Genomic DNA, 192,998 nt, shown 5'->3' on the forward strand with positions numbered 1-192,998 from the left:
GAAGCGCTTCATCACACGCCTCGGGGTAGTCGCGGCGGCCGGAGCCCTGGCCGTTGTGCTACCTGCTTCGTCGGCGTACGCCATCAACCGCACCGACTGCAACGGATTGGGCCTCCTGTCGCTTCACAACGCAGGCGGCTCCCTCTGCTTCGCCAACGCGGGCGTGCAGAGCGTGGCGATCTACGGCGTGGACCGGATCTGGACCGGAGACAACAAGGTCACGCTGGAGTACGTGCCGAGGCTGGGCGCGTCGGCAACCAGCATGACCGTGGACAAGTGGCATTTCGGCAACGTCCCCGGTCAGCCCATCCACAAGATCACGAAGATCAGGATCTGGTAGCGCCGCAGCTGCGAACCAGATGTAGGGGCACCGGCGTTGTTGACAGGGCAGTCGGAAACGCCGGTGCCGTGGGGAAGAGACACCCACTGGAGGAGTGGCGGACCGCGACAAGGTCGCTTCGAGCGCCGACAGCCGTAGTTGAGCGGTCGGATCAGCCTTCCGGCTTGCCGCGGGCTGTCCAGGCGCTTGCGTCCTGGCCGTATCTGGTGAGGAAGCGCGCGAACTGCAAGCGGTCCGCACTGTCCCAGTGTGCGGTGATCTCCTCGAAGGCGAGACGCTGCTCAGTGGCGTAGGCCCTGCGTACCGATTCTCCCTCGTCGGTGAGTTCGAGCCGACTGCTGCGGCCGTCCTGCTGGGAGGCGACGCGGCGAAGCAGGCCCTCCGCTATGCATGCGGCGATGGCGCGGCTGGCGACGGGCTGGGCGACGCCCATCTTGTCGGCGACGCCGCCCACTGTGATCCGGCCCGCTGCGTCGCCGACCACATTCAGGACGATGTTGCGGGTCAGGTCCCCACGTCCTGACCCGACCTGCCGACGCAGCCGGGACAGCGCCGGCCCCACGTTGTCGAGGACCGAGTCGTCGTCGACGGGGACAGGTCGTTCTGGGCTCTTCACGCCTCAAATCTACGACATACACGATCGATATGCATGCCACATCTATATGACTTAAGGTATGTATCTGTAGTCCAGGAGAAACGAGGCACGACCATGAGCACCACCGCCATCACCGGCGCGCAGGTCTTCGACGGGGAGAAGCCGCTCGGCGTCACCACCGTCGTCATCCAAGGGGGCAGGATCGTCCAGGTCGGCGGCCAAGCCCCGGCCGAGGCCGAGGTCGTCGACGGGGCCGGGGCGACACTGCTGCCCGGCCTGATCGACGCGCACGTCCACACCGACCGCGACTCCCTCGCACTGGCCCTTCAGTTCGGCGTCACCACCGAACTGGAGATGCAGGGCGTCAACACCCGCAACCGACGCGGTGCGATCAGCGAGGACGACTCTGTCGCCGATGTGCGCTCCTCGGGCTTCGCCCTGACCCCGCCCGGCGGGCACCCCAGCGAACTGTTCCCGAAGGACTTCCACCCGGGCGGGCCCTCTGGGGGCGGCCCGGGCGGCGAACGCCGGGGCGAGCCGCCCTACCACCCCGACGCCACCAGCCCCGAGGCCGCGGCGGCCTCGATTCCGCAGCTGATCGCCCACGGCTCGGACTACATCAAGTTCATGATCGACGACGGCAGCGTCGAGGGGCACCCAGGCCTGCCCATGCTCGACCAGGCCACCTTGAACGCCGGCGTCGCCGCGGCGAAGAAGCACGGCGCGCTGACCGTCGCCCACGCGCTGACCATCGACGCCACCCGCATGGCGATCGAGGCGGGTATCGACGGCCTTGCCCACCTGTTCGTCGAACCTCCCACCGACGAGATCGTCACACTGATCAGGGACGCGGGCATGTTCGTCGTGCCGTGCACCGTGCTGAATGCCTCCATGATGGGCATCACCGGCAGTGAACTGGCCGACGACCCGCGGGTGGCCTCCCGCCTGAACGCCGCGTGGGATGCCACCTTGCGCTCCTGCTTCGGTCACTATCCCCAGGGCAAGCTCCAGGATGTTCTGGACAGCGTCAAGGCCCTCGCCGACGCCGGGGTGGACCTGTTGGTGGGCACCGACGTTTCCCAGCCCATGCCGTTCCTCGGCGGCCTCGCCCCCGGCGCCAGTGTCCACCAGGAACTGCAGCACCTCGTCGAAGCCGGTCTGACCCCCGCAGCCGCCTTGCGCGCCGCCACCGCCACGACCGCCCGCCGCTTCCACCTCTCCGACCGCGGCCGGATCGCCGAGGGCCTGCGCGCCGACCTGCTCCTGGTCGACGGCGACCCCACGACCACCATCTCCGACACCCTCAACACCCGCGCGGTGTGGCGCCGCGGCACCTACCAGGCCGCCTGACCCCCCTCGTTAGATCCAGTGCCGGGGTTCGAAGGGCTTCTCTTCCTCTCTGCTGCAAGGCGACCGCACAGTGCTCGCCCGCCGCATCGATGCCCACGCCCCCTACGCCGGGGCAGCGCTGTCGCCGCCCCGGCCGGGAGCAGCCCGCACCCGGCGCCAGCGCGCCGTGGAGTGCCGAAATCACTCCGGTGGCCATGGAGCGCACCGGCACCGCCCAGATCCTGTCCGTCCCTTTCATCCCCCAATCGCAGGGCGACGAGGACGCCGCCCCCTCTGGTACCTGAGCCAGAACTCGCCCGTCAGTGCGCAGCGGCCCGCGCTGCCCGACCGTGCGTCTGCGATCGCGCGAAACGCCCATCTGGCACGCAATGCACATTGATCTTGTGTCCGTGTTACGCCTCGCGTGTCGCTGACCTGCTGTTTTGTTTAACCTGTTCTGTATAGATCTGTTTCTTGTGACCCACCATGTGGAGTGCGTCGCGATCCTTGAGCCTGCTGAAAAGGGCCGCTGACCTGGCGTTTCTCCGAGTGTGCGTTATGGGCGTTACGTGCGTTAGGTGCGATATCTTGACGCATATTCGACGCACGTGACGCACGTTTGACGCACGGACGGCACGGTTTCTGATGGGTCGTCATGTGGGCTTGGCGACCACCGAATGGAGCCCTCGGCTGTCTGCTCTTAGGTACGCCGAGGTGGCCGGGGCACTGGCTGCTGAGCTGTTGGCTGCCCCAGCCCCACCCGCTTCTCGGTAGTGACACTCCGTGAGGCTAGGCGGGGTCCGGTCAATGTTGCGTCAGGGGCCGTATGGGTTCCATGCCGAGAAAGGGCCTGAGAGCGACGGGTCGGTCGCGCCACAGCATGGCAAGGCCGGGGTAGCGGCCGATGCAGGGAAAACGGCGTTGGGTGTCTCCCGGCAGCGGAGGATCCCGCTACTCAAGCTCCCGGAGAGATCGAAGGATGCCTGACGGCGAGCGGCACGCGACGCCGGGTTCGACGTCACCCATGGCCAGAAGGATCCACGAGGCCGGATACATCATCCGCGGTTGACGTACCCCGCTGATGACTCGTGGGAGAGGCCCTGGCGGATGCCTGGCCCCTCGCACGTTGCTCAGCCGTCAAGAGCTGTCCGGCCTTCCAAGCCGTAGGTGAGGGGCCCGGCAACTCACGTGCCAGTCCCGCTCCGGCTCCGCGCCTTCTCGAACTCGGACACCGGGTCACCTCCGACGCTCCAGGGCCAGGCCGTGACCATGCCGTTGATCGCCTCGAAGACCGGGCGAGCCTCGCCGCGCCGCTCGGCGGCCGTCAGTGCGTAGGCCAGCAGGTTCAGGTCGGCGAGGGCTGCCGCGTGGTGGAAGAACCCGGGCTGAGCCCAGGTGTGTGCCGCACGGTCGAGGGCCTGAGCGGCCGATGCGTGGGACCAGTGGTTGCGTGCCATCAGGGCCTCGACTCCGCCCAGGGCGAGGACGGAGTGGTACTGCAGTACCTGGGCGGTCAGCTCGGTGGCCGCGCAGGGCGCGTTCGTGGGTATGCGGGCGCGGATCGCGTCGACGAAGTCCAGTACCTGGCTGCGCGATCCCATCTCCTCCGGCCCCAGATAGCGCAGCATGCTCAGATACGCCTCGCGGTTCCAGCGGTCGCGGGCCAGCACCTCGTTCCACAGGCCGAACGCCTCCGGCTGACTGCGGCGCTCGAGCCGTGAGAGCCTCAGCATGACCACCCAGGGAGTGGGGTCCTCCGGCGCCAGTTCGGCGGCGCGCAGACAGCTGTCGGCGATGCCGGCGGCGTCCTCCAGGCGTCCCCGGGAGCGTCCGCGTTCGAGCTGCGCCCAAGCGGAGAGGATGAGCGCGGTCGCGTTGCGCGGCTCACGAGAGGCCCAGGCGCGGGGCCCATGCGATTCGGACAGGCGGTACGCCAGCACGGAGAGCTGATGGGCGCGGCGGTCCCAGTCGGCCCGGCTTCGGTTCAAGAGACGGGATATCTGGGCCATGTACAGGTCTGTCGTCCCGATCGCGCCCGTATTCGGCGTCGCTTGGAGGGACTTCAGCAGCCGGCCGAGAGCAGCGTCGTCGAGTTCCAGGGCAATACGCGCTCGTCTGCGGCGACTTGAGAGAAATGCCATGCACGGAGGCTAAAGGTTGCGAGCCGTAACGCAAGGCGTGCGCTGAGATCGTTACCGATTACACCGTGCAATCCATGCGTTACTCATCGATATGTTGAGCGGGAGCCATCGAATCTCGGTGGCCGAAGCCTGGTGAGCATGCCGGTGATGGCGGCGGGGCCGCGGCGGCGAGGGCGGGGCGGCGCCGATCGCCTCGGCGGCCTTGATGTCGGAACAGTCTCCGCGGTGCTCAGGAATGTGCGCAGCACTCGGATCTCTGTGGCGGTGTTCCCTCGGGAGGCGCGGAAGGTGGGGCACCCTCATGCCTCAAAGGCATGTTAATCAGCCCTTCCAAGTATTTGAGGCTATGGCTGATTGGTCGCATTCTTATTTCACCGGAACTCTTGGTTATCGGAGACCGAATCTCCGTCGACTTCTCCGGGTAAATCGCACCCTTCGATTGGCTGGTGTTCCCGCATGGCCCGCCCCCTGCCCCTGATCCTCGCCCAGGCGCCCGGTCGCCCGGCCGACGACCTCGCAGGCTTTACCGCCGACGTAGAGCGGCGCGTGAAACTGCGCGCACCTGGCGCCCTCGTCGTCTACCCCGAGCTGCACCTCGGCGAGAGCGCCCCCGGCGTCCCGGCCGACCCGGAGCAGGCGGCCGAGCCGCTCGACGGCAAACGCGACGCGGTCTTCGCCGAGCTCGCGGGGGATCTGGGCATCTGGCTGGTACCCGGCAGCGTCTACGAGCGAGGCACCGGCGACCGCGTCCACAACACGACACCCGTCTATTCGCCACAGGGCGAGCGCCTCGCCGCGTACCGCAAGATCTGCCCGTGGCGCCCGTACGAGACGACCGCACCCGGCAACCGGTTCGAGGTCGTCGACCTCGCCGGGGTCGGCCGTATCGGACTATCCATCTGCTACGACACCTGGTTCCCGGAGATCTCCCGCCACCTGGCCTGGATGGGCGCCGAGCTGATCGTCAACGTGGTCCGCACGCCGACGAGCGACCGCGCACAAGAAGTCGTCCTCAACCGCGCCAACGCCATCGCCAATCAGGTCTTCGTCGCCAGCGTCAATTCCGCTGCCCCCTCCGGGATCGGCCGCAGCCTCGTCATCGATCCCCAGGGCACGGTACGCGCCGAAACCGTCGATGCCGGCGACTCCACCCTCACCGACGTCATCGACCTCGACGAGGTCAGCAACGTCCGCCGCTACGGCACCGCCGGCCTCAACCGGATCTGGGACCAATTCCGCCCCGGCGACCCAGCCCTCGACCTCCCGCTGTACGGGGGCCGCATCGACCCCGCCACCTGGAACGCCGCCCCCATCACCGAGGAGCCCCCACGATGAACAGCGAGACCACCGGGAACAGCATGAGACTGAAGGGCGACCTGAGCCTCTTCTCCGTCGTCCTGTTCGGCCTGGCATACATTTCTCCTGGCATCGTGGTCACGGTCTTCGGCGTGGTCGCCGCCACCAGCGGCGGCGTGGCCCCCACCGCGTTCGCCTTCGCCACCGTCGCGATGCTGCTCACCGGGCTCAGTTACGCGAAGATGGCACGTGCCGTGCCCGGCGCGGGGTCGGTCTACACCTACGCCCGCAAGATGCTCGACAGCCGCATCGGTTTCCTGTCCGGCTGGGCGATGCTGCTCGACTACTTCTTCATCCCGATGGTCGGCTGGCTGATCACGGCGATCTACTTCAACGCCCAGTTCCCTGACATACCCAAGTGGGTCTGGCTGATCGTCTCGGTGACCATCACCACCGCCATCAACGTCTTCGGCATGAAGCTCGCGGACCGCGTCAACAAGGTCCTGATGTTCATCGCTCTGGGGTCGCTGGTCCTCTTCGCCACCCTGTGCGTCGTCTTCCTCGGCAAGCACGGCTCGTCCGCCCCCGCCACGGACGCCCTGTGGAACTCCGGCACGTCGATCGGCGCGGTCACAGCGGCCGCTGCCATCGCCGCGTACTCCTTCCTCGGCTTCGACGCCGTCTCGACGCTGGGGGAGGAGGCCAGGGGCGGGGCACGGACGATCGGCCGCGGCATCATCGGCTGCGTCATCGCCGCCGGAGCGATCTTCATCGTGCTGTCCTTCGTGATGCAGCTGGTTCACCCCGGCGCGACGTTCGTCGACGTCGACGCGGCCGCCTATCACCTGAAGGTCCAGGTCGGCGGCCAGACGTACGCCGAGGTGATCAACTTTGTCACCATTGCCGGATCCATCGCCTCCTGTATCGCCCTGCAAGCCTCGGCTGCGCGCCTCATGTACGTCATGGGACGTGACGGCGCACTGCCCAAGGCGATCTTCGGCAAGCTGTCGGGGAAGACCGGCACGCCCGTCCTTAACCTGCTGCTGACCGCGGTCGCAGGTGTCATCGCCATGAAGCTCGACCTGACCACAGCCACGTCGTTCATCAACTTCGGTGCTTTTCTCGGATTCGCCCTGGTCAACGTCTGCGTGATCGCCCACCTGGTCCGGGAGCGCAGGCGCGGCCACACCCACAACCTTTTCTCCTATCTGGTGATGCCGGCCATCGGCGTCGGTGTCTCCCTCTACCTGCTCACGCGGCTCGATCACGTCGCACTCCAGATCGGCGGCGTCTGGCTGGCGATCGGCGTCGTCTACCTGGCCTTCCTGACCAAGGGCTTCCGCCGACCCGCACCGGAGATGACCTTCGACGACGACACCGCGGTCACAGACAGAGCCACCGTGTAGCGATCCCTCCCGATGCGAGGAGATGACGATGCCCACGACAACTGCCGAACTGGTGCATGACCGGGCCCTCGGAGACCTGCTGATCCAGCGGGACGTGGTGCTCGACGGACTCGATGCTCCGCAGCACGCCGCCCGTACCGTCCTGGCCGACGTCCTGGACGGCAAGGCGGAGGGCCGGCTCTTCGACGCCATGCTGGTGGCCAGCGAACTCATCGCCAACGCCATCCAGCACAGCAGCGGCGCCGTCCTCCTCAGGGTGGAGGCCTACGAGTTCGGTGCGGCATTGGGCGTCGTCGACCGCGGGGCCGACATCACCGCCGTCCCCGTCCGGCCTTCGAACTCGTCTGTCGACGAGGCGACGGTTGCCGCGAGCGGGCGCGGCCTGTTCATCGTGGACAGCCTCGCCAGTGCCTGGTCGGTCGAGGAGGTCGAGTACGGAAAGATCGTCATCGCCGTACTCGCCTTGACGGCAGGCCCTCGTCGTTGACCACCCTCGACGACCGCTCTCGAGCAGAACCTCTCGGTGGAGGAGCTGGACCTCCGCGTTCCGGAGTCCGCGGACTTCGGTCCGCTTGACCGCTACCCGGTCACCGCGATCGGCCAGATGCCGTCGCCCCTGCCGGGACGCCCTTCTGTTCCTGCCGGTGAGCCACGTGGAGGAGCCGGAACGGTCCAGGTCCCAGTCCTCGCAGGTGGCTTCACGCCGCAGGCGTCTCGGTTGTCGGCGACGCACGGGAAGCGACTCACCCGCCGGCCTCCGGGAGACATGCCGGGCCGCCGTGCGGAGTGCGTCCCGCTCGGTCGCCGGCTCCCGCTCCCTCGCCACGAGCTTGGCCCCCGAGCCTCCAGCTGCCGGATGTGCTCGTCCGGATCGGTGGACGAGGCCGTCTGTCCGGCCAGGCCGGCCGGGCAGACGGCCGCGGACGTGGCAACGGCGGCGACGCGGCCGTTGCCGGCCACGCGACACCCACTCACGCAGGGTGGCCCGGTCGACGCCCAGGTCGGTGGCGACGTTCTTGTACGTCGCCCCGGGCGTGGACTCGTACAGGGCCATGGCGCCGGACCTGAGTCAGTCCGGGTAGCCCTAACCGCCATCGGCGGTCTTTTTGTTTTTGGGGATCATGCGGATCCCTTATCAGCGTGTCCGACGCGCAGGGGACATGCCCATCCGCCTCGCGGACGGTCACCCGTTCTGTGCCCAGGCCTTGAGGACCTGACCCGCCCGTCCTCGGCCACGTCGGCGGCCGGTCCGGCACTGCCGGCCTTGAGGGTGCCGCTCAGCCCGGCGGCGCGGCGCAGGCTCGCACGGCGATCTCGCTCTGCCGCTCCCCGTCACCGGACGCCATGCTCCCGAAGCCGATGAAGGCGGGCCGGGGCCCGGGGGCAGCGGCAGGCGAGGGCGCAGTCGTGCGACAGCAGGGGCATGTGGTGGCGGGCACGAAGAGGCGCCCCGGCCTCTGGGGAGAGGTCGGGGCGCTGCTCGGACTGCCAGGTCGTACGCGCCGAGCCGGAGTTCCTCGGTCAACGAGCGGTTCACCGGACTGTTGAGACCGGCCGGCCGGCGCGCGACCCCGCCATGGGTTCGACCCTCGGAGGAAGACGAGAACTCCGGCCTCGGCGGGCGGGATCCGCAGCCCGCCTGAGGGTCAGACCATGGGGGCGAGCTTGTTGGACTCGGCTACCGCCGCGCTCCAGGAGAACTCGTTGTTGTCGCTGAAGTAGTAGTACGTGGAGCCGTTGGGCATCATCGCGATGGTGATGCCTCCGTATCCGGACATGAACGGTACGTGGAACGGCTGGGTGTAGGCGGGGTTGTCCGCGGACGTGAACTCCTGTCCCCAGAAACCGTTCTGGTAGTGCATCGGCGCGCTGCCTGAGGTGGTGGCGCCGCGTTGTGACGGGTTCTGCTGCATGGAGTCGGCCAGCAGGCCCGGGTGCAGCACCTGGGTTCCGGCCACCGCGCCGGCGTCGTTGTTCAGGAACTTGGCGAACTTGGCGACATCGTCCTTGGTCCAGAACATCCCGTACCCGCCGAAGGGGACGCCGTCCGAGCTGTTGTCCGTACGGGAGGAGACGCGGGCGTCCGGGCTGATGCCGATCGGGGTGAGGACCTCGTCGCGGAGCATGTGGAACAGGTCCGCGCCGGAACCGGCACGGTTCTGGAGGTAGTTGTTCATGGCGCGGGCTGCCAGGAAAGTGTCGGAGGTGTGGTAGACCCACTTGCTGCCCGGGGTGGTCTTGCGACGGAAGGACAGCGCCTTGTCCATCTTGGTGGCGTAGGGCTCGGCGAGGAAGAAGTCGGTCATGGTGCCGCCCGCCTCGTCGACCTCGAAGCCCGCCGAGGTGTAGTTGCCGGTGGTCATGTCCAGGGCGTGGTCGACGGTGACGTTCGACCAGGCGCTCTTCCCTGCGGTTTCCGGTATCAGGTCCGTCAGGCGCTGGTCCGCGACACCGGTGCCGTAGCGCTGGGCGAGCCGGAGCAGGGCGGTGCCGGCGAAGGCGGACTTGGCGGTGGAGTAGGAGGGCAGCAGCATCTGCCCGCAGAACGGGTACTGGCCCTGCCTGGTCTGGCAGCCGCCGACGTAGTTCACGCCGTCGTAGTAGAAGCCGTAGGTGCTCAGCGCGGTGGGGGTGATTCCCGCGCCGAACTTCGAGGTGTCCACACCGGCGCCGGGGTGGTCGACGGCGAGCTGCGCGATGGGTTTGGTGGGCAGCCGGCCGGCGACCTCGGCCGCGTAGGCGTCGCGCGCGGTTTCGCCGCCGGGAACGGTGCCCGGCTGGTAGGTGGCGGCCACCTGGCCCCACATGTCGAACTGGTGGTAGGCGCAGGTTTCCGCGGTGATCTGGTAGCGGACCTGGGAGACGGAGGAGGCGTCGAAGAGGAAGGACAGCACCCCGTTGTGCACGCAGTTCGCGTTCCGCTCGACCAGTGCGAAGGGCAGCGCGGCGCGCGTGCGGGCGCCGTCGCCGTCCTCCTGCCAGGCCCGGCCGGCTCCCACGGCGAGGTTCCAGGAGGCGTTCCCGGTGTAGCGCAGCCCGCGCACGGTGGGGATGAGGTGGCTGCCGTTCTGCACGAGGGTGGCGCTGAACGGGGGGAGGTGCTTGGTGGCCTCGGTGCCGGAGTGGCCGTAGGGGTCCTTCAGCTTGCGGTAGCCGCCGGCCGTGGCGGTGCCGTTGAGGGTCAGAGTGCCCTCGAAGGTGTGCGCGGGCGGGGCCGCCTCGGCGGGCAGGGCGAAGGCGCTGTCCACGACGGTGTCGGTGGGGGTGGCGCTGGAGAGCTGAGCGGCGGTGAGAACCGTACGGGGCACGGCGCCGCTGCCGGTCAGCGGGTCGCCCGGCACCGGGGGCGCGCTCTCGGCGACCGCGGGGGACGGAGCGGTGAGCAGGCCGGTGAGGAGCGCGGTGAGCAGTGCCGTGGCCGTCGCGAGACATCGCATTCCGCGCGGGCTGCGGGTGGGCGGACGGGAGGTCATGGCTGTCCCTCTTTCGGGCGGGGTCTGTTGTTGCGGCATGGTGGGTGCGCGCGGCGAGAGGTGTCCAATGCCTGTCAGGACTGGCCACGGTGTCTGAAAAGCATCGGGGCAGGTGCTCCGGCAGAGTGCGACGTACCGCCGGGGTCGGTGGACGGGAAACCAGGTCTGCGTGAACGTGCCGAGAACGCCGCAGTTGACCTGCCACCCAGGTCCGATGCTGCTCGAGTCGCCGGGTCCAGCTGTCCGGGCAAGACCACGCTCGCCCACGGGTCGGGGAGCGGCTGGGGCGGCTCGCCGCGTAGGTCTTCGACGAGCTCGATGCACCGGAAGGCGGCGATTGCCGGTGGCGCAAGCGCATGGCCGAGAGGGGTGGGTGCGTCGTGCGCTGCAGTACGGGACCGGGGGGCGACCTCCGGACAGGCTCACCGTGCGCGACCCGGGTCGCCGGGACGTTCCGGCCGTTGATGCCCTCCTTGTTTCAGCCGGTTCAGCTCCCCGCTGCTTCCGGCCCGTACTGCTCGATGCAGAAGCGGGCCAGGCCGGTGGCGAAGGACTCGATGGTGCGCAGCGCGTAGTGGCCGGCATCCCAGGCGGCGTGCAGCCGGATCTGCAAGGGCTCCCCGTGCCGGTCGAGGATCAGCAGGGGGCGCAGCCCGAAGCGGGGGTCGTCGGAGACGACGGCGATGCCGTGACCGGAGGCGGTCATCGCCTGGGCGACCTGCGGTGTGTCGCATTCCAGCACGATGTCGAGGGAACTGCCCGCGTCCTGTACCGCCTGATCCAGGATGCGGCGCGTGCCGTGCGCGAGGGTGAGGACGATCAGCGGCTCACCGGTCAGCTCCTGGATGGTGATCCGGTCCCGGCCCGCCCAGGGATGCGAGGGCGGCACGTAGGCCCACACGGGCAGCCGGGCCACGGGCAGGCCCGCGTAGCGGCTGCGCGGCGGGGCTGAGGAGATCGCTACGTCGGCGCCCCGGGTGAGAGCTTGGTAGGCGCGTACCGGACTCTCCGCCTGCACCGTGACCAGGGGGTCCTCCGGACCCCAGGTGGCCAGGAACGGGGCGATCACATCGGTGATGGTGGTGGCGGGGGCCGCCACGGTGATCCGCATCGCCCGCCCGGACGCCAGCGAGCCGGCGGCGGCGAGGGCGGTGTCGGCGCGGGTCACCAGATCCCGGGCGAGGGGCAGGAAACGGCGGCCGGCCGCCGTCAGCTCCATCCGCTTGCCCGTGCGGTCGAACAGCGTCACTCCCAGGGACGTCTCGAGTCCGCGCAGCTGGCGGGAGAGCGAGGGCTGGGCGATATGGACTTCGGCTGCCGCCTTGGTCACCGAGCCGCTCTCGACGACCGCCATGAAGTAGCGCAGCACCCTGAGCTCCATAGCGAACCTCCTGTCCATGCCTTGCAGGCATGAAAGTCAACCCAATCAAGTATTTGAGGGTTATAGCTCACCGGGCCCATTGTTGTCTCACTCTGAACAGCCGGCGAATGCGCCTTCCCCGAGGAGCGAACTCATGGCCACGCCCCGAAGAACCCCTGCCGCCGCCGCTCTGGTGGCCTGCGGTCTGCTCGTGTCTGCCTGTACCGGTACCGACAGTGGTGCCGACAACGGCACCGGGCAGATCCTCAACGTGGCGACCACCGCCGAGGTGACGACCTGGAATCCGGTGAAGTCCTTCTCCACCGAGGTCTACTACCTCAGCAACGTCTACGAGCCGCTGCTGTGGATGAACCCTCCCGGCTCGAAGGAACGCTTCCGCCCCGCCCTCGCCGAGCGCTGGGAGTCCTCCGCCGACGCCAAGACATGGACCTTCCACCTGCGCAAGGGGGTCACCTTCCACGACGGCGAGCCCATGAACGCCGCGGCGGTCAAGGCGTCCCTGGAAGCCTCCGCCAAGGACGGCGGCGCAGCCTTCATCTGGTCGGCGCTGGACACCATCGAGACACCGGACGAGCACACGGTCGTGCTCAAGCTGAAGAGCCCCGCCCCGGTCGACATGATCGCCTCGTCCATGTACGGGGCGTGGATCGTCAGCCCCAAGGCCCTGGCCAAGGGCGAGGACTACTTCGCCAAGGGCGTCGACGCAGGCACCGGCCCCTACCGGGTCTCGGAGTACCAGGCCAAGAAGAGGGTCGTCCTCAAGGCGTACGACAAGTACTGGGGCGGCTGGAAGGGCGAGCGCTACCGCACGGTCGTCGCCAGGATCACCGCCGAGCCGACCGCGCAACAGCAGATGCTCGAGTCCGGCCAGGTCGACTACGCCGGCTCGCTGCCACTGGAGAACGTCGCCCAGTTCAAGAAGGACAAGGGCTACACCGTCACCGAGTGTCCCACCTTCACGAGCCACACGGCCTTCTTCAACACCACCAAGGGCCCGCTGAAGAACGTGAAGGTACGCCAGGCGCTGGCGCAGGCCATCCCGTACGACGACATCGTCAAGGTGGGCACCGAAGGCTTCGGCGCCCGCGCTCGCGGCCCCGTACCGGCCGGCGCCTTCCCTTACGACGCGCACCTGCCGCAGACCCCGTACGACCTGGAGGCCGCCCGCCGGCTGCTCACCGAGGCCGGATACGAGGGCGGCAAGGGCCTGAAGCTGAGCCTCAGCTACGCGGCGGAGAACGCGCAGCAGGCCAAGTACGCCCCGCTGATCAAGGACTCCTTCGCCAAGGTCGGCGTGACGGTCGAGCTGCAGCCGATCCTGTTCAACCAGCAGTGGGAGAAGGCCAAGGCGGACCCGGCCACGGCGCAGGACATATTCCTGCTGATGTACTGGCCGACCTATTCCGACGCCGGCTCGGACAACCTGGTCTCGCTCTTCCGCAGCAGCGACAAGCCGTTCTTCAACCTCAGCTACTGGAAGGACGCCACGTACGACAAGCTCGTCGACGAGGCCGGCACCCACACCGCCACCGACCAGGACAAGGCCGCCGAGCTGTACGGCAAGGCGCAGCGCCGACTCCTTGAGCAGGCCCCCGGCGCGTTCCTCTACGACATGCGCACCCCCGTCGTGATGAACAGCCAGGTCAAGGGCTTCGCCTGCAACCCGAACTACTCCTTCTCCATCCCCTTCCACCAGCTGCGCCACGGAGCCAGCTGATGCCCCGCTTCCTGCTGCGCCGGCTGCGCGGCTCCCTGCTCGTCCTGCTCGGGGTCAGCGCGATCACCTTCCTCCTCGCGCGGGTGATCCCCTCCAACCCCGCCCTCACCTACGTCGGCGCCAAGGCGACGCCCGAGGAGGTCGAACGGGTGACACACGCCCTCGGCCTCGACCAGCCGCTGCCCGTGCAGTACCTGTCGTACCTGCGCAATGTGCTGACCGGAGACTGGGGCACCTCCATCGCCACCAAGCAACCGGTCCTCGGCGAGCTCGGCGACCGGCTGCCCGCCACCCTCGAACTCGTCGGCGCCGCCATGGCGGTGGCGCTGGTGCTGGGCGTCACGCTCGGCTGCATAGCCGCCGTGCGGCCCGGCAGGCTGATCGACCAGGCGGTGCGGCTGCTGTCCATCGCGGGCGTCTCGGTGCCCGCCTTCTGGCTCGGACTGCTGCTCCAGCTACTGGTCTTCGGCCGCCTGGGACTGTTGCCGCCCACCGGACGCATCGACAGCGACCTGGAGTTCACCGCTCCGATCCACTCGATCACCGGCCTGAACACGGTGGACGCACTCCTCACCGGCAACGGCGCGGCGCTGGCCAGCGCCGCGGCGCACCTGATCCTGCCGGCCCTCACACTGGCCGCCTACCCGCTCGGCGTCGTGGCCCGCATGACCCGCACCAGCATGCTGGAGGCGCTCCAGCAGGACCACATCCGCGTCGGCCGCGCCTACGGCGTCCCCGCACGCACCCTCGTCTGGCGCGTCGCCCTGCGCAACGCCCTCCCGCCCACCGTCACGGTGCTCGGTCTGACCGCCGCCTACGCCCTGACCGGCGCGTTCTTCGTCGAAGTGGTCTTCGACTGGCCGGGCCTCGGCCAGTACGCCGCCTCCGGCCTGCTGAGCCTGGACTACCCGGCGGTCATGGGCGTCACCCTCATCGGCGCCATCGCCTACGTCCTCGTCAACCTCGCGGTGGATCTCGTCCACGCGCGCCTCGACCCGCGAGTGAGGCCGGCATGAGCCACAGCCCGCAGACCATCCCCCCGCGCAGCGCCCGCTTCACCGCCCTGCTCCGCGACCCGCTCGCCGTCATCGGCCTGGTGCTGCTCGTGGCCCTGGTCGCCGCCGCCCTGCTCACCCCCTGGCTCGCCCCGCACCCTGATCAGGGCGCCGGAGCCGCCGAGGTCGCCGCCCGCCACCTGCCACCCGGTGCCGACCACCTGCTCGGCACCGACAACCTCGGCCGCGACGTGCTCAGCCGCATCATCTACGGTGCCCGGCCGGCGCTGACCGTACCGCTCCTCGTGGTCGGGCTCGCCGTGCTGGTGGGCGTCCCGTTGGGGCTGATCGCAGGCTTCCGCGGCGGGCGCGTAGGCGAGGCGATCATGCGGCTGTGCGACATGTTCCTGGCCTTCCCGCCCCTGCTGCTCGCCATGGCCATCGTGGCCACCCTCGGCCCCGGCCTCGAGCACGCCGCCCTCGCGCTGGCCATCGCCTGGTGGCCCTGGTACACCCGGCTGGTCCAGGGCCTCACCGCATCCATGCGCGAGCGGCCCTTCGTCGAGGGAGCACGCGCCCTGGGACTCAAGGACCGAGTCGTCATGGTCCGGCACATCCTGCGCAACGCCGTCTCACCGATCCTGGTGCAGGCCACCGTCGACATCGGCACGGTGATCCTGGCCGCCGGATCACTGGCCTTCCTCGGCCTGGGCACCCGCCCGCCGCAGGCGGACTGGGGCCTGATGGTGGCCGAGGCACGCGGCGACCTCCAGACCCACTGGTGGGCGGCGCTCTTCCCGGGCCTGGCGATCCTCCTCACCGTGCTGGCCTTCAACCTCTTCGGCGACGCTCTGCGTGACGTGTTCGACCCGCGCACCGAAGCCCGCTCCGCCGCCGCACGACGCGGCCTGCGCACACTGGCCGGGCAGGCCGCCGCTCTGTTGCGGCGCCGGCCGGAGGGGAAGGCCACCGACGCGGCGAGCCCCCTGCCCGCCACTGAGGACGACACCGAGCCCGGCCCGGGCACGCAGCGCGCAGACGGCCAGGCGGCACCCCTGCTGGAGATCTCCCGGCTGCGCGTCACCATCGGCGACGCCGCCCTCGTACGCGACGTCTCCCTCCACGTGCGCGCGGGCGAGGTCGTGGGGGTGGTCGGCGAGAGCGGCTGCGGCAAGTCCCTGACCGCCCTCAGTGTCCTCGGCATGCTCCCCGCCGGAGCCGAAACCACCGGCGCCATCCGACTCCAAGGCCAGGACCTGCGGGCCACCGGCTTCCACACGATCCGCGGCCGGAAGGTGGCCATGGTCTTCCAGAACCCCGCCGCCTCCTTCGACCCCGTCACACCGCTCGGCCACCAACTCGCCCGCCTGGTACGCCTCCACCAGGGCGGCACCCGGACCGAAGTCGCAGAGCAGGTGAGCACCGCACTGACGGAAGTGGGCCTGGACGCCGAGCGCGTCACGCGCTCCTACCCCCACCAGCTCTCCGGCGGCATGCTGCAGCGCGTCATGATCGCCGCCGCTCTGCTGTGCCGGCCCGATCTGCTCATCGCCGACGAACCGACCACCGCCCTGGACGTCACCGTCGCCAAGGAGATCCGCTCCCTGCTGCGCCGCCTGCAGGCCGAGCACGGCTTCGGAGTCCTGTACATCACCCACAACCTGGGCGAGGTCCGCGAACTGTGCACCCGGATGTACGTGCTCTACGCCGGCCAGGTCGTCGAATCAGGCCCGGTGACCGACGTACTGGACACCCCGGACCACCCCTACACCCGCGCCCTGCTCGCCGCCCTCCCCGACCGGGCCGCCCCCGGCAGAGCACTGCCCGCCATCCCCGGCAGCGTGCCGGACCGCCCCGACCTGCTCACCGGCTGCCCCTTCGCCGACCGCTGTGCCCACACCACCGAGGCATGCGCCACCCCGCCGCCTCTCAACGCCGCCGGAGCGCGGGCCAGCGCCTGCCACCTCACCCAGCCGAAGGGAGTTCCCGCGTGATCCTCGACGTACAACAGCTCGTCAAGACCTTCGGCTCGCACACCGCCGTCGCCGGCGTCGACCTCGCCATCACCGCAGGCGAAGTACACGCGCTGGTAGGCGAGTCGGGCTCGGGCAAGACCACCCTCGCGCGCTGCGTGCTCGGCCTGATCCAGCCCACCTCCGGCACCGTGCACATCGCGGGCAGCCCGCTCACCGGGCTGCGCCGCAAGGAGCTGCGGCGGCTGCGCCACCAGGTACAGATCGTCTTCCAGAACCCCTACGCCGCTCTCAACCCCCGGATGACCGTCCGGCAACTCATCGCCGAGCCACTGCGCGAGGCCGGCCGGCCCGTCACCGACGCCACCGCGGAACTCGAGCGCGTCGGCCTGCCCGCGACCGTCCTCACCCGCTACCCCCACCAGCTCTCCGGCGGCCAGTGTCAGCGCGTCGCCATCGCCCGCGCCCTCGCCGTCGGGCCCTCACTGCTGGTCCTTGACGAACCCACCTCGGCCCTCGACGTCTCCGTCCAGGCCCAGATCCTCAACCTGCTGCTCGACCTGCGCGAGCACAGCGACCTGGCCTTCCTCCTCATCACCCACGACCTGGGCGTGGTCCGGCACATCGCGGACCGGGTCAGCGTCATGCTGCACGGCGAACTCGTCGAGACCGGGCCCACCGCCCAGGTCCTGGACTCCCCCCAGCACCCCTACACCCGCAGGCTGCTCGACGCCGTCCCCGGAATCCACCCACCGGACGACACCCCGCCGAGCACACCCGCAGCCGCCACCGCACAAGGAGCCGTCCAGTGAGCCGAATCCTCGGCGTCGCCCTCGCCCAGGTCGCACCCGTAACCGGCGACCCCCAGGCGACCTTCGCGAAGTTCAGCCGCGAGGTGCGCTCCCTCAAGGCCCTCTCCCAGTCCATCGACCTGGTGGTCTTCCCCGAGCTGTACCTGAGCGCCTTCGGCAGCTTCGACGCCCGCCACCCGGCCGGCTACCTCGACCGCCTCGCCGAACCGATCCCGGGCCCCACCACAGACGCGGTGTGCCGGCTCGCGGCCGACACCGGACTGTGGATCGTCCCCGGCAGCATCCCGGAGCGGTCGGCCAAGGGCGTCCACAACACGGCCGTCGCCATTTCCCCGCAGGGCGAAGTGGTGGCCTCGTACCGCAAGATCTTCCCCTGGATGCCGTACGAGACCTCCGTGCCCGGCGACACCTACGTCACCTTCGACATACCCCAGGTAGGCCGCTTCGGCCTGGCGATCTGCTACGACGGCTGGGTGCCGGAGATCTCCCGCACGCTCGCCTGGATGGGCGCCGAGGTCATCATCCAGCCCACCTACACCCGCACATCCGACCGCGAGCAGGAACTCATTCTCGCTCGCGCCAACGCCATCACCAATCAGGTGTACGTCCTCAACCCGAACATCGGCGGCCTCTTCGGCACCGGCCGCAGCATCGCCACCGACCCCGAAGGCCGCGTGCTGGCCCAGGGCGGCGCAGGCGAGGAGTTCCTCACCTTCCACCTTGACCTCGACCTCGTGACCACCACCCGTGAACACGGCACCCTCGGCCTCAACCCCCTGTGGAAGCAACTGCGCGACGCCCCGCCCCCCTTCCCGCCCGCCAGCGAGGGCTACGACAAGGGCCCGATCATGACCGGTCTCGGCCCGCTGCATCCCGCCCGGGCTGGATCGACAGGAGCCTGAGACACCCAGCGGTCCCTCGGTCGCGACCGGCAGCCCCGCGCCTGCAGGCCCCTCTCCGTAGCGGGCGCCGGGTCTCCGCCGCCGAGCCCTCTCGGAGCCGCCGTTCAGACACCGCTCCAGCGGCCGGCAACTACTCACGAAACGCGGCCGCCTCTTGCGCGCCCGGGGCCGCCCACTCGCTCCGCCGGGCCTGCCGCCGGGCCTGCCGTCTGCCCCCCCATGTGCCCGCCGACCTCCCCGGAGAACACCGTGCCCGACCACCCCGCCACCACACACGACGCCGACCGGCTGCGCGAAGCAGCCGGCAAGCACCTGCTCCTGCACTTCGGCCAACACGCAAACCTGCGCAACGGTCAGGGAATGTTCCTGCCCGACCGGGCCGACGGCGTCTACGTCTACGACGCGACCGGAACCCGCTATATCGACGGCCTGTCCGCCCTGTTCTGCGCACAGCTCGGCTACTCCTACGGCCCCGAGTTCGCCAAGACGGCCGAACAGCAACTCAACCGCCTGCCGTTCAGCACCCTGTGGAACACCGCGCACCCCGCCGCCATCGAGCTGGCCGAGCGACTTGCCGCTCTGGCACCCGACGGCATCAACCGCGTGTTCTTCACCTCCGGCGGCTCGGAGTCCGTGGAGTCCGCGTGGAAGCTCGCCCGCATGTACCACGTCGCCCAGGGCCAGCCCCAGCGCACCAAAGCCATCGCCCGCCGCACCGCCTACCACGGCCTGACCATGGGCGCCCTCGCACTCACGGGAATCCCGGCGCTCAAGGAACCCTTCGGCGAGCCGGCCTTCGAGGTCGCCCACGCACCCAACACCAACCGCTACCGCACGACCGACACCGACGAGGACGCCTTCACCCGGCGGCTGCTGGCCGAAACCGAAGCGGCGGTGCTGGAGGCCGGCCCGGAGAACGTGGCCATGCTCATCGCCGAACCCGTGCAGAACTCCGGAGGCTGCCTCACGCCTCCGGCGGGCTACTGGGCGGGGCTACGGGCGATGGCGGACAAGTACGGCTTCCTCCTGGTCGCGGACGAGGTCATCACCGGTTTCGGGCGCATCGGCGAATACTTCGCCGTGACCAAGTACGGTGCGGTCCCAGACATGATCACCACAGCCAAGGGCCTCACCTCCTCCTACGCCACGCTCGGCGCCGTCCTGGTGTCCGACAAGGTCTCCGCGCCCTTCTTCAACGACGGCGTGACCCTCCTGCACGGGCTCACCTTCGCCGGGCATCCGGTCGCCACCGCCACCGCCCTGACCAACCTCGACATCTTCGAACGAGACGGCGTCCTGGACAACGTCCGCGGCCTGACGGGTCACCTCCACAAGCGGCTCGCCGAACTGACCGAACTGAGCATCGTGGGCGACGTACGCGGCGACGGCTTCTTCTGGGCGCTCGAGCTCGTCGCCGGAGCGGACGGCCGACGCTTCACCACCGACCGCCAGAACGAACTCGTCAAGCAGTTCCTTCCCGCCCGCATGCGTGCCCTCGGACTCCTGGCCCGCGCGGACGACCGCGGCGACCCGGTCGTGCAGATCGCACCACCCCTGATCGCCACCCGCGACGAACTCGACCACATCGTCGATCTGCTCGGGCAGGCTCTGACTGACGCGGACCGCCATTTCCTCCACGCCCACTGACCATCCGAGCCACCGGCATCGATGACCGCGTGCAGCCCGGTGGACTTCAGATCGGACAGCAAGCGCGCCGCTCGGGCGGTCGCGCCGGCCTCGGATGGAGCACCACCGGGCAGCCCGGCCTGCTCGGCGGCAGCCGCCCCGCGGCGGTGGGGCCGTTTGCCTCGTCGAAGTCGGCGATCAGCTCGTCCCGGTTGTAGCGCTCGATCTGCCGCTGCGCGCAAACGCCACGCGTGTCGAACCACTCACGGATCGCTCGCAGGATGCCAGCGGTCAGAAGGACGGAGCCACCCCTACTGGAGCCGTCGCCGGGCGGGTAGTCGGTGTCGTTGCCAGCCGTGACGCAAAGGGCATTCGGGAACGCCAAACTGCGCGATTCTCGGCTGCGTGGTGCCCCAGCTGCCCTTCGGGCGTGCGTCAGAGGTCGCACGTAGCGCCCGTCATGCACATTGATCTTGTGTCCGTTTCGCGGCCCGCACGTCGCTGACCTGCGGTTTTCTTCGACATGTTTTGTGTGGACCTGTTTCTTGTGACCCACCACGTCGAGTGCGTCGCCATCCTTGAGCCCGCCGAAAAGGGCCGCTGACCTGCGGCTTAGCCGAGTGTGCGTTATGTGCGTTACGTGCGTTACGGGCGATATCTTGACGCATATCTGACGCACGTGACGCACGTTTGACGCACGTTTGACGCACGAGCTGACGCGCTGTCAGCAGCAGAAAGCCGTCCTTCCAACCGGCATGACATCCCGGTTGGAAGGGCGGCTTTCTGCTGCCCGTAGTGCATGTAGCGCCGCCTCTCGCCCCTTGCCCGCCGCCATCGGCGATTGAACACGCTCCGTAGTTGCCGTCCGGTCAGGAAATACCCCTGCGGCGCTGAACGTTGGATGCGTCCACGAAGAAGGGGGTGTCGGAACTGCGGTTGTTCCAGACGGCACACGGGGACGTGAACGAGCTCGTGCCCCGGCTCGCTGAGGTCGAAGCGGACGTGCAGCGCCTTGTCGAGGCGAACATGGAGGCACTGCTGGGGGTCCGGTTGCTGGCGTCCGAATACGGCACAGGGCCGGTCCATGCCGGCCGAATCGACTCGCTGGGGCTCGATGCGAACGGGGCTCCCGTCGTGGTCGAGTACAAGCGCGGCACGGATTCGGGAGTGATCAACCAGGGGCTGTTCTACCTGAGCTGGCTCGTCGACCACAGGGCCGAGTTCGAGCACCTGGTCCGTGATCAGCTCGGGGCGACTGCTGCGGCCCAGGTGTTCTGGACCGGGCCCCGGCTGATCTGCGTCGCCGGCGGCTACACCCGCTACGACCTTCACGCCGTGCGCGAGCACCGGCGCAGCATCGACCTGGTCCGCTACCGCTTCTTCGGCAGGGACCTCATCGGCCTTGAGACCGTCGCGACGGCCGCAGGATGGACCGCGCAGGGCAGGCGGAAGCAGCCCGCAGGGACGCCCCAGCCGGTATGTGCAGGGCGCGAGCGAATCGCAGAGCTGGCGGCAGCCGCGGACGAAATCCTCCTTGGCCTGGGTGACGGAATCACCAAGGTGCAGCGCAAGCACTACAGCGCCTATCGGCGGCTGCAGAACTTCGCGAGCATCTGCCCGCCGCAGAGGACGAAGGTCCACGTATACCTCTCGCTAAATCCTGCCGAGGTTGAGCTTGTCCCCGATTTCACCAGGAACGTGGGGGGCCTGGGGCATCACGGAACAGGCGACTTGGAGGTGCGGCTGCGCACCGAGCGGGACCTGGAGCGTGCTCAGGACCTGTTCCGCGCGAGCTACGCGGCGGCGTGAGCGACTAAACCACGTCCGCGCACAACGGCCTTTCAAGCTGCGTGGGCTTCGCTGAGGGTTCTTGTCGTGAGGTTGCCTTTCGACGAGTGGGCAGGAGATGGCGGTGGAGTAACCATCATCCGGAGAATCCCCGGTTAGGCTAACCGGCGACTTACGGCTATCTTTCGCCGCGCATCCGGTCCGGAAGGTCAACAGGCCGGCGCTCGGGGTGGCTGCTTGGACCCGGGACGCTTGTGGGCGGGCGCGGCTCGGGCCGCTGCAACGAGGCGAGTTCGCACCTTTGCGTACACCTGTTCGGGGCGACATTGTCTCCAGGCACCACTGCACGTCATCAGCCCCTTCGTCGGAAGTGAGCGAGGACGATCATGGCAAGGCAGGAACAGCCCACGAGCAACGCCAACCCCGGACTTCTGATCGCGGTCGAGCACCTGGCCAGGGTGCAGGACCGGTTCGACACCCAGGAGTCCGACCCGACCGGTACGTCCGCCGGCGACGACGGAGAGAACCGCGACGGCCTGAATCACCCCGAGGCGTAGGCCGCCGCCGCTTCCCGAACCTGGCCCGTCGCACCGAGCGGCGGGCCCGGCCCGTCGTACGACCCGGAGGACATGTGCAGCACCAGCTCGTTAAGGCCATCGAGTCCGCACTCGGCTGGGATGGCCCCGCCCCGATGGGCTCCGCCTTCGTCCGGGGCCGGATATCCGACCCCGATCTCCTGCCACGGCTGTTGACTCCGGCCCGGCTCCTGGACATGGTCATGCGCCGTGCCCTGTCGAACCCCCAGTTCCGCGTGTTCCAGAACGAGCGCGAGCTTCACCCCGGCGAGTACTTCACCGACACCGTCACCCGGCGCGGGCAGGGCATCCGCTTCGCGAACATGACCCGCCTCGGCGCCCTGATGGGCGAGGGCTGCACCCTGGTTCTCGACGAACTCGACTTCTTCGACCCCACCCTGGAGACGGCGTGCCGGGCGCTGCAGTGGTGGTCCCACGAGCTCGTCCAGGTGAACGCGTATCTGACGACCCAGGACGCTGCCGGCTTCGCGCTGCACTGGGACGACCACGACGTCGTGATCGTCCAGGTGGCCGGCGAAAAGTCCTGGGAGGTGCGAGGAACATCGCGGCCGGTACCGATGTACCGGGACGCCGAACCCAACAACACGCCACCCGAGGAGGCGCTCTGGAAGGGCACCCTTCGGGCGGGGGACGTCATGCACATCCCCCGGGGCCACTGGCACCAGGCGACCCGCACGGACCGCGCAGACGGATACAGCCTGCACGTGACGTTCGGCTTCGTGAAGCGCACCGGGGTGAACTGGCTGACCTGGCTGACGGACCAGTGCCGCCGCGAAGAGGTCTTCCGCACCGACCTGGACCGCTGGGGTACCGCCGAAGCGCAGGCCGAGCAGACCGCCGCGCTCACCTCCGCAACCGCCCGCCTGGCCGACCGATTCGGGCCCGCCGCCTTCCTCGCCGCCCGCGAACAGGAACGCCCAGCCGCCCGGCACGTGCAGACCGCCGGTCTGTTCGGGCCGCCGGCCGCCGTGGTGTGCGTGACGGAGTTCCCACCGATCCTCGAGCCTGACGGCGACCACGTGACCGTCACAGCAGCGGGCAAGCGCCTCACCTTCCACGGCAAAGCCCTGCCCGCGCTGCGCCTGTTCCTCTCCGGCGCGCCGGTGGACGTCGACCGGGCGGCCATCGAGACCGGCATCGAAGCCGGAGAACTTGCCGACATCCTGCTCCGGGAGGGGCTGTGCGCGGAGCTGACCGACGAATTGCGCTCGGGCTATACCGGGCTGGTCCCACCCGCCCTGTCCTCGAACGCGCCCTAGAAGTCGGCGTCACCGTGGTCGACACGGCCTACAACTACGGCCGGTACGAGGGGCATCGGGCACTAGTGAAGGCCGCGGGCGACCTGCTCGACCGGTTCGAGGTCTCCACCAAGGTGGGGTACTTCCCCAATGGTCACGACCTCGCGCCGGCCCGGCTGCGGGCGGCGGTCGCAGAAGCCGGGGAGGTGCTGGGACGGGTCCCGGACACGGTGTTCGTCCACAACCCGGAGCACGACCCCGATGGCTTGCCTGCCGCATGCGAGGCACTCGCCGCCTGCCAGGCCGACGGGCTGTGCCGGGCCTGGGGAGTCGCCACGTGGAACCCGGCGCCCCTGCTCCGCGTCGCAGCCCTCGCCGAGGTCCGGCCCGATGTGCTGATGGTGCGGGCTGGCCTCGCGGTGCCGGGCCCGGTCCTCGACGCCGCTGAGCAGCTCGGCCTCCGCATGGCTGCCGGAGAGGTCTGGGGTATGGCACCCTTTGCGGGCAACCCCTCAGACCCCGTCTGGTCCGGCCTCGACACCGGCGTCTTCCTCGAACCAGGGCAGGAACCGGTATCGAGCGCGCAGGCCAGGCTCGCCGTAGCGTTCGCCGTCCCCGCCGTCAGCAGGATCGCCGTGGGCACCTCCCGCCCGGACCACCTCTCCGAGCTCGCCGCCGCCACCAGCGTCGAGACCAGCAGCGATACGGTCCGCGCCTACCGCCGGCTGCTGAGGGATCAGGCCGGTGGTCGCGGAAAGGAAGCCGCCCATGCCGCCCACGATGGATGACCTCTCCACGATCGACCACGAGGACGTCCTCGCCGAGGTGGAGAAGCGCACCGGCCACGTCGTGGACCGAAGCCGCGCCCACTACTCCCGGTACAACGGCACGGCTGGGTTCCCGACGGCGGCAGGCACCTGGCTGCGACTGGCGTGGGTTCGGCCCGGCGCGTTCAGCGCTCAGTCGTGGACCGGGCTGGAGGCGTCCGTCGCGATCCGCGGCGTGCCCCGCCCGGAGTGGATCGCGGGCGCGACCTGGTACGACCACGGCCGCGAGATCGTGTGGCGGGTCGACGAGATGAGTCAGGCCGCTGCCCCGGCGCTCTCGTCGACCGGGACCATCGACCGCGACCCCGGCCTCACCGACGCGTGGTGGAGCGACCTGCGCATGGCACTCGGCGCCCTGGCCCGGTACGAAACCAGCCGGGTGTGCGTCCAGCAGAGCCATCTCTCCCAGCGGATTACCGAGGTCTACGGAGACCAGGTCGACACCACGGTCTCGGAGTGGGCCTGCGCGCACGGGGACGTCGGGTACGCGAACCTCACCGCCGCCCCGCTCACGATCCTGGACTGGGAGGACTGGGGGAAGGCGCCCGTCGGCTGGGATGCGGCCTGCCTGTGGTCGGCTTCCTTGGCGGTGCCGGCCCTGGCGGACCGTGTCCTCGCTGAGTTCGCCGACGTCCTCGACACCCGCGCCGGCCGGCTTTCCCGGCTGATGCTCTGCGCGAACGTGACGCGGGCGCACCGCAGGACAGGAAAGGTCGGTCCTCTGACCTCCGTGGTGGAGGAGACGGCCCCCAAGCTGCTGGCGGCCTTGGCCTAACGAGTCGCTGTACAGTCACCCGGCAGCGGGAGCGGTGCCCTCGCCGAAGCGCGGGACGTCGTGGAGCGTGACGCCCAGGGGCGGCCGGATGAGCCGCAGGGGGTGGCGCCAGGCGCCGCGGTTGATCGCGGTATCGGCGTCCACCTCGGCTACCAGCTCAGGCTGGACGAGGACGACGACCAGGGCCTCCCGCGAGCCCCAGGTCGAGGAGAAGCGCACTCCCGTCCATGGGTGATCGGTGGCGGCCTGGTGCAGCAGACCGGCCATCTGTCGCATCTTTCCGGTGTGAGCGGCACGGTACGGCCGACCGGGCGCAGAGTGCCGTCTTCGTCGTACCGGCCCAGGACGAGGATCTGTGGTCGGGTGAGGCTGCCGGTGACGGCTCCGACGATCGCCTCCGTGGTGCTCCGCCGGCGGAGCGACGACATGATCGGTGGTCATCAGGCACAAGGTCCACGGCGCCCCCAGGCCACAGTCACTGAACAGCGACTCCAGGAGGGCGCGCCGCCGCTCGTACGGCTCGGTCAGCAGCTCCCGGCCGTCCAGCTGGAGCACGTCGAAGGCGACGTAGTGCGCGGGAAAGGAGACGGCGAGCTTCTCTGACGCGCGGCCCCCGGAGGCCGCGCGGCGTTGAAGTACCTCGAAGCTGAATCGGCCCTCATGCCACACCACCAGTTCGCCGTCGAGCACGAGACCGGCGGGCAGATGTACGGCGGCACGTACGAGGTCGGGGAAGCGCGCCTGGATCATGCTGCCGCGCCGGGACTGCAGCAGCACCGGACCGACGGGCTCGGTCGGGGTGAACTTGAGACACCGATAGCCGTCGTTCTCCGGACTTCGGCATGTCTCACGAGACAATCCACGACACCGTTGTGGCACCTAGCTGGGTCGCTTGATCCCGGCAGGGATGTTGCGCCAACACTGAGGCGTCAGTTGTTGCTCACCCCGAAGCGGCGGAACATGTCTGGGAGGAACTGCCGCAGAAGGTACCGGGCGGCATCAAGGCCCTTCAGTTCGTCGTGGCCGAAGCGGAACACCTCGTACCCCCTAAGCTTGAGGTCGCGGTCGGCAGCAACCATCTGCGCGTACCTGGTGGTGTCCGGAGTGCGGCCGTGGTCGCGGGTGTAGTGCTGCGATCCGTCGACCTCCAGGACGACGCGCTGTCCGTGAGGCAGTAGCAGGAGGAAATCCATGCGGGAGCGCAGCAACGCCTCAGGGCCACGCTCTTGAACCGTCTTGTGGTCCCAGTGCAGCCACACTTCAGGCAGGAGAGCCGGCACCTCGACCGAGGGTTTGAGGATCTCGTGGTAGGCGATGAAGAGGTTCTTCTGGCCATCCGAGTTCTTCGGGAGGCTCTTGAGAAGTCGCTGGTAGAGGTCCTTCCTGGCGTCGATCTCGCTGCTGAACTTACGGGTGGTCTGCCACCAGGTATGTACATCACGCCAACGCAGGCCCTCGATGGGAATCTCCCGGTCATAGACGAGGAAGTCGTCCGGGTTCCCTCCGACGATCTCGATGTCGTTGTCGACCGAGGACCGGAAACGGATGTCCGGCTTAGCGAGAGTGGCGAAGATGATGTTCTTCGGTCGCCGGTTTCCATGCAGCCGCGTCGACACCATGGTGAACAGGGGATAGCCGCCATCATCGCCGGTTGCCCTCAACTCGACTCCAGCAGCCTGGAGATGGCTGTTCACCGTGCTGACGGTTGCTCCTTGGAGTTCCTCATCGAGGAGGACGTCCGCTGATACCAGGCCCTCCAGAAAGCGGGCGAACCTGGCGTCCCCAGCCTCGAACATGCCGAGGTTCTCGAATAGGACCTCTGTTGACCAGTCACCGGGGTTGCGGAAGACGTGCCTCTCGATGCGGTCTCTAAGCGTCACCGGCCGCCTCCCATTCAGCAGATCATCGAAGGACGGGCCCGGCTCCTCGGTTATCCAGAACCGGTCAAGTAGCCGCAGGAAGGGGTCGTGGTGCTGGACGAGCTCCGACAGGTCGAGGGCGCGCGCCAGCTCACGGCGGGCCTTTTTAGGTATCTTGGGAGGTGCGCCCTCTTCCCACAGTAGGTCCTCCATCTGATAGCGGATCGAGGCACTCACGTAGAGGTGACTCTGTTCCAAGATCCGTTGCGTGACTTGCGGCAGCTCAGCATCAGGCACCTGACTGAAGCTCAACTCAATCCGCTCGCGCTTGCTACCGGCGTCCTCCGGAACCGGCGGCATGCCCAGTTGCTCGAAGGCCGGGGTCAGCTGTCTGTGCGTCAGGCTGCCAAGACCTGCGACGACCTCGCCGACCAGTGTGCGCAGCGCCGAATGATCCCTGATGTCGACCATTGGCAGATGGTCGCAGAAACCGAGGGAACCCGGCAGTGGTACCTGGACACAGGCGATGAGACACATTGAAGCGTCTGGAGAACCGTCGAACTTGGCTTCGAACGCTAGGTGGGTGCCAAGAGTGCCGGGGGCGGGAACGGCCTCCCGGGCCTGCGCGAGCATCGGCTCCACCGGCGGCTGCAGCACCACCAGACCCTCGTTCCTGGCCGAAAGGTGGGAGCCGTGCCTCTCGGGGGGATGGCACGGCTCCCGACTTAGGGGCGCAGCCGGTCCGGTCCTGTCATCGAAAGGCTGCGCTTCCCTGTGTAAGGCCAGGGCCGGATCCGCGCGAACGATGGCGGGCCACTCGGTGGCTGGGTTCCCTCGTACGGATGCTTCTCCACCGGTGCGCCTCGCGAGGGCCTTGGCACTACACCGGTGAAGGGCCCGCTCGCGCGCGTCGGCCTAATCGAGGATGCCGAGGTCGCTGTCCGGGCGGCAGATCGGGCAGGCCGGAAGGGTGTGGCTGCCCAGGAGCTTGAGCGCCTGGTCGCGAGTGAGCGGGCTGGTGTGGCCACTGGCCAGCTGGCAGTCGCTGCGATGGACGCTGTCTTCGACCGGACGGCCACCCTGGCGGAGGTAGGACACCACCCACTGGACTTCCCGCCGCGCCCGGACGGGCCGCATCGCCCGCTCACGCTGCTCCGCCTCCGCGATCTTGAGGCGGATGTCACGCAGGATGATCTCTGCCAGCCGCTCCAGGATCCGCAGCCGGTCCAGGTCGTCCGGCAGGTCGAGCACAGGGCATCAGCCTGCCTTGCGGTAGGCGCCGGCCGGCCGGACGAGGGCGCGGCCGTAGCGGGCGTTGATGGCGTCGAGGACCGGTTCGACGCGGCGGCGGGCCTCGCGGGCAGGGTCGAGGGAGAGCTGGGTGCCGGGGCCCGACTCGGAGGACGCGAGGTCCTCGGCGGTGAGAACGAGGCGGCGGATTCGGGCGCGCTGGTAGGCCATGGCGTCCCAGATTTGCCACAGGACGGTGCGCAGGTCGTCGGTGTGGGCGGAGGGGGCGGCGAGACGGCGCGTTTTCTCGACACGGGCGCCGTCGGCGAGCCGGACGGTGAGGGTGAGGCCGCGGGCGATCTGCTCCCGGGCGCGCAGCCGCTCGGCGAGGGTGACGACGAGGTCGAGGAGGGCGGCACGCAGCAGGACGGGGTCGAGCATGTCCCGCTCGAACGCATGGCTCACGGTGGCGGCCTGGGGCAGGCGGCTGGGTGTGACGGTGCGGCGGTCTACGCCTCGCGCGCGGTCGCGCAGCACCCTGCCCTTCCTGCCGACGAGGCGGCAGACAACGTCCTCGGGCTGGGCCGCGAGCGCCCCAATGGTGTGCAGGCCGTACCGGCGCACCGTCTCGGCCGTCGCGGCGCCGACCCCGTAGAGGACAGAGATGTCCAGCGGGCCGAGGAACTGCTGCTCGGCGCGCTCGTCAGGCAGCCACAGGACGCCGGACGGGCCGGTGCGGGCGGACGCGGTCGCGGCGGTCGCCCAGCTGCTGGCGACGCCGATGTGGATGTCGACGCCCTGGAGCAGAGCGCGGACGCGGGTGCGCTGGGCGAGCGCGCCGGGATCGGCCCGGTGGGCGCGGAGCGTCCCGCCGACCTGCACGACGGCTGCCGCGGGCGGGATCGGCTGGACCAGGGGGCTGACGTCCTCCAGGAGCGCCAAGACCTCGCGGTAGGTCTCCGGCTCGACGTCCGGCCGGCACCGCACATGCATGATCACACTCTCGCTCATGGCACCACCGTCTTCCCGCGTCCCGACGCGACGGCCGCACGCAGCTCAGGCCACCCGGCCGCGCCCGTCGCCGCCCAGTAGGGATGCCAGTACAGCCGGGTGGACAGGCGCATCAGGCGCCGACGCAGCACAACGGTGCTGGCACCGGTGGCGGAGGCCGCAGCCAGCGCGGCGTAGGTGGCCGTCCATCCGGTCTGGGTGCGAACGAGGTCGAGGGGGAAGGGCTGGTGCTCCACCCTCCAATCAAAACACCTGTTCGATTTCTGGCTCAAGTGGAGTCGACTGCGCAGGCCGGGGCGAGGTGTGTCCTGTGCCGGTGAATTTTGAGCAGTGACAGCGACGTTTGAGCGGATGCGCGTCAACCCCGGACACTTGTGCCGTTTGATCCGGCGGCCACCGGTCGCTGACCTGCTCGGTGTCGTCAGGCAGTAGCTCGGCGAGCGTGACTGGTGAAGAAGCAGTATTCCGACCCTGCGATATTCCTCAGCGCACCCAGCGCTGCGGCTCGGTCAGTGCGAGCAGGGCGACGAGGGCGTCGGCGCCGGCCACCTCGCTCGCCGCATGCCTAGCCGCCGAGTCGCTGCCGCTCCGACGGAAGCGCATCCTGAGAACAGCGCTGAGAAGGGATGGCGTCATGGGAACCTGCGGCTTTCTCGCGACGCAGATCGATCTGTTCATGCTTAACGACCGGGTCTTCCCCGAGTGGGAGCGCTTGGATGCGCATGCCAAGGCAGACGCGAGTTGTCTCAACGGTCGGCTCCTGGTCCACTACCTCGTGCCTGGGACGCAACATGACTTCCGCGAGGGATTCGCTGGAGGAGAAGGCGGGCTCTGGGCAACGCCCACTCCCTACAGTTCTGATGACGCTGCGCGCTACCTACGGTTCCCGTGCCCGCAAGTAGCGCGCACCCACGCCATCCTGATCGACCCCACGAAGGTGCCAGAACTGAGAGGGCCGAGACGTGTGCAGCGAGGTGATGGGCTTGAGTTCCTGCTGCCGCTGGGTGTGCCGGCTGACGCAATCCTCGACCAGACGGAGATGGAAGTCCGATGACCGGCTACCCGTTGCGTAAGGCGCTGGAGCACGGCATGAAGAACATCCAAACCGCCACCTACGACTGGATGTACGACGGCGTCGCACGGCACGGCGCCATGGAATGGACGCTGAAGTCCGAAGCCGACGCCGCCGGACTCATTCGCATCGTCTCGGCGTTCGAAATCCCGCCGCCCCGCGATGACGATCCTGCGCTATTCGAGCTGCGAGGCTACGCCTGTGACCGGGAAAGCCGCTGCTCAGAGGACGTCACCTTCAGCGGCAGCATGCCGGAGTCAGACGTGCTGGACAAACTCGTAGATCAGCTCTTCGCAGCCATCGAGGCGCTGAACGCGGACGACCTTCGCCCCCTGCGGGCGCGCTAAGCGAAACCGCCGCTTACTCTCCCCGGAGCCCCCTACAGTGGCCTCATGAACATTCGCTGGGGTGGCTCGGTCTGGGAACTGATGCTGGTGAAGCGCGCGGTCGGGACAGCCCTGTCGAACTCGGCGAGCGACGGGTACAGCACGCTCCTGCGGGACGGCGCCCGGAACTTGGTCGGCCACGCGGACCTGCTCAACGCGACACGAGCCGTCGCCGGGCTTGTCGCGGTCTCCGCGGTAGCGGGCAGTGCGCTCACCGTCGCCGCCACGAAGGTGACGCCGCACCTCAGGACGAAGTTCCGCCCCGCGGCCCAGGGCACGGCAGAAGCGACGGCAGAAGCCACCTCCGACACCCCTGTTGTGGAGCCGGACGCTCTCCAGGGGCCGCGGCTACGCGCTGTCTGACCATCGGGCGTATCTCCTTCAACGCTGGGCGGATCACGCTGACCCGAGACCTCAGTGACCAGGGAGAAAGGCTGCGAGCCGAACTCCGAGAAGCCGTTGTCGGCGGCCTCCGGCACGAGGCGGCCGGCCTCTTCCTTGTCACTGTGGGAGCCGTCCTAACCGCCGTGCCCAGCATTTTTGGATAGCCGACCACCCGTGAAGCGGCATGCTGCCCAGGTGCCGGCGGTGCCGTGGCCGGCCGCAGGTATGGAGAGGAATGCGGCGAGGGCGTGCCTGTTTCCGGCTTCCGCCTTTGCATTCAGCGGCTACGCGGCAGGATGGTGGCCATGCCTGACCAGAGCGCGTACGACCTCGACCTGGAGATGAGCCTGCTGCTCCCCTCCTCCGCTCCGCCGCCCTGGAGTGCTGCGGTCCATGAAGCTGCTCGCCACCTTGTGGATCATCCATGGGAGCAGAACGGGCAGGCCGCCGTCGACCTGACCACGCTGTCCCTGCTCCTGTTCGCTCGCACGTACACCGGCGACCGCGCCCCCAAGGACGTGCCCGTCACCGAACTGCGCGAGGCGCTGGCTGGTCCGGCAGACCGGGAACTGCGGATCATCGACGAGATCGCCGAGGCGTTGACCGCGACCGGGCAGGGCTATAACCCTGCTGTAAGCAGGGGCACGCCGCTGTGGGATCTCTTCAACACCGCGCGGAGCCAGTACACGGGCCAGCTCGGGGCGAGCGCGCTGGCCGACGACATCGAGCCCCCCACTCCCCGCCCGTCGCCCATGCGGTACACGGCCGGGCGCCTTGCCCAGCTCTTCGCCGACACGTCGGTCCCGCCCGTCGAGGGGGCGGTCGCACCAGAGGTCGAGTCCGGCCCCCTCGTCGTCGAGTCGGACCGGATCCAGATCGTGACCGCGGACAGCATCATGCCGCTGCGCTGCCCTCAGAACCACGACGTACGCACGGTGCGGGTCGACGGCCCCGAGGTGTCTACGGAGTGCGGTCAGGGACATGTCTCCGGGCACTGGTCTCTGGAGGCTGCACGGGTACGGATGGCAGTGTCCCGGGCCACGGGCGACCGGCCCTCCGTACAGGGGAAGCGCGTGCTCACGGAGCTGGTGACCGTCGCTACCGACCTGCCCCGCCACAGTGACCCGCAGCAGGACAACGCGTTTCTGCGGGCCGCGAGGCACCCGGTCGTCGGGCGGGACGATGTCTTCGCGCAGATCCACGGCGTGATCGGCAAGCGTCGCTGACTATGGTTCGCCGCGTCAGCGGTACTCCCAGACGCTTTCGGTCGCGGCGCGGGTGAGGTCGAGCACCACCGCGAGGCCGTGATGGTCGGAGGCTCCGGCTGGGGAGTCCAGCAGCTGGTAGTCGGTGATCGCGTCCCGCAACGGCGCCGACGCCCACAGCTGGTCGATGCGTTCCTCGGCGCACGTGCGGCGAAGCAGTGACTCGTCGCCGGTCCGCTCGTACAGCTCCCAGGCCGCGTCGACGAACCCGGTGTACGACAGCGTCTCGGCAACCCGGCGTTCCGGGGTGATCCGGCCGCCGGACTCGGACGGGAGCCTCGTACGGGCGGACCTGTTGTACGGGCGCATCTCGGCGTAGTCCGGCACCGGGTGCTTCGGGTCCGCGGGCGGGTAGTTGATGTCGCCGGCGACGATCCCGTACGGCCCGTACCGCAGGGCCCGGGTCGCCAGCAGCTTGGCCTCGTGCCGGGCCCGGTCCGGGACGAACGGGTCCAGGTGAGCGCTGATGACGGTGAGCGGAGCGGGGAGGCCCACGTCGAAGACGGCGACGCCGAAGCCGTGCAGCGTCTGGTCGGCGAAGTCGGTGTTCCAGTGGGTCCAGCGGCCGAGCGTTTCGCGGCGGTAGAGGAGCGCCGGCATGATGCCCGAGCTGGAGGGCGGTAGCGGCAGCGGGTCCATGTCCAGGTCGCACCGGCCCGAGCAAGCTGTCGGTGCCCGAACTCACCCCAGCCCAACGCCTCTTGCAGACAGACGAGATCCGGACGTCCGGTGCTCAGGATCCGCTCAGCGAGGGCCGGCCACCGGTCCTCCGGATCACCGTTGCCGTTACGCAGTCCTCCGAGCCCCAAGTTCTGGACAACGACCCGTAGTCCCATCAGCCCCCCTGATCGCAAGCAGCAAGAGCGCGGCGCGACCCTACCCAGCCTGCGCGAGCGGTACGCAGATCTGGCTCGATTCACGCCCGGCAGACCGGCGCAGTGGCCCGCAATCGTAGACCTCCGTCCGAGCCTGCTAGCGGCACGGCCGCTCGGACCGAGACCTTCGGTCGTACCTCACGGACTCGTGCGAGCCCGAGGGCCCGCGACACCGGTCAGTGGATGTGGGACAACGCGTCCGGTGGCGTGCGTTTGCATACCTCCGTTGGGCGAAGCGACAGCCCACGCAACGAGCGGAGCAAGAACTGATGTCGAGCGCCAAGACGTCCCCCAGGGTCGGCAAGCCGGTGCGGGACCGGATTCCGCAGATCATCCGGAACGACGGAGCCGAGCCGGTCACCTACGTCACGGGGCCCGGGAGAAGCTGAGCGAGGAGGTCGGGGAGTTCTTGGAGGCGGCCGACGTCGACAGCGGGCGGCCATGGAGCCGGCCGGGGACGGCCGTCTTCGTCAGCCTCTCCCCAGGAACTCCCGTACTCCGCGGAGCCTCATGTTCAGCCGTTGGCGGGTGACGTGGCTGTCGAGGCGTACGTCGAGGGCCCCCGGCAGGTTGCTGTCTGCCCGGCGGCCAGCGGGCAGAAGGGCGGGATCGAGTCCGTCCCGCTGGGCGACGAGCTCTCCGAGGGCGTAGCGGCTGACGGCGTCGGGGCCGGCCAGGTGGAAGACGCCGGTCGCGTCGGTCAGCGCGAGCTCCCACAGGGCGGCCGCGAGGTCGGCGACATGGACGGGGCAGCGGACGTCGTCCGTGAACAGCGTCCCGTCCCGCGTGCCGGCGACGAGTTCGTGGACGAGGCGCTCGTGCGTGGACCCGCCGTCGCCGATGATCAGCGACGTGCGGGCGATAGCGGCAGTGGGGTGGAGGAGGCGTACGGCGGTCTCGGCGGCGGCCTTCGCGGCCCCGTAGGGGGTGACGGGGGTCGGGGAGGGCTGTCTCGTCATAGTGCACGTCAACGCCGGAGAAGATCGCGTCGCTGGAGACGTGCACCAGGCGGATGCCCCTGCTCGCCGCCGCTACGGCGAGGCGAAGGGGACCGTCGGCGGTGACCGCCCAGTCGGCGGTGACCGCCCAGTCGGCGTCGCCGCTGGACGCGTTGATCACTGTCCTCGGGACCACGGAGTCGAGGACCGCGTTGAGGCGAGCTCCATCGCGGAGGTCCAGCTGGTGCCACGTGGCGCTGGCAGCGTCGCCAGGGCGGGAGTTGAACGTCGCGACTGTGGCACGGCTGGCGGCGCTCGCCTGCGCACCAGCTCCGTCCCGAGGAACCCGCTGGCCCCGATGATCAGCACCGTCATGCCGCTACACGGTACTGCAGAGGGGCTCCACTGGGCAGCTCTGAAGGGAATACATCGTGAAAGCCCAATAGGCATCGCGAGGCGAAGTCGACTGGCGCCTCGGGGCCCGCGTACGCACACCGGGCTGCCTTTTCCGGTTTATCTCGAAGGTCGCGCGAAGGGTTGAGGAACGGCTATTGTGGGCGTCCTGTCGCCCGTTCCTCGCGGGGGTCTGGCTCGTGCTCTGCACGGGGTAGTTCGGTGTGCCGAGCTGCCCTGTCCGGAGCACGCAACCGGCGTGCCCCTCACAGGAAGGTGGATCGCGTGTGTGATCCGTTGCGGCAGGAACCCTCGTCAGGAGGTAGCCCCCGCAAGGGGCTTCAGAGGTTGAAGGCCATCTGCGCCATCACGGCGCGCGTGGCGTCTGCCCTGGCCAGCTGTGTGACCGTGCTGGCCTTTCTGATGAGGTAGGGCGCCGCCCGGGGTCGTCGTAACCGACCCCGGACGGCAGTTCGGGGAGAGGCCGGTGCGGACGTTCTTTGTCTGCGTCGGCCTCAACTTTTGTCGCGACCAGATTTCTAATCTGCGTCGCGGTAACCTTTACTAATCTTCCCGCGCCAAAAGTTTGGCGTCGCGATCTCCGCCGTGACTTTGGCGCCGAAAGTGTGACGCAAATAAGTTGCCGCATATTTGGCGTGTGCGTCAACTTTTAAGCGTCGCCCCTAATCTAGCTTTCAGGCTCCCTCGAAGCTAGCTCGCCGCAAGGCCCCAGCAACCCTGTACCGCATCTGTGCAGGTCAGAGGTGCCGAGCGCTGGCGACGGGCGACCCGCGGACCGGTTACCGGCGGCGGGCGGGCTGGGCGGGCAGAGGTGCGGGGAGCCGGTGGGCGGCGGCCGGGAGCTGCCTCGGGCTCGGCTGTGTGGGTGACGGAAGGAGGTCGGCGGCGGCGCTGGCGACGTGGGCCAGGAGGTCGTGGTGAACGCCGGCGGACAGACGGATGGTCCACGCCGCTCGGTCGAGGTCCTCCCCGCCGTACAGCATCCATCGGTCGGCTACGGCGTGCGGGGTGGACTCGAAGACGATGGTCCGGTCCGGGGCCGCCCACGTGGTGCGGGCGGGGTGGCTGGCCGGGTGCCAGGCAGCCTCGTGGAGGACGTCGTCCGGGAGGCCGACGGTCTCGCGGGGTGGGGCGTCGAGGTACTGGAGCATCGCGCGGATGAGGGGCACGGGGGTGCCGGCGGTGAGGGTGGCGTGCCAGAGGCGCTGGCCGACCGGCCCGTCGTACTCCGCGATGGTCCAGGCGACGTCGGTGCGGTGCCGGGCTTCATGGTGGAACTCGGCTCGCATGGTGAGGGATTCGTGGGATGCGATGGTCGTCTCGTCGAAGGGGCGGTACCTCTCCCACTGGCGTTCTTCGTCGAACAGGGCCGCGAGGAACGCCTCGTGCTCGCCGGGCTCTGCGACCGGCGGCTCGGCCGCGGGCGGGGGCGCGGAGGTCTCCTCGGTGGTGGCCGGAGGCGTGCCCGAGTGGACCCGGCGGATGGACTGTTCGAGGTCGGTGAGAGGGGCGGGGCCGGGGCGGACGGCGACGGAGTAGAGCCGGTGGAACTCGGCGACGGCCTCCGTCTCGGTGTCGAACGAGGTGGAGATCTGCCGCAGGTGGTTCTCGCCGTGGAGGTGGACGTGCCGGCGCACGCCCGTGGCGTAGGAGCCGACGGCGACGGTGGTGTGGCCGTCGTCGGCGTGCAGGTGGATGACCAGTCGGCCTTTGGCGATGTCGTCGTGGATGCGCTGGGCCTCGGCGCCGACCTCGCGGATCTCGTCGCGGGTGCACCAGGGCATGGGGTAGTTCGCCCAGGTCCACTCGGTGTCGATCTCGTCCTGGAGGGCGGCGTCGATCTCGGTGGTGAAGCCGTACTGGCGGAGCTGTTCGGCGGCCTGGGCGGTGTAGTGGGGCTCTTCGCGGTCGATGCGCGCGAGCACCATGGTGGCGGGGCTGATACTGCGCCAGCCGAGGTCGTGGAGGTGGGAGCGAGCGGCGTCGGCCGTCGGACCGGAAGTGGTTGCGATGACGGAAGGGTGGTGGTCGGGGCGGAGCGCGAAGCGGATGTGGGCGTCAGCCGGGGCGTGAGGCATCTGGGTCCTTCGGCTACGGGATTCGGCTGGCGGCGGGGCGGCCGGCCGGAGCTGTGGTAGGAGCGGGCAGGGTGGTGAGGGGGCCGCGTGGACCGGCTCGTGGGGCGGCTGTGTTCTCGACCGGCGAGGTGGAGGCCACGATGGAGCGGGCGGCCTGCTGCCAGCGGCTGCGGACGGTGTGCAGGTCGGCGAGCGCGCGGCGGCTGCCGGTGACGAGCTGGTGCACGGTGTTGGCGGGGTCTGCGGTGTAGGCGGTGATCTGCCCGGCGGCGTGGAGGGCTCGCGCGAGCAGGTTCCGTTCGAGGATCCGTTCGCCCCAGTACTCGGCCGAGCCGACGGGCGTCGACAGCAGGGAGATCACTGCGGCAGGGGTGGCGCCTAGCGAGAGGAGGCCGCGCTGCTGGCCCTCCCACAGGACGGTGACCGGATCTACCGGATCCCCGCGGTGGGCCAGCGCGGTCACGCACTGCCACAGGCAGGCGTGGAGAGGGTTGAGGAAGTCGTCGGCAGTCAGCCAGCGCATCCCCCTCAGCTGCTCCGGTCGGGAAACTGCGCTCGCGAGCAGCCACTGTTCGGCCTCCTGTGCGTCGTTCCCTTCGGCTGGCTGTGGGGCCGGCGGGTGCGGCGTGCGGGGCAGAGGGCGGGCGTGGGAGGGAAACCGTTCGGCCAGCTGATCGAGGTGCCGGGCGAGGGTGTCGGCGGCGGTGAGAGTGTGTCGGGCACGGTCCGGCACGGTGGTGTCCGTGGCGGCCCGCGCGAGCTGCTCGGCGTGGAGGCGGATGGTGCGCCGGGCGCTCTCGGCGCGGATGACCACGGCGTACGCGAGGGCGTGCTGGGGCTGTGGGCAAGCGGAGATAAGGGTGTGCATGTACGAAGGGGTCAGGCCCGGCGCCTGCTGTCGGGCCTTGACCAGGACGGCGTTCAGCCAGTCGAGCCCAGCCAAGGCGGTCGCCGCTTCTGGGATGGGAACGTCGCGCATCGCGGCGAAGACGGCGGCGTGCGACGGGCTGTCGAACGCCGAGGCTGAGAGTTCGGCCAGGAGCGGCAGGAGCGCGGGTTGGAGGAGGACGGCGCCGAGGAGCGCCTGCTCGGCGTAGTAGAGCGGCGGGCGCTCGGCCGGCTCGTACGGATCCTCTGCATCGGTGCCGTGGGCGGGGGACATCAGGCGGCCAGGGTGAAGTCGTCGGCGGTGAGGATGCGGTCGAGGTGCGGTGCGAGAAGATGCGCGGCGAGCCTCGGCGGGACAGCGTTGCCGATCTGGGAGAACTGCTGGCCCTTGGTGCCTTGCCAGGGGTAGTCGGTGGGAAAGGTTTGCAGCGTTCCGGCCTCGGCGGCGGTGATCCGGATCGGCGCCGGCGGCGCCGTCTCCTGGACCCCCGCGTGGGCCGGGCTGGCGACCCAGGTGCACTCGTTCGCCCGGTGCCCGAAGAACAGCGTGCCCGCAGGCTCGTCGACGCCTCGGATGGTCGCGTTGGACTGGTTGTTGCTTCGCAGCGCCCAGGTCCAGTGCGTTGCCTTGCCGGTGCACGTCGGGGCCGGACCGTAGGCCGGGCTGTCGCCGCGTGACCCGTGCCGAGCGGTCCAGCCCGCCCCGCGGGTCTGCGGCTTGAGGACGATGTCCTCAGCCGCCGGCTGCGCCGTCCAGGTGCCGCGGTCACGGGAGTTGGCAAGCGTTTGGCGGGCGCCGGAAGGGAACGGTTCGGGGCCTCCTCCGGGCCCGCCGCCGGCACAGACCGTGGGCACGGGGCGGTCGGTGGCACCCCAGCCGAGCGCCTCGGCCATGGACACCCACCTCGCGCGGCCCGGGCCGAACAGCGACTCGGGCTCGGCGACACGGGCGTGCGTCGGAGGCGGAGGCTCTGCGGTACGGACGCGCGAGGCGAGGAGGATCGCCCGCTTCCTCGTCTGCGGGACGCCGTAGTCGGCCGCGTTGAGGATGCCGGTCCAGACCGAGAAGCCCCAGGACCGCAGGATTGCGGCGTACTGCTTCCATAGCGGAAGGACGTCCGGGACTTCCTCCATCGCCACCCACTCCGGCTCCCCGACCGAGTCGAGGGCATGGAGGTAGCGCATCGGTTCTGCCGCGAGGAGGGACCGCTCGTCCCGGCATGCGGCCAGGAGCTTCTCACGGGTGTCTCGGCCGACGGCAAGGTCGGCGACCGACTGGTGGACGAGGGGCTGGTCCACCAGTCCAAGACGCTTGCCCGCCATGCTCCACGCCTGGCACGGCGGGGAGGCGATGAACCCGCGAGTCCGGCCGGCGAAGATCCGGGCCGGGTACATCGCCACGTCGGTGCGGATGGTCAGCAGGCCGGCGGCGGCGCGCGTCTTGCACGCCCACTCGTCCCACTCCAGCCCCACGTCCCGGATCCCGAACCGGTGCAGAGGGACGCTCCAGCCGCCCGGTCCCGCGAACAGGTCGACCACAAGATCGCGGCCCGTGATCACGCCGTCAGTCCGAAGTCGTCTCGAACCGTGTCGACCTCGCTGCGGCACGACCACGGGGAGCAGCCGTTGACGACGCCGTCTTCCAGCTCGGAGGCGGCGTCCTCGCCGAGGGCGGCGCGTTCCGCGGCGGTGACGTGGTCGATCGGGGCCTGAGAGAGGGGGACGCGTGAGCGGTGGAGGAAGGCTTCGCCGAGCAGCGGGCGCCCCTCGGCGTTGGCCCGCGCGTTCCCCTTGCGGATGGCGGCGTCGAATTCCACGACGTCCTCCCACTCGGCAGGGGAGGTGTCACGTATGTGCCGCCACTGGGCATTGCCGTGGAAAGGGCATCCGAGGCAGCTGGACTTCGGTGTTTCGGCAAGGCCGAGGGATTTCAGGTAGCGGACACAGTCCGAGCGTGACCAGTCCATCTCGATCAGAGGATGAATGTTCCTCATGTACTGAACGTCGGCATCCTTGGCGCGATGGAATTCATCGGTGGATATGCCGATCCACTGCTCGACGAACACTCCGTTCGGTACACGAAGCGGATAGGGGTATCCGAGGAGGCTTCTGATCTCCTTCTTGATTGGCTTCACCTTGTACTCCCCGGTGCACTGGCGCCTGGTCATCCCAGGTCGGCCGTCCTTGTTAAGGATGTAGAGCGGCATCGAGGCGAAGCGGTGATCGGGGTTCAGGGCGTCATTGCGGATATTTCCCGAGGAAACCCGGAGGATCGGTATTCCGGCAGGTTCTGCTATCTCGCGTTCGAGGCGGTCGAGGTGGCGGTAAACAGATTCGGGCTCCCACCCTGTGTCGGCGAAAATTGCGTAGTCGACCTTGGGGAGGATTCCTTCAGCTGAGAGGGCGAGGAGTGCGCTGGACTGGACTCCGGCTCCGAGAGAAAGGGCGCGGAACTGAGGAGTGGCGGAGGTGGAGGAGGGAATGGAAGGTCCTTGGGTGGAGTGAGGGAAGGTGCTCACGGAGTTCTGGCGAGCGCGGCCGGCTCGGCAGGCGGCGATGCGGGGCGAGCCGGGGAACGACGGGCAGGGCGGAGGGGGCGCCGGAGATGCTCTTCGGCTGTCAGCGGCGCGCGTCCGGGTGGGCTGGACAGAGGTGGCGCGTGGGCGTGTGTCGGCAGGGACACGCCCGAGGCGAGAGGCGAGCGCGATGCGTCCGGCCTCGGTGAGGTGAAAGCGGGCCGACCGTGACCCGGGCACGGGATGATGCGCTTCGCGAAGGGCCCAGCCGCGCGACTCCAACGACCGGAGGGTGCTGATGGACAGCCGGGGAGGCCCGCCGAGCACCTCACCGGCGTCTTTGTCGATCGTGACCGCGGCGATACCAGGAAGCGGTCCGTGTCGCTGCTCTCCATGACTACCTGCTTCGCGCGGCGGAGGCGTCGGCCGGCGTGGACACCGATGGCGCCGAAGTCAGGGCCGGCCGGGCCGCTGCGACGGTGCTCCTAGCGGTGCGCGCGACATCGAAGGCGGCGTGGGTGCAGCTTGTGGCCGCGAGATGGAGGCAGTTGGCGGCTTCGGCCAGAGCGCCTTGGACGTCGTCGATCCCCTCTTCCTGCCGGATGCGGGCCATGGACTCCGCGTCCTCGGGACGCGCGGGAAGGCCGATGGATTCCAGCGGGTCGCCGGCCACGGCGGAGGCGATGAAGGCGGAGGCGGAAGAGGCCACGGCGACCGTTGCGGTCAGATCGGCGAGCAGCCGCCGGCTCTCGGGGACCTCTGCGTACGGGCCGGTGGCGAGGGCCTCGGTCAGGGCGACGAGCTTGGCGGTGATCTGCTGCGACGCGAGGAACAGGCCGGTGCCCTGGGTGAAGATCTCCTCGCTGCCGGAGTCCTTCAGGCGGTGGACCCGGTCGCGCGTGATGGTGAAGTTCGTGGACACGGAGGTCAGGGCCTGTGAGAGATGCAGCAGGGTGTTGGCCGTGGTCGGGGAAGCGATGACGGGACCTTCCTTTCTGAGACAGACGAGGGGCAGGCCGGCCTAGCGCCGTGCTCCTGCTGGCCCGGGTGTGCGCGGCCGCACCGCAGTGGGGTTCGGGACGGCGGTGGGGAGGGCGGGAACGGGGCGGGCTTCCAGCAGGGTCCGGATGCCGCTGGAGGTGAGCCGCGCGCCGTACTGGCCTGGCTGCCCCGGCAGCGGGGTGAGGCCGACCAGCTTCTTGTCGACGAGTGCGTCGATGGTCGCGGCCCGCAGCTGAGCACCCAGGGGTGTGACGACCTCCCGGCCGCCGGAATGCGCGTCCCGGACGACCGCGTCGCCGCGGGCGAAGGCCGCCAGCCCCTTGCGCTGGGCCTCGCTGACCTTGACGGCCGTGCTTCTCACCACGCTCTGGTTGCAAGCCGCACGATCGCGGGCATAGAGGAGGCCGTCGTGACGCAGGAGGGCGGCACCGACGTCCTGAACGGCAACGGGAGTTCGCGCCAGGGCGTCCTTGGTCTGCCCCATCAGGTGGTCCGACGCCTCGGCGTCGCCGTGCGCCAGGGCGGAGATCGTGTTCGCCGCGTGCCCCGCGGCGGCGGTGGTCGCTTCGGCGAGGCGACGAAGAAGAGCTACGGCGTGGAGACCGTCCGGGGTGGTGGGAGCGTCGCTCAGCGCGGTCTGGGCCAGCAGCCGGCCGGCGAGGAGCGAGGTCTGGTGCACCAAGGCCGCGGTCCGTACGGTGCCCGCGAGCCGGTCGGCCGCAGGGTCGCGCCGGCGCCGAAGCGTCTCGAGCCTGTCCATGCTGACCAGCAGATGGTGGGTGAGGGAGTCGAGGTCGTCTGGGCTCGGGACCGAGCTGTGGGGAGAGTCCAATGGGCGTCCTGGGTTCGGTGGGTGATGTGGACGGCGGGGTGCGAGAGAGCTGTTCGGAGGAGGTTTGACGGTGCTAGCGACAACGGGCCTGGACCGACGGGCCCCCGGGTTCGGTCGGCACCTGCACGGTCCTCACCGTGCGCTCGACGGCAGCTCGGTCGATCAGGAGCCGGTCCTCGGCACGGGCGGCGGCTGAAGCCAGGCGCCGGGAGAGGTTCTGGGCGAGCACGCGGTAGGTGCCGGCAGCGCGGTCGAGCTCCCCGATCGCCTCGGCGAGGTAGCCGCGGCTGGTGCCGGCCGTCCGGTCACCGTCCTCGTAGATGAGGGCGTCGGTGCGCCCGGTGATGCCGTAGGTGCATAGGGAGGCGGCGACGGAGATCCGCAGGGCGGCCTCCGACAGATGGGCGAGGCTTTCGGGCCCGTTCTTCATGACGGCGTACTGGCTGGTCGAGAGGGTGCCGAGTTGCTGCAGGCACCTGATCGCCAGGTGGTGGGTGCGTGCGGCGATGGGGGCGATCTCCCGTACAGGCCGCGAGATGTCTCCGGCCCGAACGCCGTCGATCTCGGCACGCAGGTTGCCCAGCTCGCCCGGTACGAGCCCCAGGAGCCGGGTCTGCTCGGCGAGGTCGATGATCTTCACTGGTCTCCACGGCGAAGTCGGTGTGTGCGGACAGGGCAGGGCCCGTCAGTGGTGGGGAAGGAGGCGGTTACGCGGCCTGGTCGAAGTCGTTCTGGGACAGCTGCTGCTTGGCGACGGCGCGAGCGGTGATGGCCTTCGAAGCGCGGGCGGAGGCGGCTCCGAGCTCGTCGGCACCGGGCTCGGCGTACCAGGGGCGCAGGTCGAGCATCGCGACCCTCATGCCGGTGGCCAGGCAGAGGGCAGAGCCCTTGGGCAGCGCACGGATCGCGTCGGCGGGCAGGATCCGCTCCTGCCGCATTGACACCGAGGTGGACTTGCCGGACTCGGAGGTCGAGGTGGAGGTGGTCTCGACGTCGTGGTCGCCGATCATCCGGGAGAGCTTGTCGGCGAAGTCGGGGTCGTCGATGCCGCTGCCGATGATTTTCACGGTGGCTGCGCTCCACATGGCGTCCATGCCCGCGTCGCCCCAGACTTTCTGGCCCTGTCGGTAGCTCTGCAGGATGGTGATCGGGATGATTCCGCGGGAGCCCAGGTGGGAGTACAGGTCGGGGAGGTCCGAGATTTTGCAGACGTTGGCGGCCTCGTCGAGGATCGCGAGCATCGGCGGGTCCAGTCGGCCGCCGGCGCGTTCGGCCTGCGCGGTCGCGGCCCGCATCACGGAGTCAGCGCACGCCGCGATCAGCGCGCTCGCGCCGCCGCCGCCGTCCTTCGACAGAAGGAACAACGAGTCGGTGGAGGCGACGAAGTCGGCGGGCCGGAACTCGTCGATGTCCTCCTGTGGGGTGACCCAGGCGGCGATGTCCTGGTTGAGCAAGGCGGAGGCGTACTGGCGCGCGGTCTCGTAGATGCCGTCGCGGGTCTCCGGCGGGCCTTCCACGGTGCCCTTCAGCTGTGAGGCCACGGCGGTGAACTTGTGGTCGCGCAGGATGTCCAGCGGGGTGCGGTCCGCCGGGAAGGCGAGCCAGTTCATCACGTCCGTGATTGGCCGTTCGTCCAGCGCTGCGGCCAGGAAGAGCTGCGACAGGATGTTGGATCCGGCCTTCGACCAGAAGTCGCCCTGCTGGCTCGCGTCGACGCTCGCGGCGAGGAAGTGCCCGGCCAGCCTGCCCGCCCCGTCGAGCGTCTTTGCGTCCGAGAGTGGGTTCCACCACATCGTCCGTTCGGCGTGGGCGATCTGCTGCGGGTCCATCGACCACACCCGCCCGACCCGGCAGCGGGCGTCGAAGCACGCTGTATAGGCGTCGCCGGCGGCCTTGTTGGACGTGAGCAGGACGGGCCCAGGCGCGGCGAGGATCGAGGGGATGGCGAGGCTTGTGGTCTTGCCGGAGCGCGGTGCCATGATCGCGACGGCGACGTCCTCGAACCCCATGCGGACCTCGTGGCGAGTCCCGGCGAGGTTGCCGACCAGAATGCCGGCGTCGCGGGGCTCGATGTGTTTGGCGTGCTTCAGACTCGGCCGCAGGGAACGGGCCTTGGCCTCGACGGCCTTGGCGAGCAGCGGCTGGATGTCGCGTGCCGTGGCCATGCCGTGGACGGTCTTCTTCCTGCCCCCGCCGACCCGGTTCTTGTACCGCAGCCACAGGAATCCGGCTGCGGCGGCGAGGAGCAGGGTCAGCAAGACGGGGACAATGCGGGTGGTCAGGAGCAGGGACGTTTCTCCCGCTTCCGGCCAGAGTGTTTCGGGGCGTAGGAGAGCGTCTCCCGGGCGGTAGGCCACCCAGGGGCCGGTGCCGCTCGCCCAGGCGGCGATGTTGCCGCTCAGCCAGGCGATGGAGGAGGCGGGCAGGCCGACGGCGAATGCGGCGAGGAGCACCTTCAGGGCTATGTCGTAACCGTCGGAGCTGGAGGAGGGGGCGGATCGCAAGCAGAGGTTCCTTGGACGGTGCGGGCGCGGAGTGTCAGCGGATGTGGCGGCGTGTCGTGGGCGGTGCCAAAGGCGCGGGCGGTGGCGGGCTCGCGCGGCGGGCGGCGAGTTGCTCGATCCGCTCCGGCAGCGCCCGGGCCACGCTCTCCACCGGTCGTTCCTGCCACCGCATGGTGATCCGGTGGAGGGAGAGGCCCTGAGTCTGCTCGTGGGAGCGACGCGCAGGCTCCGGGTCGACGAGTGCAGCGAGGAAGGCGGCCACGAGCAGCCGGGGCGTAGCGCTGGAGAACTTGGCCTTCCAGACGGGGTCATCCGCGTAGAGGCTTGCCGTGATGCGCCAGTCGGTGTTGCCGGAGAAGTTGTGACGCTCACCCCGCACTCGGCCGTCCGGCGAGCGGAAGTCGCTGCCGGACGCCACGTCCCATCCGGCCCGCATCAGCAGCTTGTACGGCTCGGCCACCGCTGCGGCGTTGTAGTCGGGGTGGGTGAGCGCGTCGGTGACCGCGGCTATCAGCTCGACGGGCGTGGCGGCGTCGAAGGCGGCCTGCCACTGCGCACCGGTGCGGCCGTCTCGGTGCGAGAGGTGCCACCACGGCTCGTTCAAGGTCGGCTCCAGGCGGAGCATGGACTTCTGGTCCGGGCTGGTCAGGATGACCCGGGGCACGAGCGGATCCTGCCCGTGACTCCATCCGGACCCGGCGTGCAGAGCGGCGGTCACCCACGCCGGGTCGCCCGGACCGGCGAGGTAGCGGGGCGAGATGAGGGCCTGTTCCACCTTCGCGACCCTCATCGACGCCTCTCCGCAGGCCGGGCGGGCTCAGGGGCCGGAGCCGGGGCCGGCGCCCGCCGGATGGGAGCCTTCTGCGCCGCGGCATGGACGTCGAGGAAGACATGCCCCTTGGCGGCCCAGGTGTCCAGGTGGCTCCACGCCTCCTCGTTGCGCTCGGCTACGGAGTCGACGAGCTCCCCCTCCGGGACGGGCCCCGAGGTACGGCGCGCTTCGCGGACCTCGGCATGATCACGGCGCAGTTCTTCCAGCCGCTCGAGGGCCTGGTTCAGTTCGCGCAGGTGGGATGGCCAGTGAGGCGCGATGTCGCCTGCGCTGAGGTGCTGGAGCTGGACGGCGGCCGTGGCGAGGAGCTGGCGGGCGCCGGGCCAGACGGCCAGGAATGCGCGCCAGGCCTCCGAGTCGCGCTGGACCATGCGCCAGCCGTACGACACCTCGTCGAGCGGCCAGCCTTCGTCATCGGTGTGCTTGTCGGAGTAGGCGTCCCAGGCGGCGAGGATCGTCTCGCTCTCTGCCAGGAAGGCTTTCAGCTGTGTGAGCAGGACTGTGCGGGCGTCGGGCGGTGTGCTCAGGGCGGATCCTTCAATGCGGGGTGCGGGGTGCGGGGTGCGGGGTGCAGGGTGCGCGTTAGCGGCGGCGGGCGAGGCCGCCCGCGAGTGCAACTGGGCCGGTGCGGGCGGTGAGCGCGGTGGGTGTAGGCCGGTGCCGGCGGGCCTCGGCGAGGCGCTCGCGGTGGGCGGTCACGATGCGGGCGCCGATTCCGACTTCCTGGCCCACGTGGAGGTGGGGACTCTCGTCGGTTTCGAAGCGGGGCCGCAGGACGGGGGCCGGGTCGGATAGGGCATTGGCGACCGCGGTCAGCACGTGGTCAGGGATGGCGGGATCCAGGGATGCTCGCCACAGGAAGCCTCGGGGCCGTACGGGCCCGAGTTCCGGGCGGCCTCGATCTCCCATCCGCACAGGCCCATGGAGGGCGAAACGCGCCGCTCGGCCACGGTGGTTCGGTCGGGAGACACGCCCTTGTGACCGCCGGCGGCGTCGGCCGTGTGCTTCCAGCCACGCCCGGCAAGAATGCTCGCCATGTCACCGGAGGCGTTGTCCGGCGCCGGGTGCACGAGAGCGTCCATGAGCCCGGCGATGATCTCCACGGGGGGCGTCGCCGCTGAATGAGCCGTACCAATGGCCCGGCCCGAGGGTGCTGTTCACCCTCCACCAGCCGTGGAAGTGTGAGGGGAAGGCTTGAAGACAAGCTCGTGCTCACGGTCGGGGCTCTTCATGCGGATGGCTGGGTGCAGTGGATCGGAGTTCACGGTCCAACCGGCAGCGCACAAAGCGTGGGTGATGTGCCGGGGATCGCCGGGGCCGGCGAGGTAGCGGGGAGAGACCGGCGAGCCGAGCTTGCCCAGGTAGTCGTCGGCGAAGGCATCCAGCTGACGCGAGTCGATCACGAAGGCGCTGTTCTTTCAGGTGGGTTCTATCGGCGGGTACGGGATCCGCCGCTCGTCGCGTACGCGCGGGCGGGAGCGGCCTTGCGGGTGCGGGCCCGGGCGGCGGCCCAGGAGTTGCGGCCCCACGTGGCGGCGCGGGCGGCGGTGATCCGGGTCTGCTGCCAGGAGCTGAGCTCGGAGGGCCGTACGGAGACGGAGGTGGCCCGGATCCACTTCGAGGGCGGGACGTGTCCGCGGGGCCGCATGACCGGCTGTGGGTCGGCGAGCGCGGCGGAGAAGTTCTCGATCAGGTGCATGGGGGTCGTGGCCGAGAAGATCGCGTCCCAGGTTCGGCCGTGCTCGGTGCGGGCGCCGGCCCACCAGTGGGCCTGACCGGGACCGCTTTGGTGGAACTGCAGCCAGGTGTTCCTGTCGGGGCTGATGGCGGTGAAGTGCTGGTCGCGCTCGGTCTCCCACCCCTGCTGCTGGAGTGGGGCCCACGGGTTGGGGGCGTGGGCGGAGCGTTCGCGTGTGAGGGCGTCGGTGAATCCGGCGACGATCTCCACCGGGGTCTGCCGGGTGAGGGTGACCTGCCAGCCGGGCTCGGTCGCGGTGGGCTGGCCCTGGATGTGCCAGCCGCCCGGCTGTCCGGCGGGGTCGTAGACGACGCGCACCAGGTGGTCGGCGCGGTCGAAGACGAGCGGTCCGCCCGTGACGGAGCGATCCGTCCAGCCGGAGGCTCGGAGAAAAGCTGTCACGTGCCGGATGTCGCCGCCGCCGGCCAGATGCCGGGGCTCGACGAGGTAGTGCTGCTCGGCCTGGTCGCCGGCGCCCCAGGTGGGGTGCTGTCGGCGGCTCACCGGTGCCTCCGTACGACCAGCGGCACCGGCGCCGGCGGATTGACGGCTGTGGTGGTCGGGGTGCGGGCCGCGGTCAGGGTGTCGAGGTGTTCGTCGAGGTCGAGGCCGATGTCGTTCAGCTCGTTGGCGGCGCGGCCCAGGGCGAGCCAGACTTCCGGTGGCAGCAGTCCCTGTGTGGCCTGCTGCTGGGCGAAGCGGCTGGCGGTGGCGGCCAGGGTGGTGAAGGCGGCCAGAGCACCGTGCTCGGGGTCGAAGACGTCGGCGAGGACGGCCACGGTGTCGGGAGGCGGGCCCGGCTGGGCCAGGTACTCGTTGAGGTGGTCGAGCCGGGTGGCGATGCTGCGGGCCTGGTAGGCGCCGTAAGTGCGGGGGGAAGGCTGTTTGTTCAGGGGGAGGCTCCAGGAGAGCGGCGGATCGGGGCGAGCCGCGGGCGGTCAGCGCAGGGGGCGGGGCGAGCTGGCGGACGGGGGCGGCGGGGGCGTGGAGGCATCCGCGTTCGGCTTCTGCGAGGTGCGGTGGGCGAGCATGCTCTGGGCCCAGGCCGTGACGTCGAGTTCGTCGGGGTCGATGTTGACGTCGAACCCCGCGAGTAGCAGCGGGAGGATCGCGCGGGTGGCGAGCTGGCGCTGGTCCTTCTGGCTCAGGCCCTCGGGGGTCTCGTGCCAGATGTAGACGGGGCCGTCGGTCACCTCCTGCCGCCGTTCAAGACCGGCGGCGTCGAGCCGGGCGAGGAGTTCCTCGGGGGCGCCGGTCCTGGTGACGATGTGGAGCCGGTCGGGATGGCCGGCCTTGCGGTAGATCTCGACGTCCGTGTTGTTCTCGTCCGCGAGGTTCAAAGGGGTCTCCAGGAAGCAGGAAGGGGTTACGGGCCCGGGCGGCGTGCTGCCGGCTTCGGGCCCGCAGTCGGCGGGAGGGGGGACGCCGGTGTGGCTGATGCCGGTGAGCGGGCTGCGTGTGTGCGCAGCTCTTCGACCTCCCGGGCTTTGTTCGACAGCACGTCGGTGACGTCAATCAGGCGTTCGACCGGCCCGCCGTCCCGGGGCTCTGCGGGCACCTGGTTGCCCCAGGAGGTCCAGACGGAGACCAGCACGTCCCGCAGCTGCGGAAGTACTCCGGTCTCCGGGGCGGAGATCTCGGCGAGGACGGCGGCGAGTACAGGTCCCTCGTCGGTGTTGCGGGCGAGCTCCGCCAGATACTTCAGGTATCGGTGGGTGGCTTCCCGGTCGCCGTCCTGGGTGGCAAGGACGTTGAGAGAGGGGTCCAGGAAGGTGCTGTATCCGGCGCTCAGCAGCGCGTACGAGGCGGCGGTGGCCTGGAGACGCTGCTGCTCGACGGGCATGGTGACCGGCTGGCGGTGGTAGTGGGTGCTGGGGCCCGGATGGCGGGTGAAACCGCCGGTCGCCTGCAGGATGCCGGCCGCTCGCTGGTCGCCGCCGACCGCGAGGACGAGCTGGGTGCGCGGGTCGCGCGTGATCGTCACGTAGTGGGGGAGAAGGAACTCGGGCTCGATGGGGTTCATCGGTTGCGGGTGGTGGAAGCCGTCGTGCGGGCCGGGAGGGGGCGGGGCGCGGCCGGTGCCGGCGGGGCGGGATGCCGCATCCCGATGCCGACCCCTATTTCGGCCAGGCGGGCGCCGACGGCTCGCACGGCCTGAGCCTGCACGGCGGTGTCGTCTCCGGGCAGGACAAGCAGGTCCTGGCGGGTGTCGTGGACGAAGCCGTGCTCGGTCAGCAGCTTGGCCAGCGGAGCGGAGTTTGGGACCGGTGTGGTCAGGGCCTCCTCCGCCCAGGTGAGGTCGATCCTCTCGGGCAGCGGAGAGGCGAGCGCGGCGGCGTTGCGGCGGACGTGCGCCAGGGCGTCGGCGTAGCGGGGCAGCAGGTGCAGGGTGATGGCCTCGGCGGCGTGGAACGGGTCGGCGGGGACGGCGAGACCGTCGGGCTCGCGGACCCCCGTGTACGCGGCGTCGGGGAGGCCGGCGGGGGCCAGGGCGGCGACGAGGAACCCTTCGGCCTGGCCGAGGTGGTCGATGACGAGCAGGCGGGTGTCGTGGTCGGTGCGGGTGAGGATCGCGCAGTGGGTCACGCCGTGGGTGGCGATGGCGTGAGCGGTCTGGTCCATGTCCCACACGGCGGTGGTGAGGTGGTCGTAGTCGGTGCCGCCGTGGTCGGGGTGGTACTGGCTGGTCCACCGGCCGGGCAGCTCGCCGGCGAGGATGGTGGCGAAGGATTCGAGGTCGCTGGGGTCGGTGTCGTGCAAGGCGGTCCTTGGTGCGTGGGTCACCGGCGCCGGGCCGGCGGCGGGGCGGGCGGCCGGGGCGGCGGGGTGGGGATGGGGCAGGGGCAGTGGACGGACGGTTCGCGTTCGTGGTCTGCGACTTCGCCCGGGCAGGGGCGGCGCGCGGGGTGGTCTTCGTGCCGGTCGGCGAGTTCGTTGCGCAGCTGGTGGAGCTGGGCGGCGACGAGCGCGGGGTGGTGACCGTTCAGGCCGCGGAGGGTGGCGGCAGTGTGCCGGTCGAAGCCCTGGTCGAAGGTGTCGAGGAACTCGGCCGCCGCGTCCAGTACTTGGCTGAGGGCGGCGAGCACGCCGTCGTGGGCAGCGGTCAGCTCGGTCAGGACGGCGGCTGCGTCCTGCGTGCTGGTGGCACGGCGAAGGTTGTCGGCGAGGGCGGCGACCTGCGCGCCGACAGCGTCGGGGGTAGCTCGTGGGCGGTGTGCCGGTCGGTGTCGAACGGTTCGTCGCAGGCGACCCAGTAGCCGACCGACCGGAGCGCGGAGACCACGGCGGTGGCGAGGGCCTCCTCGGTGGCCTGGTCGAGGCCGGTGGGGGCGCGGTGGTACTGCTCGTGCCGGCGGCGGATATGGACGAAGCCGGTGCGCTGCAGGATGCTGTGGGCTTCTTCGCCGCCTCCGTGGGCGAGGACTTCGCCGGAGTGCGGATCGCGGCGCAGTTCGATGTGGCGGTCGCTGAGCGCCAAGCAGGGGGTCTCCTTATACGAGGGGCCGAGATCCCGTTCGCGCCGCCGCGGGCCGGGGCGGTCGGCTCGGTACCGGCGGGGGTGTGGTCGGCGGTCGCCGGAGTTCCTCGGCGGTGGTGGTGAGGTCCTGCTGGAGGTCGAGCAGACGGCGGGCCAGCCACTCCAGGCGGTGCCCGGCCTCGCGACGAGGAGCCTGCGGATGCCCGGCGAGGAGCTGGGCGTGCAGTTCGACGATGCCGCGGACGCTGGCCAGCGGGGCGGCCACGTCGGACAGCGGGGTGATGCTGCCCGAAGGGGTGGCGAGCGCGCCGGGGGTGCGGAGCCCGAGGTCGTTCTCCAGCCGGCGGGCCTCGGCAGCAAGGCGGCGCGGGATGCCAGGGGGCTGCTGCTGCCAGGTGCCGTCGAGCCGGATGAGGCTGGCGACCAGGTCGAGACGGTGGGGACGCACCTGGAGGGCGACCCACCGGCAGCCCTGGCTGTCGCCGGGGATCTCGATGCCGGCGGCGCGGGCGATGCGGTGAGCGACCTCGGACCACTCCTGCCCGGTCAGCGACCGGTCTTCAGGGGCCAGACGGACGGTCAGGTGGAACACCGCTCGCCGGTCGGCTGCGGGGCTCACCGCGAAGGGATGCTCGAACAGCGGATCGTTGAGGTGCTCCGTCCAGTCCAGCACCGTCCACGAGCCGGGCTCGCCGGTGGCCGTGTACGCGTCCAGCCCCGGCCAGTAGGCCGCGACGGCGCCCGCCAGCGAGCTTCTCCTCGTAGGGGAGCCGGTCGCCGAGTACGTCGTCGCCCAGCACCGGACCGGCGTCGGCGGCACGCTCGTGGATGCGGACGATCACCGGCCGGCCGCCTTCGTGTCCGAGACGTGGACGAGCTGACCGCGGTCGGTCACCTGGTACCAGCCGAGGTCGACCGGCTCCTTGCTCACGACCTTCGAGAGCAGGTGGTCCTCCAGGGCGCGCAGGTAGATCAGGCAGTCGGGGCACCGCTTGGAGAGGTGGACGAGATAGCGGGGGTGCGAGGTGACGAACGACTGTGCGCCGCCGAGCGGGTTGCGCACCCGCCAGCCGTCCTCGTCGGTCGGGGTGTGCCAGGACGGGGCCACGATGGTCATCGCGTCACCCCACAGTTCACCGTCGGCGACGCCCTTGATCACCACGACCTGGTCGCCGGCGGCGAAGTGGGCGTGCGTGATGTCGCGATCGGAGGTGATCGTGTCGGCGGGTGCGAACGCGGGGCGAGTGGGTTCGGGCACAGCGAAGTCCTTCCGCAGAAAGCCGCAGGTGGCGTTGGGGGCAGGACTCCATGGTCTGGAAATCGGCCGGTTAGGCTAACCGGCGAACGTGCGCTATATATATGCGCCTTCGCTCCCGGGCCAGGGTCTGAGGGAGCGGCCGTCAGCGGTACGGGTTCTCGGTGCCGATGTCGTCGCTCGTGGCGGCGTCGAGCAGCTCGGGCAGGTCGGTGCCTTCGGCGTCGCGCTGGTCGATCCACCACCCGGCGCGGCTGATCGTGCGGATCTTCTCCTCCAGGACCGCCCAGTCCGCCTCGTCCCAGGTTCCTTCGCTGACCAGGGACGTGTACGCCGCGGTGACCAGCTGGAACCGGGAGCGCTCGCCCCAGGCCAAGGCCCGCTCCGGCCCCTCCAGCGGCGGCATCTGGAACTGTTCGGCCCACTGGGCGGCAGCAGCCTGCTCCTCCGCGCGCCGGGCGGCGAGCCACTGCTCCCTCGCGGCCGTGTCGGCGTCGCGGGCGGCCTTCCAGCACTCGGTGCACTCACGGCCGGCGAGCCAGCGGGCGAACCCCGCCCGGCGGTCGGCGGCACGGTCGGCGAGGTTGTGGGTGACCTCGTGTCCACAGCTGTGGACGACGGTCCAGACGGTCTTGACGGGCATGAACGATTCTCCTTCGTTGGGAGGCGGTGGGGTGGAGGTGCGGCGGTGCCGACCGGGTTGGCTGCGCGGGCCGAGAGCCGGTCGGGACAGAGCGAAAACGGTGGTGGCGAGGAGAGCGCCGGCGGCAGGGAGCGCGGACAGGCCGAGGAGGTGGTCGGCGAGGGTGCCGGCGAGGACGGTGCCCGCGGCCTGGCCAGTGCCGACGGCGAGGATCAGCCACGAGTACGCCTCGGTGGTCCGCGAGGCAGGGGCGAGAGCGTCGACGGTCTCGAACCCGCAGGTGATGACCATGGTGAGGAACAGCCCCGGCAGGGCGGCGGCGGCGATCGCAGTCTGAGGGCCCGGCTGGATCAGCAGCCCCAGCCACCCGACTGCGAACAATGCTGCGGTGCAGAGGAGTTGAGTCGGGGGCGTGGCGCGGCGCGCGAGGCGGGCGAAGAGAAGCCCGCCGAGGAACGACCCGGTGGAGAACGCGGCCGGCAGCACACCAGTCAGCCAGCTCGTCCGGTGCAGCTCGGCGATGGCGGCGGCCCAGACGCTCAGCCCGCCCAAGGGCACACCGACGGCGGCAAGGCCGGTGCACAGCAGCACCATGCCGCTGCTCGCGAGCGGCTGTCGCTTCGCCGGTCGGGTGGCCATGGTGACTTCTCCGCGGTGGGGGCGCCAGGCGCGCGAGGGTGAGGAGGTGAGGACGGCGGCGGTGCCGAGCAGGCCGAGCGCGGAGGCTGCGGCCAGGGCGGTGTCCGCGCCGAACGTGGCGGCGAGCCAGGTGGCCAGGAGCGGGCCGGTGACATACATCAGGCCCTGGGATCCGGTGTCGAGGGCCTGGATGACCTTCCTCTGGCCCGGGTCGGTCACGACGCTCGGCCACAGTGACCTCAGCCCCGACTCCAGCGGCGGATTGGCGAGGCCGGCGAGCGCGACGGCGCCGGCGATCGCCCACGTGCTGCCGCCCGGCCCGATGACGGGCAGGGCGAGCAGGCTGCTGCTGGCGATGACGGCGGCCGGCGCGCTCACACGGGTCTGCCCGTGCCGGTCCATGAGCCGGCCCTTCACCGGCTGGGTGATGCTGGCAGCCAGCCCGTAGACGGCGGCGAGCATGCTGGCCGTCGTCAACGGCCCTCCGGCGCCCGTGATCCACAGGACCAGGGAGACGGCGACCATGCCGCTGGGCATCCGGCCGGTCAGGGTGCCGGCCAGGAGGCGAAGGACGTGACGCGTCCCTAGAACGGCCCGATAGGTCACGGGCGGTGGGGCGAGAGGGCGGTCGGCCAGGAGCAAGGGGTGCGGGACTTTCCGGGAGGAGGCGAAGGCTCACCCGCAGCCCGCCGGAATCAGAGGCGGCGCGGGATGCGGGGCGGGGCGGCCTGGGCGGGCGGAGGCGGCGGGGTGGCCCTGACGGCGGGCGGGGGTTTGATGTGCCGGGGCTGCGGGGTGCGGTGCGGCGGCAGGACGGCGATGGTCTCCTCGAAGGCGACGAGCGCCTGACGGAGCTGGCGGTCCAGGACGTCGGTCTGGACGAGGAGGCCGCGCAACCGTACGGACAGGTCCCGGCCGGCGACCGTCTCGGTGGCGAGCGCGAAGTCGGCGCACTCAGCCAGGAGGTCGGAGAGCTGGGAGAGGTGACGGGGGCCGGCGCCGTCGCTGACGACGTGGTCGAGTACCTCGGCGACCGTCTGACTCTGCGTGGCTCCGGCGACGTCCTCGATGAGGTCGGCCAGCGCCGGCAGTGTCCCGGTGCCGCGGGGGAACCGCCCGCGCGGATGCAGCACACCGGGCTCGACGGGGGGCGGCAGGGCGGCCAGGGCTTGGTCGTAGGTGCCGTACCGGCCCAGGACGCGCATCGTGGCGCTGTCGACGTCCCCGGCGACGATGAGAGCGCAGTCGTCGACGGGCTCGTCCAGATCAGGGACACCGACGACGGTGAGCTGCCGACCGGCCGCGTCATACCGGCTCTCGTACAGGTACATCATGTGGCGGCGCCGGACATCGTGGGCGTGCGCGTTCCACCGCGCTTCCTCGGCGGCAGGCAGCTCGGGCCCGGACGGCGGCGGGGCCTCCTGGACCGCAAGGTCCCGGAGGAACCTTGCCCGCTGGGCCCAGGTGACCTGGCACTGCCGGCCAGTCGCCCGGTCGACGTCCGTCTCGTCCGCGAGTCGGCTGCGAACCAGGTCCGCGGCGGCTTCGAGGTCGTCCACGAGCAGGCTCCACCCGGCCACGTGCCGGGCAGGCGGCTGGAACGCCAGCGCGGCACGGGCGCGGTCGATCAGAAGCTCCGCATACGGCAGGAAGGCGACGAACTCCGCTTCCTGCTCGCGGTGCTGTTCTGCCACGATCTGCCGCTCCATCGCGACGTACTCGGGCCAGCCGGTGCTCGCCCGGGCGCGCTTGACCGCTTCTCCGGCGCGCGCCTCGACGGCGGCGAAGCGTTCGGCGTAGGCCGTCAGCGCGTCGAGTGCCGTGCGGGCATCGGTGGAGGCGAGAGCGTCACAGCTGGTGAGAGGCCGTGTCACCGGTGCCTCGCTGGGGGCGCCGGTGGGGCAGATGCGGAGGGCAGAGCGAGTGTGGGGCTGGTGGCGCGGCGTGCCTGGCCGGTGGCGAGCGCGGCGTTGCCGGCGGTGCGCATCGCGAGGTCGACCAGTCCGTCGCCGCCTTCCAGGAGCCACCAGCCCAGCGGGTCGGGATGAGCTGAGACGGGCACCGGTCCGGTTCCCGGAGCCGGCGCCGTGGCGATGCTCTCCAGCTCTTGGAGGAATTTCGCCTCGTGCTCGTTGAGCGCGCCCAGCTCACGGATTGCCGTGATGACGATCGGTGCGGCGGCGCTGAACCGTCCGTAGGCGTCGGCGAGGTGCGCGGGCGCGGGGTCGGGGATGGTGCCGGCCTCGTAGGTCTCACGTGCCCAGGCGAGGTCGTCCGACAGGTCAGCGGCGTGCGCTCGGAGGACCGATCGGGTGTAGGCCGGTAGGAGTTCGATGCGGATGGTGCGGGCGGCGACGGAGGGGGTTGGTTGTACGGTCACGCCGGGCGGCGTGGGGGCGGTGGTCGGTCCGGGGATGTGGCGGGGCTGGAGGGCGCCGACGTGGTAGACGTCGAGGTGGGGGTCCTTGACGACGGCGAGTTCGGTTCCGTCGTCGCGCGTCAGGATGGCCGCCTGTGCCACCCGGTGGTCGGCCAGGGTCCGGGCGATGGGGCCGGAACTCCACAGGCAGGCGGTGAGGTCCTGCTGCCATACGGGGAGTGAGTAGTTCTCGACCCGGGCGGTCCACCGTCCGGGCAGGTGCTCGGTCACGTCGAGCGCGAAGTCTCCGATGTACCGGTCGCTGCTGGGCGTCAGGCGTAGGCCGAGGGTCCGCTCGGCAACGGTGCGGAGGGTGAGCAGGGTCTCGCGGGCATAGGCGAGGTCGGTCAGCGGCAGGGCCAGGTGGCCGGCGTCGTTCTTCTTGAACCCGGAGAGTTCCAGGGCGTGGCGGGCCCAGCGCCAGTTGCTGCCGTCGATGAGGCCGACGATGCCGTCGCGGTCGCTGGTGAACAGCGTGATCTGAGTGACGGCGCCCGCGACTTCACGGGAGTTCAGGGGAGAGGTCCTCTCGGTGAGGGCGACCGGACGGGGCGTGCCCGGTGTGGAAGGCGGTGAGGTGGTCGATGCCGAGCTGATAGAGCTGGCGGTCGACGATGTCGAGGAGGTCACCGGTACGCAGGTACCGCTCGGCGAGCACGGGCTGACCGCGCTCGCGGCACCACTCCCCTGTGGTGTGCAGAGCGCCTCGGAGGGCGAGGAGCGGGCTGGCCTCGGTGCCCGTCAGGGCGTCGAGGATGACGTGGACCTGGGCAGCGGATCGGTCGCCCGCCAGATGCCGCGTCCAGGCTCGTACAGACTCGGCCGGGTCCGGCAGCGCGAGGGCCGCGAGGTAGGAAAGCGTCTCGGCGCGGGCTCGGCGGCGTAGCTCCGTGCCGGCCGGAGGCGGTGCAGCGGCGGCGGTCACCGGCTTCGTCCCGGCTCACCCGATGACGACGCCGGGGCGGGGAGACGAGCCTCGTACTCACGGGTTCGCTCATGGTTGAGCCGGTGGACGAGGTTCTGCAGCTTCGCCGGCATCGCGGCGGTGACCTGCGTCCTGCGTCCTGCGGATGAGGGGAAGTCGGGTGCGGCGCGCAGGCGCAGGGCGATGCGGTCGATGTCGATCTCCACGACCCGCAGAACGCCCCCGAGTTCGGCCAGGCGCCGGGCATCGCGGTCGTGTGCCGGGCCGGGGAGGCTGGAGACGGCAGAGGCGACGGCGAGAAGCAGGTCGGCTGCGGGCCGCAGGAGACTGTCGCCGCCCTGGGCCAGGGCGGCGAGCGTACGTCCGGCTTCGTGCGGCTGACTGAGGTCAGCCCCGCTCGCGGCCCAGTCCCTCAGGGTCTGGGCCGCTGCCACGATGGACGGGGGGACATCCGCGCCGTCGGCCGCCGGGGACAGGGTGGGGTCGAGGCGCACGGGGTAGCGGGCGGCGCGGAGCATCTCGGCGGCGTGGGAGGCGTGCTCGTTCTCCCACTCCCGTCCCATGTCGAAGGGGAGGCGGTGCCAGGTACCGCGCAGGGTGTACTGCCTGACGAATCCCGCGCGCGCGAGCAGTTCGGAGGCCAGGGCGTCCAGCGACCCCTCGGCCTCCACCTCACCTCCCCGGCCGCGGACGATCATGATCGGTTCCTGGGTCACCGGCCACGTCCCTGACCCGAGACAGGGGCCGAGGCCAGAGGCCGTGGGGGCGCGGACACGGCCTGGGCGGTGACGGCCGGCCGGTACTGCGAGGAGCGGATTCCGGCGGCCTGCGCGATCCGAGAGCGGCGCTCCGCCAGCCCGGCCCGGGGCTGCACCTGGGGCGGGCCGGCGCTCTGGGAGGGGTCGAGGGTGTAGTCGGCGTGGACGTCGAAGCCGTGCCGGCGCAGGTCGTGGACGGCTTGCCGGGTGCGGCGCACGCCGTCGTACTCCGGGTTGGCCAGCCGGTACAGCCCCTGGGCGCCGGGGACGGGCTCGAACTGCTCGGCGGTGAGGTACCAGTGGGCCAGGTGCGGCGGTGTGTGGACTGTGGCGGCGGCGACAAACCCGTGGTCGGGGTGGCGGCCGAAGGTGAAGTGCTGCTTCAGGAGGACTCCTTGGGGCGGTTGTTCAGCGGCGCGGCGGGCGGGTGGCGGTCCGTGGCGGCGCTGCGGGTGGCGCGGGAGCGGGGGTGAGCTTCGGCAGATCGCGGGGCAGGGACATCGGCGGCGGCGTGTCGGGCATCCACAGCGCCATCGCCTCGCTGAACTGGGTTCGGGGCTCGGTGTCCCAGGAGATGACCGGACCGCGAGGGGCGTTCTGGCGGCTGATGACTTCGATGCCGGCCGGGTGGAGGATGTAGCCCCAGTGGTGGCCGCCGGAGTTGTCCCGGGTGATGACCTCCCGTTCGGCGGGTGTCCCGTCGAGGTTCACGACGCCGGTCATCTCGCGGCTGGGCCACTGCTCGCCGCCGGTCAGCCGCTGGAGCAGGCCGGGCGGTGAGCCGTCGAGGAGGTCGGTCCCGATCTCTTCCCAGGCGAAGACGACGTCGTCCACGAGGTAGCGGCTGAGGGCTTCGAGGTCCCGGCGGAAGCGGAACTGGTAGGCGGCCAGCAGCAGCGGGAGCATGTTCGGCGGGCTGCTGTCGAACTGGAGGTGCACGCCGGCGTATCCGTCAGAGGTGGGGCGGGCGATGAAGGCGGGGGATCCCAAGAAGGCTCCAGGGGCAAAGTGGCTACGGGGTGCGCCCGGGCAGGGGCGCGATGGGTGCCGGCGGGCGGGGAGGGGCCGCGGGCGGATGGTGGCGCGACGGCGGGAGCGGGCAGAGGTCGGCCATGCGCTCGGGGGCGACGTGAAGGTCCTCGCCGAGCCGCCGCACCCGGGCGGCGGCGTCGACCAGGTCCTTGGCCAGGTAGAAGGCGTCGTCGTCCCCGTCGTCTCGGTCGTATGCGCGGGCCCGGTCGGCAGCGGCGTCGAAGAGCTCGGCGAGCCGGGTGAGCAGGCCATCGGTGCCGTCGACGAGCTGGTGCAGTACCGCGGCGGTCTCTCGTATGTCGGTGCTGGCGCTGACGGTGGTGCTCAGGGCGTGCAGCAGGTTGCCGTAGGGGAAGCGTTCGTCGCGCAGGACGGTGCTGTCCGGAGACGAGCTGCTCGGGCTGGCCGTCTGGGGGTTGTGGTCGGCGGGACGGGGCTCGTGGGGCAGGGAGGCTCCCTTCTGCGATGGGCAGGCCCGGGCGCTACCGCAGCCGCAAGGGCGACCGCGGGTGAGCCGCAGGGGAGGGCAAGGCCGTACCTGTCGCGGTCCGGCTCAGAGCAGGGGCCGTGGTGACCACGGTCGTGCCCAGTGCTGCGGCGGGGTGCCGGTAGTTGAGGCCGATGCCGAGCTTGGCGAGCCGGTTGGCGAGGACCTGGATCCGCACGGCTGTGGCGACGGGGCCGGACTCGTGCGGCAGGAGGAAGGCGCCCTGGTCCGGAACGCTCTGGAATCCGGACAGGTACAGGGCGTCGCGGGCCTCAGCGGGGACGCTGCCGTACGGGGCGCCGAGCAGTCCGTCCTCGTAGCGGACGAGGGTGACGGCGCTGGTCTCGGCCGGGGCCTGACGCTGGGCCGGCGGGTCGGGCCGCTGCCGGGCCTGTTCGCGTACGGACTCCACGGCGCGGGCGTACCGGGGCAGGAGTCGGCGGGTGATCGCGGCGGCGGCCCGTACGGGATCGGCCGTGACCGCGATGCCGTTCGGCTCGGGCACACCGTGGAAGTGATGCGGCAGGAAGCCGGGCGGCTCCAGCGCGGCGACGAGGAACTGGTTGCGGTGGAGCGGACGTTCTCTGATGTAGAGCTCTTGACCGGCTGGGCCGGTGAGGACCGCATCGTGGCCGAGGACGTAGTCGCTGACGGCCCAGTCGACGTGTCCGGCGTCCCACAGGCGGTCGGTGATCGGGAACTGTTCGCCGTAGGAGGCGTGGAGACGGTATTCGCTCGTCCAGTCGCCAGGGAGGCGGGCTGCGATCTGAAAGGCGAAGACCTCGAAGGGGATTGAGTTCCGGGGCATGGTCTCCGGTCGGGGATGGGGCGTGGTCTGTCGGTCCACGAGGCAGGGGCGGCGTCTACAGGTCCTCGTGATCGGCGTCCCAGTCGGCGTCGTCGAGGGTGTCCTGCTGGTACTGGAAGACGGCCTCCTCCAGTGGGTGGAGGCTGGAGAATCCAGGGTGGGAGCGGAAGGCGTCGGTGCGCTCGTGGATGTACTGCTGGGTGTCCGCGGCGGCGGTGATGGTGCGGACGGTGTTGCGGGAGGAGATCAGGCCCCACTGCGTCATGTCCGTCGGGGTGGTGTGCTTCATCCACACCCAGATCCCGTTGCCGAGCTTGATGATGCTGTCGGGGTGGTACAGCCCGCCGGTCTTCTTGTTGCGGCGGGGGCTGCGGCGCTCGCCGAGGTCTCGCACAAGGCCCTGGGCGGCCTTCCTGACGACCGCGGCTTCTAGGTCTTCGCGTTCGCGGATCCGGGCGCACAGGTCGTCGAGCAGGTCCTCCTTGTGCATGCGGCCGACGTCGTTGGTTATGTACTGGGCGGCTTCGAGGGCGAGCTTGCGCAGGTGGGGGTCGGAGGAGTACTTCACGGGAGGTTGCGGTCCTTCCAGACAGCGGCCATTTCGGCGAGGGCGGTTGCGGCGTGCTCGATCACCTCGCGGGTGACGGCACGGCCGGGCGGGACGAGTTCGGGGTCGTACTGCGCGAAGGTGCGACTGCCACGTATCTGTGCAAGGGCGGGGAGGATTTCGCAGAGCAGGTTGGTGGCGACACGGCGCTGCCGCAGGTCCTCCTCCTGCCGGGCCTTTCGTTCCGCCCAAGCACCCTGGATGGTGAGCTCGCCTTCCACGACGCGGTCGGCGAGCTGCGGGTCTTCGGCGCGGAGCCGGGCGAGCTGAGCCTCAGCGCCGTTCGCGCGTTCCTTGTTCTCCCGAGCGATGCTGTATGCCTCGTCGAGCCCCATGGTGCCGTTGATCACTGCGTCGACAAGGTTGGGTGCGTGCTGCAGGACGGTGCTTGCCCGGCCGAGGAAGGCGACGGCGATTCCCACCTGGTTGCCGAGGGCTCGCGCAGTCTGTTCCGAATCGGAACGGCCGCCCTGTTCCGATTCGGAACGGCCCCCTTGTTCCGATTCGGAACGGGCCTTCACGGTGATCATCGCGACCTGTCCCTTGGAGAGATGGCGGCGGTGCAAGTTCACGGACAGGACGTAGACGGCGGGGATGCCGCCTTCGTAGGTCTCGAAGGTCGCCTCAACACCCGCACGTTCGCAGGCGGCAAGACGGGCGCGTCCGTCGAGGAGCCGCCCGTGTGAGTCGAGGACGATGGGATGGAGGAGGCCGTTCTCCTGGATATCGAGGGCCAGGGCTTCCAGCTCTTCCTCTTCCAGCTGGGGGAGGAGTGAGGTGGTCGGGTGGATGTCGATGGTGCTGTCCTGTCGTTGAACGGTCTTGGAAGGTCAGGTGTCAGTGCATGCGGGCGTCGGTGTCGAACAGCGCCTGCTCGGTTGGGTGGAGGAGGTGCTGGACGACGAAGCTCCGGCCGGCCACGCGCCACAGGCCGCGTCCGCGGGTGAGGTGGGAGATGGCCTCGGTCTCGACGGCGGTCAGGCCGAGGAGGGTGGCGGCGGCGTGGATCTGGTCGGTTTCCTGGCGGTAGATGATGCGGGTGGAGCAGTCGGCGAGGAGACCCTCGGCGAGGGCTCGGCCCTGGGATCCGGCGTCGCCGGCGGTGAGCAGGTCGCTGAGCCTGTGGATGACCATGAGGTTGGCGATGCCGAGGCCGCGGGACAGCTTCCACTGAGCCTGCATGCGCTGGAGGAGGCCGGGGTGGCGCATCAGGCGCCAGGCTTCGTCGTAGACGATCCAGCGCCGGCCGCCGTCGGGGTCGGTGAGCGCGGCCTCCATCCACGCGGAGGCGCATGTCATGGCGAGGACGAGGGCGGTGTCGTCGCCGGAGCCGCCGAGCCGGGACAGGTCGATGGAGAGCATCGGGCTGGCCGGGTCGAAGGCCACCGTGGAGGGGGCGTCGAACATGCCGGCGAGGTCGCCGTGGACGAGGCGGCGCAGAGCGTGGGAGAGGTCGCGGGCGGCGTCGCCGAGGTGGCCGGAGACGGTGCCGGCGGCGGCGTCGAGGAGCTGTGGCTGGGCGAGGGTGTGGGCGATGTCGCCGAGGAGCGGGGCGCGGCCGGCGGCGGTCGCGGCGCGGACGACGCCGTCGAGGGCGATGTCGAGGGCGGTGTGCTCCATGGGGAGCAGGTCGCGGCCCAGGACGGTGCGGGCGAGGGAGCCGAGCAGGAGCAGACGGCGTTTGCGGACCTCGCCGGCCCAGTCCGCTTCCGGGACGGACGCGGGTCGGGGGGCGGCATCGAGCGGGTTGAGCCGGCCGGGCAGGCCCGGACCGAGCGCGATCGACGTGCCGCCGAGCGCGGCGGCGACAGGGGTCCATTCGCCCTTCGGGTCGCAGGGGACGTACACGCGGTAGCCGAAGGCGACCGAGCGGAGCGCGAAGGACTTCGCGAGCGCGCTCTTGCCCTGCCCGATGACCCCGGCCAACAAGACGTTGGGGTTGGTGAAGCCCTCCACGCGCCCGTACAGGGAGAAAGGATCGAAGACGAAGGAGCCCTCTGCGTGGACGTCGCGGCCGATGTAGATGCCTTCGGCGCCGAGGCCGCCTTCGGCGAGGAAGGGGTAGGCGCCGGACGCGGTGGCGGTGGTCATGCGGTGGGCGGGCAGGTGCAGGCGGTTGCCGCGGCCGGAGGCGGGGCCGGGTCTTCCGGTGGGCGGGTAGAGCGGCGCGGGCATCTCGGCTTCGGCCGCGGTGGTGCCGGTAGTTTCCAGGGCGGCGGCCTGAGCTTTGGCGCGGGCTTCGGCGAGCTGCTTGCGGGCGGCGCGGCGGCTGGTGCGGTCGGTGCCGTGCGGGGTGAACAGGGGGCTGGCGGAGGCGCGGCGAGCCCGGCGCCCGGGGCGGTGTCGGGACATGGGTGGCGGATCGATTCTGCGCGGGGCGGTTCAGGCGGTGCTGTGGTCGGCTGGGGTGGTCTTGCGGCGGACGGCGTGGCCGGAGGCGAGGTGGCGCTGGCAGATGGTGAGGACGAGCGGGCCGTCCGGGAGACGGTCGGGGGTGCAGGCGGGAGCGGCCGGCAGGGTGTGGAAGGCGTCGTGCAGGCTGGCGGTGGCCTGCCACAGCCGGAGATGCGCGGTGGCCAGGTGCCGTCCGGCTGCGGGGTGTTCGGGGCGTACGGCTTCGGCGAGCTGATCGAGCAGCAGGTGCAGGCGGGTGACGTGCTCGTGCAGGTTGTCCAGGTGCCGTCGGTCGGCGGGGGTACCAGCGGTGAGGGCGCGGGTGTGGTGGCGGATGCCGGCGGTCGCGGCCCGCAGGTACGGGTGTGCGTCGGTGGGGTCGGTCGCGGTGGTGGTGGCCAAGAGCGGAAGGGTCTTTCTGCGGGAGCCTGGATCGGATCAGGCGGCGGGGGCCCTACTTCTCCTGGGCGGTGCGGGCGAGGGGGAGAGCGGCCAAGGTGAACGCCTCGGGCTGCTGGTAGACGAGGCGGCGCAGGTCGACCTGGGCGGTGACGGCGGCGGTCTCGATCTGGGCGCAGGCGGCGTCGAGGGCCTGGTCGGTGTCGGCGGAGACGGTGAGTAGGCCGGTCATGGCGACGTCGGCGTGTCCGGCGATCAGCTGTCGTTCGCGTTCCTTGACGTCGCCGTACTCGACGACGTCGGCTTCGGAGTCGACCTGTCCGCGGCGGGCGCGTTCGTTGGCGTCGGCGATGATCGTTGCCTTGGTGCGCTGGACGTCGCGGAGTGCGGACTCGAAGCCCTGGGGGACATAGAGGAGGGAGAAGGACCGGCGCACGCCGGCGGTGAAGAGCAGCTGGTGGAGGAAGCCGGCGAGGACTTCGGTGCGCGGCCAGTTCTCGACCCAGTAGGTGGCGTGGCGGGCGGTGTCGGTGATGAGCCGGTCGTGTTCCTCGACCTGGACGACGGGGCCGGCGGCGGCGGGGTCGGCTTCGGCGCGGCCGGTGTCGGACCACTGCTGCAGGGCGGCGAGCGCCTTCGGGTCGTAGGCGGTGCGGATGACGGCGGCGATCTCCCGCGCGTTCAGCCAGCCGTTCACGGTCAGTCCGGCGGTGCGGGCTGCCTGGGTGAGGGAGGAGGTGGCCTGGCCGAGGACGGTGAAGGCGCCGGGCAGGCCGCCGCCGGCTTGGCTGATCAGGCGCTTGGCGGCCTTCAGGTCGAGGGAGATGGCCAGGTAGGTCTCGTGCGGGGCGGCTGCCGGGCCGGCGGAGGCGACGAGGTCGCTGTAGACCTGGCCTGCGAGCTGGGTGTCGGGCCGGCCGTGGGTGTTCCAGTGCCGGGTGAGGGTGTCGCCGGAGTCGGGGACGGTCCGCTCCAGGACCTGGACGGTGGCGACGTGTCCGGTGCGGGCGATCCCGGCCAGCGCCCGGCCCCACGCGTTCACGTGGGAGTTCTGCGTGGCGGGGTCCAGCAGGGCGAAGGCGCGGCTGGTGACCCGGGCGACGGCGGTCAGGGTCTGCCGGTGAGGGTCGTGCAGGGCAGCGGCTTGCCCGTCGGCCGGGGTGACCACCTTGATCGAGGCAGCCGTTCCCGGCAGGTGGAGGGTTCCTTCGGCGCGGGGGCGGGTGGCCGGACGGGCGAGCCACAGGGTCTGCCCGGTGCGTCGGCGCTGCGCGTAGCGGGCGACGATCGGTGCCCAGTCGATCAGAGACCGGCCGCGCCGGCGGACGGCGACGAGGGCGGCGACCGCTGCCCACAGCGGAGTGAGGATCAGCGCGCCGGCCAGGCCGGTGGTCACGACGGTGACCAGGAGCAGGGCGAGGGCGGCGGAGGTGAGGACGAGCTGGGGCAGCGAGAGGCCGAGCAGGATCCCGCGCCGGGACCTGGACGGGAACTTGACCGTCATAGGGGTAATCGTGAGGTCAGACAAGGCAGGGGCTTTCAACGGCGAGGGCGGCGGCCCCCCGGGGCGGGACACGGAGGTGGTGTCCCGCCCCAGGAGCCGGTGGACAGGATCGGGGTGTCAGGAACCGGTCGGGGACGGTGGCGTCGTAAACGGACTGCCACCCGCGACGGGCCCGGAGCCCTGCGCGGCGCCGACGGCGCCGGCCCCCTGGGGCGCCCCGTCCTGCGTGCTGCGCGGTGTCGCACCCGCGGCAGGGCCGCTGGGAGAGTTGCCGCCACCCCCGAAGGGGTTGCCGCCCGAGTCCTGGGCTGCCGGGCTGGTCGGCATGGAGCGGACCGACTCCTCCAGGCCGCTCTGGACCTTGTCCATGGCCGGCGATGCTCCGGTGCCGCCACTGCCGCCGGAGGGGCTGGCGGCGATGTCGCCGGGGAACCCGCCGGGTCCCGAGGTCGGGCCCTGGGGCGAAGCCGCCCCGGCTCCGGCGGCGGCACCGCCGGTTCCCGCCGTGGCTGCGGCGGCTGCCGCCTTGCGGGTGGCGTTCTCGGCGTGCTGCTTGGCGAGCTGGGCTCCGGCGCCGCCGGAGCGGTGCAGCGACTCACCGTCGGTGGACTCCGCCGCCCAGTGCACGAACTTGAACGTCGCGTACGGGCAGAGCATGACCAGCAGCATGATGACGATGCCGGCCATGACGTCGGCGAGCGCGGCGATTCCGCCGTCCGCGTCGGTCTTGCCCAGGGCGGAGATGCCGAGGAGGAAGATCACGGTCATCAGGAGCTTGGAGACGATCAACGTGGCCGTTGCCTCGATCCAGCCGCGCCGCCAGCGGCGGGCGGCCTCCCACCCGCCGCCGGCACCCGCGAAGACCGCCAGGGTCACGAGCACGAGGATGCCCACCTTCCTCACCATCATGACGCACCAGTAGAGGACTGCGCCGACGGCGGCGCCGAGGGCCGCGAGGGCGGCCACCAGCCAGCCGAGTGGGGAGATGGCGGCGATCTGCGAGACCTTCACCATGCGGCGGACGGCGTCCTCGATCGGTGTGCCGGCCGCCGCGAACAGCGAGTCGGACAGGGCGTCGACGACTTCGATCGCGACTGTGGTCAGGGCGATGGCCGCGAAGCAGAACAGCACACCGGACACGGTGCCGGTGAACGCCTGGGCCAGGGCCTGCCCGTCGCGCTTCATCGCGGCCCGGACGAGCTGGGCGCAGAAGGTGGCGACGAGGATGGTCAGCCCGATTGGTAGCAGCCGCTCGTAGTTGTCGCGGAACCACCCGGCGCCGAGGTCGATCTTGGTGGTCGTGTTGACGGCCTCGGCGGCCAGGTCGGCTGCGGCGGCGGCGAGTTCGCCGCACGACTTGGCGATCCAGTTTCCGATGCCCTCGGTGATCGCCTTGCCCGGGTCGGAGGCGAAGTCGATCGCGTCGGCGGCGGTGCACAGGCTGCCCGCGACGGGAAGAGCGCAGAAGTCCACGGCGGACTCCTCCTATCTGTTCAGCGGGTCAGGGGGCGGTGTTCGGCGCGATGGCCACCAGGGCGCAGTCGGCGCTGGGCCGGCACTGGACGGCGAGGGTGACCGAGCGGTCCTCGGCGCCGCCCCCGCCGTCCTTCCAGGCGAGGGTCTGCTTGCCGGTGACGGTGACCGCGTAGATGTACGCCTTGGTCAGCGCGGCCGGGTCCTCCGCCAGGGCCTGCTTGAACGCCGAGGGGAAGTGCGCGGCGGAGACGGTCGCCGTGGCGTACTGGGCCTGGTCGTGCATCCGTGACCACAGGAGCGGGTCAGGTACCTGGGCCTGGATCGAGGTCCAGTCGGTGTACTTCGTCTCGGCCGTCATCCATGCGTGCATGCCGGCGAGCTGCTGATCACGGGTGGTGGCACGGGTGTCGTAGGACCAGAGCATCACCGCCGCGGCCCGGCCGTAGGCGAGCGGATCGGACAGCCGCGGCGGCGGGGAGACCGTTCCGGTCGACGCTCCTGAGGTTGGGACGGAGGAGCCCGGGCGGACAGACGAGCCGCTGGTGGACGGCTTGGCGGCGGGGGAGGAGCCCCGGTCGCCGCCTGTGGTGACGTAGGCGGCGAAGCCCGCACCTGCCAGCAGCACGGCCAGGATGGCGGCGAGGAAGGCGACGCGTCGGCCGGTCGACCAGTGCGAGGTCAGGACGCCGACGCGTGGACGGGAGCGCTTGCCCATCAGCGGACCTGGGTGCCGAGCGTGGAGAAGAACGCGATGATCCCGTTCGCGGCGCCGAGACCGAGTGCGGCGCCGGCGCTCACGAGTGCGCCCTTCTTTCCGTTGGCTTCGGCCTGGTGACCGCCGGTGTGGTGGCCCCAGGCCCACACACCGAGGGAGACGGCGAGCGCGCCGACGACGGCGATGATCCCGAAGAGGTTGATGCTGTTGACCACGTTGCGCAGCACGTTCAGGCCCGGCAGGCCGCCCTCCTTCGGGGAGACGCCGGGGTCGTAGGCCAGGTACAGGACGTGTTCCGTGAGATGCGAGAGGGAAGCGAGGGTGGAGATGGTTGAACTCCTTGCGAACGCAGGCCAGATGGCCCTGCGGGAAGGGGAGAAGAGGGGGAAGGCGGGCGGCGGGGATGGGGCGCGGCGCCCTGAGAAGCGGCCCGTGGCCCGGGAAGCGGGCGGGGAGCGCTAGGAGTTGAGAGCGGGGATGCGGCGGACGGCGAGGATCTGCCAGTCGGCGACCTTCTCGATCCGCACCGGACGCCCGGTGCGCGGGGCGTTGATCACGAGACCTGCGCCCATGTACATCCCGACGTGCTCGGGGACGGCGGCGGTGCCGCGGGTGAAGAGCAGGTCACCGGGCTTCAGCGCGTTCGCCGGGATAGGGACACCCTCCTTGACCTGCGTGTACGTGGTGCGGGTGAGGGTGATGCCGGCCTGGGCGTACGCCTGCTGCATCAGGGAGCTGCAGTCGCAGCGGTCCATCGGATCGGGGCCGTGGGCGTCTGTGCAGGTGCCGCCCCACTGATACGGGGTGCCGAGCTGGTGCATGGCCCACTCGATCGCGGTGCGGGCCTTCGGGGAGGCGTCGGCAGGGATCTTGTAGCCGTTCGGGACGGCGCCCTGGGGGATTTCGCCCCACTGCGATCCGTCCTCCCCGGGTCGGCAGCCGCCGCCCGCCGTGCCGCCCTCAGCCCCCGCGTCGCCTCCGTCTTGGGGGAGGGTTTTGACGATCGCCTCCTGCAGGGCTCGGGCGAGCGGCTCCCACTGCGCGTACGCGTCGGGAAAGCCGGAGAGCTGGACTGCCTGGGCGGCCTGGGTGAGCGTCATCTGCTGCCAGCCCGCGACCTTGAGAAGGCCCTCGTAGAAGCGGGTGGAGGCGTGGACGGGGTCGAGGATCTCCTCCGGGGTGCCCCAGCCCTGGCTGGGCCGCTGCTGGAACAACCCGAGCGAATCGCGGTCCCCGTAACGCAGGTTGCGCAGACGGGATTCCTGGATTGCGGTTGCGAGCGCGACGACCTGGCCACGCGCGGGAACGTTCATCGCGATCCCGGTGGCGACGATCGTCCTGGCGTGTGGGATCTGCTCGCCGGGCAGCTCCAGGCCCTCGATCTGGAGGCCCGGGGTCGCTCCGGCGCCGCCCAGAATGCCGGCGACCTGCCGGGCGACGGCGTCGGCGTCGACCGCGCTGTCGACGGCGCACTGTGAAGGCCGCGAAGCCGAGCTGCTGGCGGCAGCCGCCGCGGCGGCTGCACCGGCCAGGAGGAGCGGGGAGAGGACGACGACGCCGAGGACGGCGGCTATGCCCTTCAATCCACAGCGCCTCCGTAGGCGGCGAGGGCTCTACGCGGTGTTCGGGGCAGGGGAGGGTACGGCTGTGTCACGAGGGGTCCTTCGGGTGAAGTCCGGCCGCGCTGGTACGAGGTGAGAAGGGCGCGTGGGGCCGGGGATGAGGCGATCGGGAAGCCTGGGAGGTAGGGCCCGCGGGGCGAGTTGCCTCTCGCCGGTCGGGGTGTCCTCAGGGGCGTCGGGGAGCGGGTCAGGACAAGGCTGTGCCTCCAGAAGGGCAGGGAGAGGGAAGGCCGTCCGGCGGATCGGCCGGTCGGTGGTCAGACTGTAGGTCCCGATTCCCGGTTGACCTAATTTCTCGCCTGGAGGGGGTCAACCGGGAATCGTGTCCTACAGTGTGGCTTCCCCCGCTCGCCCGCTGCTCCCATTCGGCATGCCGGTCTTCCGCGCCTGCTTTCGCCGCAGCAGCGCCTCTTTCCGTGCGAGCCCGGATTTCCCTTTCTTTCCGTGACCCGAATCGGGGTACCTTTTTGTCTTTTTCCCTGCACCACGGTGACGCGCTCGGCGTCCTGGCCGGCCTCCCGGACGACTGTGTGGACGCGGTCATCACCGACCCGCCGTACAACTCCGGCGGCCGGACCGCGAAGGAACGCACCTCCCGCACCGCCCGCCAGAAGTACACCTCCGCCGACGCCGGCCATGAGCTGGCGGACTTCCCCGGCGAGAACATGGACCAAAGGAGCTACGGCTTCTGGCTGACCCAGATCATGACCGAGGCCCACCGGCTGACGAAGCCGGGCGGGACGGCGCTGCTGTTCACCGACTGGCGGCAGCTGCCGATCACCACCGACGCGATCCAGGCGGCCGGCTGGCTGTGGCGCGGTGTCCTGGCCTGGCACAAGCCGCAGGCTCGCCCGCAGAAGGGCCGCTTCACGCAGAACTGCGAGTTCATCGTGTGGGCCAGCAACGGCGCGATCGACGGCTCCCGCAACCCGGTCTACCTTCCGGGCCTCTACTCGGCCTCGCAGCCCTCGGGCAAGAACCGGCAGCACATCACGCAGAAGCCGGTCGAGGTGATGCGTGAACTGGTGAAGATCTGCCCGCCGGGCGGTACCGTCCTCGACTTCACCTGCGGCTCCGGCTCCACCGGCGTGGCCGCTCTCCTGGAGGGCCGCGACTTCATCGGCGTCGAGAAGACCCGGCACTACGCGGAGATCGCCTCTGACCGCCTCACCGAAACGCTCCACCAGACCCTCGGGCAGGACGACTTCACCCTGACCGCCTGACCGGGATCCGCACAACGACAAGCCCCGACAGACCCGATATCCGTCCGGGCAGCCGGATCCCGCCGCCCCCCATCTCTCATTCTGTGATTTCCGGCTGCCGTTGTGCGCCGGAGGAGGAGATTTCCTTGGTGCCTGACCCTCTGGAGGAATTCGGCGCCGCCGGGGAATTCGACCCGGTGCGCCTCCCGGAAGGCGACCTGGACAGCATCCAGGCAACCGTCCGCAAGCTGCTCGACCGCTCCGCCGAGCAGGCCCGCCAGCTCGATCACCTCGCCGCCGCCCCCGGGCAGGCGTCGCTTCCCGGCTTCGGCCTGCCGCCGATGCCCGCCGCGGCGATGCCGCCGGAGCCGCGGCCGATCCTGGAGCTGGACGGCGAGGAGTACGAGAACGAGCTGGATCTGCTCACCGACTGGGTGGAGGACTTCCTCATGCCCACGTACGGGACGGAGGTCACCACTGCCACCCCGTGGTGCGACCAGTGGCAGGAGCACCTCGACGTCGTCGCCTGGCTCCACGCCTTGTGGATGGCCTACCTGCAGCACAAGGACCCCGAAGCCGGACCGGCCGGCCCGTTCGTGTGGCACCGGGACTTCCTCACCCACTGCATGGCCGCCATCCGGGCCGCGGGCGGGCCGCTGTCGGCCTGCCAGACCGATCCCGAGCGCCCCTCGCACCGCCTCCTTCGCGGCCCCGGCCGCTCCGTGCGCGCCGCCGCCCGCGACGCCGAGGTGGGGCAGGCGGAGGAATGACCGCCGAGGGCCGGCCCGTCTTCGGCCTCACCTTCGACCCGCGCGCCCTGACCGACCTGCTCCAGGCCCCCGGCGACATCCGCGACCTGTCCCTCGCCCTCCTGCAGGACGTCGTCAACGCCGACCGGCACGGGAGCAAGCTCACGGCCGAACTGGCCGGACTGCGCAAGCTCTACGTCGACCACCGGTCCGCGTGGCGGATCGTCTACGCGCTCCGGCCGGCCCCGGCGACCTCGGCCTACCCCATGGAGATCCACGTCGTGGCCGTGCGCCCCCGCGCCAACCACGACGTCTACGACACCGCGGCCCAGCGCCTCGGCATCGCCCGCCGCCCGGTCGGCGCCCGCGCCCACGCCGCCCGCACCCGCTCCTCCCAGATCGACGCCTACCGCGCGATCCCGAAGCCCGGCCCGCCGCCCGGCCTTCCCCGCCCCGCCCAGCCCACCGTCTTCACCACGAAAGCAGCACGTTGACAGCCTTCCCGAACTTCCTCGACCACTTCGCCTCGAACCTCCTGGAGCTCCCCGCCGAGACGGAGAACCCCCATCACCGCGCTCTGCTCGAGAGCTACATCGAGGTCCAGCAGCTGGAGCACCGCCTGCTGGAGGCCCTGACCGCTCCCCACCCGGACAACGGGCCGGATGGCTTCCACGCCTGCACCGAGATCCTCGTCGACCGCCTCGCCGCCGGGCAGGAACTCGCCATCCTGCTGTCCGCCCCCTGCTGCTGCGCGGCCGAGGAGGAACCCTCCTGTGCGCAGGACCCCGCCTGCTGCTCCCCGGACTGCTCCGAGGCCGTCGAGGGCACCGGCGACGAAGACGCCGCAGGGTGGCATGGCTGCCGGCGGCAGTGACCGCGGCCCGCGGGAGACGAGCGTGTCCCGGCCCGCGACGCCGCCCGTCCGCAAGGCCCTGACCTCCCTCGACCACCGTGTCGAGCTCGCCGTCGGCTTCACCGTCGACCGGCTCTGGCGCGACCACGACCGCGGTCTCCTCGACGAGCAGACCGCCAGCGTCGCCGCCGCCCACCGGGCACTGGTCGAGGCCGAGCAGTCCGTGACCTTCTACCGGGTTCTCCTCCAGCGCCTGGCGAGCGGCGAGTACCCCCTGGATCCGGTGCTCTTCCCGCGCATCGACCGCACGGTCGAGCAGCTCAAGGAGGCCGTCCGTATCCGAGGCGCCCGTGAAACGGACCTGTCCGACGTCCTCGATCCCGTCGAAGCGACCGCCGCCCGGAGCCCGGCTGGACACGCCGACCTGAAAGCCCGTGACATCGCCATGCTCCTGGCGATCAGCCAGGGCGCCAAACTCCGCGAACACCTCCTGACCCAGCGGCTCTCCGTCGTGACCGCCTCCGGCACCAGGATCGCCCAGCACGACTTCGCCCGGCTGGAGACGACCGGGCTCGTCCAGCGCGACACCACCCACCCGCTGCACGCCGGACAGCCGGTCACCCTCACCGACGCCGGCCGCGCCGCCCTCACCACCCGGCCCTCCGGCCATGTCGCGAGCCGCCCCGCGCCCCGCCCCGGCGCCTGGCCCGACGCCGCCCACACCCGCTGAACCCTCCGAATCCCAGGAGCCTCTTGCCCTCTTCCGAATACGAGCCCGTCTTTCGCCTGGAGGGCTATCAGCCCGCTTCCCCGCTGGCGGCGGCCCAGTTCGATGACCGCATCGCCCTCCACGACACTGAGCTGAACGTCTTGGCCCAGCACCACACCCCCGACGGCCGACAGAGCTTCTTCATCCTCCACGACGCCTCCGCCGTCTACGGCCCGCCCGGTGATGTGCAGCTCGTCGCCCTGCACATCACTCGCGACGCCCAGGCCCGGACCTTCACCTTCGACAGCGCACGGCTGCCGCTGTGCGCGCTGGCTCAGTCCTGGCTCATCCAGCGCCACTGCCCGGCACCCGCCCTCAGCAGACCCGACGACGTTGGAACGGACCCCGCCGACGAGACGACGGTCGCGCTGGAGCAGCGCTTCCGCGACCACGGCAACCACTTCTCGATCGTGATGAGTTACTCCGGCGAGGGATACCCGACCCAGGAGACCGTGGTCCTCCTGGAGGCCGCGGGCCGTGCCCTGCCGCAGCCCTACCGGCTGCTGCTGGAAACCACCGACCTGCGCACCTGCACCCACCAGCTGCGCGAGGGCGCCTTCGCCACCGCGGACGCCGCCCTCGCCTGGCTGGAGGACCGCAGTACCCCGATGCCCAAGCCCCGAGCCGTAGCGTCCCAGCAGCTCCCAGTGAAGCCCGCCGACCCGGCGCCAACTTCGGGGCGGACGCGGTGACCGCTCGGCGCGAGCGGCGGAAGGTAGCAGAGATTTCCCGGTTAGGTGAACCGGCGATTCTCCGGATCCTAGACATCACCCGCCCGGAGCGACCGCTTCCGGACCTTCCCGCCTGTCCGCTTCAAGGAGAGGAGTCTGCCCGTGTCCGACGAAGACGACGACGTCCTGCACGCCGTCGCCCGCCAGATCGAGGAACGCTTCGGCGTCCCCCTCGGCGAGCTGCGCGAGACCGTGGCCGCCGCCCGAGGAGCTTCGTTCCTGCCCACCGCGGTCGTCCGCTGGTACGAGGACCTCGAAGAGGCCCAGCGCCTGCTCACCTCCGCCGAGGACGAGCTGGTCGACGCCCTGCAGTCGGCCCCGTCCGGTGAACTGGACGACCAGGTCATGGCGCTCGCGCAGCGCGTCGACACCGCGCTGACCATCCGCGACGGCCGGGCGCTGACCGTGCGCCACCTCTTGGAGGACTACCCGCTGCCCGAGCGGCCGGCCACCAGCCGCGCCGCCCGCCGGACCGGACCCGTCCTGACGACCACCCCGGTCCCGCAGGCCGCCCCCGTATCCGTGAGGACCCGCCGATGAGCACCTCCATCAAGCCCAGTAGCCAGGACGAACGCTTCGCCGAGGTCTTCGGAGCCCCGCTCGACCAGCTGCTCGCAGCTCCTCACCCCACCCGGCACCTGCGCGAAGCCCTGGAGCTGCGCGCATTTCTGGCCGTGACCGAGGATCACGTGGTCTGGGTCCGCGACCGTGTCCACGAGCGCAGCGCCCCAGACCGGCCGATGGACGAGCTGTCCGAGGACGACCTGCGAATGGACGCCGAGTGGATGGAGGCCGCGCTCCAGGCCCGCCGCGGCTACCTGACGGCCCTCGACAAGGTCCTGCGCTTCGAACCCCCGCCCGAGTACCAGCCCGCGGTCACGTTCCCCCAGCCCATGGTCAGCGCACGAGCCGTACCGGCGGAGCAGACGACGGCCCGGGCGAAGGGACGCTGATTGCCCCACCCCGTAACCGACCAGCTTGCCGAGCGTCTTGAATCGCTTTACGGCAGGTCCCGGGCCGAGCTTGCCGCCATCTCCAGCACCGAACGGCCGAACATGCTGGCCACTCTCCTCGACGCGCTGGCTGGCATCGAACTGGCCGAGAAGAACATCGAGTTCCAGCGCGAGCGGCTTCTCCAGCTCGCCGCCCCAGACCGTGACATCGGCCCCGCCACAGCCGGTCATCTCCTCGACTGCAGCCGCCGGATCGCCGAATCGGCCGCCACCCGCGACACCCAGGCCCGCTTCGCCACCGCCGTGATGCAGAGCCTCCACCGCGCCCCGGCCCCCGCCGCCACGCCCGTCGCCCAGACACCGGCCCTGGCCGCAGCCACCGCGCGCACCCGCTGAACACCCCACCACCACGCCTCAGGAGTACTCCCATGCCCGCATCCGGCCTGCCCGACCCCGCCCCCAGCAACCTCGACCTGGTGGTCCAGGCCCTGGAGGCGATCTCGCCGAGGTGGAACGCCTGGGCGCTGATGAGCCTGACGGAACCCGCCCGCTACTTCGACCTCAAGGCCCGGATGCCGTGGATGCACGATGGCCAGCTCCACCCGAAGATCCGCGATCTGCAGGCCGCGGGCCTGGTGCGGCGCACCGAGCACAGCCGCCGCCACGTCGTCTACGCGCTCACCGACCGGGGTGCCGCGCTGCTGCCCGTGCTCGACCACTTCGCCGAGTGGGGGACCAAGCACCTGGAGCGGCCCACCGTGAAGAACCCCGTCACCAAGGAGACGACGACCCGTCCGGTGGCCAAGGCGGAAGAGATCGAGGACGCCCTTGCCTTGATCTCCCCCCGGCACGCCACCGCGATCCTGTGGGCGCTTCGCGACCGCGGCGCCGCCCTCGCCGCCGCCCTCGCCGCCTCCGTTCTTCCCGACGCCCACCCCACGGCCATCTACCACCCGCTCAAGCGACTTTCGGACAAGGGCCTCGTGGGGCGTGACCGGGACGGGAAGTTCACGCTCACCGCCGCCGGCCGGGGCCTGAATATCGCCTACCAGGCGCTCACCGCCTGGGCCACCGGTCGGCCCGCCGCCCGTCCCGCGCCGGCGCGGGACGCGGCCATACCCACCCAGGCCAGCTCCTCGGTCAAGGCCGCGGACGCTGTGCTGGCGACCACCTCGGCGGTGCCCGCGTGGAGGTCCGGCGACCTGTTCTCCCACCCGCCGGTCGCCCGCCCGGCCAAGGCGTCGGCGGCGGGAGGCGTGCGCCGGTGAGCGAGGCCGCCGAGCCGCGACCGGTGGTCGCTCTGGGCACGAAGACCGCCCGCGACGCCCTTGCCGCCCGCGGTCTCGTCCTCGCACCCCACCCACCCGGCACCGCTCTCGCCATCCTTGCCGACCTGATCCGCGAGACCGCCGCGAACGTCGACGAAGTACAGCAGAGGCTGCTTCAGCGGGCGGACATGGCCATCAGCCAGCTCCAGTCCGTGACCCGGGGGCGCGACCGCTATCGGCACGGCTCCACGGACGGCCTGCTGCAGTCCCTCGGCAGTGAGATCGACTCGCTCGTCGCCCGCCGAGGCGAAGGCATTCAGCGCTTGCGGCTCGCGACCAACACCTACGCCGACCTGTGTGACGCGCCCAAGCCGCCCCCGACCCCTTCCCGGCTGCCGCCGCCCCGTCGCGGCGGACGGTAGCCGCTCTTCCTTCCACCCGTTCGTGGCGGGTGCGCCGCTTCTGATCCCCGACGAAAGCACATGACCGACTTCGTGATCGCCGGCCCCCGGCACGCTCTGCCGCCTCAGTTGTCCCTGCTGCGGCGGATCTACCTTCCCCGTACGGCCGACGCCGCCGCCTTCGCGATGTCCACGTACGGCATCCCGCTGATCGTGCTGGCCACCACCCAGTCCGCCACCCTCACCGGCATCGCCTTCGCCCTCGAATGGGTGCCCCGCCTGGCCGCTTTTTCCCTCGCCGGGCAGATGGTGGACCGGCACGGCACCAAGCGGGTCTTCCGCATCGCGTCGGTCCTGCGTGCCCTGGTGGTCGCCGCCGCCGCCTTCATCCTGCCCGCGCAGGCCGGCGGTACGGGGGCCACCATCACGGTGATGGCGCTCGCCGCGATCACCGGAGTCGTCACCGAGTTCTCCTACATCGCCGCCGAGACCGCCGGCGCTGCCGCCAGCAAGGACGCCGGCGACCGTGCCCACCGGGTGCAGTCAGTCCTCCTGGGCATCGACCAGACCGCCACTCTCGCCGGGCCCGCGCTCGCCGGATTCCTCCTGCACGCAGTCGGCGTCACCGGGACGCTGCTGACGATGGCGGCCTGTTCCCTGCTCGGGGCCCTGCTCGCCCCCTGGCACCGTGAGCCGCGGCTCGTCCCGCCGCCGGCGCCCGCCCTCGCCGGACTGCGCACCGGCTGGAAGACCCTCGTCTCCCTGCCGGCACTGGCCTGGCTCATCACCGGTCTGACCGTCTCCAACATGGCGACCGGCGTCCTGCAGGCCGCGGCCCCGGTCATCGTCGTGCAGCACCTGGGCCAGTCCAGCGCGGCGGTCGGCGTGATCTGGTCCGCAGCCGCCGCAGCGTCCCTGCTCGCCGTCGCGCTGTGCCGCTTCGCGATCGACCGACTCGGCCTGTGGCCCGCTGGCGCGGCCAGCGCCGCCGTCGCCGCCCTAGCCGGGCTCGCCGTCTCCCAGGCCGGCGACTACACCCACTTCCTCGTCCTGACCGCCGTCCTCATGGCCGGCGAAGGAGGCATGACCGTCGTCCTGCGCACCCTGCGCTCCCGCCTCATCCCCGAGCCCGTCTTCGGCGCCACCCTCGCCGTCACGATCCTCGTGATGCTCCTGCCCTTCCCGCTCGCAGGTCTCATCGTCGCCCTCACCCCCGCAACCGCGCTCAGCCACGTGCTGACCGCCTGCGCCGGCCTCCAGGCCGCCGGTCTCACCGCTGCGTTCTGGCGCCTGCACCGCGAGCCCGCCCTGCACACCCGAACCACCCAGCCCGGAGAAGCCACTTCGCCATGACCGCCCCGCCCCTGTCGCGGTTCAGCGCCGACCAGGCCCTTGCCGCCGCCTCCCTCGTCCGCGGTCTCACAGACCGCCTCACCACCCTGACTCCCGCCGAAGCGAACCGGCTCGCCGGCCACCTGCTCGCTCCGGGCGGACTCGCCACCGACATGCGGAGCCTTCTCGACGCCGTCACCCGCCGCCACCCGAACACCTGTGAAGACAAGGACCACCTCCCCGTGACCGTCGCCCCGACCGCCCTGCAGCAGACCACCGGCCGCCCCACGGTCCTCGTCGTCGACCCCGGCGACGAGGTGTACCGCGGCTACTGCCTCAAGCAGGTCGCCGCCGGCTACGACGTCGCCGTCATCACCCCGCAGCCGCTCACCTGGGAGGCCGGCCACGTCGTCGACCACGAACTCGCCGACCCCTACCACCTCGACCAGCTCTTCGCCGCCGGCAAGGCGATCACCGCCCGGCGCACCATCGCGGGCGTCCTGACGTGGAACGAGAACCTGCTCGTCCACACCGCCCAGCTCGCCCAGCACCTCGGCCTGCGCACGAACCCGCCAGCCGTGATGGAGAACTGCCGCAACAAGCACACCACCCGCCGGCTCCTGGCCACCCACCAGGTCCCCTCGGCGCGCTCCGGCCGCGTCCGCGACCTGCTGGAGGCCACCATCCTGGCCGAGGACATCGGATACCCCGTCGTCCTCAAGCCCGCCGGGCAGGCCGGAAGCGTCGGCGTCATCCGGGTCGACAACAGCGAGGACCTGGCCCGCGCCTTCGACTTCGCCGCCGCCGGCGCCGCCCTGGCCGGAGGCCAGAACACCGACGTCCTGGTGGAGGAGTACCTCGACGGCCCGGAGATCAGCGTCGAGTGCGTCACCCAGAACGGCCACACCCACGCGGTCGCCGTCACCCGCAAGAAGCTCGGCTTCGAGCCGTACTTCGAAGAGGTCGGCCACACCGTCGACGCCACCGACCCGCTGCTCGACGAGGTCGCCCCGATCGCCGCCGCCGCGATCCGCGCCCTCGGCCTCGACCACGGCATCCAGCACGTCGAGATGCGCCTCACCACGGCCGGACCGCGGATCATCGAGGTCAACGGCCGGATCGGCGGTGACCTCATCGGCCACCTCGTCCGCCTCGCCACCGGCCTCGACCTGCCCCGCATCGCCGCCGACCTCGCCTGCGGCACAACCCCCCGCCTGGAACACACGCGCCCGCGCGCCGCCGGCGTCACCCTGCTCTACCCGGAGACCTCCGGCACCCTCACCCACTGCTCCATCGACCAGGGCTTCGCCGACCACGCCCGGTGGCTTGACCTCGTCCAGTGGATCGGCGCCATCGGCGACCAGATCGTCCTGCCCCCGGAGGGCGACGTCGACGTCGCCCGCGCCGGCCTCTACGTCGTCACCGGCTACGACGCCGCCAAGGTCGAGCAGCGCCTCGCCGAGACCGCACAGCACATCACCCTCACCGTCCAGCCCGCCGCTCAGACGGAAGGCACCGCGTGACGTACACCCCGGAAGGAGACGTCTACGTCTCCCCGCGCTACCTCGCGGGACCCGACTGGTGCGGCGACGCCGCCTTCGTCCCCGTACGGCACTGGCCCACCCTCCACCTGGAGGACGGCCCCTGCCAGATGCTCATCACCTCACCCGATCAGCGCATCCGCATCGGCTGGTACGGCGACGACTTCGACGTCTACAAGATCTCCGCCAGCGAGGACGCCTCGTCCCCGACCCGTTGGTCGGCGACCTTCAACGATGCCTTTCCCGCCGAGATCGTCGCCGCCTTCACCACCGCGCTCGAACACGACTGGGAAGCACGCAAGGACCAGGACCCCTTCACCGAAGCCCCCTCCCCGTACTGGGCAACGCGGGTACAACCGCTGCTCGACGCGGGCTGGACGACCCGGCGGCTTCCGGGATCGGTCACTCTCGGCGCCCCCGGACGCAGCAGCCGCGCCCATGGCCCCTTCGTCGAGGTCACGGCCCCCGACGGCACCGCGGGGGTGTCCATCGACGTCGGCAGCGCAGACCCCGACGCGGAAACGGTCCTGCTGTGGGCCGGACCGTCCGGATGGCACCGAGCCGAAGCACGTTTCACCTCCCGCACACCCGCCCACCTGATTGCGGCCACCGCGAAGGCCCTGCTCGACCCGACACCGGTCCTGCGCTATCGCGACCAGCTCGCCCCCGAACTCGCCGAGATGGCGCAGCTCACCCCGCTCACCCCGCCGAAACCGCCGGCCCCCACCCCGCTCGACATCCAGCGCGCCCGCCACCGCGCTCCGGCGATCACCACACACAGCGTCCCGCGCTGGAGCACCACCACCCGGCTGCCGGCGACCGCCACACCGCCCGTCGGCCGCTCGGCCCGTCGCTGACCGAAGGAGTCTCGTGTCCCTGCACGCCAAGGAGTTCTTCGACAGGCTCGACCTTCCACTTCCCTTCGGCACAGTCGTCGGCGACGTCTATTACGCCACCCCGACCGACTCACCGATCCGCCTGCGCATCGAGTTCGCCCGCACGATCACGGACCGGGAGTACAACGGCCTGCGCCTGGCCGTCATCCACGCCGAGCGCGGCACCCTCGACACCGTCCACCTCCGCTTCGCCGAGCACGGAACGTTCACCCGCCGCGACGCCAGAGTCGGGCCCGGCGCCGGCCACGGCGTCATCCGCGACTGGCACCAGGGCGGCCTGCCACCCTGGGACGGCGCCGACCTCACCGGCCTGCGCACCGCGATCCTCGACTTCGTCCAGGTCTCGTACCCCGCCCTCAGCACACCCCGGAGCTTCGCCGCACCCGGCTCATGGGCCGATCGCTGGCACGAGACGTTCTGGGCGACCGACACCGTCGTACTCACCCGCCTCCACGAAGCGGCCCAGGCCGTGCTCGACCTGGCCGAGAGCGGCACCTACGACGACAGGCCCATCACCGAGACCCTGCGCAACTCCCGCTACTACGTGATGGACATGCTCGGCCTCCCACTGGACCAGGGCATGCTCGCCGAAGCCGCCGCCGTCACCCAGCTCACCGGCCGCCGCCTCGGCCCCGACACCGCCGGCGCCCTCGAACGCATCGCCAGCATGCCGATGGACAAGCAGCGCGCCCTCGTCCAAGCCGCCTCCCGACGGCACGCGGCCACCCCCTCACCGCTGCGGACCAGCCCGCCTTCCGGCCGCCCCGTACCGGCTCCCGGCCAGGCACCGGCTGCCCGCTCCCACTGACCTCCGCCCACCGCCACACCTGACCGAGGAGAACTCCTTCTTCATGCGTGCCACCCGCCGCACCGCGGCCACCGTCGCCGCGACCACCCTGGCGACCAGCTCCCTGATCTGGGCCCCACTGCTTTCGCCAACGCCCCCGAAATCCCGCCGGGCGCCGTCGAGATCACCAAGAAGGACCCGGACGGCGCCCTTCTCGCCGGCGCCGCGTTCTCCCTCCTCGACACCCTCAACGGCACCAAGGCCCTGACCGGTAAGACCAGCACGGACGGCGTTCTGCGCTTCGAGAACGTCCACCCCGGCACCTACCGCCTTAAGGAGACCGACTCCGGCAGCCCCCTTCACGACCTGGCCCCCGACCAGGACGTCATCGTCACCCCCGAGCACACCGCGAAGCTCACGATCATCGACGCCTTCAAGCCCGCCGAGCTGCTGGTGAAGAAGACCGACAAGAAGACGGGCAAGCCCCTGGCGGGCGCCGTCATCAACATCACTCCCGCCACCGGAACGGGCAAGGCGATCACCCTGACCACCGGCAAGGACGGCACCGCCACCACCAAGCTCCCCGTCTCCTCCCGCAAGGGCACCGCCTACACCGGCACCGAGACCAAGGCCCCCACCGGCTACGAGCTCGACACCACCCCGGTCAAGATCACCGCCAAGCCCGCCGAGAAGACCACCGCCACCTTCACCAACACCAAGAAGAACACCACCCCGCCCACCACCCCGCCCACGACGCCTCCGCCGACGACGCCGCCGGTCACTCCGACGACCCCGCCGACCACGCCGCCGGTCACCCCGAGCACCCCGCCCACCACTCCTGCGACGCCCCGGCCGACCACCCCGACCCCGAGCCAGTCCACCTCCACCGCACCGGTGCCCCCGACGAACACCGCGAGCACCCCGCCCTCCAAGGGCTCCCTCGCGCACACCGGGGCCGACTCCAACACCTGGCTCCTCGCGGCCGGCGGCCTGCTGATCGCGGTCGGCGGCGGAGCCCTGATCGCGGCACGACGGAAGAAGACGGAGGACGAGGCGGAGACCCCGACCGCCGGCTGACCCGCGGGAACGGTCAAACGCCGAGGTGCGAGCCCCGGCACCAGCAAGCGCACTCAGTAGTCCACAGCCACCCCGGCCCGAAGGCCCCGGGAACCACCATGGTTCCCGGGGCCTTCGGCACGTCTGCGGAGACTGTTCCCGATGCGCTCGGCTACCGTCAGACGCGCATGACGGCCACCGAGGCGAGGGCGCCGGCCGCCCACGCGAGCAGCAGGCCCCGCTCCCTGCTGAGGCCATTCGCGTCAGCCCACCGCTTCGTAAGGGAGCGCACGATCATTCCGGTCACGGCCGCTACCTGATTCCTGGACATGGGCAGTCCTTTCGAGAGTGAGGAGCAGCGCCCGAGTTGGCGCCGCGCACTCACAGAAGCAGCGCAAACCCGCTGGTGACAATGGAGGTAGGCCCATTTGCAAGTTAGAGCGGCCCAGGGCGGGAGTACTCGGCTCGCCCGGCGTGCCGTGGCGCCCCTACGCTGCCCGGCATGGCAGTCCAACCCCGTGTCCTGCAGCGCGACGATCTCCTTCGCGCCGCCGCCTCCGCTGGCTTCAGCACGATGACCGAGAGGAAGCTGGAGGGCTTCCGCAGCAACGGCCTGATGCCGCGTCCCGTCCGCGTCGGCAACGATGGGCGCCGCCCGGTCTGGGTCTACCCGCCGGGCAGTGACCACCAGCTGGTCCGGCTCCTGCGCTGGCGCGAGCGCACGGTGGACGTGGACGTGCTGCGCGTCGTGCTGTGGGTCGAGCGCTTCCCCCTTGACCTCGACGCCGTCCGTACCTCCGCGACCATCGTGATGGACGACCTGTCGCACGCGCTGGAGCAGCTCCTTCATACCGAGGCATCCCGCCAGGGCCTCGACCCGGTCGACGACCAGGACGCGGTCGTGGGCGCCGTCGCCGCCTCCATGGCCGCGATGCGCGGCAAGAACGCCCTGCCCCGCCCGATCCGCGTCCCGGCCAGCGACCGGGCAGCCGCCGTCGCGCACATGCTCCAGATCTTCGCCCTCGGCACACGGCCGGACGTGACGGAAGACGAGGCGGAGACGATCGAGAAGGTCCTCGGCGTCTCGCCGGGCAGACGGCAGCGGGTGGAAGGGGCCGAGCCCTGGCTGACCGGTCCGGCGAGCCTCCTCGTCGATGCTGCCGACGTCGTGTCCCTGCCGCGGATGACCGAAGCGCTCGCCGAAGCCACCGACGCCGAATGGGAGGAAGCCCGCTCAGTGGCCACGCTGCTCTTCCTCCAGCTCCCCGTCGTCGCCCGCGCCGTCGCCGCCCAGACCGGAAAAGAGAACCTTGCAGGTCTCGGCGTATTCGCCGTTCTCGACAGCGAGCCCCTCTTCGCCGTCCTTCTGCTCGCCTTCGCCATCGGAGCGCGCCGAGCCGACTGGGCTGGCAACGTCGAGGACCTGACTGACTCGCTCATGCCCTGGCCCTCTCTCATCGGAGAGTTGAAGCAGGTACTCGAAATGCCCCAGCCCGTGCTCGACCACAACCTCGCCGGCCACGGGCCCGAGATGCAGGCCCGCACCGCGAGGATCATCCAGGCCCTCCTGGACGGAGATCTAGACCCCGGCCCCAGCCCTGACCGCTAACGCGAGAACCGTCACGACCGGTGCCGTCCAGGCGGACGCCGAGGAGGACCAGCACGCACGAGTGCGCTTGGCCGAGCCTCACCTTCGGGTGGATCCCGTCGGCCTATACGTAGACGAAGTCGCGGTCGGACAGGGTTCTTTGTCAGCCAATCGAGGCGATTGACAGCGAACCCAGTCGTTCCGTCTTCAAAGGTGTAGGACCGAGGTGCTCTGACGGCCGCTCACGCCTCAGTAGCCCCGGAGGTACTCGGCTATCCGTTCGAACTTGTCCGGGTCATCGCCGAGGTACCCGATCACAGAGTTGCACCGCCGATGAAGGATGCCTCTCACGCAGTCACCGCGCGACGTCTTCCCGGGGCAGCACGAGTGATCGTGGTCGATCACAACGTCCTTGTCGAACTTCCCGAGGTGTTGTCCGCATACCGGGCACCGACCGCCTTGACTCAGGTGGATCTCCGCGTACCTGTCGTACGTGATGCCGTGCCTCGCCGCCCTCCTGGCAATCTCCTTCTGATCTTCGTTGCACTTGGTGCTGTCGCATACGTACGTCCACACGGTTTCGTCTCCGCTGGAGACGAATCTGCGCTCGTTCCTTCCTCCGCAGCATGCGCACTTGGGCGTGCCCTTGATCACCGACATTCCGACTTTCACGCGTCCTTTCTCCAGGTGCGCCGGCTGTTGTACCGAGAGGTCACTGGGCTTCCGAGGCCAGGGATGTCGAACCACCCCTCTGTGCATGCGCTCGCTTGTTCCGCTGGGCGGGACCGGCAGGCGCAGGTGGCGCGCCCGCCTCGTCCTCAGCTGGCTTCACGCAGCGGTTCCATTGCCCACAGGACGTGTACGGTGCAGACGCTGAAAAGCCCTGACCAGCTCGCGCTCCACCCATGAGGCGCTGTGGCTCAGTGGGTGAGCCGGATCGCGGTCGGGAGCCAGCGAATACGCGCAGAAGCCGCCTCGAGCCATCAGCCACTCGTGCGCCGGATGCCCAGCCCAGCGTTCGTGAGGACCGTTTTTGATCCTGCCTCGATGCTGGCTGACCCGGCCCCGCACTCCACGCTGCTGCTCTGCCTTGCCGAAGTAGACGATCGAGGACTCGCCAACCGGATAAGTGATGGGCTTATCACCGCCGGCCAGGAAGACATAGACGCCGATCTTGGTGGGGATTCTGGCTGGCCACTCCTCGATCAGGTCGAACATACCGCCGAAAGGCGGCCAGCCGTAGGCCCCCAAGATCTCGGTATTCAGATGCTGCAGTGTGGATTCAGGGTGCTCGGTCACACAAGAACCCTAGGTACGGCCACTGACAGCGAGGTGTCTCTTGGCCGCCTTCCTGCGGGTTCCGGGCTCCGCCACTAACAGGGGCGGACGATCCCGAATGGCGTCATCGCGAGCAGGCTCGTTGACATCCAGCTCAGTCCGCACAGGTCAGCGGTCTACCCACGACTCACTTCGCTGTCGAAGGACACCAGTTCGCCCGAGGCAGACAGGAAGGAACGCGGAAGGACTGGTGGACAAGCGGCAAGGGATGTCAACGTGGACCCCTTCCCGAAAGCACCAGGTCAGAGAGGTGATTGCCCATGACCGTCGATGCTGCGAGGCCGGGCTTCTCCACCACCGTCGCAGACCTGCGGCTGCGGACGTGGCTGCTCGGCCGGGGACAGCCGATGAACGTCATCGACCTGTTCACCGACGCCGACTTCAAGGTCGTCATCGACGACCGGGCCGATGTGCACATCAACTCGCGGGATGGCCAGTTCTACCTCGGCTGGTTCCCCGACGGCCGGCCCGGCACCGACGCAGAGGGCTGGAAACTCGCGGTCACTGGCACTGCGGATGTACCCGGCTACTGCGTCTCCTTCCACAAAGAGACCCCTGCGGCCGTCGTCGTTGCGGCCGTCAGGAGCGTGCTGGCCACGTCCGTGCCCGCCGCCCGCCTGTGCCCCGGCACCCCATCCCCCACCTGACAGGAGCTGCTGTTGTCTTCCCCTCTCACCGCCCGCGATCTCATCGACCGGCTGTCCGCATTCGACCCCGACACTCCGGTGCGCCTCGCCATCAATCCCTTCTTTCCGTTCCAGCACGGCATCGCCGACGTGATCGCGGTGAAGGACACGCTCGGCCGCATGACGGTCTACGTGACGGAGAACGGCGAGCAGCAGGGCCCCGTCCCGCCGGAGGTCACCGTCGCCGTCGGCTGGCACGAGCCCAACGAAGCGCCCCGCCGCGCGCGCTCCGACATCGCCGCGCAGTAACCAACCGCACCTACTGCCTGGAGGCGCCCCTGAACTCGCACCACCCCCTCTATCCCTCCCGCCCCGCCTACTGGGTGCGACCGCGCCATCTGGCCGGCGACGACGACGAACTCGCCGACCGAGTGGCCGAGGTCCTCGTGGAGGCCAGCTGGTCGACTTGGACGACTGCCCGCTCCACCCTGCTGTACCTGAGCCCCCGAGGACTCGCCGGGGCCGAGTGGGTGCGCGGCTCCCACGACTTCCTCCTCGGCGACCTCCAGGTCGCCTGGCACGTCTCCGCGCGCATGCACCCGGCCAGCGCCGCGATGGAGTGGACCGCCTGCTTCACCGCCGGCACACCCCCCGAGGCCATCGCCGACTTCCTCCTGGCCACCGATGCCCGTACCGACCCGGCCGTCAACTACGACGACTACGGTCGCGTCCTCGATGCCCTGTGCGCGCAGGGCTGGGCCCGGGACATCGACACCCCCGATACTCGCGCCTGGGATCCCGGCATGTCGGCGGGATTCGCCTGGGCCGAGCTTCCCGAGATGATCAGCGACGGCGACCCGCGACCCGGCCTGTCCGGGTGGCAGGCGTGGGCCGAGCCCGTAATCGGTGACCCCTACCAGTGGACCGCAGTCTTCAGCGCCAGCGTCCCCCACGATTTGGTCTCGGCCTTCGCCGCGTCGCTTGCCGCGCCCACTCCGGTGCTGCGCCGCAACCCGCCCGAGAGCGCCGCCGGCCGTCTCTTCGTGACGCCCGCACCCTGACCTACCCCCCCGGGTCGGCATTCTGTTCTCCGAGGAGGTTCCCCTGCCATGCCCTCTTCCCCGCCTCACCGCCCACCACCCGGACGGTAAGGTCTGCCCGGCCGCCGGTCCTGCCCGGCACCTGGTGTCCACAAGCGGCCGGCCGCGCACTCCGCAGTGCGCCGGCCGGGCCCGATGGGACGCGACCCGCGTGTGCGGATGGACCTATACCGCCACCGCGAAGGTGATCACGGACGACGAGCGCCGTCGCCACACCTGCCCTTGACAACCGCGGGCGCTGCTCGACGAGCAACGAAGACGGCCCCTGGACTCCGATGCGGAGCCCAGGGGCCGTCGTCGTGTGTGCTCGTTCAGCCTCGGGCCTTGTTGACCGCACGGGTCAGGTGCGTGTCGACGAGGGCGGGAGAGCCGGACACGACGATGAGGACGGAACCGGCGCGTACGGCGGTCTGCTTCATCACGGTGTCGCGACCACCTGCGGTGAAGGTGAGGAGCTGGCTCCAGGCTTCGTCGCCGAGGGCGGGCGCCGGGAGCTTCTGCGTCGTGATGGCGATCGGGGCGTCGCCCACGACGACCTGGTACACCGGGCAGCCGGTCATCGCCTCGAACACGGTCCTGGTGCCCGGAGCCAGCTTGGAGACGGTGTCGCTGTACAGCTCCTCGGTCACCTCGGAACCGGAGCCGCGGATGTAGGAGAACGCGGCCTCCGCGCTGTTGGGGAAGTCCAGGTCACTGCCGGCGGCGCCGTCGCCGCCGAGCTTCTCCAGCGCGGGGCAGCCGATGACGGTGACATCGTCGCGGTGGCTGCTGTCGGTCTTCGCCTGACGGGTGTAGCCCTGGCCGAGGTCGGACTCGTCCAGCAGCCGCTCGGAGAGCGCGGCCGAGGAGAGCGGGGCCTCTGCGGGCTTTGCCGCAGCAGTCGACTTGCCCGGGGCGGCCGGCGCGGAATCGGAAGGAGCAGGGGAGGCGCTGCCCTTCGCGCAGCCCGAAGCGGTGAGGGCGACAAGAGCGGCAAGGGACAGAACGGCGGAGGCGCGACGGTGCACGGAGATCCTTCGGTGGTCGGATGGTCTGACAGTGCCGGGCCCGAAACGGGCTCTCCTCCGGCGGTTCGGCGGGGCGAGGACGAGCTAGTGCCCGAGGTCTCGCAGGCCGTCGTCGTAGGTGTTGTGCCGGTGGGTGACCGGCCCGCTGTGCCGGTCGTACCACGCGGTGTCGAGGCGGGGCTCGTGCTGCTCGTGGCCGGCGGGGCAGCGCAGCCACACCTCGTCACGGAGGCTGACCACGACCCAGTCGCGGTAGGAGCCGCACGTCCTGCAGGCCCGGACGTCACCGTCGACGACCAGGGGATGGGGGTGCGTCATCATCAGGCCCTTCACCTCCTGGCGCACCACGGCGGGGGATTCGAGCGGGGGCTCGACGTGCGTAGCGCTCATGGCTTCAGCCCATGTCCAGGCTCCTCGCTGCTGACGGGCCACACGCCTGCGTCCGAACATGTCTTCCCCTCCTACGGCTGCCGTCGGACGGGGATCGTGTCTCGAACGGCCAGACCCCTTCAACTCTGGGATTTGCCAATGTCACGTTGCCGAAGCCGAGCGACGCGCGTGCTCCGGGTGGCGGCCAGGTTGCTCTACACCTGGGGAGGACCCGCTGGGTTCCACCAGCCGAAGAGGCTGCGGGGCGTCAGCTCAGTACAGCCGGACACCTCATGCAGGCCCGGGATGTGTCGTCCCTGCGGATGGGCGGCACGATGTGCTTGCCAGGCGCTTTCACGGTGAAGGAAGAGGCGGCGGAGGATAGATGCCGTAACCTTCCCGGTGTGAGCGACCAACCTGCGGGCGAGCGAGGGGACCAGTCCCCCTGGCTTTCGGCATGGGAAATGGCGCTCCGGATGCTCCAGCCCAAGGGCTTTGACACCCATCCGGTTACGGATATCGAGCCGCAGCTCGATATCGTTGTGTCGACCAACATGCTGACGGCCGGCTTCGACGAACCGAAGATCGATGGGCTCCTGCTCAGGGCCGAGTCGCAGCTCAAGCATCTGCAGAAGATCTGGCTCTTTCAGGCGAAGACCCGATCGTCCTCCAGCCTTCCGGGCGAGGAGCTGACGCGCCGACTTCTCCGCACAGCGGAAGAGGCAGCTGGATTCCCGTGCGCTACTTCGTGGGCTCTCCACGCTCTTGAGCCCGCACCACTTGCTGCCGACCCGTTGCTGCTGCTCGATGGGCAGCAGAGGCTCGCAGCACTGGAGCACATCACATGGCACACGGCGGGCTCAGGTAAGTCGGCGACCATCGCGGTCAAGGCGATGGAGCAGTTGTCCCTGCGGCTCGATGAAATCAGCGGTGCCGGACGCACGCCAACGAGCACCGAACTTGCGCGCCTCGCGGATGCTGCCGGCGCTCTCTCGACGCTGTTGCTGGACATCGTTCAGCATCGCCTCGACGGCTCCGTCAAGCACGTCGTACACCCCCTCACGGTTCCACTGACCGAGTCTTCGCCGTGCGGTCTCCTGCGACTGGCTGCGCCACGGGTACCTCGCGCTCCGGGGACGGGCCTGAAGCCCGCCCCGAGTAAGTTCGTCCTCGCCGCATAGCTTCGCGCGGGGGCGCCAATCCCTTCGTGAGGTTGAACGTGACAGAGTCTCCGTGGATGTTCTGGTTGTTCCTCTGCCTGCTGCTGCCCGTTGCCATCTGGTGGTACGGCATACAGGCTCGTTGGCTTTCGCGGCGTGTTCGGATCTGGGCTTCACGCACCAAACTTCGGTGTCTCGCTGCAGTGCAGCGCCGACTGCGGCGCCTACTGGCAGAAGACGCCGCGCCTGAGCTCGAAGAGGAAGGACCTCGGCCCGCCGAGTTGCGCCCACGTTCCTGAGAGGCAGCCTGCCTGATAGCCAAACAGAGGGGACCGCCGGGAAGGGTGGTCCCCTCTCCTCGTTCTGGGCTACCTCCAGATCTGGCACGGACCGCTCGATAGGGTGACCTTGCCGAGGGCCGCCTCGGCCCCCTGTACCCAACCGGTACGGCGCGGGTGGTCTGGAACGAGCAGGGGGTTCGGGTGGCGGATATTTCCCCCGCGCAGGCGCAGGCCCGAGCAACGGCCGTCGGTGGGCGGGTGGCCGACCTGGTACGACGGGAGCCCCGAGGAGACGACCAGGAGTGCCGCTGGGAACTCGTTGTGACCCTCAGCGGAAGCCCCGAGGACCGGGCTGCCGCCGCGTGGATCATCGCCGACGAGATCATGCGGGAACGCACCGGCGGACGTCCCCGGAGCTACGGGAAATGGCATGAGGCCACCTTGAACGGGGTGAAGCTGACCGGGAAGGATCACGTCCTGGTGGAGCACTTCGCGAAGCCCGTCTTCGAAGCGGCAGCCGCGAGGAAGGAAGGCAACCACGGGTTGGCCGGGTACGTGGGCGAATGGCTTTGGTACCTCCTGACCCGCGACCTGCCCGAGGATCCAGTGCGCGCCGTGGAGATCCTCGGACCGCCGAAGGCCGCCGTCAATGACGGAGGTGGCGACGGACTCATCGTCTACCGGGAAGACGGAACGGCCCGGGGCTTCTCCTTTCGTCTGTGGGAGATGAAGAAGTACACCGGGAAGACGAACCGGCCGGACGGGGCAATCTACAAGGGCTGGACGCAGCTCAGCACCAAGGGGGCGACCTACCTGGGAATGCTCTCCTGGGGCGACAAACTGCTCGCTGACGACACCCGGGAGTTCGTGGGCAGTCTGGCTGAGCAGTGGGTCGATGAGGAGGAGTCGGTCGGCGCCGGCGTCAGCGTCGCACTGAATGCCACGGCGATCCCGAAGAAGGCCTTCCACCTCGCGCGCGAGCACTTCACTACCCACAAGCACCCCGGCGCGCTGCAGGGCCTGGTGGTGGCGATCGACGATCTGGAGGGCTTCGCCCATCAGGTGAGGAAGTACGTGTGGACCGCACTCTAGATCCGGCTGTACTCGCGACGGCCCTCGGCGAACACCGCCCCGGCGGGGTGTTGCCCTCGGCGCAGGACCTGCTGGCGGCCATCACCCAACTGGAGATCGCCGCCTTCGGCAGGGACCGTGCGATTCCGGACGATGTGCTGGCGACGGCGTGGCTCCTGCACGGACTGGCCGCGGTCGAGCCCGAGACTCCTGGGTTCGACCCGATGCGGACCCGGCAGGCCCTCGCTGTCAGCGCGCACGTGATGGATCTGGCGCTGGCCGACGAGCGACATTCCCCGACCGAGCAGCTGAGGATCGCCTTCGCCGCCCAGGCCGGGTACCGCCGGTGCGAGCAAGAGCCCAACGCCACCGCCGTCTACCGTCAGGTCAAGAACCTGGTGAACTTCACTTCCTCGCTCACGGCGCACATCGACACTTTGGCCCTGGAGGCCGGTGTCGTGTTCCTGGCATTCGACCGGCCTGATCTGAACCGGGTCCTGTCCGCGTGGCGTCGGCAGTTTGCGGAGCTCCGTGAGCTGATGGACGGCGATCCTCTCGCCGGCACGATGTACGGACCTGCCGAAGCCGTCGTCGAAGCGGTCCACCTCTTGCGCCTGTTCCTCTCGTTCGGCGATCCGGACCGCCTGCAGGACGCACAGGATCTGCTGGGCAGCGTGCTCGACGGCCGGGCTGGCCGCAGTGATCCGTCGGCCCGGTGGGTCGCGGCCCACCTCCTCGGCCTGAGCGGCGAGATGGCCGCCAGTAGTTTGTACTCGCTGCTCCCGGAGGGAACTCCGGATGCGGTTGCCCGGACCTTCGCGATGTCCGATCCGCCGGTGATGACCCTGTGGCGCCCGCAGCGCCAGTTGCTGAACCTGGAGCGGGGCAACCCGGTCGACCCCGCCACCGGCCGGAGCCTGATCAGCGTGCCCACCAGCGCGGGCAAAACGTTGATGGCCCAGCTGGTGATCTGTTCCCACTTGGCGCAGCGGCCCGGCCGCGTGGTCTACGTGTCGCCGATGCGCAGCCTGGGCCGGGAGATGCGGGCCGCGCTGCGGGGCCGGCTGCGGCTGCTGGAGCGCAAGCTGGTCGCCGAGCAGCCGGACTTCCCGCTCGCCGACGGCAGCGGTTCCCTCGTTGGGGACGTGGACATCGTGACCCCAGAGCGGCTCATGCACATGATCCGCAACGACCCGGGCACAGCGCTGAACGAGGTCAGCCTCATCGTCGTCGACGAGGCCCACCACCTAGCCCAGGGCCGGCGCGGGTTCGTGTTGGAGAGCCTGCTCGCCCTTCTGCGGACCCGCTCCGACATCAGGCTGGTGCTGCTGTCCGCCGCTGTCGGCAACCGGGGTGCGCTGGCGTCGTGGCTGGATCCGGAGCGGCCGGCGGAGGAGGTGTATTTCACCGACGACTGGCGCGGTCCTCGTCGGCTGCACGGCCTCATGTACCCGCAGCTGCTCAAGAGCGAGGCCGAGCGCACCCCGCGCAAGCCGAGCAAGAAGCAACCGTCCACCACCCGGTCCACTGTGCCGGTGGCTCCCCGGCTCGACGTCCGGCCGACCGCCGCCGGTGGTATCTTTGGCCTGACCTTCCCCCGTGTCGGCACCAGAGCGTACGCCTCTCCCGACTCCTGGCGGTGGAAGGCTGCCACCAAGCTCACCGGCGGCATCGCCGACTACGAGGTGTTCGCCGCCGGCGCCGCCGCCCTGACCCGGGCCGGCAGCGTCTTGATGGTCGTCGCCAGCAAAGTCATCGCCAGGAACGCCGCGCGCGCCATGGCCGAGCACCTGGACGTCCGCCCCCAGGCTGCGGCGCTCACCGAGTTCCTGGCCGAGACCCTCGGCGAGCACCACCCCCTGGTCGACTGCACCCGCCACGGCGTCGCCTTCCACCACGCCGACCTGCCCGACGACGTCCTCCACGCCGTCGAACAAGGACTTCGTGACGGAGACCTGCTGGCCATCGCCAGCACCACCACCCTCACCGACGGCGTCAACCTCCCGGTGCGCACCGTCATCATCAATCACACGGTCGAGGGTGATCCGACACGCGGGAACCAGCAAGGTCTCAGTCCCGCGAAACTGCTTAACGCCATCGGCCGGGCTGGCAGGGCCGGGCGCGAGAGCGAAGGGTGGGTCATCCTCACCCGCCCCTATCCGCCTCAGGCCGCGGAGTTTGAGACGCTCACCCCCGACAGCGAGCGGCTCACCGTCACCTCCGAACTGTTCAGCGAAGACGCCCTGCGGTCACTGGCCCATGCCGAGCTGCAGCTACAGAACTCGCTCGATGGCCTGTTCGGCGTGATGGGAACCGTCGCGGCCGACTTCACTGCGTTCGTGTGGCTCGTCCTGCAGACCCACGCCGAGACCCTCCACGCGCCCGGCGACCGGCTGGACCCGGTGCGGTCGCTGCTTGCGATGGAACAGGCCGACGACCCTTCGGTCCCGGCCCGCTGGATGGCGCTCGCGGAGAAGGTCACCGCGGTCTACGACGCCACCGACCCCGTCTCGGCTCGCCGGTGGGCCAGCACCGGAACCAGCATCGGATCCGCCCGCTTCCTCGACCAGCTCGCTCGACGCCTCGCGGAACAACTCGTCGCCCACGCCGTCCCCGAGGACACCCCGGATGAGATCAGCGTCTTCTTCGGGCCGCCCGAGTGGTCGCTGGAGCAGACCTTGGCCTTCCTTGCCGAGCAGGGCGCCTTCAAGAACCTTCTGCTCACGCCCGAGGCCCGGGGGAAATGGAAACTCACCAACGAGCAGAGCAAGAGCCTCACTTTCGACGTGCCGATCGACGACGCGGTCCAGGACTGGATCTCCGGCACCTCCATCCCGGAACTGGCCCGCGCCTGGATGCCCGACAGCGTCCCGTCCCATCCCCAGATGCTGGAGCTAACAGTCCAGAGCATCAAGCAGGCATTCGAACACGCGATCAGCTGGACAGCCGGAGCCCTGATCAACCTCGTGAACACCCACCCTCTGCTGACACCCACCACGCCCCGCCTGTTCGCACAAACGGCCTGGCACATCCGGCACGGAGTCGACACCGAGCAGGCCATCACGCTACTGACCTCCGGCATTACCTCCCGCCGCCTGGCCCACCAGATCGGTCGCGCGGCGGTGGAGGCAGGCGTTGGCTCCGGCCAGCTCCGCACCTGGGTCGCCGACCAGCAGATCGACGGATGGGTCAACGCATACAAGGCCAACGCGTACGAGGTTGAGGACCTCCTCGACTACGTGAGCAAGCCAGCTAATCCGCTCAACGAACTGCTGCGAGGACGTCCCGTGACGATGCCTCTCGCCTGGGTAGACCCGGCCCCCGGAGACGGGCCGGTTACCCTGACCCACCCAGGCAAGAAGCCAGAGACCATCAGGGTCAACCGCGACGGTAACCAGATTGCCGCCATCCCCGCCGCCCGGCACCATGCCGCCCTCACCATGATCGACAGCGGCCTCGACCTATACCACTACCTTGAGGCCGGGCACCTGGTCACCACCTTGGTCCCGGCCAGCATGTAGAGCCCCGAGGCCGGGCGGCACCAAGCGGGTTCGGCATCGAGTTACCCACGCACGTGTCGTCCGCGATCCGACCTGGGGAACCTGCCTGCCGGGGAGGCCCAAGATGCGGGATCGGCGGAGGATGCTTCAGCTGCGTCGGAGGGCAGGCCTGCCGTACGGCGCAGGCGCCAGACGAGGACGTCGCTGATCGACTCTGCGGTGCCCAGCTCGCGACGGCCGGCGGCGTCGGCGAGCAGGACGGCTAGCTCGTGGCCGGCGGCCTCGGCGTCGGCAAGCGTGGCTGCCAGGGCGTACCAGCCCTCCTCGGCGAGGACCTGCTCGGCGAGGTGGGGGACCGCCGCGCGAAGGATGGCGGTCTGCCGCTGCAGCAGAGGCCGAGAGAGGCGCCGACCGCGTTGATGGAGCACGGCGAGTGGGTGGAGGGCAGCGGCCCGGTAGGCGGACCGAAGGTGCTCGGCGGCCTGCTCGGCGGCCTCGGCCTGCTGCGCGTGGCCTTTCCTCGCGTGCCAATGCGCGGCGGCGGTGATCAGGAAGAACAGCATGTCGATCGCCATGGCGGTGCTCGCGCTGTCCTCGCCGCGACCAAGGGCCGACCCACCACGAACGAGATCGCGGGCGGCCTGCCGCAAGGCACGGTCGTTACCTCGTACGGCGCGGACATGCGAGCGGGAGGCGCGCTCGAACGCCCAGGCTGCCTCTTGGAGGTCGCGCCGGGTGTGGGCGGCGGAGGTCTTCGCGAGCGCGTCGAGGACCTCGCCGGCGGCGGCGATGTGTGCGGCAGCGAGGCCGTCCTCACCATGCTCGACGATCAGGAGCGACTGCCAGGCGACCGCCGCAGTTCTGCGTCGCGCAGTGGCCGGGGCCGCAGGGCGCAGGGGCTGGACCGCGCCGCCGCTCTGAGAGACGGTGTCCGCGGACCAACGCTCGCGGATGCGGGGCAGGCTGAGGTCGGGAGCGAGGCGGGCGCCGGGGTAGTACACGGGCTCGCCGTCCTTGTTGCGGTCGTCGGGCAAGGCGACCTTGTAGCCCAGGAGGTCGCCCGACGGGGCGACGCGTGTCTTCACCAGAAGGCCGGCTGCGGCCAGGCGGCCGAAGAACTCCTCCTCGCTGACCGCGCCGGCCACGGCCCGCCGCACGGTCTCGCGCAGCTCTTCGCGGGCGGTCCGCTCGCGGCCCTGGCGCTCGGCCTTGTGGCGCTCGGCGCTGGTGGGGCGCTGGGCGGCGGTGCCGTCGCCGGGCTTGAGCCGGCGCAGTCCGAGTTCCTGCTCTAGGCGACGGGCCTCGGCCTGGACGCGGACGGCGTCGCGGTCGAGGTCGGGCCGGTAGCCGTCCTCGCGGGCGAGGGTGGCGAGGATGTGGATGTGGTCGTCGGCGTGTCGGACGGCGACCCAGCGGCAGCCCGCGCCTTGGTCGGGGTCGTCGATGCCGGCGGCGGCGACCATGCGTCGGGCGATGTCGCCCCACTCCGTGTCCGTGAGGATCCGGTCGGTGGGGCCGTTGCGCACGGACAGGTGCCACACGTGCGGCTTCGCCCGCTGGTCGTCGCTGAGGAGGGCGAGGGGCTGGTCGAGGAGCTGCTGGAGCTGCTTGTACGTGGCCTCCGCGTCGCGGCCGGGGTCGGGGGCGGCATGGTCCCAGGACGCCACGAGGTGCGGGTCGACGTGTTCCTCGGCCTTGCCCGGCCCATACAGGTAGTAGAGGAGGCCGATGGTGCGCTTCCCGCGCTTGTGGATCTTCGGGACCATGGGTCTAGCGGCTTTCGAGGAGCTTGTCGGTGGCGGCCTGGACGCGCTCGGTCGCCCGGCGGACGGCGTTGAGGACGGCGTCGAGCTGGGCGTCTGCCGGCCGGTCGCCTGAGTTGATGGCCCGTGCCATCTGGTTGAGGTTGTTGCCGACGTGGCCGAGGTGCCGCCGCGCGGCGAAGATCTCGGAGATCAGCTCGCGTTCGCCGGCGATGGACCCGGCGGCGGACTCCGGGTCGCGTGCGGCGGCGAGAGCGGCACGGGCGAGGAAGGCGGGAAGGCTCGTACGGGCGGCAGCGGCGGCATCGACGAGCTGCTGCTTCTCGGCGGTGTTGAGGCGGACGCTGCACACGTAGGAGCGCTTGTCGGGATCGCTCTTCGGCGAGCGCTTGCGCGAAGCGCTCTTCGCGGCACGGCGCGTGCGGCGAGGTGCGGGCTGTTCCGGCTGCGATCCGTCCTCGGTCGCCGCCTCGTGGTCCAGCACCCCCCGGTGCTGGGCCTCTCCCGCCCCCTCCGGGGCGGGCATGGCCAAGACGCGCTTCCCCGACGGTGAAGAGTGTCTTGGCCGATAACTTGCTCCTCCTGGGGACGAGTTGGTCATCGGCTGGAGAGACGAGGGAAGGGGCGGTTCCTGCGAGTTCGGCATGATCTCTGCGTTCTCGAGTCGGGGAGAAAGTGGGACCGCTCCGGACGGGATCCGGAGCGGCGGGGTTCACGGATAGTCCTGCCGGCGCGGGACTACCCGCATTCGAGGCACCGGGCGACGTGCCCGGACAGGTCCCGCGCCATGCGGTGCTTGCTGCTGTTGGCCAGCCCCGCGCTGCCCCTCGCGGCCGAGCGCGCAGCGTGGTTGAGCAGGTAGGTCGTCTCCCGCTCGTACTTGGCCCGGATACGGGCGAACTTCGGGCACGTATTCATCGGTTGCTCCTAGCAGTAGTGGGCTGAGGGGTGCGCAGGTGGGCCAGGACCGGGGACAGCCGCTCATTTCGGATCGGGATCTTGTGCTCACGCATGATCCGGCGGAGTTGCACGCGGGTGATCGACTCGTTTCCGTCCTCTGCCAGGGCCTTCGGGACGTGGGGACGGACGAGGTCGACGATCTCGTCCACGGTCAGCCGGGGGCGCCGGCCTCCTGATCCCGATGACGGTTCCTGGTGACCGTCAGTCCCGGTCCCCGTCTCGGTCCCCGTCGCGGCCCCGGTCCCCGTCGCGGTCTCGGTCCCCGTCGCGGTTTCGGTCCCGGTCTCGGTCTCGGTCTCGGTCCCGGTCTCGGTCTCGGTCCCGGTCTCGGTCCCGGTCTCGGTCTCGGTCCCCGTGTCGGTGCCGGTCCCCGTGTCGGTGCCGGTCCCCGTCTCGGTCCCCGTCGCGGCCCCGGTCCCCGTCCCGGTTTCGGTCCCCGTCGCGGTCCCGGACTCGGTCCCGGTCCCGAACTCGGTCCCGGTCCCCGTCCCGGTTTCGGTCCCGGTCCCCGTCGCGGTCCCGGTTTCGGTCCCGGTCCCCGACTCGGTCCCGGACTCGGTCCCCGTCCCGGTCCCCGACTTGGTCTCGCTCGCAGTGATGGACCCTCCATTGGTGCGTGTCTGCGGTGCGACGAGCTGGTGGATCTGCCGCATCAGGACTCCGAAGGCGAGGAGCGCGGCGGTCGGGGGGACGGCGGCGACGATGTAGTCGAGCAGCGGGACCGGCACGTTGCTGCTGCCTCGAACGCCAGCCACGTTCAGTGCGATGGAGCCCACTGAGCCGGTGACCGTCAGGCCGATCGCCCACCAGTCCGTGACGCGCCTCAGCCCTGCCCGCAGCATGAGCAGTTCGCCGGTCACGATGAAGGCATCGATCGTTCCAGGCCATGCCCACTGCCGGGCGCGGGCGCTGCCCAGGCCATGCTGGCCGGCGACTTCGGCCAGGTGGGCGTAGGACAGCCAGAAGGACGCGATGGTCAGGGCCACGATGACGGCGCCGGCGGAGATCAGGACGTACCGCTCGGCCGCTCTCTGAGCGGGGCGGCCGGTCGGGGCGTGAGGGTGAGTCATGCTGCCTTTCGGAAGCCGTCGACGACGACGGGGGTGTGGACGTGCCGGTCGACGGGGACCACGTCGTTGCTCGGGCGCTCGGCATCGGGAGCATCCGCGTCCTGGACGCTGCTCGCCGGCGGGTCTTCCGTGCCCGACCTGTTCTCCTGGGCGGGTACGACCGGGGCGGGGTCGGTGTGCACGTTGTGCCGATCGCGGTCTTCGATGGCGCAGGCTTCCGCGCTCATCATGTCGCGGGCCCACTCGACCGTGATGCCCAGGACATGGGCCAGGCGGGTTGTGCTCCAGCCCCTCGCGCAGGCGTACCGGACGACCGCGTTGCGCTCCAGAGTGCTGAGGTGGACGTCCCGTCCGTTGATCGCGGAGCGCACGCGGGCGTAGTCGAGGCGGTTGGCCAGCTTCTTACGCCACTGGGCGCGCTCCTTGAGGGTCAGGCCGCCCCACATGCCGTGCTCGACCTTGTTCTCCAGGGCGAAGTTGAGGCAGTCCCGCTGCACGGGGCAGGCCGCGCACACCTGCTTGGCCTGCTGGCGGTCGCGGAAGTTACGGGGGCCGTGGAAGAACAGGCGGTCGGCTTCCTTGGGGTTGATGCCGTAGCAGGCGGCGCGGGAGTGCCAGCTGTGGTCGGCGATCGAGCGGATGGTCGGCTGCGGACCGGTGTTGGTGGTGATGTAGCGCATCGGGGTGTCTTTCGGGTACGCCTCGGGCTCCCTCGACGCCGCGGGGCGGCGGAGGGGCTGGGGTGAGGCGGAGGTCTGGGCCCGGCTGCGGCGGCGGGCCGAGGAGGAGGGGCGCGTTTCAGCGCTGGAAGCGGCGGTCGGGGCCGGTGAAGCGGACCGGGGTGCACATGCCGGACATGCGGCTCAGCACGCGGTCGCCGACCAGGTCGCGCAGCACCGGTTGGCGGGGTGAGTCGGCGAGCTCGCGGACCGGCGGCAGATTCGTGGTGAAGATCGTCGGCATCTGGTTCTGGCAGCGCCAGTTCACCAGCCGGAAGAGGACCTCCTCGGTCCACGCCGACGTTTTCGCCGCACCGACATCGTCCAGGAGCAGCAGCGGCACCCGCACGATCCGACGGAGCTGGTGCTCCAGGTCCACGCCGGCCTGCGGCCGGGTGTCGCCGAACAGGTCGGCAGCGGTGGTCGCGTGCCAGGACACCCCGCATCCGGAGGCCGTCAGGGCCCGGATCGCGGCGTACGCCTGGTGCGTCTTTCCGGTCCCAAGGCTCCCCCAGAGCAGCAGCGACGGTCCGTGCATGATCCGCCGGCGCCCGGATGCGCCGAACTGCGGGTTCAGTCCGCCCGCGGACGGGGCGACCGCGCCTTCGGAGACCTTCCGCACCCAGGCGGCGACATCGGGGTGCTCCACCAGGGCTTCGCGGTAGTCGATCGGGATCCGCAGCTGGGCGGCCTCCAGGGCCGGGATCGGCTCCGGGGTGTCCGGCAGCTCGGCGGCGGGCTTGATCCCGCGTTCGGCGAGCTTGGCCTCCAGACGGGCTCGCAGGCGCTCAGGGACGGGCGGCTGCGGGTCGTCGAGCCGGTAGCGGGTCACAGTCCGCCTCCGAATCCGCTCGGCTCGGCAGCGGTGGGATCGAGGTAAGGCACGTAGCCGGAGGTGGCCCAGGGCCCCGCGCCGGAGGCGCCGACGGCGGCCGGAGGCGCTGAGGCGTTCAGAGCCTCGTTGACCAGGCTCGGCAGCACGCTTCCGTGCAGGCCCTTCACCCGCAGCCGCTCCAGAGCGCTGCGGATCACCTCCGGGTCGTAGCCTTCCTCGACCAGTGCCTTCACCTGGCGACCGACCAGCCCCACGACATCCTTCGGGGGGCGGTGCGCGGACTCCCGCACGTACTCGGCCACCAGGGCCTTCACCGAGGCACCCACCGGAGCGATACGCGGGGCGGGGGCCTCGCCCCCCTTGGGGAAAGATCCAGGATCCAGGATCCTAGATCCAGACGCCGCACCCTCGCGAGCCTTCGCTGAATCGTCGCCGAACCCCTCGCGGCCTGCGGATTCACTAGAAGGGCCCGAGGCGGCTCGGACAGGCTGCTCGTCACTGCTCACCCGCACCGGCCCGCCGCTCACGGCCTCCTCCGAGACGGTCGGGAGCTGCTTGGAGGCGGCCGAATCCTGCGTATCGAGGGTTCGACGAGGAGGGTGCGAAGGGGCCTGAGCGGCGTCCGAGCGGTCGGTGAGCGCGGCGCGGGCGGGGCCGACCGTCGGGCACGCGTCCTTCGCGCAGGCGCCGCACTTCTGGTGGCCCTGGTGGGCGGGGCACCGCGGGCGCCGGGAGGCGGACGGGCGGTCGATCTTCTGGTGCTTCTCCCACGTCACCACGTGGAGGTAGGCGTTCCCGTCACAGCCGGTGTAGCGGCAGATCAGGCCGGCCTGGGCGAGCTGCTGCAGATCGATGGCCACATGCGCCGGCGTGTGGTCGGCGCGCAGAGCCCAGAGCCGTCCCGCGATGATCGCGGGGTGGTCGCGGAAGCGGCCGGAGTCGTCGGCTTGGGTGAGCAGGCCGAAGAAGGTGACCATGGCGGTCACACCGACTGCGGCCAGGTCCTCGGACTCGAACGCCTCGGGCTTGATGGTGCGGATGCGGGCCATCAGACAGCACCCCCGCGGGCGGGGTTGCGAACGGGGGCTGTTGCCGCGCGGGCCGAAGGATTCGGCCTTTTGCGTTGGGCAGCGGACATGACACAATCTCCTGTGCAGTGAAGCCGCACCGTTGTGGTCCCGTGAGAAGGATCGGTGCGGATGAAGGTGATCTCCGCCCTTGCCTGGGCGGGAGCATCGTGAGCGTCTGGCGTCTGAGAGTTGCCTCTCTCAGGCGCCGTCGCCGTTTTTGCCGCCTATCCGGTGCGGCGGCTGCGGTTATTCGTCACGTCCCCTCCTCTGTTTCCCCTGGTCCGGGCGGGCTGCCCGGTGAGCGACGACGAACATACGAGGACAGCGCGGAAAGGTCTAGACATAACTCTCCATCCCTGTACAAGTTCCTGTGAGGCCCCGCCAGGCAGCGGTTGGCGCCAGCAGAAACGCGGCTTTGCAGCCCTGCTGCCGGCAACGACTGGGCATCGGAGCCACTAGCACGTTGCGCGTGCGGCGTCGGCATCGCAACATGCATGGAAGGTCCTCCCCGGGGCAGGCACCATGGAAGGGCGGGGCCTAGTTTCCAGGTGCGATACGGAAACTTACGTTAGTTTCACAGATGCATCAAGCCTGGACTACAGTGGCCCCCGAGGCCGCCCCCACCGGCCCGATCGCGACCCTGCAGGAGTACACGTGCCCCCTCGTCAGTTCGACGGCAAACGCCTCCGTGCTGCCCGAAGAGCCAGGGAGCTCAGCCAGAAGGAACTGGGCGCGAAGGTGGGAGTGAAGGGGCCGGCCGTGTCGCGGTGGGAAGACGGCCAGGAGTTCCCCAAGGGGGAGAAGCTGCCAGCACTCGCAGCAGCCGTTGGCCAGCCGCTTGACGACCTCTTCCCCACCGACGGCCCTGCGGACCTCCAGCTGCTTCGCTGCGACGCCGGCCTCAGCATCGCGCAGGCCGCCGAGGTCATCAACGCGAGCCGCGTCCCGGTGAGCAACGCCGAGAGCGGCCGACGCCGGCTCAGCGAGACGTACGTAAAGCCGCTCGCCCAGGCGTACGGCGTGACCGAAGAGGAGCTTCTGGCGGCGCAAGACGTAAGTTTCGGGATACGCCCCGAAGCCTCGCGCGACGGCCCGGCCACACCCCGGACGGTCGGGGAGAAGATCAATTATCTCGTGCAGCACGGCTATGTCGGCCAGGAAGCGCCCTCCAACGAGGAGATCGCACGACTCGTCAACGAGCACGCCGGGACAGCAGTGACGACCGACGACATCGTCGCCCTTCGTGAGGGCGTGACGACCGAGGCTTCCGATGCGGTGCGCGCCGGCCTCGCACACGCCCTCCAGGTCAATGTCGGCCTCTTTCAGGACGACAACGAACTCGGCGCCGAAGACCGCCAGTTCCTGGAGTCGCTGGTATTCCTCGGCTCGATCCGCCGAGGGCAGATCCTCGGACTGGCGGCCCGCGGCAACGGTCGGGGCCTGTCCGCCGAGATGATGGCCAAGATCAACGAAGTCGTCGGCGAACTGAGACACAAGCTGCCGGAGGTACCGGAGGGCGAGTAAGGCCACCAGGAGCCGAGCCTCGCATGTCTGTCCGACACGCCCTGAAACGCGAAGGACTCTGGTGCGACCCCTACAGGGGGTCGCACCAGAGTCCTTCGCTGTTCCTGGCTGCAGCAGGCGGGCTGTGATCAGGCCGTGGTGAGGTCCACGCCGAACAGTTCCGTAAGGGTCGCCACCGTCTGCTTGGGGTCCTGGTTGTGCACGCCCGTGATGCCCAGCTGCTCTGCTGCCTCGGTGTAGGCGGCGGTGTCGTCTACGAAGACGCATTCGTCGGCCGGCAGGTCCATGAGCTTGAGGGTGATCTCGAACAGCTCGGGGTCGGGCTTGCGCAGAAGGTGATGCTCGGAGATCACCACGACGTCGTACAGCCGCTCAAGCTCGTAGCCGTCATACAGGTCCCAAGGAGCGAGGCCCACGCTGTTGGACAGGATGCCCACCTTGATCCCCGCCCGCCGCGCCGCAGCCGCGGCATTGATCATCAGAGGCTCGGGGCGAAGGTCGCCGAAGATGCGGCCCATCAGGTTGTCGGCCGGCACGCCCAGCATCTTGCCGGCGAAGATGTTCCACTCCGTCTGGGAGACCGCTCCGCGCTCAAGGTCGCTGGTGATCCGGACGCCCTCCTCATCCTGGTACAGGGCAGTGAGGCAGGCGCCCTGCGGAAGACCCTCGCGCTGCTCGAATGCGAGCACTGCCGGCAGCAGCGGGGTGGTGAGAACGCCACCGAAATCGAGGATGAGGCCCGTGCGGCGGTTGGACATGCGAGAACTCCAGGTTGCTGAGATTTCGGACGCCCATCCGGACCGGATAGGGTCACGGCCCGGCTACGTATGGCGACGGGAGTAAGAGTGCGTCGCGGCCGGGGTTCATTCGCGGTGTGGAGGCGAGACCACCATCCAGTCCGCATCACCACGGTACCAGCCGCGTTCGCGGAGGCGGGGGTGCGAAATGTCACCCGTCGGCGCGCGAATAGGGCACGTTGTGCACCGTCGTATGCCGCTCACGTAGAGTGAGAGGCAGATCCGTGAAGAGCCTGTCGATTAGGATCCGAGAATTTTTCGACCGTGGCACACCGGTGGAGAAGGTCTCGTACCTGTTCTCCAGTGACGTGCGAATAGGCCGTGCTGACTCGCGCCAACCATGCCGCCTCGCTGTCGGTGTCGACGAACGGCTTTTCTCGCAGAGAGGCAGCCGGGTATGTATTTGCCGACGTCGACTCGGCGGCCTGGAGGGCGGCCTTAATCCAGTAAGCCTCTGCTGCCAGCTCAGGGTCGGGATGCGAGGCGGTAGCGTCCTCTGCGGCGAACATCAAGTCGCGCGGCGCGTAGTAGCGCAGCTTTTCGCAGGCGTCAGCAATATCTTGCGTCCACCGGTCCAGGCGAACATCGATGGGAACGCGAACATGTCTGAGTTCCGAGAGGCGCCGGCCTGGAGGGTAGAGACTTGTCCCCGGAAAAGCCTGCACCAGGTCAAACCAGAGGGGGTAGATCTTGTACAGGGTGCGCCAGCTTTTCCATCGTGCCACCGCTGCGCGGGTTGTCGGAATACTCGCACCTGTGGCGACGATCAGGAAAAGAAGGTTCATCCAGATCGACGTTGCGTCAACGAGGATCCGCATCGTGGAAGCGCTCAATGGGAACAGGACATCAGCCCACAGGATCGTGACGCGGGCCATTGTGTGGATAAAACCCATCCACATGGCCGTGCCCATCAAGCCCAGCCCGATCCGCATGCTGGTGCATTCGGCCTGCCGTGCCGCCCTCGTCCATTGGTAGCCGCAAACAGCCGTCGTAACGAAAGGGAAGAAATAAAATACGGTCATGTAGACCGCTACGCCCCATTGCCCAGCGTGATCGACCAGGAAGTTGTCGCTCGGCTTGTCCCGCTCCACGACGGTGAAGAAGAGCACCGTCAGCAGGGTGACGCCCACCGCTCCCGCCCTGTAAGAGGCCCGTGCGATCCAGCGGGAGACGGCGACGTGCCGCGGCACCTCCGCCCTGGAGGTCTTCCCGTAACTGGTGGCGACGTAGGTGAGGGATGCGATGATCGCCGCAGTGCTCGCAAAGTGCCGGAGTAGAGCGCTCAGGTCCACGACCGGAACACGATCGACCGCATCCATCGCCGCTGGCGTATAGAGCCACAGCGCTACGGCGAATCCCGCGTAGCCACCCCAAAGAGCTCGCCGATGGGCGTCCCCATAGCGCACTGCAGGAAAGCGCCATACGGCGATGACGGTCATCACTGCCGCAGTCAGGTATTTGAAGTAGTCGAACACGGAACCAGAGGGGTCTACAGGACGAGACGCTCGCCGATCGAGTCGGCTATCCTCGGCCTGGTTTCCGACAGATGGACGGGGTGGGGCTGGGAGTTCAGGTGCGACTAATGCCGACGTTGCGGTGGAGCGACCGGGTGGGCGAGTGAACGCTCCAGAAGGCTCACCATGTCATCTCCCATGACCGACTGTCTCCGTGCCAATCGCTTAATCAAAGAGGCGGACAGTTCGGCCTGCTTCTCCTCGGGGCTGTTGAAATCTACGCGACCCTGGACAAGTGATCCCGGGAAGCGGCAGAGGACTTCCTCGCGAATCCGGGCTGGGATGTACTGCTGGACCTGCTCATCCGTCAAGGATGTGCCGTGGTCCAGCCATTCATGTGAGAGCTCGTGAAGGATGATGTGCTCGGTCTGATTTCGACTTGAGCGGCGTCGGTAGAGAATCAAGGTGAAACCCGGCGCCTTTACGCGAAGGCCGCAAGCCGTACCCAGGCCGCCACTTGGATCATCCAGCGGTATGAGTCGAATCTGACGGCCGCGCGCCTCCTCCATGTTGCGCACCAGGGCCTCAACGCTGAACGGGGAGGGGATGGGCAGGTCTTCGAGAAGCCTCTCGCATTCCTTCACGAGGGCACGTCGCGAGGGGTCCCTGCGCCAAGCCAGCGGCCTCTCGCATTCCCTTACGAGGACGCGTCGAAAAAAGTCCCTACGCCAACGCATGGTTGCTCCATCGGTGCCACTGAGGTGATTACTGCCAGCCTCGTCCCGCTTACTTCCACGCGAGGCGCTAGTAGCCAGGAGCCTGTGGAGGGCGGGCGGTGGTCAGCCGTCGCGCGCCCTGTCTTCCCTGATCTTACAAGCAGGTGAGCATGATCCACCTGAGTTCGGCATGTTGTGAAAGTCACCTAAGCGTTGGAATCTCACAATCTGGGAATGCAAGATCGAATTCCAAGTTGAGTTTCGCCTCATTTGATCTTTGACCTGTTCCAGTCATCCCATGGGCTGCCCGGAGCGGTTACAGGAGAGGGCCTGGCATGCACGCTGCGCAGGTTCTGGTAGAGCGTGGTGCGGACTGCGTAGCCAGCGCGTTGTTCACGAGTCGTGAGCAAAGCCAGGCCCACCTGGTTACCTGGAGCGTTCATAGGGAGAGGGTCTCGGCGTAGACGTCCCCCAGGCGCTGCTGAAGCTCGGGGTGGGGGACAAGGGCGAGCGCTTTCGTGTGATCGGTTGTGGTGGTCGCGAGCAGCCGGCCCGCCCGGCCCGAGCGATAGGAGCGGCTCGCCGACCTCACTGCCGCAGCCGGCGCCGATGCGTATCTGTGCGGGACCGGCGGGATGACGTATTTCGCCCCGGGCCCGTTCACCACCCGTGGCATCGCCGTCGCCCCGTTCCTGCCTCCAAGCACCGGGATCTGGGCCTCCGGCCGGCACGTCACCTCCCTGTGGGCCCTGGCCCTCCTCGGCCCCAACGGCATCGCCGCCCGGCTTCAGGCCCTCACCGGCAGCCCCGACTCCCTCGAAGCCGCGGCCTGAGCACGTATCGGTGCGCTTCCCCCTTCTCGAGGAAGGGGGAAGACTTCGTCATGAGCAGGGCTCAGTAGGTCCCGGTGACACGGAGGTCGCGTACGTTGCCGACCCCGTTGCAGGTGGTCTTGCCTTCCCTGAAGAGTTCCTTGATGGCCGCACGGACGTGTCTCTCGCGGGCTTCGCCAAGTACACCGGCCAGGACTTCGGCCTGGTAGTTGCCCACGACGAAGCTGCCATGCTTTCGCAAGAGGTCTTCCAGGTTGGCACGGATCGTCTGGATCCACCTGAGGCGGCGGGCTTCTTCCTCCTGCTCGAAGGTGTCGCCGGGGTTGAAGAGCATGCCCGGGGTCTCCGGAGGGAGGCAGGCACGGCGCCATTCGACTTGTGCGAGGCTAGCCGCTTCACCGAAGAGCCACAGGCCGTCCCGGTGGCGGCTGAAGTGGACCAGGTTGTAGGCGACCTGAAGGTTCGCGCGGTTGCGTACTCCCACGGTCCATGAGCCTGCGCCAACTGCTCTGCCGACCCGCCGGGCGAAGCCTCGTGTGATACGGCGTACAGCCTCGGCATTGTCCCTGGAGTCCAGAAACTCCTCCCGCCACCAGTCCCCGCCGCAGGCTACGTCCAGAGCCCTTAGGGTGGCTGGCTTCCCAGGGGTGTCCCTCCTGCTGGTGAGGAGACCGCCGATACGGCGTACAGCGTTGGCGTTGAAGTTCAGGAGGACTTCGGTGGGCTGACGACTGGCGCGACGGCTCCCGAAGATCCGCTCGGTAAGGGCCTCGAAGGTGATACCGAGGCCGAAGGGGTCGAGGAAGGCGAACAGCGGCGACCCCTGGGCTGCTTCCAGGACGTGGTCCAGGTGCCTTTCGACACGGCCTTGCAGGGCGTGAGCGGCAAGGCCCTGCTCACGGGCCTCCTCGACGAGCTGGGACAGGGACTGGAAGTTCTTGCGGTTCTTCTCGATGAAGTAGCAGTCGAGCTTGCGGAAGTCCGCAATGGCGGCAGCAGACTCGAGGATGAGGGCCGGTGAGCCAGGAGTGCCGTCGTCGTACCGCCCAGGCCCTGCATAACCATCGAGGTAGACGACCCGACCGTCCGGTGCGTACTTGCCGACCTTGCTGGCGAAGGGAACGACGTACTTGTCGAGGATCGCGTGCTTGAGGACGGCTGCGGCCTTCTTGCTGACGAAGAAGGGGCTGGTGTCGTCCCGGACGTCCTCGCCTGCGGTTTCACCGCTCAGGTCGAGTACAGCGCCGTCGAGCGCTGCTTCATCGGGTCCTTCCAAGATCTCCGCCTCTCATCTCAGAACATCTGGGACAAGTTTGCGGCGGGTGAACCCGGTGTGTATCGGTATTGCCGAAACCGGATCGGGCCGCTCACACAGTGGCTGGAATCGGCATCTGGTCCCAGGTACACCCGTCAAGGATCCGTCCGCCGGCCTTGGGCGTGTGACCGCCCCACTGCTTGAAGAAGAACGCGACGTTCTCCTCCACGCACAGATCGCGGATCTGAGCAGGCCAGACGGGGTCCATCGGCCGGTGACGCGGTCCTGACTCGCCGCCGGCGATCACCCAGTGGATACCGTCGAGCTTCAGCCCCTCAAGCGGACCGAGAAGTGGCTCGCAGGACAGAAAACGGACAGCAGCAGGAACCTGGCGCAGGTCATCCACCCTCGGCAGTTCCTTCGCGGTCTCCACCGAGACGCCCATCCACACGTTGGCCGGCCACTCCAGGCGGTCTGCGACCTGCCGCAGCCGACGGGCCCGCTTGGTGAGGACCTGATAGGTGTGCTGAGGCGTATCCGCCATCACCTCGAACACACGACGCACGAAGTCCAGCGGCACTCGGGCGTGGAAGAGGTCGGACATGGAGTTCACGAACACCGTGCGAGGGCTCTTCCAGTCATAGGGAACGTCCAGGGCGTCAGGATGAACCGTGAGGTCAAAGCCTGGCCCTGAGGTCCGGGGATCCCCATCATTCTGGTACTTGGCGGCCCCCATGGCCTTCAACCGCTTCGCCAGAGTCAACGCGTAGCAGTTGTCGCACCCTGACGAGACACGGTCGCAGCCCGTCGTCGGGTTCCAGGTCGCCTCTGTCCACTCGATCGAACTCCGGTCGCTCACCGGTTACCTCCTGTCTGGCCGCCCCCAAGCATCGCGAGACAGCGAAGCGCCCCAGGGAACATGGCATAGGCCATCCAACCACCCTTATGGGACTGGATCTTGGCCAAAGTCCTGTTCTTAGACATCATCTGCGCTCGGTCACCTGTTCGGGGGCCCTGTCGCGGCTACTAGGTGCGGAGTGGGATGACGTCTGCGGCCGGCTGGTCGAGCCGCTCGGGCAGCTGTTGGTTCTCCGGGGTCAGCTGGTCGAGCTCCTCGGTCTTGTTGGCGATCGTCTTCCTCAGCTTGACGATCGTGGTCCGCAGGCAGGGTCTCGGCGTCTGAAGTGGCACCTTGTTCGTTGACCCGCGCTATCCGTGTACTTCCCCCTCTCGAGGGGGAAGTACAGGCGAACGTCCCCAGTCCCGTACGACTTCGTCGTGCGCCATCGCGTACCAGGCCAAGAGCCACCTCGAACTCAAGGAGTCGGAGATCGCCGCCCGCACAGCTGGGGAAGCGCTCCGGCTCGCGCGCCGCATCGGAGTACCGCGCTGCGAAGCCCTGGTCCAGGATCTCGTCCCCGCCTTCCGGCAGGTGTCGAGCGCCGAGGGCGTCGAGGAGTTCCTGGCCCTGGCCGCCGGTTGACGAAACCTGGAGAGCGCGCCTGCCACCAGGGCCTCTGCCACGTGACTCCCCGGTCGCCCGCACCGTTTTTCACGCCCCTTCGCGAGGCGGCGCACCGGTGTCATCGTCCAGGTCGAAGAAACTCGCGGCCTTCCGGGCGAGCAGGGCTTCGAAGAAGGCAGGCGCCTCGTCACCCAGCATCCGGTGCAGGGAGACCAGGCTGGTGATCGCGGCATCAGCGACCTCTTCCTGGACATGGCCCCAGGTGTGGCTCTGCCCCTTCCGGGGGTTGGTGGCCCAGGCGCCGATCACGGCCTGGGCCGACTCGCCGACCTCCTCGGTGAGTTTGAGGACCTGCAAGGTCCATTGCTGCTCTGCGGGGATTCCGCGCGCGGTGTCGAGGCGGGTGAAGAGATCGGCGAGTCGGCCGATGGTCTCCCACGGGGAGGGGCTCAAAACGGGCTCCATGGTTTTGGGTCCGGCGCGCGTAGCGCGACGGTGATTTGATTTGTGGTCATCGCGCTCTTCAGCTGGTCAGTTCCGGCAGCATGCCGGGCGCGAGGCCGGTGGAGAGGCGAGTGAAGTACTCGGTCCGGATGAGCGGCTCGCGGTCGACGGGAGTGAGACGGGAGAGGATGCCGGGCAAAGGGCGTTCCCTGGCGACTTGGCTCCTGTGGGCGAGGATGGCTCTCCACTTCTGGTCGAGATGGCTGCCCACGTCGACCGTCGTGGTGACCTGCTCGTCCGGGACGCTCAGGGTTTTCTTGCCGACCCGCTTCATGAGCGCGCTCAGCGTGCCGGCACGCGAGTGCGGGTGCGTGGCCGCGTACAGGGCCTGCGGGTGCCAGGGCGGTTCCGCGTCCGGGTAGCGGTGTTCGAGGCCGACGGCGTGGAAGGCGAGGACGGTCGCTTGGTGGGTGCGGACGTGATCGGGATGCCCGGTCAGCTGACCGTACGCGTCGTGGGTGATCAGGATCTGTGGGCGTACCGCCCTGATGTGCGCGACGATCGCCTCGACCAGCTCGTCGATCGGCGCGTCGCACAGCCGTGGCCGGCCCGGGGACGACTCGGGGACGCGCGCATCGGCGTAGCCGAGCATCCGCGGTTCCCCGGCGCGCAGAACGGTCAACGCATCGGCCAGCTCCGTGGCCCGATGGGTGCCGGTGGCCCACGTCGCAGTGACGACGGCCGTGTCCGCTCCTGCGGCGGCGTGCTGTGCCAGGACGCCTCCTGCCAGTAGAGCTTCGTCGTCGGGGTGACCGAAGACGGCGAGAAGCGAAGGGCGCGACGGTTGGGTCATGACGGTGCTCCTTGCCTGAGGTGATGGCCGCCGGACTAAGCGAGGCGGGTGGCGTAGGGCTGGAAGTCGGCCGGCGGGTGGTCGAGGGGGAGTTCCTGCTTCCATGCCGTCAGGCACTGGCTGCTCGGCACGAAGAGGGGCTGGGGCAGCGCGTCGAGGGTCCAGAACCGCCACGAGCCGATCGTTCCCTCCAGCTCCCGTGGTGTGCCGGACCAGCGGGTGATCCGCGCGGGCACCGTGAGCCGGAGGACGCCGCCCACATGATCGAGAAGCGTGCCGAGCACCTCCACGTCGGCCGGCTTCGCGATCAACCCGGTTTCCTCGGCGAGCTCTCGGATAGCGGCCTCGACGAACGTCTCGCCGGGCTCCAGTGATCCGCCGGGCAATTCCCACGTGCCGAGCCGGTGGCGCCCCAGCAGGACACCGTCCGGGCCGTGAACGATGATGCCGACCCCCAGCGCCGCGTGGGGCGCGGGCGGCGCCGATGTCCGGGCCCGGCTGCGGATCCGTTCCGGGCGGTGAGCCGCATATAGCCGGTACGACAGCGGCTGGTCGGCCTGCGGGGAGTCGATCGTCGTGACCGTCTCCATGACGAGGCCGTGGTCGACGAGGAGGTCCTCCCACAGCTGCGGTTCGAGGACCCACATGGGCAGCTGGTGCTCGGTGTCCGTACCGGGGAGCCGCAGGATCTCGGGGCGGGCGGTGACGGAGTCGGAGGGGCCGTCGCCGCGCGAGTTGGTGTGCAGTGCGCTGAACACGAGCCGCCCGCCGGGTTTAAGGCCGTTGGCCAGGGCGGGCAGAAGGCGGTGCGGATCCAGGAAGGGGACGCCGCTGACGGAGTAGATCAGGTCGTAGGGGTCGGCTTTCCGCAGGTGGTCGACGGCGTCGGCGCACACCAGGCGCAGGCGCGGGGAGCCGGGGTAGCGGTCGAGGGCGCGCTGGTGCTGGGTAGGGGAGGCGTCGACAGCGGTGACGTCGGCGCCGAGGGCTGCAAGGCGTGCAGCGTGCCGGCCGACCCCGGCTCCCAGGTCCAGGACACGAAGGCCGGCCACGTCACCAAACACGTCGATGCCGGGGCCGGTCTCGGGGATGTCCCAGGCCCAGCCGTCCAGTTCCGGCAGGTCGAAGGTCCTGCCGAGCTGATGGCGGCCGTAGAGGGTCCAGATCTCGCCGATGTCCTTCTCGACGTTCAGCACGAGGTGCTTCCTTCCGTTCGTGGAGCGGGTGATCAGGGACGCAGGGCGTAGCAGCGCAGGACGTCCAGGTCGGCGGTGCGTACGACGGACCAGCCGGCCGCGAGCAGCTCGGCGTCCGTCGGCGGGATGCCGAGTCCGAGGAGGGCCGGGTCGGTGGTCGTGCGACGGCCGGCGATCTCGGTGACGACCCAGAAGGTGCCGCCAGGCGCGAGGAGACGCCGGACCCGGCCGAGGAAGCCAGCCTTGTCGTCCATCCACCGGTAGACCAGGCGGCAGGTGATGAGGGCGTAGGCCGGGTCCGGCAGGGTGGTGGGGTCGCCGGTCGTGAAGTCCAGGCACTGCCATGCCGGCGCCGGACCGGTGCCGCCTTGGTGGGCGGCGGCGACCGCGACCGCGCTGGGGGAGCAGTCGACGCCGGTCGTGCGGTAGCCGAGCTCGTGCTGCAGGTGGCGGGCGAGGGTGCCGTCGCCGCTGCCGATGTCGAGGGCGGGGCGGCCCTCGCCGGGGCCGAGGTGCTCTGCCATCAGCTGCTTCTCGTCCTGGCACAGCGGCCGGTAGCGTCGGCTGCCCTCGGCCCAGAGCGGCTCCCAGTAGGCCGGGCTCGCGGTGGATGCGGTGGCGGTCACTAGGTTCCCTCTCGGGCGGGCGGCACGGCCGCGGGGGCGGGCAGGATGGGCATGGTTCGCAGAGCGCGTACGGGTGAGGCCAGCAGCAGGAGGACCGGCACGACCTGGAGAAGAGCACCGACGGCGAGGACGGTCGGCACGTCCAGGACGAGTGCGAGTGCGCCGGCGGTCGCGGCGGCCAGGGGGCGGCTGCCGGCGGTCACGGTCGTGCTGACCGCCTGCATCCGGCCCTGGAAGGCCGGGTCGCACAGGATCTGGCGCAGGGTGCGCTGACTGACTCCCGCGGCCGTCGCCCAGAACAACTGGGCGACGAGCGTCGCGGCCAGGACGATCTGCCAGCCGCGGCCGGGCCCGGCCAGAAGGAGCGGTACCTGGGCGAGGGGGCTGACCGCGAACCCGATGGTGATCACCGGGCCGACGCCGAACCGGTCCGTGAGCCGTGAGGTGAGCAGTGCACCGGCCAGACTGCCCATGCCTCCGGCGCCCATGATCACCCCGAACGCGGTCGGGGAGACATCGAGCGCGGTGAGCAGGTAGTACGCCCAGAAGGTGTTCATCAGCGCGAGGCCGAAGGACAGCACGGCCAGGGCCGCGATCACCGTGCGGATCGTCGGCTGCGCGATCACATAGCGCACGCCGGCGGCGACCTCCCGCATGAGACCGTGCCGCTTCTCGGTCCCGACGGGGGGCGTGTTCGCCTCGGGCGGGCGGATGCGTATGACCAGCCAGGCAGAGACGAGGAAGGAGCCGGCGTCGACGAGGAGCGACCGCGCGGCGCCGACGGCGCCCACGAGCGCCGCACCGACGTTGCTGCCCGCGCTGTTGGCCGCCGAGGAAGCCGCACCCAGACGGGAGTTGGCTTCGTGCAGCAGGTGCGGGGCGACGATGGCCGGCAGGAGACTGATCGCCGCGGCGTCACGGACCACCTTCGCCGCGCCGACCGCGAGCGCCACCCCGTACAGCTGACCGATGGTGAGTACCCCGGCCAGAGCGGCGGCCGGGATCGTGGTGAGTGCCGCGGCGGCCACCAGGTCCGAGATGAGGAGCTGGAAGCGCTTGGCGTGTCGGTCCGACATGGCTCCGGCCCACAGCGCGAGCGTGCTGGGGAGCTGGCCGAGGAACGCGAGCGTTGCCACCTGTCCGGCGGTGGCGCGCAGTTCCAGGACCGCGAGCGCGGGCAGAGCCACGGCGCTCACCCCCGACCCGGCCAGGGTCACGGCCTCGCTTCCGAGCAGGTATCGGTAGGCCGGGATCGCCCAGGCGGTCGTCTTGCGGGTCCCGGCGGTGACCGTCATCGGGGTTCATCCCCGACGGCCAGCTCGGGGGCGATCACGTTGGCGTACCGGTGCCCGGCGGCGAAGAAGCGGAGGATCTCGCGGGTGAAAGGATGGCAGTCGTCGGGCGGGCTGGCGGGATCGACCCAGACAAGCTCGCTGTGGGTATCCGGCTCCCTGTTGTACGGCTCGCCCTCCCACTCCCTGGCCAGGAAGACGACGCCGGTGACCCGTTCCCCGTCTGCGGCGTGAAGGTGGACCAGCTGGCAGAACTCGAGACGGCCCGGGGTGATGAGGATGCCGGTCTCCTCGGCGAGCTCGCGTGCGGCGCCCTCGTCGAAGAACTCGGCGGCTTCGAGTCGTCCGCCGACGACGGTGAGCAGCCCGGGGGAGTGCCACGACCGCGGCTGGTGCCGGACGGTGAGAACCCGGCCGTCGGCTGGGTGGCGCAGCAGGACCATGACGTGCGTGATGCTGCGATGGACGTCGCTCACGGCCGGTCCTCCTTCATGAGCCGCTCCAGGGTCCGCCGGCCTCTGGCGGTGACCTCGGGATGGTCGTTGTCCGGGCCCCAGGCCAGGCAGTTGACCGCGTCCAGCGCGGTCAGGCAGCGCAGCGCGTGCCGTTCGGCGCCGGTGAGGTCGCGCCCGTACGCCTGGAGGAACGCTCTCTCGCGGTCCGGGTGGTCGAGCCACTCGGTGACGGCGAGGATGACGAGGTCCTGCACGCGGGCGGCCGGGCGGGTGCGCTCGAAGTCGACGAGCGCGAGCCCCGCCTCGGACCACAGCCAGTTTCTCGGCTGGTTGTCGCCGTGGATGTAGCCGAGCGGCACCGGTCCGACGCGGCGGAGCTGAGCCGCGTAGTTGCGGACCAGCTGCTGCTCGTCCGGGGTAAGCCGGTCCCCAGCGCGGCCCAGGTACTTCTCCGCGCCATCGGCCGCGGCCACCAGCGACGCCTCGGCTTCCGCGTGGTCGCGGGGGTCGAGCGCACCGGCGTCGTGGAGCCGGGCGCACAGCATGCCGGCCTGCGTGTGCACAGCCCGCCACTCGGCGGCGGTCAGTCCCAGCCCAGGTGCCGGGCCACCGGGCACCACGGTGAGCAGCAACGCCAAGTCGTCCGCGCGGCTGGCGAGGAGACGGGGCGCCCGGCTGTGCCCGAGCGCCGGAACGACTCCTCGATAAGCCCGGGTCTCACGGGCGAAGAATTTCCCCGAGGGCGCGACCTTCACGTACCAGCGGGCCCCGCTCTCGCCGGTGAGCTCCCACACTCGGGAGCGGTGCCAGTCGTGCGAGGCGTCGCGCACGGTCACGACTGGCCCGGTGAACTGCTCCGCCCAGCGCTGCACGGCGATGGGCAGGGATTTCGTCTGCCTCACGCCGTGCACCTCGCGCTCGCGTGCGACGCGTACGAGGAGCGCAAGTCACAGGTGGCGCTGGTGGCGGGGGACGGGGGCATGGGTCCTCCTTGATGTGGCCTGTCCGCCCGGCGGAGCGCGACAGGGGGGCGTGAGGTCGGTCAGCGGTCCTGGGAGAGTTCCAGGAGTTCGGCGAAGGTTCCGCCGCCGTGGGTGAGGTCGTCGTACCGGCCCTGTTCGGTGATCCGACCGTGCTCCATCACGATGATGTGGTCGGCGATCTTGGTGTTCTCCAGGCGGTGGGTGACCACGATGGTGATGCGGTCGGCTGCGATGGCCTTGATCTGTTCGAAGATCTGGTGTTCGCCTCGGGGGTCCATCTGGGAGGTGGGCTCGTCGAGGATGAGCAGTTCGGGCCGGCGGTACAGGGCCCGGGAGCACGCGATGCGTTGCCACTGACCGCCGGAGAGCTCCGTGCCGCCCCACAGGTCCCGGGCGAGGAGGGTGTCGAGACCGGCGGGGAGGTCTTCGACGGCGTCGCGCAGCCCGACCACGTCGATGGCCTCCCACACCGGGGCGTCGTCGTGGGTGCGGGGCTGGCCGAGGGTCACATTCTCGCGCAGGCGCAGCGGCCACTGCCCGAAGATCTGCGGCACCAGGCCGGTCAGGCGCCAGACCGAGGCCGGGTCGGCGTCGGCGAGGTCGGTGCCGTTCCACGAGACCGTGCCCTTGTCGGCCAGGTAGATGCCGGTCAGCAGCCGGGTCAGGGTGCTCTTCCCGGAACCGTTCGCCCCGACGATCGCGAGGATCTGGCCGCGCCGCAGGGTCAGCGAGACGCCGTCGACGGCGGGCTTGTCCTTGCCCGGGTACTGGTAGACCACCTCTTCCAGACGGATCTCGTCTACCGGAGCGGCCAGACGGCAAGGACCCCGCTGGGGCGCGCGGTCGGCGGCTTCGTCGAGGAAGCTCTGCATGTCGCCGAGGTACAGGCTGGTGTGGAAGACCGCGGCGCCGCCGGTGACGACCTGGGTCAAGGCGGCGAGCATGGTCTGCACCGCGATCACGGCCGTCGCGGCGACCGCGAGGTCGATCCGGCCGGAGACCGCCAGCCACGCCAGTGCACCCCACGTCGCCGCCAGACAGATGCCGCCGGCCAGCGCGGACAACAGAGCGATCCGCAGGGTTCGTGGCGCGGCGGCCAGGGTGCGCCGATCGCACCGGTCCGACAGGGCCCGGTACCAGTAGACGAGATAGTCGACCATGGAGTTCGCGCGGACCTCGTCGCTGTACTTGGACTCGGTGGCCCACCAGCGCATCATCCCGCGTACGTTGCGATCTGCGATGTTGCCGTAGTGGATCTCGTAGTCCACCCGCGCGCTCAGCACGGCCCCGACGCCGGCCGGCAGCACGGCGAGCAGCAGCAGCGGCAGCATCAGAGGGTTCAGCACGGACAGCACGCCACCGGCGGTGACCATGCGGATCACCGCCGACACGAACTGCTGCGCGTCGGCCACCATCACGTGGGTGCGCATCACCCCCATCTCGGCCGCCTCACGCCGGTCGGAGAAACCGTCTTCCGCGTACGCAGCCGCCTCCACCCGGCACACGGCCTCGACCAGCGCCGAATCCATCTCCGTCGTCAACCGCGGCGTGATCCGCCGCCCCGCGTACGAAGCCACCGCTCTCGCTGTCCGAGCCACGGCGGCGGCGACCGTCACCACGAGCAGCGCCGGCAGGGCACCTCGCAGGCGGTCTCCGGCGGACCCGGCTCCGAGCACGGGGTCCATGGCGCGGGCGGTGGCCGTCAGCAGCACGGCGGCCGAGACGCCAGTGACCAGCTGGCAGCCGAGAAGAAGCTGCACGGCCCCCCGGTCGATCCGCCAGGACAGCCGCGCGATCCGGCCCAGGACAGCGGGGATCTGCGCGCACATCCGCCGGAAGGACACCTCGGCGAGCGGGTTGATGGAGTACTGCCCGGTGTAGGTGATCTCTGCCGGCGGGGGAGGAGGCGGAGTGGTCTTGTGCTGATCGTTCACGGGAGTCGAGGTCAACGGCGGTTCCTCCTGGACGGTCGCGGGGGCCGGTCGGGTAGCTCAACGACCGCGCCGGGATATCGAACTGGTGTCTTTCGGTCTCAGTGGGATCCCCGAGATTCGGCGCGTGTCGGAGCATGGCGGATGCATCCACCCGGGCCTCCCAACAGGGCGGGCGAGCAAGGAGGTTGGCCGATTCGCCGATGGCGACACCCTTTAGCGCGAGACCGGGCGCGTTGTGGAACAACGGCCCCCGCCGGACTTGTAGAGTGCGAACCTCCCCGCACGAACACCCTCGCTGGAGCCGCTTCGTGGCCATCACTGATTCCGACATCTCGGACGCTCTCGGTGCTTACCTGGAGTGCCACCCGGACGAGGCCGAGCATTTGTCCAAGCCTCTGCAGCTCCTCGCGGAAGGCAGGAACTTCGCCTCCCGGCGCAGCTTCCCCATGCACGTGACCGTCGGCGCCCTGCTCGTCCGCGACGGCGCCGAGATCCTGCTCATCGAGCACCTCGCATATGGCCTCACCCTTCAGCCTGGCGGTCACCTTGAGCCGACCGACACCTCGCTGGTCGAGGCGGCGGTGCGCGAGCTGACGGAGGAGACCGGCATGGACCCCCGGCAGGTCTCCGTGGTCTCGCCGACGCCTGTCTACGTCGAGTACGGCAAGGTGCCGGCTCGGCCCGAGAAGGATGAGCCGGAGCACTACCACCTGGACATCGGATACGCCTTCACCACGGTCCGCGGTGATGTCGGACGCATTCAGGAGTCCGAGGTGACCGGCGCCGGCTGGTACCCGCTGGAGGTGGCCGAGCGTCTTGTGGGACACCGCATCAGGCGAGCGGTCACCGCACCGGCCTAGAGGGTCTGTCCCGGGGCACCGGTGGTCCCGGGCTCTTCTGCCCGGGGCGCACTGGTCAGCTCGCCAGCGGCCCTGCTCGCCTCGGTGCCGGACCACAGGTGTCAGCCTCCATGCTTGGGGACGGTCGGGGTGCGGTTCCTGCCCGGGGTGGATTCGTTCACTCGAAGGAGGGCTTGCTGTCCCGGCTTCGCTTGAGTTCGTAGAAGCTGTCCGTCGCTGCGACTCGGAGCAGGCCGTCCCAGAGCTGGCCGGCGGCCTCGCCGCGGGGGGCCTGTCGGAGCACCGGGCCGAACAGGGTTGTGCCGGCGACCCGGAGAACGGGGGTCCCGACATCGAGGCCCACCTCGTCGAACGCCTCGTTGTGCGAGTCCTTGATGAGGCGGTCGAACGCCGTGCTCGTTGCGGCGGAGGCAAGCGAGGCGGGCAGGTGCGTTTCGGCGAGCGCCTCCGTGATCACGGCGGGATCCTCGCGGCGCCGCTGGTTGTGCAGGCGGGTGCCGATGGCGGTGTACAGCTGGCCGAGGATGTCCTGGCCTGCGTGCTCGGCGGCAGCCGCGCAGACGCGCACCGAGCCCCACGCCTTCTCCATCAGCGCGCGGTAGTCGTTGCTGAGCCCCTTCCCTTCACGCTGTTCGAGGTTGAGGTAGGCCAGCGACATGATCCGCCAGTCCGCGCGTACGGGTCGGACCGTCTCCACCTCCAGGAGCCATCGGGAGGTCACCCAGGCCCAGGGGCACAGCGGGTCGAACCAGAAGGGCACTTCGGTCAGTCCCTGCTCTTCCTTCGTCATCGAACTGAGCACGTCCTTTCTCGGGTCGGTCGTACGGCGGTTCGTGCGCCGGGCGGTCAGACGTCGAAGAGACCGGCCTGCACGGGGAGGTTGGCTTTGGCGGTGCGGCCGGCGGTCTTCACCAGGGCCGCGAGGTTGGCGAACCGGGGGTCCTCGTCTGCGGCGTCGATGAGGCGCAGGAAGACCTTCGCGGTGACGTCGACGTCGGCCGGGGCCCGGTGCCGGTCCTTGGGTTGCGAGATGCCGAAGTGGGCCAGCAGCGTGTCGAGTTTGTAGTTCGGAAGGTTCGGGATGAGGTGTTTGGCCAGCGGGATCGTGTCGAGGAAGTCCGTCCTGGCCAGCGTCGGGCTGTGCTCGGCCTGGTGGTGGAGGACGTTCGCCTCGGTGGCCGCGTGCTGGGCCACCAGCAGATACGGGGTGCCGGCCGTAAGTCGCTGGTCCAGCGCTCCCAGTGCTTCGGCCGGGGTGGGAGCCTGCTGGAGCTGTTCGGCGGTCAGCCCGGTCTGAGCGGTGTCCGCCGGGGTCACGGGGGCGAACTCGGGAGGCCGGATCAGGGACGTGTAGCGGCCGGTCTCCGCCCATGCGCCGTCCTCGAACCGCAGGGCGAGCGCGGCGACCTCGATGGGCTGGGCCGGGTAACCGGTGGGGGTCGTCGTCTCGAAGTCGATGACGACGAACGTCGTGGCCCGGAAGGCGGGGTCCTGGGTCAAGCTGCCCATGAGTTCTCCTTTCACGTACGTCACGTTCTGCCTCGGACCGCGGCTGGGCTGGGGGCACGCCTGGGGTTCCGGCCGCCGGGGCGCGCGGTCATCGGCCGACGAGGTCGGTGACGGCCTGGGTCGCGGTCTCCATATCCGGAGCGCTCCAGCGCCGCTCTCCGGTCCAGGTCTCGCTCAGGGACTGGTACAGGTCCGTCATCACCGCCACGTACTCGGGCGGCAGCGAGACGGGCTGCGGCCACCGGTCCCTGGGCACACCGGCGGCGATCAGCCTGCTGACCGGCACCTCGTTGCCCGTATTGACGTACCAGTCGCGCAGGATCTGCTTGCCGCAGTGGACACCGGCGAACATCAGGCGGCTCTCGTCCGGCGTGCCGGGGCTGTCGGCGAGGACCAGCTGCTTGTCGCTGGTCACCAGGTACTCGGCCTTGCCGTCGCAGTGGCTCAGCCCGAGCTTGGCGGCGTGGTCGGTCAGCACCGTGTTGACCTTGAACGTGATCTCCCGCAGGGCCGCGAACCGCTCGTCGTCCAGACCCGCGAGGCGCTGGGCCTCGCCGGAGGTGATGAAGCGGTTCACGTCGTCCCGGGTCGTCGCGTACTCGATGACCGGTCGCTCCAGCTTCGCGCCGACCGCGGGGACAGCGGCGAGACCGACGTCGGCCGGGGTGAGGTCGCCGGCGGCGAGGCGCCGGTGGACGGAGCTGCCTGGCGGGAGCTCGTTGCGGAAGAGCACCTGGAGGGGAAGCAGGTAGCTGCCGCGAGCGGGCGTGAGGGGCCGGCGGACCTGCTCCGGAAGGCGCGCGAGGGTGAACTCGATCCGGTTCGGTGCGATGAACCGGCGGAAGTGCGTCCGTACGCCGGCCTCCTCCAGCAGCGCGAAGTTGAAGGCCGCCATTCGGCAGGTCGCTTCGCCCTTGCCGGGGATCGGATCCGGCATCCGGCCGTAGTGGAAGACGGTGTAGTGGTCGGTGTACTCGAAGACGCCGACGCCTTCACGCGTCGCGGTCGGCTCCTCGATGACGTGCAGATTCTTGGTCGAGTGCAGGACGGGCATCATGCTCCCCGGGTCGGACGGCGTCGTGCCGTCATCGGATGGGCTCGGTGGATCGGGGCGATGCGACGGGCTGCACCGCCTGTTCACCGACGGGCGTCAGGTGGCCGCCGACCACCCTGATCACCTGCATGCCGGCGGCGCGGGCGGAGGCGATGCCGTCGGCGGCGTCGTCGACCGCGAGGCAGTGGTCCGGCGCGGTGCCCAGGCGGCGGGCGGCGGTGAGGAACAGCTCGGGATCCGGCTTGCCGTGGACGACGTCCTCACGCCGGACCACGGCCGCGAACGCCTCGTGCAGGCCCAGGGCGTCGAGCCCCGGGTCGACGAGCAGCCGGCTGGCGCCCGACGCTACGGCGCACGGCACCCTGGCACGCCGGGCCTGCCCCAGCAGCTCCACGACGCACGGGATGGGCGTGATCGTGTGCATCGAGGCCAGCAGATGCCCGCGGCTGCGCTGGACGATCTCGTCGTGGGGCAGCGACCGGCCGCCGGGCAGCGCCGCCAGGAGGTCGTGGATGGACAGGCCGACGTGCCGGCCGTACCAGCCGGAGTCCAGGTCGACACCGTACGGCCGCAGGGCCGCTCGCAGCGCGGCCTCGTGCCGGCCGACGGTGTCGGCGAGGACGCCGTCGAAGTCGAGGATCAGAGCCTCCACCCCCTCGGGGACCGACGGGGAACACTGGGTCCCTGCGGACCGGTCGGCCGGGCAGAGCGGCAGACGGGCGGCGGTGCTCATGCCGCCTCGGCCTTCGTGGGCTGCCCGCAGAACATGCAGCCCGCGCCCGGCCCCTGCCACGGCTCCACCAGACACGCGAGATCGCCGCTGGCGCTCTCGATCCACTGCCGGATCAGGCCGGCCGCCTCGTACTCGTCGACGTGGCGCCGGTCCACGACGCGGTAACGGGCCGGGTCGGTGGCGGCGAGACGCTCGAAGAGCACGCACGCCCCGCGCATGAACTCCGCCTGCTCGTCGGTGAAGACGCACCGGTCGCGCCGCTGCGCACGCTCCAGGGCCTTCGAGGCGTCGTCGGTGACGAGGATCGTGAGGTCGGGCAGCGGCCGGTAGGAGGAGGCGAGGCCCAGCAGGTCGACCGCCGTCTTCAGCGCGGCGTCCGGGTCGTCGGGGTGCAGCAGCAGCGCCTGGCACACGGCGGTGGTGTCCACGCTGCGGCCTTCGACGACGGTCTGCCCGCGGGCCAGGTCGGGCAGGACGGTGTCCAGGTCGTGCCGCTTGATGGCCATGAGGAGCAGCGCCTCGGCCATCGGGGTGCCGCCGCGCAGGAACGGGTCCCCGGCGCTGGCCTCGCGCAGGGACTGGAGGAGCGCTTCGCCCAGGCCCGGGCGCCCGTTCGCCCGCTGGGAGAACTCGTCCAGCATCAGCGGCTTCGTCTCGATGGCTTCGACGGCGCGGTTGGTGAGGTAGGTCTTGCCGACGCCGTTGAGGCCCTCAGCGGAGATCAGCGGGCCACGGCTGCACAGGGAGCGTTTGGTGGTCATGCGGTTTCCGTTCGCAGACGAGGACGGCGGGCCGCCGGCGGGAACGCCGCCGGCGGATCGGTTCGGGTCGCCGGTCATGCGCGCCATGCGGTGGCCTCCCGGGTGATGGCGGCGGCGTAGCGGTCGAGGACCGCTTCGTCGTCGCGCTCGGTGAGAACGAGGGCGAGGGTGCGGTCGAGGACCTCGGCGGCACCGCGGCACAGGGCTCGGTCGTTGGTGGCGAACATGGGCCGGGTGTCGCACGGCACGAGCCGGAAGGTGCCGGTGGAACTCGGCACTCCCTGCCGTGCGAGGTGCTCGGCGAAGGCCCGTGGTGCCGGCAGGCTGATGCGCAGGAGCGGGGCGTAGTGGTTCCATGCCTCGTCCTTCGCCGGCCGCAGCGGCGTGAGACCGCGGGCAGCGGCCAGCGCCTGGAGCAGGTAGCCGGTTTGGGCGCGGCGGCGCTCCAGCAGGTCGGGGAACCTGCGCAGGTTGGCCTGGGCGAGTGCCGCGAGCGGCTCGGCCAGGCGTGCGTTGACCGCGAGCCGTTCTTGAGGGCGGCCACCGGGAGGGGGCGTCAGCCAGTGGCCGCGGAAGGCCCGGACGTGGGCGGCGAGAGCCGAGCCGTCGGTCAGGACGTATCCGCCCTCGCCGCTCCAGAGGATCTTGCCGTCCTTCATGCTGAAACAGCCGGTATCGCCGACCGCGCCTGCCGGAACGCCGCCGCGTGACGACCCGGCGGCCTGGGCGGCGTCCTCGACCACGGCCAGCCCGTGCTCCGCGGCGAACGAGCGGAGGCTGGCAGGGTCGCCCATCCTGCCCCACAGGTGGACCGGGACGATCGCCTTCGTCCGGGCCGTCACCTTCGCGGTGGCGTCGTCGAAGTCCAGGTCGAGGGTGTCGGGGTCGCTGTCGACGAAGACCGGGGTCGCGCCGAGCTGGGCGAGCGGCGCGGTGGTCATGACGACGGTGAGGGCCGGCACCAGGACTTCGTCGCCCGGCCCGACTCCGACGGCGGACAGCGCGGCGTGCAGCGCCGTCGTGCCGGAGGACACCGCGACCGCGTGCCGGCTGGTGAACCTCTCGGTGAGGTCCTGCTCGAACCGGTCGGCGAACGACGCCCCGGCGGCGTCGGGCATGCCGGCCAGCGCGGCCAGCATGCCCTCGCCCAGTCCTTCCGCCGCAGGGACCGGTGGCAGGGCGGTCACGTTGCCTCCCGGGCGAGGAGACGCGGCATGCCGAGCACGAGCGGGCCCATGTTCACGCAGTCCCTGGAGAAGTGCGAGCAGTCCGTGCACGCCGGGCGGTCGGTGAACAGGGTCCTCGCGTCGTCGCCGACGATGCTGCGCTGTTCGGAGGCGGCGGTGGCGGCAATCCGGCGGTCGGAGGGGCAGTCCCACAGCGACCCGTCGGGCTGGATGAAGAACAACTGCGCCCCGCCGAAGCAGTCCTCGACCCGACCGCTGTCCTGGGTGGCGATCGAGGCGAGGAACTGCCGCGTGTAGGAGGGGCCGGGGAGGGTGAGCCCGCGCGGGTCCTCCTGGAGGCGACGCAGCTGGTCTTCGACGGCGGGGACATCCTCGGCGGTGTGGCAGCGCTCGGCGAAGAGCTTGTGGTCGGCCGGGAGGGAGATGGGCTGCGGCACGTAGTAGTCGACGCCGATGTCCGCAGCGAGCCGGGCGACGTCGGTGATCTCCTGAGGGCGGTCGCGCATGACCACGGTGTAGATGCCGACCCGGGGCCCCGGACCGGAGCCCCGCTCGTCGAGCAGGGTGCGGATGCCGGCCAGGACCTCGCGGTGTCCGACCCGCCCGGACCGTGAGGGCCGCAGCCGGTCGTTCGTGGCCGCATCCGCGCTGTCCAGAGACACCGAGACGCCGTCGACGCCGAGGTCGACGAGCCGTCGGGCGATGCCGGGCCGGGTCAGCGGCACGCCGTTGGTCGCCACGACGACGTCACACCCGGCGTCCTTGATCGTCTTGATCAGGCTGAGGGTGGGCAGCCAGTCCAGCGGCTCGCCGCCGGCGAGGACGACCCGTTCGACCGGCGAGTCGGCCAGCGTCCGGGCGAACGCCTCCAGCACGGTGCGGTCGAGGTCGCGGACGGGGATGTGGGACAACACGCCGGGTCCCTCGGGAAGGGCCTTCTTGTGCTCGTCCAGCTCCCCGAAGTAGCAGTGTGGGCAGGCGAAGGAGCACGGGGAGCGCAGCGCCCACAGCAGGGTGATGTCACGAGGCACGGTGTACCTCCCGGCGCTCCACGACCGCGAGGACGGCGGCCTCGACGGCCTTCCCGGTTTCCTCCGGGGCGTAGCCGGTCACGTCGATCACCGTGTACCGCTCCGGCTCGGCGGCGGCCAGCTCCCGGTAGAGGTGCTCGGTCTGCTCGATGATCTCCTGGGCGTCGGGCGGGACGGTGCGGCCGATCCGGGCGGCGAACCGAGCCACGCACGTCTCCCGGTCGCCGGTCAGCAGGAGCGTGGCGTCCGGCATCGGGCGCCAGCGCCGGGCGGTGGCCAGGATCTGGTCGGCCACCGCCCGGGCCGGCGTGGCCGGGTGCTCGGTGTGCAGGATCGCTCCCTGGCACACGGCCACGCTGTCCACGCCCCGGTCCTCGACGATCACGTCGACGCCGGCCAGCAGCTCGGGCGTGAGGCGCTCGACCTCCCGGAACTTCATCGCCAGCAGCGCCAGCGTCTCCACGACCGGGTGCCCGGTCCGCAGACAGACGTCCTCCGCCGCAGAGAGGGCCGTGATCACCCGGCCGGGCAGCGTGTCGGCGGCCTGGTCGGTCAGCTCGTCCAGCAGCAGGCATCGCGAACCCAGGGCGGAGGCCGTGGCCCGGGCGGCGGTGGTCTTCCCGACCCCGTTGATGCCCTCCACGCTCACCCACAGCGGCCGGCCCCGTTCCTCCCAGGCCGCCTGTCGGGGCCGCGGAACCGTACGGGCGGTCATGCCGGCCTCCGGCACACGAAGAGCAGCTCGGTCGCCCGGTCGGGCACCATCACGGAGGACACCGTGTCCAGCAGCGCCTTCGGCACGCGGGCGGCCAGGTCGCGGTACCAGTCGACCGCGCCGGTCCCGTACCGCTCGGCGAGCTCGGTGGCCACCTCGTCCGGCTCGGGCGGCAGCAGCCCCATCACGTCCTCCACGACCAAGCCGGCGTCCTCGACCGCGCTCACGACCTCCTCGCACGACCACTCGTAGACGTGGACGCGGTACTGCAGCGGACGCGGCGGAGGGCCGAACGCCTGCGGGGTCGACAGGTACAGCACCCCGCCCGGGGCGAGCGCGGCGCCGGTGGCGGCCAGGCTCTTCACCCCGAGCTCGTACGGGAGGTGCTCCAGCGCGGAGGTGTAGATCGCGACGTCGAACGGCGGCAGCTGCGGCCACGGCTCGGACACGTCGCACTCGACGAATTCGAGCGGGAACAGGACGCCGTACTCCTTCCGCAGCTCGACCAGCCGCGAGCGCGCCTCGGCGAGGTTGGCCGAGCTGATGTCGAGGCCGACGTAACGGCCGATCTTCGGCGCGTACCGGTGCAGCAGAGGGAGGGCCAGCCCGCGTCCGCAGCACACGTCGAGCACGTTCGCGCCCTCCGCACACCGCTCCGTGGCGATGAGGTGCTGCATCAGGTTCATCAGGCCGGACGGCTTGGCTTCACCGCGGGCGAGCGCGGCGTAGAAGTCGTCCATCTGGTTGGTGCTGTACGGGCCGATCATCGGTGTGCCGGGCCTCGTACGGTACTGCTCGTCCAGGTCAGCGCTGGTCATGCTGTTCCTCCCAAGGGAAGACGACCCAGGTGGTCGTCAGTCGGGCGATGTGGTCGATCCGGTCGTGTGGCTCGGACCCCGCGGGCCAGTTGGCCCGGTTCACGGCGAGGACCGCGGTACGCACCCGGGCGGGTCCGAGGTCGCGCACCATCTGGGCCGTGTGGGCCAGGGTGGTGCCGCTGCCGGCGATGTCGTCGACGAGCAGCACGTCCAGGCCGGCGAGGTTGCCGAGCGACGCGGGGTTGCGCACGGCCGGCAGGGGGGCCTTGGCGGCGTTGACGGCGTCGCTGGTGGTGCGGGTGACCTCGACCGTCCGGACGTCGTGGACGCCGAGCCGGTGGGCGATCCACACGGCGGGGATCAGGCCGCCGCGCACGATCCCCACCACGGCCTGCGGCACACCGGCGGCCAGGGCCTGCTGGGCGAGCGCCGTCGTCGCGAGCCCGATGTCGTCCCAGGCCAGGTACAGCGGGCCCGCCTGGTCAGCGTCCTCAGGCGCCGGCACGGGGGATGCGCTCATGCCTTACACCTCCTCTAGGTCCGCTCGCAGGTATCGGGCCGCGTTCAACTGGCTGGTCGCGAGGAGGAGAAACTGCTGGCTGAGGACCGGGTCCGTGGCGAAGCGCCCACCGGAGTGCAGGGTCGTGGTGCGGGCTTCCTCCATCCGCACCCCGCGCATGCTCATGCACAGGTGAACGCCCCGCACGGAGACCGCGATGTCCTCGCGGCCGATCACACCGGCGAGGTGCTCGGCGACCTCACGGGTGTAGCGCTCCTGGACCTGCAGCCTGCCGGCGAAGTGCTCGGCGACGCGGCCGAACTTGGACAACCCCACCACCTCGCCCTCCGCCAGGTAGCCGACTGCGACCTGCAGGTTCATGGGGATCATGTGGTGCTCACAGAGCGACCAGACGCTCATGCCGCCCACCACGACCAGCTGGCCGGCCAACTGCGGCTCGGTGAAGCGGGTGGCCGCCGGCGCGCCACCCCGGGAGAGGAAGTCGTTCCACCAGGCCGCGACACGCTTCGGCGTCTCGGCCAGACCGTCCCGCTGCGGGTCCTCGCCCAGCTCGACCAGCAGCTGGCTGATGAGGTCGGCGACCCTGTCGGTGTGGATGCCGGGCCGCGGCTGGCGGGGCACCGCCGACGTGGGCGGGGCGACGGTGGTACTCGTCATGTGGGATCTCGCTTTCGCAGGAGAAGAGGGGGTCGGATGGGCTGGGTGCCTGGTCAGCGGCCATTGGGATCGACGAAGGCCAGGACGTGGAGCCTGGTGGTGAGGTGCCAGTGCCTGGCTGCGACCGCGTCCGCGAGGACCCGGGTCGTCGATGTGATCGCCTCCGCGGTGGTGCCCTCCGGCATCACCCACACCGGGGCGAGCCCGTGCCGGTCAACCAGCTCGGCGATCCGGTCGACGTCGGTGACGGAGGAGGCGACGAACTTGAAGGCCGCCTGTCCGGATTCGGCGAGCGCACGCAGGACGGACGGCACGATGCTCTTGGCCTCGTCCATCCCGAAGCTCGCCAGCTTCGGCGACACGTTGAACCGGACGCCGGCGACCAGCAGGGCGGGGTCGGGCATGACCGTGCCGTTGGTCTCGAACTCGACCCGCCGGCCCTCCTCCAGCAGCCGCTGGACCAAGGGGGCCAGGTTCCGCTGCTGGATCAGCGGCTCGCCGCCCGTGATGACCACCAGCTCTACTGGCGACGACTTCACCCACGACACCAGATCCTGAACGGACTGCCTCGTCGAGACCTCCCGCGGGTCGAACCGACTCCAGTCCCACGTCTCCTTCGTGTCGCACGCCCTGCAGGTCAGGTTGCAGCGCGACAGGCGGATGAAGATCGCCGGGTGCCCACAACTCGGGCCCTCGCCCTGGAAGGTGGGCACTTCGACCCCGAAGCGCTCGGCGACGATCAGCTCCGGCCCCGATGCCTCGTGCACCTCCGTCGGTGGGGCAATCACGAGCTGGCCACCTCGAAGCGGGCCCAGCTTCGCCGGGTCTCGCGGACGCGGACCGCGACCAACTGCCTACCGATTTCCGGCGGCATGTTCGCGATGAACCAGGCCGCCAAGTGCTGCGCCAGCAGCTCGGACGTCGGCTCGAAGTCGAAGACCTCGTGCAGGTTGTGGTGGTCGAGCTCGCTGTCGAGGTACCGCTTGAACGGACTGAGGTCTCCGAAGTCCGTCACGAATCCCGGCCCCTGGAGGGAGGCCGCGGACAGGACGACCTCGACCTCGTAGGTGTGGCCGTGCTGCCGGGAGCACTTGTGCTCGGACGGGAGGCTGGCGAGGCGGTGGCCCGCCTCGAAGTCGAACGTCTTGCCGATGGTGAACCTGCCGGACGGCAGGGGAATGGGTGCGGTCTCCACGGGAGTCCCTTCTCGTGATGGAGGGGATGAGGGCTGTGGCTCTCTGACGCGGTGCTCGTGAAGTGCTTTCCTGGACGGATTCCAACGGTGCCGGTGGGCCCCGCGCGGCCGGCGGACGCGTCTCTCCGAGCGCGGCAAGCCCGGCCCACCTGCGGCGGTGGGCTGGTTCGGTGAGGTGGTGTCGCACAGGGCGGTTGGAGCGCTGGTTCCTACGATGCGACCTCTGCTGAGGGAGCGTCATTGACGGTGCGCCGTACGAACATTGACTGCTTCGGTCAATGCGTGTCCGTGCCCGAAGGGCCGAGGATGTGGCGGAGCGCGACGGAGGGACGGACGGTGGGGAAGGTAACGCGAGCGCGTCGGGCGGAGATCCAGCGTGAAGCGACCCGGCTGCGGGCTCAGTGCCAGCGTGACGGCGACAGCCAGGAGCGGACCGTCACTGTGCTCCGGGCGGCGCTGCCCGAGCTCACGGCGCTGGAAGCGTGGCGGCTGGCTCTGGGATGGTCCCGGGCACAGGCGATTCGGGAAGTCTCCCGGGTCTACCTGGAGGACGACCTGCTGCCGCCGGCCTTGTCGCAGGCGCTGTTGTGCCGGTACGAGCACGGGCAGGCGCAGCCCGGCGACGAGTACCGGATCATGATCTCCCGGGCGTACGGAGCGCGCCCAGACCAGCTTGGGCTCGCCACGAACCACCTGTGGTGCAGTACGTGCGCGGCCCCGCTGCCGGTCGACTACGGTCGGCGGCAGCGTGAGGAACAGGGCATCGACCGAAAGGCATACATGACGACCGCGAGCGGGCTGCCCGCCATTCGTGAATCCGTACAGTGGGCTGTGCTGGACGCGCCCGAGGGCTCGCCGTCGCTCGTCGCCCTTGCCGAGGCCGCGGTGGAGCACTACGCCCTCAACTACAGCAAGCACCCGCCGTCCACCCTGCACGACGAGGTCCGCGCGACCCGCAACCTGCTCTCCACCGTGGTGGGCAGCGCGGATAGGGACACCGCTCGCGACCTGCGCCGGCAGGTCGGCTGGCTCTCCGCGCTCCTGGGGAACCTTGCCTACCACCTGGACGACCGGGCCGGAGCCCGCGCGCACCTGACCCTGGCGGGGGCCATCGGCCAATCCACCGGCGAGGCTGCCCTCACCGCCTGGTCCAGCGGAGCCCTGGCCATGGTCGCCACCGCCCGCCGAGACTGGGACCACGCCCGCGGACACGCCGAACACGGTCTCCAGCACGCCCCCGCCGGACTGCGCCGCGCCCAGCTCCTGGGCTGGGCCCTGCTGCCGACGCTCGCCGCTCTGGGAGAGCGGTCCCGGGCGGACGAGGTCGTCAGCGAGAGCGACGAGATCATGCAGTCCGCCGTCGAGCTGCCCGGGCGTTTCGGCTACGACCGTGCCGAGCACCGTCTCCACGTCGCCGAGGCTCATCTGACTCTGGAGCGCTACGACCGGGCCGCCGAAGTCGCCCGAACGTCCATTGCGGCAGCCCCCGAGCACACTCCGGGATGGGTGGCGGCCACCCTCGTTCTCGCCCTTGCCGAAGCCCGCGATACCCCCGAACAGGCGGCCGGGCGTGCGCTGGACATCCTCGACCTCATCCCCCCTGCACGGCTCCGTGCCACTGCGCGCACCCGTCTCGCCCGTCTCGCTCGGCTCCTCGACCCAGCGGCGAGCGGCGCCGGCGCCGAGCTCGCGGAGCGACTGCGCGTGCTGCCCGCACCGATCCGCACCGACGGCACCGCCGCGTAGACGGCTGACAGACACGGCCCCCCACCTGCAGAGGGGACGACCCTTCACCGGACTCCCTCGTCCATGGCGGGCATCGGGGCGATCTGGTGAGCGGGGCTCGTCGCCTGGGGTTCGTAGCGGTAGGTGTGGGTGCTGCTGGCCGTGGCGTTGGCCGCGTCGTTCCGCGGCTGCTCTTCGGCGTGCGGCTCCAGGTCCGGCACGGACGCGGCGGCGAGTTCAGGGGCGCTGTCGACCTCATCGGCGACCAGGCTTCCGGCCAGGGCGAGACCGACGGCGTTCATGCCGAGGATCATGAGGCCGGGGACGGATTCGAGGAGATCGAAGGCGGACCACCCGCTTCTGGTAGCGGGGGCGGGTAAGCGTGCCTTGCGGGTCACGGCTGCTCCTTTCCGGAGGCGGGTTGAAGAGGCTGGGCAGGAGGCCCCAGAAGGCGGCCAGGGCGATGAGGTGCGGGTCGGTGCGGGCCCCGCACCGTTCACGCAGCTCGTCGACGTGGTCGAGGAACGGGTCGCTGGACCGGAGTTCGGCGGGGAGGACGTCGCCGGGGGCGAGGCCGGCCAGGACGCGCAGGACGGCGAGGTCGGCCGGGGAAAGCTCGGGGGCCAGCATCGAGACCGGAGGCGGAGCGATGTGACCGCCTGCGAGTAGGGCGACGGCCTTGCGGACGGCGGTGGGCGCGTTGAAGCGGCGTCCGATCCGGTTCAGTTGCTGGCGGACGGTCCCGACGGGCAGGTTCAGTTCCTCGGCCATCTGTGTGTCCGAGGCCCCGGTGAGCAGCAGTCGCCCGACCGTCAGCTGGGCCGGGGTGAGCGGGCGCGGTTTGGCCGGGGCGGTGACGCGGCCCGGTGCCCTGCTGGGGAGTTGTGGTTCCGTCCGATCGGGGGCGAGGGCGGCCGGGAGAAACGGGCCGTTCAGGACGCGGTGAAGGTCGGCGGGTGAGGTGACACCTCGGCCCGGGGGCACGGCCCAGTGAACGTCCCGGCCGCCGGTCGTCGTTAGTGGCGGGATGCCTATGGGCCCGCCCTCCGGCATGACCCGGACGCCGTAGGGCCACTCGTCCGGGAGGTGGGAGTCGGGCGGCAGCAGGAAGTGCCACGTCCGCGTGGTGCGGTTGGCGAGCACGGGCCCGGTGCGCGGCCCCAGTGCGGTCAGCGCCGGACGGGCGAGGTCGGCCGGGACGCGGACCGCGGTGAAGTCCTCGCCGCACCGCGCGCGAAGGGTCTCGCTGCTGCCCGACATCCAGGGCGGTGTGTCCCATCCGCCCACGAGCGAGCGGCCGTGCGTCCAGGCCGTCACGACTCCGCTCCCACCAGGTGGGGCGTGGTGAAGGCGGCGAGGCCCGCGAGTGCGGCGGTCGCGCCGAGGTGACCGACATGGGTGAACGCCTGCGGGAAGTTGCCGAGCTGGCGGCCGGCGCGCGGGTCGTACTCCTCGGCGAGCAGTCCGAGTCCGTTGCGGACGGCGAGGAGACTGTCGAGGACGATGCGGGCGTCGTCGGGCCGGCCGATCAGGGCGAGAGCCTCGGCCAGCCACCCGGTGCAGATGAGGAAGCGTCCCTCGTCGCCGGGGAATCCGTCGGCCCCGACATCGGCGCCGACGGTGCGGTAGCGCAGGACGAACCCGTCGTCGGTGCCCAGGTCACGCTGGACCGCCTCGATGGTGCCGATCACCCGCTTGTCGTCAGCGGGCAGGAAACCCACGAGCATGGCGTGCAGGAGCGAGGCATCCAGCTCCCGCGACCCGTACGACTGGGTGAAGGAGGCGAGGTCCTCGTCGAAGCCCTTCTCGCACACCTCGGCGTGGACGGTGTCGCGCAGCGCCCGCCACCGCTTAAGCGGCCCGTCGGCGTGGCCGGCCTCGATGGTGCGGACGGCCCGGTCGAAGGTGGCCCAGGCCATGATCTTGGAGTGGGTGAAGTGGCGCTGGGGCCCGCGCATCTCCCAGATGCCCGAGTCGGGCCGGTCCCAGATCTGCTCCAGCTCCTCGGCGAGCGCGACGATGACCGAACCGAGGCGCCGGGACCAGCTGGTCTCCACCTGGGCGAGTTCGTGGAGCTCGACGGCGAGTTCGCCGTAGATGTCGACCTGGAGCTGGTCCGCGGCGGCGTTGCCGATGCGGACCGGCGCGGACCGCTCGTATCCCGGGAGCCAGCCCAGCTCCTTCTCCGGCAGCTCCTTCTCGCCGCCGACCCCGTACATGATCTGCCGCCGGTCCTGGCCGTGGCTGGCCTGCACGGCCCAGCACGCCCAGGCCAGCGCCTCGCGCAGATAGCCGTACTTGCGCAGCACGCCGGCGGTGAGCGCGCCGTCTCTGAGCCAGGCGTAGCGGTAGTCGTAGTTCCGGACGCCGCCGATCTCCTCGGGCAGGGAGGTCGTCGGCGCGGCCACGATCGCGCCCGTGGGCGCGTAGATGAGGGCGCCCAGGGTGAGCAGGGAGCGCACGACCGCCTCTCGGTCGGGGCCGGCGTAGGTGCAGCGCTCCGCCCACGACTCCCAGAAGTCCAGGGTGAACTTCAGCAGGGAATCGTCGGCGGGCACGGGCGGCGGGCTGTCCACGCCCTCCCGCCAGGAGAGGCCGAAGGTGACCGTCTGGCCGGCGGTGACGGTGAACTCCGAGACGAGGTCGGCGCGGTCGACGTGCACGGGGACGGTGGCGTCGTGCCACAGCCGGCCGCCGTCGCCCTCCGGCAGGTCGATCGCGTGGCGCCCGCCGAACTCGACGATCCGGGGCACGGTCGCTCCGTAGTCGGGGCGGGCCCGCAGCAGCGACCGCAACGTCATCGTGCCCGAGAGCCCGGTCACGACCCGCACCAGACGCGGGGCGCCCCCGCTGGGCACCATGAAGTCGGAGACGACCACGCTGGCGGCGCCGTGGCTCCACGTGGTCTGCAGGATCAGCGAGTTGCCCGTGTACTGGCGGCTGGAGGCGGGGATCGCGGCGCCGTCCATGAGCACGGTGGGCGCGATCTGCCAGAAGCCGTGGTCCTCGGTTCCCAGGAGGCCGGCGAAGACGGCGGCGTCGTCGAACCGAGGCATGCACAGCCAGACGATGCTGCCGTCCCGGCGGACCAGGGCACTGCCCTTCTGATCGTCCAGCAGGCCGTGGTCCTCGATCCGCGGGCCGACGAGCGGCACGCGGTCGACCGTGTGCTGGTGGGGGATGGCGGGGAGGGCGCTCACGCGGCCACCGCCGTTGTCATGGGGCGGTGCGGGGCGATGATCTGTCCGTCGGGCAGCAGCTCGCCGGTGTCCTCGAACAGGAGCACGCCGTTGCACAGGAGGGTCCAGCCCTGCTCGGGGTGGCTCGCGGTCGGCTTGGCCGCCTCCCGGTCGGGGGAGTCGGCGGACGGGCAGGGGGTCGGGTGCTCGCACATGGGTGAAGTCCTTGCTGGAGGCGAACGGGGAGAGGGACGGGCCCGCTTCGGTCAGGCGCGCTGAGGGAGGCGGATGCCGGTCTGCTGGAGCGGTCGTGCCGACAGGGCGCCGGGCTCCGGGCAGACCGCCGACGGCGGTCTGCCCCAGCTGACGCGGAACGGGCGGCCCGGGTGCGCGGGCTTGGCGATCCACAGCGGGGCGAAGCCCGGGCGGCCGGAGAGGAACCGTGCGGCGGCGCTGGCCGCCTCCTGGTCGGGGACGTCGAGGTGCCGGGTGCGGTGGAGGCCACCGGCCGGGCCCGCGAGGCGGTAGCCGGTGAGCAGCGGCACGATCACCCAGGGCCCTGTTGCCGACTGCGGGGCTTCGTCGTGCATGCTGGCCAGGTCTGCGGCGAACGGTGTCGGGCCGAGGATCTGCCGCTGCCAAGCACGTCGGATCACCGAGGGGTGCGTCGTGGCATCCAGCTTGGCCCGGGTGGTCTTCAGCAGGTACTGGACGTGGTGGGGCTTCAGGTCCTGGCTTCGTGCGTACGCGTGGAGCGACCTGCCGGCGGCAAACGCGCGGACCAGACCGTACGCCTTCGCCTCCAGAAGCAGCGGCTGGAGCAGGCCGGGGACGGGCACGACCCCACGGGTGTAGCCGTGGTCGACAAGCTGCGGCCGAACCACCGTCTCCAGCTGGAAGTGGCGCGCGATCCGGGACAGCCGGTACTGCACGCGAGCCGCGGATTTCAGACCGAGCCGGTCTGCCACCTCCTGGTCCGTGTGCCCCTCGGCGATCAGCTCCAGGACCTGCCGCTCCAGGTGCGGCAGCGGCGACTCGGCGAGCGCGGGCACGCGGGCGTTCACGGCGCACCCGCCCTGCTCGCGCCTATCGCGATGGCCTGCCTCCGGCCGGCCGCAGTCCCCCGGCCACCAGCGGACGGGAACACGGTGCGCCCGCCGGCGCGGACCTCCAGCAGCCCGGTCGCGGCCAGGTCCACGAGCGCCAGGTCGACGTATGAGGCCGGGACCCGTAGCGCTTTCGCCAGCGTGCGCCAGCGGGTACGGGCGGGCGGGGCCACAGTTCCGCGCTCGACGCGCCGTTGGATCTCCTGGGCGACCGATCCGACCGAGAGGCAGGGCACGAGCGTCTCGCGCAGGGCTCGCAACATCTCGCGGCCCGCCTCGGCGAGGAGGCACGCCTGGGACCAGGTGCCCCGGATGCCGTGGGACGGCGGGGTAAGAGCCGCGATCCACGCTTCCCACCGGGCCCGGTCGGCCTTCGAGTCGCTCGCGGCGTGCCGGGACCGGGCCAGGCGGAGCCACGGCTGGGTCGAGGCGTGCACAAGGCGGTAGGCGTCCTCAACTGCTTCGGCCGATACGCGGGCCCGCCGGCCCTTCACCGACCGCAGCCGGTCGATGTCCTCCGTCAGCATCCGCGCGGTCTGTGCGGTGGAGGGGTCCGCCGGTTGGCGGCGGCGAACCAGAAGAGAGGTGATCACTTCACGTCCAGGGGAGAGGCAGGTAACAGGGGGAGGGACGGCCGCGCTGGACAGCGGACCGCGGGCGCGCTGCCGGACTGCACGTCGCACGGCACCGCGTAGGCGTCGAGCCCGGGGTCGCTCAGGTCCACGGGCGTGACGGCGCACAGGTAGCGGACCAGTGCGGTGGCGACCACGGAGGCGAGGTCCGGGTCGTCAAGGGCGAGCGTCCGCTCGGTCGGCTCCGCTCGGTCGGGCGGGTAGTAGACGCCCGCGACACCGACCAGCTCGGAGCGGCCGGCCCACACCGCCTCGTGGTTCCGGCGCAGCTCGGGGCACCTGGCCGTCGAGGCGCGAGCGTGGAACAGGCAGGTGGGCGGTTCGATCACGTTCTCGCCCGCCTCCCAGTCCCGCGCCGGGTCGTCCTCCGTGCCTTCGGGCACGGGCAGAAGCCACAGCACGCCCAGCGACGACCGGGTGGCCGGCCCCATGCCGATCTGGCACCGCAGCTCAGCCATGGCCTTGCGCTGCTGAACGGGGTTCACGTCCCCATACCGGGGAGCTCCGGTCGCCGTGCCCGAGACCCTCGGCCACAGCACCCCCATCTCCCGGTCCTCGGGGCCCTGGTGGTGAATGCCTTCGGGGGCGAGGCACACGGGAGGGATGCCGACGCTCTGGTCGCTCCACAGAGCGACCGCGGGGACCAGCTCCAGCTGGGGCCGGCCCTTCACGACGGCTCCGGCAGCGTCCGGACGAGCGCGGCTGTCAGGGCTTCGGCCTGCTCGGGTGACAGCGGCTCGACCGCCAGGATCTCCTCGTGACACGTACTGCACAGCTGACCGCGGGACGGGAACGCGCTGATCCGGATCTCCTTGCCGCCGAGCCGGTCCTGCAGGACCTGAGCGACACGGTCGGCCAGCCCGTACAACTCGGCCCCGTACGTGCTCAGCTCCTCTGAGCTCTCACCGAGCGTGCCGAGCACGGTACGGACGTCGTCCAGGGTGAGCAGCAGGTCCCACACCCTGCCCGCCCGCGCCTCCACCCGGTCGGCGTAGACACACCCGTGCGCGGCGAGCACCCGCGCCAGCCTTCGCGCGGCGAGGATCGGCTGCGGCATCCGGTCGAGGACCAGGCGAACCAGCCGATCGGCGTCCCCGACGTCGCGGAGCGTCGTGCGAATACCGGGGTAGGCGAGGTTGGCGGAGCACTGTTCGACCTCCGCGGTGATCCCGGCGTCGGCGAGAGCCTCACGGATGATGCCGACGGTGGCCAGGTCGCTCGACTCCGTCCCCGGCAGCCCCACGATCGGGCCCTGGTAGGAGAGCACCGACAACCCGGAGGGCAGTTCGAAGGAAACGACGTGGCGGCCCGGAGCATCGTCCAGGACGTCCTTCAGCCGGTCCTGGATGGCGTGGAGCTGAGCGGGCTCGGACTGCGGTGATGAGCGGTCAGAGGAGCTATCGGTCATGGTGGGCACCGTGGATCGGGTAGCGGGGCGGAAGCGGCGGGAGGCGTACGGGCCTGCGAGGGCCACGAGCGCGAAGAGCACCAGGACGACGAGACCAGCCGGGTCGAGGTAGGGCATGCAGGTCCCCTTCGCCGATGAGCTGTGCGGGGGCAGGAGACAGGGAGGGGCCGGCCGCCGCTGTTCGGGGTCGGGACGGACCACTCGGCGGCCGGGGCGACACACACTCCTGTCGGTGTGCCGCCACCCCTCATCCGTGATTCCGCATCACCGATTGAAGGGCCCGGTCTGGATGGCGGCGGAATCAGCGCCGGCGGACACTCGGTACGTGCTGGCAGCCGACCCCACGCAGAGGCGGTCCGGCTGTGGCCAGGGGTTCGACGTCAGTCGAATTTGGGGGTATCGCTCGTCATGACCCGCGCGAGGTCCCCAGCCGTTTGAAGGGGGCGTCGGCCCACGCGTTCAGCACGCCTGCTCCTGGCGGTGAGTTGCAAGCCGAGCCCAGGTGGTGCGGTTCTCGTTACAGCTGCCCCATTCGCGGGCCAGCCGCGTCACCAGGAGAGCTCCGCGGGCTACCGTGTCCGTGCCCCCGACGGCCTTCCCCTGGGCCGGCTGCGAGTTCCCATCGGTGACCTCGATCAGCAGCTCGTTTCCGGTGTCCTCGATACGCAGCCCGACAGCCTCGTGGGTATCGACGCCCCCGTGCAGGATCGTGTTCGTCACCAGCTCGGACACGATGAGGACCGCGTCGTCCGCCACCCTCGCGGGGACACCGCCCCACCGCTCCAACGCGCTCGCCGCCACCCGTCGAGACGTTTTGACGTGCTTCGGTTCGCTGGGTAGGAACACCTCGACGGTGTTCCCGAGCGGTGCAGCGGCCGACGCGAAGCGTCCGGGGCTCCGGGGGAAGTGCTCCTGTGCCATGGGGAACTCCTTGGCGTACGAGGCAACGGCATCGATCATCGTGAGCAGACTCGATAGGACGCGGAGGTACTGCGGCACTCACTGGTCCAGACGGCGGGCGCCTCGACCAGCGAGCGGCGTGTGTCTCGGGGTTGACCCGAGGGAGGAAAGAGTTGCCCTCGTGTCCCCGAGGCGGCAACCGTGACGGTTCACGTAAACGTGGTGGGTCTGCGTGACGTTTCACGTATTTCCGGGGCCGCGCTCGACGGTGTCACGCGTTCTTGACACCCAACTGAATGCATGTCGCTACGCTGGTGGGCGAGTTGAAGGGAGCCGATCTCATGCGACGTGGTCCAGCACCTCATGGCCCCTCCTGCGCAAAGCGGTTACGCGAGACCGGTACCAAACGCGGACAAAATACGGGCGAGATCGCCCGCGCGATTCAGGCGCACTGCTCCGTTTCCCACCTCCGCGCACAACGTCTCGCCAAGGGATTGACCCTCTCTGAAGCGGCAGACCAGATTCGTCGGCTCGTCTCCGGCGTGGACAACGCTCCCCGAGTCACGGTGGAACAGCTGCGACTGTGGGAGACCGGACGGCATCGGCCGATTGACTCCACCGTGCTCGTCCTCGCCGCCTTCTACGACTGCTCGCCAGGAGACCTGGGCCTGGACGCGCCCGAGGTGGTCGCAGCGGTCTCTCTGCGGGCAGAGCCCCGGCATGGCCCCCCGACCGCGGACTTCCTGGCGCCCGCCATCGGCGAGCGGGTTCCCACGGCCGCCGAGCACCTCGGGTACCGGGTCGACGCCGCGCGACGTGCGATCGATCGCACCCTCGCCTCCGCCACGGTGAACTCCAGCCAGCTGGACCACATCGACGAGATGGTTCTCTGGGCCAGCCAGGAGTACATCCACACACCGCCGACGCAGATGCTCGGCCATCTCCTGGACCTTCTGGGAGAGGTCGAGGGGCTGGCCGCATCCCGACAGCCGGCCGCCGTCCAGGTCCGGCTCTCCGAGCTGACGGCGATGCTCTCGACTCTCACGGCCGACGCCCTCATGAAGCTCGGCGACCTCCCGCGATCGCGATCCTGGTACGCCACCGCTCGCACCGCCGCGGACGACAGCGGGAACGCGGAGCTTCGAGCTCGCGTCCGGGCCCAGGCTGCGATGCTCCCCTTCTACTACGGTCCGATCACCCACGCGGTGAACTTGTGCCGGGAGGCCAGGTCCATCAGCAGCAGATTCCGAACCAGCGCCACGCACGCCTTCGCGGCGGCAGCAGAGGCTCGGGCGCTGGCGAAGCTGGGTGCCACGGCCGAGGCCGAAGCTGCTTTGCGCTACGCGACGAAGGCGTTTGAACAGTTCGGCGGGGACTCGGCGAACGACGCGTTCGCCTTCCCGGTGCGCCGCTACCTGCTCTACAAGAGCGGGACTCTGACGGCTCTCGGCCATACGCGCGAGGCACGCCAAGTACAGGAGGAGGCGCTCACCCTCTACCAGGACAAGACAGGAATCGACCCGGCGCTTCTCCGTCTCGAAGCCGCGATCTGCTACGCACGGGAACGAAGCCCGGACGAAGCGTGCCAGCTGGCCGGCGTCACCTTCCTACGGATGGACCCCGCCCACCGCACACCCATCGTTGAGGAGCGGGCCCGCGAGGTCGTGGAGGTCCTCCCGCCGGCGATACGGACTGGCCGGGCGGCACGCGAGCTCCTTGAGATCATCGAACTGCCGCCGGCCCGGATGTGACAGGACGGGCACTTGTCGGTAAGCCTGTGCGACATGACAATCACGCCGGCCCCCGGTGGGTTCGACGAGTTCGAGATGTACCAGGTACTAGAGCGGGCCTGTACGAAGGCTGGCCTCGACAGCCGTGATGCGCGCCTCCTGCGGGGCCACACCAATGCGGTTCTCCTCTTGGAGAAGGAGCAGGTGGTGGCCAAGGTTGCCCGGAAGGGAACCGACGTCGAAAGCGTCGCGCGCACAGTCACGTTCGTACGCTGGCTTCTCGACGCTGGCTTCCCCACCGTCCCTCTTCACCCTTGTGATCAGCCGTTGATCGTTGATGGGCACGCGGTCACTCTATGGACCTACTTGCCTCAGCCCGACCACCCGGTGGCGGCCGGGCAACTGGCTGGGCCCCTCAAGGCGCTCCACTCGCTGCCCTCACCCCCGATCGCCCTTGCCGAGCACGACAACATCCGTGCGATCCGTCGCTCATTGGCCGCGATCACGTGCCTTCCTGCCGTAGCCCTCGGATTCTTGGAGGAGGAGGCGGACCGGCTGGAAGAGGCACTGCGGGACGTCCGGTTCTCCCTCGCACCAGGACTGATACAGGGTGACCCTCAGCACCGAAACGCGCTGCACACCACCGACGGGTCAGCGGTGCTGTGCGACTGGGACACGGTCGCCCAGGGGCAGCCGGAATGGGACCTCGTCACGGTTGAGGTTCACTGCCGGCGGTTCGGCTATGGCCAGGCGCACTACCAAGCGTTCGCCGACACCTACGGGTGGGACGTCACGAGAGACATCGACTACCCGGTCTTGCGTGACATTCGTGAACTGCGCATGATCACCACTAATGCGCGGAAGGTCCGGCATGCCCCTGAGTCTCTGAGCGAGATCCAGCGGCGGGTCGAAGGGCTCCGAAAGCGGGACAAGCAGCTCACCTGGAACATTCTCTGACGAGGGAACCTGCTCCCTGCCTGGAGCCAGCACCGTACGAGGGATATGGCCTAACGGTTGTGCCCTTCAACGCCCCGGTTCGGTATTTGGCCAAGCGTCGAGCTGCAGGTCAACCCCGCTACCGCGCTGCTGCGTCCTGGAGCGCTGCCAGCCACTGGGCCATGAGGTCCTCTGCCGAGTCCAGTTCTCCAGGGCGGCGGAAGACGCTGGCCATGTGCTCCGTCATGACGTCGTTGAGCTGCTCGGCGAGATGGTCGAAGGAGGGGTCCAAGCAGAAGCTGAGCACGCTGGCCGCCTCGACTTTGTCGAAACTTCGGGTTGCCGCGATTGTGGCTTCGCCCAGGCCCAGCTCGTCGATTTTGGCGCGGATGGCTTGCTGGCCGGGGGTGTCCGGGAGCAGCAGACCGTGCATCAGGTACACGCTGCCGCAGAAGGCCAGGACGCGGGCGGCTTCCCGTGCGTGAGCGAGCCTCTCAGGGGTGACGGTTCGGGCTTCAGCCACAACGTCACGCTGCCGTGCCACGCGTAGCACCTGCTCCAGGGTTCCGTCTCGCTCAGCCTGCTCGAATGCTGCGGCCATGGTCGCGCCGTCCACTCCTGGCAGCATCAGCCCGGAGACGGTCATCGCCTGCGCGACGCTCTCCCCGCTCACTTCCCCCTGTGGCAGTCCGAGTACCGCGATGAGGTTGACCATGCTGCGCTGTCCACCGCGTGGTGGCGGCTGGATGTCCTGGCTGCTGTCGAGAAGTGCTTCCCGCATGCGGCCCGGATGGCCGAACGGGCCCGGCGAGCGGGCCAGGTACTTCTCCGCATCGGCGTAGAGGGCATCCGTTTCGGTGTCGTTGCGCGCCCGACGGGCCTGCTCGATCAGGCGCTGGACAGGACTGCGGCGCAGGGCCCACACGAGGGCGTCGCGAACAGGTTCGAAGGGAGGCTCCGGGACGGGCTGGCGGGAGTGCGCTCCTGGTGTACCGGCTCGCATGTACCAAGCCAGGACTGCGGCACGCAGGTCCTTGCCCTGCCCGCTGCACCGCGCCAGGACATCGGCGATCTCCACGGTCCGGGGGTCCAGAACGGATGTCGAGCCGCGGCCTCTGCCCAGTGCCTTACGGGCGTGCCGCGGCAGGAGGCCAGCTCGCCGCCAGCGTTCCAACTGCGCCGCTGATACGGCCAGGTCGCGGTCGTGGAGGAGCCTGAGCAGCTCCTGGTCCGCAGGTGAGGTGTCGTCGCGGGTCACGTCCGCACCTTAGAACCCTGCGAAGTGTCGTGGAGAGGGAAATTCGCCGTCTGGCTCAATGGGGCGCGGGGCGCAAGCAGGCGACTCCATGGACGTCTTGCGGTCCGTGCGGGGTTACTCGACTGAGGGCACAGTCGCTGTGGCAGAGAGGAAGAACTTACCGACATGCTGAACGATGTGATCACTGGCTCGATCGCGGAGCTTCTGGGGGGCTGCGCAGTGGTCGTGACTGTCGCCCTCGTCGCAAGGGCCCGCGGCCGTCGCAGTGCCCGGCGCGGCACCGCACCGGGCGGAGACGGGGCTGCAGCACGACCGGCCCGCATGTACACCCTGATCGGTACACGGGCTCCGGACGGCCTCGTGGTCCAGCTCGCCAGCAGCCGGCCTGCCGGCGCGGTCATCACCTGGCAGGAGCTGGCCACCGACCGCCGCCAGCGGTTCGAGCTGACGGACGTGGTCCTCTCCGACGGCACGTACGCGGCGGAGCCCCTCGACTGGTACCGCTGAGCATTCTGGGACCCGTCGCCTGCCCCGGGGCTCTGCGCACGGGAACACCGGGGAAGCTTGCGGCGGCGGGTTCGTAGGGCGTGGTCATCTGCCCGGCCGTGCAAAGCCCAGGCAGGCCGCCCAGCTCCGTCCCGACGTGTGTGATCGGTGCCGTGGCAGCCCGTGCACTTTGAAAAGGGCGCCACTTCGTGGTCGCCATTTCGACGCCGAATTCCTTGGAGCGGGCGCGCGGTGCCGTCGCGGGGCAAGGTCAGGATCGGCATCGCTCACGGCAGACACAAACAACCGGACTGGGAGTGGAAGCCTGCGTGGAAGCATGTCAACCTACACCCGTCCCGCCAGCAGTTGCGGATCTTGGGAGGTCCTCTGTCTTCAAGGATTTCATTGTCCGTCCGAGTTTCATGCCCCTCCTGTTCGCGCTCGGAGCAATGCACGCCGTCTTGGCCCAGACGTGTAACGATTTAGGGGGCGTATCGAGCGTGTGTGCTGCTGGGCTGTTCGGAGATGATCCTCTGCAACATGATTACCGTCGGGACCGCGTTGTCCTCTCCTACGTGGCCAGGCATCCCGGGGTCGTGGCTCGGCAGGTTGCTCGCGGTATCGGACATCCCGAACGCACCACATCGCGAAGCCTCGCTCGACTGACGGGGGACGGTCTTCTCGCTTGCGTTGTCGACCACGAAACGACAGGTGAACGGGCATACGCGCTCACACGCTGACGAGGCCGGCCGTGACGAGAGACGGCAGCAGCAGCGCGAAGCGGAGCGCAACATAGCCCATGAACGCCGGTTAGCCTAACCGGCGATTCTGGCGACCATGGATATCGGTCGCACCGGCTACTTGGCGGTGGATGGTGCTGGCCGTCCCGTCTGTTCCTGTGAGCTCCGTTGGCACTCCGGCGAGCATGCTCACGGGACTTGTCGTGTTAGGCGAAAGGTCGAAACGTGTGCGAGCCCCTACTCTCCGTTCCCCGTGTTGCTGAAATGCTCGACATCAGCCGCAGGTCCGTTTACCGGTACATCGAGTTGGGGGAATTGTCGGTTGTCGACCTCCGCACGGGCCATGGGCGCTCGCGAGTGCGGATACCTAGCGGCGATGTGCATGCATTCGTGGGCCGGCGCACATCGACGGCCTCGTGCAGGCGCTCGGGGTAGTCCACTTCCTCCTTGCTGTTTGTATGCATTGCGTCGCAGAGAGAATTAATGCCCTACCTTCGTAAGCTCCCCTCCGGTAAGTGGCAGGTCACTGTCAGGAACCGAGCCGGTGAGCGGTACAGCGAAACCTTTCCCTTGCGGTCTCAGGCCCGAGCTTGGGGCCTGGACGAAGAAGCAAAACTCAGTAGGTCGGCGTATCGTGATCCCCTTGCCGGAAAGATCAAATTCAGCGCTTGGCACGATCGATGGTGGGAAGCCCGCGTTGTTGAGCCGCACACTCGCCGAGGTGACGCGTCATCCATCCGAAATCACGTGATTCCCCACTGGGCCGACTGGGAGTTGCGTGACATCGCACGGCTCGACGTTCAGTCCTGGGTGCGCAGGATGACGGTGGCCGGCACCGGTGCATCGGCAATCCGCAGGGCCTACAACCTGATGTCGTCCATCGTGAAGGCGGCGGTCGAGGAGGACCTGATATCGGTCACCCCCTGCCGTGGAATCGACCTTCCTCCGGAGGCGGTCAAACCACCCCAATGGTTTACGGTGCCCCAGGCGCAGGCGATCATCGCCAAGCTGGACCAGCCCTGGCAGACCATGGTCTTGCTGGCCTTCTATACCGGGCTGAGGTGGGGTGAGCTCGCAGGGCTGCACGGCCATCGCATCGACTGGCGCCGTGGTCGGCTATTCGTGGTGGAGGTCAACACGAAGTCGGGGATCAAGGAGTACCCGAAGAGCTCCAGGAGCCGCCGGGAGGTCCCAATCCCCGATCACGTGCTGGAAGCGTTGGCGCTCCACATGCACGGCCGAGAAAGAGATGGTGTCGTCTTCACCACCGTCACGAAGGGGCGGGCCGGACGGCTGCTCGACGATGGCAACTGGCGGAAGTACGTCTGGTGGCCGGCGGTCGAGGAGGCGAAGTTCCATGACCTCGGGGAGCTGCGCCCGGTGCCGCATTACCCGCCGCACTCCACCCGCCACACGTGCGCTTCGTGGCTGGTCCAAAACGGGGTCTCGCTGTACGAGGTGCAGCACCTCCTTGGTCACGAGAGCTACCAGACGACACAGCGGTATGCCCACCTCGCCCCAGATGCCCATCAGGCGGTGCTGGGCGGCTGGACACGCCTTGAGTCCCAGCTGATTATCCCGGCCTTGGCTGCATGAGGGTTGCCAGCTAGATGACTGTGCGTAGGCTGTCCCGCAGTGTTGACTGGCTGTACGCCCCACTCAGCGTCGGAAGGCGCACGCTCAGATCGTGCGCCTTCCGACGCTGTCGCGCTTTCCGGTAGCGTCAGCTCAGGCGCTTAGCCCGAGGGGCGTGGCGGTGCAGGGATTCTTGGGCCTTGACGCACGTGTTCGTCGATCCCTCCGGGTGTGACGCACGTTTGACGCACGGAGCCTCGTGCGTCAGAGGGAAGTGGCCTCTGACCTGCACCTTCTTCGCTGGCGGGGCACCTCTACATGTTCCCGATGACGCACCACGTGGAGTGCGTGGCGATCCTGGAGCCGGTGAAGAAGGACGCCTGACCTGGGGTTTTGCGGGTGCGCGGTGTGGGCGGTGTGGGCGATATCTTGACGCTGGGACGACGCTCGCGACGCTCCTTCTGATGGGGCGTCAAGCTCGGGATCAGCCAGGCCCGACGAACACCGGGCACTGCCCTACCCACCGGTGGGGTGAGTCAGGCCCCTTCCACGACCGAGAGGTGGTGGCGGAGTTCGTCGGCCACTCTTGCCCTGTCGCCGTCGACGGGGAGGCGCCAGTCCGTCTCGATGCCCCGTTCCACGGCCGGCCCGCTGCTGAAGCGGACGAGGTCGGGGGCGGGCAGGTAGGTGTCGCGCAGCCAAAGCAGGAAGGGGGCCGCCTCGGTGGCCGTGGTGTCGGACAGCATCACGCAGTCCCGCCCGTGGACGGTGGCGGTGCCGTCGTACCCGGTGCCGTCGTCGGTGCCGGCCCAGAAGGAGAGGTACGGCTCGCCCTGGTGCGTGCGGTCCTGGCGGACCTTATAGCGAACCTTGGGGAACGATTCCCGCAGGGCTTCGCCGAGGCCGGCCAGGTCGAGGCCCCAGGCGTGCGGTTCCCGCTCCGGGGCGTAGAACAAGAACGTGGTCCGGCCGTCGTCATCGTGCGTCATGGGGTGCGTCCTTCCTGGGGTGGGTCACTTCACGTACCGGGCGGTTCCGGGAAGCTGCTGGAGGGCCATGAGCGTCTGCGAGTACGCCGCGGCTTCCTTGTCGTTGGTGACGATCTCCAGACCCCGGATCTGCTGGTGCTCGTTCATCGCCTGCCGGTAGTAGTCGTCGGCGTCCTGTACGTACTTGGAGTCGACCATCATTCCCTCCGCCGGACGCATGCCGTCCGCGCCGATGGCGGGCTTCTCGTAGTCCCACCACCCGTGAACGCGGCACCCTCGGCCTGAACCCCCTGTGGAAGCAACTGCGCGACGCCCCGCCCCCCTTCCCGCCCGCCAGCGAGGGCTACGACAAGGGCCCGATCATGACCGGTCTCGGCCCGCTGCATCCCGCCCGGGCCGGATCGACAGGAGCCTGAGACACCCAGCGGCCCCGTGGTCGCGACCTACAGCCTCGCGCCTGAGGCCCCTCTCCGTAGCGGGCGCCGGGTCTCCGCTGCCGAGCCCTCTCGGAGCCGCCGTTCAGACACCGCTCCAGCGGCCGGCAGCTACTCACGAAACGCGGCCGCCTCCTGCGCCGGGGCCGCCCCACGGCCTTCCCCGTCGGCACGGGCCAAGCCGTCCGCCCGGGGCGCAGGCTTTGGTTGTATGCCTTCGTCGCGGCTAGGGTGTGCCGCCTACTCGGCGGATCGCTCCCTGGGGAAGGTGGGAATGGGTCTCATCGATGCAGACCACGTGGGGCTGGTCGTCGCGGCGCGGGCCGGTGACGACCGGGCGCGCGAGGAGCTGATCGCCGCGTACCTGCCGTTGGTCTACAACATCGTCGGGCGAGCGCTGAGCGGACATGCCGACGTCGACGACGTCGTCCAGGAGACCCTGCTGCGCGTGGTGCGTGACCTCCCCGCCCTGCGTGCCCCGGAGAGTTTCCGGTCCTGGCTGGTGTCGATCACGCTCCGTCAGATCAACACCCACTGGCACCGGCAGCACGCCCTCGCCGACCGGACCACGGTCCTCGACGAGGCACACCGGATACCGGACGCCGGCGCCGAGCCCGTGGACGTGACGATCCTGCGGCTGCACGTGTCGGACGAGCGGCGCCGGGTCGTCGAGGCCGGCCGATGGCTCGACCCGGACCACCGGCTGCTGCTGTCCCTGTGGTGGCAGGAATGCGCCGGCCTGCTCAGCCGGGAGGACATGGCCGCCGCGACGGGTCTCACGGTCGCGCACGTCGGAGTGCGCCTGCAGCGCATGCGCGAGCAGCTGGAGCTGTGCCGGACGATCGTCGCCGCGCTGGAGGCCGACCCGCGCTGTCCGCAGCTGGCCGGGACCGTCGTCGGCTGGGACGGTGACCGTGCGTCGGTGTGGCGCAAGCGGATCGCGCGGCACACGCGTGACTGCCCGGCCTGCACGGGGACGGCGACGGAACGGGTTCCGGCCGAACTGCTGCCCCTCAGCCTCACGACGCTGGCCGTCCCGGCCGCACTGATCGCCGCGCTGGCCGCCAAGGGCGTGCTGTCGGGTACGGCAGCGAGTGCCGCCGGGCTGGTCGCGGCCCCCGTCGCCGCCGGCACGGCGACGGCGACGGGGGGAGGCGGTCTGCACGGCGCTCTGATCGGCAAACTCCAGACGGTGACCGCTCATCCGCTGGTGAGCCTCGCGACCGGCGCGGTGCTCATCGCCGGGACCGCCACCTACGCGACCTGGCCCGAACCGGCGCCCCGGGTGCCCGGCGCCACCGCCGCTCCCACGGTCGGCACTCCCACGCCCCTTCCCTCGCGCAGCACCACGTCGGCCGGACCGGCCCCGGCGGATCCGGCCCCGGTGAGCCCGCCGTCGGTCGGCCCGTCCGCCGTCGCGGGCACCGTCCCGCTGGGCGCACGGTCGCTGGAGTCCGCGGACAGTCCCGGCCTGTTCGTCACGTACACGGGCGACTTCGCTGCGCTCGGCGGCGTCGCCGGGTCCAGCAGCGCGCAGGCACGCCAGCGGGTCACCTTCACGGTCGTCGGGGGACTGGCCGACCCGCGGTGCGTCACCTTCCGCGCCGCGGACGGCCGTTATCTTCGCCACCACTACCTGCGGCTGCGGCTGAGCACCGACGACGGCAGCGCCCTGTTCCGTGAAGACGCCACCTTCTGCCCCCGTCCCGGGGCGGTCGCCGGGTCCGTGACCCTGCACGCGCACAACTATCCGGGATCGGTGCTCCGCCACCGCGACGGCGGTATCTGGCTCGACGGCTCCGACGGCACGCGGGCCTTCGCCGGCCAGGCCTCCTTCATCGTGCGCAGCCCCGGAGCCTGAGCGGCGCTCCTCGGGCGCCCCCGACCGAGCCGCGCAGTCACCGCCGTTGTTCCTCCCGCCTGATCCCCAGGGTTCCTGCCCCACGCCGTGACCGGCGTCCGCCGAAGTCCGGTGCGGCGCCCCTCTTCCCTGGGCGCGACCAGGCCAGGGCGTCCGGCATAACACTTTCTCCCTGCGAGATGCGTCACCGGGCAATCCTGCGGGCGGCGCGACTTTTCCGTTACGAGACCGCACGCTCGCAAGCCTCCACTTCAGGGGGGTCCTTCCCGCGGCACGTCATGACGTGCCGTCGGGGCAGGGACCCGACTTCCCCACTGACGTATCCCCCTGAAGAAAGCACCTCACATGACGCGACACACCCACGAACCCAGCGCGACCGGAACGCAGCACCCGCGAGGTGAATCATGAAGGGCCTGCACCGGCTCCGCCGGCGTCGCCGGACATGGGCGACAGGGCTGTCGGCCACGGCGCTGGTGGCCGGCGTCGTGACGCTCCTCCCGAGCTCCGCCGGGGCCGCGGGTCTGGGCACCCAGGCCGCCCCCTCGGGCCGGTACTTCGGCACGGCCGTGGCCGCGGGCAGGCTCGGCGACTCCGCGTACACCGCGATCGCCGACCGGGAGTTCAGCATGATCACCCCGGAGAACGAGATGAAGTGGGACGCCGTCGAACCGTCCCGCGGCAACTTCAGCTTCGGCCCTGCGGACCGGATCGTCGATCGGGCCCTGGCGCGCGGCCAGCGCCTGCGCGGCCACACCACGGTCTGGCACTCGCAGCTCCCCTCCTGGGTCGGGGCCATCCACGACGCGAAGACGCTGCGCGACGTGATGAACCACCACATCACCACCGAGATCAGCCACTACCAGGGCAGGATCTACGCCTGGGACGTGGTCAACGAGGCGTTCGCCGACGGCGGCACCGGCCGGCTCCGCGACTCGGTCTTCCAGAAGGTGCTGGGCGACGGCTTCATCGAGGAGGCGTTCCGCACCGCCCGCGCCGCCGATCCCTCGGCCAAGCTCTGCTACAACGACTACAACATCGAGAACTGGTCGGACGCCAAGACCCAGGGCGTCTACCGCATGGTCAAGGACTTCAGGTCCCGCGGCGTGCCGATCGACTGCGTCGGGTTCCAGAGCCACTTCGGGGCGGGCGGCCCGCCGGCGAGCTTCAGGACCACCTTGGCCGGCTTCGCCGCCCTGGGCGTCGACGTCCAGATCACCGAACTGGACATCGCCCAGGCCTCGCCCGCCCACTACGCGAACACGGTCAGCACCTGCCTGTCCGTGCCCCGGTGCACCGGCATCACGGTCTGGGGCGTCCGTGACAGCGACTCCTGGCGCAGCGGCGAGAGCCCGCTGCTGTTCGACAGCGGTGGCACGCCCAAGCCCGCGTACACCGCCGTCATGAGCGCTCTCCGTTCCGGCTCCGGTACCACCCCGGGCAGGCCGACCGACGGTACGGGGGAGATCAAGGGCGTGGCCTCCGGCCGCTGTCTCGGCGTCCCCGGCTCCACCACCAACGGCACCCGGGCCCGACTGTGGGACTGCAGCGGACAGACCGACCAGCGCTGGACCCACACCGCCGCCAAGCAGCTGAAGGTGCACGGCGACAAGTGTCTGGACGCCCGGGGCAAGGGCACCACCAACGGCACCCCGGTGGTCATCTGGGACTGCAACGGCGGCGCCAACCAGCAGTGGAAGATCAACACCGACGGCTCGATCACCGGCGTCCAGTCCGGGCTGTGCCTCGACGCCGTCGGCGCCGCCACCGCGAACGGCACCACGATCCAGCTGTACTCCTGTGCGTCCGCCGGCAACCAGAAGTGGACCGGCCCCTCCCTGACGGGCGGCGGAACGTGCGCCCTTCCGCCGACGTACCGGTGGAGTTCGACGGGTCCCCTCGCGCAGCCGTCGAACGGGTGGGTCGCGGTGAAGGACTTCACCCACGTGATGCTGGGCGGCAAGCACCTCGTCTACGCGTCGAGCGCGTCGGGAACCTCGTACGGCTCGATGGCGTTCAGCCCCTTCACGAACTGGCCGGACATGGCCTCGGCCGGCCAGATCCGGATGGGCCGGAACGCGGTGGCGCCGACCCTATTCTACTTCGCGCCCAAGAAGATCTGGGTGCTCGCGTACCAGTGGGGTGCCTCGCCCTTCAGCTACCGCACGTCGAGCGACCCCGCCAACCCCGACAGCTGGTCCGCGCCGCAGCCGCTGTTCACCGGCAGCATCCCCCGCACCGAATCCGGCACCGGCCCGATCGACCAGACCCTGATCGCCGACGAGAAGAACATGTACCTGTTCTTCGCCGGTGACAACGGCAAGATCTACCGGGCGAGCATGCCGATCGGGAACTTCCCGGGCACCTTCGGCTCCTCGTACACGACGGTCATGAGCGACACGGCGAAGAACCTCTTCGAGGCGCCGCAGGTCTACAAGGTCCAGGGCCAGAACCAGTACCTCATGATCGTCGAGGCCCGGGGTGCGAACGAGCGTCGCTACTTCCGCTCGTTCACGGCCTCCGCCCTGAACGGTGCGTGGACCCCGCAGGCCGCCGGCGAGAACAACCCCTTCGCGGGCAAGGCCAACAGCGGCGCCACCTGGACCGACGACATCAGCCACGGTGACCTGATCCGCACCAACCCCGACCAGACCATGACCATCGACCCCTGCAACCTGCAGTTCCTGTACCAGGGCAAGCCCCCCACCGCGAGCGGACCCTACGACCAACTGCCGTACCGGCCGGGCGTCCTCACCCTGCAGCGCTGACCTGCCCGATCCACGGTTGCACAAGGAGAAACACCCCCCATGAACAACCCCACCAACGCCGGACGCCGCGGACGTCACCGCCGTCGCAGGACCGCCACCGCTCTGCTGCTCGGTGTGCCCGCCACCGTCGTGCCGTACCTCCTGTTCGTGCAGGACGACTCGCAGGCCGCGACGGTCGACGACAGCGCCTCCTACAAGCTGGTCTCGGTACGCAGCGGCAAGGTGCTGGACGTCAACGCCTTCTCCACCGCGGACGGCACCCGTATCCAGCAGTGGACCGATCAGAACACGGCCAACCAGCAGTGGAGGCTGCGCTCCACCGGCGACGGCTACTACGAGCTGGTGAACCGCAACAGCGGCAAAGTGCTCGGCATAGCGGGCGATTCGACCGCGCGGGCGGCTGCCGCCGAGCAGCAGACCGACAGCTCCTCCGCCTCCCAGGAGTGGCGGATCGACGAGGTGAGCGGTTCCGGCGCCGTCACCCTCACCTCCCGCAGGAGCGGCCAGGTCCTGGACGTCTCCGGAGGCTCCACGGCAGACGGCGCGGCGGTCATCCAGTACGGCGGCCATGGCAGCACCAACCAGCAGTGGAAGCTGGTGAGGACGGCCGAGGCCCCGGCCACCGGGACCGGACCGTACGCGTGGAAGAACGCCCAGGTGGTGGGCGGGGGTTACGTCACCGGGCTGGTGTTCAACCCCCGGGAGAAGGGGCTGCTGTACGCGCGTACCGACATGGGCGGCGCCTACCGCTGGGACGCCGCGGCCGAGCAGTGGATCCCGCTGACCGACTGGCTCGGCGAGCAGGACTGGAACCTGCTGGGCATCGACGCGCTGGCCACCGACCCCGTCGACGCCGACCGGCTCTACCTCGCGACCGGCACCTACACCAACGACTGGGCCGGCAACGGCGCGATCCTGCGCTCCACCGACCGTGGTCGCACCTTCCAGCGCACCGCTCTGCCGTTCAAACTGGGCGGCAACGAGGACGGTCGCGGGGCCGGTGAGCGGTTGGTGATCGACCCTTCGGACCACCGCACCCTGCTCCTGGGCACCCGTAAGAACGGCCTGTGGCGCAGCACGGACAGCGGTGCGACGTGGCGGCAGGTCTCCTCGTTCCCCGTCAAGGACGGGGCGGGCAGCGGCGGCGGCGTCTCCTTCGTGACGTACGGCCCGGCAGGCAGCGGCACGGTCTACGTCGGCGTCGCCGACAGGTCCGTCTCCCTGTACCGCTCCACCGACGGCGGCACCACCTGGCAGGCCGTCCCCGGCCGGCCCACGGGCCAGTTGCCGCAGCACGGCGTGCTCTCCGGTGACGGCTCGCTCTACCTGACGTACACCAATGCCCTCGGCCCCAACGGCGTGACGGGGGGCTCGGTGTGGAAGTACACGCCGAGCGGCGGGGCTTGGAAGAACGTGTCCCCCTCCCAGGGCGGCTACGGCTTCTCCGGACTGGCCGTCGACCCGCGCAAGCCGTCCACGGTGATGGTCACGACCCTCGACCGCTGGTGGCCCGAGGACGAGATCTACCGCACCACCGACGGCGGCACGACCTGGAAGGCACTGGCGGACACGTCGGTGCGGGACGCCTCGGGTGCTCCGTACGCCGGCACCCACACCGGTCACTGGATGACCGCCCTGGCCATCGACCCCTTCGACTCCGGGCACGTGCTGTACGGCACCGGCAACGGCATCTGGCGCAGCAAGGACGCCGACGCCACCGACAGCGGCGGCACCAGCCACTGGACCGCGGGGGCGCGGGGCCTCGAGGAGACCGCGCTGATGGACGCGATCGCCCCGCCCGGCGGCGCCGCCGTCGTCACCGCCATGGGTGACCAGGGCGGTTTCCGCCACGACGACCTGAACAAGGTCCCGGCCGGGCGGCTGAGCAATCCGGTGATGACCAACAGCACGGACATCGACTTCGCCCAGTCCACGCCCTCGATGATGGTCCGCGTCGGCCACGGCGGCGCGCAGGACGGCGCCTACTCCACCGACGGCGGCATCAGCTGGAACGGCTTCGGGGCCGAGCCGGTGGCCGGTGCCCAGGACGGCCGCGTCGCGCTCGCGGCCGACGGCTCGACCATCGTCTGGACCCAGGCCGGCCAGGCCCCGTACCGGTCGACCGACAAGGGGGCGAGCTGGTCGAGGGTCGGCGGACTGGGCGCCGGCGCCGTCGTCATCGCCGACCGCTCCTCGGCCCGGACCTTCTACTCGCTGAACGGCGGCACGCTCCACGCCAGCACCGACGGCGGAGCGACCTTCACCACCCGGGCCACCGGCCTTCCCGCCGATGGCCGGCTCACGGCCGTCCCCGGCATCGCGGGGGACCTGTGGATCGCCGGCGGCGGTCGGGGGCTGCAGCACTCCACCGACGGCGGCCGCACCTTCACCGTGCTCACCACGGTGACGTCCGCATCCGCCCTCGGCTTCGGCAAGGCCGCACCCGGCGCCTCCTACCAGGCCCTGTACCTGATCGGCACGGTCAAGGACGTCACCGGCGTCTTCCGCTCCACCGACCGGGGCGCCACCTGGCTCCGCGTCAACGACGACGCCCACCAGTGGGGCGCCATCGGTGGCGTCGGCGTCGTCACCGGCGACCCGGACGCCTACGGCCGCGTCTACATCGGCACCAACGGCCGCGGCCTCCTGTACGGCGACCCCTCCTGACCCGACACCGGGCGCTCGCGCGTCCGACGTCTGAGCCGAGGCGCGATCACCGACGGGCAGCCGCCCTCCTGGCCGAGGGGACATCTCGGCCGGAGGGCGGCTTTCCGCTGCGGAGCGGCGACCCGGTCCTTCGCGGGCGTGACCCGCGGGGAGGGCAGGCGCCGCGGCATGCGCACCGCCGTGACGTGCTGCCCCGCGCCCGCCTCGACCCCGCCGGGACGTTCACCGACGACCACGTCGCCCGCGTCCCCGGCCCGGCCCCGGAGAGGCGCCCGTGACCGGGCGGCCGTGACCGGGGCGCCCGGCCCGCTCGCCTCTCTGCCGGGGGGCCGGGGGCAGGGGTGTCCGGCGTGTCCGGAGGGGGTGCCCGTTCGGTGTGGCGGTCCGGCCGGGATGATCGGGGGCGTGCTGCTCGAGTTCCTGTCCGTCGCCGCCCTGGTCGTGGTGCTGGTCTGTGCCGTCGTCCGCCCCTTCCGCTGGCCCGAGGCGGCCTTCGCGGTGCCCGCCGCCGCGGTCGTCGTGGCCACGGGCGCGATCCCGCTGGAGGCCGTACGGGAGGAGGCGGCCCGGCTCGGACCGGTGATCGGCTTCCTGGCCGCCGTGCTGGTGCTCGCCAAGCTCTGCGACGACGAGGGGCTCTTCCACGCCTGCGGGACCTGGATGGCGCGCTGGGCGCACCGGCGGCCTCGACGCCTGCTCGGCGCGGTCTTCGCCCTGGCGTCCGTGATCACGGCCGCACTGAGCCTCGACGCCACCGTGGTCCTGCTGACCCCGGTGGTCTTCGCCACCGCCGCCCGCATGGGCGCCCGGCCCAAGCCGCACGTGTACGCCAGCGCCCATCTGTCCAACACGGCCTCGCTGCTCCTGCCGGTGTCGAACCTGACGAACCTGCTCGCCTTCACCGCCGCCGGACTGACCTTCACCCACTTCGCGCTGCTCATGACGCTGCCGTGGCTGGCGGCCATCGCGGTCGAGTACGTCGTCTTCCGCCGCTTCTTCGCCGCCGACCTCGACGCGGCCACGGAGACGGCCCGGCCGGAGGAGCCCCCGGAACTGCCGCTGTTCGCCCTCGTCACCGTGGCCGCGACGCTGGCCGGTTTCGCGGTGGCGTCGGCGCTCGGCGTCGACCCGGCCTGGGTCGCGGCCGCCGGCGCGACGGTCCTCGCCGTACGCGCGCTGGTCCGGCGCCACACCACTCCGGTCGCGATCGTCCGCTCGGCCGCCCTGCCCTTCCTCGCCTTCGTCCTCGCCCTCGGCATCGTCGTACGGGCCGTGGTCGACCACGGACTCGGCGAGGCCCTCGGACGCGTGGTGCCCGACGGCACCTCCCTGCCCGCCCTGCTCGGGACCGCCGCGCTGGCCGCCCTGCTCGCCAACCTGATCAACAACCTGCCGGCCGTCCTCGCCCTCGTCCCGCTGGCCGCACCTTCCGGTCCCGGCGCCGTCCTGGCGGTGCTGCTGGGCGTGAACATCGGCCCCAACCTCACCTACGCCGGCTCCCTGGCGACCCTGCTGTGGCGGCGCATCGCGCACCACCACGAGCACGAGATCGGCCTGAAGGAGTTCACCCTCCTCGGCCTGCTCACCGTCCCCGCCGCCCTGCTCGCCGCCACCCTCGCCCTCTGGCTCTCCCTGCAGGCCATCGGCCCGTGAGCGAAGCCCCGGGCCGCTCCGGCGGGGGCGCTACGTCAGCAGGGGCACGAGGGACACGACCAGGCCCAGGACCCCGATCACCAGGCCCACCACCTCCCACGGGCGGTCCCGGACCACCTCGCGCAGCGAGCGGCGCCGGACGCCGGGCAGGCTCAGTGGCAGCCCGCTCAGCCGGCCGGGCAGGGACCGGTCCAGCTCCTCCAGAGCGGCGACGTTCAGGCTCGCGCCGTCGAGCGTGGTCGTCGGGTCCAGGACGTCGGCCTCGGGCACCCAGCGGCCACCGGGGCCGACCGGGAGGTCCGCGACCGGGCACTCCAGCTGGAAGAAGGTGATGCGGTACTCCGTGATCGCCCCGAACGTCCGGGACAACTGCACGATGGGCACCGTGCCGAGCTCCCGCAGGCTGTCCCGGCCGGGGACGTGGTGGTAGCCGGGCAGCTCCTCCTCCAGCTCACGGAAGGCCGCCGCGCGCGCGTCGGCGTCCGAGGAACGGACGTGGCCGCCCGGCAGCTGGTACTGGCGGGCGCGGTCGTCGTACAACACCAGGTAGTGGGCGCGGCCGCCGCGGCCCCGGAGGCGGGTCTTCACCACCACCTGCACGACCTCCGTCCGGCGCAGCGGCTCGGCGTCGGGATCCAGGGCGAGCCGGCGCTCCTCGGCCAGGTAGAGGAACTGCGGCCCGGACAGGACCTGCCGGCCGGTGTACGGCGGCTCCGCCGTTCCGGGACGCTCCCAGTTGTCGAGGACCGAACGGCCCGACCGCACGTAGGAGGCGATGCTCCGCAGGAAGCAGCGCGCCTGCGGGCTGACGACCACGGGATCCTGCCCGGGGCGCAGCACGCCGAACGCGCCCAGCAGGGCCCCCACCATCGGTGCCGCGGCGTCGGCGACCGGGCCGCTCAGCCCGGCCCGCCGGCCCAGTTCGGACAGCGGGACGGGCGGACCGGCGTGTTCCGCCACGGCCTCCAGCAGCGCGGCCACCGCGGCGGCGTCCTCGTCGACCACAGGTCATCCCTCCGTGCTCGGGCCGGCGCCGGGGGCGCGCAGGACCCAGATGGTCGGCTTCGTCTCGTGGGTCTCCCACCCGTGCTCCTGGACCAGCAGCCGCAGCGACCGCGTGCCGGTCACCGCGCGGTAGGCGTCGGCGCCCCACAACTCCCGCAGCGCGTTGCCGACATCGGGGAGGGGGGCCTCGCCGCCGTGCGGCAGCAGCCGCGCGACGACGGTCCGCAGGGCGGCGGCGACGTCCGCCCCGGCCGCGGAGCGCGGCGGATCCGGCGGCGCCGCCGGGGGAGCGGAGGACGCCGACGGGGCAGCGGAGGACGCCGGCGGGGACACCGCGGAAGCGGTCGGGTGCGTCCCGGGGGCGGCCGCGGGCGGGGCGGCGGCTGCTGCCGCGGGCGCGGCCGGGGGCGGCCCCGTGCGGCACGGGACGTGCACCCCCGGCCGGGGTTCGTCCACCCGCCAGCCGGGTTCTCTCTCGACGCGCTTCTTGAGGGAGGCGCCGACGACCGCGGCGAACGCGGGGCCGAGCCGGGCACGCAGAGCGACCCCGATGGACTGGAGCGTGGGGGTCCCGCCCGCGCGGACGATCCGGTCCACCTCCGCGGTGAACAGCGGAAGGAAGGCTTCCGGCCCGAGTGCCGCTCCGTGCGGCCCGAGCGCCGGTCCCGACCTCGCGCCCGCAGCGGAGGAGCCCGACGCCGGTCCCGCGGCGGACTCCGCCGCCGACGGCTTCGCCGGTGCCCTTCCCGCCGTCCCCTTCGTCCCCGTCCCCTTCGTCCCCGTCCCCTTCGCTCCGGCGCCGTCGGGCCCGTCCGTCCGCTGGACCACGTGCACCCCGGGGCGGATCTCCTGCAGGCTCCACCCGGGCTGCCGCGCGATCCGGCTCTTCAGCGAACCGCCGACCACCCGCTCGAAGTCCTTCCGCAGGCGCTTCACGAGCCCGTTCTTCACCCGGTAGAAGGTGGCACGGCCCCCGCCGGCCCGCTCGATCTCCGTGACCACGGCCTCCAGAGCCTCGCCGAACTCGTCCGGCCTCCGGGCCGGCTGCTGCGGCGCCGCCTGTTCCCTCCGCGGTGGCGGGACGCGCCCGAACACCGTGCCGCTCCTGAGGGAGACGGTCCGGTTACCCGCGGAGCCGCTCTGCTTCAGCCAGTCCAGCGTCACCCAGAGGCGTCCCAGGTGACTCAGGCCCAGGCGGTCCGCCAACGGCCTGCAGCCGGTGAACCGCTCCTCCAGCCACTCCTCCAGCTCCCGGGCCGGCACCGAGGGGACACCGTCCGACAGACGCTCCTCGATCTCCTGCCGCAGGTCGGTGGAGACCCGCTCGGCCAGGTGCTCCACGTCGACGATCTCCCCGTCCACCAGCGTGGCCGACAGCGGGAACAGCTCCAGGCCGCGCGCGCTCCGTCCGCCGCCGCGGTCCATCTCGACCATCACCGCCCGCACGACCTGGCCCCGGACCGGGCCCTCGGTGTGCGGTGTGCGGATGTCGGCGGTCGTGAAGCGCGCCCACCCGCGGTCGACCAGCTCGACGATGCCGTGACCCTCGGTGGGGTTGACGAAGGTGATGCGCCCCAGCTCCGTCCCCTCGCCGGTGGACAGTCTCCGGTCGGCGGGGGTGCGTCCGGGCGATCCGCCGTCGGCGTCGCGCAGCCGGACGACCGGATCGCTGCCGTCGGCGTCGAGGTAGACCCGGCCGGACTCGGCGAGAATCTCGGTGACGTCCGCGCCGTCGTACCGGAAGCGGGCACCGACCCGCTCGGCCAGCCGGGACAGCGGGGGCGCGTCGCCGACCGTCTGCCACGCCTCCAGGAGGGAGACGCAGAAGTCGAGTTTGCGCTGCCGGGTGAGGGTCGCGGCGTGCGCCGCGACCTGGGCCGGCGCCAGCTGGACCGGCGCCCGGGCGGCCAGCGCCCGGGCCGGGCCGGTGGACACCGTCTGCCGGGCCTGCAGGGCGTGGTCGAGGTGTCCGCGCTGCACGTCCCATGCGCGGGGGCCCTCGGGGCTCAGCCCCAGGAAGAAGTTGACGGGGGTGTTCTCGTCGCTGTCCGGCAGGAAGGTCCCCCGGGACGGGACGAAGAAGGCGGTGACCGACCCCTCCAGCTGGATCGTGCCCGCCTGGGGCCCGCGGATGAAGTCGATGACCCCGTTCACCCGTTGCAGATGGGTGGTGTTCGTCCAGAACATCTCCCGCCGGTTCCACTCCCCGAGGTCGCTGTCGGCGATCAGCGGGTACCACTCCGGGCCGGTGGACAGCCACAGATAGGAGCGGTTGGAGCGGCCCACCACGTACTTCTCGGCCTGCTGCTGCTCGACGCGGAAGGCCTCCACGTCGCTGCTGCTCCCGGTGAACCACAGGTGGAAGAAGAGGCAGTAACGGTAGTAGTGGGCCCGCCAGGACGGGAAGCGGTCCGACCACAGCTGGAGCTGGGAGAGGGCCTCGTCGATGTCGAAGTCCGGGAGCAGCTTGTACGCCTCGAACCAGAGCCGGTAGTCCTCCTCCTTGCAGCCGGTCCGGGACAGGTTCTGCCGGGCCAGTTCCACGATGCGGGCGAGTTCGGAGGGGTCGAGCTCCCGCCAGCTGCGGCCACCGCGCACGTAGTACGCCTGGGCGAGGGCCCGCTGCATCATCGGGGTGCTGCGCGCCCCGGCGACGGCCAGTTCCCACAGCTCGACCACCGAGTCGAGGTCACCGTAGAGACGCTTGATGGAGGTCTGGCAGCGCACCAGGTAGTCGTCGTGCTGGTCCAGCGTGCCGTACAGCTGAGCCGCCTCGTTCAGCAGGAAGTTGGCCTCGGCCAGGTTCTCCGTGACCCACTCGCTCGCGTCGGAGCTGAGCTCGGCGATCGACGACACCCGCGCCGCGTCCTTGACGGCCTTCGCCACGTCGACGATGGCCTGCACATGGGTGATGTAGCCGTAGATGTTCTCCGGGTTCAGGTTCCGGGCGGTGGCGAAGCACTCGACGGTCTGCGCGAACCAGCGGTCGGCCGCGGCCATCACCGCCGGCACGCCGCGCCGCTTCGCGTCGCGCAGCGCCTGGCGCATCCGGCTGCGGCGCGCGAGCCCGAGGGTGTGGTGGTGCAGGAAGTCCCACTCCGCGAGCTCCACCGCGCGCGTGACGTACTCCTCCGCCTTGTCGAGCTCGCGGCGCAGGCGGTACATCTGGTGCCGGCCCAGGTGGTTCCAGAAGTGCGGCTCGTCCGGCACCTCCTCGGTGAGCGTCTTCAGCACCTGGTGGGCGGAGTTGAGGTCCAGCCGCTCGATCAGCGGGGCGAAGTTCCGCCGGTCCTCCACCCCGTCCGCCGTGCCGCCCTGCCGGTCGACGAACATCTGCCGCAGCAGCACCCGCACCGGGTCGGAGGACACGTCGGTGGCGTTCGACAGCGCCTTGATGAAGTCGATCGACAGGTCCTTGAGGTGCTGCGTCCACTCGTGGTCGTTGAGCAGCTCGGCCAGCACCTGTTCGGCGAGGAGCTGGTGTTGCAGGCGCACCCGGCCGTTGCGTACGGCGACGAGCCGGGAGGCCTCCGGGCCCAGGACGTCGGACAGGTCCAGCTCCGCCGACGGCGTGGAGACGTGCATGAGCTTCTGCACCGTCTCGCGCTGCAGCCCGGTGTTGGAGTAGATCGTGGCCAGCGCGAGGTACTGCATCACCTCGCGGGCGCGGCCCCGCACATGGTCCAGGTGCGTCTGCACGTACGTGGAGAGCTTGGTGAACTCCCGCTCGAAGGTGATCAGTCCGTAGAAGAAGGGGGTGCGGTAGCGCTCGTACGTCCGGGTGCCCAGCATGCGCAGTTCGTCGATCCGGTGCCGGTCCTCGGTGAGCGCCGCGTAGCGCCCCTGGAACTCGGCGGTCTCCTTGTCGTCGAGCGGCTCGGAGACCTGCAGGGCGCCCCGGTTGGCCTGCGTGACGCCCCGTCGGACGTAGAGCACCGTCAGCGGGGTGTTGCGCCGGGCCGACTCGCGGTACAGCGCCTCCCGGTAGGCCTCGCTCAGATCGCCGCCCTCCGCGACGAGCAGCACCGGCAACTGGGTGATGGTGTACAGCAGATGCAGCCGGTCGGCGAGGAGCGGGACGCGCGAGGGGCCGATCGGGACGCCGTGCGGGAGCACCGCCACGGGGAACTCCTGGTGCAGGTCCCAGGCCGCGCGCAGCGCCGCTGTCGTACCGCCGGCGCCCGGCCGGTGCTCGACCACGACGGTACGGGTGCGGTGCTGCCTCAGGCTGTCGCGCAGGGCGGCCACCAGGCCGTCGTTGACCGTCCGCACCACGTCCCGGCCGGCGTCCAGGTCGTCCCAGCTGATGAGGCCGCCGCGCCAGAAGGCGTCGTTGTTGTTGCGGTCGCCGGGCGGTGTGGACGCCTCGATCCCGTCGTGCAGGACCACCAGGTGCTCGCGCAGCTTCTGCATGGTCTCCGGGGAGATCGGCGCCGTGCCGTTGTCGAGTGCGGGCACCGTGTAGTCGAGGTACTCGCCGCTCGTGCCGAGCGTCGCGGTGAGGCGTTCCAGCAGGTCGCCGACGGGCAGCGGCACCCGGACCAGGGGGACGTCGGGGCGCAGGTCCGCCAGCCCGACGTGGACGAACGTCGCCTGCCCCTGGAGCATCTCGTCCATGGCCTCCACGACCCGCAGCAGCCGGTCCCGGCCCGCCGCCGGCGCGGTCTCGGTGCCGCCTTCGAGGACCAGGACGTACACCGGTGTGTCACCGACGAACTGGTGGAAGGAGGACGTCACCCGGCGCACCGTGTCGAGACGCCGGATCACCCACTCGCGCCCCTCCAGGGCGGGCTCCCGGCGCAGCACGGAGCCGGCGGCCAGCAGCCACGCCGTGCCCCGGGCGTAGTCGATCACCGGGCGGTCCTCGGTGAAGAGGTGCACCGCGCGCTGGGTGGTGAGGACCGGCCCGGCCCGGTGGTGCAGGCCGTCGCCGTCCGAGGCCGGGTCGAGGTCGACGACCAGCGACCAGGGGATGCGCCCGAGCGCGGAGACGGAGGCCGTGCGCGGGAGCTGTTCCGCGACGAGGACCCAGCGGGCGGCGTGCGGAGCGAAGCCGGAGACGGTGCCCCAGAAGGACTCCCACAGGTCCTCGCGCACGCGTGCCACCTCTTCTTCGCCGTCCCGCCCCGGCTCCGCGGGCGTGGCCCCGGTCGCCTGCGCGGAAGCGGACACGGTCTCGGGGGCGGCGCCCGACACCGGAACGCCCGCGGCACCACGGGCGGTCGCCTCCGAGGGCCGGGCGGTGTGGGCGAAGGCCCTGCGGTACCGCAGGGCGTACCACCCGGCATAGGCGAGACAGAGCCGCGCGCGCTCGTCGTCGGCGGGGAAGCGCCGGGCCCACAGCAGCGCGGCCGCGATGCGCACCAGCATGAACTGCCGGCGCAGCTGGTCCATCCGTCCGGGCTGCCGGGATACCCAGTCGAGCAGCCCGGTGCGCGAGTTCTGCAGGAACTCCACGAGCCACTGGCAGTCGTCCGGAACGGACTTGACCGTGGCGTCCTCGGCTGCCTCCAGGCACCGGGCGAGCACCGGCCGCCGGATCATCGGCAGGATGTTCACGAGGACGCTCACCTCGAGATACGCCGGGTCGAAGCCGGCGATCGACCGGCGGGCCTGGTCCACGTCGACGATCCAGAAGGAGTCGTCGTCCGTGGTCACCTCGTCGCGGGGCACGAGGACGTTGCCGGTGTTGAGGTCGCCGTGGCAGATGGCCCCCATCACGGGCAGTTCACCGCCCTCGCCCTCGCCGAGCACGGTGAGCGGATCGAGGAAGGCGTGCCCGTCCTCGTGATGGACCTCGCCCGTGAAGAGCGCCGGGACGGCGGCCAGGCACTCGGCGACCCTGGACTCGCCGGCGATCGAGACGAGCAGGTCGTACGGCCGCATCTGGGTGATGTCGCTCGGGTCGGCCCAGGCGTCCATGATGTCCCGGGAGAGGGCGTACGCGGACCGCAGCAGCCCCGTCGACCCGATGCGCGGCGGCGTGTACCAGCCGAGGCTGTCGCCGGCGATCTGGTGCAGCGACGCCACCAGCCGGACGTCGCCCTGTCGGCGCTGGTTCAGGCGCAGCAGACGGGGCAGGTGCCGCTCGGCGAACGCGGGATCCGCGTCACGGATCAGCTGATGCGCCGCCAGTTCGTTGGCCTGGGCGAGGTCCTCCTCCTCCGGACCCACCCGGAGGACGTACATGCCGGGCGGCAGGTCGCCCGTCCTGCCGCTGACGTCCACGCTCACGAGCTCGGCGCCCGAGCGGCCGCCGGGCATCGGCTCGAAGTGCAGCGTCGCGGTGGGTAACCACTGTTTCAGGGAGTCGAGGGCGATGTCCCGGTGCCCGGCGTCCGTGAGATGCAGCGTGCTGTCCATGGAAGCCAACCCCCGCTTCAGCCGGTCGACGGGAGCTCGTCACGCTCCGACCACAGACGTTGTTGTACCACCCGGCAGGGACCACCAGTAGACGTTCTCGGATCATTTGTCCCCGGGCATAGGGGTGGATCCCGTGATCATGTGATCTGTCGACGGTCCGATCGGGACTGTCCGCCCGCGTGCCCCCCGGCCTCCGCCCCGGTCCCCGGCCCGGCGGCTCCGGTCCCCGCTGCCTTTGCCTTCTGCCCTCTGCCGCCTGCCCCTTCCCCGTGCTCAGCCGGCCTGACGGGGCGCGGAGGACAGGAGCCGGCGCCAGCGGCGGCGTTCGGTGACGAGGGTGGCCGCGGCGAGGACGGAGACCACGACCGCAGCCCCCGCGGGCCAGGCCAGCCAGGCGGCGACCACGGCCGCGACGAGTTGCAGCAGTACGAGCAGGACGGTGACCACGCCCGGAACCGGGACGATCACCTGAGCCTTGTCGCCCGGTGTGGAGAAGACCGTGGGAAGCCCGATGAGCACCACCACCGACAGGGCGGCGAGCAGCCAGGAGTACGGGGCGAGGGCCCACGGCGTGGCCACCCACGCGACGAGTTCCGTACTGAATCGGAGCGCCGAGGCGAGACGGTCGTCCGGTCTGTTCACAATGGTTCCCCCACGGAGTGTCAGGTGTCCGTCCGGCGTCGTACCGGCGGGAGATCATAGGCCCTGCGGTCGAACACCGGGCGAACGGTCACGGGCGACGGCCTGCGGCTCCCGTCGCGGTGACCGCCGACGCGGTTTCGGGGTGCCGACGCCGTTGCGAGGACTGCTGGGGGCTTCCGAGGCCTCCGGCCTTCGCAGTCGGTTCGTGTCGGTGTTGGGCCGAACGGGTGAGTAACGGGAGGATGGGTGCATGAGTAGGTACGAGAGGTACGACGTCACCGACGAGCAGTGGGAGGGGCTGGCCCAGGTCGTTCCCCTGCGAGGCCGTGACGAATGGCCGTCCAGGGTGGACCATCGCGCGTTCCCCGAGCAGTACGAGACCGCCGAGCAGCGCCGCATGGTCGTGCTGCGGGTCCAGGTCTTCGCCGACGCCCGGGAGGTCGCCGAGTACCTCATCGCCCAGATCCCCGTGCTCCTCGACCTCACGAGCGCCGACACCGAGGTCGCCAAGCGCATCCTCGACTTCAGCAGTGGTGTCGTCTTCGGCCTCGGCAGCGGCATGCACCGCGTCGACCGCAACGTGTTCCTGCTGGCCCCGGCCGGCACGGAGGTGGAGGGCGCCGAGGACGAGAACGCGGAGGACCTCGAAGAGGGCGCGGTCCCTCGTTCGTAGGAAGGTCCGTCAGACGTAACGGTTCGGCGTCCGGGCGGCTGCGTACCGTCCGATCATGACCACCACCGGCGGCACCGCCCCCGATCGCAACCACCGCCCGTCGGCCGGCCCCCTGGCCGGACCGGCGCCCGAGCGGACGCACGTCCCGGCCCAGGGGCGCCCCCGCGGCCCCGCCCCTTCGTCTGCCCCTGCACCTGTGCCCGTAGCCGCACCTGTACCTGCGTCAGCGTCCGGTGCTGGGGCCGGGGTCGGTGCTGGTGCCGGTGCCGGTGTCGGTTCCGTTTCAGGTTCCGGTTCGGCATCCGGTTCCCGCTCCGGTTCCGCGCGCGTGTTCGCCTCCGCGGGAAGGGCGGCTGGGGCCGTAATGCGGCCCGCCGTCACGGAGCTGCGGCTCTCCGCCTTCGGCGCGCATCGCGGGACCGTTCTGCCGCTCGGCCCCGTGACGCTGGTCAGGGGGCCGAGCGGCAGCGGCAAGTCCACGGTGCTGCGCGCCTACGAGGTGCTCGCGGCGCTCGGAGCGGGGGCGGGCCTCGCGGAAGCCCTGCCGGACGCCGTCGACCGCGTGCCGGAATCGGCGCGGCCCGACGCCCAGGGGAGGCGCGGGTTCCGGATCGGCTGCACGGTCGACGGCCCTGCCGGACCCGTACAGCTCGACGTGGCCGTACAGGCCGAACCGACCCTGAGGATCGTCGGCGAACGCCTCACCGGACACGACGGCCGCACCCTCCTCGCCACCGCGCTGCGTGACCCGGGCCGCGGCACCGTCCAGGCCGAGTGGCACACCGCGGGCAGCACCCCCGTCACCCGGGCGCCGTTCCCCGACGACCTGCTCGGTACGGCGCTGCTCCCGCTGCGCGTCGCGGGGAAGACCCCCGGGCAGCGGGACGTCCTGGCCGCCGCGGAGCAGGTGGTGGTGGGCCTGCGCTCGGTCTTCCCCTGCGATCCGCAGCCACGGCGCATGCGGGCGGAGGTGCCGGTGGGCGAGGGACGGCTGCGGCGCGACTGCCGCAACCTCGCCGAGGTGCTGCACCGCACCGCCACCGAGTGCTCAAGGCGGCACACGCGTCTGGCGGCCTTCGCGGGCGCGGGATGCGTGGGGCCGGTCACGGCGCTCGGCTTACGGGAGTCGGCGGAGAGCGGCACCGTCCAGGCCGTACTCGAACGCCCCGGACGCACCCCGACCCCGCTGAGCAGGCTCGGCGACGGCGAACTGCGCTACCTCGCCCTCGGGCTCGTCCTGCTGACCGGGCCGGGGGTGCTGGCGATGGACCCGGTCGCCGAGGTGCCCCAGGCCATGCAGACGCTCACCGTCCTCGCCGACGGCCTGGACCGCGGCCTCGACGCCCGGCAGCTCCGCGCCCTGCTGGAGCTGGCCGGCGAGATCGGCGCGAGCGGGCACATGAGGCTCGTCGCGACGGTGGGGGAGGGCGTGGCGACAGGGGTGGGCGAACCGGCGGAGGAGGGCCGGGCGGACGTGCCGAATGGGCCGGGGGTGACGGTGGTAGACCTGGGACGTGACAGAACATGATGTGGCGGGCCTCCAGCGCCGCCTCGCGGACTTCGCCGCAGCCAGGGAGTGGCAGCCGTACCACACCCCCAAGAACCTGGCCGCCGCGCTGAGCGTCGAGGCGGCCGAACTCCTCGAGATCTTCCAGTGGTTGACGCCGGAGGAAGCCGGGCGGGTGATGTCCGACCCGGACACGGCGCACCGGGTCACCGACGAGGTCGCGGACGTCCTGGCCTATCTGCTCCAGTTCTGCGAGGTGTTGGGGGTCGACCCGCTCACGGCGCTCTCCGCGAAGATCGACCGCAACGAACTCCGTTTCCCGGCGCGGCGGCGCGGGTCCGCCGGGCCCGCGACGCCTCCCGAGGACCCTGATCGTCACTCTTCGGAGTGATCGAGTTTTCCCCATCGAGCTTCCTGTCCACAGATTTCCGAATTCCCCTGGTGTTGGGGCTCAGCCGGCCTCACGCTGGGTAATGGAATGAGTGAGCGGTAAGTCATGAGAACGGGGGCGGCGTTGATGGAAGCAGAGCGACTCATCGCGACCGGTCGGCACGCGCTGACCGAGAGCCGCACGGCGTTGGACATCGTGGCGGAGGCCTGGCAGGCACAGGCCCTCGCCCAGGCGATAGGAAGTCATCTCGCGCTCTGCGGGCCGCTGGAGCTGCGGAGCGAGGCACGGGGGCTGAGCGAGATAGGCGGAGTGCGCGGCGTGGTCGAGCACCCCGCCGTGCGCACCGGGCTGCGCGCCGCGCAGCTCACGGCGGTGGCCGAGGCCCGCACGGCGCTGACCGCGCTCGGCGCGCTCCTCGGAGAAGTGGGCATCGCCCTCGTCGGCGTGGCCTGCGCGACCGACGAGGAGGGGCTGTACTGGCAGTGCATCGAGGCCATCGACGCCGCCGACGAGGCGGGCGACAGGGTCCGCGCCATGCTCCGCCGCCTCGCGTTACGCGACCGCGACCGAGAACGCGCCCGCCCGCCCGACCCGGCCCGGGGCCGGGCGGGTCCGTCGGGGGGACCGGACTGAGGGTGACGGCGGGGACGGCCTCCGGGAGGTCCGGCGATGACCGGGCATCGCCTGGCCGGGGCCGGGGCCGGGGCATTGGCCGGGGGCCGTGGCCGGGGCAGTGGCCACTGGCTGTGGCAATGGCTGGGGCTGTGGCAGTGCGCGCCCGTGCCCTGGTCATGGCGCTCGCCCTGGTCCTCGCTGTTTGGCGGCGCGCTGGGCTGAGGGGTGGCGCGGGCGTGGGCGGTGGGCTGAGGACTCGCACGGCTTCGGGCGCCGCCGGGCTCGGGGCGGTGGCGGGCTCGGGGTGCCGCCGGCATCTGGGACGCCGGGCTCGGGGCGGTGCGGGGCTCAGGGGGAGCGCGCTGGGGTTCGGACGTCGGGGTGTTCCGGGGGCCGAACGGGGCGGGCTCGCCGGGGCCGTCAGACGGGGTCGCCACCCGGGCGATCGGGAGTGGAGGCCTGGCGGTCCGCCGAGGACTGGAGATCGGCGTCGAGTTGCGAGAGGTCGGCGGTCAGCGCCGCCATGAGTTCCTCCATCTGCTGCAGCAGGCCCTTCGAGGAGCCGCCGCCCTGCTGCACGGGCGCCGACGGAAGCGACGGCTGCACGGGTGGCACCGCCGACACGGGCTGCTCCGGTGCGGCTTCCTGGGACATCGCGGCCTCCTCGGCCCGGGGGCCCTCCGGCGGGGGAGGGCCACAAGAGTGCGACGCACCGGCAGCGGCCGCCGGCACGCGGGCCGGGCGGTCCGGCTCCGCCCGAGCCAACGACGGCTCCCGGCCACGGTCACTGGCCCGGCGGGACGCCGCCCGACAGAGGGAGAGATATTCACCCGACCGAGCCGGTGGAGATCATCCGCTGACGAAACGGTTGACGCGCACGGGGTGCAGGATGGGAGGTATGGATCTTCGAATCTTCACGGAACCCCAGCAGGGGGCCGACTACGACACCCTCCTCAAGGTCGCCAGGGCCACCGAGGAGCTCGGCTTCGACGCCTTCTTCCGGTCCGACCACTACCTGAGCATGGGTTCGGCCGACGGACTGCCGGGCCCGACGGACGCGTGGATCACCCTGGCGGGTCTGGCCCGGGAGACCAAGCGCATCCGGCTCGGCACCCTGATGACCGCGGGCACCTTCCGGCTCCCCGGTGTCCTGGCCATCCAGGTGGCGCAGGTCGACCGCATGTCGGGCGGGCGGATCGAGCTCGGACTCGGTGCGGGCTGGTTCGAGGAGGAGCACCGGGCGTACGGGATCCCGTTCCCCAAGGAGAAGTTCGGGCGCCTTGAGGAACAACTGGAGATCGTCACCGGCCTGTGGGGCACCGAGGTGGGCAAGACGTTCTCGTACGAGGGGAGGTACTACCGGCTGGCCGACTCGCCGGCGCTGCCCAAGCCGGCCCAGGCGAGGATCCCGGTCCTGATCGGTGGGCACGGAGCGAGCCGGACGCCCCGGCTGGCGGCGCGCTTCGCCGACGAGTTCAACATCCCGTTCGCCTCGCTGGAGGACACCGAGCGGCAGTTCGCCCGGGTGCGGGCCGCCGCGGCGGAGGCCGGCCGCCCGGCCGACGCGCTGGTGTACTCCAACGCGCTGGTGGTCTGCGTCGGCCGCGACGACGCGGAGGTCGCCCGCAGGGCCGCCGCGATCGGGCGGGACGTGGACGAGCTCAAGGCGAACGGCCTGGCGGGTTCGCCCGCCGAGGTCGTCGACAAGATCGGCAGGTACGGTGCCCTCGGCTCCACCCGGATCTACCTCCAGGTCCTCGACCTGGACGATCTGGACCACCTGGAGCTGATCTCCGCACAGGTCCAGACGCAGCTGGGGTGACCCGATGAAACCCGACCGTTCGCTCGCCGCCGCCCTCGCCGAGGACGTCCTCGTCCTCGACGGCGGGCTCTCCAACCAGCTGGAGGCGCAGGGCTGCGACCTCTCCGACGCGCTCTGGTCCGCGCGGCTGCTCGCAGACGCGCCGGAGCAGATCGAGGCGGCCCACGCGGCGTACGTGCGGGCCGGGGCGCAGGTGCTGATCACCTCCAGCTACCAGGCCACCTTCGAGGGCTTCGCGCGGCGCGGGACCGGCCGGGAGGAGGCGGCGCTGCTCCTGAGCAGGAGCGTGGAGCTCGCCCGGGCGGCGGGGGAGCGGTCGGAGCGCGAGATCTGGGTCGCGGCCTCCGTCGGCCCGTACGGGGCGATGCTGGCGGACGGCAGCGAGTACCGCGGCCGGTACGGCCTGTCGGTGGCGGAGCTGGAGCGGTTCCACCGGCCCAGGGTGGAGGTCCTCGCTGCCGCCCGGCCGGACGTCCTGGCCCTGGAGACGGTGCCCGACGCCGACGAGGCCGAGGCGCTGCTGAGGGCCGTCGACGGGTGCGGCGTGCCGGTCTGGCTCTCGTACACGATCGACGGCCGGCACACCCGGGCCGGCCAGCCCCTGGCGGACGCCTTCGGGCTCGCCGCGGGCGTCGACCAGGTCGTCGCGGTCGGCGTGAACTGCTGCGACCCAGCCGATGTCGGGCCCGCCGCGGAGATCGCCGCCGCGGTCACCGGCAAGCCGGTCGTCGTCTACCCCAACAGCGGCGAGTACTGGGACGCCACGGCCCGCTCCTGGCACGGCGGCGCCACCTTCGCTCCGGCCACGACCACGACCTGGCGCACCGCCGGCGCCCGCCTCATCGGCGGCTGCTGCCGCGTCGGCCCCGCCGCGATCGCGGACCTGGCCACGACGCTGGAGGGGTGAGGGGGCAGAGGGAGGGGAGGGGAGGGGGAGGGGGAGGGCCCCCAGGCGTGCGGCGCCGGGAAAATGCCTGGTCGGCCGGGGCGAGCGTGGCCATACTCGGAGGGGTGTTCCTGACGATCAGTACCACCGGTACCCATGAGCGGCCCGCGACCGATCTCGGCTTTCTGCTGCACAAGCATCCCGAGAAGGCACAGTCGTTCTCGACCTCTCACGGCACCGCGCACGTCCTCTACCCCGAGGCGAGCGCGGAGCGGTGCACGGCTGCCCTGCTGCTCGAGGTGGACCCCATCGCGCTCGTGCGGCGGGGGAAGGGCAAGGGGCGGGGCGGAGCGCCCGACGCGGCGCTCGCGCAGTACGTGAACGACCGCCCCTACGCGGCCTCCTCGCTGCTCGCCGTCGCGCTCGCCAAGGTGTTCTCGAGCGCCCTGCACGGTGCGTGCGCGGCACGGCCCGAGCGGGCCGCGGCGCCGATGCCGTTGCGGATCGAGGTTCCCGCGCTGCCCGCGCGGGGCGGCGTGGGTCTGGTGACCCGGCTGTTCGGGCCGCTGGGCTGGACTGCCGTCGAGGCGGAGCCGGTCGTGCTGGACCCGGATTTCCCCGAGTGGGGCGACTCGCGCTACGTGCGGCTCGTCCTGGAGGGCGAACTGCGGCTCGCCGACGCCCTCAACCAGCTGTACGTGCTGCTTCCCGTGCTCGACGACGCCAAGCACTACTGGGTCGCCCCGGACGAGGTCGACAAGCTGCTGCGCGCCGGTGACGGCTGGCTCGCCGAGCACCCCGACCGGCAGCTGATCACCAGCCGGTACCTCTCCCGCCGCTGGGGGCTGACCCGGAAAGCGACCGAGCGTCTGGAGCTGGTGCGGCTCGCCGAGGCCGACGGGCTCGACGTCGAGGACGTCGACAACGCGGTCGACGAGACGAAGGACACCGAGGACCGGCCGGTGCCGCTCGCCGAGCAGCGCCGCGAGGCGATCCTCGGCGCGCTGCGCACCGCCGACGCTGCACGCGTGCTCGATCTCGGCTGTGGTCAGGGGCAGTTGGTGCAGGCGCTGCTCAAGGACGTGCGGTTCACCGAGATCGTCGGCGTCGACGTGTCGGCGCGCGCCCTGACCGTGGCCGCGCGCAGGCTGCGCCTGGAGCGGATGGGCGAGCGGCAAGCCGCCCGGGTGAAGCTGCTCCAGGGTTCTCTCACGTACACCGACAAGCGTCTGACGGGCTACGACGCGGCCGTGCTCAGCGAGGTCGTCGAGCACCTCGACCTGCCGCGGCTGCCCGCGCTCGAGTACGCGGTGTTCGGGTCCGCCCGGCCGCGGACGGTCGTGGTGACGACGCCGAACGTCGAGTACAACGTGCGGTGGGAGTCGCTGCCGGCCGGGCACGTCCGGCACAGTGACCACCGCTTCGAGTGGACCCGGGGCGAGTTCCGGGAGTGGGCCGGGCGCGTGGCAGAACGCCACGGGTACGAGGTGGAGTTCGTGCCCGTAGGGGCCGAGGACCCCGAGGTCGGCCCGCCCACGCAGATGGCCGTCTTCACCCGTGTCGAACAGGGCGCGGACACCGGCGGTCGGAGCACGGTCGACGGAAGCCGCAGCACGGACGCGCGCCGGAGCACGGCCACCGGGAGCGGCAGCACGGACACCGACCAGGGCACGGAGACCGACCGGGGCACGGACACCGACCAGAGGTCGGAGACCGACCAGGGCACCGGGACCGACCAGAGCACGAAGGAGGACGCGGCATGACCGACACCACCGAGACGACCCGGCGCCGTACGCTTCCCGTCACCGATCTCTCCCTCGTGGTCCTGATCGGCGCGACCGGCTCCGGCAAGTCGACTTTCGCGCGGCGCCACTTCAAGCCGACCGAGATCGTCTCCTCCGACTTCTGTCGCGGGCTCGTCGCCGACGACGAGAACGACCAGAGCGCGAGCAAGGACGCCTTCGACGTCCTTCACTACATCGCGGGCAAGCGGCTCGCGGCCGGCCGGCTGACCGTCGTCGACGCCACCAGCGTGCAGAGCGAGGCGCGGCGGCAGCTGGTGAGGCTCGCCCGCGAGTACGACGTGCTGCCGATCGCGATCGTCCTCGATCTGCCGGAGGAGGTGTGTGCGGCGCGCAACGCGGAGCGCCCCGACCGGGCGCACCTGCCCCGGCACGTCATCCAGCGGCACCGCCGCGAGCTGCGACGCTCGCTGAAGGGGCTGGAGCGCGAGGGCTTCCGCAAGGTGCACGTCCTGCGCAGTGCGGAGGAGGTGGAGGCGGCCGAGGTCGTGCTGGAGAAGCGCTTCAACGACCTGCGTCACCTCACCGGTCCCTTCGACATCATCGGTGACGTCCACGGCTGCCGCTCCGAGCTGGAGACCCTGCTCACGAAGCTGGGTTACGTCGACGGGCACCACCCGGACGGCCGGACCGCCGTCTTCGTCGGTGATCTCGTCGACCGGGGTCCCGACAGCCCGGGTGTGCTGCGCCGGGTGATGGGCATGGTGGCCGCGGGAGACGCGCTGTGCGTGCCGGGGAACCACGAGAACAAGCTGGGGCGCTGGCTGCGCGGCCGCAAGGTCCAGGAGACCCACGGCCTCGCCGAGACCATCGAGCAGCTGGGCCGCGAGCCGGAGGAGTTCCGGGCCGAGGTCGCGGGGTTCATCGACGGGCTGGTCAGCCACTACGTCCTGGACGAGGGCAAGCTGGTCGTCTGTCACGCCGGTCTTCCGGAGAAGTACCACGGCCGCACCTCCGGCAGGGTGCGCTCGCACGCGCTCTACGGGGACACGACCGGCGAGACCGACGAGTTCGGCCTGCCGGTGCGCTACCCGTGGGCCGAGGACTACCGGGGCCGCGCGACGGTCGTCTACGGGCACACGCCCGTGCCGAACACGTCCTGGATCAACAACACCATCTGTCTCGACACCGGAGCCGTGTTCGGCGGCAGGATGACCGCGCTGCGCTGGCCGGAGCGGGAGCTCGTCGACGTGCCGGCGGAGCGGGTCTGGTACGAGCCGGCCCGGCCGCTCGCACCCGAGGCGCCCGGCGGGCACCAGGGCCGGCCGCTCGACCTCGCCGACGTGCACGGGCGGCGGATCGTGGAGACGAAGCTCGCGGGCAACGTGGCGGTGCGCGAGGAGAACGCCGCCGCCGCGCTGGAGGTCATGAGCCGGTTCGCCGTCGACCCGCGGCTGCTCGCCTACCTGCCGCCGACGATGGCGCCGACCGCGACGTCGAAGGAGGAGGGCTACCTGGAGCACCCGGCCGAGGCGTTCGCGCAGTACGCGGCCGACGGGGTCGGGCGGGTCGTGTGCGAGGAGAAGCACATGGGCTCGCGGGCGGTCGCCCTCGTCTGCAAGGACGCGGACGTGGCGGCGGAACGGTTCGGCGTGGCCGCCGTGGACGGCGTGACCGGTGCGCTGCACACCCGGACCGGACGCCCGTTCTTCGACGACCGGGAGACGACCGAGCAGGTCCTCGGACGGCTGCGGGCGGCGATCGGCGCCGCCGGGCTCTGGGAGGAGCTGGACATGGACTGGCTGCTGCTCGACGGCGAGCTCATGCCGTGGTCGCTGAAGTCGGCCGGTCTGCTGCGCTCGCAGTACGGCGCTGTCGGCGCGGCCGCGCGGGCGGTCTTCCCGGGCGCCCTCGGGGCGCTCGAACAGGCCGCCGCACGCGGGGTGTCCGGGCTCGACGAGCTGCTGGGCCGGCAGCGGGAGCGGGCTTCGGACGCCGCGGCGTTCACCGACGCGTACCGGCGGTACTGCTGGCCGACGGAGGGCCTGGAGGGCGTGCGTTTCGCGCCGTTCCAGGTGCTGGCCGCGCGCGGACGCTCGCTGGCCGCCGTACCGCACGACGAACAGCTGGCCTGGCTCGACCGGCTGGTCGAGCACGATCCGACCGGGCTGCTCCAGGTCACGCGGCGGCTCGTGGTCGACCCGGCCGACGAGAAGTCCGTGGCGGCGGGTGTCGACTGGTGGCTCGACATGACGGCGGCGGGCGGCGAGGGCATGGTCGTCAAGCCGCTCGCGGCGGTCGCGAGGGGCACGGACGGGCGCGTGGTGCAGCCGGGCGTGAAGGTGCGCGGCCGGGAGTACCTGCGGATCATCTACGGCCCCGAGTACACCCGTCCGGACAACCTGGAGCGGCTGCGCAACCGCTTCCTCGGCCACAAGCGTTCGCTGGCGCTGCGGGAGTACGCGCTCGGCCTCGAAGCGCTCGACCGGCTGGCCGCGGGGGAGCCGCTGTGGCGGGTCCACGAGGCCGTCTTCGCGGTCCTCGCGCTGGAGTCGGAGCCGGTGGACCCCCGGCTCTGATCCGGGGCCGGGGCCGGGGCGGGGCTGCGCGGCGACGGGGTGGGCCGGTCGGTCCTTCGCGGTGAGACGTGGTGGGCACCTGCGGCCGGGCGATCCGGCCGCGGTCCTGCCCCGGTCCGGCCGGTGAGCGTGGGGGTGTCCGGCCGGCCCGCGCGGTGGTCCCGTGTGGTGGGCCTCCGGTCCCGGGCCGGCAGGGCGCCGCCGACGTCGCGTGGCACCGTGCCGCGCGTCCGGGGAACGCCCCGCGCCGGGGGAGCGCCCCACGCCGGGGGAGCGCCCAGCGCGGCGCACCCCGCCGCGCACCCCGCGGCGCGTGCTGGGGCGTGTTCGCGCCGTGCCCGCGCCGGGGCTTCCGGTGGGTGGCCGGCCGGGGAACCGGCAGGTCGAGGGCCGGTGCGCGGGGGGGGCACGGGCAGGGATCAGGGGGCGCAAGGGGGCCGAAAACAGCGCTCCCTTGCGCCCCTCGTGTCTGGGTCGCCCGCGTTGACGTGAATCTTCGTGAGCCCCTAGCGTTCTTCACCCCACGGAGTGACGCAGCGTCAATAATGTGACGAGGGTTGCTCGTTGGCGGGGGAACAAGCACGCGAATGCGCCAGTCGTGCGGGGGTGTGAGCGACCGTTGAGTCTTTTCGGCCAGGACCGCTCCTTCCTGCACGCCCTGCCCGCGGGCGACCGCCGTGCGCTGCTCGACGAGGGCGCTCCGCGGACGTACGAGCCGGGCGAGATCATGATCCGCGAGCGGGACACCTCCGCGTACGTCCTCGCCCTGCTCTCCGGCTGGGCGGTGGTCTCCGTCGGCACCGAGCGCGGCGCCCGCCTCATCCTGGCGCTGCGCGGGGCCGGCGAGGTCGTCGGCGATCTCGCCGCGGTCGACCGCCGGCCGCGCAGTGCCACCGTCACCGCGCTCGGCCGGGTCGAGGCCGTCGCCATCTCCGGGGACCGCTTCCGGCGCTTCCTGGCGGCTCGGCCGCACGCCACCTCCCTGATCCTGCGACAGCTCGCCACCCGCCTGCGCAGCGCCGATGTCGAGCGGCGCTCGCTCGCTTCGGAGACCGTGCTCCAGCGGCTCGCCGCGCGGCTCGTCGAACTCGCCGAACGGGCCGGCCGGCACGCCGAGTCCGGCACCGTACTGGAACTGCCGCTGCCCCAGCACGACCTGGCGGCCGCGATCGGGGCGACGCGCGAAGCCGTGGCCAAGGCGCTGCGGCTGCTGCGCGAGCAGGGCGTCGTCCGCACCGCCCACCGCACCGTGATCGTCGTCGACATGCCCGTCCTCGTCCTGCTCGCGCAGGGGCGCGCACACCCCGGCGCGCACTCCTCCGACAAACAACCCCCGGCTGTGTAAACGGCTACATCGCCCTCGAGCCGCAGCCGTCAGGCTGGACGCGTCACCACCACGGAACCACCTGGACCACATCAGAGGAGTCCGAGTGAGCACTACGGGAGCGAACGCGGAAGCGCACGAGGGGGCGAGTGCCGGTGCACTCCACCGGCTCGTCGTCTTCGGCGACGTCGTCGGCTCCGGACGGCTCGGCATGGACGAGAAGCGGCTGACCCGCGCCGCCATGTACGAGGCCTTCGGAGAGGCGTACGCCTCCGTGGGCATCGAGCCCGGCACCGTCCACCAGGAGGACCGGGGCGACGGCATCCTCGCCGCGCTCCGCCCGGACGTGCCGCCCGCCCTCATGGTCGGACGCTGGATCGACACCCTCCACGAGAGCCTGCGCGCGCACAACGCGGGCCGGCGCGGACGCTTGCGGATGCGCGTCGGCATGAACGCCGGGCTCGTCCTCGACGACGGCCGCGGTCTCGTCGGCCGGGCCGTCGACCTCGCCTGCCGGCTGTGCGACAGCGCCCCCGCCAAGCGCGTCATGGCGGACGCACCGGACGTCGACCTGCTGATCGTGGTGTCCGACTGGCTCTACCGGAACGTGGTCGTCGAGGGCGGGCGTTACATCGAGCCCGACCGCTACCGGCGGGCCGGCGTCGTCTCCAAGGAGACCGACGAGGACGCCTGGTTCCACGTACCCGGGCTTCCCGAGCCGCCGATGGGTCCCGGGGCGGCACGCCCCGCGGGACCGGAACGCCGGGGTGGCGACCCAAGGACCGGCGGTGGGCCGTCGCGGGGGGACGGCTCACCGCCCAGGGCGCCCGCGGGCAACCGGTCGTACACGGCGGGCCGCGACATCCAGGTGATCGAGGGCAACACCTTCCACGGCCGCTTCACCGGCATCCGCAACGACCCCGGGGACGAGCGAGCACAAGACCCTGGGGCGGGGCACGGCGGAGACCTTCGTGACGGGGACGACGAGACGGAGGTCCCGGCATGAGCGACGACGACCTCGACCACGGCGGCGGGGGAGCCGCCGACCCGGAGCCCAGGGGCGACTCCCCGCAGGGCGGCGCGGGCGGGGACAACGGCGGGGGCCAGGGCGCCTCCGGGTCCGGATCCGGATCCGGGTCGGGCTCCGGTACGGGCTCCCCGGGCGGGGCCGCGGGCAGCAGCGGAGACGGCGCCGCGGGTGAACAGCCGCGTGAGCCCAGCCCGTTCGACAGCGCCGGGCGCAGCCCCCTCGGCGGCGCGGGCACGACCGGCGGCGCGGGCACGGCGCGGGCCGCGCGCCGGTCGCTCGCGGTGCCCCGGCCGGGCGACCACCGCACCTCCGCGGGCCGGGACGCCTATGTCCACTACGGCGACCGCCTCCACTTCCAGATCGGCGACCGCACCCACTTCGTCCAGGGCACCGTCCCGGGCGAGACCCTCGACCACCTCGACGACGTGTACTGCGAGACCGCCGGCTACCAGCGCATGAAGGAACGGCTGCGCAGCCACCGGGTCCTCGTGCTCTGCGGCGAGCCGGGCAGCGGCCGCAAGGCCACCGCGCTCGCGCTGCTCTCCGAGGTCGCCCGGCGCCGGGTGTTCCGGCTCGACCCGCGGCACGGCGTCGACGAGATCACCGCGGACGCCCTCCACGAGAAGGCGGGACACCTGCTCGAACACCTCGCGGAGGAGGTCCGCACCGAGAGCGAGTCGCGCCCCTCACGGGGCGAACGCACCGACCCCGCCCGCCGCCCCCCGGTGCGCCTCTCCGAGCTGCACCTCGACCGCTTCGCCGACCTGCTCGGGGGGATCGACGCGTACGCCGTGGTCGTCGTGGGGAACGGCGACCTCGCGGACCGGCTGCTGCGCGGCCGGTACGGGATGTACTGCGCGCCGCCGCCCGCCGACGAGGTCCTGCACCGCCACCTGCGGCTGCTGCTGCGCGGCGGGTCCGGGGAACTGCTCGCCGGGGCCCGGGCCCTCGCGGGCCGCCCCGACGTGGTCGCCGCCCTCGGCCTGGAGGAGCTCAGGCCGCGCGAGGCCGCCCGTCTCGCCGAGCACCTCGCGGAGCGGCAGCGCGGCGAACTCGACGACGACCGGCTGCTGGAGGAGTGCGCCGACCTCGCGCGCGTCCAGGCCCGGCAGTGGTTCGCGGGCGCCGACCGGCCGGGGACGCTCCCCGAGGCGCTCCCGTTGCTCGGCGCCGCCGCGTTCCGCATCGCCGTGGCCGTCTTCAACCGCTCCGCGTACAGCATCGTCACCGAGGCGGCCGAGCTCCTCACCTGGGAGTTCGCCGTCACCCTCGATCCCGGACACCCCGCCGGACGCCGCCTGTTCGGCACCCACGCCGAGCACCGCCCGGTGCTCGCCCGGTCCGTCCTGGAGGACACCGAGCTCGACCTCGGACCGGTCAGGGTGCCCGTGCGCGCCGTGCGCTTCCAGGGGGACGCGCTCGCCACCGCCGTGCTCGGCGAGGTCTGGCACGGCTACCACAACGTCCGCGGCCCGGTGGCCCGGTGGCTGCGCGCCCTGTGCGACGACCCCCGCCCCGAGGTGTGGGTCCGCGCCTCCATCGCGGCCGGGGTGCTCTGCTCCTGGGACTGGATCCACGGCTACCGCGAACTCGTCGCCCCCCTCGCGGGGACGGACGAACCGGTGGCCCGGATGGCGGCCGCGACCGCCCTCGCCGAGGCCGCCCGCGATCCCGCCGTCCGGCCCGCCGTCGCCGCCACCGTCAAGGACTGGGCCGGCTCCGGCGACGGCAACCTCCTGGAGACCGCCCTGCTCACCCACGGGTACCTGCTGGCCGCCGGCGGGGTGCGCGGCTCGCTCGACGCGATCGCCCGGGCGGTCCGCGCGCACGACGCCGCCGACGCCGCCCTTCTCGTGCCCGCGTCCTTCAGCGTCGCCCGGCTGCTCGCCTCGGGCGACCCCGAGCCCGTCGTACGGCGGCTGGAGCGCTGGCTCGCCGACGGGCGGCTCAACCTGGCCAACGTCGTGCACATGGCCGTGATCAGGACCCTGACCACCCGCACCACCTATCTGTGGGGCCTGCGTGACGTTCCCGAACTCGACGAGCACGCCGCCCGCCCGCTGCTGGTCGCCCTGCTCGCCACCCGGCCCGACCTCGCCCCCGCGCTCGGCGCCCTGCTGCGCCACAGCCTCAACACCGCGCGCGCCGGCGAGGCCGCCCTCGACGGCCTCGGCAGCCTGCTGCGGCGCGCCGCCAAGGACGCCACCGCCCTCGACCGGGTCTGCGCCCTGCTGCCCCTGCTCGCGGTCGAGCGCCGCGACCGCGACCGCCTCCGCGGACTGCTCAACGCGCTCGTACGGGACCGGGACCGCCCCCTGGACAAGAACGCGGCGCGCCGCATGTGGGACGCCGTAGCGGAAGGAGCGAAGCGATGAACGCGCCGAACCAGGGCGGACCGGAGCAGCGCGGCCAGGCCGCCCGCGGCGGCGGGGGCGGTCAGCCCGCGCGCGGCGGTCAGGGCGGTCGGGCCCGAGCGGGTGCGCCGCGACAGCAGGGGCGGCCGCAGCAGGCCGGGGGTGGCAGGGGCGCCGGCAAGAGCGCCGGCAACGGGCCGCTCGGACCGCTGCTGCGCGAGTGCCCGCCACCGTACCGCCGCACCAGCGGGCTGATCGCGGCCGTCCTGCTCTACCGCAACGGCGGCCACCGGATCATGTGGCCCGACCGCAACGAGGACACCAACAAGCCGCTGCTCGGCTCCCCGTACACCGTCTTCGAGGTCCAGCTGGGCCGGAACGTCACCGAGTTCACGCTCCAGCTGCCCGCCGCCGGGGACGGGGCCACCTTCAACGCGCGCGTCCGGGTGCAGTGGACGGTCGAGGACCCGCACCTCGTGGTCAGGGAGCAGGTGTGGAACGTCGCGGAGCTGCTCCACGACGACCTGCTCGACGGCCTGCGCTCGCTCTCCCGGCGCTTCCGGCTCACCGAGGCCCAGCGTGCCGACGAGGCCGTACGGGACGAGCTGGCCACCGGGCGGCTCGTGGTCGGCCGGGAGATCGGCCTGCGCACCCAGGTCTACGTGTTCTTCGACCTCGACGAGCAGATCAGGGGAGAGGTCGCCCGCGCCGACCTGGTCGACGTGACCAGCCGCGCCGACGCCCGCGAGGCCGAGGCGGAGCTGCGCAGGGAGCAGTGGGAGCGGAAGCGGATCGCGGCCCGCGCCGACGAGCTGGAGGCCATGTTCCGCCGCGGCGACCTGGCCCAGATCGCCCACCACATGGCCCGCAACCCCGACCAGGAGTGGGAGATCCGCACCCAGCTGCAGCGGGAGCGGCGCGAGGGCCAGGCCGACCTCCTCGCCGTCTTCAACCGGCTGCTCGACTCCGGGGTGCTCGAACGCCACGAGGTCGACGAGCAGGCGTACCAGATCATCCAGCACCTGCGCAGCAGCACGGGAGCCATCATCGGCGGTGTCGCCGGGCAGGTCCTCGACCCCGCGCACCGCACCGGCCGGCGGGCCGTGGAACGCGCCCTTCCCGAGCCCACCGCGCCCCACTGGGACGACGAGCCCGAGCCGCAGACGGCACACGCGGCACCGGACCCCCGGGTCTACGAACCCACCCGCGTCCAGGCCTCCTTCGAGCGCGAAGACCCGGCGGACCGCTTCGACGAGCGGTCCGCCGACCGGAGCGAGGAGCGCCACGACGACGGCCCGTTCGACGGCCGGTTCGATGGCCCGTTCGACGAGGGGATCGACGACCGGCCACCGCCCCCGCGCGCCGAGCACCCCCCGCACGATCCGTACGACACTCCCCGGCGTTCCCGTCCGAGCGCCGAGTTCGACGACTGGGACGACGAATGAGCACCCCGCAGCCGACCGGTGTCCCCACCCCGGCCACCGAACCCCCGTGCGACCCGGAAGCCCTTCCCGCCCGGGAGAACGCCCCCGGCCTCCTGCCGGCGCCCGACGCCGCAGAGATGCGGCGGATGGCCGAACAGCTGCTCACCGGCGTCCGGGACGACATCGGAAGGGCCGACACCAAGGCGGCGATCCTGCTGTCCGGCGCCCTCGCCTTCCTCGCCGTGGTCTTCTCGCGGGACCAGGGACCGCTCCCGTCCGGCGGCGGCCTCGTCGTGCTCGTCGTGGCCGGCGTCCTGTGGACCGCCGGGGTCGTGATGCTGGTCTCCGTCGTCCTGCCCCGCACCCGCCCCGGCGCCGAGCGCACGCTCCTGCGCGAGCTGACCTCCGGCACCTCGGCGGCGCGACTGCGGGCCCGGCTGGAGTCCTCCGGCGCGGACCTCACCGGCTGGCTCCTGGAACAGGCGAGCGTCCACGGGGTCGTCCTCGCCGCCAAGTACCGCTGGCTGCGACTCGGCGTCGCCGCCCTCGCGCTCGGCGCCCTTCTGGCCCTCTTCAGCGAACTGTGGTGAGTCGACCATGCACGTGACCGTGATGCTGACCGGGCGGCGCAGCCGCCGCAGGGGCGCGCTGCTCCTCGCCGGAGCGCTGCTCGCCCTGTCCGGACCGCTCGGCGGCCCTCCCGCCGCGGCCCGGGCGCACCAGGCGGCGCCCGCCGTCCCGGCGGCCGAGGGCGCCGACCCGATCGACTTCGCCGTCGTCGTGGACCAGTCGGAGAGCCTCGCCGACGAGGACCTGGCCCGGGAGACCGAGGCCGCGGCGCTGCTCAGCCAGGGCGAGATCTCCGAGCGGTCCCGGGCCGCCGTGATCGGCTTCGGCAGCTCGGAGAAGCCCGGCCAGTCGCCGGTGCGCGAGGTGTGTCCGCGGACCGTCGTGGACGCGGCGGGCCGCCAGCGCCTCAGCGACTGCGTCAAGCAGCTCGCGAGCCGCGACCGGCGGGTCGGCCCCGGCACCGACTTCCCGGCGGCGATCCGCCAGGCCGTCGCCCGCCTCACCGAGAACGACGAGAACACCGGAGGCACCGGAGGCACCGGAGGCAGCGGGAGCACCGACGGCACCGGGAGCGCCGGTAGCACCGGGAACTCCGACGGCACCGGGAGCGCCGGTAGCAGCGGGAGCACCGGGAACAGCGGGAGCACCGACGGCACGGAAGGCGATGCGGGCTCGGGCGCGGCCGGCGCCCGGGCCGCGAAGACCCCCAAGGTGGTCTTCCTCCTCACCGACGGGCGGCTGGACGTCGCCGACAGCCCCGAGTACGGGGCCGACCCGGCGAGCCGCCGGGCCAACGGCGAGAAGCGCCTCGAAGAGGAGCTGGCCCGCGCCCGTGAGGCGGGCGTGCAGATCTGGCCGCTCGGATTCGGGGACGAGATCGACCGGGCCGCGCTCACCGCGATGGCCGACGGCGGCTATCGCGGCGCGTGTTCCGACGTGCCCGGTTCCGTTCCCCGGATGCGGGTCGTCGCCGGCTCGGCCGGGATCGACAAGGCGCTCCAGGAGACCTTCGCCGCCGCCCGCTGCGCCCGGGTCTCCGAGGGCACCGTCGGCAAGCCGCCCGCCGACCTGTACGTCACGATCCCGGCCATCGCCACCGACGGCTCCCTCACCGTGAGCAAGCACGACCCGAAGGTGCGGGTCACCTACTACGACCCGCAGAAGCGCAAGATGCCGACGCACGGCGACTTCGACGGCTCCACCTTCGAAGTCAGCGGCGAGGACGGGCCCGTGGAGGCGCTGCGCGTCAAGAACCCGCTGCCCGGCCGCTGGCGGGTGCACATCGAGGCCCCGGAAGGACACCAGGACCGCGAGGTCGCCGTCCGCGCGATCTGGCAGGGCCGGCTGAGCTCCGCCGTGCTCCTCGACCCCGTCGCCCCGCGCCCCGGCCAGCAGGCCGTGGTCGAGGTGCGGATGCAGACCCGGCGCGGAGTCGTCATCTCCGACCCGCGCCAGCTGGCCGGCGTCTCCGTCGGCGCCCGGCTGTCCGGCGCCGGCTTCCCCCCGGTGAGCATCCGTCTCACCGACGACGGGCAGGCCCCCGACCGCAGGGCCGGCGACGTCCGCTTCACCGGCACGCTCACGGTGCCGGCCGGGGCCACGGGCGAGCTGGAGATCGTCACCGAGATGGCCGCTCCGGGCGTCACCTCCGACCGGCGTCCGTTCCACACCGCCGTCACCGAGGGCACCCCGCCGCTCAGCGCGCAGATCTCCGTCGAACGGGTCACCGTCCACCCCGGCGACACCGTGCGCGGATACCTTGACATCACCAACAACGACGGCGCCCCGCACACCCTCCGGCTCGGACTCGGCGGCCAACAGGCCGAGCAGGCCGGGCAAGGCGGGCAGAAGCCGCAGAAGGCGTCCGGGGCGCCGGGCTCCGCACCGGTCATCGCACCCGCCACGGTCGTGGCCGAGCCCGGACCCGCCACCCGCGCGGAGTTCACCCTCACCCTCCCGCCGGACACCCCGCTCGGCGAACTCGGCGGCCTGCTCACGGTCGTGGACACCACCCGGGGGGACCGCGTCCTCGACACCTCCTTCCTCGACGTCCTCGTCGAGGCACCGCCCACCTGGTGGGACCTCTGGGGGACCTACGCCGTCGCCGGCGCCCTCGTGCTCCTCGCGGCCGCGGCGGTCGTCGGGATCCGGCTCGCCGCGCGCCGGCGGCGTCAGGACCTGGCCGGGGTCACGATCGAACTCCGCAAGGACGGACGGATCCTGGACACCCTGACCGTGCGCACCGGCCAGAGCGCGGGCGGCGAGTTCCTCTTCAGCGTCGAGGAGCCGCGCGGCGCCGCGCCCACCCTGCGCCGGGCCCGCGGCGCCGCGGCTGCGCACCGGCTGCGCAGGACCGGCTCGGGCGACCTCCACTTCCGGCCGCACCGGGGCCGTGAGGCGCCGATACGGGCCGGGGAGCCGGTCGAGCTGGAGGAGTGCGAGGTCGTGGTCCGCGACGGCGGCCGCCCCGGCCGGGGCGGCCCGCGCACCCGCACGCGCCTGCCCCGCCGTACGACCCCGGGCCCCCGTACCGCCCCGGGCGCGGACGACCCGTCCGCCCCCGCCCCCACCACCACGACGTCAGGAGGCGGCTGGGACCCGGACTTCTGACCCGGCCAGTCCGCCGGGCAGGGGTCCGGGCGGTACCGCGCGAGGCCGGTCAGCCCCGCACCCCTCCCACCCTCCCGCACCCCACACCACGCCCCACGAACGAACCAAGGGCCCTCGGGTCCCCAGGGGAGACGACAATGAAGATCTACCAGCCCATGCTCTTCGTGGGCCTCGGCGGCACCGGCGGTCGCATCGGCAGCGAGCTGGAGCGCAGCCTGCGCCGCGAGCTGTGCGGTCCCGACGGCACCGAACTCGTCGACGGCGGCCGGCGGCTGCCCTTCCAGCTGCCCGACTGCCTGCAGTTCGTGTACGCGGACTTCAGCGAGGCGGAGCTGCAGCGCCAGCCGCAGTTCCGGGCCAAGGGCGCGGAGAGCGCCGCCTACGCCCGCACCTCCCGCATGGTGCGGGACCTGCTGCCCACCGACTACGACTCCTCGCCCGAGGTGACCCGCATGCTCCGGGTCGCCCTGCACGAGGAGACCCGGACGTGGCTGCCGCCGCAGGCACGCCAGCCGCGCGTCGCGCCCCTCCACAACGGCGCCGGCCAGCTGCCCACGGTGGGCCGGGCGGCACTGTTCGCGACCATGCGTTCCGGCCTCGACCCGGTCCTGCGCCAGCTGCGCGAGGCCATCGGCGCGATAGGCAACGCGGCCGGCGATCTCCAGCGGGTCGGCGGGGGCCGTATCCGCGGTTGCGACGTCTTCGTCGCCTTCTCCGTCGCCGGCGGCACCGGCGCGGGCATCTTCTACGACTTCATCCACCTCATCGGGCACGAGTTCCGCAAGGGCAAGGTGCCCGGCGTCAAGATCTACCCGCTGGTCGTCATGCCCTCCGCCTTCCCGCCCGAGGCGGGCGGCGGCCGCGAGGCCGAACTCAACGCCGCGCGCGCCCTCGTGGACCTCTCCCGGCTCGTGGACGACCAGAACGTGCCCGACGCGCTCGACGATGTCGGCGACGTGGAGCAGCGCGGCCGGATCAGCGTCCAGTACCCCGGCGACGGCGTGGTCGCCCTGCGCCCGTCCACGGTGCAGACGGCGTTCCTCTTCTCCAAGCCGGCCGTCATCGGCACCGAGGACCTGCGCCGCTCGATCACCGCCATGGTGATGTCCCTCATCGGCACCGAGCTCAGCGAGGAGACGGGCGGCGCCGGGCGCGCCGAGGACGACTACCAGTCCTTCGCGGCCAGCTTCATCAACAAGAGCGTCGAGCGCTCCACCCCGGCCCGTACCGGCATCGGCTACCGCGGCATGTCCACCAGCCTCGCCGCCTCGCTCACCGTGCCGGTCGACGACCTCGCCGAGATCGTCGCCGCGCGGCTGCTCGCCCAGGCCGTCCGCGGCCTCGGGGAGAAGGCGCGCCGGATCACCCCGGAGGACAAGCACCTCGTGCAGGACATGTTCAACCGCTCCGGTGTCGGCCGGCTGTGGGCCCGTGAGGCGCCCGACGTGCCACTGCCCGAGCAGCTTCCCAAGGGCGGCAAGGCCATCACCCAGGAGCTGCGCAACCGGATCGGCGACATGGGGGACGCGCTGCGACGCCTGGAGGCGGAGCTCGGCCGTGACGTTCCGCGGCTCACCGAGGACTTCAAGCCGGGCACGGCCGCACGTGAACTCCTCGGCCTCATGAGCCCGTTCCGTGTCGAGGCCGTTCTGAAGGGCATGCCCGGGCACACCGACCGGGTCGCCGCGGCCGGATTCGCCGGCATGCTCGACAACCGGCGCAACGACCCCGAGCGGCCCGCGGACGTGCAGACCTCCGCCCCGGCCATCCCGCACATCCGGCGCACCGTCGGGGGCATCGTCGCGGCCCGCTGGGGCGACCCGGACGTGCAGGAGGTGCTGGCCCGTCAGGAGGCGTGGTACCAGTGGCGGGCCAAGGTGCTGTGGCACCGCGCCTGGCAGGCCGGTGAGGCGCAGTGGCGGCCCGCGCTCCACAAGACCCTGTACGAACTGGGCGAGTTCGCCAAGGTGCTGCGCGCCCACGAGCAGGACGAGGGCAAGGCCTTCGCCGACCGGCGCCGCGAGCTCTACCGCGACGACCGCACCGGCATCTCCTACCTCCTGCCGCCGCAGAACAGCCTGCGCGCCTTCTACGACGACGTCCTCGCCCGGCTCGTCCAGAGCGAGGGCCTGCCCGAGAACACCGACGCGGCCGGCCTCCTCGAACGGCTGGTCCGCCCCGAGGAGTGGCGCAGCGCGCTCGACGCGGTGCGCCGCTCGCCCGGCGCCGCCGTCAAGGAGATCAAGCAGGTCGTCGAGCGGCGGGTGAAGAAGCTGTTCGGCGAGGCCAACGACGACCGGTTCACCCGCCCGCTGCTGCCCTCGATGGAACTGCTGCTGCGGGCCGCGTCCGGCGACGAGTCCGCCGAGTCGAAGGTCGACGCCCGCTGGCTGGAGCAGTTCCGCGCGGCGCTCGCCGGACTCCTCCCGGTCGGCTTCACGCCGGACGGCGGCGGCCCTCTGAAGATCCTCATCGTGCATCCGGCGAGCGAGTCCGACGGCCGGGCGGCCGACTACCTGCGCCAGGAGCTGAACCTGCCGCCGCGCGCCGCCCAGGAGTACCGGGCCGTCGACACCGACTCCATCACCGTCGTCCTCTTCCGCAGCGGTATGAACCTCACCGACATCTCCGAGGTCCGCAGCGTCCTCAGCCAGTGGGCCGAGGCGCGCGACTCCGGCGGGCAGGAGGACTTCCTGCACTGGCGGCAGCGGCTCGGACACCAGGACGACTGGCTGGTCTCCACGGAGGAGGACCGGCGGCGGATCATGCACCGGCTCCTGTGCGCGATGTGGAACGGGCACATCCACACGGACGGTCCGGCCGACTCGCCCCACCGGGTCCGCATCCGGCTGCAGGAGGGCGAGTCCGCCACGATGTCGCTGCGCCTGGAGGACTTCGACGGTGCGCTGTCCAGCTGGGCGGGTCTGCTCAGGGCGTACGAGCGGTGGGCGCTGCTCGACGAGGGCCAGATCATCGAGGAGTTCTGCGGCCGGCTGATGCAGGCCCTGCCGAAGGGGCTCTCGCACACCCCGGTGCCGCCCTCGCCGCTCTTCGTGCACTTCGTCGAGAAGGTCGCCCCGCGCCAGCGGGTGCTCCTCGACGAGGTGGCCGCCGAGTACGGGGAGGAGGCCGAGTGGCTGGCGCCGCTGCGCGACTTCTGGGAGGTCACCCTTCCCGGGGCCCTCGATCTGCGCTTCGCGGGCCCGGGCAAGCCCACCCGGCCCACCCTGCGCGCCCTCTACGAGCGGCACGCCCCCTCCACCGCCGAGCCGTCCGCGCACCCGCCGGCCCCGGCGCCCGCTCACGCACCCGCCCCCCCGCCCGTGCCGAACCCGGCTCCGGCGCCGGGGCCCGTGCAGGCCGCGGGACCCGTGCACGCCGCCGGCCACCAGCACCCGCAGCCCTCCCCGCAGCAGCCGCCCTGGCCCGGCGCGTCGCAGCCCGCCCCGGAGTCCGTGGACGGCGGCTACCCGTGGGACCGGGACGGTGAGGAGGAGTGAGCCGGCCCGTCGTGCCCGACCGGCCCCTGCCGGGCCACGCCGTCTGTCTCGACCTGCGGGCCGCTGCGTACGCCCCCGGGGACCGGCAGGCGCCCGAGGACGCCGTCCACCGGGCCCTGGGCGCGCCGCAGCCCCCGGGCGAGCGCCGCTTCCTCGTCCTCGACGACGCCGACCGGCTCGTCGGCCACCAGCTCCTCCACGAACGCCTCTCCTCCTACGGCCCCGCGCACGTCGTGTGCCTCGCCGTCGGAGCCCCGGGGGAGCGGACCCTGCGCCGCACGCTGACCCTGCGGCCACCCGCGGCCGGCGTGCTGTGGCTGCTCGACGGCTTCCAGGAGCCCGACGCCGGAGCCCTGCGTCCGCTGGTGGAGGTGCTCGCCGCCCCCGAGGTCTTCGACGCCGTGCTGCGCGCCCTCGGCCGGGTCGCCGGAGGCGTCGCCGTCCCCTCCGTGCGGATCCTGGAGCACGACCTGAGCGACGAGGCCCGGGCCAGGGCCTGGCGGCAGGCCGTGGAGGCGCTGACCGGTCCCGACGTCCCGGCCGCCGGGTCGGTCGGCAAGGTTCCCGGCGAACTCGCCCTGCTGCTCGACGAGTCGGTGCCGCGCTCGCTGTCCGGGCACGACTGGCTGCCCGCCGGCGGCCGCGCCGGCACCCGGCTCCGGGCCTGCGAGGACGCCCTGGAGGACGCCCGCGACGGCCACGCGCGGGTGCGCGGGCCCGCGGGACTGCTCACCCGCGCGGGCCGGGACGCCGACCTGCCCGGCACCGTCGAGCGGCTCGCCCGGGAACTGCGGGGCTTTCGCGGTGTCGTCGCCGACGCCTTCGCCGTCGCGGGCGGCACCCGGCCCAGCGCCGAGGAGCGCGGACTCCTGGGCGACCGGGGCATCCGGCTCCCCGAGATGCCCCGCGAGATCACCCGCACCGGCATCGTCCCCGCCCTGCGCGACCACACCCACGAGCTGATCGCCGGCCGTCTCCCGCTGCGCTCGGTCGCCGCCCGGCTCGCGGCCCTCGCCGCCCGCACCGCCCCCGCCGGCAGCGCCGCCCGCCTCGCCGAGCTCGACGCCGTCTGCGCGCCCGAGCGGCTCGACCGGCTCGGCGCCCAGCAGCCGTTCCTGGCCGGCGGCCCGCGGTCCGGCGCCGCGCTCGTGACCGGTGTCCTCGCCCTGCTCGCAGGCCTGTGGCCGGGCGCCGGCTGGGTCCTCGGCCCGGCGACGGGCCTCCTCGCGGCCGCCCTCGCCCTGCTGATGCTGAGGCGCCGGCCCAACCGGTCGCCCGACGGACGCCTGGACGGCGGCGCCGGTACGGGCTGGGGGGTGCGGCTCGTCGGCGGTCTCGTCGGCGGCCTCGCCGGCGCCGGCGCCGGAGAGGCCCTCGGCCTGCCGCGCTGGGCGACGGCGACCGCCCTGGCCCTGGCCGTCGCCGCGGTCGTGCTGCTCGCGCTGCGTGACTGGAACCGGGCCGTGGACGACTGGTGGGACCGGCTGGACGCCGAGGACGCCGGCCGCGCCCTCCAGGAGGTCCACGCCCTCGTGGTCACGACCGCCGTCCACGACTGGCTCTTCGCCGACGTCCGCCACCACTGCTCGGACGGCGCCGGCGCGGTCGCCCGCCTGCTGCGCGGCCTCGCGGCGACGGCGGAGGCGTACGCGGGGCCGGGCGCGCCCGATGCCCACCCGCTCGGCGGCTCCGGTCCGTACGCCCCCGCCGACCCGTTCGGCAGGGGCGCGGCGAGCGGGCCGCACGGTGCCGGCGCCGCGGGCGACGGCCCCGCGGCGGACGCCGGCTGGGACTGGGACGGCTGGACGGACGGCGCCGACGACGACGTCTGGTCCGACCGGGAGGAGCCCGGCCGGACCGCTCCGGCCCCGCCCCCGCGGCCCCCGGCCGCCCCGGTCTTCCCTCCCGCGCCCCCCGCACCGGCGCCGGAGTGGCTCGAGAGGCGGTACGGCGACGGGGGACCGGACCTCGTCGACACCCTGGTCTCCGACCTGGTCGAAGGGGTCACGGGCATCCTCGACACCTGCTGGGCCGGCATCGAGCGCGACCCGGGGAACGCGGGCCGGCTCCCGCTGGACGCACCGATGACCGCGCTGCTCGGCGAGGTCCGCACCCGCCTGGAGCGGGACGCCGCCGCGTCCCCGCCGCCCGGCCGGGAGCACGGCGAACGCCCCGACGCGGCCCGGCTCATCGGCGTCGCCCCCGACGGCGTCGTGCGGCTGCTCGCCGCCGACGACGAGCCGGGCCTCACCGTTCCGCTGTGCGGGCCCGAGCACCTGCGGCTGCTCTCCAACGAACCGGGCGCGGTGCGCCGGGTGCGGTTCGTGCCCGAGACCATGCGGCGGGGGACCGCCGGTGACGACATGTGGCGGGGCGCCGTGGAGGACGTGGTGTGGACGGGGGGCGGCCGGCACGCGGGCGTCCTGCGGCTCGTCCCCCTGCGGTCCGACGTCGTGCACACCGTCAGGGCGGAGGAGGGGGGAGCCCCATGACGACCGCCGACCGACCCGAGGACCGCCCTCCCGAGGAACGGGGGCCCGACGAGGAGCTGGAGTTCCTCACCGCGCGGGAGGAGCCGGTCCGCTTCGCCGTCCGCTACGGCGAGGACGCCCGCCCGCCGGGGCGGCCGCATCTGAGGACGCGGCCGGTCAGCCTGGGCGCGGGCCGGCCCGTCGTCCAGTTCCGGCTGCCGCCCTCCGCCCAGGGCGACCCGCACGCTTACGGCCTGCTCGAACGGGAGGTGGCCGCGGCCATCGCCCTCGAACGGCGCTACGGCGGCGAGAAGTACGCCGAGGTGTTCACCCGGATCGTGGGCTTCGACCTCGACGGCGCCGAGCCGTTCGTGCTCTACCGGCGTTCCGGGGGGACCCCGCTGACCGAGTGCCTGACCCGGCTCGGCGCGGACGAGCAGCAACGGATCGTCGGTCAACTCGCGCTCGCCGTGCGGCTCCTGGAGGACGCCGGCTTCGTCCACCGGGCGCTCGCGCCCGACACCGTACGCTGGGACGGCAGCCATGTGCGGCTGTGCGAGCCGTACGCGGCCCAGCGCGCCGGAGAGGCCCGCGAGCCCTTCGGCACCGCCCCCTGGGCCTCGCCCGAACAGCGTGCCGGACGCGGCGCCGCCGACAGTCGTGACGACCTGTGGTCGCTCGCGCGGATCGCCTACCTGCTGCTGTCCGGCCACCCCGGGCCGCCCGGCCGCACCGACCGGGCCGACGGGCCGCCGGAGGACCTGGGTGACTACCGGCGGCTCGCCGCCCTCGCCCAGAGCGGTCTCTTCGCCGCCGAGGCCGCCGCCCGGCCGTCCCCGGCCGACCTCCTGCGGCTGCTCCGGCTGACCGATCCGCTCGCCCACGCGGCCGGTGACGCCGACCGGCTCGCCGCCGGGAGAGCCCGCTACGACTCCGAACTCGTCCGCAAGCGGGCCGCGTTGCGGGCGGCGCGCGCGGAGACGACCGAAGCGGAACCGGACACCGCGCCGCCCCGGCGGGGGTTCCGCGCCCTGCTCTTCGGCGAGGCGCCGCCGCCCGCCCCGCGGACACCGGCACCTGCCGCAGCCGAACCGCCGCCGTCACGCGCCCGGTTGTGCCCGCACTGCCTGCTGCCCGTCGAGTACGACGAGCGGCTGCTCGTCACCATCGACGCCAAGGGCAACCGCATCCCGCTCGACCTGGCCGCCGAACACCGCCCCGGCCGCCGCCAGGACCGGATGCGCACCGCGTACCACCTCTGCCCGCACACCGGCGAGGGCGACGAGGCGCACGAGCTGCCCGTGCCCTACCTCACCAACGGCGAGCCGCTGTCCATCGCCTTCGTCGGCAGCTCAGCCGTCGGCAAGACGCATCTGATGGCGGCCATGCTCGGCGAGGTCGAGCTCGGCGGCCTGGAGCCGTACGGGCTCAAGTGCCTGCCGCTCAACCCGGAGGCGCACCGCACGTATCTGCGCGAACGCGTGCAGAACCTGCAGCAGGGGCGGCAGCTCGGGCGCACCGGGCAGCAGACCTTCGCCCGGTTCGCCGACGGACTCCTCGTCTCCGCGCCCGGCCGGACCCCGCGGCCCGTCGTCTTCTTCGACCTCGCGGGGGAGGACCTCGCGCAGGACGGGGAGGTGACGAGCTTCCTCACCGGCGTGGACGCCTTCGTCTTCGTCGTCGACCCGCTGCGGGCCCTGCGGATGCCGGCCCTCGACCCGGTGCGCGAGCGCTACGGGCTGCCGCGCCGGGACCTCGGCGACGAGGCGTTCACCACCGTCCTCAACCGGCTGCCCCGCCGGGACGGGTTCGTCATGGCACCCGCCGCGCTCGCCGTGAACAAGAGCGATCTGGTGCGCTTCGACCCCGCCGTGGACCGCTGGCTGGGGCGGGCGCTGCCCGACCGTCACGACGCGGCGGCCGAGCAGGACGAGAGCCGGGACGCCTACGCGTTCCTGGACCGGCACGCGAGCGCCGCCTGGCTGCGGCCCTTCGACGACTGCGCCCGCTGCACCCTGCACTTCGTCGCCGCGACCGGCGGACAGGCCCGCGGCGACCGCTTCCCGCACGGCGTGCGGCCGCGGCGGGTCCTGGCACCGCTGCTGTCCGTCTTCGCCGCGTGCGGGCTGCTTCGAGGAAGGGAGTGACCCATGACGCCCACCGACGACGCGGCCGACCGGGTCGACCAGATCGTGTTCCGCTGGGACAGCGGGAACGCGTCGGGCACCACCGGCTTCGGGCCGGTGGCCTGGTCCGGCGGGCGGGACGAGGCGGAGGCGCTCTTCCGCAGCGCCGGGACGGTGCTGCGGGCCAGCGGCGAGGAGACTCGGCCGGCCCTGATCCGGCTCCAGCGCCGCGCCGAGGCCATGCTGATCCGCCGCATCCCCTGGACCGACCCCGGCGGCGGGGCCTCCACCATCTGCCACGCCCTGGTCGGCCCCTCCGACCTCCTGGACCCGTCGCTCTGCCTGGGGCTGCACGCCTGGACCTGGGCGGGCTCGGACCTGCCGCTCGCCGCGGTACGGGGAGACCTGCCGGAGGTGCGGGAGGAGGCGCTGATCCCGGCCGCGGGCCTGGGCCAGCACGCGCTCGACGTACGCCTCCCGGACATCGCCGGGGAACTCGCCGGCACGGTCGCGGAGTTGCTGCGCCACCCCGAGGGGCGCTTCACGCTCCTCGACGAGCGGGGCGACACGGCGCTGCCGGTGCTGTGGGGGCTCTACAGCATGTTCGGTGAACTGACCGACCTCCGCTGGACCTTCGCCACCCACGACACGGCCGAACTCCGCGCCCTCCGCTTCGTCTTCGTCGGCCGCTGGGCGGGCGCGGCCAGCAGCAACACCGACCGCCACCGCGCCGACCCCCGTGAACGCGCGGGCGACGAGGCGGAGTCCCTGGCCGCCCGCCTGGTCGACCACCACCTCCGCGGCGTGGCCGCGGGCGCCGACCGCGAGTACGCCGTCGGCGCCGCGCTCCGCCACGCCCTGACCCGCCCGGGGGCGCCGCTGATGATGACGGCCCGTGCGGCCGTGACGCGTCTCGACCGGCGCTATCCGGCGGGCGGCGGCGGGAACGCCGCGTTCGGCGGGCGGCGCGGGACGGGGGACGGGGGGACGGCGGGGGCGTCCGGACCGGGCGGTCCGGCGCCCCTGGGGGCTCCGCCTGTTCCGCCTGTTCCGCCGGTTCCCACGGTTCCGCTTGTCCCCCCGGTTCCGCCTGTTTCCCCGGCTCCGGACGATGGGGAGGGCCCGGGGGGTCCGTCGGCACCTGGCGGCTCCTCGGGGCCTGGGGCTCGCTCGGCATCTGGCGCTTCCTCGGCCCCTGGCGGCTCCTCGGCGCCTGGCGCCCCCTCGACCCCTGGCGCCCCCTCGACCCCTGGCGGCTCCTCGGCCCCGGAGGCCCCACCCGTCCCAAGGGTTCTGCCCGTCCCAGGGGTCCCGCCGGTCTCAGGAGTTCAGCCCGTCCCAGGCGTTCCGCCGGTCCCGGAGGGGGCGCCGGTGTCAGCGGTTCCGCCGGTCCACGGGGCTCGGCTCGCTCCCGACGGCGCGTCGACGCCGGAGGAGCGGTCCGCCCCGGAGGGAAGGCCCGCCGACGGGCCGGGACCGGATCACGGCGGACCGGAGACAGGGGACACCGGGCCCGGCGCCGCAGGCGCGGCCGGACAGTGGCGTACCGCCGGGTCGGCGCGGCCGGGGAGCGGGCGGTCGTCCGAGCCCGCACCGGACAGCCCGGACCCCTGGCCGTCGGGCGACGGCACGGCCTCGCCGGGCCGGTCCGGCCCGCGGCCCTTCGTGTCCTCCTCCGAGGGCCGGGGGCCGGCGGGTCCGGGAGGCCATCCGTCGTCCGAGCCGGGCGCCGAGGACCTCGCCGGCACGGACCGGGCGGGCCGCCCGGTCGGCGCGCGGTCGCTCGGAGCCGCCGCGGAGCCTCCCGGCCTCGCGCCGTCGACCGGTACGGCGGGCCTCCATCGGTCGTCCGACGCGGGCGCCGCTCGGTGGTCCGACGCGGCCGCCGGGCCGCGCGCGGGGGGTGTGCTGGGGGCCGCCTGGGCGGGGCCCGTGGAGACGCGGCGGAGATACCGGGGGCGCCGCAGGGGCGTGCGGCGGGAGACCGGGCTGCAGGTGCTGCTGCAACGCGCGGACGACCCGGGGGAGTTGCGGGAGGCCGCGCACGGGGCGGCGGACGGCGAGCTGCTCCTGGCGCTCCGGGACCGCGGCCTCCCGCACCTCGTCACCACCGTCCTGATCCAGGAGGTCGTCCGCCGTTTCCCGGCCTGGGGCCACGGTCTCCGGAGGGACCTGCGCGATCTCGTGATCGCCGAGGAGTACTTCGTCGGGCGCGCCCATCCCGACGACCGGGTCCCCGCCGCCGAACGTGCCGCCGAGGCGGCGGAGCTGCACGACTGGGCCGTCCGCCCTGTGCTCGGCGGCGCGAAGGAGGGCGAGGGGCCGGCCGAACGGCTGGCCGCCGTGCTCGCCCGCTTCCGTACGAGTCCGGATCCCGCGGCCCGGGCCGCGTTCCGCCGGATCGTGGCGGGCGAGCGCCCCGGGCTGCCCGAATCGGTCTGGCGCACCCTCGTCCTCGACGTTCGCCTCACCCCGCCGGACCCGCTCGTCCCGCACCCCACCGTTCCGCCGTCCCCGGCCTCCACCCCCGGGACCTCCTCCCCGCCCCCTGCACGCCCGCCCGGCCCACGGGCGTCTCCGGCACCCCCGCCCGCCGCGGCTCCCCGTCCTCCCGACCCGGACACCTCCTCCGCCCGGCAACGCCGCGACGGGCGGGTCGCCTACGCGGTGCTCGGTTGCGCCCTGTTCCTCCTGGTGTCGCTCGTCGTCGTCATCTTCGCGGCGCTTCTGACACCGTGAGTACCACGCGCGGGCCGTCCCGCTCCGTCAGGATGGGCGCATGGGATTCCATGTCGATTCCGAGACCGGGCGGCTGCGCCGCGTCATCCTGCACCGACCCGATCTGGAGCTGAAGCGGCTCACCCCGTCCAACAAGGACGCCCTCCTCTTCGACGACGTGCTGTGGGTGCGCCGGGCCCGCCAGGAGCACGACGGGTTCGCGGACGTGCTGCGCGACCGGGGCGTCGAGGTCCATCTCTTCGGGGACCTCCTGCGCGAGGCCCTGGAACTGCCGGCGGCACGCGAACTCGTGCTCGACCGGGTCTTCGACGAGAAGGAGTACGGCCCGCTCGCCACCGACCACCTGCGCGCCGCCTTCGACGGGCTCGCCGCCCCCGAACTCGTGGAGGCGCTCGTCGGCGGGATGACGAAGCGCGAGTTCCTCGCAGGCCACCGGGAGCCGACCTCGGTCCGCTTCCACGCCCTGGACCTGGACGACTTCGTCCTCGGTCCGCTGCCCAACCACCTCTTCACCCGCGACACCTCCGCGTGGATCTACGACGGGGTGTCCATCAACGCCATGCGCTGGCCCGCCCGGCAGCGCGAGACCGTGCACTTCGAGGCGATCTACAAGCACCACCCCCTGTTCACCGGCTCGGAGGCGGGGAACTTCCACCACTGGTCGGAGGGGCAGTCCGACTATCCCTCGACCATCGAGGGCGGCGACGTCCTCGTCATCGGCAACGGTGCCGTCCTCATCGGCATGAGCGAGCGCACCACGCCCCAGGCCGTGGAGATGCTCGCCCGGGGCATGTTCGCGGCCGGCTCCGCGCGCACGATCATCGCGCTCGACATGCCGAAGCGCCGCGCGTTCATGCACCTCGACACCGTGATGACGATGGTGGACCAGGACACCTTCACCCAGTACGCGGGGCTCGGCATGCTCCGCTCGTACACGATCGAGCCGGGCGACGAAGGGCAGTCCCTGCGGGTGACCGACCACCCGCCGGAGCAGATGCACAGCGCCATCGCCGCCGCCCTCGGCCTCCAGGACATCCGCGTGCTGACCGCCACCCAGGACGTGCACGCGGCGGAGCGGGAGCAGTGGGACGACGGGTGCAACGTCCTCGCCGTCGAACCGGGAGTGGTCGTCGCCTACGAGCGGAACGTGACCACCAACACGCATCTGCGCAAGCAGGGCATCGAGGTGATCGAGATCCCGGGGAGCGAGCTCGGCCGGGGGAGGGGCGGGCCCCGATGCATGAGCTGCCCGGTCGAGCGGGACGCCGTGTGACCCCGGCCCCGTGACGCCGTACGACCGGCGACCGCGGGGCGGGGAGGGCGAGGGCGGGGGGCGAGGGAGGGGCTGTATAAGAATGCTAAATCGCGTATAGACTTCCAGCGTCCTCGTCCCCCGACGTCCCGACCGTATCCCAGGAGCACCCCATGGCCACCGACCTCACCGGCCGCCACTTCCTCAAGGAGCTGGACTTCACCGCCGAGGAGTTCCGCGGTCTGGTCGCGCTCGCCGCCGAGCTCAAGGCGGCGAAGAAGGCCGGTACGGAGGTGCCGCGGCTGCGGGGCCGGAACATCGCCCTGATCTTCGAGAAGACCTCCACCCGCACCCGCTGCGCCTTCGAGGTCGCCGCCGCCGACCAGGGTGCGTCCACCACCTACCTCGACCCCTCCGGCTCCCAGATCGGGCACAAGGAGTCGGTCAAGGACACCGCGCGCGTGCTGGGCCGGATGTTCGACGGCATCGAGTACCGGGGCGACAGCCAGGACGCCGTCGAGGAGCTGGCCGAGTTCGCCGGGGTGCCCGTCTTCAACGGGCTCACCGACGACTGGCACCCCACGCAGATGCTCGCCGACGTCCTCACCATGACCGAGCACAGCGACAAGGCCCTCGACGCCATGACCTTCGCCTACCTCGGCGACGCCCGCTTCAACATGGGCAACTCCTACCTGATCACCGGCGCCCTGCTCGGCATGGACGTCCGCATCGTGGCCCCCAAGGCCTACTGGCCCGCCGAGGAGTTCGTCGCCGAGGCCCGCCGGCTCGCCGGGACCAGCGGCGCGAAGATCACCCTCACCGAGGACGTCGCCGAGGGCGTACGCGGCGCCGACTTCGTCGCCACCGACGTGTGGGTCTCCATGGGCGAGCCCAAGGAGGTCTGGGACGAGCGGATCGCCGCCCTCAGCCCGTACGCCGTGACGATGGACGTCCTCCGCGCCACCGGCAACCCGGACGTGAAGTTCCTGCACTGCCTCCCGGCCTTCCACGACCTCGGTACCGCCGTAGGCCGCGACATCCACGCCCGGCACGGCCTGACCGAGCTCGAGGTCTCGGACGAGGTCTTCGAGTCCGCGCACTCGGTCGTCTTCGACGAGGCGGAGAACCGGATGCACACCATCAAGGCCGTCATGGTGGCCACCATGGGCGACCCGGCCTAGGGCCTGTTGCGAAAGTGGATCTTGCTCGTTGATGATCGCATGTCGTGGGACGTGGTGATCTAACGAACGGCCAGTGGGCCCGGCTTGAGCC

Annotated in this window: 181 protein-coding genes and 5 pseudogenes (1 of these 186 running past the window's edge); 78 read left to right on the forward strand and 108 right to left on the reverse strand. The window is 71.2% G+C overall.

From position 1 onward, the window contains the following. Nucleotides 1-340, forward strand: the 3' portion of a protein-coding gene (locus tag ACGF1Z_RS26570; protein WP_393008117.1) for a beta/gamma crystallin domain-containing protein. The gene continues 2 nt to the left of window position 1, outside the view; the window shows 340 of its 342 coding nt (coding positions 3-342); its start codon straddles the left edge of the window (only 1 of its three bases is visible, at nucleotide 1); its stop codon occupies nucleotides 338-340. 151 nt (nucleotides 341-491) lie between these two features. Here ACGF1Z_RS26570 and ACGF1Z_RS26575 read toward each other — a convergent pair whose 3' ends face one another. Further along, nucleotides 492-956, reverse strand: coding sequence for a MarR family winged helix-turn-helix transcriptional regulator (locus ACGF1Z_RS26575; protein ID WP_393008119.1), 465 nt, complete (start codon nucleotides 954-956; stop codon nucleotides 492-494). A 93-nt stretch (nucleotides 957-1,049) separates the two neighbouring features. On the opposite strand from ACGF1Z_RS26575, the gene ACGF1Z_RS26580 reads away from it, so the two are divergent. Beyond that, the gene (locus ACGF1Z_RS26580) at nucleotides 1,050-2,285 is read left to right on the forward strand and encodes an amidohydrolase family protein (RefSeq protein WP_393008121.1); all 1,236 of its coding nucleotides are present in this window, start codon (nucleotides 1,050-1,052) and stop codon (nucleotides 2,283-2,285) included. Nucleotides 2,286-3,448: 1,163 nt separating this feature from the next. Here the strand turns inward: ACGF1Z_RS26580 and ACGF1Z_RS26585 are convergent. After that, nucleotides 3,449-4,252, reverse strand: a complete 804-nt coding sequence (locus ACGF1Z_RS26585) for a hypothetical protein (protein ID WP_393008123.1) — start codon at nucleotides 4,250-4,252, stop codon at nucleotides 3,449-3,451. 609 nt (nucleotides 4,253-4,861) lie between these two features. On the opposite strand from ACGF1Z_RS26585, the gene ACGF1Z_RS26590 reads away from it, so the two are divergent. From ACGF1Z_RS26590 to ACGF1Z_RS26600, 3 genes are read left to right on the forward strand one after another with little or no spacing between them, the layout of a single operon-like run. Continuing rightward, nucleotides 4,862-5,740, forward strand: coding sequence for a carbon-nitrogen hydrolase family protein (locus tag ACGF1Z_RS26590; RefSeq protein WP_033204332.1), 879 nt, complete (start codon nucleotides 4,862-4,864; stop codon nucleotides 5,738-5,740). Beyond that, nucleotides 5,737-7,107, forward strand: coding sequence for an APC family permease (locus tag ACGF1Z_RS26595; protein ID WP_393008125.1), 1,371 nt, complete (start codon nucleotides 5,737-5,739; stop codon nucleotides 7,105-7,107). The genes ACGF1Z_RS26590 and ACGF1Z_RS26595 overlap by 4 nt, the downstream gene beginning before the upstream one ends. A gap of 28 nt (nucleotides 7,108-7,135) precedes the next feature. Further along, on the forward strand, nucleotides 7,136-7,594 hold the full coding sequence (locus ACGF1Z_RS26600) for an ATP-binding protein (protein WP_393008127.1): 459 nt from the start codon (nucleotides 7,136-7,138) through the stop codon (nucleotides 7,592-7,594). A gap of 1,159 nt (nucleotides 7,595-8,753) precedes the next feature. Here the strand turns inward: ACGF1Z_RS26600 and ACGF1Z_RS26605 are convergent. Then, entirely contained in the window at nucleotides 8,754-10,580 is a 1,827-nt protein-coding gene (locus ACGF1Z_RS26605; protein ID WP_393008129.1) for a hypothetical protein, read from the reverse strand. A gap of 487 nt (nucleotides 10,581-11,067) precedes the next feature. Next, the gene (locus tag ACGF1Z_RS26610) at nucleotides 11,068-11,961 is read right to left on the reverse strand and encodes a LysR family transcriptional regulator (protein ID WP_393008131.1); all 894 of its coding nucleotides are present in this window, start codon (nucleotides 11,959-11,961) and stop codon (nucleotides 11,068-11,070) included. A gap of 133 nt (nucleotides 11,962-12,094) precedes the next feature. On the opposite strand from ACGF1Z_RS26610, the gene ACGF1Z_RS26615 reads away from it, so the two are divergent. The 6 genes from ACGF1Z_RS26615 to ACGF1Z_RS26640 all read left to right on the forward strand — a co-directional run bounded on the left by ACGF1Z_RS26615 (nucleotide 12,095) and on the right by ACGF1Z_RS26640 (nucleotide 20,007). Then, nucleotides 12,095-13,678, forward strand: a complete 1,584-nt coding sequence (locus ACGF1Z_RS26615; RefSeq protein ID WP_393008133.1) for an ABC transporter substrate-binding protein — start codon at nucleotides 12,095-12,097, stop codon at nucleotides 13,676-13,678. Next, on the forward strand, nucleotides 13,678-14,694 hold the full coding sequence (locus tag ACGF1Z_RS26620; RefSeq protein ID WP_393008135.1) for an ABC transporter permease: 1,017 nt from the start codon (nucleotides 13,678-13,680) through the stop codon (nucleotides 14,692-14,694). Before ACGF1Z_RS26615 ends, ACGF1Z_RS26620 begins: the two co-directional genes overlap by 1 nt. Next, nucleotides 14,691-16,667: a dipeptide/oligopeptide/nickel ABC transporter permease/ATP-binding protein gene (locus ACGF1Z_RS26625; protein ID WP_393008137.1), complete on the forward strand. Its 1,977-nt coding sequence runs from the start codon at nucleotides 14,691-14,693 to the stop codon at nucleotides 16,665-16,667. Before ACGF1Z_RS26620 ends, ACGF1Z_RS26625 begins: the two co-directional genes overlap by 4 nt. Next, complete coding sequence (locus ACGF1Z_RS26630; RefSeq protein WP_393008139.1) at nucleotides 16,664-17,458, forward strand: ABC transporter ATP-binding protein; 795 nt, start codon at nucleotides 16,664-16,666, stop codon at nucleotides 17,456-17,458. Before ACGF1Z_RS26625 ends, ACGF1Z_RS26630 begins: the two co-directional genes overlap by 4 nt. Further along, on the forward strand, nucleotides 17,455-18,360 hold the full coding sequence (locus tag ACGF1Z_RS26635; protein WP_393008141.1) for a carbon-nitrogen hydrolase family protein: 906 nt from the start codon (nucleotides 17,455-17,457) through the stop codon (nucleotides 18,358-18,360). The genes ACGF1Z_RS26630 and ACGF1Z_RS26635 overlap by 4 nt, the downstream gene beginning before the upstream one ends. A gap of 249 nt (nucleotides 18,361-18,609) precedes the next feature. After that, nucleotides 18,610-20,007: an aspartate aminotransferase family protein gene (locus ACGF1Z_RS26640; RefSeq protein WP_393008143.1), complete on the forward strand. Its 1,398-nt coding sequence runs from the start codon at nucleotides 18,610-18,612 to the stop codon at nucleotides 20,005-20,007. 46 nt (nucleotides 20,008-20,053) lie between these two features. On the opposite strand, the gene ACGF1Z_RS26645 is transcribed toward ACGF1Z_RS26640, so the two are convergent. After that, nucleotides 20,054-20,371, reverse strand: coding sequence for a hypothetical protein (locus ACGF1Z_RS26645; protein ID WP_393008145.1), 318 nt, complete (start codon nucleotides 20,369-20,371; stop codon nucleotides 20,054-20,056). 536 nt (nucleotides 20,372-20,907) lie between these two features. Between ACGF1Z_RS26645 and ACGF1Z_RS26650 the strand changes: the two genes are divergently transcribed. The 5 genes from ACGF1Z_RS26650 to ACGF1Z_RS26670 all read left to right on the forward strand — a co-directional run bounded on the left by ACGF1Z_RS26650 (nucleotide 20,908) and on the right by ACGF1Z_RS26670 (nucleotide 25,210). Next, entirely contained in the window at nucleotides 20,908-21,795 is an 888-nt protein-coding gene (locus ACGF1Z_RS26650) for a DUF5655 domain-containing protein (protein ID WP_393008147.1), read from the forward strand. Between the two features lie 365 nt (nucleotides 21,796-22,160). After that, nucleotides 22,161-22,331, forward strand: coding sequence for a hypothetical protein (locus ACGF1Z_RS26655; RefSeq protein ID WP_393008149.1), 171 nt, complete (start codon nucleotides 22,161-22,163; stop codon nucleotides 22,329-22,331). Between the two features lie 74 nt (nucleotides 22,332-22,405). Continuing rightward, nucleotides 22,406-23,629: a JmjC domain-containing protein gene (locus ACGF1Z_RS26660; protein WP_393008151.1), complete on the forward strand. Its 1,224-nt coding sequence runs from the start codon at nucleotides 22,406-22,408 to the stop codon at nucleotides 23,627-23,629. 14 nt (nucleotides 23,630-23,643) lie between these two features. Next, the gene (locus ACGF1Z_RS26665; RefSeq protein WP_393008153.1) at nucleotides 23,644-24,396 is read left to right on the forward strand and encodes an aldo/keto reductase; all 753 of its coding nucleotides are present in this window, start codon (nucleotides 23,644-23,646) and stop codon (nucleotides 24,394-24,396) included. Beyond that, the gene (locus tag ACGF1Z_RS26670) at nucleotides 24,377-25,210 is read left to right on the forward strand and encodes an aminoglycoside phosphotransferase (protein WP_393008155.1); all 834 of its coding nucleotides are present in this window, start codon (nucleotides 24,377-24,379) and stop codon (nucleotides 25,208-25,210) included. The genes ACGF1Z_RS26665 and ACGF1Z_RS26670 overlap by 20 nt, the downstream gene beginning before the upstream one ends. Before the next feature lie 15 nt (nucleotides 25,211-25,225). On the opposite strand, the gene ACGF1Z_RS26675 is transcribed toward ACGF1Z_RS26670, so the two are convergent. From ACGF1Z_RS26675 to ACGF1Z_RS26700, 6 genes are all read right to left on the reverse strand, one after another. Further along, the gene (locus ACGF1Z_RS26675; RefSeq protein WP_393008157.1) at nucleotides 25,226-26,068 is read right to left on the reverse strand and encodes an ATP-dependent DNA ligase; all 843 of its coding nucleotides are present in this window, start codon (nucleotides 26,066-26,068) and stop codon (nucleotides 25,226-25,228) included. A 71-nt stretch (nucleotides 26,069-26,139) separates the two neighbouring features. Next, a complete protein-coding gene (locus tag ACGF1Z_RS26680) occupies nucleotides 26,140-27,729 on the reverse strand; it encodes a hypothetical protein (protein WP_393008159.1) in 1,590 nt (529 codons plus the stop codon). 255 nt (nucleotides 27,730-27,984) lie between these two features. After that, the gene (locus ACGF1Z_RS26685) at nucleotides 27,985-28,320 is read right to left on the reverse strand and encodes a DUF6233 domain-containing protein (protein ID WP_393008161.1); all 336 of its coding nucleotides are present in this window, start codon (nucleotides 28,318-28,320) and stop codon (nucleotides 27,985-27,987) included. A gap of 6 nt (nucleotides 28,321-28,326) precedes the next feature. After that, the gene (locus ACGF1Z_RS26690; protein WP_393008163.1) at nucleotides 28,327-29,310 is read right to left on the reverse strand and encodes a hypothetical protein; all 984 of its coding nucleotides are present in this window, start codon (nucleotides 29,308-29,310) and stop codon (nucleotides 28,327-28,329) included. After that, on the reverse strand, nucleotides 29,307-29,546 hold the full coding sequence (locus ACGF1Z_RS26695; protein WP_393008165.1) for a hypothetical protein: 240 nt from the start codon (nucleotides 29,544-29,546) through the stop codon (nucleotides 29,307-29,309). The genes ACGF1Z_RS26690 and ACGF1Z_RS26695 overlap by 4 nt, the downstream gene beginning before the upstream one ends. Nucleotides 29,547-29,793: 247 nt before the next feature. After that, complete coding sequence (locus tag ACGF1Z_RS26700; protein ID WP_393008167.1) at nucleotides 29,794-29,946, reverse strand: hypothetical protein; 153 nt, start codon at nucleotides 29,944-29,946, stop codon at nucleotides 29,794-29,796. On the opposite strand from ACGF1Z_RS26700, the gene ACGF1Z_RS26705 reads away from it, so the two are divergent. The 4 genes from ACGF1Z_RS26705 to ACGF1Z_RS26720 all read left to right on the forward strand — a co-directional run bounded on the left by ACGF1Z_RS26705 (nucleotide 29,945) and on the right by ACGF1Z_RS26720 (nucleotide 32,378). Then, the gene (locus ACGF1Z_RS26705; protein ID WP_393008169.1) at nucleotides 29,945-30,364 is read left to right on the forward strand and encodes a hypothetical protein; all 420 of its coding nucleotides are present in this window, start codon (nucleotides 29,945-29,947) and stop codon (nucleotides 30,362-30,364) included. The genes ACGF1Z_RS26700 and ACGF1Z_RS26705 overlap by 2 nt on opposite strands. Next, the gene (locus tag ACGF1Z_RS26710) at nucleotides 30,361-30,729 is read left to right on the forward strand and encodes a hypothetical protein (protein WP_393008171.1); all 369 of its coding nucleotides are present in this window, start codon (nucleotides 30,361-30,363) and stop codon (nucleotides 30,727-30,729) included. The genes ACGF1Z_RS26705 and ACGF1Z_RS26710 overlap by 4 nt, the downstream gene beginning before the upstream one ends. 45 nt (nucleotides 30,730-30,774) lie before the next feature. Further along, complete coding sequence (locus ACGF1Z_RS26715) at nucleotides 30,775-31,131, forward strand: hypothetical protein (RefSeq protein WP_393008173.1); 357 nt, start codon at nucleotides 30,775-30,777, stop codon at nucleotides 31,129-31,131. A gap of 326 nt (nucleotides 31,132-31,457) precedes the next feature. Further along, nucleotides 31,458-32,378, forward strand: a complete 921-nt coding sequence (locus ACGF1Z_RS26720) for a hypothetical protein (RefSeq protein WP_393008175.1) — start codon at nucleotides 31,458-31,460, stop codon at nucleotides 32,376-32,378. Between the two features lie 15 nt (nucleotides 32,379-32,393). Here ACGF1Z_RS26720 and ACGF1Z_RS26725 read toward each other — a convergent pair whose 3' ends face one another. The 42 genes and pseudogenes from ACGF1Z_RS26725 to ACGF1Z_RS26930 all read right to left on the reverse strand — a co-directional run bounded on the left by ACGF1Z_RS26725 (nucleotide 32,394) and on the right by ACGF1Z_RS26930 (nucleotide 68,156). Then, nucleotides 32,394-33,056: a hypothetical protein gene (locus ACGF1Z_RS26725; RefSeq protein WP_393008177.1), complete on the reverse strand. Its 663-nt coding sequence runs from the start codon at nucleotides 33,054-33,056 to the stop codon at nucleotides 32,394-32,396. Between the two features lie 706 nt (nucleotides 33,057-33,762). Further along, nucleotides 33,763-34,605, reverse strand: a pseudogene (locus tag ACGF1Z_RS26730) (SDR family oxidoreductase). Nucleotides 34,606-35,423: 818 nt separating this feature from the next. Then, nucleotides 35,424-36,722: a DUF317 domain-containing protein gene (locus ACGF1Z_RS26735; RefSeq protein WP_393008179.1), complete on the reverse strand. Its 1,299-nt coding sequence runs from the start codon at nucleotides 36,720-36,722 to the stop codon at nucleotides 35,424-35,426. Nucleotides 36,723-36,735: 13 nt separating this feature from the next. After that, nucleotides 36,736-37,884 carry a DnaB-like helicase N-terminal domain-containing protein gene (locus ACGF1Z_RS26740; protein ID WP_393008181.1) on the reverse strand — a complete coding sequence of 383 codons (1,149 nt, stop codon included), beginning with the start codon at nucleotides 37,882-37,884 and terminating at the stop codon, nucleotides 36,736-36,738. Beyond that, nucleotides 37,884-39,170 carry a DNA cytosine methyltransferase gene (locus ACGF1Z_RS26745; RefSeq protein ID WP_393008183.1) on the reverse strand — a complete coding sequence of 429 codons (1,287 nt, stop codon included), beginning with the start codon at nucleotides 39,168-39,170 and terminating at the stop codon, nucleotides 37,884-37,886. Before ACGF1Z_RS26745 ends, ACGF1Z_RS26740 begins: the two co-directional genes overlap by 1 nt. Then, nucleotides 39,167-39,997: a hypothetical protein gene (locus ACGF1Z_RS26750; RefSeq protein ID WP_393008480.1), complete on the reverse strand. Its 831-nt coding sequence runs from the start codon at nucleotides 39,995-39,997 to the stop codon at nucleotides 39,167-39,169. The genes ACGF1Z_RS26745 and ACGF1Z_RS26750 overlap by 4 nt, the downstream gene beginning before the upstream one ends. A 526-nt stretch (nucleotides 39,998-40,523) precedes the next feature. Continuing rightward, the gene (locus ACGF1Z_RS26755) at nucleotides 40,524-41,048 is read right to left on the reverse strand and encodes a hypothetical protein (RefSeq protein ID WP_393008185.1); all 525 of its coding nucleotides are present in this window, start codon (nucleotides 41,046-41,048) and stop codon (nucleotides 40,524-40,526) included. Nucleotides 41,049-41,147: 99 nt separating this feature from the next. Beyond that, nucleotides 41,148-41,888 carry a hypothetical protein gene (locus tag ACGF1Z_RS26760; protein ID WP_393008187.1) on the reverse strand — a complete coding sequence of 247 codons (741 nt, stop codon included), beginning with the start codon at nucleotides 41,886-41,888 and terminating at the stop codon, nucleotides 41,148-41,150. Nucleotides 41,889-42,033: 145 nt separating this feature from the next. Next, entirely contained in the window at nucleotides 42,034-42,600 is a 567-nt protein-coding gene (locus ACGF1Z_RS26765; RefSeq protein WP_393008189.1) for a hypothetical protein, read from the reverse strand. A 67-nt stretch (nucleotides 42,601-42,667) separates the two neighbouring features. Next, on the reverse strand, nucleotides 42,668-44,464 hold the full coding sequence (locus ACGF1Z_RS26770; protein WP_393008191.1) for a type IV secretory system conjugative DNA transfer family protein: 1,797 nt from the start codon (nucleotides 44,462-44,464) through the stop codon (nucleotides 42,668-42,670). Between the two features lie 34 nt (nucleotides 44,465-44,498). Next, nucleotides 44,499-45,254, reverse strand: coding sequence for a DUF317 domain-containing protein (locus ACGF1Z_RS26775; protein ID WP_393008193.1), 756 nt, complete (start codon nucleotides 45,252-45,254; stop codon nucleotides 44,499-44,501). Next, nucleotides 45,251-45,913, reverse strand: coding sequence for a hypothetical protein (locus ACGF1Z_RS26780; protein ID WP_393008195.1), 663 nt, complete (start codon nucleotides 45,911-45,913; stop codon nucleotides 45,251-45,253). Before ACGF1Z_RS26780 ends, ACGF1Z_RS26775 begins: the two co-directional genes overlap by 4 nt. Continuing rightward, nucleotides 45,879-46,205, reverse strand: a complete 327-nt coding sequence (locus ACGF1Z_RS26785; RefSeq protein WP_393008197.1) for a DUF317 domain-containing protein — start codon at nucleotides 46,203-46,205, stop codon at nucleotides 45,879-45,881. The genes ACGF1Z_RS26780 and ACGF1Z_RS26785 overlap by 35 nt, the downstream gene beginning before the upstream one ends. After that, nucleotides 46,109-46,399, reverse strand: coding sequence for a hypothetical protein (locus ACGF1Z_RS26790; protein WP_393008494.1), 291 nt, complete (start codon nucleotides 46,397-46,399; stop codon nucleotides 46,109-46,111). Before ACGF1Z_RS26790 ends, ACGF1Z_RS26785 begins: the two co-directional genes overlap by 97 nt. 54 nt (nucleotides 46,400-46,453) lie before the next feature. Next, on the reverse strand, nucleotides 46,454-46,699 hold the full coding sequence (locus ACGF1Z_RS26795; RefSeq protein WP_393008199.1) for a hypothetical protein: 246 nt from the start codon (nucleotides 46,697-46,699) through the stop codon (nucleotides 46,454-46,456). Between the two features lie 26 nt (nucleotides 46,700-46,725). Next, nucleotides 46,726-47,538 (reverse strand): DUF317 domain-containing protein, encoded by an 813-nt coding sequence (locus ACGF1Z_RS26800; protein ID WP_393008201.1) that lies wholly within the window; start codon nucleotides 47,536-47,538, stop codon nucleotides 46,726-46,728. Next, entirely contained in the window at nucleotides 47,535-47,813 is a 279-nt protein-coding gene (locus ACGF1Z_RS26805) for a hypothetical protein (RefSeq protein WP_393008203.1), read from the reverse strand. The genes ACGF1Z_RS26800 and ACGF1Z_RS26805 overlap by 4 nt, the downstream gene beginning before the upstream one ends. Nucleotides 47,814-47,972: 159 nt before the next feature. Then, a complete protein-coding gene (locus ACGF1Z_RS26810) occupies nucleotides 47,973-48,374 on the reverse strand; it encodes a hypothetical protein (protein ID WP_393008204.1) in 402 nt (133 codons plus the stop codon). Nucleotides 48,375-48,400: 26 nt separating this feature from the next. Further along, complete coding sequence (locus ACGF1Z_RS26815) at nucleotides 48,401-49,057, reverse strand: hypothetical protein (RefSeq protein ID WP_393008206.1); 657 nt, start codon at nucleotides 49,055-49,057, stop codon at nucleotides 48,401-48,403. Next, entirely contained in the window at nucleotides 49,054-49,794 is a 741-nt protein-coding gene (locus ACGF1Z_RS26820; RefSeq protein WP_393008208.1) for a hypothetical protein, read from the reverse strand. The genes ACGF1Z_RS26815 and ACGF1Z_RS26820 overlap by 4 nt, the downstream gene beginning before the upstream one ends. A 20-nt stretch (nucleotides 49,795-49,814) precedes the next feature. Next, nucleotides 49,815-50,120, reverse strand: a complete 306-nt coding sequence (locus tag ACGF1Z_RS26825; protein WP_393008210.1) for a hypothetical protein — start codon at nucleotides 50,118-50,120, stop codon at nucleotides 49,815-49,817. Between the two features lie 26 nt (nucleotides 50,121-50,146). Beyond that, complete coding sequence (locus ACGF1Z_RS26830) at nucleotides 50,147-50,512, reverse strand: hypothetical protein (protein ID WP_393008212.1); 366 nt, start codon at nucleotides 50,510-50,512, stop codon at nucleotides 50,147-50,149. Between the two features lie 13 nt (nucleotides 50,513-50,525). After that, on the reverse strand, nucleotides 50,526-51,332 hold the full coding sequence (locus tag ACGF1Z_RS26835; RefSeq protein WP_393008214.1) for a relaxase/mobilization nuclease: 807 nt from the start codon (nucleotides 51,330-51,332) through the stop codon (nucleotides 50,526-50,528). An 18-nt stretch (nucleotides 51,333-51,350) separates the two neighbouring features. Next, nucleotides 51,351-51,770 (reverse strand): hypothetical protein, encoded by a 420-nt coding sequence (locus ACGF1Z_RS26840; protein ID WP_393008216.1) that lies wholly within the window; start codon nucleotides 51,768-51,770, stop codon nucleotides 51,351-51,353. 142 nt (nucleotides 51,771-51,912) lie between these two features. Continuing rightward, nucleotides 51,913-52,410: a hypothetical protein gene (locus ACGF1Z_RS26845; protein WP_393008482.1), complete on the reverse strand. Its 498-nt coding sequence runs from the start codon at nucleotides 52,408-52,410 to the stop codon at nucleotides 51,913-51,915. A gap of 417 nt (nucleotides 52,411-52,827) precedes the next feature. Beyond that, nucleotides 52,828-53,655 (reverse strand): annotated as a pseudogene (locus ACGF1Z_RS26850) (MFS transporter); the annotation flags it as partial. Between the two features lie 89 nt (nucleotides 53,656-53,744). Next, a complete protein-coding gene (locus ACGF1Z_RS26855) occupies nucleotides 53,745-54,923 on the reverse strand; it encodes a hypothetical protein (protein WP_393008218.1) in 1,179 nt (392 codons plus the stop codon). Then, entirely contained in the window at nucleotides 54,920-56,098 is a 1,179-nt protein-coding gene (locus ACGF1Z_RS26860; protein WP_393008220.1) for a hypothetical protein, read from the reverse strand. The genes ACGF1Z_RS26855 and ACGF1Z_RS26860 overlap by 4 nt, the downstream gene beginning before the upstream one ends. Nucleotides 56,099-56,389: 291 nt before the next feature. Beyond that, nucleotides 56,390-57,109 (reverse strand): hypothetical protein, encoded by a 720-nt coding sequence (locus ACGF1Z_RS26865; protein WP_393008222.1) that lies wholly within the window; start codon nucleotides 57,107-57,109, stop codon nucleotides 56,390-56,392. Continuing rightward, nucleotides 57,106-57,369 (reverse strand): hypothetical protein, encoded by a 264-nt coding sequence (locus ACGF1Z_RS26870; RefSeq protein ID WP_393008224.1) that lies wholly within the window; start codon nucleotides 57,367-57,369, stop codon nucleotides 57,106-57,108. Before ACGF1Z_RS26870 ends, ACGF1Z_RS26865 begins: the two co-directional genes overlap by 4 nt. Nucleotides 57,370-57,559: 190 nt before the next feature. After that, nucleotides 57,560-58,141, reverse strand: coding sequence for a hypothetical protein (locus tag ACGF1Z_RS26875; RefSeq protein ID WP_393008226.1), 582 nt, complete (start codon nucleotides 58,139-58,141; stop codon nucleotides 57,560-57,562). 524 nt (nucleotides 58,142-58,665) lie between these two features. Continuing rightward, nucleotides 58,666-59,478, reverse strand: a complete 813-nt coding sequence (locus ACGF1Z_RS26880; protein ID WP_393008228.1) for a hypothetical protein — start codon at nucleotides 59,476-59,478, stop codon at nucleotides 58,666-58,668. A gap of 55 nt (nucleotides 59,479-59,533) precedes the next feature. Then, on the reverse strand, nucleotides 59,534-60,046 hold the full coding sequence (locus tag ACGF1Z_RS26885) for a hypothetical protein (RefSeq protein ID WP_393008230.1): 513 nt from the start codon (nucleotides 60,044-60,046) through the stop codon (nucleotides 59,534-59,536). Beyond that, entirely contained in the window at nucleotides 60,043-60,657 is a 615-nt protein-coding gene (locus ACGF1Z_RS26890) for a plasmid replication/partition related protein (RefSeq protein ID WP_393008232.1), read from the reverse strand. Before ACGF1Z_RS26890 ends, ACGF1Z_RS26885 begins: the two co-directional genes overlap by 4 nt. 63 nt (nucleotides 60,658-60,720) lie before the next feature. Further along, nucleotides 60,721-60,882: pseudogene (locus ACGF1Z_RS26895) on the reverse strand (ParB N-terminal domain-containing protein); the annotation flags it as partial. Nucleotides 60,883-60,922: 40 nt separating this feature from the next. Continuing rightward, on the reverse strand, nucleotides 60,923-62,437 hold the full coding sequence (locus ACGF1Z_RS26900) for a VirB4 family type IV secretion system protein (protein WP_393008234.1): 1,515 nt from the start codon (nucleotides 62,435-62,437) through the stop codon (nucleotides 60,923-60,925). A gap of 30 nt (nucleotides 62,438-62,467) precedes the next feature. Beyond that, a complete protein-coding gene (locus ACGF1Z_RS26905; protein WP_393008236.1) occupies nucleotides 62,468-62,881 on the reverse strand; it encodes a DUF6238 family protein in 414 nt (137 codons plus the stop codon). A gap of 52 nt (nucleotides 62,882-62,933) precedes the next feature. Beyond that, nucleotides 62,934-64,382, reverse strand: coding sequence for an SCO6880 family protein (locus ACGF1Z_RS26910; RefSeq protein WP_393008238.1), 1,449 nt, complete (start codon nucleotides 64,380-64,382; stop codon nucleotides 62,934-62,936). Between the two features lie 117 nt (nucleotides 64,383-64,499). Next, nucleotides 64,500-65,855: an ATP-binding protein gene (locus ACGF1Z_RS26915; protein WP_393008240.1), complete on the reverse strand. Its 1,356-nt coding sequence runs from the start codon at nucleotides 65,853-65,855 to the stop codon at nucleotides 64,500-64,502. Nucleotides 65,856-65,883: 28 nt separating this feature from the next. Beyond that, nucleotides 65,884-66,573 carry a hypothetical protein gene (locus ACGF1Z_RS26920; protein ID WP_393008242.1) on the reverse strand — a complete coding sequence of 230 codons (690 nt, stop codon included), beginning with the start codon at nucleotides 66,571-66,573 and terminating at the stop codon, nucleotides 65,884-65,886. Beyond that, a complete protein-coding gene (locus ACGF1Z_RS26925) occupies nucleotides 66,573-66,902 on the reverse strand; it encodes a DUF6112 family protein (protein ID WP_393008484.1) in 330 nt (109 codons plus the stop codon). Before ACGF1Z_RS26925 ends, ACGF1Z_RS26920 begins: the two co-directional genes overlap by 1 nt. Before the next feature lie 129 nt (nucleotides 66,903-67,031). Next, the gene (locus ACGF1Z_RS26930; protein WP_393008244.1) at nucleotides 67,032-68,156 is read right to left on the reverse strand and encodes a C40 family peptidase; all 1,125 of its coding nucleotides are present in this window, start codon (nucleotides 68,154-68,156) and stop codon (nucleotides 67,032-67,034) included. Between the two features lie 506 nt (nucleotides 68,157-68,662). Between ACGF1Z_RS26930 and ACGF1Z_RS26935 the strand changes: the two genes are divergently transcribed. From ACGF1Z_RS26935 to ACGF1Z_RS27015, 17 genes and pseudogenes are all read left to right on the forward strand, one after another. Beyond that, nucleotides 68,663-69,418 (forward strand): DNA-methyltransferase, encoded by a 756-nt coding sequence (locus tag ACGF1Z_RS26935; protein ID WP_393008246.1) that lies wholly within the window; start codon nucleotides 68,663-68,665, stop codon nucleotides 69,416-69,418. Nucleotides 69,419-69,546: 128 nt separating this feature from the next. Then, entirely contained in the window at nucleotides 69,547-70,167 is a 621-nt protein-coding gene (locus ACGF1Z_RS26940; RefSeq protein WP_393008248.1) for a DUF4913 domain-containing protein, read from the forward strand. Continuing rightward, on the forward strand, nucleotides 70,164-70,640 hold the full coding sequence (locus ACGF1Z_RS26945; protein ID WP_393008250.1) for a hypothetical protein: 477 nt from the start codon (nucleotides 70,164-70,166) through the stop codon (nucleotides 70,638-70,640). Before ACGF1Z_RS26940 ends, ACGF1Z_RS26945 begins: the two co-directional genes overlap by 4 nt. Beyond that, a complete protein-coding gene (locus ACGF1Z_RS26950; protein WP_393008252.1) occupies nucleotides 70,637-71,020 on the forward strand; it encodes a hypothetical protein in 384 nt (127 codons plus the stop codon). The genes ACGF1Z_RS26945 and ACGF1Z_RS26950 overlap by 4 nt, the downstream gene beginning before the upstream one ends. Nucleotides 71,021-71,042: 22 nt before the next feature. Then, nucleotides 71,043-71,729 carry a hypothetical protein gene (locus ACGF1Z_RS26955; RefSeq protein WP_393008254.1) on the forward strand — a complete coding sequence of 229 codons (687 nt, stop codon included), beginning with the start codon at nucleotides 71,043-71,045 and terminating at the stop codon, nucleotides 71,727-71,729. Between the two features lie 23 nt (nucleotides 71,730-71,752). Next, nucleotides 71,753-72,460, forward strand: coding sequence for a hypothetical protein (locus ACGF1Z_RS26960; protein ID WP_393008256.1), 708 nt, complete (start codon nucleotides 71,753-71,755; stop codon nucleotides 72,458-72,460). Nucleotides 72,461-72,601: 141 nt separating this feature from the next. Beyond that, nucleotides 72,602-73,039, forward strand: coding sequence for a hypothetical protein (locus tag ACGF1Z_RS26965; protein WP_393008258.1), 438 nt, complete (start codon nucleotides 72,602-72,604; stop codon nucleotides 73,037-73,039). Continuing rightward, nucleotides 73,036-73,452: a hypothetical protein gene (locus ACGF1Z_RS26970; protein WP_393008260.1), complete on the forward strand. Its 417-nt coding sequence runs from the start codon at nucleotides 73,036-73,038 to the stop codon at nucleotides 73,450-73,452. Before ACGF1Z_RS26965 ends, ACGF1Z_RS26970 begins: the two co-directional genes overlap by 4 nt. Continuing rightward, nucleotides 73,453-73,848, forward strand: a complete 396-nt coding sequence (locus tag ACGF1Z_RS26975) for a hypothetical protein (RefSeq protein WP_393008262.1) — start codon at nucleotides 73,453-73,455, stop codon at nucleotides 73,846-73,848. Between the two features lie 32 nt (nucleotides 73,849-73,880). Beyond that, nucleotides 73,881-74,720, forward strand: coding sequence for a winged helix-turn-helix transcriptional regulator (locus tag ACGF1Z_RS26980; RefSeq protein WP_393008264.1), 840 nt, complete (start codon nucleotides 73,881-73,883; stop codon nucleotides 74,718-74,720). Next, nucleotides 74,717-75,142 (forward strand): hypothetical protein, encoded by a 426-nt coding sequence (locus ACGF1Z_RS26985; RefSeq protein ID WP_393008266.1) that lies wholly within the window; start codon nucleotides 74,717-74,719, stop codon nucleotides 75,140-75,142. Before ACGF1Z_RS26980 ends, ACGF1Z_RS26985 begins: the two co-directional genes overlap by 4 nt. A gap of 60 nt (nucleotides 75,143-75,202) precedes the next feature. Further along, nucleotides 75,203-76,474, forward strand: coding sequence for an MFS transporter (locus tag ACGF1Z_RS26990; protein ID WP_393008268.1), 1,272 nt, complete (start codon nucleotides 75,203-75,205; stop codon nucleotides 76,472-76,474). Next, nucleotides 76,471-77,976 (forward strand): acetyl-CoA carboxylase biotin carboxylase subunit family protein, encoded by a 1,506-nt coding sequence (locus ACGF1Z_RS26995; RefSeq protein ID WP_393008270.1) that lies wholly within the window; start codon nucleotides 76,471-76,473, stop codon nucleotides 77,974-77,976. Before ACGF1Z_RS26990 ends, ACGF1Z_RS26995 begins: the two co-directional genes overlap by 4 nt. Then, nucleotides 77,973-78,851 carry a DUF317 domain-containing protein gene (locus ACGF1Z_RS27000; RefSeq protein WP_393008272.1) on the forward strand — a complete coding sequence of 293 codons (879 nt, stop codon included), beginning with the start codon at nucleotides 77,973-77,975 and terminating at the stop codon, nucleotides 78,849-78,851. The genes ACGF1Z_RS26995 and ACGF1Z_RS27000 overlap by 4 nt, the downstream gene beginning before the upstream one ends. A 13-nt stretch (nucleotides 78,852-78,864) precedes the next feature. Next, nucleotides 78,865-79,698, forward strand: a complete 834-nt coding sequence (locus ACGF1Z_RS27005; protein WP_393008274.1) for a hypothetical protein — start codon at nucleotides 78,865-78,867, stop codon at nucleotides 79,696-79,698. A gap of 162 nt (nucleotides 79,699-79,860) precedes the next feature. Further along, nucleotides 79,861-79,977 (forward strand): annotated as a pseudogene (locus tag ACGF1Z_RS27010) (hypothetical protein); the annotation flags it as partial. A gap of 153 nt (nucleotides 79,978-80,130) precedes the next feature. Continuing rightward, nucleotides 80,131-80,754, forward strand: a complete 624-nt coding sequence (locus ACGF1Z_RS27015; RefSeq protein WP_393008276.1) for a SpaA isopeptide-forming pilin-related protein — start codon at nucleotides 80,131-80,133, stop codon at nucleotides 80,752-80,754. A gap of 157 nt (nucleotides 80,755-80,911) precedes the next feature. Here the strand turns inward: ACGF1Z_RS27015 and ACGF1Z_RS27020 are convergent, their stop codons facing one another. Then, nucleotides 80,912-81,064, reverse strand: a complete 153-nt coding sequence (locus ACGF1Z_RS27020; protein ID WP_393008278.1) for a hypothetical protein — start codon at nucleotides 81,062-81,064, stop codon at nucleotides 80,912-80,914. 171 nt (nucleotides 81,065-81,235) lie between these two features. Here ACGF1Z_RS27020 and ACGF1Z_RS27025 point away from each other — a divergent pair, with 171 nt between their 5' ends. Then, on the forward strand, nucleotides 81,236-82,342 hold the full coding sequence (locus tag ACGF1Z_RS27025) for a hypothetical protein (protein ID WP_393008280.1): 1,107 nt from the start codon (nucleotides 81,236-81,238) through the stop codon (nucleotides 82,340-82,342). A gap of 228 nt (nucleotides 82,343-82,570) precedes the next feature. On the opposite strand, the gene ACGF1Z_RS27030 is transcribed toward ACGF1Z_RS27025, so the two are convergent. Both ACGF1Z_RS27030 and ACGF1Z_RS27035 read right to left on the reverse strand, forming a co-directional pair. Next, a complete protein-coding gene (locus ACGF1Z_RS27030) occupies nucleotides 82,571-82,981 on the reverse strand; it encodes an endonuclease domain-containing protein (protein WP_393008282.1) in 411 nt (136 codons plus the stop codon). A gap of 168 nt (nucleotides 82,982-83,149) precedes the next feature. Further along, nucleotides 83,150-83,620, reverse strand: a complete 471-nt coding sequence (locus tag ACGF1Z_RS27035; protein WP_393008284.1) for a hypothetical protein — start codon at nucleotides 83,618-83,620, stop codon at nucleotides 83,150-83,152. A gap of 299 nt (nucleotides 83,621-83,919) precedes the next feature. Here ACGF1Z_RS27035 and ACGF1Z_RS27040 point away from each other — a divergent pair, with 299 nt between their 5' ends. The 3 genes from ACGF1Z_RS27040 (at nucleotide 83,920) to ACGF1Z_RS27050 (ending at nucleotide 85,346) form a co-directional block, all read left to right on the forward strand. After that, a complete protein-coding gene (locus tag ACGF1Z_RS27040; protein WP_393008286.1) occupies nucleotides 83,920-84,306 on the forward strand; it encodes a DUF317 domain-containing protein in 387 nt (128 codons plus the stop codon). 12 nt (nucleotides 84,307-84,318) lie between these two features. Next, nucleotides 84,319-84,594 (forward strand): hypothetical protein, encoded by a 276-nt coding sequence (locus tag ACGF1Z_RS27045; RefSeq protein WP_393008288.1) that lies wholly within the window; start codon nucleotides 84,319-84,321, stop codon nucleotides 84,592-84,594. Between the two features lie 74 nt (nucleotides 84,595-84,668). Beyond that, nucleotides 84,669-85,346, forward strand: coding sequence for a DUF317 domain-containing protein (locus ACGF1Z_RS27050; RefSeq protein WP_393008290.1), 678 nt, complete (start codon nucleotides 84,669-84,671; stop codon nucleotides 85,344-85,346). 350 nt (nucleotides 85,347-85,696) lie between these two features. On the opposite strand, the gene ACGF1Z_RS27055 is transcribed toward ACGF1Z_RS27050, so the two are convergent. Both ACGF1Z_RS27055 and ACGF1Z_RS27060 read right to left on the reverse strand, forming a co-directional pair. Next, the gene (locus ACGF1Z_RS27055) at nucleotides 85,697-86,392 is read right to left on the reverse strand and encodes a hypothetical protein (protein WP_393008292.1); all 696 of its coding nucleotides are present in this window, start codon (nucleotides 86,390-86,392) and stop codon (nucleotides 85,697-85,699) included. Nucleotides 86,393-86,476: 84 nt separating this feature from the next. Continuing rightward, nucleotides 86,477-86,782 carry a hypothetical protein gene (locus ACGF1Z_RS27060; RefSeq protein ID WP_393008294.1) on the reverse strand — a complete coding sequence of 102 codons (306 nt, stop codon included), beginning with the start codon at nucleotides 86,780-86,782 and terminating at the stop codon, nucleotides 86,477-86,479. Nucleotides 86,783-87,165: 383 nt separating this feature from the next. Here ACGF1Z_RS27060 and ACGF1Z_RS27065 point away from each other — a divergent pair, with 383 nt between their 5' ends. From ACGF1Z_RS27065 to ACGF1Z_RS27075, 3 genes are all read left to right on the forward strand, one after another. Then, complete coding sequence (locus ACGF1Z_RS27065) at nucleotides 87,166-87,942, forward strand: hypothetical protein (protein ID WP_393008296.1); 777 nt, start codon at nucleotides 87,166-87,168, stop codon at nucleotides 87,940-87,942. A gap of 434 nt (nucleotides 87,943-88,376) precedes the next feature. Next, complete coding sequence (locus ACGF1Z_RS27070; RefSeq protein WP_393008298.1) at nucleotides 88,377-89,294, forward strand: hypothetical protein; 918 nt, start codon at nucleotides 88,377-88,379, stop codon at nucleotides 89,292-89,294. Next, nucleotides 89,279-92,794: a DEAD/DEAH box helicase gene (locus ACGF1Z_RS27075; protein WP_393008300.1), complete on the forward strand. Its 3,516-nt coding sequence runs from the start codon at nucleotides 89,279-89,281 to the stop codon at nucleotides 92,792-92,794. Before ACGF1Z_RS27070 ends, ACGF1Z_RS27075 begins: the two co-directional genes overlap by 16 nt. A 41-nt stretch (nucleotides 92,795-92,835) precedes the next feature. Here ACGF1Z_RS27075 and ACGF1Z_RS27080 read toward each other — a convergent pair whose 3' ends face one another. The 7 genes and pseudogenes from ACGF1Z_RS27080 to ACGF1Z_RS27110 form a co-directional block, all read right to left on the reverse strand. Next, nucleotides 92,836-94,539, reverse strand: coding sequence for a mobilization protein (locus tag ACGF1Z_RS27080; RefSeq protein WP_393008302.1), 1,704 nt, complete (start codon nucleotides 94,537-94,539; stop codon nucleotides 92,836-92,838). Between the two features lie 4 nt (nucleotides 94,540-94,543). Further along, the gene (locus tag ACGF1Z_RS27085; RefSeq protein WP_393008486.1) at nucleotides 94,544-95,062 is read right to left on the reverse strand and encodes a plasmid mobilization protein; all 519 of its coding nucleotides are present in this window, start codon (nucleotides 95,060-95,062) and stop codon (nucleotides 94,544-94,546) included. Nucleotides 95,063-95,274: 212 nt separating this feature from the next. Continuing rightward, nucleotides 95,275-95,454 (reverse strand): hypothetical protein, encoded by a 180-nt coding sequence (locus ACGF1Z_RS27090; RefSeq protein WP_393008304.1) that lies wholly within the window; start codon nucleotides 95,452-95,454, stop codon nucleotides 95,275-95,277. 665 nt (nucleotides 95,455-96,119) lie between these two features. Beyond that, nucleotides 96,120-96,566: pseudogene (locus tag ACGF1Z_RS27095) on the reverse strand (DUF2637 domain-containing protein); the annotation flags it as partial. After that, nucleotides 96,563-97,246: a WhiB family transcriptional regulator gene (locus ACGF1Z_RS27100; RefSeq protein ID WP_393008306.1), complete on the reverse strand. Its 684-nt coding sequence runs from the start codon at nucleotides 97,244-97,246 to the stop codon at nucleotides 96,563-96,565. The pseudogene ACGF1Z_RS27095 and the gene ACGF1Z_RS27100, both read right to left, overlap by 4 nt. 118 nt (nucleotides 97,247-97,364) lie before the next feature. Next, nucleotides 97,365-98,117: an ATP-binding protein gene (locus ACGF1Z_RS27105; RefSeq protein WP_393008308.1), complete on the reverse strand. Its 753-nt coding sequence runs from the start codon at nucleotides 98,115-98,117 to the stop codon at nucleotides 97,365-97,367. Next, nucleotides 98,114-99,169: a hypothetical protein gene (locus ACGF1Z_RS27110; RefSeq protein WP_393008310.1), complete on the reverse strand. Its 1,056-nt coding sequence runs from the start codon at nucleotides 99,167-99,169 to the stop codon at nucleotides 98,114-98,116. Before ACGF1Z_RS27110 ends, ACGF1Z_RS27105 begins: the two co-directional genes overlap by 4 nt. Before the next feature lie 675 nt (nucleotides 99,170-99,844). Here ACGF1Z_RS27110 and ACGF1Z_RS27115 point away from each other — a divergent pair. Beyond that, nucleotides 99,845-100,714: a helix-turn-helix domain-containing protein gene (locus ACGF1Z_RS27115; RefSeq protein WP_393008312.1), complete on the forward strand. Its 870-nt coding sequence runs from the start codon at nucleotides 99,845-99,847 to the stop codon at nucleotides 100,712-100,714. 128 nt (nucleotides 100,715-100,842) lie between these two features. On the opposite strand, the gene ACGF1Z_RS27120 is transcribed toward ACGF1Z_RS27115, so the two are convergent. The 3 genes from ACGF1Z_RS27120 to ACGF1Z_RS27130 all read right to left on the reverse strand — a co-directional run bounded on the left by ACGF1Z_RS27120 (nucleotide 100,843) and on the right by ACGF1Z_RS27130 (nucleotide 103,609). Next, nucleotides 100,843-101,472, reverse strand: coding sequence for an HAD-IA family hydrolase (locus ACGF1Z_RS27120; protein ID WP_393008314.1), 630 nt, complete (start codon nucleotides 101,470-101,472; stop codon nucleotides 100,843-100,845). A gap of 239 nt (nucleotides 101,473-101,711) precedes the next feature. Continuing rightward, nucleotides 101,712-102,986: an MAB_1171c family putative transporter gene (locus ACGF1Z_RS27125; RefSeq protein WP_393008316.1), complete on the reverse strand. Its 1,275-nt coding sequence runs from the start codon at nucleotides 102,984-102,986 to the stop codon at nucleotides 101,712-101,714. Between the two features lie 104 nt (nucleotides 102,987-103,090). Further along, nucleotides 103,091-103,609 (reverse strand): hypothetical protein, encoded by a 519-nt coding sequence (locus ACGF1Z_RS27130; protein WP_393008318.1) that lies wholly within the window; start codon nucleotides 103,607-103,609, stop codon nucleotides 103,091-103,093. 707 nt (nucleotides 103,610-104,316) lie between these two features. Here ACGF1Z_RS27130 and ACGF1Z_RS27135 point away from each other — a divergent pair. Next, nucleotides 104,317-104,514, forward strand: coding sequence for a hypothetical protein (locus ACGF1Z_RS27135; RefSeq protein ID WP_393008320.1), 198 nt, complete (start codon nucleotides 104,317-104,319; stop codon nucleotides 104,512-104,514). A gap of 61 nt (nucleotides 104,515-104,575) precedes the next feature. Here ACGF1Z_RS27135 and tcmP read toward each other — a convergent pair whose 3' ends face one another. The 3 genes from tcmP to ACGF1Z_RS27150 form a co-directional block, all read right to left on the reverse strand. After that, nucleotides 104,576-105,790, reverse strand: a complete 1,215-nt coding sequence (gene tcmP, locus ACGF1Z_RS27140; RefSeq protein ID WP_393008322.1) for a three-Cys-motif partner protein TcmP — start codon at nucleotides 105,788-105,790, stop codon at nucleotides 104,576-104,578. 91 nt (nucleotides 105,791-105,881) lie between these two features. Further along, nucleotides 105,882-106,628, reverse strand: a complete 747-nt coding sequence (locus ACGF1Z_RS27145; protein ID WP_393008324.1) for a DUF5131 family protein — start codon at nucleotides 106,626-106,628, stop codon at nucleotides 105,882-105,884. A gap of 167 nt (nucleotides 106,629-106,795) precedes the next feature. Continuing rightward, nucleotides 106,796-106,960 carry a hypothetical protein gene (locus ACGF1Z_RS27150; RefSeq protein ID WP_393008326.1) on the reverse strand — a complete coding sequence of 55 codons (165 nt, stop codon included), beginning with the start codon at nucleotides 106,958-106,960 and terminating at the stop codon, nucleotides 106,796-106,798. A 1-nt stretch (nucleotide 106,961) separates the two neighbouring features. Here ACGF1Z_RS27150 and ACGF1Z_RS27155 point away from each other — a divergent pair, with 1 nt between their 5' ends. Next, nucleotides 106,962-107,252, forward strand: coding sequence for a hypothetical protein (locus tag ACGF1Z_RS27155; RefSeq protein ID WP_393008328.1), 291 nt, complete (start codon nucleotides 106,962-106,964; stop codon nucleotides 107,250-107,252). A gap of 69 nt (nucleotides 107,253-107,321) precedes the next feature. On the opposite strand, the gene ACGF1Z_RS27160 is transcribed toward ACGF1Z_RS27155, so the two are convergent. The 8 genes from ACGF1Z_RS27160 to ACGF1Z_RS27195 form a co-directional block, all read right to left on the reverse strand. Further along, nucleotides 107,322-107,687 carry a MazG-like family protein gene (locus ACGF1Z_RS27160; RefSeq protein ID WP_393008330.1) on the reverse strand — a complete coding sequence of 122 codons (366 nt, stop codon included), beginning with the start codon at nucleotides 107,685-107,687 and terminating at the stop codon, nucleotides 107,322-107,324. Between the two features lie 70 nt (nucleotides 107,688-107,757). Further along, the gene (locus ACGF1Z_RS27165; RefSeq protein ID WP_393008332.1) at nucleotides 107,758-108,531 is read right to left on the reverse strand and encodes a PIG-L deacetylase family protein; all 774 of its coding nucleotides are present in this window, start codon (nucleotides 108,529-108,531) and stop codon (nucleotides 107,758-107,760) included. A 35-nt stretch (nucleotides 108,532-108,566) separates the two neighbouring features. Then, entirely contained in the window at nucleotides 108,567-109,727 is a 1,161-nt protein-coding gene (locus ACGF1Z_RS27170) for an NUDIX domain-containing protein (protein WP_393008334.1), read from the reverse strand. 32 nt (nucleotides 109,728-109,759) lie between these two features. Then, nucleotides 109,760-110,353 (reverse strand): class I SAM-dependent methyltransferase, encoded by a 594-nt coding sequence (locus ACGF1Z_RS27175; protein WP_393008336.1) that lies wholly within the window; start codon nucleotides 110,351-110,353, stop codon nucleotides 109,760-109,762. Then, complete coding sequence (locus tag ACGF1Z_RS27180) at nucleotides 110,353-111,648, reverse strand: MFS transporter (RefSeq protein WP_393008338.1); 1,296 nt, start codon at nucleotides 111,646-111,648, stop codon at nucleotides 110,353-110,355. Before ACGF1Z_RS27180 ends, ACGF1Z_RS27175 begins: the two co-directional genes overlap by 1 nt. After that, entirely contained in the window at nucleotides 111,645-112,121 is a 477-nt protein-coding gene (locus ACGF1Z_RS27185) for an NUDIX domain-containing protein (RefSeq protein WP_393008340.1), read from the reverse strand. Before ACGF1Z_RS27185 ends, ACGF1Z_RS27180 begins: the two co-directional genes overlap by 4 nt. Further along, nucleotides 112,118-113,002, reverse strand: a complete 885-nt coding sequence (locus ACGF1Z_RS27190; RefSeq protein WP_393008342.1) for a phosphotransferase enzyme family protein — start codon at nucleotides 113,000-113,002, stop codon at nucleotides 112,118-112,120. The genes ACGF1Z_RS27185 and ACGF1Z_RS27190 overlap by 4 nt, the downstream gene beginning before the upstream one ends. A gap of 140 nt (nucleotides 113,003-113,142) precedes the next feature. Further along, complete coding sequence (locus ACGF1Z_RS27195) at nucleotides 113,143-114,912, reverse strand: ATP-binding cassette domain-containing protein (protein WP_393008488.1); 1,770 nt, start codon at nucleotides 114,910-114,912, stop codon at nucleotides 113,143-113,145. Nucleotides 114,913-115,325: 413 nt separating this feature from the next. Here ACGF1Z_RS27195 and ACGF1Z_RS27200 point away from each other — a divergent pair, with 413 nt between their 5' ends. Next, nucleotides 115,326-115,877: an NUDIX hydrolase gene (locus tag ACGF1Z_RS27200; RefSeq protein ID WP_393008344.1), complete on the forward strand. Its 552-nt coding sequence runs from the start codon at nucleotides 115,326-115,328 to the stop codon at nucleotides 115,875-115,877. 157 nt (nucleotides 115,878-116,034) lie between these two features. On the opposite strand, the gene ACGF1Z_RS27205 is transcribed toward ACGF1Z_RS27200, so the two are convergent. From ACGF1Z_RS27205 to ACGF1Z_RS27265, 13 genes are all read right to left on the reverse strand, one after another. Further along, nucleotides 116,035-116,667, reverse strand: a complete 633-nt coding sequence (locus tag ACGF1Z_RS27205; protein ID WP_393008346.1) for a disulfide bond formation protein DsbA — start codon at nucleotides 116,665-116,667, stop codon at nucleotides 116,035-116,037. A 56-nt stretch (nucleotides 116,668-116,723) separates the two neighbouring features. Continuing rightward, on the reverse strand, nucleotides 116,724-117,386 hold the full coding sequence (locus ACGF1Z_RS27210) for a PolC-type DNA polymerase III (protein ID WP_393008348.1): 663 nt from the start codon (nucleotides 117,384-117,386) through the stop codon (nucleotides 116,724-116,726). Nucleotides 117,387-117,474: 88 nt separating this feature from the next. After that, entirely contained in the window at nucleotides 117,475-118,443 is a 969-nt protein-coding gene (locus tag ACGF1Z_RS27215) for a phosphoribosylaminoimidazolesuccinocarboxamide synthase (RefSeq protein ID WP_393008350.1), read from the reverse strand. Between the two features lie 28 nt (nucleotides 118,444-118,471). Further along, nucleotides 118,472-119,173 carry an HAD family hydrolase gene (locus ACGF1Z_RS27220; protein WP_393008352.1) on the reverse strand — a complete coding sequence of 234 codons (702 nt, stop codon included), beginning with the start codon at nucleotides 119,171-119,173 and terminating at the stop codon, nucleotides 118,472-118,474. Then, nucleotides 119,170-119,934 carry a thymidylate kinase gene (locus ACGF1Z_RS27225; protein ID WP_393008354.1) on the reverse strand — a complete coding sequence of 255 codons (765 nt, stop codon included), beginning with the start codon at nucleotides 119,932-119,934 and terminating at the stop codon, nucleotides 119,170-119,172. Before ACGF1Z_RS27225 ends, ACGF1Z_RS27220 begins: the two co-directional genes overlap by 4 nt. Nucleotides 119,935-120,008: 74 nt before the next feature. Next, complete coding sequence (locus ACGF1Z_RS27230; protein WP_393008356.1) at nucleotides 120,009-121,121, reverse strand: DegT/DnrJ/EryC1/StrS family aminotransferase; 1,113 nt, start codon at nucleotides 121,119-121,121, stop codon at nucleotides 120,009-120,011. Beyond that, complete coding sequence (locus ACGF1Z_RS27235) at nucleotides 121,118-122,152, reverse strand: radical SAM protein (RefSeq protein WP_393008358.1); 1,035 nt, start codon at nucleotides 122,150-122,152, stop codon at nucleotides 121,118-121,120. The genes ACGF1Z_RS27230 and ACGF1Z_RS27235 overlap by 4 nt, the downstream gene beginning before the upstream one ends. Then, complete coding sequence (locus ACGF1Z_RS27240; protein ID WP_393008360.1) at nucleotides 122,142-122,867, reverse strand: thymidylate kinase; 726 nt, start codon at nucleotides 122,865-122,867, stop codon at nucleotides 122,142-122,144. Before ACGF1Z_RS27240 ends, ACGF1Z_RS27235 begins: the two co-directional genes overlap by 11 nt. Continuing rightward, a complete protein-coding gene (locus tag ACGF1Z_RS27245; protein WP_393008362.1) occupies nucleotides 122,864-123,685 on the reverse strand; it encodes a class I SAM-dependent methyltransferase in 822 nt (273 codons plus the stop codon). The genes ACGF1Z_RS27240 and ACGF1Z_RS27245 overlap by 4 nt, the downstream gene beginning before the upstream one ends. Further along, the gene (locus ACGF1Z_RS27250) at nucleotides 123,672-124,205 is read right to left on the reverse strand and encodes a phosphoribosyltransferase (protein WP_393008364.1); all 534 of its coding nucleotides are present in this window, start codon (nucleotides 124,203-124,205) and stop codon (nucleotides 123,672-123,674) included. The genes ACGF1Z_RS27245 and ACGF1Z_RS27250 overlap by 14 nt, the downstream gene beginning before the upstream one ends. A 3-nt stretch (nucleotides 124,206-124,208) precedes the next feature. Next, entirely contained in the window at nucleotides 124,209-124,862 is a 654-nt protein-coding gene (gene folE, locus ACGF1Z_RS27255; RefSeq protein ID WP_393008366.1) for a GTP cyclohydrolase I, read from the reverse strand. A 53-nt stretch (nucleotides 124,863-124,915) separates the two neighbouring features. Then, nucleotides 124,916-125,650, reverse strand: a complete 735-nt coding sequence (locus ACGF1Z_RS27260) for a 7-carboxy-7-deazaguanine synthase QueE (protein ID WP_393008368.1) — start codon at nucleotides 125,648-125,650, stop codon at nucleotides 124,916-124,918. After that, a complete protein-coding gene (locus tag ACGF1Z_RS27265; RefSeq protein WP_393008370.1) occupies nucleotides 125,647-126,057 on the reverse strand; it encodes a 6-pyruvoyl tetrahydropterin synthase family protein in 411 nt (136 codons plus the stop codon). The genes ACGF1Z_RS27260 and ACGF1Z_RS27265 overlap by 4 nt, the downstream gene beginning before the upstream one ends. 336 nt (nucleotides 126,058-126,393) lie before the next feature. Between ACGF1Z_RS27265 and ACGF1Z_RS27270 the strand changes: the two genes are divergently transcribed. Further along, on the forward strand, nucleotides 126,394-127,803 hold the full coding sequence (locus tag ACGF1Z_RS27270) for a Twin-arginine translocation pathway signal (protein WP_393008372.1): 1,410 nt from the start codon (nucleotides 126,394-126,396) through the stop codon (nucleotides 127,801-127,803). Nucleotides 127,804-127,847: 44 nt separating this feature from the next. Here ACGF1Z_RS27270 and ACGF1Z_RS27275 read toward each other — a convergent pair whose 3' ends face one another. The 9 genes from ACGF1Z_RS27275 to ACGF1Z_RS27315 form a co-directional block, all read right to left on the reverse strand. Next, complete coding sequence (locus ACGF1Z_RS27275; RefSeq protein WP_393008374.1) at nucleotides 127,848-128,084, reverse strand: hypothetical protein; 237 nt, start codon at nucleotides 128,082-128,084, stop codon at nucleotides 127,848-127,850. Beyond that, nucleotides 128,038-129,099 (reverse strand): hypothetical protein, encoded by a 1,062-nt coding sequence (locus ACGF1Z_RS27280; protein WP_393008376.1) that lies wholly within the window; start codon nucleotides 129,097-129,099, stop codon nucleotides 128,038-128,040. The genes ACGF1Z_RS27275 and ACGF1Z_RS27280 overlap by 47 nt, the downstream gene beginning before the upstream one ends. Further along, on the reverse strand, nucleotides 129,096-130,937 hold the full coding sequence (locus ACGF1Z_RS27285; protein ID WP_393008490.1) for a glycoside hydrolase family 15 protein: 1,842 nt from the start codon (nucleotides 130,935-130,937) through the stop codon (nucleotides 129,096-129,098). The genes ACGF1Z_RS27280 and ACGF1Z_RS27285 overlap by 4 nt, the downstream gene beginning before the upstream one ends. 41 nt (nucleotides 130,938-130,978) lie before the next feature. Next, a complete protein-coding gene (locus tag ACGF1Z_RS27290; RefSeq protein ID WP_393008378.1) occupies nucleotides 130,979-131,176 on the reverse strand; it encodes a DUF5999 family protein in 198 nt (65 codons plus the stop codon). A 51-nt stretch (nucleotides 131,177-131,227) separates the two neighbouring features. Beyond that, on the reverse strand, nucleotides 131,228-132,025 hold the full coding sequence (locus ACGF1Z_RS27295) for a hypothetical protein (protein WP_393008380.1): 798 nt from the start codon (nucleotides 132,023-132,025) through the stop codon (nucleotides 131,228-131,230). Beyond that, entirely contained in the window at nucleotides 132,022-132,594 is a 573-nt protein-coding gene (locus ACGF1Z_RS27300) for a hypothetical protein (RefSeq protein ID WP_393008382.1), read from the reverse strand. Before ACGF1Z_RS27300 ends, ACGF1Z_RS27295 begins: the two co-directional genes overlap by 4 nt. Nucleotides 132,595-132,656: 62 nt before the next feature. Continuing rightward, complete coding sequence (locus tag ACGF1Z_RS27305) at nucleotides 132,657-133,370, reverse strand: hypothetical protein (protein ID WP_393008384.1); 714 nt, start codon at nucleotides 133,368-133,370, stop codon at nucleotides 132,657-132,659. Continuing rightward, nucleotides 133,367-134,224, reverse strand: coding sequence for a hypothetical protein (locus ACGF1Z_RS27310; RefSeq protein ID WP_393008386.1), 858 nt, complete (start codon nucleotides 134,222-134,224; stop codon nucleotides 133,367-133,369). Before ACGF1Z_RS27310 ends, ACGF1Z_RS27305 begins: the two co-directional genes overlap by 4 nt. A gap of 342 nt (nucleotides 134,225-134,566) precedes the next feature. Continuing rightward, nucleotides 134,567-135,067, reverse strand: a complete 501-nt coding sequence (locus ACGF1Z_RS27315; RefSeq protein WP_393008388.1) for an ATP-binding protein — start codon at nucleotides 135,065-135,067, stop codon at nucleotides 134,567-134,569. Nucleotides 135,068-135,573: 506 nt separating this feature from the next. On the opposite strand from ACGF1Z_RS27315, the gene ACGF1Z_RS27320 reads away from it, so the two are divergent. Further along, the gene (locus ACGF1Z_RS27320; RefSeq protein WP_393008390.1) at nucleotides 135,574-136,758 is read left to right on the forward strand and encodes an XRE family transcriptional regulator; all 1,185 of its coding nucleotides are present in this window, start codon (nucleotides 135,574-135,576) and stop codon (nucleotides 136,756-136,758) included. A gap of 33 nt (nucleotides 136,759-136,791) precedes the next feature. Further along, nucleotides 136,792-137,694: a phosphotransferase family protein gene (locus tag ACGF1Z_RS27325; RefSeq protein ID WP_393008392.1), complete on the forward strand. Its 903-nt coding sequence runs from the start codon at nucleotides 136,792-136,794 to the stop codon at nucleotides 137,692-137,694. Nucleotides 137,695-137,812: 118 nt separating this feature from the next. Here the strand turns inward: ACGF1Z_RS27325 and ACGF1Z_RS27330 are convergent, their stop codons facing one another. Further along, nucleotides 137,813-138,931, reverse strand: a complete 1,119-nt coding sequence (locus tag ACGF1Z_RS27330) for a hypothetical protein (RefSeq protein ID WP_393008394.1) — start codon at nucleotides 138,929-138,931, stop codon at nucleotides 137,813-137,815. A 321-nt stretch (nucleotides 138,932-139,252) separates the two neighbouring features. On the opposite strand from ACGF1Z_RS27330, the gene ACGF1Z_RS27335 reads away from it, so the two are divergent. The 3 genes from ACGF1Z_RS27335 (at nucleotide 139,253) to ACGF1Z_RS27345 (ending at nucleotide 141,753) form a co-directional block, all read left to right on the forward strand. Then, nucleotides 139,253-139,438, forward strand: coding sequence for a hypothetical protein (locus ACGF1Z_RS27335; RefSeq protein ID WP_393008396.1), 186 nt, complete (start codon nucleotides 139,253-139,255; stop codon nucleotides 139,436-139,438). Nucleotides 139,439-140,382: 944 nt separating this feature from the next. Then, nucleotides 140,383-140,592, forward strand: a complete 210-nt coding sequence (locus tag ACGF1Z_RS27340; protein WP_393008398.1) for a helix-turn-helix domain-containing protein — start codon at nucleotides 140,383-140,385, stop codon at nucleotides 140,590-140,592. A gap of 312 nt (nucleotides 140,593-140,904) precedes the next feature. Further along, nucleotides 140,905-141,753, forward strand: coding sequence for a tyrosine-type recombinase/integrase (locus tag ACGF1Z_RS27345; RefSeq protein WP_393008400.1), 849 nt, complete (start codon nucleotides 140,905-140,907; stop codon nucleotides 141,751-141,753). 515 nt (nucleotides 141,754-142,268) lie between these two features. On the opposite strand, the gene ACGF1Z_RS27350 is transcribed toward ACGF1Z_RS27345, so the two are convergent. Together ACGF1Z_RS27350 and ACGF1Z_RS27355 are read right to left on the reverse strand one after the other, a co-directional pair. Next, the gene (locus ACGF1Z_RS27350; RefSeq protein WP_393008402.1) at nucleotides 142,269-142,721 is read right to left on the reverse strand and encodes a hypothetical protein; all 453 of its coding nucleotides are present in this window, start codon (nucleotides 142,719-142,721) and stop codon (nucleotides 142,269-142,271) included. Nucleotides 142,722-142,745: 24 nt separating this feature from the next. Further along, nucleotides 142,746-142,955: a restriction endonuclease fold toxin-2 domain-containing protein gene (locus ACGF1Z_RS27355; protein WP_393008492.1), complete on the reverse strand. Its 210-nt coding sequence runs from the start codon at nucleotides 142,953-142,955 to the stop codon at nucleotides 142,746-142,748. Nucleotides 142,956-143,429: 474 nt separating this feature from the next. On the opposite strand from ACGF1Z_RS27355, the gene ACGF1Z_RS27360 reads away from it, so the two are divergent. The 4 genes from ACGF1Z_RS27360 (at nucleotide 143,430) to ACGF1Z_RS27375 (ending at nucleotide 152,101) form a co-directional block, all read left to right on the forward strand. Beyond that, entirely contained in the window at nucleotides 143,430-145,016 is a 1,587-nt protein-coding gene (locus tag ACGF1Z_RS27360) for a sigma-70 family RNA polymerase sigma factor (RefSeq protein ID WP_393008404.1), read from the forward strand. A 404-nt stretch (nucleotides 145,017-145,420) separates the two neighbouring features. Continuing rightward, nucleotides 145,421-147,781 carry a non-reducing end alpha-L-arabinofuranosidase family hydrolase gene (locus tag ACGF1Z_RS27365; protein ID WP_393008406.1) on the forward strand — a complete coding sequence of 787 codons (2,361 nt, stop codon included), beginning with the start codon at nucleotides 145,421-145,423 and terminating at the stop codon, nucleotides 147,779-147,781. A gap of 39 nt (nucleotides 147,782-147,820) precedes the next feature. Continuing rightward, a complete protein-coding gene (locus tag ACGF1Z_RS27370) occupies nucleotides 147,821-150,448 on the forward strand; it encodes an RICIN domain-containing protein (RefSeq protein ID WP_393008408.1) in 2,628 nt (875 codons plus the stop codon). Between the two features lie 393 nt (nucleotides 150,449-150,841). Beyond that, nucleotides 150,842-152,101: an SLC13 family permease gene (locus tag ACGF1Z_RS27375; protein WP_393008410.1), complete on the forward strand. Its 1,260-nt coding sequence runs from the start codon at nucleotides 150,842-150,844 to the stop codon at nucleotides 152,099-152,101. 30 nt (nucleotides 152,102-152,131) lie between these two features. Here the strand turns inward: ACGF1Z_RS27375 and ACGF1Z_RS27380 are convergent, their stop codons facing one another. From ACGF1Z_RS27380 to ACGF1Z_RS27390, 3 genes are all read right to left on the reverse strand, one after another. Continuing rightward, entirely contained in the window at nucleotides 152,132-153,106 is a 975-nt protein-coding gene (locus ACGF1Z_RS27380; protein ID WP_393008412.1) for an NUDIX domain-containing protein, read from the reverse strand. Nucleotides 153,107-153,109: 3 nt separating this feature from the next. After that, nucleotides 153,110-159,469, reverse strand: coding sequence for a hypothetical protein (locus tag ACGF1Z_RS27385; protein ID WP_393008414.1), 6,360 nt, complete (start codon nucleotides 159,467-159,469; stop codon nucleotides 153,110-153,112). Nucleotides 159,470-159,742: 273 nt separating this feature from the next. Then, the gene (locus ACGF1Z_RS27390) at nucleotides 159,743-160,111 is read right to left on the reverse strand and encodes a hypothetical protein (protein ID WP_393008416.1); all 369 of its coding nucleotides are present in this window, start codon (nucleotides 160,109-160,111) and stop codon (nucleotides 159,743-159,745) included. A 250-nt stretch (nucleotides 160,112-160,361) separates the two neighbouring features. On the opposite strand from ACGF1Z_RS27390, the gene ACGF1Z_RS27395 reads away from it, so the two are divergent. The 4 genes from ACGF1Z_RS27395 (at nucleotide 160,362) to ACGF1Z_RS27410 (ending at nucleotide 163,315) form a co-directional block, all read left to right on the forward strand. Then, nucleotides 160,362-160,784, forward strand: coding sequence for a cell division protein SepF (locus tag ACGF1Z_RS27395; RefSeq protein ID WP_393008418.1), 423 nt, complete (start codon nucleotides 160,362-160,364; stop codon nucleotides 160,782-160,784). Between the two features lie 364 nt (nucleotides 160,785-161,148). Next, nucleotides 161,149-162,312: an ATP-binding protein gene (locus ACGF1Z_RS27400; protein ID WP_393008420.1), complete on the forward strand. Its 1,164-nt coding sequence runs from the start codon at nucleotides 161,149-161,151 to the stop codon at nucleotides 162,310-162,312. Further along, the gene (locus tag ACGF1Z_RS27405; RefSeq protein ID WP_393008422.1) at nucleotides 162,299-162,682 is read left to right on the forward strand and encodes a nucleotide pyrophosphohydrolase; all 384 of its coding nucleotides are present in this window, start codon (nucleotides 162,299-162,301) and stop codon (nucleotides 162,680-162,682) included. The genes ACGF1Z_RS27400 and ACGF1Z_RS27405 overlap by 14 nt, the downstream gene beginning before the upstream one ends. A gap of 126 nt (nucleotides 162,683-162,808) precedes the next feature. Next, entirely contained in the window at nucleotides 162,809-163,315 is a 507-nt protein-coding gene (locus ACGF1Z_RS27410) for a DUF6099 family protein (protein WP_393008424.1), read from the forward strand. A 402-nt stretch (nucleotides 163,316-163,717) separates the two neighbouring features. Here ACGF1Z_RS27410 and ACGF1Z_RS27415 read toward each other — a convergent pair whose 3' ends face one another. Further along, nucleotides 163,718-163,951 carry a hypothetical protein gene (locus ACGF1Z_RS27415; protein ID WP_393008426.1) on the reverse strand — a complete coding sequence of 78 codons (234 nt, stop codon included), beginning with the start codon at nucleotides 163,949-163,951 and terminating at the stop codon, nucleotides 163,718-163,720. A 244-nt stretch (nucleotides 163,952-164,195) separates the two neighbouring features. Between ACGF1Z_RS27415 and ACGF1Z_RS27420 the strand changes: the two genes are divergently transcribed. The 16 genes from ACGF1Z_RS27420 to argF all read left to right on the forward strand — a co-directional run bounded on the left by ACGF1Z_RS27420 (nucleotide 164,196) and on the right by argF (nucleotide 192,907). Beyond that, complete coding sequence (locus tag ACGF1Z_RS27420; RefSeq protein WP_393008428.1) at nucleotides 164,196-165,119, forward strand: LLM class F420-dependent oxidoreductase; 924 nt, start codon at nucleotides 164,196-164,198, stop codon at nucleotides 165,117-165,119. A 4-nt stretch (nucleotides 165,120-165,123) separates the two neighbouring features. Continuing rightward, the gene (gene mmuM / locus ACGF1Z_RS27425) at nucleotides 165,124-166,026 is read left to right on the forward strand and encodes a homocysteine S-methyltransferase (RefSeq protein WP_393008430.1); all 903 of its coding nucleotides are present in this window, start codon (nucleotides 165,124-165,126) and stop codon (nucleotides 166,024-166,026) included. A 104-nt stretch (nucleotides 166,027-166,130) separates the two neighbouring features. Beyond that, nucleotides 166,131-167,768: a 3' terminal RNA ribose 2'-O-methyltransferase Hen1 gene (locus ACGF1Z_RS27430; protein WP_393008432.1), complete on the forward strand. Its 1,638-nt coding sequence runs from the start codon at nucleotides 166,131-166,133 to the stop codon at nucleotides 167,766-167,768. Continuing rightward, entirely contained in the window at nucleotides 167,765-170,326 is a 2,562-nt protein-coding gene (locus ACGF1Z_RS27435) for a polynucleotide kinase-phosphatase (protein WP_393008434.1), read from the forward strand. The genes ACGF1Z_RS27430 and ACGF1Z_RS27435 overlap by 4 nt, the downstream gene beginning before the upstream one ends. A gap of 619 nt (nucleotides 170,327-170,945) precedes the next feature. Then, complete coding sequence (locus tag ACGF1Z_RS27440) at nucleotides 170,946-171,671, forward strand: Crp/Fnr family transcriptional regulator (RefSeq protein ID WP_393008437.1); 726 nt, start codon at nucleotides 170,946-170,948, stop codon at nucleotides 171,669-171,671. An 85-nt stretch (nucleotides 171,672-171,756) separates the two neighbouring features. Further along, a complete protein-coding gene (locus tag ACGF1Z_RS27445; RefSeq protein ID WP_393008439.1) occupies nucleotides 171,757-172,656 on the forward strand; it encodes a hypothetical protein in 900 nt (299 codons plus the stop codon). After that, complete coding sequence (locus tag ACGF1Z_RS27450) at nucleotides 172,653-175,055, forward strand: hypothetical protein (protein WP_393008441.1); 2,403 nt, start codon at nucleotides 172,653-172,655, stop codon at nucleotides 175,053-175,055. The genes ACGF1Z_RS27445 and ACGF1Z_RS27450 overlap by 4 nt, the downstream gene beginning before the upstream one ends. Then, nucleotides 175,052-176,479 carry a hypothetical protein gene (locus ACGF1Z_RS27455; protein ID WP_393008443.1) on the forward strand — a complete coding sequence of 476 codons (1,428 nt, stop codon included), beginning with the start codon at nucleotides 175,052-175,054 and terminating at the stop codon, nucleotides 176,477-176,479. The genes ACGF1Z_RS27450 and ACGF1Z_RS27455 overlap by 4 nt, the downstream gene beginning before the upstream one ends. Continuing rightward, the gene (locus ACGF1Z_RS27460; RefSeq protein WP_393008445.1) at nucleotides 176,476-177,048 is read left to right on the forward strand and encodes a Pycsar system effector family protein; all 573 of its coding nucleotides are present in this window, start codon (nucleotides 176,476-176,478) and stop codon (nucleotides 177,046-177,048) included. The genes ACGF1Z_RS27455 and ACGF1Z_RS27460 overlap by 4 nt, the downstream gene beginning before the upstream one ends. Nucleotides 177,049-177,055: 7 nt before the next feature. Continuing rightward, a complete protein-coding gene (locus ACGF1Z_RS27465) occupies nucleotides 177,056-179,638 on the forward strand; it encodes a VWA domain-containing protein (protein WP_393008447.1) in 2,583 nt (860 codons plus the stop codon). A gap of 137 nt (nucleotides 179,639-179,775) precedes the next feature. After that, complete coding sequence (locus tag ACGF1Z_RS27470) at nucleotides 179,776-183,138, forward strand: tubulin-like doman-containing protein (RefSeq protein WP_393008449.1); 3,363 nt, start codon at nucleotides 179,776-179,778, stop codon at nucleotides 183,136-183,138. Then, nucleotides 183,135-185,630 carry a hypothetical protein gene (locus ACGF1Z_RS27475; protein WP_393008451.1) on the forward strand — a complete coding sequence of 832 codons (2,496 nt, stop codon included), beginning with the start codon at nucleotides 183,135-183,137 and terminating at the stop codon, nucleotides 185,628-185,630. Before ACGF1Z_RS27470 ends, ACGF1Z_RS27475 begins: the two co-directional genes overlap by 4 nt. Continuing rightward, a complete protein-coding gene (locus tag ACGF1Z_RS27480; protein WP_393008453.1) occupies nucleotides 185,627-187,756 on the forward strand; it encodes a hypothetical protein in 2,130 nt (709 codons plus the stop codon). Before ACGF1Z_RS27475 ends, ACGF1Z_RS27480 begins: the two co-directional genes overlap by 4 nt. Nucleotides 187,757-187,759: 3 nt before the next feature. Then, on the forward strand, nucleotides 187,760-190,474 hold the full coding sequence (locus tag ACGF1Z_RS27485) for a hypothetical protein (protein WP_393008455.1): 2,715 nt from the start codon (nucleotides 187,760-187,762) through the stop codon (nucleotides 190,472-190,474). 40 nt (nucleotides 190,475-190,514) lie between these two features. After that, nucleotides 190,515-191,747, forward strand: coding sequence for an arginine deiminase (locus tag ACGF1Z_RS27490; protein ID WP_393008457.1), 1,233 nt, complete (start codon nucleotides 190,515-190,517; stop codon nucleotides 191,745-191,747). A gap of 152 nt (nucleotides 191,748-191,899) precedes the next feature. Further along, entirely contained in the window at nucleotides 191,900-192,907 is a 1,008-nt protein-coding gene (gene argF / locus ACGF1Z_RS27495) for an ornithine carbamoyltransferase (RefSeq protein WP_393008459.1), read from the forward strand. The last annotated feature ends 91 nt before the right edge of the window (nucleotides 192,908-192,998 follow it).

Origin of the sequence: Streptomyces sp. NPDC048018, from assembly GCF_043202995.1 — a bacterium.
In the GTDB taxonomy this organism is placed as follows: Bacteria; Actinomycetota; Actinomycetes; order Streptomycetales; family Streptomycetaceae; genus Streptomyces.

Excerpts from the sequence above, each read along its gene's own strand:
- ACGF1Z_RS26615 (WP_393008133.1), top strand. The coding sequence starts at position 12,095 with ATGGCCACGCCCCGAAGAACCCCTGCCGCCGCCGCTCTGGTGGCCTGC.
- ACGF1Z_RS27195 (WP_393008488.1), bottom strand. The coding sequence starts at position 114,912 with ATGTGCGCGCAGATCCCCGCTGTCCTGGGCCGGATCGCGCGGCTGTCC.
- ACGF1Z_RS26945 (WP_393008250.1), top strand. The coding sequence starts at position 70,164 with ATGACCGCCGAGGGCCGGCCCGTCTTCGGCCTCACCTTCGACCCGCGC.
- ACGF1Z_RS27100 (WP_393008306.1), bottom strand. The coding sequence starts at position 97,246 with ATGCGCTACATCACCACCAACACCGGTCCGCAGCCGACCATCCGCTCG.
- ACGF1Z_RS27240 (WP_393008360.1), bottom strand. The coding sequence starts at position 122,867 with ATGACCGCCCGTACGGTTCCGCGGCCCCGACAGGCGGCCTGGGAGGAA.
- ACGF1Z_RS26655 (WP_393008149.1), top strand. The coding sequence starts at position 22,161 with ATGGCAAGGCAGGAACAGCCCACGAGCAACGCCAACCCCGGACTTCTG.
- ACGF1Z_RS26815 (WP_393008206.1), bottom strand. The coding sequence starts at position 49,057 with ATGAACCCCATCGAGCCCGAGTTCCTTCTCCCCCACTACGTGACGATC.
- ACGF1Z_RS27040 (WP_393008286.1), top strand. The coding sequence starts at position 83,920 with ATGACCGTCGATGCTGCGAGGCCGGGCTTCTCCACCACCGTCGCAGAC.
- ACGF1Z_RS26760 (WP_393008187.1), bottom strand. The coding sequence starts at position 41,888 with ATGGACAGGCTCGAGACGCTTCGGCGCCGGCGCGACCCTGCGGCCGAC.
- ACGF1Z_RS27395 (WP_393008418.1), top strand. The coding sequence starts at position 160,362 with ATGAGTAGGTACGAGAGGTACGACGTCACCGACGAGCAGTGGGAGGGG.
- ACGF1Z_RS26990 (WP_393008268.1), top strand. The coding sequence starts at position 75,203 with ATGACCGACTTCGTGATCGCCGGCCCCCGGCACGCTCTGCCGCCTCAG.
- ACGF1Z_RS26580 (WP_393008121.1), top strand. The coding sequence starts at position 1,050 with ATGAGCACCACCGCCATCACCGGCGCGCAGGTCTTCGACGGGGAGAAG.
- ACGF1Z_RS26740 (WP_393008181.1), bottom strand. The coding sequence starts at position 37,884 with ATGTCCCCCGCCCACGGCACCGATGCAGAGGATCCGTACGAGCCGGCC.
- ACGF1Z_RS26980 (WP_393008264.1), top strand. The coding sequence starts at position 73,881 with ATGCCCGCATCCGGCCTGCCCGACCCCGCCCCCAGCAACCTCGACCTG.
- ACGF1Z_RS27335 (WP_393008396.1), top strand. The coding sequence starts at position 139,253 with ATGTACACCCTGATCGGTACACGGGCTCCGGACGGCCTCGTGGTCCAG.
- ACGF1Z_RS27315 (WP_393008388.1), bottom strand. The coding sequence starts at position 135,067 with ATGATCGATGCCGTTGCCTCGTACGCCAAGGAGTTCCCCATGGCACAG.
- ACGF1Z_RS27420 (WP_393008428.1), top strand. The coding sequence starts at position 164,196 with ATGGATCTTCGAATCTTCACGGAACCCCAGCAGGGGGCCGACTACGAC.
- ACGF1Z_RS26900 (WP_393008234.1), bottom strand. The coding sequence starts at position 62,437 with ATGTCCCGACACCGCCCCGGGCGCCGGGCTCGCCGCGCCTCCGCCAGC.
- ACGF1Z_RS27375 (WP_393008410.1), top strand. The coding sequence starts at position 150,842 with ATGATCGGGGGCGTGCTGCTCGAGTTCCTGTCCGTCGCCGCCCTGGTC.
- ACGF1Z_RS27415 (WP_393008426.1), bottom strand. The coding sequence starts at position 163,951 with ATGTCCCAGGAAGCCGCACCGGAGCAGCCCGTGTCGGCGGTGCCACCC.
- ACGF1Z_RS27220 (WP_393008352.1), bottom strand. The coding sequence starts at position 119,173 with ATGAGCACCGCCGCCCGTCTGCCGCTCTGCCCGGCCGACCGGTCCGCA.
- ACGF1Z_RS27365 (WP_393008406.1), top strand. The coding sequence starts at position 145,421 with ATGAAGGGCCTGCACCGGCTCCGCCGGCGTCGCCGGACATGGGCGACA.
- folE (WP_393008366.1), bottom strand. The coding sequence starts at position 124,862 with ATGACGAGTACCACCGTCGCCCCGCCCACGTCGGCGGTGCCCCGCCAG.
- ACGF1Z_RS26590 (WP_033204332.1), top strand. The coding sequence starts at position 4,862 with ATGGCCCGCCCCCTGCCCCTGATCCTCGCCCAGGCGCCCGGTCGCCCG.
- ACGF1Z_RS27290 (WP_393008378.1), bottom strand. The coding sequence starts at position 131,176 with ATGTGCGAGCACCCGACCCCCTGCCCGTCCGCCGACTCCCCCGACCGG.
- ACGF1Z_RS27450 (WP_393008441.1), top strand. The coding sequence starts at position 172,653 with ATGAGCGACGACGACCTCGACCACGGCGGCGGGGGAGCCGCCGACCCG.
- ACGF1Z_RS27480 (WP_393008453.1), top strand. The coding sequence starts at position 185,627 with ATGACGACCGCCGACCGACCCGAGGACCGCCCTCCCGAGGAACGGGGG.
- ACGF1Z_RS26735 (WP_393008179.1), bottom strand. The coding sequence starts at position 36,722 with ATGCCTCACGCCCCGGCTGACGCCCACATCCGCTTCGCGCTCCGCCCC.
- ACGF1Z_RS27435 (WP_393008434.1), top strand. The coding sequence starts at position 167,765 with ATGACCGACACCACCGAGACGACCCGGCGCCGTACGCTTCCCGTCACC.
- ACGF1Z_RS27205 (WP_393008346.1), bottom strand. The coding sequence starts at position 116,667 with ATGACGAAGGAAGAGCAGGGACTGACCGAAGTGCCCTTCTGGTTCGAC.
- ACGF1Z_RS27120 (WP_393008314.1), bottom strand. The coding sequence starts at position 101,472 with ATGTCCAACCGCCGCACGGGCCTCATCCTCGATTTCGGTGGCGTTCTC.
- ACGF1Z_RS27400 (WP_393008420.1), top strand. The coding sequence starts at position 161,149 with ATGCGGCCCGCCGTCACGGAGCTGCGGCTCTCCGCCTTCGGCGCGCAT.
- ACGF1Z_RS27210 (WP_393008348.1), bottom strand. The coding sequence starts at position 117,386 with ATGGGCAGCTTGACCCAGGACCCCGCCTTCCGGGCCACGACGTTCGTC.
- ACGF1Z_RS26595 (WP_393008125.1), top strand. The coding sequence starts at position 5,737 with ATGAACAGCGAGACCACCGGGAACAGCATGAGACTGAAGGGCGACCTG.
- ACGF1Z_RS27310 (WP_393008386.1), bottom strand. The coding sequence starts at position 134,224 with ATGCCCTACCTCGACCCGGCTGGTCTCGTCGTCCTGGTGCTCTTCGCG.
- argF (WP_393008459.1), top strand. The coding sequence starts at position 191,900 with ATGGCCACCGACCTCACCGGCCGCCACTTCCTCAAGGAGCTGGACTTC.
- ACGF1Z_RS27180 (WP_393008338.1), bottom strand. The coding sequence starts at position 111,648 with ATGACGGTCACCGCCGGGACCCGCAAGACGACCGCCTGGGCGATCCCG.
- ACGF1Z_RS27085 (WP_393008486.1), bottom strand. The coding sequence starts at position 95,062 with ATGCCCGCCCCGGAGGGGGCGGGAGAGGCCCAGCACCGGGGGGTGCTG.
- ACGF1Z_RS27485 (WP_393008455.1), top strand. The coding sequence starts at position 187,760 with ATGACGCCCACCGACGACGCGGCCGACCGGGTCGACCAGATCGTGTTC.
- ACGF1Z_RS27300 (WP_393008382.1), bottom strand. The coding sequence starts at position 132,594 with ATGCTGACGGAGGACATCGACCGGCTGCGGTCGGTGAAGGGCCGGCGG.
- ACGF1Z_RS27030 (WP_393008282.1), bottom strand. The coding sequence starts at position 82,981 with ATGTCGGTGATCAAGGGCACGCCCAAGTGCGCATGCTGCGGAGGAAGG.
- ACGF1Z_RS27410 (WP_393008424.1), top strand. The coding sequence starts at position 162,809 with ATGGAAGCAGAGCGACTCATCGCGACCGGTCGGCACGCGCTGACCGAG.
- ACGF1Z_RS27455 (WP_393008443.1), top strand. The coding sequence starts at position 175,052 with ATGAACGCGCCGAACCAGGGCGGACCGGAGCAGCGCGGCCAGGCCGCC.
- ACGF1Z_RS26700 (WP_393008167.1), bottom strand. The coding sequence starts at position 29,946 with ATGACGCCATCCCTTCTCAGCGCTGTTCTCAGGATGCGCTTCCGTCGG.
- ACGF1Z_RS26625 (WP_393008137.1), top strand. The coding sequence starts at position 14,691 with ATGAGCCACAGCCCGCAGACCATCCCCCCGCGCAGCGCCCGCTTCACC.
- ACGF1Z_RS26600 (WP_393008127.1), top strand. The coding sequence starts at position 7,136 with ATGCCCACGACAACTGCCGAACTGGTGCATGACCGGGCCCTCGGAGAC.
- ACGF1Z_RS26620 (WP_393008135.1), top strand. The coding sequence starts at position 13,678 with ATGCCCCGCTTCCTGCTGCGCCGGCTGCGCGGCTCCCTGCTCGTCCTG.
- ACGF1Z_RS26705 (WP_393008169.1), top strand. The coding sequence starts at position 29,945 with ATGGGAACCTGCGGCTTTCTCGCGACGCAGATCGATCTGTTCATGCTT.
- ACGF1Z_RS27490 (WP_393008457.1), top strand. The coding sequence starts at position 190,515 with ATGGGATTCCATGTCGATTCCGAGACCGGGCGGCTGCGCCGCGTCATC.
- ACGF1Z_RS27385 (WP_393008414.1), bottom strand. The coding sequence starts at position 159,469 with ATGGACAGCACGCTGCATCTCACGGACGCCGGGCACCGGGACATCGCC.
- ACGF1Z_RS26845 (WP_393008482.1), bottom strand. The coding sequence starts at position 52,410 with ATGCCCGTCAAGACCGTCTGGACCGTCGTCCACAGCTGTGGACACGAG.
- ACGF1Z_RS27370 (WP_393008408.1), top strand. The coding sequence starts at position 147,821 with ATGAACAACCCCACCAACGCCGGACGCCGCGGACGTCACCGCCGTCGC.
- ACGF1Z_RS27225 (WP_393008354.1), bottom strand. The coding sequence starts at position 119,934 with ATGACCACCAAACGCTCCCTGTGCAGCCGTGGCCCGCTGATCTCCGCT.
- ACGF1Z_RS27165 (WP_393008332.1), bottom strand. The coding sequence starts at position 108,531 with ATGACCCAACCGTCGCGCCCTTCGCTTCTCGCCGTCTTCGGTCACCCC.
- ACGF1Z_RS27020 (WP_393008278.1), bottom strand. The coding sequence starts at position 81,064 with ATGTCCAGGAATCAGGTAGCGGCCGTGACCGGAATGATCGTGCGCTCC.
- ACGF1Z_RS26785 (WP_393008197.1), bottom strand. The coding sequence starts at position 46,205 with ATGGGAGATCGAGGCCGCCCGGAACTCGGGCCCGTACGGCCCCGAGGC.
- ACGF1Z_RS26670 (WP_393008155.1), top strand. The coding sequence starts at position 24,377 with ATGCCGCCCACGATGGATGACCTCTCCACGATCGACCACGAGGACGTC.
- ACGF1Z_RS27250 (WP_393008364.1), bottom strand. The coding sequence starts at position 124,205 with ATGAGCGCATCCCCCGTGCCGGCGCCTGAGGACGCTGACCAGGCGGGC.
- ACGF1Z_RS27245 (WP_393008362.1), bottom strand. The coding sequence starts at position 123,685 with ATGACCAGCGCTGACCTGGACGAGCAGTACCGTACGAGGCCCGGCACA.
- ACGF1Z_RS26725 (WP_393008177.1), bottom strand. The coding sequence starts at position 33,056 with ATGGACCCGCTGCCGCTACCGCCCTCCAGCTCGGGCATCATGCCGGCG.
- ACGF1Z_RS26880 (WP_393008228.1), bottom strand. The coding sequence starts at position 59,478 with ATGCCCCGGAACTCAATCCCCTTCGAGGTCTTCGCCTTTCAGATCGCA.
- ACGF1Z_RS26920 (WP_393008242.1), bottom strand. The coding sequence starts at position 66,573 with ATGGGCAAGCGCTCCCGTCCACGCGTCGGCGTCCTGACCTCGCACTGG.
- ACGF1Z_RS27060 (WP_393008294.1), bottom strand. The coding sequence starts at position 86,782 with ATGAGCGCTACGCACGTCGAGCCCCCGCTCGAATCCCCCGCCGTGGTG.
- ACGF1Z_RS26605 (WP_393008129.1), bottom strand. The coding sequence starts at position 10,580 with ATGACCTCCCGTCCGCCCACCCGCAGCCCGCGCGGAATGCGATGTCTC.
- ACGF1Z_RS27275 (WP_393008374.1), bottom strand. The coding sequence starts at position 128,084 with ATGAACGCCGTCGGTCTCGCCCTGGCCGGAAGCCTGGTCGCCGATGAG.
- ACGF1Z_RS27090 (WP_393008304.1), bottom strand. The coding sequence starts at position 95,454 with ATGAATACGTGCCCGAAGTTCGCCCGTATCCGGGCCAAGTACGAGCGG.
- ACGF1Z_RS26720 (WP_393008175.1), top strand. The coding sequence starts at position 31,458 with ATGCCTGACCAGAGCGCGTACGACCTCGACCTGGAGATGAGCCTGCTG.
- ACGF1Z_RS27110 (WP_393008310.1), bottom strand. The coding sequence starts at position 99,169 with ATGGCCCGCATCCGCACCATCAAGCCCGAGGCGTTCGAGTCCGAGGAC.
- ACGF1Z_RS27135 (WP_393008320.1), top strand. The coding sequence starts at position 104,317 with ATGACGTATTTCGCCCCGGGCCCGTTCACCACCCGTGGCATCGCCGTC.
- ACGF1Z_RS26970 (WP_393008260.1), top strand. The coding sequence starts at position 73,036 with ATGAGCACCTCCATCAAGCCCAGTAGCCAGGACGAACGCTTCGCCGAG.
- ACGF1Z_RS26910 (WP_393008238.1), bottom strand. The coding sequence starts at position 64,382 with ATGACGGTCAAGTTCCCGTCCAGGTCCCGGCGCGGGATCCTGCTCGGC.
- ACGF1Z_RS27025 (WP_393008280.1), top strand. The coding sequence starts at position 81,236 with ATGGCAGTCCAACCCCGTGTCCTGCAGCGCGACGATCTCCTTCGCGCC.
- ACGF1Z_RS27465 (WP_393008447.1), top strand. The coding sequence starts at position 177,056 with ATGCACGTGACCGTGATGCTGACCGGGCGGCGCAGCCGCCGCAGGGGC.
- ACGF1Z_RS26775 (WP_393008193.1), bottom strand. The coding sequence starts at position 45,254 with ATGAGGGTCGCGAAGGTGGAACAGGCCCTCATCTCGCCCCGCTACCTC.
- ACGF1Z_RS27215 (WP_393008350.1), bottom strand. The coding sequence starts at position 118,443 with ATGATGCCCGTCCTGCACTCGACCAAGAATCTGCACGTCATCGAGGAG.
- ACGF1Z_RS27470 (WP_393008449.1), top strand. The coding sequence starts at position 179,776 with ATGAAGATCTACCAGCCCATGCTCTTCGTGGGCCTCGGCGGCACCGGC.
- ACGF1Z_RS27350 (WP_393008402.1), bottom strand. The coding sequence starts at position 142,721 with ATGACGCACGATGACGACGGCCGGACCACGTTCTTGTTCTACGCCCCG.
- ACGF1Z_RS26690 (WP_393008163.1), bottom strand. The coding sequence starts at position 29,310 with ATGAGCGAGAGTGTGATCATGCATGTGCGGTGCCGGCCGGACGTCGAG.
- ACGF1Z_RS27360 (WP_393008404.1), top strand. The coding sequence starts at position 143,430 with ATGGGTCTCATCGATGCAGACCACGTGGGGCTGGTCGTCGCGGCGCGG.
- ACGF1Z_RS27080 (WP_393008302.1), bottom strand. The coding sequence starts at position 94,539 with ATGGTCCCGAAGATCCACAAGCGCGGGAAGCGCACCATCGGCCTCCTC.
- ACGF1Z_RS27325 (WP_393008392.1), top strand. The coding sequence starts at position 136,792 with ATGACAATCACGCCGGCCCCCGGTGGGTTCGACGAGTTCGAGATGTAC.
- mmuM (WP_393008430.1), top strand. The coding sequence starts at position 165,124 with ATGAAACCCGACCGTTCGCTCGCCGCCGCCCTCGCCGAGGACGTCCTC.
- ACGF1Z_RS27460 (WP_393008445.1), top strand. The coding sequence starts at position 176,476 with ATGAGCACCCCGCAGCCGACCGGTGTCCCCACCCCGGCCACCGAACCC.
- ACGF1Z_RS26610 (WP_393008131.1), bottom strand. The coding sequence starts at position 11,961 with ATGGAGCTCAGGGTGCTGCGCTACTTCATGGCGGTCGTCGAGAGCGGC.
- ACGF1Z_RS26995 (WP_393008270.1), top strand. The coding sequence starts at position 76,471 with ATGACCGCCCCGCCCCTGTCGCGGTTCAGCGCCGACCAGGCCCTTGCC.
- ACGF1Z_RS26715 (WP_393008173.1), top strand. The coding sequence starts at position 30,775 with ATGAACATTCGCTGGGGTGGCTCGGTCTGGGAACTGATGCTGGTGAAG.
- ACGF1Z_RS26710 (WP_393008171.1), top strand. The coding sequence starts at position 30,361 with ATGACCGGCTACCCGTTGCGTAAGGCGCTGGAGCACGGCATGAAGAAC.